At 61.4% G+C, this 164502-nt stretch carries 118 protein-coding genes and 1 pseudogene (2 of these 119 cut by a window edge); 32 read left to right on the forward strand and 87 right to left on the reverse strand.

Annotated elements, in window-relative coordinates:
* Both ACE3OO_RS05210 and ACE3OO_RS05215 read right to left on the reverse strand, forming a co-directional pair.
* On the reverse strand, positions 1-444 hold the 5' end (the start) of the coding sequence (locus ACE3OO_RS05210; RefSeq protein ID WP_374300449.1) for an inverse autotransporter beta domain-containing protein. It extends 1179 nt beyond the left edge of the window; the window shows 444 of its 1623 coding nt (coding positions 1-444); the start codon lies at positions 442-444; its stop codon lies beyond the left edge, outside the window.
* A gap of 254 nt (positions 445-698) precedes the next feature.
* A complete protein-coding gene (locus tag ACE3OO_RS05215; RefSeq protein ID WP_374300451.1) occupies positions 699-1544 on the reverse strand; it encodes a hypothetical protein in 846 nt (281 codons plus the stop codon).
* A 201-nt stretch (positions 1545-1745) separates the two neighbouring features.
* On the opposite strand from ACE3OO_RS05215, the gene ACE3OO_RS05220 reads away from it, so the two are divergent.
* Positions 1746-2735, forward strand: coding sequence for a helix-turn-helix transcriptional regulator (locus ACE3OO_RS05220; RefSeq protein ID WP_374300453.1), 990 nt, complete (start codon positions 1746-1748; stop codon positions 2733-2735).
* Here ACE3OO_RS05220 and ACE3OO_RS05225 read toward each other — a convergent pair.
* From ACE3OO_RS05225 to ACE3OO_RS05265, 9 genes are all read right to left on the reverse strand, one after another.
* Complete coding sequence (locus ACE3OO_RS05225) at positions 2710-3483, reverse strand: LamB/YcsF family protein (protein WP_374300455.1); 774 nt, start codon at positions 3481-3483, stop codon at positions 2710-2712. The two genes, ACE3OO_RS05220 and ACE3OO_RS05225, sit on opposite strands and share 26 nt — an antisense overlap.
* Positions 3484-3499: 16 nt before the next feature.
* Positions 3500-4555 (reverse strand): biotin-dependent carboxyltransferase family protein, encoded by a 1056-nt coding sequence (locus ACE3OO_RS05230; protein WP_374300457.1) that lies wholly within the window; start codon positions 4553-4555, stop codon positions 3500-3502.
* The gene (pxpB, locus tag ACE3OO_RS05235; protein ID WP_374300459.1) at positions 4552-5280 is read right to left on the reverse strand and encodes a 5-oxoprolinase subunit PxpB; all 729 of its coding nucleotides are present in this window, start codon (positions 5278-5280) and stop codon (positions 4552-4554) included. Before pxpB ends, ACE3OO_RS05230 begins: the two co-directional genes overlap by 4 nt.
* Before the next feature lie 24 nt (positions 5281-5304).
* Complete coding sequence (locus ACE3OO_RS05240; protein ID WP_374300462.1) at positions 5305-5985, reverse strand: DUF2848 domain-containing protein; 681 nt, start codon at positions 5983-5985, stop codon at positions 5305-5307.
* 17 nt (positions 5986-6002) lie between these two features.
* Positions 6003-7286, reverse strand: coding sequence for a TRAP transporter large permease (locus tag ACE3OO_RS05245; protein WP_374300464.1), 1284 nt, complete (start codon positions 7284-7286; stop codon positions 6003-6005).
* A gap of 4 nt (positions 7287-7290) precedes the next feature.
* Positions 7291-7902, reverse strand: coding sequence for a TRAP transporter small permease subunit (locus ACE3OO_RS05250; RefSeq protein ID WP_374300466.1), 612 nt, complete (start codon positions 7900-7902; stop codon positions 7291-7293).
* Positions 7903-7967: 65 nt separating this feature from the next.
* Positions 7968-9026 carry a TRAP transporter substrate-binding protein gene (locus tag ACE3OO_RS05255; protein ID WP_374300468.1) on the reverse strand — a complete coding sequence of 353 codons (1059 nt, stop codon included), beginning with the start codon at positions 9024-9026 and terminating at the stop codon, positions 7968-7970.
* A 26-nt stretch (positions 9027-9052) separates the two neighbouring features.
* Complete coding sequence (locus ACE3OO_RS05260) at positions 9053-9853, reverse strand: putative hydro-lyase (RefSeq protein ID WP_374300470.1); 801 nt, start codon at positions 9851-9853, stop codon at positions 9053-9055.
* A gap of 113 nt (positions 9854-9966) precedes the next feature.
* Complete coding sequence (locus ACE3OO_RS05265; protein WP_374300473.1) at positions 9967-10881, reverse strand: LysR family transcriptional regulator; 915 nt, start codon at positions 10879-10881, stop codon at positions 9967-9969.
* 141 nt (positions 10882-11022) lie between these two features.
* Between ACE3OO_RS05265 and ACE3OO_RS05270 the strand changes: the two genes are divergently transcribed.
* From ACE3OO_RS05270 to ACE3OO_RS05280, 3 genes are read left to right on the forward strand one after another with little or no spacing between them, the layout of a single operon-like run.
* Positions 11023-11946 (forward strand): MurR/RpiR family transcriptional regulator, encoded by a 924-nt coding sequence (locus ACE3OO_RS05270; protein ID WP_374300475.1) that lies wholly within the window; start codon positions 11023-11025, stop codon positions 11944-11946.
* Positions 11943-13277: an aspartate aminotransferase family protein gene (locus ACE3OO_RS05275; protein ID WP_374300477.1), complete on the forward strand. Its 1335-nt coding sequence runs from the start codon at positions 11943-11945 to the stop codon at positions 13275-13277. The genes ACE3OO_RS05270 and ACE3OO_RS05275 overlap by 4 nt, the downstream gene beginning before the upstream one ends.
* The gene (locus ACE3OO_RS05280; protein WP_374300480.1) at positions 13277-14131 is read left to right on the forward strand and encodes a 3-keto-5-aminohexanoate cleavage protein; all 855 of its coding nucleotides are present in this window, start codon (positions 13277-13279) and stop codon (positions 14129-14131) included. Before ACE3OO_RS05275 ends, ACE3OO_RS05280 begins: the two co-directional genes overlap by 1 nt.
* A gap of 3 nt (positions 14132-14134) precedes the next feature.
* Here ACE3OO_RS05280 and ACE3OO_RS05285 read toward each other — a convergent pair whose 3' ends face one another.
* Positions 14135-15391, reverse strand: coding sequence for a D-amino acid dehydrogenase (locus ACE3OO_RS05285; RefSeq protein WP_374300482.1), 1257 nt, complete (start codon positions 15389-15391; stop codon positions 14135-14137).
* Positions 15392-15560: 169 nt separating this feature from the next.
* Between ACE3OO_RS05285 and ACE3OO_RS05290 the strand changes: the two genes are divergently transcribed.
* The 4 genes from ACE3OO_RS05290 to queC all read left to right on the forward strand — a co-directional run bounded on the left by ACE3OO_RS05290 (position 15561) and on the right by queC (position 21080).
* Positions 15561-16484, forward strand: coding sequence for a LysR family transcriptional regulator (locus tag ACE3OO_RS05290; protein WP_374300484.1), 924 nt, complete (start codon positions 15561-15563; stop codon positions 16482-16484).
* Between the two features lie 234 nt (positions 16485-16718).
* On the forward strand, positions 16719-17696 hold the full coding sequence (locus tag ACE3OO_RS05295; RefSeq protein ID WP_374300488.1) for a TAXI family TRAP transporter solute-binding subunit: 978 nt from the start codon (positions 16719-16721) through the stop codon (positions 17694-17696).
* An 88-nt stretch (positions 17697-17784) separates the two neighbouring features.
* Positions 17785-20364: a TRAP transporter permease gene (locus ACE3OO_RS05300; RefSeq protein WP_374300491.1), complete on the forward strand. Its 2580-nt coding sequence runs from the start codon at positions 17785-17787 to the stop codon at positions 20362-20364.
* Positions 20361-21080 carry a 7-cyano-7-deazaguanine synthase QueC gene (gene queC, locus ACE3OO_RS05305; protein WP_374300493.1) on the forward strand — a complete coding sequence of 240 codons (720 nt, stop codon included), beginning with the start codon at positions 20361-20363 and terminating at the stop codon, positions 21078-21080. The genes ACE3OO_RS05300 and queC overlap by 4 nt, the downstream gene beginning before the upstream one ends.
* 19 nt (positions 21081-21099) lie before the next feature.
* Here queC and ACE3OO_RS05310 read toward each other — a convergent pair whose 3' ends face one another.
* The 3 genes from ACE3OO_RS05310 to ACE3OO_RS05320 all read right to left on the reverse strand — a co-directional run bounded on the left by ACE3OO_RS05310 (position 21100) and on the right by ACE3OO_RS05320 (position 24803).
* Positions 21100-21660, reverse strand: a complete 561-nt coding sequence (locus tag ACE3OO_RS05310) for a VUT family protein (RefSeq protein ID WP_374300496.1) — start codon at positions 21658-21660, stop codon at positions 21100-21102.
* Between the two features lie 98 nt (positions 21661-21758).
* Entirely contained in the window at positions 21759-23312 is a 1554-nt protein-coding gene (locus ACE3OO_RS05315; protein WP_374300498.1) for a gamma-glutamyltransferase family protein, read from the reverse strand.
* 24 nt (positions 23313-23336) lie between these two features.
* Positions 23337-24803: a M81 family metallopeptidase gene (locus ACE3OO_RS05320; RefSeq protein WP_374300500.1), complete on the reverse strand. Its 1467-nt coding sequence runs from the start codon at positions 24801-24803 to the stop codon at positions 23337-23339.
* A 233-nt stretch (positions 24804-25036) separates the two neighbouring features.
* On the opposite strand from ACE3OO_RS05320, the gene ACE3OO_RS05325 reads away from it, so the two are divergent.
* The 6 genes from ACE3OO_RS05325 to ACE3OO_RS05350 are packed head-to-tail and all read left to right on the forward strand — an operon-like array spanning position 25037 to position 32850.
* Entirely contained in the window at positions 25037-26638 is a 1602-nt protein-coding gene (locus ACE3OO_RS05325) for an ABC transporter substrate-binding protein (RefSeq protein ID WP_374300502.1), read from the forward strand.
* Between the two features lie 31 nt (positions 26639-26669).
* A complete protein-coding gene (locus ACE3OO_RS05330) occupies positions 26670-27611 on the forward strand; it encodes an ABC transporter permease (RefSeq protein WP_374300504.1) in 942 nt (313 codons plus the stop codon).
* Positions 27611-28453, forward strand: a complete 843-nt coding sequence (locus tag ACE3OO_RS05335; protein ID WP_374300506.1) for an ABC transporter permease — start codon at positions 27611-27613, stop codon at positions 28451-28453. Before ACE3OO_RS05330 ends, ACE3OO_RS05335 begins: the two co-directional genes overlap by 1 nt.
* A 3-nt stretch (positions 28454-28456) precedes the next feature.
* Positions 28457-30091, forward strand: a complete 1635-nt coding sequence (locus ACE3OO_RS05340) for an ABC transporter ATP-binding protein (RefSeq protein ID WP_374300508.1) — start codon at positions 28457-28459, stop codon at positions 30089-30091.
* A gap of 53 nt (positions 30092-30144) precedes the next feature.
* Positions 30145-31443 carry an ArgE/DapE family deacylase gene (locus tag ACE3OO_RS05345; protein ID WP_374300510.1) on the forward strand — a complete coding sequence of 433 codons (1299 nt, stop codon included), beginning with the start codon at positions 30145-30147 and terminating at the stop codon, positions 31441-31443.
* Between the two features lie 18 nt (positions 31444-31461).
* Positions 31462-32850 (forward strand): amidase, encoded by a 1389-nt coding sequence (locus ACE3OO_RS05350; protein WP_374300512.1) that lies wholly within the window; start codon positions 31462-31464, stop codon positions 32848-32850.
* 12 nt (positions 32851-32862) lie between these two features.
* Here ACE3OO_RS05350 and ACE3OO_RS05355 read toward each other — a convergent pair whose 3' ends face one another.
* From ACE3OO_RS05355 to ACE3OO_RS05365, 3 genes are read right to left on the reverse strand one after another with little or no spacing between them, the layout of a single operon-like run.
* Positions 32863-33585 (reverse strand): methyltransferase domain-containing protein, encoded by a 723-nt coding sequence (locus tag ACE3OO_RS05355; protein ID WP_374300513.1) that lies wholly within the window; start codon positions 33583-33585, stop codon positions 32863-32865.
* Positions 33586-33628: 43 nt separating this feature from the next.
* A complete protein-coding gene (asnB, locus tag ACE3OO_RS05360) occupies positions 33629-35533 on the reverse strand; it encodes an asparagine synthase (glutamine-hydrolyzing) (RefSeq protein ID WP_374300515.1) in 1905 nt (634 codons plus the stop codon).
* A gap of 6 nt (positions 35534-35539) precedes the next feature.
* Positions 35540-36454 carry a glycosyltransferase family 2 protein gene (locus ACE3OO_RS05365; protein WP_374300517.1) on the reverse strand — a complete coding sequence of 305 codons (915 nt, stop codon included), beginning with the start codon at positions 36452-36454 and terminating at the stop codon, positions 35540-35542.
* Positions 36455-36599: 145 nt separating this feature from the next.
* On the opposite strand from ACE3OO_RS05365, the gene hutC reads away from it, so the two are divergent.
* The 3 genes from hutC (at position 36600) to ACE3OO_RS05380 (ending at position 39513) form a co-directional block, all read left to right on the forward strand.
* On the forward strand, positions 36600-37358 hold the full coding sequence (gene hutC / locus ACE3OO_RS05370) for a histidine utilization repressor (protein WP_374300519.1): 759 nt from the start codon (positions 36600-36602) through the stop codon (positions 37356-37358).
* 13 nt (positions 37359-37371) lie between these two features.
* Complete coding sequence (hutU, locus tag ACE3OO_RS05375) at positions 37372-39048, forward strand: urocanate hydratase (RefSeq protein WP_374300521.1); 1677 nt, start codon at positions 37372-37374, stop codon at positions 39046-39048.
* A 78-nt stretch (positions 39049-39126) separates the two neighbouring features.
* Positions 39127-39513 (forward strand): hypothetical protein, encoded by a 387-nt coding sequence (locus ACE3OO_RS05380; RefSeq protein WP_374300522.1) that lies wholly within the window; start codon positions 39127-39129, stop codon positions 39511-39513.
* A gap of 6 nt (positions 39514-39519) precedes the next feature.
* Here ACE3OO_RS05380 and ACE3OO_RS05385 read toward each other — a convergent pair whose 3' ends face one another.
* Together ACE3OO_RS05385 and ACE3OO_RS05390 are read right to left on the reverse strand one after the other, a co-directional pair.
* Positions 39520-39951, reverse strand: a complete 432-nt coding sequence (locus tag ACE3OO_RS05385) for a hypothetical protein (RefSeq protein WP_374300524.1) — start codon at positions 39949-39951, stop codon at positions 39520-39522.
* A gap of 1 nt (position 39952) precedes the next feature.
* Positions 39953-41707, reverse strand: coding sequence for a glucan ABC transporter ATP-binding protein/ permease (locus ACE3OO_RS05390; RefSeq protein ID WP_374300526.1), 1755 nt, complete (start codon positions 41705-41707; stop codon positions 39953-39955).
* Positions 41708-41810: 103 nt separating this feature from the next.
* On the opposite strand from ACE3OO_RS05390, the gene ACE3OO_RS05395 reads away from it, so the two are divergent.
* The 4 genes from ACE3OO_RS05395 to rimO all read left to right on the forward strand — a co-directional run bounded on the left by ACE3OO_RS05395 (position 41811) and on the right by rimO (position 45754).
* Complete coding sequence (locus ACE3OO_RS05395) at positions 41811-43130, forward strand: amidase (protein ID WP_374300529.1); 1320 nt, start codon at positions 41811-41813, stop codon at positions 43128-43130.
* A gap of 71 nt (positions 43131-43201) precedes the next feature.
* Complete coding sequence (locus ACE3OO_RS05400) at positions 43202-43867, forward strand: winged helix-turn-helix transcriptional regulator (protein ID WP_374300531.1); 666 nt, start codon at positions 43202-43204, stop codon at positions 43865-43867.
* Entirely contained in the window at positions 43864-44361 is a 498-nt protein-coding gene (locus ACE3OO_RS05405; protein WP_374300533.1) for a transcription termination/antitermination protein NusG, read from the forward strand. Before ACE3OO_RS05400 ends, ACE3OO_RS05405 begins: the two co-directional genes overlap by 4 nt.
* A gap of 46 nt (positions 44362-44407) precedes the next feature.
* Entirely contained in the window at positions 44408-45754 is a 1347-nt protein-coding gene (gene rimO, locus ACE3OO_RS05410; protein ID WP_374300535.1) for a 30S ribosomal protein S12 methylthiotransferase RimO, read from the forward strand.
* Here rimO and ACE3OO_RS05415 read toward each other — a convergent pair.
* From ACE3OO_RS05415 to ACE3OO_RS05455, 9 genes are all read right to left on the reverse strand, one after another.
* A complete protein-coding gene (locus ACE3OO_RS05415) occupies positions 45746-46990 on the reverse strand; it encodes a glycosyltransferase (protein ID WP_374300537.1) in 1245 nt (414 codons plus the stop codon). The genes rimO and ACE3OO_RS05415 overlap by 9 nt on opposite strands.
* Positions 46990-48030 (reverse strand): non-hydrolyzing UDP-N-acetylglucosamine 2-epimerase, encoded by a 1041-nt coding sequence (gene wecB, locus ACE3OO_RS05420; protein ID WP_374300540.1) that lies wholly within the window; start codon positions 48028-48030, stop codon positions 46990-46992. The genes ACE3OO_RS05415 and wecB overlap by 1 nt, the downstream gene beginning before the upstream one ends.
* A 7-nt stretch (positions 48031-48037) precedes the next feature.
* The gene (locus ACE3OO_RS05425; protein WP_374300542.1) at positions 48038-49090 is read right to left on the reverse strand and encodes an NAD-dependent epimerase/dehydratase family protein; all 1053 of its coding nucleotides are present in this window, start codon (positions 49088-49090) and stop codon (positions 48038-48040) included.
* Between the two features lie 212 nt (positions 49091-49302).
* Entirely contained in the window at positions 49303-50235 is a 933-nt protein-coding gene (locus tag ACE3OO_RS05430; RefSeq protein WP_374300544.1) for an NAD-dependent epimerase/dehydratase family protein, read from the reverse strand.
* Positions 50236-50250: 15 nt separating this feature from the next.
* Positions 50251-51189, reverse strand: coding sequence for an NAD-dependent epimerase/dehydratase family protein (locus ACE3OO_RS05435; protein WP_374300547.1), 939 nt, complete (start codon positions 51187-51189; stop codon positions 50251-50253).
* Positions 51186-53132: an asparagine synthase (glutamine-hydrolyzing) gene (gene asnB, locus ACE3OO_RS05440; protein ID WP_374300548.1), complete on the reverse strand. Its 1947-nt coding sequence runs from the start codon at positions 53130-53132 to the stop codon at positions 51186-51188. Before asnB (ACE3OO_RS05440) ends, ACE3OO_RS05435 begins: the two co-directional genes overlap by 4 nt.
* Before the next feature lie 18 nt (positions 53133-53150).
* A complete protein-coding gene (locus ACE3OO_RS05445) occupies positions 53151-54386 on the reverse strand; it encodes a glycosyltransferase (RefSeq protein WP_374300551.1) in 1236 nt (411 codons plus the stop codon).
* Positions 54370-56241, reverse strand: coding sequence for an asparagine synthase (glutamine-hydrolyzing) (gene asnB, locus ACE3OO_RS05450; RefSeq protein ID WP_374300553.1), 1872 nt, complete (start codon positions 56239-56241; stop codon positions 54370-54372). Before asnB (ACE3OO_RS05450) ends, ACE3OO_RS05445 begins: the two co-directional genes overlap by 17 nt.
* A gap of 4 nt (positions 56242-56245) precedes the next feature.
* Positions 56246-57418: a glycosyltransferase family 4 protein gene (locus ACE3OO_RS05455; protein ID WP_374300555.1), complete on the reverse strand. Its 1173-nt coding sequence runs from the start codon at positions 57416-57418 to the stop codon at positions 56246-56248.
* Positions 57419-57592: 174 nt separating this feature from the next.
* Here ACE3OO_RS05455 and ACE3OO_RS05460 point away from each other — a divergent pair, with 174 nt between their 5' ends.
* Positions 57593-58750 (forward strand): hypothetical protein, encoded by a 1158-nt coding sequence (locus ACE3OO_RS05460; RefSeq protein WP_374300557.1) that lies wholly within the window; start codon positions 57593-57595, stop codon positions 58748-58750.
* Here the strand turns inward: ACE3OO_RS05460 and ACE3OO_RS05465 are convergent.
* The 25 genes and pseudogenes from ACE3OO_RS05465 to ACE3OO_RS05585 form a co-directional block, all read right to left on the reverse strand.
* Positions 58729-59610 (reverse strand): NAD-dependent epimerase/dehydratase family protein, encoded by an 882-nt coding sequence (locus ACE3OO_RS05465; RefSeq protein ID WP_374300559.1) that lies wholly within the window; start codon positions 59608-59610, stop codon positions 58729-58731. The genes ACE3OO_RS05460 and ACE3OO_RS05465 overlap by 22 nt on opposite strands.
* Entirely contained in the window at positions 59595-60737 is a 1143-nt protein-coding gene (locus ACE3OO_RS05470) for a class I SAM-dependent methyltransferase (RefSeq protein WP_374300561.1), read from the reverse strand. Before ACE3OO_RS05470 ends, ACE3OO_RS05465 begins: the two co-directional genes overlap by 16 nt.
* A gap of 22 nt (positions 60738-60759) precedes the next feature.
* Positions 60760-62088, reverse strand: a complete 1329-nt coding sequence (locus tag ACE3OO_RS05475) for a hypothetical protein (protein ID WP_374300562.1) — start codon at positions 62086-62088, stop codon at positions 60760-60762.
* Complete coding sequence (locus tag ACE3OO_RS05480; RefSeq protein ID WP_374300564.1) at positions 62075-63877, reverse strand: glycosyltransferase; 1803 nt, start codon at positions 63875-63877, stop codon at positions 62075-62077. Before ACE3OO_RS05480 ends, ACE3OO_RS05475 begins: the two co-directional genes overlap by 14 nt.
* Position 63878: 1 nt before the next feature.
* A complete protein-coding gene (locus ACE3OO_RS05485; RefSeq protein WP_374300566.1) occupies positions 63879-65081 on the reverse strand; it encodes a DegT/DnrJ/EryC1/StrS family aminotransferase in 1203 nt (400 codons plus the stop codon).
* Positions 65078-67147: a class I SAM-dependent methyltransferase gene (locus tag ACE3OO_RS05490; RefSeq protein WP_374300568.1), complete on the reverse strand. Its 2070-nt coding sequence runs from the start codon at positions 67145-67147 to the stop codon at positions 65078-65080. The genes ACE3OO_RS05485 and ACE3OO_RS05490 overlap by 4 nt, the downstream gene beginning before the upstream one ends.
* A 42-nt stretch (positions 67148-67189) precedes the next feature.
* Complete coding sequence (locus ACE3OO_RS05495; protein ID WP_374300570.1) at positions 67190-68170, reverse strand: class I SAM-dependent methyltransferase; 981 nt, start codon at positions 68168-68170, stop codon at positions 67190-67192.
* On the reverse strand, positions 68163-69356 hold the full coding sequence (locus tag ACE3OO_RS05500) for a hypothetical protein (RefSeq protein WP_374300572.1): 1194 nt from the start codon (positions 69354-69356) through the stop codon (positions 68163-68165). The genes ACE3OO_RS05495 and ACE3OO_RS05500 overlap by 8 nt, the downstream gene beginning before the upstream one ends.
* 13 nt (positions 69357-69369) lie before the next feature.
* Positions 69370-70686, reverse strand: a complete 1317-nt coding sequence (locus ACE3OO_RS05505; protein WP_374300574.1) for an ABC transporter ATP-binding protein — start codon at positions 70684-70686, stop codon at positions 69370-69372.
* A gap of 8 nt (positions 70687-70694) precedes the next feature.
* The gene (locus ACE3OO_RS05510) at positions 70695-71501 is read right to left on the reverse strand and encodes an ABC transporter permease (protein ID WP_374300576.1); all 807 of its coding nucleotides are present in this window, start codon (positions 71499-71501) and stop codon (positions 70695-70697) included.
* Between the two features lie 2 nt (positions 71502-71503).
* Positions 71504-73195: a radical SAM/SPASM domain-containing protein gene (locus ACE3OO_RS05515; protein ID WP_374300578.1), complete on the reverse strand. Its 1692-nt coding sequence runs from the start codon at positions 73193-73195 to the stop codon at positions 71504-71506.
* A 47-nt stretch (positions 73196-73242) separates the two neighbouring features.
* On the reverse strand, positions 73243-74505 hold the full coding sequence (locus ACE3OO_RS05520; protein ID WP_374300581.1) for a glycosyltransferase: 1263 nt from the start codon (positions 74503-74505) through the stop codon (positions 73243-73245).
* A gap of 15 nt (positions 74506-74520) precedes the next feature.
* Positions 74521-75342 (reverse strand): phytanoyl-CoA dioxygenase family protein, encoded by an 822-nt coding sequence (locus ACE3OO_RS05525; protein ID WP_374300583.1) that lies wholly within the window; start codon positions 75340-75342, stop codon positions 74521-74523.
* Positions 75343-75347: 5 nt separating this feature from the next.
* Entirely contained in the window at positions 75348-76115 is a 768-nt protein-coding gene (locus tag ACE3OO_RS05530) for an FkbM family methyltransferase (protein WP_374300585.1), read from the reverse strand.
* 4 nt (positions 76116-76119) lie between these two features.
* Positions 76120-77046: a hypothetical protein gene (locus ACE3OO_RS05535; RefSeq protein ID WP_374300587.1), complete on the reverse strand. Its 927-nt coding sequence runs from the start codon at positions 77044-77046 to the stop codon at positions 76120-76122.
* Complete coding sequence (locus ACE3OO_RS05540; RefSeq protein WP_374300590.1) at positions 77022-77648, reverse strand: trans-aconitate 2-methyltransferase; 627 nt, start codon at positions 77646-77648, stop codon at positions 77022-77024. The genes ACE3OO_RS05535 and ACE3OO_RS05540 overlap by 25 nt, the downstream gene beginning before the upstream one ends.
* Entirely contained in the window at positions 77645-78319 is a 675-nt protein-coding gene (locus tag ACE3OO_RS05545) for an acetyltransferase (protein ID WP_374300592.1), read from the reverse strand. Before ACE3OO_RS05545 ends, ACE3OO_RS05540 begins: the two co-directional genes overlap by 4 nt.
* Entirely contained in the window at positions 78316-79341 is a 1026-nt protein-coding gene (locus ACE3OO_RS05550) for a GNAT family N-acetyltransferase (RefSeq protein ID WP_374300594.1), read from the reverse strand. Before ACE3OO_RS05550 ends, ACE3OO_RS05545 begins: the two co-directional genes overlap by 4 nt.
* Positions 79342-79370: 29 nt before the next feature.
* Positions 79371-81323, reverse strand: a complete 1953-nt coding sequence (gene asnB, locus ACE3OO_RS05555; RefSeq protein ID WP_374300596.1) for an asparagine synthase (glutamine-hydrolyzing) — start codon at positions 81321-81323, stop codon at positions 79371-79373.
* Positions 81274-82269 carry an NAD-dependent epimerase/dehydratase family protein gene (locus ACE3OO_RS05560; protein ID WP_374300598.1) on the reverse strand — a complete coding sequence of 332 codons (996 nt, stop codon included), beginning with the start codon at positions 82267-82269 and terminating at the stop codon, positions 81274-81276. Before ACE3OO_RS05560 ends, asnB (ACE3OO_RS05555) begins: the two co-directional genes overlap by 50 nt.
* 60 nt (positions 82270-82329) lie before the next feature.
* On the reverse strand, positions 82330-83445 hold the full coding sequence (locus tag ACE3OO_RS05565; protein ID WP_374300600.1) for a DegT/DnrJ/EryC1/StrS family aminotransferase: 1116 nt from the start codon (positions 83443-83445) through the stop codon (positions 82330-82332).
* An 11-nt stretch (positions 83446-83456) separates the two neighbouring features.
* The gene (locus tag ACE3OO_RS05570; RefSeq protein WP_374300603.1) at positions 83457-84035 is read right to left on the reverse strand and encodes an acyltransferase; all 579 of its coding nucleotides are present in this window, start codon (positions 84033-84035) and stop codon (positions 83457-83459) included.
* Between the two features lie 4 nt (positions 84036-84039).
* A complete protein-coding gene (locus ACE3OO_RS05575; protein WP_374304663.1) occupies positions 84040-84600 on the reverse strand; it encodes a Gfo/Idh/MocA family oxidoreductase in 561 nt (186 codons plus the stop codon).
* Between the two features lie 81 nt (positions 84601-84681).
* Positions 84682-85023, reverse strand: a pseudogene (locus tag ACE3OO_RS05580) (Gfo/Idh/MocA family oxidoreductase); the annotation flags it as partial.
* A 241-nt stretch (positions 85024-85264) separates the two neighbouring features.
* Complete coding sequence (locus tag ACE3OO_RS05585; protein ID WP_374300606.1) at positions 85265-86554, reverse strand: nucleotide sugar dehydrogenase; 1290 nt, start codon at positions 86552-86554, stop codon at positions 85265-85267.
* Positions 86555-87076: 522 nt separating this feature from the next.
* On the opposite strand from ACE3OO_RS05585, the gene ACE3OO_RS05590 reads away from it, so the two are divergent.
* Both ACE3OO_RS05590 and ACE3OO_RS05595 read left to right on the forward strand, forming a co-directional pair.
* The gene (locus tag ACE3OO_RS05590; protein WP_374300609.1) at positions 87077-87379 is read left to right on the forward strand and encodes a DegT/DnrJ/EryC1/StrS family aminotransferase; all 303 of its coding nucleotides are present in this window, start codon (positions 87077-87079) and stop codon (positions 87377-87379) included.
* A 520-nt stretch (positions 87380-87899) separates the two neighbouring features.
* On the forward strand, positions 87900-89594 hold the full coding sequence (locus tag ACE3OO_RS05595; protein WP_374300612.1) for a hypothetical protein: 1695 nt from the start codon (positions 87900-87902) through the stop codon (positions 89592-89594).
* A gap of 72 nt (positions 89595-89666) precedes the next feature.
* On the opposite strand, the gene ACE3OO_RS05600 is transcribed toward ACE3OO_RS05595, so the two are convergent.
* From ACE3OO_RS05600 to ACE3OO_RS05645, 10 genes are all read right to left on the reverse strand, one after another.
* Entirely contained in the window at positions 89667-101705 is a 12039-nt protein-coding gene (locus ACE3OO_RS05600) for a tectonin domain-containing protein (RefSeq protein ID WP_374300615.1), read from the reverse strand.
* Positions 101706-101956: 251 nt separating this feature from the next.
* Positions 101957-103420, reverse strand: a complete 1464-nt coding sequence (gene cysG / locus ACE3OO_RS05605) for a siroheme synthase CysG (RefSeq protein ID WP_374300617.1) — start codon at positions 103418-103420, stop codon at positions 101957-101959.
* A complete protein-coding gene (locus ACE3OO_RS05610; RefSeq protein WP_374300620.1) occupies positions 103392-106070 on the reverse strand; it encodes a molybdopterin-dependent oxidoreductase in 2679 nt (892 codons plus the stop codon). The genes cysG and ACE3OO_RS05610 overlap by 29 nt, the downstream gene beginning before the upstream one ends.
* A 5-nt stretch (positions 106071-106075) precedes the next feature.
* Complete coding sequence (gene nirD / locus ACE3OO_RS05615; RefSeq protein WP_374304664.1) at positions 106076-106405, reverse strand: nitrite reductase small subunit NirD; 330 nt, start codon at positions 106403-106405, stop codon at positions 106076-106078.
* Positions 106406-106421: 16 nt separating this feature from the next.
* A complete protein-coding gene (nirB, locus tag ACE3OO_RS05620) occupies positions 106422-108869 on the reverse strand; it encodes a nitrite reductase large subunit NirB (RefSeq protein ID WP_374300623.1) in 2448 nt (815 codons plus the stop codon).
* 30 nt (positions 108870-108899) lie between these two features.
* On the reverse strand, positions 108900-109700 hold the full coding sequence (locus ACE3OO_RS05625; protein ID WP_374300626.1) for an ABC transporter ATP-binding protein: 801 nt from the start codon (positions 109698-109700) through the stop codon (positions 108900-108902).
* A gap of 13 nt (positions 109701-109713) precedes the next feature.
* Positions 109714-111030, reverse strand: coding sequence for a CmpA/NrtA family ABC transporter substrate-binding protein (locus ACE3OO_RS05630; protein ID WP_374300629.1), 1317 nt, complete (start codon positions 111028-111030; stop codon positions 109714-109716).
* Positions 111031-111039: 9 nt separating this feature from the next.
* Positions 111040-111903: a nitrate ABC transporter permease gene (gene ntrB, locus ACE3OO_RS05635; protein WP_374300630.1), complete on the reverse strand. Its 864-nt coding sequence runs from the start codon at positions 111901-111903 to the stop codon at positions 111040-111042.
* 32 nt (positions 111904-111935) lie between these two features.
* Complete coding sequence (locus ACE3OO_RS05640) at positions 111936-113231, reverse strand: CmpA/NrtA family ABC transporter substrate-binding protein (RefSeq protein WP_374300633.1); 1296 nt, start codon at positions 113229-113231, stop codon at positions 111936-111938.
* A 309-nt stretch (positions 113232-113540) separates the two neighbouring features.
* Entirely contained in the window at positions 113541-114128 is a 588-nt protein-coding gene (locus tag ACE3OO_RS05645) for an ANTAR domain-containing response regulator (RefSeq protein ID WP_374300635.1), read from the reverse strand.
* 321 nt (positions 114129-114449) lie between these two features.
* Here ACE3OO_RS05645 and ACE3OO_RS05650 point away from each other — a divergent pair, with 321 nt between their 5' ends.
* Both ACE3OO_RS05650 and ACE3OO_RS05655 read left to right on the forward strand, forming a co-directional pair.
* Positions 114450-114878, forward strand: a complete 429-nt coding sequence (locus tag ACE3OO_RS05650) for an FdtA/QdtA family cupin domain-containing protein (protein ID WP_374300637.1) — start codon at positions 114450-114452, stop codon at positions 114876-114878.
* Between the two features lie 44 nt (positions 114879-114922).
* Positions 114923-116032: a DegT/DnrJ/EryC1/StrS family aminotransferase gene (locus ACE3OO_RS05655; RefSeq protein ID WP_374300640.1), complete on the forward strand. Its 1110-nt coding sequence runs from the start codon at positions 114923-114925 to the stop codon at positions 116030-116032.
* A 10-nt stretch (positions 116033-116042) separates the two neighbouring features.
* Here ACE3OO_RS05655 and hpxZ read toward each other — a convergent pair whose 3' ends face one another.
* The 4 genes from hpxZ to ACE3OO_RS05675 form a co-directional block, all read right to left on the reverse strand.
* Entirely contained in the window at positions 116043-116414 is a 372-nt protein-coding gene (gene hpxZ, locus ACE3OO_RS05660; RefSeq protein ID WP_374300643.1) for an oxalurate catabolism protein HpxZ, read from the reverse strand.
* Positions 116415-116421: 7 nt separating this feature from the next.
* A complete protein-coding gene (locus tag ACE3OO_RS05665) occupies positions 116422-117810 on the reverse strand; it encodes an AtzE family amidohydrolase (RefSeq protein WP_374300647.1) in 1389 nt (462 codons plus the stop codon).
* 12 nt (positions 117811-117822) lie between these two features.
* Positions 117823-118011: a DUF4089 domain-containing protein gene (locus tag ACE3OO_RS05670; RefSeq protein WP_374300650.1), complete on the reverse strand. Its 189-nt coding sequence runs from the start codon at positions 118009-118011 to the stop codon at positions 117823-117825.
* A 264-nt stretch (positions 118012-118275) separates the two neighbouring features.
* Complete coding sequence (locus ACE3OO_RS05675; RefSeq protein ID WP_374300652.1) at positions 118276-119472, reverse strand: hypothetical protein; 1197 nt, start codon at positions 119470-119472, stop codon at positions 118276-118278.
* 198 nt (positions 119473-119670) lie between these two features.
* Here ACE3OO_RS05675 and ACE3OO_RS05680 point away from each other — a divergent pair, with 198 nt between their 5' ends.
* From ACE3OO_RS05680 to ACE3OO_RS05690, 3 genes are all read left to right on the forward strand, one after another.
* A complete protein-coding gene (locus ACE3OO_RS05680) occupies positions 119671-120849 on the forward strand; it encodes a glycosyltransferase family 4 protein (protein WP_374300654.1) in 1179 nt (392 codons plus the stop codon).
* Between the two features lie 72 nt (positions 120850-120921).
* On the forward strand, positions 120922-121995 hold the full coding sequence (gene gmd, locus ACE3OO_RS05685; protein WP_374300656.1) for a GDP-mannose 4,6-dehydratase: 1074 nt from the start codon (positions 120922-120924) through the stop codon (positions 121993-121995).
* Positions 121988-122980: a GDP-L-fucose synthase family protein gene (locus ACE3OO_RS05690; RefSeq protein ID WP_374300658.1), complete on the forward strand. Its 993-nt coding sequence runs from the start codon at positions 121988-121990 to the stop codon at positions 122978-122980. The genes gmd and ACE3OO_RS05690 overlap by 8 nt, the downstream gene beginning before the upstream one ends.
* A gap of 20 nt (positions 122981-123000) precedes the next feature.
* Here the strand turns inward: ACE3OO_RS05690 and ACE3OO_RS05695 are convergent, their stop codons facing one another.
* The 13 genes from ACE3OO_RS05695 to ACE3OO_RS05755 form a co-directional block, all read right to left on the reverse strand.
* Positions 123001-124242: a glycosyl hydrolase family 28-related protein gene (locus tag ACE3OO_RS05695; RefSeq protein ID WP_374300661.1), complete on the reverse strand. Its 1242-nt coding sequence runs from the start codon at positions 124240-124242 to the stop codon at positions 123001-123003.
* Positions 124229-125563, reverse strand: coding sequence for a hypothetical protein (locus ACE3OO_RS05700; RefSeq protein WP_374300664.1), 1335 nt, complete (start codon positions 125561-125563; stop codon positions 124229-124231). The genes ACE3OO_RS05695 and ACE3OO_RS05700 overlap by 14 nt, the downstream gene beginning before the upstream one ends.
* Entirely contained in the window at positions 125560-126732 is a 1173-nt protein-coding gene (locus tag ACE3OO_RS05705) for a glycosyltransferase (protein WP_374300666.1), read from the reverse strand. Before ACE3OO_RS05705 ends, ACE3OO_RS05700 begins: the two co-directional genes overlap by 4 nt.
* Positions 126733-126774: 42 nt before the next feature.
* Positions 126775-128358: an undecaprenyl-phosphate glucose phosphotransferase gene (locus tag ACE3OO_RS05710; protein WP_374300668.1), complete on the reverse strand. Its 1584-nt coding sequence runs from the start codon at positions 128356-128358 to the stop codon at positions 126775-126777.
* 93 nt (positions 128359-128451) lie between these two features.
* Entirely contained in the window at positions 128452-130881 is a 2430-nt protein-coding gene (locus ACE3OO_RS05715) for a glycosyltransferase (protein WP_374300670.1), read from the reverse strand.
* Positions 130882-130883: 2 nt separating this feature from the next.
* Positions 130884-133169: a GumC family protein gene (locus tag ACE3OO_RS05720; RefSeq protein WP_374300672.1), complete on the reverse strand. Its 2286-nt coding sequence runs from the start codon at positions 133167-133169 to the stop codon at positions 130884-130886.
* Positions 133169-133783 carry a polysaccharide biosynthesis/export family protein gene (locus ACE3OO_RS05725; RefSeq protein WP_374300675.1) on the reverse strand — a complete coding sequence of 205 codons (615 nt, stop codon included), beginning with the start codon at positions 133781-133783 and terminating at the stop codon, positions 133169-133171. Before ACE3OO_RS05725 ends, ACE3OO_RS05720 begins: the two co-directional genes overlap by 1 nt.
* A 119-nt stretch (positions 133784-133902) precedes the next feature.
* Positions 133903-135051: an outer membrane beta-barrel protein gene (locus ACE3OO_RS05730; RefSeq protein WP_374300678.1), complete on the reverse strand. Its 1149-nt coding sequence runs from the start codon at positions 135049-135051 to the stop codon at positions 133903-133905.
* 210 nt (positions 135052-135261) lie between these two features.
* Positions 135262-136260 (reverse strand): UDP-glucose 4-epimerase GalE, encoded by a 999-nt coding sequence (gene galE / locus ACE3OO_RS05735; RefSeq protein ID WP_374300681.1) that lies wholly within the window; start codon positions 136258-136260, stop codon positions 135262-135264.
* Position 136261: 1 nt separating this feature from the next.
* Positions 136262-137725 carry a mannose-1-phosphate guanylyltransferase/mannose-6-phosphate isomerase gene (locus tag ACE3OO_RS05740; RefSeq protein WP_374300684.1) on the reverse strand — a complete coding sequence of 488 codons (1464 nt, stop codon included), beginning with the start codon at positions 137723-137725 and terminating at the stop codon, positions 136262-136264.
* A gap of 114 nt (positions 137726-137839) precedes the next feature.
* Positions 137840-139438 carry a sensor histidine kinase gene (locus ACE3OO_RS05745; protein WP_374304665.1) on the reverse strand — a complete coding sequence of 533 codons (1599 nt, stop codon included), beginning with the start codon at positions 139436-139438 and terminating at the stop codon, positions 137840-137842.
* On the reverse strand, positions 139362-140192 hold the full coding sequence (locus ACE3OO_RS05750) for a response regulator transcription factor (protein WP_374300687.1): 831 nt from the start codon (positions 140190-140192) through the stop codon (positions 139362-139364). Before ACE3OO_RS05750 ends, ACE3OO_RS05745 begins: the two co-directional genes overlap by 77 nt.
* Positions 140125-140421, reverse strand: coding sequence for a hypothetical protein (locus ACE3OO_RS05755; protein WP_374300689.1), 297 nt, complete (start codon positions 140419-140421; stop codon positions 140125-140127). Before ACE3OO_RS05755 ends, ACE3OO_RS05750 begins: the two co-directional genes overlap by 68 nt.
* A gap of 651 nt (positions 140422-141072) precedes the next feature.
* Here ACE3OO_RS05755 and pgmG point away from each other — a divergent pair.
* Both pgmG and ACE3OO_RS05765 read left to right on the forward strand, forming a co-directional pair.
* Positions 141073-142524: a phosphoglucomutase/phosphomannomutase PgmG gene (pgmG, locus tag ACE3OO_RS05760; RefSeq protein ID WP_374300691.1), complete on the forward strand. Its 1452-nt coding sequence runs from the start codon at positions 141073-141075 to the stop codon at positions 142522-142524.
* A gap of 9 nt (positions 142525-142533) precedes the next feature.
* On the forward strand, positions 142534-144057 hold the full coding sequence (locus ACE3OO_RS05765; protein WP_374300694.1) for a lipopolysaccharide biosynthesis protein: 1524 nt from the start codon (positions 142534-142536) through the stop codon (positions 144055-144057).
* 41 nt (positions 144058-144098) lie between these two features.
* On the opposite strand, the gene ACE3OO_RS05770 is transcribed toward ACE3OO_RS05765, so the two are convergent.
* Entirely contained in the window at positions 144099-145382 is a 1284-nt protein-coding gene (locus tag ACE3OO_RS05770) for a glycosyltransferase family 4 protein (protein WP_374300696.1), read from the reverse strand.
* Between the two features lie 242 nt (positions 145383-145624).
* On the opposite strand from ACE3OO_RS05770, the gene ACE3OO_RS05775 reads away from it, so the two are divergent.
* Positions 145625-146509 carry an FkbM family methyltransferase gene (locus ACE3OO_RS05775; protein WP_374300698.1) on the forward strand — a complete coding sequence of 295 codons (885 nt, stop codon included), beginning with the start codon at positions 145625-145627 and terminating at the stop codon, positions 146507-146509.
* Positions 146510-147323: 814 nt separating this feature from the next.
* Here the strand turns inward: ACE3OO_RS05775 and ACE3OO_RS05780 are convergent.
* The 5 genes from ACE3OO_RS05780 to ACE3OO_RS05800 all read right to left on the reverse strand — a co-directional run.
* Positions 147324-159488 carry a calcium-binding protein gene (locus ACE3OO_RS05780; protein ID WP_374300700.1) on the reverse strand — a complete coding sequence of 4055 codons (12165 nt, stop codon included), beginning with the start codon at positions 159486-159488 and terminating at the stop codon, positions 147324-147326.
* A 36-nt stretch (positions 159489-159524) separates the two neighbouring features.
* The gene (locus tag ACE3OO_RS05785) at positions 159525-160457 is read right to left on the reverse strand and encodes a hypothetical protein (RefSeq protein WP_374300702.1); all 933 of its coding nucleotides are present in this window, start codon (positions 160455-160457) and stop codon (positions 159525-159527) included.
* A 262-nt stretch (positions 160458-160719) separates the two neighbouring features.
* Positions 160720-161253 (reverse strand): toxin-activating lysine-acyltransferase, encoded by a 534-nt coding sequence (locus ACE3OO_RS05790; RefSeq protein ID WP_374300704.1) that lies wholly within the window; start codon positions 161251-161253, stop codon positions 160720-160722.
* 91 nt (positions 161254-161344) lie between these two features.
* Positions 161345-162721: an HlyD family type I secretion periplasmic adaptor subunit gene (locus ACE3OO_RS05795; RefSeq protein ID WP_374300706.1), complete on the reverse strand. Its 1377-nt coding sequence runs from the start codon at positions 162719-162721 to the stop codon at positions 161345-161347.
* Between the two features lie 13 nt (positions 162722-162734).
* Positions 162735-164502: the 3' portion of a type I secretion system permease/ATPase gene (locus ACE3OO_RS05800; protein ID WP_374300708.1), read on the reverse strand. Its footprint extends 413 nt past the window's final position; the window shows 1768 of its 2181 coding nt (coding positions 414-2181); its start codon lies beyond the right edge, outside the window — the gene reads right to left on this strand; its stop codon occupies positions 162735-162737.

Raw genomic sequence — 164502 nt, forward strand, 5'->3', positions numbered from 1 at the left:
ATGGCTGCGCCTGCCCTGCGGCAGATAGGCGTTGGCGCGCAGGTCCCAGTCCAGCGACAGGGCCTCAAGGCCCAGCGTCACCTGGCTGAAGTAATTCTCCAGCTCGCTCTTGCGGCGGTCGAAATAGGCATAGGTGCCGAGGTTCCAGCCGCTGTCCAGCATGTGACGCAGGCCGAGGCCGAAATTGCCTTCCAGGCCGTCGCCGTCGTCCATGCGGGTGCGCAGGCTGGAAAACAGCAGGGTGGTGCCGTCCTGCGCCAGCGGGACGAACAGGTCCGCCTCGCCCAGATTGCGCTTCGTTCCCGCCTTGCCTTCAACATCGATATGCGGAGCCCATTTGGGCGCACGCTCGGCCGTCTGACCCGTTGCTGCCGCAGGCAACAGCATGATCGCCATCGCAGCGATCACCAGGCTCCCGACCCATTGCATACGATGATGAGCCACTCCGCCGGCCCTCCCCAAGCCGCCGGATTCCTTCATTTTCGGCGATCCGGCCCGACCTTCATCGCCTTGCCGTCAGGCAAGGTCAAGTGATTTCGGCCAGCGGGAAACCATGCGAAGCCGCCTGCAGTTATGCGGCGGCCCCGCCACGCATGTTCTGCATGAATAGAAATGATAAAATAATTCACCCAGCAATTGCAGCCCGCATCCGCCACGACGCGACGGATGCGGGGCCGTGCGGGTCAGTCACCCGTCAGTCAGGGCACATGCGGCATGATCACGGAAATCGGCGTATAGAAACATGTGCCGGCGACGACAAGGTCGCCCACCAGGATGCCGGCCAGACGATTGTCGATGAAAACGGGGCCGCCGCTGTCGCCGGGATGGACCGGCGCATGGCCGCTGGTGATCTTTACCGGCACTGCGTCGATATTGCCGCCCTGCTGCAGATTGATCCGCATCATCGAAGTATTGTTGAGCACGGTAACCACGTTGTTGCCCTGCGCGAGCTGCCCCCTTTCGGCCTGGGTGAGCTGCTTGACCGAATGATGGCCCGACCAGCATCCGGCCATTTCCATCACGCTGCCATCCGCGCCGTCGCCCCAGGCATTCAGGCTTCGCGAGGCGGGCATGAAGCTGCGCCATTGCACCGCGCTCAACTGCCCTTCGATCGGCGCGACATTCCCGTTCAGGAGCACGATGGCCGCGTCGAATCTCGGATTTTGCTCGCCGGGCGGCTCCAGGTTCGCTACCACGTTACCGATCAGGATGCGGTTCTGCTGCAGGGTAAAGTCCACGCCCTCCTGCGGCGGTGCATAGACCGGCCGACCCGGAGCGCCCACCACATGGCCCGCCGTAATGAGATATGCATGATGCTGTTTCCGCACGATGGCGCCGGCCGTTCCCAGCTCGAACGCATTTCCATCCTGCGGCTGCCCGATGATCGTCGATCCGCCAAAAAGCTGCATCTCTGTTCTCCCTTGCGGGGCAGCCGGAAATTCCGGCACCGCCCGGTTGGTTACACCTGCGGCGCGGATCTTCATCCACGCCGCGCCATGCGCATAAAGATGCATGCCCCATCCGGTCGCGGTCGCAGCCGCCATGCATGTCGTGTCCATGCCTCGGCAGTGGGTACGACAGGCCAGTAATTCCGCGGCTGGGCCGTGTGCGTCAACGAAGGCGGTATATGCCGCGCCGCCGCGTTATGCCGGAGGGGCAAACCTTTAGGCTTAACCGCGGCAGCCCCTTAAAGCGGGCCCGCTCGTTTCCTATCTGGAGACGATGGGCAGAGGAGGACCGCCGCGATGGAAGACATCGAATGGCTGCTGCACGAACCGGGCGGCGACCGCAGCCTGAAAGTGAATGAGCGCGCGCGCATCAGCGATGCGCAATGGGACGCCACCATCGAACGCATCGACGCCGCGCCCGGCCTGCGCGTTCTCCTCACCCATGCGGCGATCCATGGCGACATCGCCGTCCAGCCGCGCGACAGCGAAACCGCGCCCGAAAGCACAGCCTGGGCCAGCGGCACCATCGCCGTATCGGGGCATGTCGAGGTCGAGATGCCCGATGGCCTGCGGATAACGGCGGGGCCGGACCAGGCGGTGTTGTTCCGTCCCGCCGCCGGCGGTGCGCGTTATCGCATGACGGCGCCGCAGCGCCTGCGCCTGGCCGGTTATGCCCTGCGTCGCGACCGGCTGGAGCGGATATTCGACGGCGCCATTCCGGCCGCGCTCGTCCCGCTGCTGGAGCCCGATATAGAGGCCAGCCGCGTCATCTGCATGCAGGCGACACGCCGCCTGCGCCACCATGCCGAAAGCCTGTTCGCACCCGGCCTGAACGGACCGCTGCGGATGCTGTTCATCGAGGGTGTGGTGCTGCAATTGCTGGCGAGCCAGATGGCGAGCCAGATCCGGCCGGCCCACATCCTGACAAAGCGGGAACGCGATGCCATCGCGACCGCGCGCCGGCTGCTGCTGCTCGACATGCGCCAGCCGCCCGGGCTGGGCGACCTGGCCGACGCGGTGGGCCTGAGCGAAAAGCGCCTGAATGCCTGTTTCCGCAGCGAATTCGGCGGCACGGTGTTTGAGGTGCTGCGCAACCATCGGCTGGAACATGCCCGCATCGCGCTGGAAGCCGGCGCGGCACCGCTGAAGCAGATCGCCTGGCGTGTCGGCTATAACCACGTCAGCAATTTCATCAACGCCTATACCGCGCGCTATGGCGCGCCGCCCAGGCGTCATGCCCTGAAAAACCAGGTCGCGGCGGCTAGGCCAGCATCGCGGGCAGGGTGACGATCTTCACGCCGGCTTTTTCCAGCCCGGCACGGATATGACGCGCCATCGACACCGCCCCGGCGCTGTCGCCATGCACGCAGATCGAATCGACGTTGCAGGGGATGCGCTTGCCTGACAGTGAGACGATCGCCTTTTCCTGCACCATGCGCAGCACATTGACCAGCGCCTCGTCGTTGTCATGCACCATGGCCTTCGGCTGGCCGCGCGGCACCAGATTGCCGTCATCGTCGTAATTGCGGTCGGCGAAAACCTCCTGCGCCACCGGCAGGTTCATCCTGCGGGCCGCCTCCACCATGGCCGAACCGGCCGGGGCCAGAAAGATCAGGTCTTTTGAGACGCCGGCGATACCGCGCGCCAGCGCCATGGCGAGATCCATATCGGTGGCGGCCTTGTTGTTGATGGCGCCATGGGGCTTCACATGGGTGACCTTGCCGCCCTTGGTGGCGGCCACGCCCATCAGCGCGCCGACCTGGTAGGCGATCAGGGCTTCGACCTCTTTGTTGTTCATGGTCATCGGCCGGCGGCCGAAACCCTGCAGATCGGGATAGGAGGGATGCGCGCCGATGGAAACGCCGTTCTTCACGGCCTCGGCCACGGTGTCCTGCATCACGCTCCAGTCGCCGGCATGGAAGCCGCAGGCGACATTGGCCGAGCTGACGACGGAGAGCATCGCCGCGTCGTCGCCCATGCTCCAGGCGCCGAAGCTTTCGCCCAGATCGCTGTTCAGGTTCACTTTCAGGGTCATGGTCCGTCTCCGCGATTCAGCGCCAGTGTCCGCTGGGCGCATCCACCGCGCCGCTGATCAGGTTCACAGTATATAGGGCATTGTGATCGAGCCAGACATCCGGCAGCGCCGTGCGGATACCCTCGATCAGGCGGCGGATGCCCTGTTCCTGCGCGCGGCGGATCGCCTCGGCCTCGGCCACGCTGATCGCCTGGAAGGTCAGGGCATCGCCCGGCTTCATGCGGCCGACGCGCGGCAGATCGGCCGAGATCACCGTGGCGATCTTGGTATAGCCGCCGGTGGTCTGGCGGTCGGCCATCAGGATGATCGGCTTGCCGTTGCCGGGAATCTGGATCGAGCCGGTGACCAGACCCTCGGAGGCGATATCGGCGCCGCGGGTATGCTCGACGGTTTCGCCATCCAGGCGCAGGCCCATGCGGTCGGCTTCCTTGGTCACGGTATAGGCGGCCGAGAGGAAGGTCTCGATCCCTTTTGCCGTGAAGCGGTCTTCCTGCGGGCCGAGCACCACGCGGATGGGGCCGCTGCCGTAGTCGATACTGTCGGCCAGTTCCCGCTCTTCGCCTTCGGGCGCGGCGCCAAGCGCCAGCGGCAGGCGGTCACCCGCCTTCAGGGCGCGGCCCTCGAAGCCGCCGAGGCCGGAGCGCATGTAGGTGGAATAACTGCCCATGAACGGCGGAAGGGCGAAACCGCCCTGCACCGCCAGATAGGCCACGCTGGCATCCTCGATGGCGCCGATGGTCAAACGGTCGCCGCGTTTCAGCACAACCGAGCGCCAGGGCTTCAGCGCGCGGGCATCCGACCCGTCGGCCGGCTGCAGCATGAGTTTCGCCGCCCCGCCGAAGGCGACGCGCACATTATCGGCTGCCACGGTGAAACCCGGACCGAGATAACCGATCTCCAGCGCCGCCGTGTTTTCCGGATTGCCGACCACCAGATTGACCAGCCGTAGCGCAATCGGATCGGTAGCGCCGGCCACCGGCATGCCCAGCGCCTGCGCGCCGAAGCGGCCAAGGTCCTGCACGCTGGTCATCAGGCCGGGCGTGGCGATATCGAGAAAGCCGGCGGCAGTCACGGTTTCACCTGCAGGGCTGCGTAATCAAATGTGCCCTGCTCCACCCGATCGAGCATCGCGGCATACTCATCGGCCGAGATCGCCACATAGGTGACCTCGTCGCCGGCGGCGAGCAGGATCGGCTCGGGCCGGACGGCATCAAAGAGTTTCAGCGGCGTGCGGCCGATCAGGTGCCAGCCGCCCGGGCTTTCCCAGGGATAAATCGTGGTCATCGATTCCGCGATGGCGACCGAGCCCTGCGGCACCTTCAGCCGCGGCTCCTTGCGGCGCGGCAGATGCAGCGACGCGTCCAGGCCGCCCATATAGGCGAGCCCCGGCATGAAACCGAGCATGTAGACGAAATAGCGGCCGGCAGTATGCGTGGCGATCACGGCATCGGGCGTGGTCTTGCAGCGTTCGGCCACGTCGAGCAGATCGGGCGCGAGACCGGGCGCATAGCAGACCGGCAGACGCCAGAGCCGGCCGGTGCGCTGTTCGGCCTTCAGGCCGGCCAGCATGGCCCGCACCTGCGCTTCCAGCTCGGCCCGCGATGCGCTGAGCGGATCGTATTGCACCAGCAGGGCACGGAAGGACGGGATGGTCTCGACCACGCCGGGCAGTTTCGCCTCGCCGAGAGCCGCATGCAGGGCCATCACCTGCGCATTCACCGCACGGTCGATACCCTCGCCGAATTCGACGCTGAAGCCGGTATCGCCAAAGGAGCGGATCTGCGGATAATTGCTCATGCCGCTGTCATACGACCTTGGCGGTCAGGCGACAACCGGAAGCGCCTCGATATCATAGGCATGACCGATTTTGCGCTTGAGTATCGGGTCTTCCAGTTCCATCTCGAAGCGCGTCGCCGGCCGGATACCGCCGATGGCGCCCAGCGTGCCGCCGAACATCAGCGAACCGGGCGGCAGGCTGGCGCTGTTGCTGTAGCGCTGCATCAGGTCGGCCGGGCTGCGCAGGCCGGAGAGCGGGCCTTCCTGGTACAGCACGCGCTGGCCGTCGATGGTGGCCCAGGCGCGCAGGATCAGGTCGTCCCAGTGCTTCTCGACCTCGTCATAGCGCCACAATGCCTTCGCCACCACTTTGGAACAGAGCTGCTTGGAGAGCGCCACACCGGCGGCTTCGGCCTTGCGGTCGGTATGGTCGGAGCCGACCGTGACCCAGAGGCCATCGGCCAGCGCAACCACCACCGGCTCGACCTCGCCCGAGGTATCGGGACCGAGCACCTGCAGATGCGTCGTCTGGCTGAGCTGGCCGGTGCCGATGCGGTAAAACAGCGGCACGCTGCTCGGCCGCGGCACGCCGATGGCGGCCAGTTCCTCGATGTGATGCTCGATGGCATGCATGTCGCGGCCGGCCCAGCCGGCCACGATCAGGGTGTCGATCTGCACAGCGACGTGGTCGCGGCGATCCTGCCAGAGACGGTCGAATGTCAACATTTGCGGAATTCCTGCACTTAACCGAAGGCGTTGGGCAGCCACAGCGCGATACCGGGAAACACCGCCAGCAACGCGATCAGGGCGATCATCATCAACACGAAGGGCAACGACCCCTTGATCACGTCGTTCAGCGTGCCGCTGGTGCGCAGCGACTGCACCACAAAGAGGTTGAGGCCGACCGGCGGCGTGATCAGTGCCATCTCGATCAGGATGATGATGACGATGCCGAACCAGATCGGATCGAAGCCCAGGCCGAACATCACCGGCGCCACGATGGGGATGGTGGTGATCATCATGGACAGCGTTTCCATGAAGCAGCCCAGGATCAGGTAGAACACCACGATGGCGATCAGCATCTCGAATTTCGACAGGCCCAGGCCGGCGATGTAATCGGTCAGCATGGTGGTGAGGCCGATGGCCGAAATGACGAAATTGAGGAAGTAGGCAGCAATGATGATCAGCATCACCATGGCGGTGGTGCGCATGGTGTTTTCCAGCACTTCTTTCATCATGGCGAGCGACAGCCGCCTGTAGGCCGCCGCCAGGCCAAGCGCGGCCACCACGCCAAGCGAAGCGGCTTCGGTGGGCGTGGCCAGGCCGGCATAGATCGAGCCGACCACGACAAGGAAAATCCCGAGCGGCGGCGCCAGGTCGACCAGGCTGCGGATACGCTCGCCCCAGGTGGCCGACAACGCCCGGCCGCCCCATTCCGGTTTGATCACGCAGAACACCGCCACCATGACCATGAACATCAAGGCCAGCCCCAGGCCGGGAATGATGCCGGCGAGATAGAGCTTGGGGATCGAGGTGTCGGTCAGCACCGCGTAGATGATCATGTTGATCGACGGCGGGATCAGGATGCCGAGCGTACCGCCCGCCGCCAGCGTGCCGAGGAAGAGCGGCTCGTTGTAGCCATGCTTCTTCACCAGCGGCAGGGCCACGGTGCCCACCGTGGCGGCGGTTGCCACCGAGGACCCGGAGGTGGCGGCAAAGATGGCGCAGGCGCCGATATTGGAATGCATCAGGCCGCCGGGCACCCAGGACAGCCACTTCACCATGGCCCCATACATGCGTTCGGCCACGCCGGCCCGCAGCAGGATCTCGCCCAGCAGGATGAACATCGGGATCGAGACCAGCAGGAAGTCTTTTGACGACGACCACGAGATTTCGCCCAGCGCCAGGCTGAGCGGCATCTTGGAATAAATCTTGTCGAGCAGCAGGCCGAGCGTGCCGAGTGCGCCGGCGACCGGAATGGCGGCCGCCAGCAGGACGATCAACAGGACGAGCGAAGTGGCAAGCATGGGATCAGTCCTTGAGCAGGTCGGCGGCCGGCTTCAGCTCGGCGGTATGGGCGGCCTCGTCGGCGGCATCTTCTTCGATGGTGCGGGCGCCGGCGAGGCTGCGCACCTTGGCGAGATCACCGCCCAGCAGCGCGAACAGGCTGCGCAGCAGCAGCGGAGCCCAGGTGAACAGGAAAAAGACCAGACCGATCAGCCACAGCGATTGCGGCATCCAGAGCGGCGTGGCCAGCGGCGTGGTGGCGCGGGCATCGAAGGACAGCGAGGTACCCAGCACATCCCATGCCTGCCAGGTCAGCAGCGCAAGAAAACCACCCAGCGCGACCAGCGCCACGATGTCGAGCAAGGCGCAGACCACCTGCGGCAGATGGATGTAGAGCGCGTCGACACGTACATTGGCCCGGCGCAGCAAAGTGAAAGCAAGCGCCCAGGTGGTGCCGATGGCAAAGGCATAACCCGACAATTCGTCAGCGCCGCCCAGCGACACCAGCAACAGCTTGCGCAGCAGCACATCGACGGAAACCAGCACGGCCGACGCCAGAACAAGCGCGCCACCGAACCAGATGGCATAACGGGAAAGACGGTCGGCGAAGCCGAGCCAGCGGTCGAGCAGGGTCATGGGCAACACTCTGACATGAAAAGCCGGAGCCCGGAGGAAATTCCGGGCTCCGGCGGGGAGGCAGCTTACTTGGCGGTGGCGGTCAGGCCGACCACCTTGCCAATGCTGTCGTTGAAGGTGGCGACGCAGTCGCCCTGGCAGCGCGCGGCCCATTTCGGCAGCACGGTGTCGGACAGCGCCTTCTTCAGCAGGGCCTTGTCGGCATCCGAGACCGGCACAATGGTCATCTTGGCCTTGGCGCCCATGGTGCAATTGTCCTTGCCGGCGTTGCAGTCATAGCCCTGCTGGGTTTCCTCGGCGGCCGCCTTCCAGATGCGGTCTTCCAGGCCGGCGATCTCCTTCTGCAGGAAGGCGCGCACCTGCGGGTTCAGCTTTTCCCAGGTCTTCACGTTCACGCCGTGCATGACGTGGCTCCAGCCCAGCGGCAGGGCATAGATATGGGTCGCCACCTCGTACCACTTGGCGGAGTTGCCCGACAGCGTGCCAGTGATGGCGCAGTCCACCACCTTGTTCTGCAGGGCAGGCACCACTTCGTTGAAAGCCAGCGTCACGCCGGTGCCGCCGAAGGCTTCGACGAATTCGGCCAGCGTGCGGTTGCCGGTGCGGACCTTCTTGCCCTTCAGGTCGGCCAGGCCCTTGATGTCGCCGTTGCAGAACAGCACCTGGGCCGAATACGGCCAGATGCCGAGCACCTGCACGCCAAACCGCTCGCGGTAGAACTTGTCGTAGACCGGCTTGTAGGCATCCGAGACCTTGCGCGCGGTGGCGACATCCGGCGACAGGCCGGCGAGATCCACAGCCTCGTTGCGGGCGTCGTCGGCGGCGACATAACCAAGCACGGTGGAACCGAAATCGATCACGCCCAGGCGCATCAGGCGGAAGATTTCCGCGCCCTTGAGGCCCATTTCATTGAACGGGGTGATCTCGGCGGTGATGGCGCCGTTCGATTTCTCGGTGACTTCCTTGGTCCAGAAGGGCTGCTCGAAATTCTTGTACTGCGTCAGGTTGCCCCAGGCGCCGACCACCTTCAGCGGCGTCTTCGGCATGTCCTGGGCCATCGAGTGGCCGGCCAGGCCAGCCAGCAATGCGCCGGCAACGGCCAGCGTCTTGATCATGCTTTTCATTCTATTCCCCTCCAGGTTGGTGAAACTTACAGGACGGCCAGACGGCTGTTCTTCAAATCGGTGACCAGCATGTAGCCCGGCGCATGGGTGATGCAGAAATCCGGCTTCACGGTCGCGATCACCGACTGGGGCGTGACGCCGCAAGCCCAGAAGACCGGCAGTTCGTCATCCTTCACTTCGACCGGATCGCCGTAATCGGGCTGCATGATGTCCCTGATGCCGATCATTTCGGGTTTGCCGATATGGACCGGGGCGCCATGCACGGCCGGAAAACGCGAGGTGATCTGCACGGCGCGGATCGCATCGGCGGGCTTCAGCGGCCGCATCGAGACCACCAGCGGGCCACGGAACGGGCCGGCCGGCTGCGTCTGGATGCTGGTGCGATACATCGGCACATTGGAATTGCAGGCGATGTGACGCAGAGGGATGCCGTCCTCGATCAATGCTTCCTCAAAAGAGAAAGAGCAGCCGATCAGGAAGGCGACCAGATCGTCGCGCCACAGGGCTTTCAGATCGGAGACGGCCTCGACCATCTTGCCGTCGCGCCAGACATGATAGAGCGGAATATCGGTGCGGATATCGACATCCTCGCCCAGCGTGGGCAGACGCGGATCGCCGGGCTCGGAGGCCGCCAGCAACGGACAGGGCTTGGGGTTGAACTGGCAGAAGCGGAAGAAATCGTCGGCCAGCGCCTTGGGCAGGATCGCGAGGTTGCCCTGCACATAGCCCGGCGCGATGCCAGCCGTCGGGCCGCGATGCTCGCCGCGCCGCACGGCCTGCCGCGCGGCATGGCCGCTGCCGTATACCTTGGCCGTCATCGCATTCATGCCTTCCCCCATGACCGTACCGTTACAATCCGGTCATGCCATCACGGGCGGGGCCATCCTGTCCAATCGCGGTTTCGGATTGAGTGCGATAAGAAAATCTTATAGATTAAAAATCAGGCGCGCCGCTGCTTATTCCGGCGCTTGGCTTCCGCCTGCGCGAGTTCGCGTGCGATGTCCACCACCGCCTCGGCCATGTAACTGTCGGGTTTGAGCGGATAGCTGGCGGAAAAGTTCAGATCCGGCAGGCTTTGCTCGGCGCGGACCAGCCGCAGGCGCTTCTCGGCCAGTTCGCGGCGGATCACCACCGGCGGAATCGCGCTGATGCCAATGCGATCCAGCGTCATGCGCACGATGGTGCTGAGCGAGGCATTGCCATACATGCGCAGGTTGGGCAGGTCGGACCGCGTCATCATCTCGCGAATGGTGATGAAGGGCCGGGTGTTGCGCGGATAGGTGATGATCGGCCAGCGACCGAGCCGGCTCAGCGGCACCGGTTCGGGCCCGAGATCGAGATCGGGACTGGCGACCCAGGCCAGGGGATAGCTGGACAGGGCCACATTCTTGATGCGCGGCTCGCTGACCGGGCCCAGCAGGAAGGCGATGTCGAGCTGATGCGCCACCAGACGTTCGCGCAGGATCGGCGAGGTATCGACCTCGATTTCCAGTGTCAAAGCCGGATAGACCGCATGCATGCGTTCGATCAGCTTGGACAGCCAGGTATGCACGATGGTTTCGGCCACGCCCAGGCGCACCACGCCCCGCATGGCCCGCTTTTCGCGCGCCGCCTGCAGCAGGTCGGCGCGCAGTTGCAGCATGCGCTCGGCATAGGGCAGCAGCTCGTTGCCCTTGGGCGTCAGCGCCACGCCGCGCGGCTCGCGGTCGAACAGCTTCACTCCCAACTCGGTTTCCAGCAGCGCGATGCGCTGCGACACCGCCGGCTGGGTGGTATTGAGTTTTTCGGCCGCCGCGCGAAAGCCGCCCAGATGGGCGACCCAGACGAAGGTCTCGAGGTTGCGCAGATCGGCCATAGTCATTCCTGTCGCAAAGACCGGTTCAGCATAAGCAAAACTTATAAGCCGCGCAGCCCCCGGATATGAAACAAACGTTTCATTAATTTTGTGTATGAATCATTTGTTGCTTATACGCCGGAAATCGGCTTGAATTGGGCCATGCCCAGCCCGCGCCATACCGCGCCCGACTCGCTGCCGGCCCGCATCGCGGCCGCCTTCGAGATGCTGCCGCCGCAGCTGAAGGCCGCGGCGCGGTTTGTGCTGGACCATCCCGACGATGTCGCCCTGCTCTCCATGCGCGAACAGGCCCGCCGCGCCGGCGTGCCCCCGGTGACCATGACGCGGCTGGCGCGCCAGTTGGGCTTTGCCGACTTTGCCGCATTCCGCGACGTGCAGGCCAGCCTGCTGCGCCGCAGCCCGGGCAAGGCGTTCAGCGCCGAATTCAGCAACCGCGCCGACCGGCTGCAGCAGCGTCAGCAGCAGAGCGGCGATGCCGCCCTGGCCGGCCAGATCGGCTGGGCGATGGCCGAACATATCGCCAGCAGCCATGACGAAGCCGGCATTGCTGCCCTGGTGGCGGCTGCCAAAGCGCTGGAAGGCGCGAAGCGGCTGCATTTTCTGGGCCTGCGTTCCTGCCACGCCGTGGCCTTTCATGCCCATTACATCCATGGCCTGTTCCGCGCCAATGGCGTGCTGCTGGATGGCGCCGGCGATACCGGAATCGACGCCCTGCGCCATGCCGGCCGCGGCGACGCCATGCTGGCCATCAGCGTGGCGCCCTATGCCAGCGCCACGGTGGAACGCGTGGCCTATGCACGCCAGCGCGGCCTGACCATCGTCGGGATCACCGACAGCCGCGTCTCGCCGGTGGCCGGCCTGGCCCAGCACAGCCTGCTGGTGCCGACCGATACGCCTTCGTTCTTCCATGCCGTCACGCCGGCCTTTGCCATGGCCGAGACGCTGGTGGCGCTGATCGCCGCCCGCGCCGGCGAGGAGGCACTGGCCGCCATCCGCAATGCCGAGGTGCAACTCGGCGCCTTTTCCACCTACTGGTCTCCCAAGCGCAAGAAAGCCAACCCATGACGAGCCGCATCCTGCACCGCATGATCAACCACGCCTATCCCGTCGCCGTCGGCGGCGAAGGCATCGAGATCATCGATTCCACCGGCAAACGCTACATCGATGCTTCCGGCGGTGCGGCGGTGAGCTGCCTGGGCCACGGCCATCCCGACGTCACCCGGGCGATCCACGAACAGGCCGACAAGCTGGCCTTCGCCCATACCAGCTTCTTCACCACCGAACCGGCCGAGAAGCTGGCCGACAAGCTGGTGGGCGGTGCGCCGAAGGGCATCAGCCATGTCTATTACGTCTCCGGCGGTTCGGAGGCGATCGAAGCCGCGCTGAAAATGGCGCGGCAGTATCACGTGGAGCGCGGCGAGCCGCAGCGTCGGCATTTCATCGCCCGACGCCAGAGCTATCACGGCAACACCGTCGGCGCGCTGAGCGTGGGCGGCAATGCCTGGCGGCGCCAGCAATTCGCGCCGATGCTGATCGAGGCGCATCACATCGCGCCCTGTTTCGAATACCGCGACCGCCGGCCGGACGAGACGCCGGAAGCCTACGGAAAACGCGCCGCCGACGAGCTGGAAGCCAAGATCCTGGAGCTGGGCACGGACAGCGTGATCGCCTTCGTGGCCGAGCCGGTGGTGGGCGCCACGCTGGGCGCCGTCACGGCGGCGCCGGGATACTTCAAGCGCATCCGCGAAATCTGCGACAAATACGGCGTGCTGCTGATCCTGGACGAGGTGATGTGCGGCATGGGGCGCACCGGCACGCTGCATGCCTGCGAGCAGGAGGGCATCTCGCCCGACATCATGACCATCGCCAAGGGCCTGGGCGGCGGCTACCAGCCGATCGGCGCCGTGCTGCTGGGCCAGCATATCTTCGATACCTTCACCAACGGCTCGGGCTTTTTCCAGCACGGCCACACCTATCTGGGCCATCCGATGGCCTGCGCGGCCGCCCTGGCGGTGCAGGAGGTGATCGAGCGCGACCACCTGCTGGATAATGTGAAGGCGATGGGCGCGCACCTGATGGATCGCCTGCAGGACCGCTTCGGCAACCACCGCCATGTGGGCGACATCCGCGGCCGCGGCCTGTTCCAGGCCATCGAACTGGTGCAGGATCGCGCCAGCAAGGCCACCTTCGATCCGGCGCTGAAACTGAACGCGCGGATCAAGAAGGAGGCCATGAATATCGGCCTGATGTGCTATCCCATGGGCGGCACCATCGACGGCAAACATGGCGACCATGTGCTGCTGGCGCCGCCCTTCATCTGCAAGCCGGGTGACATCGACACCATCGTCGAGCGATTGGGCGACGCGGTGGATACCGCATTGAAGGCCATCGCCTGATGAGCGCCGCGCCGATCATCCCGGCCGTTCTGGCGCCCGCCCTGATCGCCGTGGCACCGAACGGGGCCCGCAAACTGAAGAGCGACCATCCTGCCGTGCCGCTCAGCGCCGACGAGCTGGGCGCCTGCGCCGCGTCATGCCTGGATGCCGGCGCGGCGATGATCCACCTGCATGTGCGCGAACCCGGCAGCGGGCGGCATTCGCTGGATGTCGATCTCTACCGCGCCGCCACCATCGCCGTGCGGCGCGAAGCCGGCGATGACATCATCATCCAGGCCACCTCGGAGGCGGCCGGCATATACAGCCGCCACGAACAGATGGCGGCGATGCGCGCCCTGATGCCGGAAGCCTGCAGCCTGGCGATCCGCGAGATCGTGCCGGACGATGCAGCCGAACCCGAAGCCGCCGCCTTCCTGGCCGAATTGCACAAGGCCGGCGTGATGATGCAATACATCCTGTATTCCGATGCCGACCTGCATCGCTTTCACGATCTGAAGGCCCGCGGCGTCGTGCCGGGCGAAAAGCATTTCGTGCTGTTCGTGCTGGGCCGCTATAGCGCCGGCCAGCGTTCGGAACCGACCGACCTGCTGCCATTCCTGCATGACTGGAGCAATGCCGATGGCGCCTTCGCCGTCTGCGCCTTCGGCCCGAAGGAGTCGGCCTGCGCGCTGGCGGCGCTGGGCCTGAACGGCCATGCCCGCATCGGCTTCGAGAACAACACCCTGCTCAGCGATGGCAGCGTGGCGGCCGACAACGCGGCACTGGTGCGCCAGACCGTGCAGCATGCCGGGCTGATGGGACGCGCCATCGCCGATGCGCGAACCGCGCGCGCCATGCTGGCAGAGCTGCGCTGACCCTCAGGCCGCAGCCAGGCTGAAATCCTGCTCAGGCACCGGCACGGGGCGACCGGCGAGTTTCGCCGCGATGGTTTCGGCCGAACCGAAGGCAAGCGTGAAGCCCAGCGCGCCGTGACCGACATTGAGCAGAAGGTTATCGATGCCGCTATTGCCCAGAATCGGCAGACCTTTCGGCGTGGCCGGCCGCAGGCCCGTCCAGGGTTCGATCTGCTGCCAGGTGGCGGCCCGCGGGAAGGCCTCTTGCGCCTGGGACACAAGCTGCCCCAGCCGCGCCGGATCGATTTCATCATTCGCGCCGACGATATCGGCCATGCCGGCCACCCGCAGGCGCGTGCCGAGACGGGCATAGACCGTCTTGCAGGCGGTGTCGGTGATCGAGACCTGCGGCGCCGCCGCATCATCGGCGATGGGCAGCGACAGGCTGTAGCCCTTGATCGGATAGATCGGCAGGTCGAGCCCGGCGCTCAGGCCCAGCCGCCGGCTGGCCACGCCGGCGGCCAGCACATAGGCATCGGCTTCGACCACGCCGGCATCGGTCTGCACACCCAGCAGACGATTGCCGGCGCGCAGCAATCCGCGCACCTTTGAGCCATAGACAAAGTGCACGCCGGAATTGGCACCCGAGAGCAGGCTCTGGATGCCCAGGCAGAGCCGGTATGGATCGGCCGCCTCGTCGCCCGGCGTGAACACGCCGCCATGGATGCGATGCGCGATGGCTTGCAACGCCGGCTCGACGGCCAGGCAGCCGTCGCGGTCCAGCACCTGCTGTTCGCTGCCCAGGCGGCTCTGGTATTCCGCCTGCATCCGCGCACCGGCCAGACCGGCAGCATCGCCCTGCAGCACCAGCTTGCCGGTGCGGCTCCACAGGAAATCGATGGCGCGGATATCGGTTGCGGCATGCAGCACATCGCGGCTGAGATAGGCCAGGCGCAGCAGCTTTTCGGTGGTGGCGAGCGATTCCGCCCGCGTGCAGGCGGCAAGGAATTTCAGCAGCCAGCGATACTGGAACGGATCGAAGCCGGGCCGGAACCGCACCGGCGACCGGCGACCGAACAGGTATTTCGGCAGGTCGAACCACACGCCGGGCGAGGCCAGCGGCGCGACATAGGAATAACTGAGCTGGGCGCCATTGGCATGGCTGGCCCCCTGGGCGGTGGCCCCGGCGCGGTCGACCACGGTGACGCGATGGCCGTCGCGCGCCAGCCGCCAGGCCGTCGTCATGCCCACCACCCCTGATCCGATCACCACGATATCCATGCCATACTCCATGGCGCTGCCGCGATGCAGCCACCCATCCTAAAGCTAGGGAGCCCCGGCGACGGCCACCACTGCCGATGCAGCCGGCAGCCATAACATCCGGTTATGCCGGCCCTTGGGGGAAAGCCGCGGCACCGCTACAGTGCAGACGCCAGAATCGGAACCGACCATGCAGTTGCGCCATCTCGAAGTCTTCCACGCCATCATGCTGACCGGCACGATCACCGCTGCCGCCAAGCTGCTCAATATCTCGCAGCCGGCCGCCACCCGCCTGTTGCTGCGCGCCGAAGACCAGCTTGGCTACAAGCTGTTCGACCGCGTCAAAGGCCGACTGCTGCCGACCCGCGAGGGGCAGGTGCTGCATGCCGAAAGCGAGCGGATCATCAGCGGCCTGGAGAACCTGCGCAAACTTTCGCGCAACCTTGGCGCCGCCACCAGCGGCCATCTGCGCATCGCGGCGGCACCGGCCCTGTGCCTCGATCTGGTTCCTCTGGCGATCAGCCGGTTTCGCCAGAAACATCCCGATGTCAGCTTCGAGGTCGAGACCCGGCAATATGCCGACCTGGTGCGCGTGGTGCTGAACCACGAGGTGGACCTGGGCATCGGCTTCGATATCCAGGCGCATCCCGGCCTCGACATCCAGTTGCTGGCCGAAGCGCAATTCTACGGCATTTTTCCGAAGGGCATGGAGAACCAGGTTCCCGCGACTGTGAAACTCGACTGGTTCCGCAAGCACCCCTTCATCGGCCTGCGCAGCGACGACCCGCTGGGTGCCGCTTTCGGCGCCGCCGTCAAGCTGTCGGGCGTGGACCTGCAACCCATCGTCGAGGTCAAGACCAACCAGATCGCGCTGTCGCTGGTGGCGCGTGGCGCCGGTGTCGCCATTGTCGACCAGTACACCGCCGCGGCCCATGATCCGCGCCAGGTCATCGCCCGCCCGCTGCTGCCCCGTATCGATTTTGCAGTGCACATGATGCGGGCCAAACATCAGCCGGCATCCGTGCTGGCACGCAAATTCGGCGCCGTGCTGACCCAGGTGGAAAAATCAATTTCTGGCGCACTTGTGACCGCAAACAAGCCGCAACGGACTTGACGAAACCGGCCGGACCGGTGTCCATACCATCGGGTTATGGACAGGGTACCGATACGCATGGCGGGAGGCAGGGTCTTTCCGCTATCACAGGGGCGTATGGGCCGGTATGCCGCAACGGGGTGCGGCCTGCCATCCCGCAGTTCCCGGCCTGTGCCGACGCCGCCAACGCGGCCGGCAACCATCAGTCAATCCGGCTGCGTCCCTAAGGCCGCAGTCCAACGGAGGAGAAGTAACATGCAGTTTGCAACCAAGCACCTGCTGGGCGGCATGCTCGGCGCGGCCCTGCTGGCCGCCCTGCCCGGCACCGGCATTGCGCAACAGAAATTCGTCACCATCGGCACCGGCGGCGTGACCGGCGTGTATTACGCGGCCGGCGGCGCGATCTGCCGCCTGCTGAACAAGGACCGCAAGACGCACGGCATCCGCTGCTCGGTGGAATCGACCGGCGGCTCGGCCTACAACGTCAACACCATCCGCGGCGGCGAACTCGATTTCGGCACCACCCAGTCCGACGTGCATTACAACGCCTACAAGGGCGTCGGCGCGTTCAAGGATGCAGGCGCCTATACCGACCTGCGCTCGGTCTTCTCGATCCATCCCGAGCCGTTCACCGTGCTGGCCCGCAAGGAAACCAACGCGACCAAGTTCGAGGATATGAAGGGCAAGCGCTTCAACGTCGGCAATCCCGGCTCGGGCACCCGCGCCTCGCTGGAAGAACTGCTCGGCGCGCTGGGCTGGAAGCTGTCCGACTTCTCGCTGGCGTCCGAGCTGAAGGCCGACGAGCATGGCCCGGCGCTGTGCGACAACAAGATCGACGGCTTCTTCTACGGCGTCGGCCATCCCTCGGCCAACATCCAGGATCCGACCACCACCTGCGGCGCCAAGCTGGTCTCCATCACCGGTCCGGCTGTCGACAAGCTGGTGGCGGCGAATTCCTTCTACGCCAAGGCGACCATCCCGGGCGGCCTGTACAGCAACAACCCGCAGCCGACCCAGACCTACGGCGTGCTGGCCACGCTGGTCTCGTCGGCCAAGGTCGACAACGAAACCGTCTATCAGCTCGTGAAGGCCACCTTCGAGAATTTCGACGAATTCAAGAAGCTGCATCCGGCTTTCGCCAGCCTCGATCCGAAGAACATGATCAAGGACGGCCTGTCGGCCCCGCTGCATGACGGCGCCCTGAAGTACTACAAGGAAAAGGGCTGGATGTAATCCGGCACCACACCGTTCAGCCGGCCCGCGTCACAACGGGCCGGCTTTTTTTTAAGCAGACCAAACGACCGATTCTCGAGGACCAACCATGAGCAACGCCGCAACACCCCGCCCCGTCACCGAGCAGGATTTGCAGCAACTCGTCGCCGATGCGGATCTTGGCGGCCGCGATCCGAAAGGCGCGGTTGGCAAGCTGATCCTCGCCGTCGCCGTTGCCTGGTCGGCCTTTCAGGTCTGGTATGCCTCGCCACTGCCTTTCATCTTCGGCGTCTTCATCCTGAACGACACCGAGGCGCGCGCCATCCATCTCGGTTTCTCGGTTTTCCTCGCCTTCACCTGCTACCCGGCGTTCAAACGCTCGCCGCGCGCCTATATCCCGATGCTGGACTGGGTCTTTGCCGTCGCCGGCGCCATCGCGGCCTCCTATCTCTTCCTGTTCTATGCCGCACTGGCCACCCGTCCCGGCCAGCCAACCTGGTACGACCTCGCCGTCGCCGGGGTCGGCCTGCTGCTGCTGCTGGAAACCACCCGCCGCTCGCTCGGCCCGCCGATGGTCATCGTGGCCGCCGTGTTCATCGCCTTCACCTTCGCCGGCCCCTGGATGCCCGAAGTGATCCAGCACAAAGGCGCCTCGCTGACCAAGTTCCTGCAGCACCAGTGGCTCACCACCGAAGGCGTCTTCGGCGTGGCGCTGGGCGTCTCGTCGGGCTTCGTTTTCCTGTTCGTGCTGTTCGGCTCGCTGCTTGAGAAGGCCGGCGGCGGCAACTGGATGATGCAGATCTCGGTGGCCCTGCTCGGCCACCTGCGCGGCGGCCCGGCCAAGGTGGCCGTGGTGTCGTCGGCCCTCAACGGCGTGGTGTCGGGCTCATCGGTTTCCAATGTGGTCTCGGGCGGCATCTTCACCATTCCGATGATGAAGCGCACCGGCCTGACCGGCGTGAAGGCCGGCGCCATCGAAACCGCCTCGTCGGTGAACGGCCAGATCATGCCGCCGGTGATGGGCGCGGCCGCCTTTCTGATGACCGAATATGTGGGCCTGCCTTATGCCGACATCGTCAAGCATGCTTTCCTGCCGGCGGTGATTTCCTACATCGCGCTGTTCTATATCGTCGACCTGGAAGCACAGATGATCAACGCCAAGCCGCTGGAGCGCGCCGTGCAGCGCGGCCGACGCGAATACTGGCTGCGCCAGGGACTGGGCTGGAGCGGCAGCATCGCGGTGATCTGCGCATTGTATTACGGCATCCTGGGCATCCAGGCGGTGGCCGGCGCGGCAGCACCCTGGCTGCTCGGCATCGGCGGCATCGGGCTGTATCTGCTGTCGCTGTGGTACGCGGCGAAGTTTCCCGATCTTGAGCTGGACGATGCCAGCAACCCCGATATCAAGATCCCGGAAGCCTGGAGCGTGGCCCGCACCGGCCTGCATTTCCTGCTGCCGATCGTCGTGCTGCTGTGGTGCCTGATGGTGGAGGAGCTTTCACCGGGCCTGTCCGCCTTCTGGGCCACGGCCACCGTGATGGCCATCGTGGTGACGCAGCGGCCGATCATCGGCATTTTCCGCGGCGCGCAGAATCTGGGCGATGCCACCAGGCAGGGCATTGCCGATCTGGTCGAAGGCTTCAACCTCGGCGCCCGCAACATGATCGGCATCGGCATTGCCACCGCCACGGCCGGCATCATCGTCGGCACCGTGACCCTGACCGGCATGGGCCTGATGATGACCGATTTCGTCGAGTTCATCTCGGGCGGCAACGTGATCGCCATGCTGCTGCTCACCGCCTTCATCTGCCTGATCCTCGGCATGGGCATCCCGACCACGGCCAACTACATCCTGGTCGCAACCCTGATGGCGCCGGTCATCGTGGAGCTGGGCGCCCAGGCCGGCCTGGCCATTCCGCTGATCGCCGTGCACCTGTTCGTGTTCTATTTCGGCATCATGGCCGACGTGACGCCGCCGGTGGGCCTGGCCTCGTTCGCCGCCGCCGCGATCTCGGGCGAGGATCCGATCAAGACCGGCCTGCAGGGCACGGTGTATTCGATGCGCACCGCCGTTCTGCCGTTCGTGTTCATTTTCAACCCGCAGATCCTGATGATCGACATCGGCCATACGGCCGAGGCGATCCTGGTGATCGCCATCGCCACGATCGCCATTCTGGTCTTCGCCGCCGGCACGATGGGCTGGTTCCTGACCAAGAGCAGATTGTGGGAATCGGCGGTGCTGCTGCTGGTCTGCTTCGCCATGTTCCGCCCCGGCTTCTTCTGGGACAAATTGTATGATCCCTATGTCGAAGCGCCGGCCAAGCAGGTGTTCGACATCGCCGGCAAATTGCCGGAAGACGGCCGCCTGCTGATGGTCGTTTCGGGCATGACGCTGGAAGGCGACGACGTGACCAAGACGATCAGCCTGCCTTTGACAGCGGCTGGCGAGGGCCGCAAGCGCCTGGCCGATGCCGGCTTGACGCTGACGGCACTGGGGGACCGCGTGCAGGTCGGCGCCATCAAGTTCGGTTCGGCCGCCAAGCGCGTCGGGCTGGAAAGCGGCTTCACCATCGAGCATGTCTTGCTGCCCGCCGACCGGCCCAGCAAACACTGGGTCTATGTGCCGGCCCTGATCCTGCTGGGCCTGGTGGCGCTGGTGCAGCGGCGACGCAAGCAGGCGGCGGCATGAAAGCCGTTGTCCTTTGCTCGGGCGGCATCGACTCCGTCACGCTGGCCTACCGGATCGCGGCAGAAAACGGGTTGGAGCGCCTGATCTCCTTCGATTACGGCCAGCGTCATCGCCGCGAAATCGAACATGCCGCCGGCATTGCCGCTGCCCTGAACGCGCGCCATGACGTGGTCGATATCGCCAGCCTCGGCCGCTTCCTGACCTCATCCTCGCTGATCAGCGGCGGTGATGCGGTGCCCGACGGGCATTATGCCGAAAACAACATGAAATCGACCGTGGTGCCGAACCGCAACGCCATCATGCTGAGCATCGCCTTCGGCATCGCCGCCGGGGCGAAGGCCGATGCGGTGGGCATCGCCGTGCATAGCGGCGACCACTTCATCTACCCCGATTGCCGCCCCGCTTTCGTCGATGCGTTCCGCGCCATGCAGGCCTGCGCTCTGGAAGGCATGTGGGATGTGCAGCTTCATGCGCCCTTCGTCGGCTTCACCAAGTCTGACATCGTGCGCGAAGGCGCGCGGCTGGGCGTGCCATATGAAAAGACCTGGAGCTGTTACAAGGGCGGCGAGAAACATTGCGGCCGCTGCGGGACCTGCGTGGAGCGGCGCGAGGCCTTCCATCTGGCCGGCATACCCGACCCGACCGCATATGAAGACCCCGATTACTGGATCGGCGCGATCGCCAAGATGAAAGCGGAAAACAAAAAAGGCGGCTGAACAGCCGCCTTTTTTTCTGTCAGGCCGCAGCCGTTATGCCGAGCCGCGCATCGCGATCGCGCAACAGGCGGATCACCGGAATGCTGAGCAGCACCATCCAGGCCTTGCCGATGATCTGGCCGGCCAGATAGTCGAGGCTGCCAAACGCGAGATAGAGGAATACCACGGAATCGACGCACAGGCCCGCCAGGCTGGACAGCAGCACGGCGCGGATCAGGCCGCGCTTTTGCAGCGGGGTATAGACGGCGAAGTCGGCCAGTTCGGACAGCAGGAAAGCCACGGCCGATGCCATAACCAGCGCCGGGGGCGCGATCAGGCCAGACAACGCCGCGCCAACCGCGATGGCACCCAGCGTCCAGCGCTTGCCCAGACGGCGCTGCACCAGATCGCGCAGCACGAGGGCCAGACCGATCATCAAGACGCCGCTGGGCGCGGTGATTCCAAAGGGTGCGACCGGGATCAGGCAGGGGCCCTGCGGCACGCACACGGTGCCCAGATTGCCGATCAGCCAGTTGGCTGCCGGCACGCAGGCGATGAACGCCGCCAGAAATGCATAACCCTCAAGACGCACGCGATCCATGACCGGACCCCTTTCCTTGCGGCGCGGATATACGGCGCAGGCGGGGCCGGTGCAAGCCCGGCGGGATTAGATACTGATTCAAAAGGATAAAATCACATTCAGGCGCCGGCCATGCCGGCCCAGGGCTGGGCCACTTCGGTCATGCCGATGCGGTTGCCGTCGGGCTCGATCATCACGGCCGAAGGACAGGCATAAGCCAGCGGGAAGGGATCGCGCCGCTTTTCGCCCGCCTTGGGGAAACGCGCCTTCACGGCGGCGCGCGTCGCATCATCCAGCAGCGGATCGCAGAAGGGCTGACCCGGGATGCTGGCATCGATGCGCGGCTGATGGAAAGCGGCATCCAGCGGCATGCGATAATCGATCAGGAAGGACAACAGCTGCATCACCGCCGGCATGATGCGGCGCCCACCCGACGCGCCGATCGAAAGCCAGGGCCGGTCGCCATCCAGCACCAGGCTGGGCAGCATGTTGGACAGCGGGCGCTTGGCGGCGCCCAGCGAGTTCGGCTTGCCCGGGCGCGGATCGAACCACATGATGCCGTTATTCATCAGCACGCCGCTTTCGGGCAGCATGACGCGGCTGCCGAACAGCGACAGCAGCGTCTGGGTCAACGCCACCATGTTGCCCTCGCCGTCGATCACGCAGAAATGCGTGGTGCAGCTCTTGCCGTTGTCATCGCCCATGCCGGCGAGGCGCTTCTCATAGGAAGCGGTCAGGCCCTCTGCATAAGCCACGAAACTCTGCGGCGACAGGCCGCCGCGATCCAGCTTCGGCCCGGCGACGTCCAGTGCGTCGCACAGGCTGGGGCCGGCGGTGAGACCGGGCGGCAGCAGCAGGGTCTTGTCGCCATAGGCATACCGCAGCGGCTCGAGCAGACGGGCATGATAGCCGGCGAGATCCCGGGCTGCGATCTTCGAGCCGCCGGCCTGCAGATCGCGCACCAGCCTCGCCGCCAGCTCGCCTTCATAATAGTCGCGGGCACCGGCACTGCTCAGGCGCTGCAGGCTGGCCAGCAGGGCCTCGTTCTTCAGCCGCGGCGCGACCCCGGCCCAGTCAGCCGAAGGCGGCAGACCGCCGGGCAGGAACAACGCCCGCGAGGCCGGGAAACGGGCAAGGTCTTTGGCCGCCGAGGTGACGACCATGGACAGGAACCAGTCCACCTCGATGCCCTCGCGGGCCAGTTCGATGGCCGGGCCCAGGCTCTGCTGCCAACTGCGCGTGCCGAAGGTTTCCAGCGCCAGCCGCATACCCTCGGGCTGCCCGGGCACGGCAATGGAGGGATAGCCGAGGATATTGCGGTCCTCGACCACCAACGGCCAGCCGAACAGGTCGCCGCCGGTGCCCTCGGCCAGCGGATAATCGGCCGGATCGAGCGCGGCGGCGCTGATCATGCCGAAATCGACGACATGCGCCTGCTTCTTCTTGGCATCCCAGACCAGCATGAATCCGCCGCCGCCGATGCCGCTCATCCAGGGTTCGAGCACGGCGAGCGAAAAGGCGGTGGCGACCGCCGCGTCGATGGCGTTGCCACCGCTGCGCAACACCTCGGCGCCGATATCGGCCGCCTTCTGGTTCTGCGCGGCGACAACGCCACCTTTGCTGCGGACCGGTTCCTTGCTGTAGCGCAGGGAGCGACTCATATTCTGCGACATGGGCGGAAGGCTCTCTTTTTTAAGTTACGTGGCAGCGAAAGGATCGGCGACGCGAGGCCAATACGGCCCGCGCACCTTCTGGAACGGAATATCGGCGAAGTCCGAACGCATCGCGCCCGGCGCCTCGACATAGAGGATTTCGCCCGCGATGGGAGCGAATCCGGCGTGGAAATGCTGGGTCGATTTCACCACCACCATGGCCTTGTCGGCAAGCCGGATGCCGAATTGTTCGAAGGCACCGGGATGGAAGGTCTGGGTGCGCAATGAATTCAGCACCAGATCGCGGCCGCCATCGGCCTGGACCCAGACCGATGGCCCCATCGACAGGCTTCCGGTCAGCGCCGGTTGCGCCGCATCGGGCAGGATGCGTTTCACCGTGACGCGCAGGTCAAGCGGATCGCCCGAAGTAACGCCGCATTTGCCGCCCACCCGCAGGTCGAAGCTGGCGCCTTCGCCGGCATCGCAACAGAACCGCACTGCCATCGGGTCCCAATAGACCCCGCTGGCGACATTCTCGATGCCGCGTTCGATAATCCGCCGCAAAATGAACGTGGCATCGCCGGCCGCACCGCCGCCCGGATTATCGGTGATATCGGCCAGCACCACCGGCCGTTTGCCGCTGTGGCCGAGCGCGCGGTCCAGGGCCGCATCGATGCCCAGGTTCCTGGGCGCCGTCTGCTCGCGGAGCGACCAGATTTTGCGACCGAGTTTTTCTGCCAGCGCCTGCGCCTTGGCTTTGTCGCCATCGGCAATCACGATCATCTTCGCCGTGGCATCCGGCACGTCCTGCATCGGGAAACCGTGGGCGAAGGATACCGAGAGGATGCCGTCGCGGCCTTCGCAGGCCTGCATTTCGCGCACGAATGAGGCCATCGGCTCGACCGGCGTGCGCCACAGATTGATCATCCGGGTATCGAACACCGCCATCACCGGCTTCACGCTGCCCTGCTGCCTCGCCAGCAGGATGTTGTAGAGCTCCTGCGCCCGCGCGTTGCTGTCGACATGCGGGTATTCCTTGAAGGTGACCAGCGCATCGGCATTGGCCAGCATCTTCTCGGTGATCGAGCAATGCAGGTCGAGCTCGGCACCGACAGCCGTCATTGGTCCGACAATGGTTCGGATTTTCTCCAGCAGATCGCCTTCGCAATCGTCATAACCGTCGGCCACCATGGCGCCGTGCAGGCTGAGCAGCACCATGTCGACCGGCATGGCGGCCTTCAGATCGGCGAGGATTTCGTCGCGGAAACCCTCATAAACCTTGCGGACCGTGACGCCGGCGGGCTGCGCGAATGCCGAAAGGCTCTCCACCACTTCTGCCTGTTGCGCTTCCGCCGCGCGGCGCCAGACATGCAACGGCCCGGAGAACAGGTTCTCAGGACGCCGGGTTGCATCGCCGTGAAACAGCATCCATTCCGCGAATCCCTGCTCGCCCGTCGGCAGCGGCGAGAAGGTATTGGTTTCAGTGCCCAGGCAGGCGATGAAGACTTTCATCGGCCACAACGGCCCAGCGCCGTCCCTCTGACGTGATGTTCACGGCATTCGACAAACTTCGTCATGGACCAATGTCTCCTGGTTATATGAGGAACGCCACGCCAACGGGCATGCTGCACAGCGAAACGGCATCAACCCGATAGCCCGTGAATTCGGCAAAGAGCCGCTTGACCTCCGTATGCATACCATGATCAGCTTTCGTTAGAGGTCGAACAAAAACAAGGGGGAGTACCATGCGTTCGCGTCGATTCCGTCAACTCGCATCTGTGATCGGTCTGGGCATCGGGCTTGGGCTGCTGGCCGGGGCCGCCACCGAGGCTGTCGCCCAGGACAAGAAAACCCTGCGCTTCGTGCCCCATTCGGGCCTGCGCATTACCGATCCGACCATCACCACCGCGTTCATCTCGCGCAACCACGGCTACATGATCTACGACACGTTGTTCGCCGTGAACGACAAGATGGAAGTGAAGCCACAGATGGTGGAGAAGTATGAGCTGAGCGCCGACAAGCTCACCTATACCTTCACCCTGCGCGATGGCCTGAAGTTCCACAATGGCGCGCCGGTCACCACCGCCGACGTCATTGCCTCGCTGCAGCGCTGGGGCAAGGCCGACGGCATGGGCCAGAAGCTGCTGTCCTACACCAAGGAAATGGTCGCCGTTAACGACAAGACCTTCCAACTGGTGCTGAAGGAACCCTACGGCCTGGTGCTCGATTCGCTGGGCAAGCCCAGCTCGAACGTGCCCTTCATCATGACGAAGGAAATGGCCGCCACCCCGCACACCCAGAACGTGCCGGACGAAATCGGCTCGGGTCCGTTCCGCATGATCAAGTCGGAATTCCAGCCCGGCGTGAAGGTAGTTTACGAGAAGAACCCCGACTACAAGCCGCGCAGCGAGGCCCCCAGCTTCATGAGCGGCGGCAAGCTCGCCAAGGTCGACCGCGTCGAGTGGATCACGATGAGCGACGCCCAGACCGCGATGAACGCCATCGTGAAGGGTGAAATCGACATCTGGGAACAGGCTTCCTACGATCTGCTGCCCGAGCTGAAGAAATCCAAGGACGTGGTGGTCAAGGATTTCGGCCCGCTGGGCATGAACTACATGATGCGCATGAACTGGCTGCAGCCGCCGCTGGATAACGTGAAGGTGCGCCAGGCCATCCTGCATGCCATCTACCAGGAAGATTACCTGGCGGCCCAGGTCGGCGATCCGGAGTATTACAAGGTCTGCGGCGCGATGTTTGGCTGCAACACCCCGCTGAAGAGCGAGGAAGGCGCGGTCGGCACCAAGAAACCTGACCTGGCCAAGGCCAAGAAACTGCTGGCGGAAAGCGGCTACAAGGGCGAGAAAATCGTCATCATGGCGCCGACCGACCTGAACAGCATCTCGCAGCTGCCGCTGGTCACCGCGCCGGTCCTGCGCTCCATCGGCATGAATATCGACCTGCAGTCGATGGACTGGCAGACGCTGGTGGGCCGCCGCGCCAAGATGGACCCTGTCGACCAGGGCGGCTGGCACATCTTCCACACCGCCTGGGGCACCGCCGACATGATGAACCCCATCGCCAATGCCGGTGTCCGCGGCCTGGGCAAGCAGGGCGGCTTCTTCGGCTGGACCGAAGATGCCGAAATCGAGAAGCTGCGCGATGCCTATGCCCGCGAGACCGATCCGGCCAAGCAGAAAGAGCTGGCTGTCGCGGTGCAGAAGCGCGCCTACGAGCTGGTCATGTACATCCCGCTCGGCGAATACTTCCAGCCGTCGGCGATCCGCAAGAATATCGAAGGCCTGCTGCCCAGCCCGGCCTTCCTGCTGTGGAATGTCGAGAAGAAGTGAGCCTGGCATAGTTGTTGCGTAACGTTTTTCTATGCTTCGTCTGATTCTTTCACGTCTGATGGCTGCCATCCCCGTCATGGGGGTGGTAGCCATTTTCGTTTTCCTGATGCTGCGTCTCAGCCCGGGCGATCCGGCGGCAATCCTCGCCGGTGATGCCGCCACGCCGGAAACCATCGCCGCCATCCGCGCCGATCTGGGCCTCGACCGGCCGATCTGGGAGCAGTTCGTGACCTGGGCCGGCCAGCTGGCGCAGGGCGATCTGGGACGATCCGTGCTGTCCAAGCAGCCGGTCGCCATGATGATCGGCCAGCGCATCGAACCCACCATCTCGCTGGCCCTCACCACCCTGATCTTCGCCGTGCTGGTGGCCGTGCCGATCGGCATCATCGCCGCCTGGAAGCAGGGCGGCTGGCTCGACCGCGGCATCATGGCCCTGTCGGTGGTCGGCTTTTCGATCCCGGTCTTCGTGCTGGGCTATATCCTGATCTACGTTTTTTCGATGAAGCTCGATCTCTTTCCGGTGCAGGGCTTCACCTCGCTGGGCGATGGCCTGCTGCCGTTTGCGCAGCGCATCGCCCTGCCGACCCTGACGCTCAGCTTCATCTATATCGCCCTGTTTGCCCGCATCACCCGCGCCGCCATGCTGGAGGTTCTGGGCGAGGATTATATCCGCACCGCCCACGCCAAGGGTTTGAGCGAAAGCGCCGTGCTGGTCAGGCACGCCCTGCGCAATGCCGCCGTGCCGATCGTGTCGGTGATCGGCATCGGCTTCGCCCTGCTGATCGGCGGCGTTGTGATCACGGAAACCGTCTTCAATATCCCCGGCATCGGCCGCCTGGTCGTCGAAGCGGTGCTGGCGCGCGACTATCCGATCATCCAGGGCGTGATCCTGCTGTTCTCGGGCATCTACGTGCTCATCAACCTGGCGATCGACATCGCCTATGTGCTTCTCGATCCGCGGATCCGTTACTGATGCGCACCCTGTTCCGCCACCCTGCCTTCAGCAATCCGTCGGTGTTGATTGGCGGCGGCATCCTGCTGCTGCTGCTGGCCATCACGTTGCTGGCGCCGATGCTGACCGATGTCGACCCCACCGCCATCGCCCCGCGCTATCGCCTCAAGCCGCCATCCGACCAGTTCCTGCTCGGCACCGACAGCCTGGGTCGCGACATCTGGACCCGCGTGGTGTATGGCGGCCGCGTCTCGCTGCTGGTCAGCGCCTGCGTTTCAGTCATAGCCATCTCGATTGGCCTGCTGATCGGCCTGGTGGCCGGTTACATCCGCTGGCTCGACGGGCCGGTGATGCGCGCCATGGACGGCCTGATGGCCATCCCCGGCATCCTGCTGGCCATCGCGCTGGTCTCGCTGTCGGGAGCCAACCTGGTCACGGTGATCGTCGCGATTGTGGTGCCGGAAATCCCGCGCGTGGCACGGCTGGTGCGCGGCGTGGTGCTGTCGATCCGCGAGGAGCCCTATGTCGAGGCCGCGATTGGGCTTGGCACGCCGACGCCCAAGATCCTGATCCAGCATATTCTACCCAACACCATTGCGCCGCTGATCGTGCAGGGCACTTACATCTGCGCCTCCGCCATCCTGGTGGAAGCGATCCTGAGCTTCCTCGGCGCCGGCCTGCCCAGCGAAATCCCCACCTGGGGCAACATCATAGCCGAGGGTCGCGCCGTGTTTCAGCGCGCGCCCTGGATCATCCTGTTCCCCGGCGGCTTCCTGGCCTGCACCATCCTGGCGGTCAACATCCTGGGCGACGGCCTGCGCGACACGCTCGATCCGCGCATGAAGAAACGGCTGGGGGCCTGAGCCATGTCCGATACCAAGGCCGCACCTGTCCTGAGCGTCAAGAACCTGTCCGTCGCCCTGCCCAAGGGCGGCGACCGCAAGCTCGCCGTGCAGAATGTCAGCTTCGACGTGATGCCGGGCGAGATCGTCTGTCTGGTCGGCGAGTCCGGATCGGGCAAATCGGTGACAGCCAGCACCGTGATGGGGCTGGGCAGCCTGCCGATCGCCAATGGCGAAATCCGCCTGGAGGGCGAGGACCTGCGCCAGGCCAGCAAGGCACGCCTGCGCGCCCTGCGCGGCAGCCGCATGTCGATGATCTTCCAGGAGCCGATGACCGCACTGAACCCGGTGCACCGGGTGGGCGAGCAGGTGGCCGAACTGATGCGCGCCCATGGCTGGGACTCGCGCGCTCAGGGCCGGGGGCTGAGTGTGGAAGAGCGCGTCGAGCAATTGTTCGGTGACGTGCATCTGCCCGACCCCAAGCGCCTGATGCAGGCCTATCCGCACCAGCTCTCCGGCGGGCAACGCCAGCGCGTGATGATCGCCATGGCGCTGGCGCTGGAACCGGCCCTGCTGATCGCCGATGAACCGACCACGGCGCTGGATGTCACCACCCAGGCGCAGATCCTGGTCCTGTTGCGCGAATTGCAGCAGAACCACGGCACCGGCGTTTTGTTCATCACCCACGATTTCGGCGTGGTGGCCGATATCGCCGACCGCGTGGTGGTGATGCGCTATGGCGAAGTGGTGGAAAGCGGCAAAGCGAAGGATGTGCTGTACAATCCGCAGCACGAATATACCAAGATGCTGATCAAGGCCGTGCCGCGCCTGACGCCGCGCCAGGCCACGCCGATCACCGATACCCCGCTGCTGCATGCGGAGAACCTGACCAAGACCTACACCACCACAAGCATGTTCAAGGGTACCCGCGTGGTGCATGCCGTGGATGGCGTGACGCTGGATCTGCACAAGGGCCAGACGCTGGGCATCGTCGGCGAATCCGGCTCGGGCAAATCGACGGCGGCGCGCTGCATCGCCCGCCTGATCGAGCCGAGCGGCGGCAACATCATGCTCGACGGCCAGGATATCGCCGGCCTGAAAGAGCGCGGCCTGCACCCGTTCCGTCGTCGCATCCAGGTGGTGTTCCAGGACCCGTACCGATCTCTGAACCCGCGCCGCACGGTGGGCCAGTCGATCATCGAGGGGCCGCTGAATTACGGCATCCCGCACAAGGAGGCGCTGGAGCGCGCCCGCGGCCTGATGGAGACCGTCGGCCTCGATGGAGTCGCACTCGATCGCTACCCGCACCAGTTCTCCGGCGGCCAGCGCCAGCGCATCGCCATTGCCCGCGCCCTGGCGATGGAGCCGGAAATCCTGGTCGCCGACGAGGCGGTTTCGGCACTGGACGTCTCGGTGCAGGCCCAGGTACTCGATCTACTGGAAAACATCCGCGACCGGTTCGGCATCGCCATCCTGTTCATCACCCACGACCTGCGCGTCGCCGCACGACTGTGCGACCGCATCGCGGTGATGCAGCGCGGCAAGGTGGTGGAATTCGCCGAGACCGCGCGGCTGTTCAGCAGCCCGCAGCATGAATACACGCAGCAGCTTTTCGCCGCCCTGCCGGGGCGGCACTGGCTGGAGGCGGCCGCCCCTTAACCTGCCGGCACAGGCAGGTCGGAAAGACAGGCGGGGCGGAAAGGAGGAACGCGATGTCGGATACCCTGGACGCGACCGTCGACCAAGGGCAGGTCGAAACGGCCGTTGCCGGCCTGCGCGGCGAGGCCGTCGACCTGCTGCTCGACCTCGTGCATCACCCTTCCCTGCTGGGGCAGGAGCGCAGCGCGCAGGACCGCATGCGCGAGGTTTTCACAGAACTGGGCCTGCAGGTGGATGAATTCGCCATTGACGAGGCGAAGATCCGGCACCACCCAGGTTATTCACCATCAATCGTTTCCTACGACGGCCGCCACAACATCGTCGGCATCCATGAACCGCGGCGCGGCACGCATGGCCGTTCGCTGATCTTCAACGGCCATATCGATGTGGTGCCTGTGGGCGCCGAAAGCCTGTGGACAAAACCGCCATTCGAGCCCTGGATCAAGGACGACCGTCTTTACGGCCGTGGCGCCGGCGACATGAAGGCCGGCATCGTCGCCTACACCATGGCGCTCAAGGCCCTGCAGAGGCTTGGCCTCGAACCGGCCGCGAAAGTGATCCTGCAGTCGGTGGTGGAAGAGGAATGTACCGGCAACGGGGCTCTGGCCTGCCTGGTAGAGGGCTACACCGCCGATGCCGCCATCATCCCCGAACCCACGCCGGGCATTCTGCAGGCGCAGATGGGCGTGATGTGGCTGGCGCTGGAAGTCTCGGGCAAACCGGTACATGCCTCGGTGGCCCATACCGGCGTCGGCGCCATTGATTTCGCCACCTACATGTTCGGCGAACTCAAGAAACTGGAACAGCGCTGGAATGCAGCCGAGCATCGCCATGCCTGTTATCACAGGCACGAGCACCCGGTGAATTTCAACCTCGGAAAAATCCAGGGCGGCGAATGGGCCTCGTCGGTGCCGACTTCGGCGCGCGCCGATATCCGGCTCGGCTTCTATCCCGGCAAGAGTCCCGCCGAGGTGCGGAGCGAGGTGGAGGCCCTGCTGGCCGATGCCTATCGCCGGCACCCGATGAGCAACAGCCTGACCTACCGCGTGATCTACGAAGGCTTCCAGGCCGAGGGTTTTGAACTCGACATGAACCAGCCGGTGATCACGACCTTGAGCGACTGCGTGCGCGACGTGACCGGGAAGACAGCGGATTACACCGCCTTCACCGGCACCACCGATGCCCGCTTCTTCAATCTCTATGGCAATACGCCGGCCACCTGCTATGGCCCCCATGCCGAGAACATCCACGGCATCGACGAATGGGTATCCATCGACAGCATGATGGATGTCGCCAAGGTGCTGGCCCTGTTCATGACGCGCTGGTGCGGCGTGAACCGTCTCGATTCCTGATCCGATCCGGAGGGCGACATGACCGCGCTGCACGACTTGACCGCCCATGACCTGTGGATGGGCTATCGCACCGGCCGCATTTCGCCGGTGGAGGCGACCCGGGCCGCGCTGGCGCGCATCAAGGCCTGGGAACCGAAACTGAACGCCATGTATCTGGTCGACGAGGCCAGCGCCCTGGCCCAGGCCAAGGCCGCGGAACAACGCTGGCGCAAGGGCGATGCACTGAGCCCGCTGGACGGCGTGCCGATCACGCTGAAGGAAAACATCGCCAGCAAGGGCGTGCCCACCCCCATCGGGACAGCAGCGGCCGAGATGACCCCCAGCGCAATCGACGCCCCGCCGGCGGCGCGGGTGAAGGAAGCCGGCTGCGTCATCCTGGGCAAGACCACGATGCCGGATTTCGGCATGCTCGCCTCGGGCGTTTCCAGCCTGCATGGCACCACGCGCAATCCCTGGGACATCCGGCGCAACACGGCCGGATCGTCATCGGGTGCCGGCGCCGCCGTGGCGGCCGGCTATGGCCCATTGGCGCTGGGCACCGATATCGGCGGCAGCGTACGCCTGCCGGCTGCCTATAACGGCATCTTCGCGCTGAAGCCCAGCCTGGGCCGCGTCCCGATCAACCCACCCTGGCTCGGCCGCGTCACCGGGCCGATGACGCGCACGGTGATGGATTCCGCCCTGCTGATGAACCACCTGACCCGGCCGGATGCGCGCGACTACATGGCCCTGCCCTATCAGGAAACCGATTATCCCAAGCTGCTGGACGGGGAAGCGAAAGGCAAACGCATTGGCCTGCTGCTGGATATCGGCCATGGCACCAAGCCTCAGCCCGCGGTGCGCGAGGCCATCGAGCGGGCGGCGAAGCTCTTCGCTGCAGCCGGCGCCCACGTCGAGCCCGTGAAGCCTTTCGTTACGGCGACGATGATGAACGGGCTGGACACCATGTTCCGCTCGCGCGCCTGGGCCGATTTCGAACTGATGCCACCGGCGCGGCAGGCCAAGGTACTGCCCTTCATCGCCGACTGGTGCCGCGGCGCTGCGACCTTCACCGCCGCCCAGGCCATGCGTGCGCTGGCCCAGGTCTTTGCCCTGCGCGAGGCCGCCGTGACTGCGACCGAACCTTACGATTTCCTGCTGACGCCCACCTCGCCGATCACGGCCTATGCGGCGGAGGAAGCCTGCCCGGGCAACGATACCGAGCGGCCCTTCGACCATATCTGCTTCACTGCCCCCTTCAACATGTCGGAACAGCCGGCCGCATCGATCTGCGCCGGCTATGATGAGGATGGCCTGCCGATCGGCCTGCAGATCGTCGGCCACCGTTTCGACGATGTCGGCGTGCTGCGGATGGCGCATATCTTCGAGCAGATGCGGCCAGCCCTGCGCCCCTGGCCAGAGCCATGAGCAGCAAACCGGCTACAGGCTGCGCCGGATAACGGCAGGCAGCATCCGCAACCAGCGGCCGATGCGGGGTTGCGAAAGACGCAGCGTACGCTGCCATGGTTCAGGGTGAATCAGCGGCAGGATCTCGTCCGGTGCGATCACCAGCGTCTGAAGCGCCGGATGCGCCGCCAGATGGGCGCGCTCGACATACAGCAAGATATTCTGCTTGTACCACCACGCCACGCGAGGATCGTTCCATACAGAAAACCGGAACAGGTCGATCGCCGCATAATCATGCCGCTCGAACAGGTTGGCCCAATAAGCGGGCCATTGCTCGTTGAAATGATTGAGGCCGCCCTGCCCCGGTATTGCTGCAGAAAAAAGCACTGCAGGGGCCAGCGCCGTCAGTTCCGCCACGAACCCCGCCGCGCGTTCCTCGTGCAGGTGCTCTGCAACTTCCAAGCTTATCGCCAGATCGAATTTTCGGCCAAGTTGGAGCGGCTTATCCAGAGGGGTACGCTGAAACCGGTCGAGCGGGATTTTGAGCGACTTGCCGCTATGCCAGGGGCCGTCCACACCGTAGATGTCGGCAACGCCAGACTGTTGCAGCGTGGCCAACCAGCCTCCATCGCCGCAGCCGATATCAACAGCCGAGGCTACAGCCAGATGCCGCAATAACATGGGCAGGATGACGCGCGACGACGGCTCGGCGGTTTCGCCAAGGGCTTGGTAGAAGTCTTCCCGGTAAGTCTCCATGAGGCCTGCATACCGCAAGATGACAAAAACGACAATTCGCCGCTTATGGCGTGACGCAGGTTTTCCCGTACCAGGATCGCAACATCAGGATCACCCATAGCGGAAATGCCCAGTTGCGGCGGCCGGAACGATGTTCGACCCATCGGTTGCGTACAGGACGTGGATCGAACAGTCCGCCGCAGGACAGATCATCCGAAGCGATCAGATCATCGGCCCAGTCACGCAAGGGGCCACGCAACCAGTCGCGCAGCGGCGGATCGAACCCCTGTTTCGGCCTGTCGATCAGAGCCTGTGGCACGTGGCGGTACAGCACCTGCCGCAGCAGATGCTTGCCCCGACCGGCCTGGTATTTCATTGCCATCGGCAGCGACCAGGCGAATTCCGCCAGTGTCGGTTGCAGCAACGGAGCGCGTACCTCCAGCGACACCGCCATGCTGGCGCGGTCGATCTTGGTTTCAAGGTCGTCGGGCAGATACAGGGCAGCGTCCATCGCCATGAAGCGCTGCGCCAGCGACGGCAGACCGGCCAGGGGCCGCGCCGCGGCCTGCCAGGGCTCCGCGGCTGATGCGTTGTCCGGAAGCAGGCCATCACCGGCAGTCCACCAGGAAAGGGCATCGCGATACAGTAGCTCCGGTGCGCCGGCTGCATAGGGTTCCAGCTTGCGCCGGATACGGCGCAGCGGCGGCCAATCCTGCCCTGTCATGCCGTCTGCAACAAACGCAGCTATGCCGCGCACCCATGCAGGCTTACGGGCTACGCGGTGCCAGGCCCGCTCGGCACCGTAATAACGAGGATAGCCGCCAAACAATTCATCGCCGCCATCGCCAGAGAGCGCCACCGTGACATGCGGCCTGGTTGCCCGACAGAGCAAGGCCGTGGGAATCTGCGAGGCATCGGCAAAGGGTTCGTCGTACATCGTGGCCAGACCCGGCACCAGGTCGAGGCAATCCCGTTCGGTCATCGGGATTGCGCTGTGTTCGGCACCGAGATGCCGGGCCACTTCAGCGGCATACGGCGCCTCGTCATTGGCCCAGTCGGGGAAACTGATGGTGAAGGTGCGCACCGACCTGCCACTGGCACACATCAGGGCGGCAACAATGCTGCTGTCGGTGCCCCCGGACAGGAACGCTCCCAGCGGCACGTCCGATATCATGCGGCGATCGACCGAAAGCCGCAGCAGGCGTTCCAGTTCCGTAGCGGCGTCGTCTTCATTGCCGGAAAACCGTCCCGCAACCGCTGCGGCCCGTTCCGGCGCCGACCAGTAGGTGGTTATTCGCGGCTGCCGACGGCCCGCCTCAATGATGGCGAACTGACCGGGTCCCAAGCGTGAAATCCCGGCAAAAATACTCTGCTGGCCGGGCAACCAGCCATGCCGCAAATAGGCCGCGCAGGCACCCGGATCCAGGCGCGGCGGCCATTGCGGCAGGGCCGCAAAGGATTTGAGTTCGGAAGCAAAGGCGAAAACGCCTGCATGCCAGCCATAATACAGGGGTTTCTCGCCGAAGCGGTCGCGCGCCAGCGTCAGGCGTTGTTCCGCGCAATCCCACAGCGCAAAGGCGAACATGCCATCCACCAGCGCAAGGGCGCGTTCCACGCCATCGCGTTCGATCAGCGCCAGCAGGACTTCAGTATCGGAATGACCGCGCCAGTTGCCGTTCCCACCATCAGCCAGCATGCGCCGCAGTTCGGTGAAATTGTATATCTCGCCATTGAAGGCGATGACATAGCGGCCTGAGGCCGAGGCCATCGGCTGATGGCCGGCGGGGCTGAGGTCGATGATCGCAAGTCGGCGGAAACCCAGCGCCACGCCGGCGGCGGCATCGTGCCAGACACCGGCGTCATCGGGCCCCCGATGCACCAGCTGCTCGGCCATGGCACGTGTCAGGCCTTCCAGTCGCGCAGCGACCTGACTGTGGGCGGGATCGAATATGCCGGCCAGACCGCACATCGGATTTTAGTCAAAAGCCGCAGCGCAGCCTTCAACGAAGGCGGCGTGGTCGCGGGGCAGCGGCAGGTAGCTGAGCAGGTTGCGCCAGGGCCAGACGCTGTTGAACCATCCCGCCCCCTTGTTGCGGCGCGCGTATTTCCAGGCCCGCCCGGCGGCGCGGCGTACGGCAAAATCTCTGAGGCCGACATCCAGATCGGGAAAATCGCGGAGGAAATAGGCACAGGCCATGGTGACCCGCCTGAGCTGGCGCCCCTGATGGGTGCCCAGGCTGCCAGGAACGACAGCCGGCCGATAAGCCACTGGCGCATCGATCCGGATGAAGCTGCCCAGCCGTGCCAGACGCAGGGTCAGGCTGTATTCCTGCGAATGCACCACGCGTTCGTCGCAGCCGCCGGAGCGGCGCAACGCATCGGTGCGCACAAGGAATTGTGTGGGATTGAACAGCGAATTCCGCAAGGCGGCACGGACCGGCGAGGGCATGACAAGACGCTCGCCGGCATCGACAGGGGCCGCAAGGTCAGGCAGTGGGCCTTCGGGGGGATAGTACACGGTGCCGCCATAGGCCAGTACGGCGCCTGGTTCTGCGATCAACGTTTCCAGCAGCAATCGGGTGGCCGGCCGGCCGATCAGGTCGTCAGCATCGACGAACTTCACGAATGGCATGCTGGCCCGCTCGATGCCGCGATTGGTGGCATGGGCGGAACCCTGATTGTCCTGTCGATGGATGATCGTGTTCGGCCAGTCCGCCGTCAGCGCGCGCAGCAGATCGGCGGATCCATCGCTCGAGCCATCGTCGACGAAAATATACTCCCGGTCGAAATCGCCGTCCTGATCCTGGATAGCTGCCAGCACATCCTTCAGATAAGGCGCCTTGTTATAGACGGGGATGACAAAGGAAACCCCCGGGCGGACGGCCGCCATGCTCGCTCCTCAGTGGAAATTGGGTCCTGCCGGCCAGGCATCATTAAGGTTTCCAGCCCGTGGCCGCAAGCGGCCATTCCCCGGCTGGACTTGTATATACAATTGAACCTATACTTCCCGCACCAAACAGGGGCAGGAAGACGTCATGACCGGGCCAGGCGCCTCCAGCGGGCCAACCCCGCGCTATCGGCGGGTCAAGGAATACATCGTCAAGCATATCGAGGCCGGCGACTGGCGCGCCGGCGACCAGGTGCCGTCGGAAAGCACCCTGGTGCGGCTGCTCAAGGTCAGCCGCATGACCGTCAACCGCGCGCTGCGGGAACTGACCCACGAGGGTCTGCTGGTGCGCGTGCAGGGCACCGGGACCTTCGTGGCCGAGAAGCGCCCGATCTTCAACCTGGTCGAGCTGCGCAACATCGCCGAGGAAATCCGCGAGCGCGGCCAGCGGCATTCCGCCCGGGTCGAACTGCTGAAAAGCGAGAAAGCCACCCCTGAGGTCGCCCGCGAGCTGGGTCTTTCCACCGGCACCAGTGTCTACCATTCCCTCCTGGTGCACATGGCCGATGGCATCCCGCTGCAGGTGGAGGACCGTTTCGTCAATCCGCAGACCGCACCGGGCTATCTGGAAACCGATTTCGAAACCGTGACGCCGAACGAATTCCTCATGCGGGCCGCGCCGGCCTCGGAGGTCGAGCATATCGTCGAGGCGGCCATGCCCGATGCCCGCATCCGCAAGCTGCTCAAGATGGCAGCCAGCGAACCCTGCCTGCGCCTGCGGCGCCGCACCTGGTCGGGTAGCCAGATCGTGTCAGCCGCGACGCTGTGGTACCCGGGCCATGCTCACCGTTTCGCCACCCGCTTTTCCTATCGCGCCGATGGCACGTCGAAGCGCACCTACCTGTGAGTCAGAGGCTACCATGTCCGTATCATCCCGCCGCGACAATTCCCGCGTCATCCGCAGCCCGCATGGCAGCGACCTGCATACCAGCAACTGGCAGATCGAGGCCGCCTACCGGATGATGCGCAACAACCTCGACCCCGATGTGGCCGAGAAGCCGGAAGAACTGGTGGTCTATGGCGGCATCGGCCGCGCGGCCCGCAACTGGCAGAGTTTCGACCAGATCCAGAAGGCCCTCACCGCACTGAAACCCGACGAAACCCTGCTGGTGCAGTCGGGCAAGCCGGTCGGCGTGTTCCGCACCCACGAGGATGCGCCACGCGTGCTGATCGCCAATTCCAATCTGGTGCCGGCCTGGGCCAACTGGGAGCATTTCAACGAACTGGATCGCCAGGGCCTGATGATGTACGGCCAGATGACCGCCGGCTCGTGGATCTATATCGGCAGCCAAGGCATCGTACAGGGTACCTACGAAACCTTTGTGGAAATGGGCCGCCAGCATTACGGCGGCAGCCTGAAGGGTCGCTGGATCCTCACGGCCGGCCTCGGCGGCATGGGTGGGGCCCAGGCTCTGGCCGCCACCATGGCCGGCGCCTCGATGATCGCCATCGAATGCCAGCCCTCGCGCATCGAGATGCGTCTGCGCACCGGCTATCTCGACATGCAGGCCGGCAGCCTGGATGAGGCGCTGGCCATGCTGGAGGCGGCGAAAAAGGCCGGCCGCGCCGTTTCCATCGGCCTGCTGGGCAATGCCGCCGAAATCCTGCCCGAGATGGTAAAGCGTGGCATCCGCCCCGACGCTGTAACGGACCAGACCAGCGCCCACGATCCGCTGAACGGCTATCTGCCGGCCGGCTGGAGCCTGGATCGCTGGGAGAAGACCAAGGAACACGATCCGCAGGCCGTGGTGATCGCAGCGAAGGCCTCGATGGCCGAGCATGTGCGCGCCATGCTGGCCTTCCAGAAGATGGGCATCCCCACCTTCGATTACGGCAACAACATCCGCCAGATGGCCAAGGAAGTGGGCGTGGCGGAAGCCTTCGACTTCCCCGGCTTCGTGCCTGCCTATATCCGGCCATTGTTCTGCAAAGGCATCGGCCCGTTCCGCTGGGTTGCTCTGTCAGGCGACCCGGAGGACATTTACAAGACCGATGCCAAGGTGAAGGAGCTGATCCCCGACGATCCGCACCTGCATACCTGGCTCGACATGGCCGCCAAGCGGATCAAGTTCCAGGGCCTGCCTGCGCGCATCTGCTGGGTCGGCCTCGGCCAGCGCCATCGCCTCGGCCTCGCCTTCAACGAGATGGTGGCGAATGGCGAACTGAAAGGCCCCATTGTGATCGGTCGCGATCACCTCGATTCCGGTTCGGTCGCCAGCCCGAACCGCGAGACCGAGGCCATGAAGGATGGTTCGGATGCCGTATCCGACTGGCCTCTGCTGAATGCCCTGCTCAATACCGCCTCGGGCGCCACCTGGGTCTCGCTGCATCATGGCGGCGGCGTCGGCATGGGCTTTTCGCAGCATGCCGGCGTGGTGATCGTGGCCGACGGCACGCCGGCGGCGGCACGACGACTGGAGCGCGTGCTGTGGAACGATCCTGCCACCGGTGTGATGCGTCATGCCGATGCCGGCTATGACATCGCGGTGCAATGCGCGCAGGAGCAGGGCCTGAACCTGCCATTCCTGGCAAAATAAGGCTGCCTATCAGAATCGGCCTGCCTCGGGGAGGGGATTCCGGTTTATGCTGCCTGCCGACGCGGAGCCCGGATCGCCTTGCCCCAGTTATCCTTCCAGAACCTGAACCCACGCCGCCTCATCACGGGCGGCGCCGTCCTGGCCATTATTCTCGCGCTGGCCGGCGTGGGCTGGATGCTGCGCCCTGGCAGCCGTGGCGATGACCGCTATTACGTTCCGGGAGTAACGCAGACCAGGGAAGACTGCGTGATGGCGAAGATGAAGACCTACGCCCGGATCGACCGCCAGGTCATGATGAGTATCGCCAACGAATGCGAGCTCACAGTGCAGAGCATCGAGGGGCATGAAAAGCTGCGCAAGGCCTGGGAGGAACGGCAGGCCATACGCGAAGCGACACCGAAACCGGTGGCGCCAGCTGCGGAACCGGCACCGGAAGGCGATCGGCTACGCCGGGTCTGGCGTTAGCCGAAATTAGGACAGCGCGTCGCCCGTACAACCGGGCCAATCAGATCCTGCCGGCAGCCGTCGCGCTGCGAACGGCGTTCCGGTCTGCACATGACGGTAGTGCAGCACCTCGTCTTCCAGTTTCTCAATGATATAGCGATGGCGGATATCGGTGCGCGCACCGTCAATCATATAGACCTGCGTAGCCAGGATATTTCCACCCGATGTCCAGCGGCCAATCTGCCGTTCAACGCGTTCGGATTTGCAGCCCTTGTAGTAACGGAACTCGATGTCGAAAAAACCATCCGGACGACGATTGGACAGCCATTGCACGAACATCCCGCCGCCAAGCTTCCGTTCGCCATACCATAAACCCGTGAGGTCCATGGCAAAGGCAGGCAGAGACAATGCCGACAGCAGGAAACCGATCAGGCCGATTCGGCAAACCATGCTCGCCACCTCAATGCGCCCCCTGGAACTGGGTGCGCACCAGATCGGCGAAAAGCCCGCCCTGCCGCACCAGTTCGTCGAAGCTGCCGCGCTCGATGATGCGCCCCTGCTGCAGCACGAGTATCAGGTCGGCCTGCCGAACGGTGGCAAGCCGGTGCGCGATGATGAAGGTGGTGCGGTTGCGCATCAGGGCATCGAGCGCCTTCTGGATGCGGGCCTCGGTGGCCGCGTCCAAGGCGGACGTCGCCTCGTCCAGGATCAGGACCGGTGGGTTCTTCAGCAATGCGCGGGCGATGGCCAGGCGCTGGCGCTCGCCGCCGCTTAAATTCACCCCCCGCTCGCCGACCAGCGTGGCATATCCCTTGGGCTGACGCATAATGAAGTCATGCGCTTCGGCCAGCCTTGCCGCCTGCTCCACCTCGGCATCGTTCGCCTCCGGCCGGCCGATGCGGATATTGTCGGCGATGGAACGATGAAACACGGCGCTGTCCTGGAACACCACACCGATATTGCGGCGCAGGCTTTCCAGCGTGTAATCGCGGATATCGGTGCCGTCGATCAGGATGCGGCCCGATTGCGGATCCCATAGCCGGCTGAGCAAGGCCATCGACGAGGTCTTGCCGGACCCTGTCGGCCCCACCAGCGCCACCGTCCTGCCGGCCGGCACTTCGAAGCTGAGGTCGGTGACCGCCAGCCGGGCCGTGTCGTAGGACAGCGTAACGTTCTCGAACACCACGTCGCCCTTCAGGGTACCGGCATCGCGGGCACCGGGCCTGTCGCGCACGGCAGCCTCGGTATCCAGCACCTGGAAGAATTCTCCCAGACTGTGCATCTGGAAGAACATGCGGCTGACGAAGCCCATGGCGGCTTCCAGCCGGCCGATCAGCATGGTGGCGAAACCCATGAAGCTGACAATCTCGCCAACCGTGGTTTCACCGTGCAGATGCAGCCAGCTGCCCAGCACGAAGATGGCGATAATGGTGATGGTGGAGGCCATGCGGCTGAGCACGGTCATGAGCGCCCAGAGGTTGAGCACCGGGAACTGCGCCTTCAGCAGGCGCTCCATCACTGTGGCAAGGTCACGCGCCTCCAATGCCAAGCGCACGAAGCTCTGCACCAGAACCACGTTGCCCAGCGCGTCGCCGGCGCGCGCGGCCAGTTCCGAATGATAGGCCTCCACGCGGCCCTGAGCCTTTTCGGTTTTCGCGACCACAATGGCGCTGACCAGGGCAAAGACAACGATCAGGGCGATCAGCAGCAGGCCCAGCCGCCAGTTCAGGTACAGTGACAAGGGAAGCAGCGCGAGCACGGCCACGAAGGTGGAAAGATGCTCGCGGAAGAAGGCAAGCCAGAGGCCGAACAGATTGTCGGCGCCGTTCAGCATGATCTTGAGCAGCGTGCCCGAGTGGGTGCCACTGTGAAATGCGGCCGGCAGACTGAGCACGTGTTCAAAATACAGCGCCATGGCGGCCAGGCGGCGGCGATGGGCCAGGCGGTCGGCGTGCAGGGCAACCAGGATGCCGGCCAGGATGCCGCCGATGCCGGCCACACACCAGATCAGCAGCAGCTGGATGGTTGCCGCCCAGCTTTCATCCGGCGACAAACCGGCGGAATTGGACAGCACGTCAATGATGCGGCCGAACAGGATAGGCTCGATGAAGCCCACGCCGGCCAGACCGATATTGGCCAGCGCCAGCAGGATGGCCAGCGGCCGCTCGGGCTTCAGCAGGCCCAGCACCCGGGCATAGATTCGAACGAAATCCATGGGCCAAGTATGAAGCGCGGCCAACCGGGCCGCTAGGCCTTGCCGCACAGGCAGGATTGGCGATAGTGCGACCTATTCCCATTCCATACAGCCGGAGAGTTCCATGACTGTTTCGCCCAAGCCCGCCTCTGCCCGGGAGCGACTTGAAGCCTGCCTGGCGAAGGCCGCCGATCCGGCCGGCGAAGGCAGTCGCGCTTTTACCCGGCTTTATGCCGAGCGCGCGCGGGCCGAAGCCGAGGCCGCCGACACCCGGGCGCGGCAGGGCCTGCCGCTCGGCCCGCTGGATGGCCGGATCGTGTCGGTCAAGGACCTGTTCGACATGCCCGGCGAGCCGACCACGGCGGGTTCAAAACTGCTGCGGGACGCACCGCCTGCCACGGCCATGGCGCCGGCGATCGCCCGGCTGCGCCAGGCCGGCGCCGTGATCATCGGCAAGACCAACATGACCGAATTCGCCTTCTCCGGCGTGGGCATCAACCCCCATTACGGCACCCCGGGCAATCCGGCGGACCGCAGCCGGATTCCAGGCGGCTCCAGCTCCGGCGGTGCGGTCTCGATTGCCGACGGCATGGCCGAGATCACCATCGGCTCGGATACCGGCGGCTCGACCCGCATCCCGGCCGCGATGTGCGGCATCGTCGGCCTCAAACCGAGCCAGTACCGGGTGCCGACCGCAGGCGCCTTCCCACTCTCCTTCGCGCTCGACAGCATCGGCCCGATGGCGGGCAGCGTCGCCGACTGCGCCCTGGCCGATGCGGTCATGGCGGGCGACACGCCGCAGCCGCTCAGCCCCGCCCCGCTCGCAGGGCTGCGGCTCGGCATTCCGCGCGGCCCGCTGCTGGACGGGATGGAGCCGGAAGTGGCCCAGGCCTTCGAAGCCGCACTGGGCCGGCTGGGCAAGGCCGGAACGATCCTTGGCGATCATCCGCTGCCGTTGCTGGCCGAGATGCTGACGGTGAATGCAAAAGGCGGTTTTGCCCCGAGCGAGGCATTTTTCGTGCATCAGGCCGCCCTGGACTGCCGGCCAGAAGATTTCGATCCGCTGGTGCGCGGCCGGATCGAACGTGGACGGGCGATATCAGCAGCCGATTACATTTTTATGCAACGCCGCCGGCCGGAACTGATCCGGGCCATGGATGCCGATCTGGCCGACCTGGATGCCCTGATCCTGCCGACCACCCCGATCCGGGCCCCAAAAATCGCCGATCTGGCCGCCAGTGAAGCGGCCTTCACGGCCGCCAACATGCTGCTGCTGCGCAATACCTCGGTAGGGAATTTCTTCGATCTCTGCGCCATTTCCCTGCCCCTGCCGGCCGGCCTGCGCCCCGGGGGGCTCCCCGTCGGCCTGATGCTGGTGGCCCGGAACGGCCAGGACCGGCGCCTGCTGCGGATGGCGGCGGCGGTGGAACGGCTGCTGGCATAATGAAAACAGCCTTCTGAATCAAAAGGCTATTCTATTTGACCGGGACACCGCCAAGCCTTATCGTTCATGTCATGAACGATAAAACGGGCAAATCAGGCGAAACCGGCTCCGACGCCGCCACGATGGTGGCCCTGCTGTCAGCCGTGGATGGCGCCGAGCAGCACACCCAACGCAGCCTGGCCAGCCAGCTGGGCATGGCGCTTGGCCTCGCCAATGCACTGCTGCGCCGCTGCGTGTCAAAGGGCCTGATCAAGATCCAGACCGCGCCAGCGCGCCGGTATGCCTATTACCTCACGCCGAAAGGCTTTGCTGAAAAGAGCCGGCTGGTGGCGGAATACCTTGCCACGTCCCTGAATTTTTTCCGCCATGCCCGCAGCCAGTATGAGGATTCCTTCCAGGTCCTGCTGGCTCGCGGTATGACCAGGGTCGCGATCGCCGGCAATGGCGAACTGGCGGAGATTGCCCTTCTGTCGGCGTCCTCCGTCGGGGTTACCGTCGCCGCCGTGATCGCTCCCGGCCGCAATATCGAACATTTCCACGGCCATCCGGTGGTTGGAGACCTGGATGCCGCCATTGCGGCAGGCGCAGAGGCGGTGGTTATCGCAGACAGCACCGCGCCGCAGCAGATCTACGATCAGTTGATCGGCTTGCTGGGCCAGGAACGCCTGATTGCGCCACGGCTGCTGCACATCACCCATCAAAACACGCCTTCGCAAAAGCGGGAGCGGGCGGCATGACGAAGTGGTATGCGGTTTACACCCAGCCCGGCAAGGAAGCGATGGCCGCACGCGAGCTGGGAAACCAGAATTTCGGGGTCTATCTGCCGCTCTATCAGAAGCTGCGCCGGCATGCCGGACGCACCGGCATCGTGGATGCCCCGCTGTTTCCGCGGTATTTGTTCGTCGGCATCGATACGGAAAACCAGCGCTGGCGTTCGGTGAATGGTACACGCGGCGTCATCGGCCTGGTAATGAGCGGCGACAGACCGATTCCGGTGCCCGATCCCGTCATCGAGGAAATCCGGTCCCGCGAAGATGAAAAGGGCTATATCCGTCTGAACCCGCCCGGCTTCCGGCGGGGCCAGACTTTGCGGATCGTCGAGGGTCCGATGGCCGATACCGAGGCCCTCTTCGAGGAAGCCGTGGACGGCAACCGCGCCATACTGCTGATCTCCCTGCTGGGCCGGCTGGTCCGGACCCAGATGCCGCTTCGACAGGTCGCGGCGGCCTGAACGGGCCCTAGCCAGCCCAGTATTTGAGGCGTATAAGCCCGCCGCCATGAGCAAATCCGCCACCGCAAAAGCCGCCCCGGCCGCCGAACCAGCCAAGATCGGCATCGTCAGCCTCGGCTGCCCGAAGGCACTGGTCGATTCCGAGCGCATCATCACCAAGCTGCGCGCCGAAGGCTATGCCATCTCCGGTTCCTATGATGCCGCCGATGTGGTGCTGGTGAATACCTGCGGATTCCTCGACAGCGCCAAGCAGGAATCATTGGAGGCGATCGGGGAAGCCATGCGCGAGAACGGCCGGGTTATCGTCACCGGCTGCATGGGTGTGGAAGCGGAAAAGATCCGCGGCCTGTTCCCCGATGTGCTGGCGGTGACCGGACCACAGCAATACGAAGCGGTGGTCGAGGCCGTGCATGATGCCGCCCCGCCGGCACATGACCCCTTCGTCGACCTGGTGCCGCCGCAGGGTATCAAGCTGACGCCCCGCCATTACGCGTATCTGAAAATTTCAGAGGGCTGCAATCACAGCTGCAGCTTCTGCATCATACCGTCCATGCGCGGCAAACTGAAAAGCCGGCAGGCCAACGATGTGCTGTATGAGGCGGAGCGTCTGGTGAAGGCCGGCGTGAAGGAACTGCTGGTGATCTCGCAGGATACTTCGGCCTATGGCGTCGACCTCAAACATGCCGAAAGCCAGTGGCGTGAGCGCAAAGTGAAGGCGCGCCTGACCGAACTGGCTGATGCCATGGGCAGCCTCGGCGCCTGGGTGCGGCTGCATTATGTCTATCCCTATCCGCATGTGGACGAGGTTATCCCGCTGATGGCGGACGGCAAAATCCTGCCCTATCTCGACATCCCGTTCCAGCATGCCGAGCCACGCGTATTGAAGAGCATGCGCCGGCCCGGCAACCAGGAAAAGGTTCTGCAGCGCATCAAGGCCTGGCGCGGGATCTGCCCCGACCTCGCCATCCGCTCCACGTTCATCGTCGGTTTCCCCGGCGAGACCGAGGCCGATTTCCAGTTCCTGTTGAACTGGCTGGAAGAAGCCGAACTCGACCGCGTCGGTTGTTTCAAATATGAGAATGTCGAGGGGGCGGGTGCCAATGACCTGCCTGGTCACGTTGCCGGCGAGGTGAAGCAGGAACGCTGGGAACGCTTCATGGCAACGCAGCAAAAAATCAGCGCGCGCCGTCTGAAACGGTTTGTGGGCCGCACGCTCGATGTGCTGGTCGACGAAACCAAGCGCACCACCGCCACCGGCCGCAGCTTTGCCGACGCGCCGGAGATCGACGGTATCGTGAAAATAAAAAATGCCGCCGATGTGAAGGTCGGCGACATGGTCAAGGTCAAGATCGAGAAGGCCGGGCCTTACGATCTGCAGGGCAGCCTAGTGTGAGCTGTTCACGGCTTGCCGCATCGCCGGCGATGCCTCGGAAACAATCCGGAAAATCTCATCCATGCGGTGCACGTAAGTATGGTGCGCCAAGGCATGCTCCCGCGCGGCGGAGATGATCTTTCTGCGCTCTGCCTCGTCGCCGAAGCGCCGCATCACCTCGCCAATATTGGCATAGTCTTTCTGCAGAGAAATGTAGTGCACGTCTGCCTGCAGGAGGTCGTTGTAACGGCCCTCCAAAAGGATCTGGCAAGTCCCGGCGCCAATGGCATCAAAATGCCGGGACGAAATGCATTTGCCGTGCACTGCCGGAATCGGACGACCAGCGAAGAAGGCCTGATAGATTTCGTCGAAATCCAGCTCTTCGTTAATCGTTGATTCGTGACGGATATAGCCCCGGCTCATCACCCGTCGCGCCAACGCCCGGACACGCCATGGCAGTTTGTGCCCGATCCGCCGCAACACGGAATCATTGGCAATCACCAGGCGCCCACCGGCGCGCTGCATTACCCAGCGACGGATAGCTTCGATCGTCGCATCGTCACGCTCGATGAACCAGGTCCCAGCTTCACTCGAGACCGTGCCTTTACAGCAATTCAGGAAATTGGCCCAACCGTCGCGGTCGAACCGGTCGGAACTGATGTCCACCCGGATATCAGGGGCGAAATCGTGATGCTGAAAGAGGTCGTGCAACCGGTTACGATCATCGTCGCCCAGATAAGGCAGGTATCGCACCGCGCGCACGCCGATATCAATCGGCCGATCCGCCGTGTCGTTCCGGATCGTGAAGGCAGCAGGATTCAGGGCGTGCGGCAAAGCGACAACGCGGTTGCGTACCAGATCGCCCCACAGGAACTCGCCAGCCTCGAGCAGAAGCTGCGTACCAATGAAGTCCGGCATGATCCTGGCCAGCACATCACGCTTGGCGGCAATCGGCGAACCCGGCAGGTTGACCTCATTGCCGATGAAAGCCAGGAGCTTGCCGCGGCGTTCAGCCAGAATGGCCGAGAACGGCTCCAGATAGATCGTCGTGTCGCCATTCGTCGAGTGGAGAAGGATGATTAGATCTGCGTCGCGTGCCGCTTTGCGAACAGCCTCTTCGGCGCCCTTGCCGCAGATGTTGATAGGCGTGACATCGTAATGCGACGATTGCTGGAAGGCGTCCAGCCAATCGTCATAGTAACTCAGCCGGGTCGTATAATCGGCATAGAGAACAGCGGTGCGGATCGCGTCAGCCATCATGCCGCCTGAATCAAAGTCGCGATGCGGGCCGCACTGCGGCCATCACCATAATCGCTGATATCCTTGCGGGCCATATAGGTAGCCGTGGTCCACAGCCGATTCCAGCCATGCGAAATGGTTTCCACCCACTCGGTCTCGTCGCGTAGCGTGATGCAGGGCTTGCGATGGAAATAGGCCTCTTTCTGCACGCCTCCTGAATCAGTCAGCACCTCAGCGCAGGCGGAAAGCAGGCGAGCCATATCGAGATATCCGACCGGATCGCAGACCGTGATCCCGGCAGTGGACAGGCCGAACTCTGCGATCTTCTGTCGCGTGCGCGGATGCATGGGCAGCAGCACAGAAAGTCCGGAGGTCGTGCGCTGCCGTAGAAAATCGAGCATCGCTTCCAGACGTTCGCGCCGGTCGGTATTTTCCGCACGATGCAGGGTGGCCAGTGCATACCGCCCTTCCTGGACACCGAAGCCGGCCAGAATATCCGGCTTTGCCCTGGAGAATTCGCGGCTCTCGAGCACGGCGTCGTACATCACGTCGCCGACATGATGCACGCCCTGGGTAATGCCCTCTTTCCGCAGATTGTCGATCGCTATCTGCGTCGGGCAGAGCAGCAGGGCACTGACATGATCGGTCAGGATGCGATTGACTTCCTCTGGCATGCGCTTGTTGAAGGAGCGCAGGCCGGCCTCGACATGCACCACCGGCACATGCAGCTTGGCGGCGACCAGCGCACCGGCCAGGGTAGAATTCGTATCGCCGTAAACCAGCGCCCAGTCCGGCTTTTCCTGCAGGAAAACCGGCTCCAGCCCCTGCATCATGCGGCCGGTCATATCGCCATGACCGCCACCCGATACACTCAGATGATGCGCCGGCTTGGGAATGCGCAATTCATCGAAGAAGATATCCGACATGTCGGCATCGAAATGCTGCCCGGTATGAATGATACGCTCATCCAATCCCGCCGCCTTCAGGGCACGGCTGACCGGCGCAGCCTTTATGAACTGCGGGCGCGCGCCGATGACAGTGAGAATCTTCTTCGACATGACCCGATCAGAGATGCGCCATGAAATAGTCGTGCTGCGCCATGCAGCGAGCGATATTGGCTTTGTTCGCCAGGGTCCAGGCCACGGTCTTTTCGATACCCTCGCGGATAGAGACGCCGGCCTCGAAACCGATCTCGCGTCGGGATTTCTCGGTCGAGCCGAAACGCTTGCCGGATCGGTCCCAGTCGCGCGCCGGGCGCAGATCGACCGGCGTCGGATTGCCTGTGACTTCGTTGATGATGCGCGCCAGTTCCAGGATGGTGGTTTCAACGCCCGACGCCAGATTGTAGATATCGCCGGCCTTGCCGCGCGCCGCGCAGGCCATCAGGCCGCGCGCCATATCTTCGACGAAGATGAAATCGCGGCTGGCGTTGCCGCCATTGTCGAGCGGCAGTGCTTCCTTGTTGAGCGCCTTCCAGATGAAAGTCGGAGTCACATTGCGCCAGACTGTGTGCACGGTGCCACGCCAGCGGCCCGCCCCCAGCATCTCACGCGGACCATAGACATTCTGGAAACGGGCCTTGACGATCGGCAACTGGTGCCGGGTCCAGAAGTAATTGCCGTAGAGCTCGCCGATCAGCTTGCTGATCGAATAAGGACTGTCGTGATACAGCGAGACAGGAGCATCCTCCTGCGTGGCCTTTGCCTCGTCGAAAGTCTTCTCCGCCACCGCGCAACCCGCCGCGGCATAGACCACCTTTTTCAGGCCAGACATATCCTTCAGGCGATTGAAGAGCTTGAGGCTGGTCAGCGTGTTGTTCTCATGATCCGCCAGAGGATCGTGAATGGAGCTCTGGTTGCCGTGATAGCAGGCCAGATGCCAAGCATAATCGAGATCGTCGGGAAGCTCGCGCAAAATCCGGTCATCCGTGATCGGTCCGTAGACAAACCGGATGCGGGGATCGGCCGGGATATTGGCAATATCGGAAGACAGCAAATTGTCGACGATGATGATCTCGCGCGGATTCTGCTCCAGGAGCTTCAGCACCAGATTGCTGCCGACAAATCCGGCGCCACCGACCACGAGCAGCCGCGCGCCCGCAAATGTCGTTTCGCCCATTTCGTTCCCCACCTGCACGCAACTCGATCAGCCGGGAGAATCTACAACCGGCACGTCAGAAAATGGCACACTTCTCGCGTTTTCGCAAAGGTCGTCACGCAGGAAAGAAAGCCCAGAAAGCGGCCCTTCAGGGCTGACGCGGGGCAAGAAAAACCGGCGGTTTGAAGAACCGCCGGTTTGCGCAAGAACGGCAGACCGCCGATGCCGTCCGGTCAGGATTTCGGCGCGGCAAGATGGCTGTAGATATCCGTCACGCCGTAGCGGTCATACCAGCGCAGCAGACGCTCGATCGTCTCGGTAAAGCCGATTCGGGCCGTCCAGCCAAAAGCCCGTTCGGTTTCCGATGGGTCAAGCACCACGGCCGGCACGTCGTCGGCACCCGGCGGCACAACGGGAACCGGCTCGGATAACGAGATGCCGAGATAGGTCACTACGGCGTCAAACACATCCTTGATGCTTCGCCCCTCGCCGGTCGAGACATTGAACAGACCGGTCGGCCCACCATCCGCCATAACCAAATCCATCAATGCAAAGAAATCCTCCATGTCGAGGAAGTCGCGCACGGTGTCGGAACAGAAACATTTCTGCCCTGCCTTCAGGCGTTTGTAGAAAGTGGGGATCGGACCAATCGCCAGGCGTGGCCCGGTCACATTGGCCAGGCGCAACGACACCACCGGCAGGCCAGACATCAGCAGATACTGTTCACCCGCAGCTTTGGAGATGCCATAGCTGGTGAAGGGCCGGGCGGGATGCGTCACCGGGATCGGCACGCTGTCGGGTCGCCCATAGGCCAGCGCCGTCTGGAAATTAACCAGGCGCTTCACCCCATGCCGGCGCGCAGCTTCGGCCACGTTGATCGTGCCCGTCACATTGGTCGCCGTGTCTTCCCGCCAGTCCGCCGGGTCCTTGTAGGCCGCCGCACTGTGTATGACATGCGTCGGACGAAAATCGTCGAAACAGCGATCCATCAGACCGCGATCGACGATACTGCCTTCGACGACAGTGAGGCCGGCGACCGGCGGCAGAACCTCGCGCTTGCCGGTAGCGAAGTTGTCGATCGCAAGAACCTGGTATCCGGCTGGAATAAAGCGCTCGATCAGATTGCTGCCAAGGCACCCCGCTCCGCCGGTGATCAGTATCCGCACGGTCAGTTCACTCCGTCAGGACTTTGCATCGACCTTGAGATGCGTGTATTCGCCATGCACGCCATGCTCGCGGTAATACGGGATCGCCGCCTTGACGATATCCTTCAGGCCGGTGAATTCGACGGCGCCGAAATCGGCAAAGGTCCGCGAGGGGTCGAGCAGAATCGACGGCGCATCATCAGGACCAAGCGGACGGATCTCCGGCTCCGGATAGGCATTCAGCCCCATCCCCTCGACGACGGCGTCATACAATTCCTTGATGGCGATGTCGCTGCCGGATGAAAAGTGATAGGCGCCATGCCCCTTGCCGTCGACCGCCTTGAGCGCGGTGCGCGCCAGATCCTTGACGAAGACGAAGTCGCGGCGCGCCAAGGTGACGAAGCAGCGTTTGCCGTCGCGCAGGCGCTGGAAGAAAATCGGCAACGGTCCGCTGACATTACGGGGACCGATCACGTTGGCCAGACGGAAAGTGACGAAATCCAATCCCGAGATTTCAAGATAATCTTCCGCCGCGGTCTTGGAGATCGCATAGCTGCTGTTGGCGGGCAGCTTCGGATGGTTCAGCTGGATCGGCTGCTGCAGCGGCTTCACGCCATAGCAAAGCGCGGTCTGGAAATAGATGAAACGGCCAACCTTGTTGTCCAGGGAGGCGCGCACCAAGTTGGCTCCGCCAACCACATTCGTGCGGGCATCGGTATACCAGTCGTTCGGATCCTTGTACGACGCCGCTGTATGCACGACGACGTCAGGCTTGAAGTCGCCGAACAGGCGCTCGACCAGCGGCTTGTCCGCAATATCCCCGTCGACCAGGGTGAGGTTGTTCTGGGACGGCAGGTGTTCCGGGCGGCCGGTGGCGAAATTGTCGATTGCCAGAACCTGATCGCCGCGCGCCAGCAACATCTCTGCGATATGGGAACCCACCTGGCCGCAGCCACCGGTAATAAGCGCCTTCATGCCTGTACGACCTCACCTTCAGAAACATACTCTTTGAGCATGGCGCGATAGGCGCCCGCCCGGTCATGGAAAGCCTGATGCCACAGTTCCAGGCTGAGAAGCCCCCAGGTCTTGCGCGAGAATTGCCGGGCCTGGCCGAAATTCCTCAGAACGGCATCGGCATTAATATGAGGCCGATGCTTCTGTCCGATCGTCTTGAAGATGTCGAAGCTGAAATCGCGCAGCGGGCCGTCGAACCATTCCTTCAACGGGACCGGGAAGCCCATCTTGTCGCGACGCTGGACGATTTCCCGGGGCAGGACATCGGAGAAAGCCAATTTCAGGAGATGCTTCATATGACCGCCGGCGAATTTAACGTCGGCCGGAACAGTAGCGGCGAACTCAACCAGCGCATGATCGAGGAATGGCACCCGGCTTTCCAGCCCATGCGCCATGCTCATCCGATCTTCGACCTGCAGAAGGGCCGGCAGCAGGCATTTGAAATCGAAATGCGTCATGCTGTCGAAATAGGCTTCCTTCTGGACATTCGCGGTGTTGTTGAAGATCGCCTTGAAGGCACTCACAACATGCTGCCGGTCCAGTCCGGACCAGTCAATTTCGTCCTGCATGTCGGTCGAGCGGTCGATCAGGCGCATGTACCGCTCGTCCAGCGCACCGAATATACCCTCGCGCCAGAAATCGCTGATGGCGGGCTTGTATTCGCGCAGCAGTCCCAGATTGGGTATGATGGATTCGATCGTGACAACGAAGTTGCCATCCCGGTATGTACCGTCGATCGCCGCCTTGATGCACTGCTCGAAATACGCAATCAGATAGCGGGCATACCCACCGAAGATTTCGTCGCCGCCCTGGCCGCCGAGAACGACCTTGACCTTCGAGGCCGCCATTTCCGAGACCATGAACTGCGGGAAAGAACCCGGACCAGCCACGGGGAAATCGAGATGGTATATGACCTTCTCGATGTTCTTTTCGAAATCCTGCGCAGCGATGTCCACGATATGCAGCTTGCCCGACGCCTTTTCGGCTGCCTTGGCCGCATAGCCGCTTTCGTCATAACCGGGATAGTCGGTGAAGCGGCCATGGAACATGTCGCGGTTGGCGGTATCGGCGCGCAACGCCATAATCGCCATCAGGCTTGAATCGACGCCACCCGACAGATAGGCCCCGACAGGCACGTCGCTGCGCAGATGCATGCGCATCGAGTCATGCAGCAATTCGGAAAGGCGATTGGAGAACCAGCGCTCGTTGCGGCTCCAGTCGATCGCGTAATTGACATCCCAATAGCGGGACACCCGGATACGGCCGTTCTCGCAAACCAGTGCATGTCCCGGCAGCAGCTGGCGAATGCCTTTGAAAAGCGTGTTCTCGCCCAGCGTATACTGGAAGGTCAGATATTCGGCGAGCGCGGCCGGATCGGTCTCGATATCCGGCAGGAAAGGCAGCAGGGCCTTTGCCTCGGATGCGAAATAGAGAATGTCATCGACGACGGTGTAATAGAACGGCTTGATGCCAAAACGGTCGCGCGCGCAGAACAGCCGCTGCCGTTTGGCATCCCATAAAGCGAAGGCAAACATGCCGCGCAGATGTGTCAGGCAGTCGTCGCCGTATCGCTCGTAAGCCGCCAGGATCGTTTCCGTGTCCGATGCGGTGCGGAAGGCCCAGTGATCCTTCAGGCCAGCGGCCAATTCAACGTAGTTATAAATCTCGCCATTGAAGGCGATCGTCGTGCCGTTCGGCCCCTGCATGGGCTGGGCGGCGGAGTTCGACAGATCAATGATCGACAGGCGGCGATGCGCCAGGCCCGCGACGCCACGCTCGTCCACCCAGATGCCGTCGCCATCCGGGCCGCGATGTGCGATCAGACGGCTCATCACGCCAAGGCGGCGTGCCGGATCGGGCAGCTCCTCGCCCCGGAGCGATATCATTCCTGCTATGCCGCACATGGGGGGTTCGTAACCGTTTCACCCGGCATTCGCAAGAACGCGCAGGATTGCGTTCTTTAGATGTTCTTCTTCCGAAATCCAGCTCAGCCGGGTCCCAGCCTGCCGGCTGCGCTCGCGCTCCGCCTGGCGAAGGCCGGTATCGCCCGCGAAGCGGTCGAGCGACGCGACAATGGCCGGGATCGAGGCCCAGTCGACGCAGATCCCGAAGTTTTCCCGCTCGGCGAGATTACGGATTTCCGGTAGGTCCGGATAGAAAATCGGCAAAGCCGCCCCAAGGCTCTGAAACAGGCCATTCGGCAGGGCGCCGGCATAATTGGCCGAACGGGCATAATAGATCACGGCGGCGGCATCCGCGGTCCTGGCCCAGGGGACAATATCCCCCGGCGCGGCTGCCCCCGGGATATGGGCCCGCCCCTCCAGCCCCAGACGGGCGATCTGCGGCTGCAGGCTCTCATAGCCCCGGCCGATAAAGGCGACATGCACATGGGCCGGCAGCTGCTGCAGCGCCGCCAGGAAAGTCTCTGTGGCCTGGCCGGGCTTGTGGTTGCCAATCGTCACGATCAGCACGTGGCTGTCATCCAGCCCCAGCCGCTCCTTCAACCCGCCCGCATCGACATTGTCCAGACTGGGATCGTGAGCATTGCGCAACACCGTCGCTTCTGCGCCATAGGCGTCGCGCAGCAGCGTCACCAGACTGTCGCTGACAGTCAGAACAGCATCGCTCGCCCGGATGCAGGCTGCCTCAAGGCGGCGGAAAAACGGGAATAGCCAGTTGCGATCGAAGCCGCTCTGCATCTCTGCCGATTCGATACCCGTATAGAAATCATGCGCATCGTAGATCAGCGCGCCACCGGTCAGGCGCCGCCGCAACCAGATCGCCGGATACTGGCTGAATTCATGCAGTACATAGAGATCGGCCGCCGGCAGGCGCCGCCACAGGCGCAGGTTCCGCCGGCCGGGCGTAGCAGCAAGCCAGGCCAGGAAAAGCATTGCCTGCCCCAGCCATGGCAACCCGGCCTTCGCACGCAGGGATTGCCAGCCACGCCGGGCAGCGCCAGCCGCAGCAGCCGTCTGCCGCGTCGCCGGCAGGCGGAAGTCCGGCGTCACATCGTGACGAACGCCATCGGCGATAACGGTCGAACGATATCCAAGCCGGGCAAAGGACAGCGCCTGCTTGAGGGTGCGGCTATCGGTATGCAGCGGCACCGGCGTCACCGAAACGATATGCGTCATCCGTTCAGTCGAAGCGGACATTGAAGCATTCCGCCCAGCGGATCACATTAAGCCAGCGCCACATCTGGAAATCGAAAGGACGGCTGCTGGCCTTCAAGCCATCCCAGACAGTCTGGATGGCCGGCAGGTTGAGCAGCGGCACGCCGGCCGCTGCCGGGCTTGCCAAGGTGGCGTCGACCCAGGGCGACAGGTCGCGCAGCCAGCTTTTCTCAGGCGTCGCAAATCCGATCTTGTCCCGACGATCCAGGATCACATCCGGCACGATGCCGCGCATGGCTTCACGGAAGACATGCTTGCTGCTGCCTTGGCTGCTGACCAGATAGTCCGCCGGCAAGGCATAGGCCGCATCAACCAGCGAGGTGGTAAGGAACGGCACGCGGGATTCAATCGACCAGGCCATCGAATTCCGGTCCTCGTAGCGCAGCAGCGCAGGCAGGATGGTTTCACTCAGGCTCTCGGCCAGCCGGTCGTGCAGCGCGTGGCGGCCATAACTGGCGCTGGGTTCTTGCAGGCCGACACCCTGTCGCTCCAGCCAACCTGCATTCAGCCATGCCGGGGCCAGCGGCGCGCCGACCACCTTGCGCCCCAGAGGGCGCAGCCATTCCGGCGCCAACAGGCCAAGCGCATGGATCGCGAGGTCGCGGACCGTTACATCCGGATAGCTTGACGCCGCACGCAAGAACTGCAGCGCCTTGTCCAGCCGTCCACCCGCCAACAATCCCGCCAGCTTGGCGGCGAAGAACGGCCGGTAACCGGCGAAAATCTCGTCCGCACCCTGTCCGTCGAGCATGACCTTGACGCCATTGCGCGCCGCCAGACGAAAAACACGATACTGGGCATAAATACTGGTGCTGCCGAACGGCTCGCCCTGGACCCTGATGAGGTCGTCCAGGTCGTCGACTAGGTCCTGGCTGGTGGCCTGCACCGTATGTGACTGCGCGCCCGCTGCCTGTGCTGCGATGTCAATCCAGCGGCTTTCATCGATGTCGGCACCCGGCGCAATGAAGCTGAAACTGCGGATGTCGACGCTGCTGCCGCCGATTACACGAATGGCACCAACCACTGATGAGGAATCGACACCGCCCGACAAGGCTGCACCGACAGGAACATCTGAACGCAGATGCAGTCGGATATTTTCGAGAAAGATGTCGCGGATATTCTGCCGCGCCGTCTCGAAATCGATCTGCTGCGGACGCGCCTTCGCGGCCCAGTAGCGCACCGGCTGCACGGCAGCTGCATCCCGATCCAGGCGGATGCGGGCATAATGCGCCGCCGGGAACGAATGCACATCCCGGAACATGGTCTCGGCCTGGCCATCCGTGCTGCCCAGTCGGACATACTTATACAGCTGCGCCGCATTCGCCCGCCGGCTGATGCCCGGCAGTTCAAGCAGCGGCGGAATCTCGGAACTGAAAGCCAGGCCACGCGCCGTCTGCACCCAGAATAACGGCTTGATCCCGAACGGATCGCGGGCAACGAACAGTTCGTTATTGGTCCGGTCGAGAATGACAAACGCAAACATGCCGACAAGACGCGGCAGGGCGGCCTCACCCCAGCGGCGCACTGCCGCAAGCAGCACTTCCGTATCCGACCGGGTGACGAATGCCTCCCCCGCTGCCTCAAGTTCGGCGCGCAGCTCGAGGTAGTTGTAGATTTCGCCGTTATAGACAATCCAATAGCGCCCGTCCGGATCCTCCATCGGCTGATCGGCCCGATGATCCAGATCAATGATGGCCAGACGCCGATGGCCGAGCTCGACCGTCCGGCCAGCCAGCTCGAAGCTCCGCAGGGCATCTCTGTCGGGGCCCCGATGCGCCAAAAGACGCAAAGCCGCCGCGCCACCGCCCAGATCAACCGATGCCCAGATTCCGCACATGACTTCAATCCCCGCCCGTATAGGCAGCTATCATCACGTCAGCTTCCGCTTCCCAACAGAGCGTCTTCGCTGCCAGAAGTGCATTCCGCTTGCATTGCTCAATCGCCTCAACCGTCATGGCATTGACCATTGCCGCAATCGCCTCCGCCCCATCCTCCTGCAGCACCCAGCCGACCTGGTGCTGCTGCAACAATCCTCGCATCTCCGGAACATCAGAAATGCATAGGGCAAGACCCGCCATGATGTATTCAAAAAACTTGTTCGGCAGCGCCAACCGATTCTCATCAGAATGAGCCGGCAGGACATGGATCCCGACATCCGCCTCATTGGCCATGCGAACAAGATCCTGTACCGCGACCGGCGGCGCAAACTCGATACGCTGCGCTGCATCACCGGCAATCTGCTTAAGATGTGCGATATAGTCTGCATTCGCCGGGCCACGAATAGTCAGCTGAATTCCTGGTCGCCACTGCTTCACGCTGGCCACCAGCGCCTCCAGTCCACGCCCCGGAATTACAACGCCGTGATAAAGAATCCGGATATTCTGCCCCACAGGTCTGCAGGGCATCTCCTGATAGACAGGAACATTGCGGATCACCACTGGGCTTTGCGCGAGGCGGTAGTTGCGCTCCAGCAGTTCGGCAATACCCTGCGATACAGTAGAGAGAACAGCAATGCGTTGTAGAAATGTCTTCTCAATTGCTGCAATATATTGCGGATAGAATAAGCGCCAGCGCCAATTCTCGCTGCGTTCGCCAGTGGCATATTCATGGGAATCGTAGACGAGCCGAGCCCCGCAACGGTCTGCAAGTTCAGCTGCGATCGGCAGGGAGTTCCAGTCATTAGCGATGACCAGTGTTGCGCTTTCAATGCTTTCAGCCAGTTCCCTCACCGCCCGGTGACGCAACTGCATCCGGTAAACAGGCTGCCACAGCGAAGAATGGACCTTGCAACCCAGCAGCAGAAGAATGCGGATGGCGCGGCGAAACAGAGAGGCATCACCAGCTGGTTCTGGTGTTACAGCTATGCTCCATGGTGTATCCGCGGTCGCCCCGGTCTCTCCAAATCCAACCGCTAGGACATCCCAGCCCGCAGCGCGAAAAGCCTGGCACTGCCGGCGCACGCGAGGATCCGAAGCGACATTGGATAATGCGATGCTAATAACGCGCGAAGGCATGCGTATTTCTCACAAAAACATCATAGCGGCTGTCGCAGGATACGATCACGAAAACGGAGGGGCGGGCTCCGCCCAGTTCAGCACTCTTTACAGGTTGGTTTGGCATGGGGAATGTGTATGATTTGATCCAACAGATTATTTTGAATATTAGGCCATCAGGAATTTGCCGTAGCGATGTTGCGCATCCTCCACTGCCCCACAAATATTGGCGGTAACGCCGCAGGACTTGCACGTGCAGAAAGGGCGATTGGACTGAATAGCCGATCAGTCTCTCTTTTCGCCTCGCCCTTTGGCTTCACGGCCGATGAAGAACTGACACATCCCGGCTTCATACGGCAGGAGATCACGCGCTGGCGTCTGCTCTTCAGAAGTCTTCTTTCTTATGACGTCATCCACTTCAACTTTGGCCAGAGCATTCTCATGCCGCTGGCATACCCGGAACCATCCGCTGCATTCAAGCATTCGGTCCGGCGTGGCCTGCTCCACAGCTATGCCAAACTGATCTTTATGAAAGATCTTCCCTTGTTGAAAAGTATGGGGAAGACGATCGTGGTGACATTCCAGGGTGATGATGTCAGGCAGGGTGATCTTGCAAAACGGTGGCCGGTGCATTTCGTCCATGACGTCGAGGAGGGGTATTACACTACCCAAACCGATGTGATGAAGCGGCAACGTGTTGCCGCATTCGCCCGCTGGGCAGACCGCCTGTTTTGCCTCAATCCCGATCTTCTGCATCTTCTGCCAGAAACAGCGCAGTTCCTCCCCTATGCCAGCGTCGACCCGGATCAGCTCCACCCGAGCCGTCCGCCGAACGATGGGCCGCTGGTAGTGATGCATGCTCCATCACATCGCGCCGTTAAGGGTACCGAGTACATTCTGCAGGCCGTTTCACAACTTCGCGCAGACGGCATTCCCATCGAACTCCGACTGATCGAGAATCTTCCCAATAGTGAAGCACGACGTCAGCTCGCTACGGCCGATCTAGTGATCGACCAATTGCTGGCTGGTTGGTATGGCAGCCTCGCCGTTGAATGCATGGCGATGGCCAAGCCGATCATATGCTACTTGCGCCCCGAAGATATGGCCCACATACCGCCGGCCATGCGGAGCGAGATACCCATCATCAGCGCGACCCCAGGCGACCTGACGATGATATTGCGCCAACTGGCCACAGTAGGCCGCAGCCGGCTGGCAGAGATTGGCGAGCAGAGCCGGTCATTCTGCCTAAACTGGCACGCGCCGCGAATGGTAGCGCGCTACCTTGATGGGGAGTATCGGGCGGCACGCAACGGCATTGCCGCCGCACCGTTTCATATTTCAGCAGGCGCCTGAAGCGGCTTGTGCAGCATGGCGGCAATGCCGGATTCGATCCCGGTCATGCCGCTCAGATCCATGTAGCTTTGCAAGCGCGTCAAATCCGGCACGATAAAGAGCGGTTCAGCAGCGGTTACATCAACCTTGAGGGAAGTGCCGATCTGTTCCGCGATCAGCTGTCCGACCGTACGAATGGTGACAACCCGGGGGTTGGCCACATTCATCGTTCCAGTCCAGCTCTGCTCGACTGCAGTCGAGATCACGTCGACAACGTCATCCAGCCAGATCGGTGTAAATCTCAGACCCTCGCCATCCTTGGAAACCTGTATCGGCTGCCCCGAAGCGATTCTTCCAACCAGATTCGGCAGCAGGCGGTCGACCTGACCAACGCCATAAGGGAAGAACAGTCGCAGAATGCACAGCTTGAACAGATGGGAATAGGGCTGAGCGATTACTTCTGCTGCCAGCTTGGTCGCGCCCAACATGCTGCTTGGCGACAGCGCCATATCCTCCCGCAGCGTTTTCGCCGTGAAGGGTTCATAAACCGTGCCCGTCGAAACGAGGCAGAACTGGCTCACGCCAGCCTTTGCCGCGAAATCGAGGAGATTCTGCCCCCCGGCTACATTCACAGCGAACATCTTGGGCGCGCTGGCCGGAAAATCCCTGTGATCGCCAGATTGCGCCAGATGTACAATCGCGTCGATTTTCTCCTTTTCCAGCTGCGGGGGGGCCGGCTGCGACAGATCCCATTCGATCAGGTCTACACCAAACCGAGCCGATGACTGGCGGCCGGTCAGCAAGACCTCATGCCGTCCAGCCAGTTTGGGCGCCAAGGACCGCCCGATAAAACCGGAACCGCCTGTCAGGAGAATGCGCATAAGGCTTCCGGTTTGGTCAGAAGAACCGATATTCCGTTGGGATTGGAATTATTGAAGACGTAATCCCGCACCCCCAGATCGCGCAACCATCCGGCTACCTCTTCCTCGCTATGCTGCCAGGCATTGTGCGGATGATACCAGTCGAAATTGACCATATTGTTGGTCTCGTAATCAAAGGCATCATTCCAGAAGCATTTGAGGAAATTGTAGTAGATCAATCGCTGTACATCATGGGTTCCAGCCGGAATGCCCAATACCGGGATCGGCTTCTCCAGCGTGATCTTCGCATTCAACTTGGACAGCTCACGCCCAAGTTCTGTTATGCTCTCACAGGCGACATAGCAGTCCTCTGCAGGCAGCGACTTGAACGCATCCCGGATATGCTGGTCACAAAAATACCGGGCCGCTCCCATCTTCCTGTACACATAGAAGAAGAACTTGCCGCCCGGCCGAACTTTGGAGTAGAGCGCATTAACGGCCGCTCGGGTATCCGGCGTGTGATGGAGCACGCCGTCGGCAATCACAAAGTCGAAGACACCATCGTCGAATGGCGCATCCATGAGGTCGGCCTGTACCACCGTGCAGTTCGGAAGATGCTTCGTGTTCGAGAAGGTCGTGAAGGCAGCATCGGAGATGTCGAGCGCAAAGACACGTCTTCCCTGCTCGGCAATGAACCGGCTATTGAAGCCGGACCCCGGGCCGACTTCAAGCACGGTGTTAAACTGGCGGTAGAAGCCGGGCAGTTCGCTCTGGTCCTTCAGACCGAACTTCTTGCTGTACCAATCAAACAGGAATTCCCCATGCTGCGGTTCCAGGCCGTAATTCTTGAAGCGACGCCACTTGTCCGAAAAGGTTTCGTTGGTCTTGGCCTGGTCCCGCGCTTCCGGACGTGCCGCGTCTTCAACTGGCAGCTTCAGGCCGTTACGAGCGGCAAAAGCCTCGAGGTCGGGTCGCAGAACTCCACGAAGAAAACACGGCACTCCATCAAGAATCGGGTACCAGTAGTCACTGCACGGCACCCGCAACACGCCCTCAACGACATGCCCCTGCTCTTCCATGAAGACTGTCAATTCAAGAGGCTTGCCAGCAAAAGTCCCGACACCCCTCAGCATTTCCAACTGTTCCACCCGCAACTTCCACCTCATTCCATTATATGACGTGCTCGACCGGCGCTTTCGTCATCCAGTTCAGCGTAATCTCGGACTCTATCCGACTTTTCAGCTCTTCGCCGAGGGTTGTGACACGGCTCTCTATGACTTGTTTCCAGGCGGGGCTGGGAGACGCCGTTGTCAGATACATTTGCCCAAGCTTGATGGCAACAGCTTCCCGACTATAGTGCCTGATGACGTAGAGCCGCCCCTGCCGGCCCATTTCCTCAAGATCATAATGCCCCAGCAGGCATTTCTTCAATTCTTCGTAAAGGTCGTCCGGCCCCGCATTAATGAAGGGGCAGGTGTCTGGATCGGCCAAGACATCGCGGTTGCGGATGTAACAGATGACCGGCTTGCCGATACTCCAGGCTTCGACCGCCGTATAACCATGCGCCCCGCCGATGAATTGCTCGGCGACGACATCCGCCTGCCGCATCGCCTGGATCACCTCGGCGTTCGTTTTCCCCTGCACCACCATAAGCTCGATCGCATATCCCTCGGTCTGTAGCCTGTTGATTGCCTTCTGCAGATACGCCGAACCTTTGAAATGCGTATGATTGGGGGCGTGAAACACGCGCAACGCACCCTCGGGGCGCGCCGGCGGGAATGACGGCGCTTCACTCATGTCAATCGGCCAGTAGTGAAAGACCCGTGCATGCGGCACATACCGCACCATATCCGCCATCGCAACCGCGCCGTTAACGTATCGGCCAATCATCTCCATATTGGCCGCGCCGGCAGCGTCGTCGCAGATGCAATATCGGCCGACCTCGACACAGTCCATGCAGAAGTTGAGTGGCCCTAGAGACTGCGTAGCGTTGCGGGTCCGAACATCGGCACCATAGGCATAGGTGTAAATGCGCTTACCGGCCCTGCGCAGCAACTGCAACTCGAATTCACTCAGACCGATCCCCCCACCCGGGCGGACAAGAAACCCGCGATCATTGAAGAAGTGAAAGACATCGTATCGCAGCAAGGCATAAAGGAAGACAAGCCAGGTCAACCACTGATAGGCAAGGAAACGGCGCAACGCCAACCTCGATATCCGGTTGAGATTGACATCGAACGCGGACGAGATGTGATAGGTGAGATAGACAAGAGATTGCGAGGCAAGGCCCAAGCTTCGGTCGCAGCGAGCCAATAGCGGCAGGGTGAGAATGGGAGTAGTGCCCCACACCGTTGACGGCCGGCCACGCCACACTCGCCATGCGGTTAGCTGCCGCGCCACAAAGACGATCGCATGAAGGACGGGGAGCGACAGGGGGCGGACGACAACAGCCAGCCCACCCAAGATCACCCGCGATCCGGAAACTTTACTCTGCGGCATCCCGGACAGCACCTTCGGACGACAGCATTCTGGAATATGCGCCGACCTGCAATGACAGAATGCGCTCTGAAGAATGGTAATCCCGAATCCACTTCAGCGCTGCTGCACCAAGCCCTGCGCGGTCTTCCAGATCATCCGCAACCTGCTGCATGCGCGCAATGATCTGCTCTACCGTTTCCGCAGCCATGAGCGGTGGTGCCTTGCCAAAGAATTTCTCCAGACAGTCGGCATCGATATACGTGATCAGCCGGCGCCCCACGCCCATTGCCTCGAAGGCAACACCTCCCAAAGCGGGGATAACAAATTGATCGATCACCGCATGCGCCCGCAGATACGACTGGAGTAGCTCGCGTTTGCGCATGGGATCAACCCAGGTGATGATATCCGCGCATCCCAGTTCGTCGATCAATTGCCGTGAAAGATCCAGCTCGGCGCCCCAGGCGACCATGGTCAGCTGTATGGGGACGCCACGCGCCGCCAGAATGGCCGCGGCGCGAATGTAGCGGTCATTACCCTTGCACCAGGCGGCGCCGCCCACCTTCCAGTGCTGTCGCGCCGGACAGAAGAAATGCACACGTCCATCTTTCGGCGGCTGCAGATCGCCGTGGTTCGCGGCGAAAGTCGCAATCTTGCGATCGTCGAAGGCATGCGGGAGGTAAACTCGCTGGTCAGGCCTGATACCCAGAGCATCCGCCATCGGCAAGACGTCACTATTGGTTATAAAGACGACATCGGCCTTTCGATACGTCAGATTGCAGACACGCCCTTGGATGCTGTCCTCAAAGGGAATTTCGCGCAGCGTGCCATGCTCATAGGCGCAATACTGCCGCCCCCAGCGCATCGGAATTAGGCCATCCGTCGAGTAGCCCTGAATGACGTCGTAATGCTTGAGTAATTGAAGCCAAGGCAAGCTAAGATCGCATAGATATTCCAGATCTGCAGCACGAGATTGAGAAAGAGCGTTAGGATGGTATGAATCGTAAAGCTCGGCCATCTGCTTCGCAGTCCTGATGGCATCTCCGACGCCAACCCCCTTCATACGGATCGCCTGCCCAAGCAGTGCTTTGCCGGCGCGTGACAGCGTCTTTACCAGATAGGGCAAGAAGTGCAGGCGGGACCGCCAGAACTTTAAGCGCCAGGATATTTTCGCACGCCAGTCGAGGTTTGAGCGGCGCAAGCGCTGTTCAGATTCCGCAACAGCCTTGGACCGATAGCCTACATACCAGTCTCGCCGCAGCACAATTCGATATGCCGCGAGCTTCAAAGCATTCGGCACCCACATGCCGGACAGGCAAAAAGCAATCCACAGCAGTACCGCTACATAATACCGGCCAGGCATGGACACGTTGGCTGACCTGCGCTTTCTCTCGGATTTGGCACGCTGATCCAGCAGGCGCCAGTAAGAGAGCTCAAGGCTCTGCCGCCAATACCAGCTTCGGAAACGCCCGTTCCCCCGCAGGGCGTTGAGATAGGCGATGCATTTCAGCAAAGGTCCCTGAGCGAACCAGAAGGGCCGTCGCGGTCCCTTCAGGTCGGTTGCCCACCAGTCGGGATAAAATGCATCGATCGCGCCAGAGAATTCATGATCTTCCCATTCCGGGCAGCCCATGATGTGGTAGTAATCATAACAGATTACATCAGCCTCAATGCCGGCCTTCCGCTGGATTTTAGCGTTGTTGTATGCGTTGTTGGCAATATTGCCGATATGCAGCACACGCAGGTTACGCCCGTTCCTCTCCCGGAAATCAGAGAGCCACTTGGCATAGTTGCTGTGCTGGTCGCACGACATCTCAGTTGATCGACCGCAATGCTGCCTTTACGGCATCGACGATGAGATCCTGCTGCTCGTCGGTCATGCCGGGAAAGATCGGCAGTGTAATGGACGTGTCCTCGCACAGAGCCGCATTTGGATACGCCTCCGGCTTCAACCCATACTTTTTGGCATAATAGCCAAGGCGATGGACGGCGTGAGTGCCCGGGCGGGTGCTGATATCCTTGGCAGCCAGATGCCGCATGACTTCGTTGCGAGCGCCGCGATCTGCACCATCGATACGAATCACATACGACTGGTAAGTGTGATCGTTTGCGCCGATGCCGGCGGTCGGCAGCACAATCCGGTCGATACCAGCCAGCTTGCGGCTATACACGCCGGCCCGGCTGCGGCGCTCTTCCAGCAGGCGGCTGAGCTTTGAGAACTGCGCCACCCCCACTGCCGACTGGATGTCGGAAAGTCGCAAGTTGTAGCCAACCTCATCGAAGAGGGCCATGGTCCACGGCATTTCCGCCTTCGGGTCATCCGGCGGGAGACCGGTAGCGCCATGATTGCGCAGATAAGCGACGCGACGCGCGTATTCCGGATCATTGGTGGTCACAGCGCCACCCTCTCCGGTCGTGATCACTTTGCGCGGATGGAACGAGAAGCAGCCGATATCGCCCAGGCCACCGACCGGTACGCCCTTGTACAGGCTGCCAATGGCGCAAGCCGCATCCTCAATAATGCGGATGTTATGCTGGCTCGAGAAAGCCTTGATCTCATCCATAGCAGCCGCCAGACCGAACAGATGCACGGCGATGATGGCCTTAGTACGCGGGGTTCGCGCTGCTTCCAGACGCTCCGGATCAATATTGAAGGTTTGCGGATCGACATCCACGAAGACCGGCTTCGCGCCGACATACTCAACCGAATGCGCTGATGTCACCCAGGTAAAAGCAGGCACCAACACTTCGTCCCCCGGCTTAAGCCCTAGCGCCATGGTCGCCAAGTGCAATGCGGCCGTGCAGGACGTCGTTGCCAGCGCGTGCTGCACTTGATGCCTCTGCGCAATGAGATGCTCAAAATTCTTGGTCGCAGGGCCCTGGGTCACCCAGCCTGAATTCAGGCAGGCGCGCAACGCAAGGATTTCATCCTCGTCGAATTCAGGCTTGGCCAAAGGTATCCGCATGTTTGTAGCCTTCTGGTACGTCTGTGTAAGAACTTCCGAGAACTCGTTCACTCAACTCGCATTTCATGCCCGGGCCAAACATAAGCCTGCCGCGCCCGCACGCCGTCATCCGTCGCATACAGATTGAGATACAGTGGTGCCTGCTGGGTTTTGGAAAGCGGCAGGACAATATCATTCCGCAGGTCACTCGCCGCGAATTCGAAACTGCCGAGGTCAGGATCGGCTGTGCGCAGATAGTTTTCCCCTGGGAGATCACTATAGCTCCAACCGCGCGATTTCGAACTAACCCGTATTGCGACCGTGCCCGTCGTATCTGGCGAGGCATTGAAACGCAAGGTGAGGTCTCTGCCGTTTAGCGCTGCGGCAACCGGCTGCGGCGGACGCGGCGGTTTTTCCGCCTTACCGCCGTAATAGAGGTAGGACAGGTAATAACGGTCCCAGGCAAGGCCCGTATCGACATAACCGGTTATGCTGTCACCGTTCCGCGTCTTGGCCCAAGGGCCAGACGGATCAAGCTGCAAGCCAATGGCTGGCACCATGTCCAAGCGTGCAGGATCGTTGCGAAGACCATCGACAGAAGCCCAGACATTCCCGGCCATTAAAGGCCAGACGCCACCCTTGAAGGCATCGCAGTCCACAATCCGCCAGTCATTGCCAACTCGCACCTCGCAAGTGAGGTGCTTGTGCAATTGCCGGATTCGCGCCGCGAAGCCAAGGATTTCGTACATATCCTTCGCCACATGTGCGACATGGCCGCAACGGGCAATTCCAGCCAACAGAATCGCCCGCGAATCCGTAAGGATTGTCGTTGGCGTTTCGAGCAATTGCACTGTTGGGTGGTGGAAAAGCGCATCCTGCAGAAAACGGTACAGGCGTCGGAAGGCGTCTTCATCCTCAGATGCATCCGCGACGACGGCGGCAGACAGATCATGCAGGAAATTAGCGCCTACCTTGTCAGCAACCTTCTGTACCTGCCTGGCGATCCCAAGGTCAGGCGCATCCGGCAATGCGATATTCACGATGCGAGGAGATACCAGAAGATGAGAATAGGCAGAGACGGCACGACCGGCCACCTTCAGGAAAAAGGCCGGCTCGGCTGCCACCGGCTCGGCCGGCAGATCTGCCTGGCCATGCAGGCCAGCCACCTTGGCAACTCGACCTGCACCCGACTTCATATACAGTTCTTCTACAATACCATGACCGTAGGCGCGAGGCGCACGAACTGCAATCGCATCGCGCGTCGCAATCAGAGAGCCCTCAGGTCCAGTGCCAACGAGGTCGAGCCCGGCCTTTCGAGCAGCCGTTTCGATGGCATGTGGCGGCTCCTCGGCCGCTACTCGCCGGCCAGGCTGCGCGTGGCAGGCCGCAGCCGGTCTGCCACGCAGCAGGCCTCGCAGCGGAAAGGGTTGCTTCGCCCGATTCAAGGTGTAAAGCAGGCTGGGCCAATTGAAATCGGGATCTTCCGGAAGCAGGCGCAACCGGCTTCCAATCCGTCGCAGGATAGCGGTGACAAAACCAATTGCCACATCTGGTGCGCGCTGCTCAATCTGCCGGGACAGCGCCGCTGCTGTCACTATCAAATTCAATAGCGCACGCGAACCCGCGGCAAAAGGCGAGGCGTTGATGATAGCCGTCTGTTCAGACAGAAGCCTTTCAAAACAAACCCGATAGGCCGCCTCACTATCTTCATCGGGTAACGCCCCATTCAGGACGGCCAGATACCAGTCGATACTTTTGTAACTCAGGTAAGCCGCGCCTTGAGGCTTCAGCACCCGTCCGATCTCGCCAAGCCATGGAGCCGGGCCCACGCCAAGGACGTCATCGAATGCGAAGACCGCATCCAGCGTATCGTCCGGCAGGGGAAGCCTATCTCCGGAAATTTCCACAACTTCCACAGAAGCGTGTTCGGCAAACTCCCTACGCCAGATTTCTGCGACGGCCTCATCAGGAGCCGCCAGAAACACGCGGGAAAAACTCTGCAGCAGACCCTGCACCCAGAAAGTGGCGGTGCGGCAGCAGCACAACACATCGCGGCCTTGCAGACCAAGACGCCGGATGTAATCCGCAGCATAAGCAGCATCAAGATCGCTCGCCCAGTCAGAGCTATCAAGTTGCATATGATCGCCCGCCCACCCTACATGCCGTGTCTGGCGACATACCTAAATACGTCGCGCCAGCGTCTCGCAAACGCCCTGAGCTGCAGTATAAATGGGCTCTGGGTCCTGCGATCCGCGACCAAGGGTGCCTTCTAGATCCGTCCGGATATCGGAAAACCCCGCCTGCTCCATAAGCATTTGCATGTCGGATGGATCAATCAGGCGCGCACGGCCTGATGGCCGCTGCAATGCCTTGCCATCCCGGAAATCGCGCAGGACGACTGCCAGTTCCTGCTTCTGCTTGACATTCCCTGCCGCCAGTACCACGTCAACACTGCGGATCAGTTCCTTGCCCAGCGCCGTGTCATCCCGCAGCCAGAGGCGCGCCTGATCAAGATCAACAGGCCGGGAAGCAAAAAGCCCTTCGAGCATTGCCCGCCAGGATTTTTTTCTGTTTGGCGCAGCCAGTATGGCATCGCGGTCAGCGCTCTGAAGCAAACGGTATGCCCGGTCAATGAAGGCATCGCCTCCAAAAGTGACGCAATTTGGCTCGGCCTTCCCGCGCACTTCCATCAAGTAACGCCACCATCCAGCGGCATTGTAAGTCACATACAGCTTTCCGTTCGGCTTTAGAACACGGCGGAATTCAGCCAAGGCCTGCTCGACGTTGACCAGGAAAATGACGCCAATACAAAAGACCGCATCGAAATGACCATCGGGAAAATCGAGCTTCTCCACATTGCCGACCACCGGTTTTATGTTGGGGACAATCTGCTTGCTGATCTCGCTCACGATCGAGAGCCGCGTCTCGCTCAACTCCAGCGCATGGACCTCGTCGAAGAACTGGGACAGCGCCAGACTCCAGTTTCCAACGCCACAGCCCGCATCAAGGGCGCGCGCCCCCGAAACTCCAAGCATTTCAATGCGCCGGTGATGATAGGCGGCGCCACGAGAGAATTCGGTCCGGGCATAACCGTCTTCATAACCAGAGAGACTGAGTGCGTCCAAGAGCTTAAGAATCTTACTGTCAACTGCGTCAACCAAGGCTCATAGCCTCCTCAACCTCACGTCCCATGTCGATACGTGTCCAGGGAATGCCCGCGTAAAGCTTGCCGTTTGATGTGAACGGCACGACTTTCCGAGTCTTGTTGCCGAGCCGGAGACTGACATCCACAGGCTGCTTCAGGTGGAGCGTCCAACCAGCCAGCCAGTCCCAGTCTAACGGCAACCGCACAGGGCCCAACGCGATCTCGGTTTCAAATTCGACGACAACAGACTCTTCCATCCGGACGATGCGCCACGGGCGAGCCGCCATCATCGCAGCGTGGCGCAGCAATTTCGCTGTCGTGGTCACGATATACAGGCCATCACGCTGCTGCTGCGCCATCCTATCCAGAGCGGCCACACCTTCTGCATCGAGCCAAGGTTTCTGCGCCATTACCGGCTTGCCATCCGGCTGCCGATGACATCCGAGATGCTGATAGATCACCAGATGCCCTTCCGGCGGAGTATCCAGCACCGGAGCCACCTGCTCGGCCAGGTTTGTCGCCGTAGGCGCATAGGATAAAGGACCGCGATAACGCTTGAAGCGCAGGATGTGCGATCCATCCCGACATTGTTGCGGCGTAAACAAGGCACCAGCACCGGCTATATCCGGCCGGAACGCCCGGATGTCATTGTGATAATCGATATCGGTCCAGAAAAACTGGAAGCCATAATCGTGGGCGATATCCAGATGGTACAAGGCCGCACCCGGGATATCGCCCTCCTGGTAGGTTGCCCAGTCTCCACCGATATTCTGCTTGTCTTGCTCGCCGCCGTGATTGGTATAGACCGGCGCCTTCGCGCCTTCGCTCGCAAGGATACGCAGCGCTTCGGCTATCCGCTTACGATCGATACGAGCCCCGCCTGCATGATGGGCATCCCCGTAGCTATGCACCGTATCCAGCAAACCCTGCCGGATCAAATGCAAAGCAGTCGGCGCGCAAGATGCAAAACGGCCGTCTTCCTCGAAAAGCCGCCATGCCAATGCCGGTGAACTAAACAACCAGAAGCTGAAGGCTGTCTCGAGATCACGCTGGGCCAGCAATTCGAACCAAGCCAGCTGCCCCTCCCAGCTGGTGCATTCCACATCGCTGTTAATCGCCACCATGCCACGATACGGCGGCGGGAAAGGGCAAACATTGTCCTTTGCGTCAGCTGGCAAAAACCAGCGTTTGAGGAAACTCATTGACACTCAGGGGTCAGCCTGAAGCAGAGGCAAGCTTGGCCGGTTGCGCGTCTACAGCAAGGACCGGAAGTGGATCGCCGCCGTGCTGCCAGTCCGCAGCAAGCTCGCACGCGACAAACTGGTTTTCGCCATAACTGACCACAGAAAGCGATGAGATGTCCTTGATATAGACAAGCCGCTCGGCACCCCATGTCGACCGGTTCAGCCGAGAGGCCCCAACGGAGATCGTATAGGTGCCCATACCAAGATTGAATGACGGGATATCGATGGAGAATTCATTGCGACCCTTGCGCAGGCGGATAGGCCGATTCTGTTGCTCGAAGTCCCTGCCAAAGGATTTGCTATTGCTGATCGACGCGACATAGATGCTATCGACACTACGCATGAACTGTATGCCGACCGTGATATCGTCCATCTCCTGCGAGCTAACGATCTCGAAGGAGATGCGCAACGGCTTTCCGACGATCACGACCCTTGAATCCGGCATGTCGGGCGATTCAAACCGAACATTCTCAAAATTGAGCTCAACCTTCTCCTGGTCATCAGCCTCACTCCGCCCCAGCTTCTTGGCCGCATCTTCAGCGGCGCGCTTGGCATTACGCGCCAGCATGCGCTCGTCATACATGCGGCAGACATCAGTAGCCAAGCCCTCCGCAAGGATGCGCCCATCCTCCAGATAATAGGCGCGATCGCAGAGCCTGGAGACATAGGCCGTCGAATGCGTGACGATTAGCACGGTGGCGCCACTTTCGCAGATGTCGCGCATTCTCTCGGAGCATTTCGCAGAGAAGGCCTCGTCACCGACCGCCAGCACCTCATCGATCATCAGAATTTGCGGATCAATGCTGATAGCCGTGCTGAATGCGAGCCTGGCCTTCATGCCATTGGAATAGGTTTTGACCGGCTGATCGATGAAGGCCTGTAGCTCGGAAAATTCTACGATGTCGTCGAACTTGCGGTTCAGCTCTTTCATGGAAAGCCCCCGATACAGGCCCACCTGGAAGATATTGTCACGGCCGGTCAGCTCCGGATTGAAGCCCGTTCCCAGCTCGAATAGCGCCGTCACCGCACCGTTGACCTTTATATCACCACTACTGCAATCCAGCTTGTCAGCCATGATACGTAGCAATGTGCTTTTCCCAGAACCATTCGGCCCCAGGAAGCCCACAACCTCGCCCTTCCGGATATTCAGCGAGACATCCTTAAGCGCCCAGAACTCTCGATGCCATCGCCGCCCCGTCAGCACCTCGAGCAGCATGTGCACCGGGCGGGAGTATATCTTGTAAGCCTTCGATAAATTGCTTACCGAAATCGCAATATCAGTGCCCATTGTGGCCTCTACAGAACATTACCGAACATCGGCTTCAGCCTTTGGAACAAGCTGCTGCCAATGATGAAGCTCAGCAACGCAACAACGGTAAATACCGGCCAAGCGAAGAGATGCCGTAGTTCTCCATAGAACAGGGCATCCTGAAAGCACCAGACCATATAGCTGATGGGATTGGCGTAGAGTACCGGACGCACAAGCTCTGGCACCCAGTCGGAAACATAAACAATGGGCGCAGCATAGACCAGGAGCATGGCGCTGAGGTTCACAAGACGCGCCCAATCCCGGAAGAAGGCCGTGATCGCCGAAAACATCAGGGCTACGCCAACCAGGAATATGATCTGCAAAGCCAGGATGACCGGCAGCAAGGCGTGAGTCCAGAGCAAGCTATGCTGTGTGGCCAGGATGTAGACGAAGAACACAACATAGAAGACCGCGTAATTCGCAAGCACGGAAAACACCGTGCGCACCGGCAGAATCTCGATCGGAAAGACCACTTCTTTCACTACGCCGGAATTCCCGGTGATGGCCATGCAGCTCCTGTTCATGACTTCCATCGTCATCAACCATGGAATCAGGCCGGACAGTATGTAGACCGTATAGTCGTAGGGTAGATTAAGCGTATCCCCAAGCTTCACCTTGAATACAAAGGCAAAGATGAAGATGTAGATCCCGATGGTCATCAGCGGAGACACATAGAGCCACAACCGGCCCAGTGCGTTTCCAGCAACGCTTTCCCGCAGGTCTCGCAGCACCAGATGCGACAGTAGCTGCCAGTGCCGCGCCGTCGAATGAATAATCCACGCCGCACCACGCATGCTTACTTCGCCTCCAGGAACGAATAGGTTTCCATCGTTTCATTATACACTCGCTCATATGTCGGGGTCCGCTCGATGGCCGAGCTACTCGCCGACCAGATTGCACAGCCTTCGCAAATCTTGAACTTGTCGAAGCTGTTGCGCAGCAGCTCACCACGTACCTCACGGTACCGCTCGCCGGCCCAGATGTCTTCGTAGCTCTGCTCTTTGAGCGAACCGACCGAAACAATACCCTCCCAGCCGACCAGGCCCATAGTGCGGCAGCAGAGCGACACTTCGCCGTCGGGGAAAACAACCGACTGCACCCAGGGCGACGCGCAGGGATAACGCGGCGCATCCCGCTCATACATCATCTTGTGATCGACCAGCTCACCAGTCTCCTTGTCGTGCGTGGAAAGCACGTAGAAGGTAACGTTGTCCACACCCAGAGAGCGCCACTTCTCCAGGAACACTTGACGCTCCTCCATCGCCTGCGGCTGCAGGATGAAGGAAACCCACGTCTTCACGCCGCGGGCGCGGGCGCGTGGAAGGAAATAGCGAAGATTGTTCTCGACAACCTCGAGATCGCTGCCACGGATTTTCTTGTAGGTCTCCGGATCAGCAGCATCGATACTGACCATCAAAGAGGTCAAACCGCCTTCGAGCAGCAGGTCGGATTTTTCCGGTGTGAGCAGCGTACCGTTGGTGGTGAGATGGATATTGGGAACACCCTTCTCCTTTGCACGTCGCACAAAGTCCGGCAGCTTCTTGTTCATCAACGGCTCTTCGACCTGGCCGAACTGCAGGGCGATCTTATGCCGGCCGGCATACTCGGCCACCTTCTCGAAGGTCTCCATTTCCAGCTGCGTATAGCGATCGAAGAAATCGCTCTTGTGGCCGGATTTGTAAGCCGGGGAATGGAATGGGCACATGCCGCAGGCGAGATTGCACTTGTTCAGGACAATGACATGGATGCCCGAGGGGTGTGAGAAGAAGACTTCGCCGCGCTGGGTCAGGTCGCGGTAAATCGTCGCTTCTGGTGCCTGCCAAGACGTCCACGCGGTATTCCACGGCGCCAGACTGCCGGGCAGCATAATCTCCGGCTGGACAGATTTGACATTGCTCAACACACTGGGATCGGCCACCAGCGGGGCATCAGTATCCTGGCCCGGCGTGACCTCCCCTTCGGTCAGCACCGTCGTCGCCGGCGACAGCGCCGCTGCAGCGTTCGAATCCAATTCGTTGACGGTATTGATGTTGCGGGGCCAGCGCGCGGACAACTGACGCCAGCCTTTGCGCGCCAGCTTGGATACCGGCGCGGGCAGCGCATTCAGGATTTTCACCGCCATCCGGCGAAGCGGGTGAACCGTCGCCGCGCTGTTCGCCACCGCCGCCTGGATGGCGAACATCCGCAGCGGATTGACGCCGATCAATACGGGCTTGGCCACCCACACAAAATCGTTGGGCCTGGGAGCATAGTACCAATTCCCCTCATTCGCCTGCACATGGCTCACAAAGGTGCCCAGGGTTTCGAAGTCGATATCGGAAGTGATCGGATAATCCACCACCACGGCCATGGCCGCGCCGCTGCTGGCCACAGGCACAAGATGCTCAGGGGCAGCACTCTGGATGCTGGTGACGGCATAGTCGTTCTCCGCGGCCCAGGCGCGAAGACCTTCGCTGTTCTGAACCTCAGGGGTGAAGAGGATATGCATTGTAACGCCTCTCAGGCTGGAAATTCTTGAATGGGCAAGATGGTGCTCTACTGCACCTGGGCAAGCAGCGATTGCACGGTACTGGCAACTTTCGGCGTGCCGTGCAGGGCCATGATCCATTTGTGACCAGCGGCACCGATCTTCTCCAGATCGATCGCGTTGGCGGCAATACGATTGAAAGCATCGGCAATTTCCTCGGCCGAGCTCGCATTGATGGCTGGAGGCGGCATCCAGCCGTTCCGTTCATACTCGTCAAAATCACAGTTCAGCATCACCGGCGCGCCACACGCCATGGCTTCCTGAGTGGCGGTACCGTAATGCCCTAGGACGAACTGATCGATCACTAGATCTGCCGCCTGGTAGAACTCGGACAAAGCCGGCTTGCTGAGTGCAAAGGGCAGGAAAGTGGCGCTGTCTGCTGGCACCCGCTGCCGCAGATCGTCGAAGTCGCGCCCCCATCCGGTAAAGATCAAATGCAACCGCCGCGTCGCCGCCGCGTCAGTCAGCGCTGGCAGCAGCCGGTCCTGGCCTTTCCAGTAATAGTCCACCCGCGACGGCACGAAAGCCACGACATCCGCCTCCGGAACAGGCAGGTTCAGCCGCCCCATCAGGTCAGCCAAACCCCGCCGGCGCATCACACGATCCCGACGTGGATGCGAGAAGGCAGGCAAGGCCAGACGCTCGAAACGCGTGAGCGGCATACGCAGCTTGAAAGTAAAGCCCATCCGGCCGAGCGGGCCGCTGAGTCGCAACGGCCCATGCGTACAGACTGCAACAGCCCGACGATAAGCCGCGCGTAGCAGTCGCTCCTCGCGCGTACCTGTGATAGCGTTCCAGGGCCGGATGCCGGAGCCGAAACGCGCCAGACGAGCAGCGATCCGGATATCTCCGCCATGAGGAATGATCACAAATGGCTTGCCGGAGAGAGCCGCTAAGCTGGCGCCCTCGACCCCGCAAACAACCAATGCATCGCATTCCGACATGGCCGCGAGGATCGCCGCCCATTTCGGGTTCGGATGCCGCCCGCCAGCCATACTGGCGTAATCCGCAGCCTCCACCAACCAATCCGGACGCTGCCAACCTGCCGCAGCCTCCCATTCATTCCAGTGATCCGCGGTCCAGCTTGCCGTTTTCAGTACTGTTTCGTAATCCATGACAGCCCAACAATCTTCCCAACTGGGCTGACTGAAGGCGAAATTGTCCGTACGATCGCGGATGAAGCGTACCGGCATGCCCTCCGCGCCAAGCCCCTTGGCCAACACATACATGTTATTGGCCATACCACCATAAAGACCGATCAGAGAAGCCATCGGAATATGAAAGCTTTATGCGCACCCGCCAAACAGTCGGGACACTGCATTCGGAGCAGGAAAATCCGGTGTGATGAGGTCCTGACTCGGCTGCTCGCTACGATATGTCGTCGGAAATCCGCGATCGATGAACTCGCACTCTGCTGCATCATTAAAGCGAAACTGCAAGGCATAACGGTGTGCATCAACTTTATTGTCGCCGCTGCGATGCACCAGGAAAGTCGAGAAGACTAAGGCGTCGCCTGCATCAGTGTTCACCGGGACAAAGTTACTGTCCAACACTAGATCGGTATCAAGACGACGATACCATTCATCCGGCACAGTAGGCAGCAATCCTAGCTTGTGCGATCCGGGCGCGACCTCAAGTCGGCCCAGTTCCTCTGAAACATCCCTCAGCGCAATCCAAACGACGACCGAATTCAGACTCCCCTGCATGCTGCGCCAGTCCTGATGCGGTCGCGTCTTCCAATGGCCATGATGTCGTGCTGTTCTGGCACTCGAAAGCGTAATAATTGGTCTTGCGCAGAAAACAGGAAAATTAACGCCCGCCGCTTGCACTGCAGCAATCATTGTTTCACGCGACCCAATCTCGAAGATAAGAGGTAGGTTGTTTGCCGTTCTCAAACACTCCACATAAGCGCCGTGGTGCTGGTCAAAGAACGAGAAAAGGCACTCATCGCGGACGCGACCATCCAACTCCCTCTCCACTGGCAAGCCAAGCCGATTCATGCGCAGCTCGAATATATCGTGAATCTGCCGCACCAGCATGCTCGCATCGTCTCGTGTGAGCAGGCCAGGAATCTTCACGAAGCCATTCTCTCTGTAGTCGTCGCGCATGGTCATTACCGCCTTTCGAAAACGCAGTTGACCAAATCGTCATAGAAACCGCCGCGAGCATGCCTGACTTGATGACGTTGCGTTGCGGTGAACCCCGCCGCAGTCAGAAGAGTTTCTACAGGCTCGTTCTGGCGCCCCTTCAGTGACAGTTCAATCATGATGGAATGCAGATCAGGATGCTTCAGGGTGACAGCCGCTCCTGACACAACTTCAAATTCAGCACCATCCACATCGATCTTCAGGTGATTAGGAGGACGCCGCAAATACTCCGCAACAAAATTGTCCAGCGAAATCCTCAGCACCGCCTGGGTATACTCCGGCGTGAAATAGCTCTCCTCATTCACCCGCTGCGGCTTATCGAGTATCTTCATGTGGAAGCCGGCACCGAACTTAGCGCAGAATATCTGGCCGATTCCCGAACTTGCCCCGATAGCGATGTTGAAACCACTAGGAACGATCTTGAACAGCTTGGAATTTAAATAGTTATTTACCTGAAATAGATTGAAGTTCTGCGATTCCGGCTCGAAGCTAAATACCTGTGCGCGTCTAGCAGCGGCCGCGTAGTGGCTGTAAATGCCGCTTGAAGCACCGATGTCGATTAAGGTTGCCCCGTATGGTATCGCATCTAACCAATCCAGTGTCTCGGGCTCCAGATATTCCGCTTGTTCCGCTAGGATTCGCGCAATTCCCGTCGGCGCATATTGCCGAAGCGCCACGCCGCGGACCGGCCGCGTGACGATCTGCGACGAAGGAATGATATCTGCATCAACCATCGGACTATCCTTCTATCCACTCGGCCAGACCAATACCGGCACGTCCGAATTCATTGCCGCTATAGACCATCAGGGTGCGATTTTCGTGGCGAAATACATGGGGATAGGCGACGCCCTGCCCATCCCAACCCGCACCCGATGGCAGCAATCCCTTGACATCATCCTGCCGGGTCCAGCTCAAGCCATCAGCCGAGCGCGCATAGCCGATGCGATAACCACCATTGATAAATGTACAATACCACATCTGCCATCCATCATCGCCACGCAGTACTGCCGGGCTGGCGATGTTGCTCTCACCGGGCAGGAAGTCGATGGCGATACGGCCATTGCGCCGCCAGCTTCGGCCATCGTCTGACTCAGCATATTTAATGTGATAGTAAGATTTCCCGCTCGCCATATCCCAGCGCAGACCGGAAAGATACCACATCATCCAACGGTCACCTGACCGTAGCACGCAGGGCGTGGAAACCATCCATGGATCGTATTCGCTCCGATCGACGATCGGCGCCGGACTGAGCCGGCTGAAGCTGCGGCCACCATCTCGGCTCTCCGCCAATCCGATTGCCATGCCATAACGCGGCGCCTCGCCGTTGCTACGCCCCATGTAATACAGCAGGAGACGATCACTCTCGGTCACCAGCCAGCTTGGGTAAACGCCGTTGTCGTCGAAATAACCCGGCTCGCCTGGCGCCAGCGCTGGCGTCTCCGCCATGGCGAGAACAGCCTCCGGATTCCGGAGATCGATTTCAATCCAGCCGATATAGGGATGATTCCCGCCATCGCGGCTACCGAAATAAATCCGGTACCGCGACGCTTCGATTTGCAGCGGTACCGGACAGGCTGTATGTGACGCCATCCAGCTCCGCTGTCCTTCAGCAGAAACAATGCGCCCCAGGCGATGCCATGTCATTTGCGTACCGTGATCGTCCATTCATAGAGCGGATAGTCGTGATGCAACGTGACGAATCGGGAACAGTTGCGCTTGCAGAAGTCGAAGAAATAACCGGGGTCGCCGTAGAAAAGCTTGTCAGCGCGAAAATCCACATAGGTGGACAGAAGGTTGAAGGCGAAGCCGCGCCGCGATGAGGCGTTGAGGTTCAGAATCACCTTCTCGATATAGGCGATCCACTCTTTCTCATCGACACCAATACGGACATTGAAAATGCCCGATGTAAAAGCGTAATCGGCCTCGCGCTGGAGCGAGCTGTCGCCATGAAGATGGCACCAGTCCTTGCCCGCGAGATACTGGCGCGCTGCCGTGAGCATTTCCAGGCTGATGTCGTAGCCGTCAAAGCTGGATACCGGAATGCCTCGATCAATCAGATGGGTGACCAGCGCGCCATAACCGCATCCCAGTTCGCAGACCGAGATCGGCTTGCGACCCGCTTCAAGCTCGATGACGCTGATCAACTTGTCAAATCGCAGTGCCTGAGATTCCTCATCTCGCCAGCCCACCCCCTTCGGGGTAAAGCCATGCTCGCGCAGGCTGTTCGTATAAAGCTCGGCAACGGGCGTGAGATCCAAGTCGCTCATCGGAAGAACCTCGAACTGTCTTTCGGGAATTTTTTGGTCCTCTCGGCGATATATACATCGCCCTCCAGAGTGGTCTTCTGGATCAAGGTATTCGGACCGATGAGGTTGCGCGCACCGATCTCCACATCTTCCGACACTGTGGAATTTACCCCCATGAACGTGTGTGACCCAACCTTGCAGTAACCGGAGATCACGACATGACTGGTGATGAAGCAGTAGGGACCGATCGTCGAATGATGGCCGATATGGTTGCCGCTCCACAGGACCGTACCTTCGCCAATCGAGACGAAAGGCTGGATAACGTTGTTCTCGAAGATGAAGACATTGTCCCCCAGCTTCGTATCGCCCCAGGAGGTGGCCTTTGAGCAGACGTAGGTGAGCAAGTGATAGCCCTTGGCGCGCGCCTCATGCATCAGCCGCTCGCGCACCTCGTTCATCGCCTTGCTGCCGACGGCAACAAAGAAATCGTGGTTCTGCGGCGGGTAATGCTGCTCGATATCCTCGAAGGCACGCAGCGGTAAACCGTCGAACTCATCGCCCGATAACTTGTCGCGGTTGATGCAGAAGGCGACCACCTCGTAAGGGCTGTCGATCGTCAAATAGAATTTGGCGACCTGGGCAAAATTGGTCGCGCCGAAGAGCACCGCCTTGCGGGTCTTTACCGGTGTCATCGTCCTGCCTCCAGACTTGAGAAGGGAACCACGAAAAAGCCCGGATACTCGCTCAACAGTTGCTGCGGCGTGCTGGCCAGAATCTCAGAGCGGCGCAGCAGCGTGTAGTAGCTGTATCGTCCGGCTACCGCGCCCCACTTTTCCTTGAAGCGGCGTACGCCATCTTGCGTCAACCAGGTACCACCCCAGTTCCAACGGCTGTACCCGCGCTGCGCTGCGTCCAGCATGGACTCGTAGAGTATCGCGGCCATCGGCTGAGTCTCGCGCGCATCCCGATGCGTAACCGGTGTAAAGTATTCAACCGTTTTATTAAAGTAAAACAGCAGTAGGGCCGAAACCGGCGCCCCGTCGATGCTGGCGACATAAATCCGATAATCACTGTCGGCACGGAAATGACGCGCGATCTTGGCGAAGAAGCCCGGCGTTTTGGCATTACCGCCGATTTCTTGCATATTCTCGACGTGGGTCTTTTCAAGAAAGCCGAAAGCCCCGTTATCCACAGCAACCGTCACGCCGCTCTTCGCCGCCTTCTTTATGTTCCGTCGCGCCGCGCTGTCAAAGCGGCCAAGCAAAAGCGCCTCGATATCTCCTTCTATAGGCAGTGGAGTGGCGTGGCTGATTCGTTCATCCAGGATGGTGTGCGGCGGCACTTCGCCCAGCATGGCCTGGAACGGATTTTCGACGATCGTGCCGCAGGCGATATCTGCATCATCCAGGAAGGCGGCATAATGCTTCACCAAGGCATCATGCGCCTCGGGTACAAGGCAAAGCGGAGCACCATTGCTGCCATAATAGGGCAGTGAGTTCATGACGCGCCCGAACGAACCGCTCGTCTCCATGGTCGGCAGAACACCGAGGATTTCTCCACCCCGTTCCGCCAGCCAATAGTCGGAACCACATCCCAGCAGATCGGCGATAAAGTTACGATACGCCGCCCCGTAGTAGAGCAGACTGCCGTCGAAGCGCTTGAGGAAATCCTCATAGGCCGGGATGTCCTGCGCCGTCAGAGTCTTAATACGCATATCATTCCGCCGTCGTCAGACGCATGCGACTACAGATAGCTCTCGCACCACTGCTCAAGATTCAGTAGCGACCATATAAGCAGGCGACGGTTTTCGCGGCCCTCAAGATGATCATCAACCAACGAACGCACCGTCTTGCGGTCGACAAAGTCGTAGATCCGGGCGCGATCGTTATAGAGTTTCCGCCGTACGAAATCGATCGATTCACCCTTAAACCAGCTTGCGTCGGGGGCGGAGAAGCCCTGCTTCTCACGATCTGCAACAACAGGCGGGATATGCCGCGCCATCATCCGGCGCAGGATGAGTTTCCCATCGCGCGTACGGTTGAAGTAGCGCTCGCGCTTGCCGCCCGGCTCGTTTTCATTGAGCTGCACCACTTCCGTGAGGTTACCGAGCTTCAGATGCGCCGGCAACTTCATGGCAAAATCGACAAGATCATTGTCAAGGAAAGGCACCCGGGATTCCAGGCCATGCGCCATTGCCAGCTTGTCTTCCACCACGAGCAGCCCGTTCAGGAAGGTTTTTGCCTCGAAGTAGAGGGAATGATTCACATAATCTTCCGGCCGGGTCAGACGGCTGGCATGTTCGCTAAAAACACCACGGAAGATATCGCGGGGCGCGACATGCTTGGCCTTTGCCCAAACCGGCGCGAGAACCGCCGGCAGGCGCTCTTCCGGGATCAGCCTCTGCCAGAAGCCGTAATACTGCTCAACGTAATGGTCGAACGAGTCGTTTACGACAGCCCGGTAGTACCGCCACGGATAACCGGCAAATAATTCATCGCCGCCGGCCCCCGACATCACCACTTTGACAAACTTGGACGCCAGCCCCGCGGCATAGAAATTTGGATAGCACTGCCCGACACGCGGTTCTTCGAGATGATAGGTCAGCTTCGGCAACACGCGCTCCATGTCGCCTGCCTTCAGCACCATTTCGTAATGCTCGGTCTTGAACAGGTAGGACATATGCTCGGCGGCACTGCGCTCGTCATAGCCGAGTTCGACGCCCGAGGCGGAGTTGAGGTCGAAGCCGACCGTGAAAGTCCGAACATGAGGCAGCTGGCGAGCCGCCAGAGCGGTGATCGACCCGGAATCCATACCGCCGGAGAGATATGAACCGACATCGACATCGGCGATAAGTTGCCGCTGGACCGCCTGCTGGAAGAGATGGTCCAGCTCATCCAGATAGTCGGCTTCTTTCCGCGTCTCGTTCGGTTCTTCGAAATGGAAATCCCAGTACTGGACGGGACGCAGTTCCTGGCGGTCCACTCGAACCTGCATCATGTGCCCCTGCGGCAGGAGCCGCACCGATTTGAACAGGGTCCGGTCAGTGAAGAAATTCTGGAAGGTGAGGTATTCCGACAACCCCTCCTCGTCCAGAACGGTCCGGAACTCGGGATGAGCTGTGAAGGCTTTGATTTCAGAGGCGAACAGGAACGTTTGCCCGCACTGCACATAGTATAGCGGCTTCACGCCGTAACGGTCACGGGCGAGCGTTAGGACGCGCTCCTCCCGATCCCAGATGCCGAAGGCGAACATGCCGTTCAACCGACGGATAACATCGATACCCCAGGTAGCAAAACCCTGCAGCAGCACTTCACTATCGGACCTCGAGTTGAATTGGCAACCCATGGCTGCCAGTTCCGCCCGGATTTCCTGGAAGTTGTATATCTCGCCATTATAGGTCATCACATAACGGCCGTCCCGCGTGACCATCGGCTGCTGCCCCGCCGGCGACAGATCGATGATGGCCAACCGCCGGTGCCCAAGCGCCAGCGGACCGTGCACAACATGACCTTCACCATCGGGACCACGATGTGCGATCTTGTCCGTCATCGCCTTTATGATGACGGGTGACGCGGGTGCCCCATCACGGTGCAAAATGCCCGCTATTCCACACATACAGACCTCAGACCCTTCAGGAGTTGCAGTCTTAGGTGCGCGACTTGTTGCGACGCGCCTCGACTTCCGACTTATGCGCATTGCGCCAGTCGATCAGGCGCTTCAGACCGTCACGGAGATCGATCCTGGCCTCGAATCCGATTTCTTCCCTGGCGCGCTTCGGGCTGCCAATGCGGTTGCGGACCAGAGTTGCCTGGCTGCGCGGCGCGTATTTGATTTCCTGATTGCAGCCGGTGAGCTGCAGCAGCATCTCGGCCAGTTCCTTAAGCGAGGTGCGGGTACCCGTGCCGACATTGTAGAAGCTGTCGACCGCATCCGCCTGCATTGCACAAAGATTGGCGCGCGCGCAGTCTTCAACCGCGACGAAGTCGAAGGCCTCGCTGCCATCGCCCAGAATGGTCGGGCCTTCGCCACGGTCGATGGCATCCAGCATCTTCATGATAACGGCAATATAGGCACCGTTATAATCTTGTCGGGGACCATACACATTCATGTAACGGAGACCCAGGACGTTCAGGCCGTAGCGGTGATGGAATGCCCGCGCCATGGCTTCGCCGGCAATCTTGGTCGCGCCGTAGAAGTTCTTGTTGTTGAAGGGGTGATCTTCCGTCATCGGCTCCTGGACAGCGTCGCCGTACACCGAGGCCGATGACGAGTAGACAAGTCGCTTCACCTTTTCGGCCACGCAAGCCTCGAGCACGTTGAACGTACCACGCACATTCACGTCGAAGGCCGAACGCGGATATTCATGGCATTGCAGCAGCCACAGGGCGGCGAAATGGAACACGCCGTCAGCGCCGCGCAGAGCCGCCTGCAGAATATCTGTCTGGCAGATATCACCGCCCGCCTCGAATATTTTCACACGCGGGTCCTTGAAGGCACCACTCAGATTCTCCTGACGGCCACGCACGAAGTTGTCGTAGATGACGACTTCGGCCACATCTTCGGCCAGGAGCTGATCAACGGTATGCGAACCGATCAGGCCCGCACCGCCAATGACAACGAGTTTCTTCCCGCGGATATCCATGTTTTCCTCTAATTACGGTGATTTGCTTTGAGTGATGACTTTTGGTGATTTTCAGCAGCGTCAGGCAGAGATTGCCCGACGCACTGTCTCGATGACGCGATCCTGCGCATCCCGTTCCAGGAACGGGTGCATCGGCAAGCTGAGAACCTGCTGTGCCAGACGCTCGGAAACCGGCACGCCCGCTGCCACCGACGGATACATCTTGTAGCCGGTCTGCTGATTCAACGGGATCGGATAGTAGACCGCGGTCGGCACGCCCGCTGCCTTGCAGGCCGCGACCACCTGATCGCGGTTCGGCATCAGAATCGTATATTGCGCCCAGACCGAGGTAGCGCCCGAGGCAAGCCGAGGAATGACGGCTACATCGCCCAACCCTTCATTATAACGGCGCGCCACCTGGTTACGGGCTTCCACCTCGTCGGGGAAAACCGCAAGCTTCTCCAACAGCACCGCTGCCTGCAGGGTATCCAGCCGGCTGTTCAGACCCAACCGGACATTGTCGTATTTGTCACTGCCTTTGCCGTGGAAACGCAGCGAACGCAGCAGATCCACCTTGTCGTCATCATCCGTGAAGATGGCGCCACCGTCGCCGTAGCAGCCAAGAGGCTTGGCCGGGAAGAAGCTGGTCGTCGTGAAGTCACCCAGGGTGCCAACCCTGCGGTTATTCAGACTAGCGCCGAAGCTTTGCGCAGCATCCGCGATCAGCAGGAGATCGTGCTGGAGGCAGATTTCCCGGATGGCAGTATAATCTGCCGGCTGGCCGAACAAATCGACCGGAATGACGGCGCGTGGCCGCAACCCCATCTTCTTGGCTTCGGCGATGCCAGCCTTGAGGCTTTCCGGATTCATGTTGAAAGTCTCGGGCGACACGTCCACGAAGAATGGGGTCGCCCCGATCGGCGGCACCACTTCCGCCGTCGCTACGAAGGTAAAGGCCGGCATAAAGACTGCATCGCCGGCCGTAACACCGGCAGCCAGCAGGACGAGCGTCAGCGCGTCGGTGCCATTTGCGCAGGTGACCGCATGGCGGGTCCCACAATAGGCCGCCAGCTGACGTTCCAGCTCCGCAACTTCGGGACCGAGAATGTACTGTCCATGATCCAGAACGGCATGAATACGCGCGTCGATCCTCGGCTTCAGTCGCTGGTACTGCGTCTTCAGGTCAATGAATTCCATGTTTTCTACCGTCACTTTTCCGGGCTGCAGCTGGTGGCGTCGATCCGATATCGGCTGCCACAGGAGGTGCAGGTTACACTGCCCTCGCCCTGCAGCTTGACGCCACAACGACACATCCAGCCGCGGCGGCGCGCCGGATTACCGACCATCAGGGCATGCGGCGGCACGTCTTTCGTCACCACGGCGCCCGCACCGATGAAGGCGTATTCGCCGACTTCGTTGCCGCAGACAATCGTCGCATTAGCGCCAATGCTCGCGCCGCGACGCACCGCCGTGTCCTTATATTCATCCCTACGCGACACATGGCTGCGCGGATTGATCACGTTGGTGAACACCATGCTCGGCCCGCAGAAAACGTCATCCTCGATCACGACATTGTCGTAGATCGATACGTTGTTCTGCACCTTGACGTTATTACCGATGCGCACCCGGTTTCCGATATAGGTGTTCTGCCCGAACGAGCAGTCGGCCCCGATCTCGGCTGCGGCACTGATATGGGAGAAGTGCCAGATCCGCGTGCCGTCCCCGATCTTCGCACCCTCGTCTACAACGGCAGTGGGATGCGCCTGCCAGCCGGCGGTCTTGGTCATGGCGTCAATCTTTCGCCACGACCGATGCACAGAGCGGGTGATACTCGCCCTTTAGCCCCATGGGCGCACCGCTGCGAATTTCGAATACAGTCTCGATGGCCGCACGGGCATCATCCAGACCAAAGCCGCCGCCACGCAGTATATCGGCGTAGCTTTCGGTATGCAGATCGGTGAAGCCTTCGCTGAACTCCAGCTCCTCGCCCCCCACCAGGATCGAGCGATAGGTCCGCTTGCCGGCACTCACGGCCGCTTCCGGCAGATAGTCAGCATTGATCGAAAGAAACCAGCGGACACGGGCGTGCTCGTATTCGAGATATCCGGCAGCCACATCCGGCTTGTGCAGATGGACGATCGAGCCGGTGCGGTTGCCGAAAATCCAACCAAGCATATCGAAGAAATGCACCCCAATATTCGTCGCAATGCCACCTGATTTGTGCTCATCGCCCTTCCAACTGGTGTGATACCAGTTGCCGCGCGAGGTGAGATAGGTGAGATCGACGTCGATCGTCTCGTTCCTGGACAGCTTGGCGACCTTGTCACGAAGCGCCTTGATCGCTGGATGCAAACGGAGCTGCAAAATATTGTAAATACGCTTGCCGCTCTCGCGCTCGATTTCGGCCAGTCCGTCGACATTCCACGGATTGAGCACAAGCGGCTTCTCGCAGATCGCATGGGCCCCGCTGCGCAGGGCAAAGCGGGTATGCGCATCATGCAGGTAGTTGGGTGAACAGATGCCCATATAGTCGACCTGCTGGCCGCGACGACGCAGCTTGTCGATATGGCGGTCGAAACGTTCAAATTCCACAAAGAAGCTGGCATCCGGAAAGTAGCTGTCCAGAATGCCGACGCTGTCGTTAGGATCAAAAGCCGCCACCAGGCTGTTACCGGTATCCTTGATCGCCCGCATATGTCGTGGTGCGATGTAGCCTGCGGCACCAATCAATGCAAAACGATGCCCGCCAAGGGGTGTGACCTCCGCATTAGCCATGGTTTCCCTATTTTCTATTGTAGAATTGAGGCGACTATTGGCTGTTTTTAGACACTTTTAGCCAACGTTACCACACTCCGGGTGCTTTCGGGCCGGAGTGCAGGATTAAGCCGGGGCAAATGAGGCATGCCCGCTTGCGGGAGAGTTTATAGAGGGATTCGCCTCTAAAAGACAACTAATGTTCATGACGTAAACGCCATCCTCCGCACAACTACGCCCTCTTAAATTGCATCTATAATAATCAAAGTATCCAGTAGTTGACGTTTTTGGGGAGTGTGCGTCCGCGCCAGATGCCCTTCAGGTCGGCAACCAGGCCGCCGGGCACGACTAGGCGGGCGAGGGTTGCATCGTCGATGGCACGATAGGGGTCATGCGGCACGGCCGCCAGTACGGCATCGAAGCCGGCCAGCTGGTCCAGCCGCGGGCTGAGCATCAGGCCATATTCATGCTCAGCTTCCTGCGCATCGGCCAGCGGATCATGGATGGCGACGCTGTGGCCCAGTTTGGTCAGGGCGTTCACCAGATCGGCGACTTTCGAGTTGCGCAGGTCGGGCACGTCTTCCTTGAAGGTCAGGCCGAGCACCAGGATCTTGGCGCCGGGCTTCACCCGCGCGGAAACGGTTTCCGCCACATACTGGCTCATGCCGTCGTTGATGGCGCGGCCGGACAGGATGATGCGAGCGTGATGGCCGAGTTCCTCGGCGCGATGCGCGAGATAATAGGGATCGACGCCGATGCAGTGGCCGCCGACCAGGCCGGGCTGGAATTTGAGGAAATTCCATTTGGTGCCGGCGGCCTCCAGCACGTCATGGGTCGAGATGCCCAGCTTGCCGAAAATCATGGCGATCTCGTTGATGAAGGCGATGTTGATGTCGCGCTGGGCGTTCTCGATCACCTTGGCGGCTTCCGCCGTCTTGATGTTCGGCGCCAAGTGAATGCCGCCCGAGGTGATGCGGCCATACATGTCAGCGAGTTTGGCGGCGACCTCGGGCGTCTGGCCGGCCACCACCTTGGTGATCTTGTCGACCGTATGCACCTTGTCGCCCGGATTGATGCGCTCGGGCGAATAGCCGAGGAAGAAATCCCTGCCGCATTTCAGGCCGGACAGTTCTTCCAGGATCGGGCCGCAGATGTCTTCGGTCACACCCGGATAGACGGTGCTTTCATAGACAACGATGGCGCCCGGCGCGGCCTTGGTCTTCAGCGCCTGGCCAACGGTACGCGAAGCGGATCGCACCGGCTTGAGGTCGGGCACATTCTGCTCGTCCACCGGGGTCGGCACCGTGACGATATAGATGGCCTGGCCCGGGAGGTCGGCCGGATCGCTGCTCAGCCGCAGGCTGGAGGCCTTCAGCCGCTCGGCCTCGATCTCGCGGGTGCGGTCATCACCCTGCTGCAATTCCTCCACCCGGCCGCGGTCGATGTCGAACCCGACCACCGGGAAATGCTTCGCCAGGACCACGGCCAACGGCAGGCCGACATAACCGAGGCCGACGACAGCAATGGCAGGGGAAGTCGGAGAGCTGGACACGCCGGAATGCCTTTCTCTGGCAAGGGGGATGGCAGGGGGTAGCCCGCCGGCTGCCCCCTGTCAACAAACCCACCGCAGAGGCGACGGCTGCATGTCTAGACAACAAAAAAGCCCGCAGGCTTTCACTTGCGGGCTTTTTGATTTGGTCGCGGGAGTAGGATTTGAACCTACGACCTTCAGGTTATGAGCCCTAATCCAGGGCTTTTCCTGAACCGATCTGGAGACCTGTCTCCAAAATTCTCAAGCACTTAGCCTCAACCCCTTGCACCGGCGCCGACCGCTTTGCATTCGGCAGTGGAGCAAATTTGGAGCGTTAGAAGTGTAGCAAAAGGCCAGCTTGCCGCCAACCAAAGCCATGACAACCCAGAGCCTAGAGAGACCGCCCAAGGCCGCACCTGGCCGCCCGGCCTTTAGGCTAATAGACTCGATCTGGCGAGCTCGGCAGCATGGCCTCATGACCAACGCCCATCGCCAAGACTGCTAGGAAGCAAATCCCCTGCTGACCCAGAAGGATTTTGCCGCATGATGGCATTGCTCATTCTCCTATATGCAGAAGCGCGACCGGGCCGACCTGCTGCCCCACTGCACCGTGCTCCGGCGACCACGACCAGCTTCTTCCCCTCCAAGCCGCTGGGATGCTACGGCGATGGCGGTGCTAGCTTCATCGAGGATGACGGCGTCGAGGATGTACTACGGTCCATCCGCGTCCACGGCAAAGGTGACGACAAATACGACATTGTCCGCGTCGGCGCGAACAGCCGGCTAGACGCCATCCAAGCCACCGTGCTACTCGCCGAGATCCCAAGCTTCCTCGATGAGTTGTAAGCGCGGCAGGGGCAGGACAACTGCCTTTGCACCCGAGATGGAGCCATTCCTGCGTCTGCTTGAATGTGAATCCATCAGTACTGATGCGTGCTTATAGGGCGAATTGAGTGAGACTGGGCACCGCCCCGCCAGCAACAGCCCCCGGAATCCTATAAATTATTGATAATATTTTGATTTTCGAATCCCCTCGCCCCACCGGGCCCGTCGGGCAAATGGTGCAGGAATTGAGGTCATTAAAAAAACTTTAAGAAATAAAGATATTAACCCCAAGTAATAATAATTATATTTCATGCGTTTATAGGATTTTATTTTGGCTCGGACTTATCCGACCGAAGCTTGGCTACATAAAACAAAAATGTCGGGGAATACAATGCATCAACGCTGCAACAAGCCTCTGGCTGCCGCTATGGCGCTGGCCTTAGCCAGCTGCGCCTCAACTGAAACTGCCGGTCCGGCACCAATCCCGCTCCCGGAACCGACCGCATATCTGGCTGAGGTGCGCGGTAAGCGGGACCACACCTTGAATGCCGCGGATATCGAAAGTGGCATCAAGTCGCTGGAAGCACGCAAACTGCCCGAGGCTTCTCGCGCCTTCAACCGTGCCCTGAAATACGACCCGACCAATGCGGGTCTGCATTTCCTCAATGCGCTCACCTATCACCTGATGGCAGCCGACGGCGACAGCAGCCGCCTGGAGTTCGCCAAGATCGGCTATGAACAGTCGCTGAAATTCGACCCTGCAAATGCCTGGGCGGCCTATCAGAAGGGTCTGGTGGAATATCGCCTGCAGGCTTTCGGCGATGCGCAAGATTCCTTTGCCTATGCTGCCTCTTTTCTGCCCGACAACCGCGAAATCCTGACTGCGCTGACGGCGGCGTCGTATCAGTTGCAGGACCTGCGCACCGCCACCACCGCGATGAAGCGCCTGGTTGATGACGAACAGCCAGACAGCACCGCTTTGCGCAATGCCGTGGTTGTGTTCGGTGCAGCGGGGGAATTCCGCGAGGCCGAAACGTCCCTCACCCGACTCGCAAGCCTGGACGATGGCAGTGCCTATCGCCGCCAGCGTCTGCAGCAGCGCCTGAGCGAATGGCGACGCCTGCATGAGCGCTTGCCGCAGTTGGCCCAGGCCAACATCCTGGGAGACGACAATGCCACCGAAGGTGTGACGCCATCGGCGAGCAGTTCGGACAATTCCTCTTCCGGCTCCTCGGGCTCATCCGCACCGGCAACTGCTACCCCCGGCAAGACGCCGCGCATGGTGCTGGCTGACGTGGTGATCATTCATACCCAGGAACTGGCCACCAGCCGACGGGGCTTCAATCTGCTCGACGGCCTGCAGCTGCAATACCAGGGCAATATCGTCACCTACAGCTTCAATAACTCGACAGCCGGCAAGGACAGGAACTGGACGCGGTCCCATGCCCTCACCGTTCCGGCCGTGACCTACAACCTCAACATCTTCAACGATACCGGCAATGTCAGCGAGGTGCTGGCACGGCCGACTCTGGTCGCCACCGAAGGCAAGAAGTCGGAATTCTTCCACGGCGCGGTCTGGCATGTGGAACTGTCCTCCAGCGCTGCCGCTGGTGTGAGCGGCGACGTTACCGATGTGCCGATCGGCATCCGGCTGGAAATGACCCCGACCTTCATCGGCCCAGACAAGCTTCAGCTGGATGTCACCGCTGCACGCGCCTCGATCGAAAGCCGCGCATCGGAAGCCGCCTTCAACAATTTCGCCCAGACCACCAAGACCACGGTCAGCGCCAATGTGGTGATGGATTTCGAACAGACCCTGGTTCTGTCAGGCCTGAGCGAAAAGGAATCCGAGGTCTCGCGGTCCGGCGTGCCGATCCTGCAGGATCTGCCGATTATCCAGTATGCTTTCTCCAACAAGACCACGACCGATATCAATAATTCGGTCCTGATCCTGATTACGCCACGCAATCCACGTTTCACCGAGGCCGACGGTTCGCCGAAACTGGGCGAAGCCCCGGCCAAGCCGGCCACCCCTGGCCCCAACCTCGCCCGTCTGAACAGCCGGAGCGACTGGGCCTTCAAGCCGGCCCCCAACCTGGATGCCGTGATGAACCACCTGAAGGATCGTCGCTTCTTCCGCGAGTTCCGGGCCGGCGACGTCGCACTGGAACAATGGGACAGCCCCGACAGCCTGAAATACAAGATTCTCCAGGCCATCGACATGATCTACTTCTAGACCACGCTTCCGTCACGACAAAAAAGGCGGCCCGGGAACCTGGGCCGCCTTTTTCTTGGCCGACGCCTGGCGTCACTCGCTCAGCAGATACTCGAACCCGCTGGCGGTCGCCACCGTTTCACCATCTGCAAAGCGGCAGATGCCATCAACTGCCGAACCGAGCCTGACCTGATTCTGATAGATCGTGCGGCAGGCATAGCGCAGGTCCAGCCCCTTGCGCGCGGCATGTACGGCATCGAAAGGTGCGACCGGGCCACCAAAACTGGCCCATTTCGGCTTGGCGACGGATTTCAGCACTTCGAATGTCTTCGCACGCTGTACCCGGCCATCATCACCGGGAATGGCGCAGTCGCCCAGACGATCGACCTGCCCGATCCAGGATTCCGCCTTCAGACCCGCATCCGCCGCCGGACCGCTGGCGGGCGCCGATACGCGACAGAGGAACGCGGTCTCGGGCTGCCTGGTCTGCGGATCGACGACCCCCTGGCTGGCATCGAAGGCTGCCAGCGGGCTGGGTGGCCGCACGCCGGTGTCTTCAAAGATATGGTTGTTGGTCGCCACCATCCACGGATTGTCAGACGGCCCACCGCTGATGCGCAGGGCACTGCCGCCGGGCTCCACCACCCATGCCTGGCCGGACCAGCGATTGACCTCGTGTTTGTCGTCAATCATCCAGGCCGTGCCATCGGCGCCGAAACTGACATCGATGGCGGCACCAGGCAGTGCACGCCACTGCTTGCCGTTGCCGGCGTATACCCGCTTCTCGGTGGAGACGAACAGGACCTCACCACCCGGCCCAACATCGACCAGCATGGCATCGGCCGGGGCTGCCACCACCCCCCAGGCTGAGCCGTTCCAGCGATACAGTTTCTTGTCGCGACCGGTCATCCAGACTTCGCCATTGGCGCCGATACCGATATCGATGGCCTTGCCGGGGCGTTTGACCCAGCTGCGCCCATTGCCGGAAATGATGTCTTCGTCTGCGGAAACGAACCATATCTCACCGTTCGGTCCGACATCGAGGGCTGCCGCATTCTTCACAGCCGCACCCGATGGCGTCCAGCGATCATTCTGCCACTGGTACAGATTGCGGTCGGTTCCCACCATCCACACAGCACCATTGGCGCCGACGCCGATATCGATGGCACGACCGACCACGCCGGTCCACGCCACTTTCTTGGGTGGCAAAGCTGCGTGGCTGGCATCTGTGGCCATCCACGCGGCCGGCGAAGGCGGAATGGCGAAGTCGACAACCTGATTGCTGGTGCCGCCGCACATGGTCTGCGCCGCCATCCATTGGGTCCGGTTGCCGGGATTGGGCACGATATCGAAACAGAGTTTGCTGCTCAGATTCCTCAATTGCATGCCACCTGGCGTCGGCAGCTTCTGCCAGAACATGTCGTTGGAGTGATCGCAGGGCCGGCTGACCAGCGGGCTGCCCGCCCGCCCATCCAGCGGGAAGATGCAGTTGCCGATGTAGTCCGTGATTTTGACGTAGTCCCCGTCTTCCAGTCTGGTCTCCACGTAGTTGAGCGCCATGCCGGCGGCCCAGGGTGCTTTTTCGCTATCGGCCAGCACATCGCAGGCGATGGCGAAAACCGGCCTGAACTTGATGTTCAGGCTCAGGAACGGATGCGGCTGACGGCCGAAATCATACGATCCCACGCACAGGCCGGAACGCTGTGACGCCAGCGGCAGCTTGGCGTGATAGACCGGCTTGGCCTGCTTCAGCGGCTGGAAGGCCTGTGCATCCGAACCGTCGCAGGGTGCCCACTGGCTCGGCGCCTTGCCCGGCGTCGCACTGGGATCCGGAAAATGTACGCATTTCTGGGTCTTGCGATTGGCAAGGTTGTAGAATTGCGGATCGTGGCTGACCACGCGCCAGTGCATGTTCTGATCGCCCCTCTGGCACGCATTGATGATCAGCGGCACGTTCAGGTTTCCGAGGGCGCCGGACGGGATGAGGCAGAGCGGGCCGGATTTTATGAACACATACCCCGCGTCAAGCAGCTCAGTCTCCCAGCGCTGCGCCGGATCGCCCTCGTTGCAGGGCTGCTGCAGCACGGCATTGCCGGCCGCCGTCAGGCACAGCCCGCTATGGCCAACCTCCAGCAGCGTGCCTTCCAGGCGGAAGCTGGGCGGCGCAACGTCGAGACTGGACTTGATGCTGGTCTGCAGCGTCTTGGTCACTTCCTCATCGCGCGCCTCCATGGCCTTTTGCAGATCGGCCTGGCGTTGCGTTACCGCAGCGAATTCCTTCTGGTGCTTCGCCATTTCAGCCTGGTTCGAGGTATCCAGGTCGTTCATCAGTGTCGCCACCGATTCGCGGAACTTGTCGGCGATCGGGCCGGGAATATCCTTCAAGCCCTTTTCGACCACGAAGTTCAGGATCTGCAGGCCGACATAACCAAGCTCCTTGGCGTCGTATGCGGGATCCTTCAGCTTGAACACGAAACTGCCTTTGATCGGCTGGTTGAAGATGGCGTAATCCATGTTCAGCAGCCACGGCTCGTCATTCTTGATCGAGCCGCTCAGGCTGCCGGAGAAAGCCACATCGTTGATCACGATGGGCTTGGCACCCTGAAGGCCATTGATGGCGGAATCAACGATCCGCTGGGCGAAATCATCCAGCTTCTCGACACCCTCGATGGCAAGCTGCGCGGCCTTGAGCGCGGCCAGAGCGACATCCTCGGCCGCCAGTGGGCCGGCAACACGCGGATCGAGGTCGACCGGGATGGTATCGACGGCTTTGCGCGCAGCATCCAGCACGCCATCGGCAACCGTTTTCGCCGCCTCGTAGGCGAGATACTCCGCCTCATATTTCGCCTTGCAGGCCAGCTGATACCAGTGGCAGTGATTGCGGTGACTGCGGGCATCATCCGCATCGCCCTGCAACTCGTTGACCCGCGCCTCCGCCGCATTGATGGCGCTCTCGGCGCGATTGCGTTCGGCACGCACGATCGCGCGTTCCTTCTGCACGGTTGCATCGAGGCCGTCGACCTTGGCCTGCGCATCCTTGACAGCCTGTTCGGCAACCTGGAATGCGGCCTTCACGTCGGCCAGCACGGCATCGACCTGGCCTTTCACCGTCTTTTCCAGCCAGCCGGCAAAATCCGAATGCTGGATTTCGCCGTTGATCAGGAAATCGGGGTTGGTGGCCTTGCCGGTTCGCACGTCGTAGCCGACGCCTTCCACCAGCAGCTTGCCCTTGCCCAGCAGGCCGAAATCACTGTCCATCTCGAACATCACCTTGGCGGGGATGACGAACTGGACGGCAACGCTTTCCTTCAGACCCAGGAAATCGACATTGCCATTGACCTTGAAATACGGATCCGACGTGGGCCCGATGGCGACATCGATATTGTTGTTCTGCAGCTTGAGCGGCCCCAGATCCATGTCGGCGATGGCGCCTTTCATGGCAAGGCCGGCCGTCTCGGAAATGCTGAGCAGCGCGTTGCCCAGATTGTGATCCATGAAGGACAGGCTGCCCTGGGCGGCGAAGCCGGCATTGATGATGCCCAGATCCGGGTCCTCGGCGCCTGGGGTGGCGAAAGCCAGCTTCACGTTGTGTAACTCGAAACCGGGGATGTTGTCGGCCTTGAACTTGTCGTTCTTGCCGGCGATCGCCTCGATCAGTTCGGCGATCTCCACCACGCCCAGCGAGGTGATCGCACCGGCGAAGGCGATCGATTTCGGCACGCCCAGCAACTCCGGATCGGGCTCGATATCAGCGGCCATCTGGATGGTCTCGGGCCCGATCGTCGTGGTGCCCTTGAAGCCGAGCTTGACCGAGCCGTCCGGCGACACACCGGCCTTGAGCGCCACATTGGCAAGAGTCAGCGCCTTGATGCTGAACGGCTTCTCCCACTTGCCGTCCATCTCGCCTTCGATGTCGAAGGTCACATCGGCCTCGTTGACCTCCATCTCCACCTTGGTGGCGAAGATGAGCTGGTCATCGCCGGCTTTCACCTGCATGTCGACCTCGATGCCGACCTCGACCGCCTCTTCCGTCAAAGTGACGAAGAAGGCCGGCTGCACGCTTTCCGGCCAGTGCATGAATTTCGGCAAGCCGCCGGGCTTGCCGAATTTGGGCAGGAAGGCCTCGATCTTGACCAGCGGCGTGCCGCCGAAGATACCGCCCAGCTCGCCCATGATGAAGGTGGCACTGCCCAGGCCCAGCTTGCCGAAGGCCTTCTTGGCATCGTCGCTGGCGCTGGGATCGAACACGGCTGCCAGGGTGAGGCCGTCGGTCACGGTCGTCGCGCCGGGATGGATATCCAGGATCGGTTTCAGCAGCGGGCGGGCAAAATCCGGCAGGCCTGCCGGATTGAGCTGCAGACCGCTCTCGCTGAGCATGAACAGCGAATGGGTCAGCGGCATCTTCTTGAGAATGCCGGTCTTGTCGAACGGGATCAGGTCGCCCAGCGTCTTGCCATCGCGCTCCAGGATCATTGTCCAGCCGCTGGTGCCGTTCGGGCCCGGCGCATTGATCAGCGCGGTGTTGAACACCTTGCCGTCCAGGATCGCGCCGGCGCCGATGCCGGCCGTCGAGATCACCAGATCCTTCAGGCCGAACTTGCTGGCATAGGGGATGCCCTTCAGCACGGGGATATCCGACAGGTCGATCTGGCTGGCGATGCGGACCTCGCCGCTGGACAGCTTGCCGCCATCGATGGTGAAGGCGACATCGGCCGGCAGGGCGGTCTTCTTGCCCAAGCCGACATTGCCCGAGAGGCTGAGCGCCAGTTCGCGCGAACCGCCGGTCGGCGATTTCAGGTCGAAATCGACGGTCAGTCCGGTCAGGCTCAGCCAGGGGATATCCAGCGGGGCATGCCAGTCGCCGCCCGAGCCCTTGAAGGATATCTCGCTGCCCGTCGTATGCTTGGTGAAATCGAACTCACCCGGCAGCGACAGATTGGCGCTGCCGACCTTGAATCCGAAGGTGGTCGGGATCGAGATGGTCGGCTGGTTGTTCTTGCTGCTGATATTCAGCTTCGGTGTGTGGAAGCCGATGCCATCGGGGATGCCCGGAATGGTGATGTTCGGCAGGCTGCCGGTGAGGTTCAGGCTGGACAGCCAGCTGCTCGCACCGGAACCGCCGCCCGAGCCGCCGCCAGAGCCGCTGGCCGACAGGAAACGCGGATCGACGGCGCCGGTGATCGGGATGCTCTTGCTGATACCCAGCGAGCCCATGACATCGCCAAGGCTCGACCCGCTCTTGGCTTCGAACATGCTGAATATATTAGCGCCATTCGTGAGCGTGACGGTTTCGCCTGCCACCGCCTTCACCTTGTCGGCCACGATGGCCGGCAGCGCGGTCGACTTGACCGCGCCAACCACACCGTCCTTGGGCACAACGACCAGCGCCATGTCGGCGAAGGAGATATCGGTGAGCGGCGTGCCGGACGCACCCGGGATACTGTCGCCAAGATTGAAATTCGACAGGGCCAGGGCGATATGCGCCTTCTTCTGCGGATCGGGGTGGTAGACGAGGATATCCACCTCCTCGGTCTTGTATTTCATCTTCGCGCCGACCTGCAGGCGGGTCAGCTTGACCTCGGTGATGGAGAAATCGTCCAGGCCGGGGATCGAATTTCCTGCACCCAGCAGCTGCGAGATGGTCAGGGCGTCGGTTATGGTGACCGTGTAGTCCGGCGTGCCGTCGCCCGCGTTCTTCACCAGCTCGGCGGTCACGCTGACCGGCTTGTTTTGCAGCGTGGCATTGGCCTTGGCATCGAAAGACCAGTCGGCCGCCGTCTTGGCCGCCGTGAAGCTGCCGCCATTCAGGGTGAAGCCGGGGAAGTCGACCATCTTAGCCGACTTGAACGCCGCCGTGATGGTGGGCTCCCAGTTGCCGCCCTGGTTCTTGGCCGCCAGCTTGAAGCCGTCCATCTCGAAGCCGCTGGCCCGCGGCAGCGCCTTCAGCGCCGGCAGGTCGGCCATCGTCAGGGCGCCGGTGAAATCCAGGCTGGCGTTGCTGAGCTGGCGATTCTGGACCTCGAGTGCGGCGGCAACCTGCAGCGGCGCCTTGCCCAGGCCGGTCGCCGCGCCGGCGAAGCTGAGCTTTATGTCGCGTGTCGTGCCCGTACCGGTCAGTGACGCGTTCAGGGCCAGGTTGTTCAGATGCAGCCAGGTCAGGCCGAAGGGACCGTCCCAGCCGCCCTGCACCTTGCCGGCAAAAGCCACGTCGGTATTGCCGCCCGAACGCGTGAAACTGAAGCTGCCCGGTGCCTGAAGGCTGTTCTTGCCCTCGGCAAAGACCATGGTCGTATCGATCGACAGGCTGAAGCCGCCCTGGCCGCTGATCTTGACCTTGGGCGACTGGAAGCCCGATTTATCCGGCAGGCCCGGAATCGTGATGCTGGGCAGCGTACCGCTCAGATTCAGGGACGAAGCCCAGCTGGCCGCCGCGCCGCCGGCCGAGCTGGAACCGGTGCGGCCCGAGGCCAGCACGCGCGGATCGACGCTGCCGACAATCGGAACTTCCTTGGAAATGCCCAGCGCGCCAAGCGCCTGCCCCAGGCTGGAACTTGCCTTGATATCCATCTGGGCGAAGATATTGGCGCCAGTGCCGAGCGTGACGGCATCGCCGGCCACAGCCTTGGCCTTCGCCGATACGATGGCCGGCAGATTGGCAGTCTGCATCGCACCTGTTACGCCGCCCTGCGGCACGATCACCAGCGCCATGTCGCTGAAGCCCACATCGCTCAGCAGCGTGCTGGAAGCGCCCGGAATGCTGTCGCCCAGGTTGAAGTCCGACAGCGCCAGAGCCACGTGCACCTTGCTCTGCGGTCCGGGGCGGTAGAACAGGATATCCACCTCCTCGGTCTTGTAGGTCATCACCGCGCCGACCTGCGACCGCGTCAGCTTGACCTGCTTGATGGCAAAATCGTCCAGGCCGGGGATCGAGTTGCCACTGCCGATCAGCCCGGCCACGGTGAGGTCGTCGGCGATCGTGACCGTATAATCCGGCGCGCCGTTGCCGGCATCCTTCACCAGTTCGGCGGTCACGTTCACCGCCTTGCCCTGCAGGGTCGCCTTGGCATTGGCATCCAGCGACCAGCCTTCGGCATTCTTTTTGGCAGTGAAATCGCCGCCATTCAGCGCGAAGCCGGGGAAATCCACCATGCCGCCCGAGGTGAAGGCGGCGGTGATGGTCTCATCCCAGGCCGTGCCCTGACGCGCCATCGCCAGCTTGAAGCCGTTGAGCTGGAAGCCATCCGCCCGCGGCAGCGCCGACAGCGGCGGAAGATCCGACATCTTCAAACCGCCGGTGAAATCCAGGTTCGCCGCGCTGACCTGTGCATTGGCTATCTGCAGGTCGATGGCCAGCTTCAGCGGCGCACTCTTGCCAAGGCTGGCCTGACCGGCGAAATCGAGTTTCAGCGCGCGGTTCGTGCCGCTGCCGGTCATGTTGCCGTTGAGGCTCAGATTGGTGATATGCAGCCAGGACTGGCCGAACGGGGCCGACCAGCCATCGGGCACCGTCGCCGCAAACGCCACCGCCGTGTTGCCGCCGCTGCGCGTGAAGCTGAAATTGCCCGGCGCGCGCAGGGTGCTGGATTCCTCCGCGAAGACAAAGGTGGTGCCGATCGACACGGCCAGGCCGCCCTTGCCGCTGATATTGATCTTCGACTGCTGGAAACCCGAGCCTGCCGTCAAGCCTGGCACTTTCAGATCGGGCAATGCACCGCCGAGGTTGAGCGAGGAAATCCAGCTCGACGCCGCATTGCCGGCACCGGCCGGCGCCGCGCCCTGGCTACGCCCCGAAGCCAGCATGCGCGGATCGACGCTGCCGACAATCGGGATGCCTTTCGATATACCCAGCGTGCCGAAGACATCGGCCAGGCCGGAACCGCCCTTCACGTCAAGTTCCGCGAAGATGTTGGCGCCGGTGCCGAGCGTGACGGTAGAACCGGCCAGCGCGGCCGCCTTGGCCGACAGGATGGCGGGCAGGCTGCTGGTCGGCATCGAGCCGGTGGTGCCGCCCTGCGGCACGATTACCAGGGCCAGGTTGCTGAAGCTGATATCGTCCAGCGGCGTGCTGGAAGCACCGGGAATATTGTCGCCGAGATTGAAGTTGGACAGCGCCAGCGCGACATGCACCTTCTTCTGAGGGTCGGGGCGGTAGAACAGGACATCCACCTCCTCGGTCTTGTAAGTCATGCGCGCCGCCACCTGGGCGCGCGACAGCTTCACCTGCTTGATGGCGAATTCGTTCAGGCCCGGAATCGCATTCGCGGTGCCGAGCAGGTTGGCCACCGTCAGGTCGTCGGTGACGGTGACTGTGTAATCTGGCGCGGCGCCGCCGGCATCCTTCGTCAGTTCCGCCGTCACGTTCACCGCCTTGCCGTTCAGCGTGGCCGTGGCGGTCGCATCCAGCGACCAGCCGTCGGGCGCCTTCTTGGCGGTGAAATTGCCGCTGTTCAGCGCGAAGCCCGGAAAATCCACCATGCCACCGGCTTTGAAAGCTGCCGTGATGGTCTCGTCCCAGGCCGTGCCCTGGCGGGCGGCGGTCAGCTTGAATCCGTCGAGCTGGAATCCGTCAGCGCGCGGCAGCGAAGCCAGCGCCGGCAGGTCCGACATCTTCAGGCCGCCGGTGAAAGTGAGGTCGCCGCTGTTGAGCTGGCCGTTGGCGGCATCCACCGCGATGGCCAGCTTCAGATTCGTCGCCTTGCCCAGATCGGCCGTGCCGTTGAAATCGAGCTTGGCGCCGCGGCTGCCGCCCGTGGAGGAGATCCCCGCCGTCAGGGTCAGGTCGTCGACATGCAGCCAGCTCAGGCCGAATGGCGACTGCCAGCCGCCGGCCACCGCGCCGGCGAAATTGATCGCCATGTTTCCGCCGCTGCCCGAGAAGCTGATGCTGCCCGGCGCCGTAAGGGCCGGCTTGCCGCCGCCTTCGGAGAAGGACAGCGTGCCGGCGAAGCTGGCGAACAGCCCCGTGGCGCTGGTGCCTGGGGCAGGATTCGGATTCTGGCCCGAAATGCGGAACACCATGTCGGAGAAACCCGAGCCGGCCGGCAAACCGGGCAGGCTGATCGCACCCACGGGTGCCTGCAGATCCAGGTTGGCCAGCGCCGCACGCGCCGCCGCCGCACCCTGGCCTGCGGCCTGACCGGCATTCTGCCCCGCACGACCGGCCGACTGATAGGCCGCAGCGATCATGCTGGGATCGACCGTGCCCTTGATGGGGATCACGTTCGGCACCGACAGCGTGTCGAATACCTGCTTGGCCGGACCGGCACCCGAGACATCGAGCTGCGCCAGGATCGTCACGCCGTCCTTGATGTCGAGCGAACCACCGGCCACATCGGTCACGGCCTTCGCCAGAGCGGTGGGCAAAGCCGAAGCCGGCACGCCCGACTGCGCCGCACCCTTTTTGGCCACCAGCACCGACACATCCTTCAGCACCGCGCCCTGGAAGGCAGCGCCGATGCCGGGAATCGTCTTGGCCAGGTCGAGCGTGCCGGCGGTGACCGACAGGTAGCGATGACCGGCTGCGCCGGTCTTGAACAGGGCGATGTCGAGCGGCTCCTGCCCAAGCGACAGCTTGGCATCCAGCTTGTCCCCCGTGATGGCGATCTGCTGAACCGCCAGCGTGTCCAGCGCGGTCGCATAGGAACCGGCCAGGTCGGAAAGTCGGATATTGCCGGTCAGCGTGGCTGCGTATTCCTTGGCGGCTGCCGCGCTGTCAAACCGCGCGTCGATCTGCACCGGCTTCGCATTCAGGCTGCCCGAACCGGTCAGTGCGATAGCCCAGTCGCTGCCCTTTTCGGTGGCGGTGAAACTGCCGGTCGAGAATTTCAGGCCCTCGAAAGAAAAGATATCGGCGGTATCGACGGCACCGCTCAGGCTGAGATTGCGGTCATTGCCCAGGCCGGCAATCTTGATGTCGAGATTTTTCAGCGCGACCTTGGACACCACCGGCAGGGCCGAAATCGGCGGTAGGTCCTTCAGGGCCAGGCGGTTGGCCAGCTTGAATTCGGCGCCCCCGATCCGGCCATTGGCAACGGCCAGGTTGATCGCCAGCGGGATATTCTTGCTGCTGCCCAGATCGGTCACGCCATTCATGGCAAAGCTGAATGCCTGCCCACCCTGCGCTGTGGCCGCGAGTGCGATATTGGCCTGCAGACTGCGGATCTGCAGCCAGTTCAGCCCGAAAGCCGCAGGCCAGCCGGTGGTGTTGGCACCGGCGAATTGCAGGTCGGGGACGCGGCTGCCCTGCCGCTGGGCGAAGGTCAGCTCTCCGGGAAAGCTCACCCGGCTGCCGGCGATGCTGAGATCGAATTCGCTGGCGATCGCCACCTTGATGCCGCTGCTGGCGGGCGCAGCAGCTGTACCGGCCGGCGCTGCACCGGCCGGGGCAGGCGTGGCAGTGGCTGCAGTAGCGGTGGCAGTGGCAGCCGGCTGGCCGCGCGTGATACGCAGGGTGGGCAGCTTGAACAGGCCTTCCTGCGGCATGCCGGGCAGATTCAGCGCCGGCAACGGCACGCTCAGGTCGATTTTGGCCAGGTCGCTTCCGCCACTGACCCGTGCCTGGCTGCCGCGCGCATGCGACAGCAGATCGGCCAGGATACGCGGATCGATGGCGCCTTTCAGCGGCAGCGGCTTGTCGAGACCGATCTGCGCCAGCGTGCCGGCGGCGGCCGACTTGGTCGGATCCAGCGTGGCGAACACGTTCAGGCCCGGCTGCAGGCGCATGCTGTTGCGGATGCCCACCTGTTCCAGGGCACGCACCAGTTCGGCTGGCAGGCCAGCCAGCGAAAATTCGCGCGCCTCGCGACCCGGTTCGACCAGCAGGATCGGATTGACGATATCGAGGTTGTTCAGGAACGACGTCGCCGCACCGGGAATCGCCTCGGCCAGGTTCAGTTCGTCGGCCTTGATAACGGCAACCATCGCGCCGCTGCTGTCGGGATGCAGGGCAAGGTCATAGGTGTGCGTCTTGCTGGCCAGGCTGGCCGAAACCTGCCTGCCGCCGAATGCGACATTCTGCAGCGTCAGCGTGGACAGGCCGGGCACCTTGTCCAGCGCGGGCACCAGATCGGCCAATGTCAGACCTGTCGTGACGCGGGCCTGGAATTCGCCGCTGCCGCCGTTCTGGGACGCGGCATAGGCAAGGGTCGCCGCCAGCGTCTTGCCGTTCAGGCTGGCATTGCCGCCGAAGCTCAGCGCCCAGCCGCTGCCGGTATTGTCGGCCGCCACGGTGAGGCCCGACACACTGAGGCCAGCGAAGCTGACCGTGGCATTGCCCTGGACCTGGCCGTCGATGCGGCCCACCACCGTCTTGTTGCGCACGCGACCCTGCATGGCCAATGCGACCGGAAGAGTCTGCCCCGCCATCATGACCTGCACATTGGCAGCGGCTTTCAGTGCCAGCCCGTTGCTGTCGCTGGCCAGCTGCAGGATCGTCTGCCCCGGCATGCTCATTACGTCGGACGAAACACCGTTCAGCGCCAGCTGGCCGATGGTGGCCGTGAGGTTGAAGCCGGCCGGCGCATTTGCCGCCTGCCCTGCCGTGGCCGTGCGGCCAAGCTGTCCGCTGAAGACGGATTCCGGCACCGTGCCGGTGAAGGCGACAACACCGGTGTTGAGGCCAAGCTGCTGCTGCAGGAAGCTGCCGGCGGCGGAGGCCGAGAAGTCCGCTTCCAGGAAGGCACTCACACCCTTGGCGATGGTCAGGCTGTCGGGCAGGCCGCCGGGCGATGCCTGGCGCAGGGCATTGCGCACCGGCGAGGGCAGGTCGGCGATACGCAGGGCCGCCGGGGCATCGGCGTAGATGAATGTGGCCTGGGGCAGCTTCACGCCTTGCAGCAGGGCGGCGCCGGGCAGCGCGAAGCTGCCGCCGCTGATCGACAGGGCATAGGCGTAACCGCTTTTGGACGCGGCATTGGGGAAGGCCGTCACGCTGGGTGCATTGCCATCCAGCGTGAGGATGATGGCGCCATCGGATTGCTGGGCAGCAACCACCTTGCGGCCGGCAAAGACCGGGAGAGTCGACAACTGACTCGAGAATTGCCGCACGAGGTCGGCGCCGAATTGCGCTCTGGTTTCCAGTGTGAAAACTGCGGCCAGCGCGAATGAGACAATCGCGGCTGCGAATTTTTTCATGGTCTTCCCCCTGCCCCCAAGCGCCCGCCATTTGCGGCAGGTCACTGATCGTCCGTGTAGGTGGCATTCATCGCTACGGCACGCGCAATACTCTTCTGATTTCTGATAACCGCCCACCGAAAAGCGCGGGCCTTCGCAACGATGCCGCGCCTAGAAAAGCAGATTGTTATTAAAAATCAAATGATTAAATTAATTTAATCCGGCCGGCGCCTGCAGTGAGGCCGGCCTTGTGCCATGACTTGGCTGGGGGATCAGGCGAGTCTGCCGTAGCGCGGCGTTTCAACCGGCTGTATTTCCTGCGGCGTTCCGGCTGCCGCACCGAGTCCGTCGAAGACCCGGCCGATACCCACCAGAACCGGCTGCTCGTTGCCGAGTGAATCTAGACCTTCTGCCAGGTTGTCCAGCCGGCCCACCCAGCGCGCCTCTTCCGGACGGGATACGGCCGCCAGGGCCACGACCGGCGTGGCGGGGGAAAGGCCCTCAGCAATCAGCCGCGCGGCAAACGCGCCGCCGGTGCGGCCACCCATATAGACCATCAGCGAGGTTTCCGGATCGGCAAGGCCACGCCAGTCCAGATCCTGCGGCAGGCCGCCCTGGCGCGAATGCCCGGTGACGAAACGCACCGAATGCGCCGCCTCGCGATGGGTGAGCGATACACCGAGCCGGCTGGCCGCCGCCACCGCCGCCGTGATGCCCGGCACCACATCCACCGGAATGCCCTGCGCCTGCAATGCGGCAATTTCCTCGCCGGCACGGCCGAACACCATCGGATCGCCGGATTTCAGCCGCACCACGCGTTTGCCCTGGCGCGCCAGCTTGATCATCAGCGCATTGATGTCGTCCTGCCGGCAACTCGCGCGGCCGCCACGTTTGCCCACCATCATGCGCCTGGCTTCGCGGCGCGCCAGTTCCAGCACGCCGTCCGACACCAGATCATCGAACAGGATCGCGTCTGCCGCCTGCAGCGCCCGCATGCCCTTCAGGGTCAGCAGCTCGGCATCGCCCGGCCCCGCGCCCACCAGCGTGACATGGCCGGTAGCGGCCTGCGGCGGCATGCGCAGCAGATCGGCATCGGATGGCACCATCGGTTCAAGGAAAGCGCGTTCGGCAAACCGCTGCCAGAAGGCGCGGCGCTGCGTGGACGTCGGCAGGCGCGCGGCGAGCGACGCGCGGATGCGCTTGGCGGCAGCGGCCCAGGCGCCCAGCGTGGCGGGCAGCAGGGTTTCGATGCGCCGCCGCACCGCCTGGGCCAGCACCGGCGCCGCTCCATCGGTGGAGATGCCGATCACCAGCGGCGAGCGATTGACGATGGAGCCGAACTGCACATCGCCATGACCCGGCCTGTCGATGGCGCTGCAGATCGCGCCGACGCTGCGTGCGGCGGCATGGAACGCGGCCGCCTCCTGCTCGTCGGCCGCATCGATCACCGCCATGACCGCGCCCGCAAGATCACCGGGCTGCCAGGCCCGCATATGCATGGCGATGTTGTCCTGCAGGGCCAGCAGTTCGGCACCGGGCTGCGGGGCAAAAACCTCCACCCGCGCGCCGGCCGCCGCCAGCAATTCGGCCTTCCAGGCCGCAGGCGCGTCGTTGCCCGCCACCACGGCGCGCTTGCCATGCAGATCTATGAACAGCGGCAGCACGGCCAGCGGCGCGATGCGCCGCCCTGCCTGAGGTATCGTGACGTCAGCCGGCTTTCTGGATGCTGAGCCCATCGATGATCCTCCGGATTTCGCTGCGGCAGGAGCCGCAATTGCCGCCAGCCTGGGTCGCGGCCGTCACCGCCTCCACCGTGGCGCAGCCGCCCGCCACGGCTGCAGCGATCTGGCGACTGCCGATATCGAAACAGGCGCAGACGATGGCGCCGCGATCCGGCTGGTCCGTACCGGTACGGCCGGCCAGCAGGCGCAGCCGCGCCGTGGCGGTGGCGAACGGGACAGAAAGCTGGTCGGCGGCCCAGGCGCGCGACACCGCCACCGGCTGCGGCGCGACGAACAGCGCCCCGATCAGGCGCTCACCATTAAAAGCGGCGAACCGATGCTGACCGGCAGCGGCATCGTGATAGGCCAGCAGGTCGACGCCTTCATCCTCACCAATGCCAAAGAGGCCACGGGCCAAGGCGGTCCAGTCCTGCGGCAGGGTCTGATCGGCCAGTTCCAGCCGCCAGCCGGCGCGCGCCGGTGCCAGTGTCCAGTAGCCGACCGGCGGTGTTGCTGGCCTTTCGGCCAGCACGGCGAAGCCATACCAGCCTGCCGCATAGGACTGCACGGTTACGGGCGTGAATTTCAGTTCCGGCTGGCCCGAGACCGGATCGGTGGCCGGGTTGACCAGCACATCCACGCGCGCCTGCGCGCTCAGCTGATCCGTCCAGTGCAGCGGTGCGAAGACCGTGCCGCGCTGCTGCTCTTCGCTGACCAGCGCCCGCAGGATCGCATGGCCGCGTGGATTGCGCAGCATCACCAGGCTGGCCGGAGCGATGCCATGATCCGCGGCATCGGCCGGGTGGATTTCCACAAAAGGCTCGGCGATATGGCCCATCAGGCGCGGCGAGCGGCCGGTGCGTGTCATGGTATGCCACTGGTCGCGGATGCGACCAGTGTTGAGAATCAGCGGATATTCATCGCCGGGCTGCTCTGCTGCCGCACCCCAGGGCGTGGCGATGAACCGCGCCTTGCGATCCGGCGTGTAGAATTGTCCATCGGCAAAAAAGCGTCGTGCGTCATTACGTGGCTGTCCTGCCGGCCAGGGCCACTGGAATGGCGTGAGCGCGTCATAGTCCTCTGCGGTGATGCCGCCCAGAGCGGAAATATCGAAATCGCGCCGACCGTGATTCTCCGCACCGCTGAGCCGGGCATATTCGGCAAGGATTTCAGCCGGGGTCTCATAGGTGAAGGCATCGGCCCAGCCCATGCGGCGGCCGACCTGGGCAAATATCCACCAGTCAGGCTTTGCTTCACCGGGCAAAGGCAGGAAGCCGCGCTGGCGTGAAATACGGCGTTCCGAATTGGTGACCGTGCCATTCTTCTCGCCCCAGGCCGCCGCAGGCAGCAGCACATGGGCATGACGTGCCGTGTCAGTCACCTGCAATACATCCGACACCACCACGAAGGGGCAGGCCCGCAATGCCGCCTGCACATCGTCGGCATCGGGCAGGCTGTCGACCGGATTGGTGCCGGCGATCCAGATCGCCTTCACAGAGCCGGCTTTCACGGCGCGGAACAGATCCACTGCTTTCAGGCCCGGCTTGTCGGCGATGCGCGGCGCGGCCCAGAAATCCTGCACGACGCGACGGTGATCCGGGTTGTCCAACTCCATGTGACAGGCCAACTGGTTGGCCAGGCCCCCCACTTCGCGACCGCCCATAGCATTGGGCTGGCCGGTGATGGAAAACGGCCCCATGCCGGGCCGGCCGATGCGGCCGGCAAGAAGATGGCAGTTGATGATGGCATTGACCTTGTCTGTGCCACAACTGGACTGGTTCACGCCCTGGGAATAAGCCGTCACCACGCGCTCATGTCTGGCGAAGAGATCGTAGAAGCGTTTCAGATCGGCCTGGTTCAGGCCGGTGATTTCGGCGATCTCGGGCAACGACAGGTCTCGCGCCACAGCCAGGGCCGCATCCAGGCCACTGGTATGGTCGGCCACAAAGGCACCATCCATCCGGCCCTGTTCATGCAGATATGCCAGCAGGCCGTTGAACAGGGCTACATCCGAACCGGGCCTCAGCGCCAGATGCAGATCGGCATTCCGCGCCGTCATGGTGCGGCGCGGATCGACCACCACGATGGTCAGCTCGGGCCGCTCGGTTTTGGCGGCCATCAGGCGCTGGAACAGCACCGGATGGCACCAGGCCAGGTTTGATCCGACCAGCACCACCAGATCGGCCAGGTCCAGATCGGCATAGACGCCCGGCACCGTGTCGCTGCCGAAGGCGCGTTTGTGCCCCGCCACGGCCGAAGCCATGCAGAGTCGCGAATTGGTGTCGATATTGCCCGAGCCGATGAAGCCCTTCATCAGCTTGTTGGCGACATAATAATCCTCGGTCAGCAGCTGGCCCGAAACATAGAAGGCCACTGAATCCGGACCATGTCGCGCGATGGTATCGGAGAAAACCTGCGCCACGCGATCCAGCGCCGCATCCCACTCCACCCGCCTGCCATCCATCACGGGATACAGCAGCCGCCCTTCCAGACCCAGCGTCTCGGCCAGCGCCGACCCCTTCGAACAGGTGCGGCCGGCATTGGCCGGGTGGTCGACATCGCCCTGGACGGCGACGCCGCCATCGGCTTCACGCCGGAGCCGCAGGCCGCAACCCACCCCGCAATAGGGGCAGGTGCTGCGGATCTCGGGCACGGCGGCAGTCATGCTGCTCAGGCCGCCTGCATGGCCTTGGCCGGCCAGGACAACAGCACGCGGTCCTGCTCCAGTCGCACGGCGATGGTGCGGGTGCAGCCATGATCGGCGCCCTGGGCCTCGCCGGTGGCCAGACTGATCACCCAGTTATGCATCGGACAAGTGACACTCTCGCCCTGGACAATGCCCTGCGACAGCGGCCCGCCCTTGTGCGGACATTTGTCGTCCAGTGCAAAGAGTTTGTCGTCCATGGTGCGGAACACGGCGATGTCGCCACGCGCCGTCTTCACCACGCGGGCACCACGGCGGGGAATGTCCTCCAGGGTGCCAATGTCGATCCAGTCCATGGACATGCGGACCTCCCTATTCGGCGGCATGGGCCAGCCGCAGATCGGCCAGCGGCTTGAATTCATGGGCGAAGGCGCCGTTGACGCGCTCGGCCCAGGGATCGACCTGCGCTACTTTCTGCGCCAACACGAAACGCGCGAACAGCGCGCGACGGCGCTCGTGATCCTCGACGATCTGCTGCTTCACGGTATCGAGGCCGACGCGATGCAGCCATTTATGGATGCGATCCAGGTAATGCGCCTGCTCGCGATAGAGCTGCATCAGCGCGCCGGTATATTCCAGCACCTCTTCCTCGGTCTCCAGCTTGCACAGCAGGATGCTCTGCTTCACTTCCAGGCCCGCCGCGCCGGCGATATGGAACTCGTAACCAGAATCAACGCAGATGATGCCGATATCCTTCACCGTGGCTTCGGCGCAGTTGCGCGGACAACCCGAGACGCCCAGCTTCACCTTGTGCGGCGTCCAGCTGCCCCAGGTGAATTTCTCCAGCTTGATGCCCAGGCCCGTCGAATCCTGGGTGCCGAAGCGGCACCATTCGCTGCCGACGCAGGTTTTCACCGTGCGCAGGCCCTTGGCATAGGCATGACCGGAAACCATGCCTGCGGCATTCAGATCGGCCCAGACACCGGGCAGATCCTCCTTCTTCACGCCCAGCAGATCGATGCGCTGGCCGCCGGTCACCTTCACGGTGGGGATCTTGTATTTGTCGGCCACGTCGGCGATGGCGCGCAGTTCCTTGGCGCTGGTGACGCCGCCCCACATGCGCGGCACCACCGAATAGGTGCCATCCTTCTGGATATTGGCATGCACGCGTTCGTTGATATAGCGCGACTGGTTGTCGTCCACATACTCACCGGGCCAGGTGGCGAGCAGGTAATAGTTCAGCGCCGGGCGGCATTTGCTGCAGCCACAGGAGGTTTTCCATTCCAGCTCCTGCATCACCGCCGGAATCGACTTCAGCTCCTTGGCCACGATCAGGCGGCGGATGTCGTCGTGGCCAAGATCGGTGCAGCCGCAGGCAGCCTTCGATGCTTTCGGTGCGTAGGAATCGCCTAGCGTCAGGCCGATCAGTTTCTCCACCAGTCCGGTGCAGGAGCCGCAGGAAGCCGAGGCTTTGGTGACGGCACGCACTTCCTCCAGTGTGGTCAGGCCATTGGCCGTGATGGCGCCGGTGATCTTGCCCTTGCATACGCCGTTGCAGCCGCAGATCTCTGCCTCATCCGGCAAGGCTGCAACGGCCGCCATAGGGTCCAGCGGGCTACCTCCCGCATAGCCCTGGCCGAAAATCAGCGTTTCGCGCATCTCCGCGATATCCGTGCCGTCGCGCAGCAACTGGAAAAACCACGCGCCATCTTCCACATCGCCATACAACACTGTGCCAATGATGCGATTGTCTTTCAGCACCAGCCGCTTGTAGACCCCGCGCGCGGCGTCACGGAGCACGATTTCCTCACGATCCTTGGCTTCGGCGAAGTCGCCGGCCGAGAAAAGGTTGATGCCGGTCACTTTCAGCTTGGTTGCCGTCACCGAGCCGTTATAGGCGGCCGGTTCGTCCACTAGCGTCCTAGCCAACACGCCGGCCATTTCGTAAAGCGGCGCGACCAGACCATAGGTGGCACCGCGATGCTCGACGCATTCGCCCAGCGCGAAGATATCCGGATCGGAACTGCGCATCTGGTCATCCACCACGATGCCGCGGTTGACGGTCAGCCCGGCATCCTTGCCAAGCTGCGCATTCGGCCGGATGCCCACGGCCATCACCACCAGATCGGCGGTGATGCGCGTGCCGTCTTCCAGTTCCACCGCCTCCACCCTGCCATTGCCAGTGATGGCCTTGGTATTGGAGCCGGTCAGCACGCGGATGCCGCGTTCCTCGATGGCCTTTTTCAGCAGATACCCGGCGGCCGGATCGAGCTGGCGCTCCATCAGAGTGGGCATCAGGTGCACCACGGTCACCTGCATGCCCTGTTCGGCCAGGCCGGCCGCGGCCTCCAGCCCCAGCAGGCCACCCCCGATCACCACCGCATTGCCGCGCGACCGGGCAGCCAGGATCATGGCGTCGACATCGTCGAGATCGCGATAGCTCAGCACGCCGGGCAGATTGTGGCCCGGCACCGGAATGATGAACGGCACCGATCCGGTGGCGATCACCAGCTTGTCATAGGCTTCGGTCAGGCCGTTATCGGTGGTGATGGTCTTCGCCGCGCGATCAATGGCGGTGACGCGCGTGCCCTTATGCAGCGTGATGCCGTGATTGATGTACCAGCCATCGCCATGGATCACGATCTGCTCGTAGGTTTTTTCACCTGACAGCACGGGCGAGAGCATGATGCGGTCGTAATTCACGCGCGGTTCGGCATTAAAGATCGTGACGGCATATCGACCGGGCGCGGCTTCAAACAGCTTCTCCAGCATGCGCCCGGGCGCCATGCCATTACCGATGATGACGAGACGTTCTTTCATGGCCTTGGACTCCGTTACGCGAAAGACCTCTTACGCCGCCTGTACGCCGGGGGCGCGGTGACGGGCATAGAGGAATTCCAGGATCTGCTGGCGGCAGCGCGTGTATTCCGGATCGCTGGCCAGCGCCAGACGGTTGCGCGAGCGCGCCAGATTCACATCCAGAATTTCGCCGATGGTGGCCGCCGGACCATTGGTCATCATCACCACCCGGTCAGACAGCAGCACGGCCTCGTCCACGTCATGGGTGATCATGATCACCGTGTTCTTCAGCTTGGCATGCAGATCCATGACCGTGTCCTGCAGCGTCGCTCGCGTCAGTGCGTCCAGCGCGCCGAAGGGCTCATCCAGCAGCAGCACCTTCGGTTCCATCGCCAATGCCCGCGCGATACCGACGCGCTGTTTCATGCCGCCTGAAATTTCCTGCGGCCGCTTGTCGAGCGCATGCTCCATACCCACCAGCGCCAGGTTATGCCGGGTCCACTCGTCGCGTTCCGCGCTCGATTTCACCTTGCCATGCACCTTGTCGACGGCCAGGCGCACGTTGTCGTACACCGTCAGCCAGGGCAGCAGGGAATGATTCTGAAACACCACGGCGCGGTCCGGACCGGGATCGTTGACCTCCTTGCCCTGCAGCAGCACGCCGCCATGGGTGGCGCGCAGCAGGCCGGCCACGATGTTGAGCAGGGTGGACTTGCCGCAGCCGGAATGGCCGATCAGGGCAACGAATTCGCCGCTGTCGATCTGCAGGTGGATGTCCCTCAGGGCGATGAAAGGGCCATTGGCACCTTTGAAGGTCATGCCGACATCTTCGAAGCTGAGATAGGCGCTCATGGGGACTCCTTGGTTACCGGTTGGCGCTGGGGCGGCGTGTGGCGAGGTTGCCGCCCTGCATCTCGCGCGGCAGGGCCGGCGCGGCGGGACGGGCGGACGAGACATACGAACCATCGAAGAACAGGTCCGCGCCCATTTCGATCGGCGCACTGGCCTGCGCCAATTGCCATGGCCCGGCATGCAACCCTTCGGGTTTGCGGTCGATCAGCGGGAAGGGTTTGTCCAGCGCGGCGGCGGCCTCGCGATAGAGATCGGTGCGGTAGACCGCATCGGCCACGGCCGAAATATCGGTGGCCGGATCGATCAGTTTCCAGCGCCGCATCTCGGTGAGGTACCAGTCCGCCTGGCTGCGCCAGGGAAAATTCGCGCTGTAGCGGCTGAACACGAAGAAGTCGGGCATATGCTCGGGGCTGACATCCAGGCCGTAGCGCACCACGCCCAGCATGCCGAGGCGGATCGCCTCGGCCGCTTCCGGGCCGATATAGTCTGGCCGCGCCAGGATCTCGACGCCCTCCAGCCGGTTCTCCGGCCGGTCGAGCCATTCCGCCGCCTCGATCAGGGCCATCAGCATCTGTTTATGGGTCAGTGGATTGCGCTCAACCCAGTCGCGGTTGACCCCGATCACCTTTTCCATGCGGTTGTTCCAGATCTCGTAGCCCGAAATCAGGATGCGGCCCACGCCGCGCAGCACCGCCAAGGTGTTCCAGGGATCGCCGACGCAAAAGCCGCCAATCTCGCCAGCCGCCAGCCGGTCGGTCATCTGTGGCGGCGGTACCACCACCAGGTTCACGTCACGGTCAGGATCGATGCCGGCTGAGGCCAGCCAGTAGCGCAACTGGATCTGGTGCGAGGAATAGTTGAACACGGTGGCAAAGGTCAGCTTGTCGCGGCCGGCCTTGCGGTCGGCGGCGATCAGGCGACGCAGCACATTGCCGGCTTCCATGCGGTCCTGCGCCACCGCCGGCTCGGCATCAACCAGACGGTTCCACAGCCCGGTAGAAATGGTGACGGCATTACCGTTCAGATTGAGCACAAAGCTGGTGATCTGCGGCTTCTTCCAGCCGCCGGCCCCCAGAGTGGCCGCCAGCGGCATCGGGGCCAGCATATGGGCGGCGTCGAGCGCGCCCAGCGCCACCTTGTCGCGCATGTTGGCCCAGGAGGGTTCGCGCACCAGGGTGACGTCCAGCCCCTGGCGCGCGAAAAAGCCCTTTTCCTTCGCAGCGATCAGCACCGCGCTGTCGGTCAGCGCGATGAAGCCGATCCGCATCGGTGTGAGGGCCGCCGGCGCGGCGGTCCGCACAACCTTCGTCTTGGCGGGACGTCGCGCCATCACTGCCTCCTACTGCTGGCTGTAGCCGCCGATGCGGCTGCCAACGAAGGTGATGATGCGGTCGAGCATGAAGCCGACCAGGCCGACATAGACCAACGCAAGGATGATCTCGCTGATCAGCGAGCTGTTCCAGGCATCCCAGATGAAGAAGCCGATGCCCACGCCGCCGATCAGCATCTCGGCCGCTACGATGGCAAGCCAGGACAGACCGATGCCGATCTTCAGGCCGGTGAACATGAACGGCACCGTGGCCGGCAGCATCACCTTGAAGAAATATTCAAAGCCGTTGAGCTGCAGCACGCGGGCGACGTTGCGGTAATCCTGCGGGATGTTGCGGATGCCCACGGCCGTATTGAGGATGATCGGCCAGACCGCCGTGATGGCGATAACGAAGATCGCCGAGGGGTCGGCATGGCGGAAGGCGGCCAGCGACAGCGGCAGCCAGGCCAGCGGCGGTACGGTGCGCAGCACCTGGAAGATCGGATCCAGACCACGGAAAGCCAGCGTCGACTGGCCGATCAACACACCCAGCGCGATGCCGACGCCGGCGGCGATGGCAAAGCCGATTGCCACACGCTGCAGACTGGACGCCAGATGCCAGAACAGCCCCTTGTCGAGATTGCCCTTGTCGTAGAAGGGATCGACGATCAGTTCCCAGGTATCGGCCAGCACGGTGGACGGCGGCGGCAGGGTTGCATCGGGGCTTGAGCAGGCGATCTCCCAGATCGCCAGCAGCAGGCCCATAAACAGGATCGGCGGCAGTACGCGACTGGCGAACATGCGCAGACCGCTCGCGGCGCGCGGCACCAGCGTGGCGAGGATACCCTCGCCACCCAGGTCCGCCTTGGTCAGAACATCGGTTTTCACAGCCATGGACAGCTCCTTGTCGTGGGCGGACATCGGGGTCACACGCGGGTGATGGCCTGGCTTTTCAGGTAAGCCATCGGGTTTTCCGGATCGAAGACCTTGCCGTCGAAGAAGGTTTCCTTGCCACGCGAGGTCGACTTCGGAATCTCGGCATCGCTGGTGCCGAGCGACTTGGCCGCGTCGCGCCACAGGTCTTCGCGGTTGACCTTCTTGATCTGGCCCTTGGCGTCGAAATCGGTTGGCAGATAGCCCCAGCGCATGTCCTCGGTGAGAAACCACAGGTCATGACTCTGATACGGATAAGAGGCATTGCCGCGCCAGAATTTCATCATCAGAGGATTATTCACATCAGCGGTCACCTTGCGGCCGCCGTCGCCGTAATCGATGATTCCCTTGGCACGGTCGAGGATGTCGTTTACCGGCACCTTGAACCAGTCGCGGCCACCGACGATCTTGCACATCTCCTCCTTGTTCTCCATCTTGTCGCACCATTGCTGTGCTTCCATGGTCGCCATCAGGATCGCCTTGGCCGCCTTCGGATTCTTGTCGACCCAGTCGGACCGCAGGCCGAGCGACTTCTCCGGATGATCGTTCCACAGCTCGCCGGTCATCAGCGCAGTGAAACCGATCTTCTGGTGGATGAGCTGCAGGTTCCACGGCTCGCAGACGCAGAAGGCCTCCATCGCATTGACCTTCATGTTCGCCACCATCTGCGGCGGCGGCACCACGATGGTGGAGATATCCTTGTCGGGATCGATTCCCGCGGCGGCCATCCAATAGCGGATCCACAGGTCATGGGTGCCGCCAGGGAAGGTCATGGCGGCTTTGATTTCCTTGCCGCCGGCCTTAGCCTTCTTCAAGGCTTCGCCGAAGGTCTTGGCATCCTTCGTCACATTCATGCCGGCATAGGCACTCGACACCGAGATGCCCTGGCCGTTCAGGTTCAGGCGGGCGAGGATATACATCGGCACTGGCACGTTGCCTTTGGTGACCTTGCCTGATGAAATCAGATACGGCATCGGCGTCAGGATATGCGCGCCCGTTATGCCGCCGCCGGCCTCGCCCAGCTCGATATTGTCGCGGGTGGCACCCCACGAGGCCTGCTTTTCAATGCTCATGTCGGGCAGGCCGTATTTGGCGAACATGCCCTTTTCCTTGGCGATGATCAGCGGCGAGGCATCGGTGAGCGCGATATAGCCCAGCTTGGTGCCCTTTACCTCGGGCCCCGCGGCCTGCGCGAAGGCGCCGGCGGGAAACTGCAGCCGGGCCGCGGCCATCACCGCAGCGGCGCCGGTGGCGGATTTCAGCAACTGACGACGATTGAACACAGCCATGTCGATCCCCTCTTTGTCCCTGCTGCCGGGTCGTTGCCCGGCGTTGCGGCCATAAAAAAAGCGCCCAGCAACCGGGGCCTCGGAACCGAGACCGGATTGCGGGACGCCATTGTCCATTCAACGATCGACGCTGCTGCTTGCCTGGGGAGGCGGGCGGAAGGCCGATCAATCCACTGCGCCGTTGCAGTGGGCTTCGATGATTACAAAGCAGGATGCGTGCCAGAGCTGGATATCGCGCTTTTTCAAGCTCCTAGACGAGCGGCCTCCGTTACGTCGCCATGTTGCGCTGCACAAAAACGAGGCACCTGCCTATTTCTTTTTGAGCAGGTCGGCAAAGGCCAGCAGGTTTTCCGCCACGTCAACAAGGCGCTGCTGGCGATCCATCGCCAGTTTGCGCAGCGCGGCATAGGCCTCGTCCTCGGCCAGGCCGCGCTCACGCATCAGCAGGCCTTTGGCCCGGTCGATCAGCTTGCGCTCGTTCAGCGTGGCCCTGGTTTTCTGTAGTTCCTCGCGCAAGGCCTGGAATTCGCGGAAGCGTGCAATTGCCACGTCGACAATCGGTTTCACCCGGTTCACGTTCAGCCCGTCGATGACATAGGCCGAGACGCCGGCCTGCATGGCCTGCTCGATCATCGACTCGTCCGACTGGTCGACGAACATCACCACCGGTCGCGGCTGTTCGGCGTTGATCTGTCGCATGCTGTCGATGGTGTCGCGCGAGGGCGATTCCATATCCACGATGATGACGTCGGGCGCGATGTCCTGCACCTGGCGCGCACTCAGATCCCGCGGCGCGAGCTGAGCGACAAGGTCATAGCCCTGCTCGCGCAAAGCCGCGGCCAGCACGCCGGCGCGCTCGGGATTCTCGTCGATCAACAGAATACGTACGCCTGCCACAACCGGACACCCTGCACTGTCAGCCCTGTTTTCAAGCAAGATGCATACCGGAGCAGCAGGACCAAGCACTTCATAACCGGCCGCACGGCATCGAAAGCCTGACCGGCAGCCCTATCGGCCAATATCGACGGCTCCGGACGTAGGCGATTATTTTCAGTGTAGCCCTATCGTTCTCATATCGGACAGGATTAGAATATTTACCTATGCCTGCCCATGCATCGGACCGCCATTTGTCGGCCATCGCAAAGCTGAAGGCTGGGCGGGCAATCCTGTAGCATAGCCATGCCGGGACGAGCGCGGCATGAATGAGGCATTCGTAAAATGGCCAACACCACTTCCCTGGCAAAGATCGGCGATATTCAGGTATTCAAACTCCCTCTCATCGAAGACCCGCGCGGCCGCCTGCTCGCCATCCAGCCGGGGCCGCAATTGCCCTTCAATATCGGCCGCGTTTTCGTGGTGCAGGCCAATGCCGGCATTATCCGCGGCAATCACGCCCACAAGAGATGCAATCAGTATTTGGTATGCATGACCGGCGCTGTTGAGGTGGTTTGCGACGATGGCGACGAGAAGACATCGTTCCTGCTGGACGGACCGAGCCAGGCCCTCTGGATACCGCCAGGCATCTGGGCCACGCAAACCTATCGCCACGACGATTCAGAATTGATCGTTCTCTGCGATCTGCCGTTTGATGAAGGGGATTACCTCCGCGACTATACTTCATTCAAAGCCTATCGCCGCGCGGCCTGAAGCCATGCGCCAGAACCAATCATAAGAAGAATGGAACGTCCGTCATGATCCCTGTTGCCTCGCCGCTTGCCCAATTCTCGCATTATCAAAGCGAGATCACGGATGCCATCCTGACCACCCTGAAAGAGGGCAACTATATTCTTGGCCACCGCACCGCCAGTTTCGAGCAGGCCTTCGCAGGCTACTGCCAGGCCAAACATTGCGTTGGCCTCAACAGCGGCACCGACGCCCTGATCCTGGCGATCCGCGCCCTCGGCATCGGCCAGGGCGACGAAGTCATCACGGTCTCGCATACGGCGGTAGCCACTGTGGCTGCCATTATTGCCGCCGGCGCCACGCCGTGCCTCGTGGATATCGATGCGGATTACTACACGCTGGACCCCGATAAACTGGCAGCGGCCATCACACCCCGCACCAAGGCGATTATCGCCGTGCATTTGTATGGCCAGGCCGCCGATCTGGATTCGATCATGGCAATTGCCGGTCGCCACGGCATTCCCGTCATCGAAGATTGCGCGCAGGCAACGGGCGGCTTTTACAAGGGTCGCCGGGTGGGTTCCACCGGCGCCATCGGCTGCTTCAGCTTTTATCCGACCAAGAATCTGGGGGCTATCGGTGATGGCGGCGCGGTGGTCACAAGCGACCCGCAGCTTTTCCAGAAAATGCGCGAACTGCGCCAATATGGATGGAACGACCAACGCAAAACGGCCGCACCGGGCATCAATTCGCGGCTTGATGAAATACAGGCCGCCATTCTCTCGGTGAAGCTGCCGCATCTCGACGCCGACAATCGCCGCCGCATTGCCATCGTCGACCGCTACAACAAAGCCTTTTCAGAACTTCCGGTCGCGCGGCCGAAGGTACGTGGCGAAACAACGCATGTCTATCATCTGTATGTCATCCAGCATGACGACCGCGACAGCCTGAGGAACCACCTGGCGGCTGCCGGCATTGCCACCGGCATCCATTATGTCGATCCCGCCCATCGCCATGGCGGATACGACAAGATCGTCCGTTTGCCCGGCGAGGGCCTGCCTGTTACCGATGCGGTGGTGGGGCGGATACTGACCCTGCCGCTATATCCGGAATTAAGCGACGATGAGGTGAACCAGGTCATTGCCGCCATGCAGACGTATAACTGGCGGCAACGCTAAGTGCCGGCGTTTACAGCAGGCTGACATGGGCAGAGATGACCCGCCAGCCCGCAGGTGTGCGTAACCAGGTTTGGCTCTGACGGCCGGTCTTGGTGCTGCTGGCGCGGCGGAACTCCGTGTTGGCCACGGCGAAATCGCGGCCATAGGTAGTGATCACGGTGTTGAATATCTCGCGCTCCAGACCGGCCGGTGAACGGCCGGCCCGGAAAGCCTTGATCTGGTCGTACCCGTAGAGATTCTCTGCCACGCCGTAGCGGATGGTATGCGGGCTGTTGCAGAAAAGCTCGTCCAGCACGGCCACATCATTGCCCGTGAGCGCCTTCTCATAGCGCATGAAAGCCGCCGTCACCTCGGCCAGCACCTCGGGAATATTCACGTCCATAATGTCCTCACACAGCTTTTGATGTGGCAACGCCGCTGGCTTCCAGTTGCCGGGCCACCCGCAGCGCCAGGTCTTCCCGCCAGGGAGCGGTGATGATCTGCACGCCAATCGGCAGCTTGCCCTGGCGTTCGGCCCAGGGTGCGGCGACCACCGGCAACCCGATGGCCGAAATCGGCTGCGTAAACAGGCCGAGATTCGCCCGCACCGGCATCTCAATGCCATCCAGCGTCATCATGGCCTGCCCCAGTTTTGGTGCCGTGCAGGGCGTGGCCGGCGCCAGGATCACATCGACATCGCGGAACACATCCATGACCCGTGCATGATACCAGCGGCGGAAACGATGGGCTTGCACCAGCCAGTCGGACGGCATCATCAGGCCAGCGAAGAAACGGTCGCGCGTGGCCGGATCGAAATCCTTCGCCCGCGTCTTCAGCCGTTCGCGATGCAAATTGGCGCCCTCGGCCGCCGTGATGATATAGGCCGCCGCCCGTCCGCGGGCGGCTTCCGGCAGAGTGACGCGGCGCGTGCAACCCAATGCCTTGGCAAAGGCCGCAACGGCCTCATGGGCCTCCGCTTCGCCGGTATGGACGAAATAATCGTCGGCAACGGCGATGCGCAGTCCTTCGATGCCGGCATCCAGGTGCGGAAGCACCGGTTCGGCCGGCTTCTGCGCGCAAGCCGGATCGGCGGGGTCGGGCCCCTGCATGGCATCATAGGCCAGCGCCAGATCGGTGACCGAACGCGCCATCGGGCCCAGGTGATCGATATCGGCTACGAACAGGAAGCTGCCATGACGGCTGAGCCGGCCGAAGGTGGGCTTCAGGCCGAACAGGCCGCAAAGCGATGACGGCACGCGGATCGAGCCGTTGGTGTCGGAGCCCAGGCTGAGCGGCACCATGCCGCTGGCCACCGCCGTAGCCGATCCTCCGGACGAACCACCCGACATACGGGTCGGATCATGCGGATTGCGCGATGGGCCGTAATGCACGTTCTCGCCAGTGAAATCATAGGCGTATTCGCCCATGTTCAGTGCGCCAACCAGGATGGCGCCCGCTGCCTCCAGGCGCTGCACCAGTGTCGCATCAGCCTGGGCCGGGGGAAGATCGCGATTGATCTTCGAGCCGGCCAAGGTCGGCAGGCCCGCCACATCGAACAGATTCTTCACCGCAAACGGCACGCCGGCCAGCGGGCCGGAAGACCGCCCAGCCCTGAGATCGGCATCGATCCGCGCTGCCCTCGCATGCGCACGCTCAAGAGTGACAGCCGTGAAGGCGTTGAGGGCCGGATTGGTTGCCTGGATCCGGTTGATCGCAATCTGAACGGCCTCTGCAGCCGTAACATCACGCGCCTGGATCGCGGCCGCGATCTCGTGCCCCTTGCTTTGCCAATCGATCATTCCGCTCACCGGTCAGGGCACGAAACTCGAGGCGGGCTCGGTATCGTCGGGCAGCGGGAAGGCGAGGAAGGCCTGGGCAATCTGGTGCGACCGCTTCAGATTATCGACAACCCCCGGCTTCCACGCCTCTTCCAAAGACAAACCGAGTGCTGTGGCAGCCGCCTCCATATAGGAATCGGCATCGAATAACGACTGACTCACGTGACCTCCTCGACCGGCTTCGCAGCATGGGCGAACGATGAACCATTGTATGCTCGACGCCGACATTTTGCAGCATCTGCACGCCATCGAAGTGACGGCCATAAAAGCGGCAAGTCGTGACGAAGAAACGACCAGACTGCACAGCGCGGCGGCAATGCGCAAAAGCGATCCCCTTGCGCCGCAGATTCCTTCGATGCCGAATATGGTGTTGTCGATCAGCCGGAAGCTGGATCGCCGATCACGGCATCCGGTGCCGGTCGCGCCTCATCGGGAATCGGCAGGGCCAGTTGCACGGTTAAGCGGCCGATCCAGCATTCTGCATAACCGCAACCCGTCATCGCTGGCGACAAAGCTGCTTTCCGGCATCGCCATCAGGCGTTCCCGATGCTGGGCGTAAACTGCGGGTTCAAGATTGCGGAAGAAAGCAACCAGGGCATCTTCATAGGGCGGCTCAAAACTCCATCCAGTCCGATGCCGTTCGACCAGCCTGGCGACCTCGAAATCACGCGCCGTCAGACAGGGCACGCCGAAAAAACCGGCCTCGTAGTACCGGCAGGGCAGCAGCCAGCGCGAGTTATGTTCGGCATTCTCCAGATCGATGGCCCATGCGAAATCGAGATCACCATAGACCTCCGGCAGGTTCCGGGGGCTCACATAAGGCCCTTCGTAGATCATATTGTCGTTTTGTGCGATCGCCCGGCTGAAACCCTCACGGTCGACCGTGGTGACCAGACCGTGGAACTTGAACAGCACGATCCCCCTGAGACGCTGGGCCAGCCGCACGATCAGGTTGAAGGTTTCCTGGCCGCGGATCAGGCCGCAATAGCCAACCGTCCAGCGGTAGCCGCCGGATGACGAACCGGCGGGCGACTGGGCCGACCGGCGCGGCCGGGCCCCGAACTGGGGCGGAAGCTTGTTTTCAAGCAGGAACCACGGTTGTCGGCACCCTTGCAGGGCGGAAAAATAATTATTCCAGAATCCCGGCGACGACAGCACCAGCAGATCGATACGGCGCAACCCGAAGCGTTCCACGCCACGCAGAATCCGCGACAACCAGCGCCGCCCCACCAGAATGGGCTGGATATCCAGAACCTCGTAAACAATCCGGACCTTCCGTCCTGCCAGCCATCGCGCCGCCAGCGCCAGCAGGAGCTGGTCGACGTTGCGGGCATAAAACAATTCCGCCTGCTGCAACAGCCGGCGATATCTGGCAATGCGAGGCAGCGCTTTCAGCAAAGCCAGCAATCGTTGGCCGTAACGCCCGTCCTCTGTCTGGCCCAACATGACGCACGGCCAGTCCGGCTGGTAGCCGCGGTTGTAGCGCTGGCGTCGGAAACTGAACATCGTCAGCCGATAGCCATAATCGAGGAAGGTTCGCGCCCTTTTGATGGTGCTGACATCTGTGACGTCTGGCGAAAAGAATACGATTGCCGTTGACGGGGATGCAGAAACTGGCGGCATTGACGCACTCCACAGGCCTGATGGACACCAGGACAACGGAAAGTTGCCCGGCAATCCAAGCCTAGGGCAGTCTGTCCTGCATAGGTGTGATCAAAGTGTGCCGGTGCCCCTGGAACATCTGTCACAGGTTGATCACTGGCTATTGGCCCGGCGCTCCTGTTCGATGCTTTCCACCACGCAGCGATCAAGAGGCCATACGTGTCTGCTTTTCCACTCCGCTTCGAATTGCCGGACTCGCAGGCATGCGCATATGCGGGGGCTGGCCATCGGCGCTTCGAGCGGCTGGCCGTCAGCAGCGTATTCGGCGACCCTCTCGACCGCGGAACCTGGTCCGGCGCGCCGTATAACGTGATACGCAGCCTGCAGAAGCTGGGTATCGCGGCCGAAGGAATCCATTCCGGTTTCAGCCGCGGGGAACGGGCCCTGCTGGGTGTGCATTACCTGATGCAGGGTTATGGCCGGCCGCCTTCCGGCGAGGCCCTGCTGCGTATCCGCGTGGCACGGCAGCGGGCGGCCGAACAGCTGGCCTCCATTGCCCGACGGCGGCATATCCGCCACATCCTGCATACCGGCACTCTGGATCTGCCAATGCAGCCTTGTCGCGAGCTGGTGCATTACCTGTACTGCGATCATACCTGGGCGTTGTCGTTACCCTATCGGCCAGCACGCGAAGCCTATAGCACCAGTGCCGTCGAGGAATTCGATCAACTGGAACGCGAGGCACTGCGAAACGTCGAGCATGTATTCACCTTTGGGGCTTATGTGCGCGAACACATGATCAGCCATTACGGCCTGGCGCCAGATCGGGTAACCGCAGTTGGATCGGGCATGGGGCAGATCGAGCCGTATGCGGGCGCCAAGGATTATACCCGCCCGGACCTGCTGTTCATCGCCAAGCATCTGTTCATGGCCAAAGGCGGCGGCATGGTGATCGAAGCCTTTCGGCTGGCCAGACAGCAGCGCCCGGATCTGACGCTGACCATTGTTGGCGACAAACGCAGCCGCGCATATATTCCGGCATTGCCCGGCATCAGGGTGTTCGATCACCTACCCTGGCGCGAATTGCAGCGCCTGTTGCGGATGTCGACCATGCTGGTGCAGCCGATGCTGAACGACCCCTGGGGGCAGGTCTATCTTGAGGCGCTGTTGTCGCGTACGCCGGTGATCGGCCTGCATCGCAATGGCCTGCCTGAAATCCTGGAAGATGGTCGTCATGGTTTCCTGGTCACCGAGGAAAAGCCCGCGGCGGTGGCCGAAGCCATCCTGGATGCACTGGCCGATCCGCTGCGTCTTTCTGCCATGGGCCTGAGCGGCCAGCGCCATGTGCTGCAGACCTATTCCTGGGATCGTGTTGCACAGGCAATGGCGAGCCTGTGATGCGGCAATCCATGTCCACTTGCCGGCGATGCGCCGGATGTTTTCTGATCCACAACGGAAAAGGATAGAGCAATGGCCGAAAAGGCAGCCTTGATTACCGGCGCGACCGGGCAGGACGGCGCCTATCTGGCGGAATTCCTGCTCAGTCAGGGATACACCGTGCACGGCATCAAACGGCGATCATCGTCGATCAACACAGGCCGCGTAGACCATCTCTACCGTGATCGGCACGAAACAAACCTGCGTTATTTCCTGCATTACGGCGATATGACCGATGCCACTTCGTTGATCCGCCTGATCGACGAGGTGCAGCCGGTAGAAATCTACAACCTTGCCGCACAAAGCCATGTCCAGGTGAGCTTCGAAACACCGGAATACACGGCGAATACGGACGCGCTCGGCACCCTGCGCCTGCTGGAAGCCATCCGCATTCTGCGCATGGAAGAACGCGTCCGTTTCTATCAGGCATCCACATCGGAATTGTTCGGCAAGGTGATGGAGACGCCGCAGCGCGAAACCACGCCATTCTATCCACGCAGCCCCTATGCGGCTGCAAAGCTCTATGCCTACTGGATCACCGTCAACTATCGCGAGGCATATGGCATGCATGCCTCGAACGGGATTCTGTTCAACCATGAAAGCCCGATCCGTGGCGAAACCTTTGTGACGCGCAAGATCAGCCGCGCCGTCGCCGCCATCGAGCAGGGCCTGCAGAAATGCCTTTACCTTGGCAACATCGATGCGAAGCGCGACTGGGGCCATGCCCGCGATTATGTCGAAGGCATGTGGCGCATCCTGCAACACGGCACGCCCGACGATTATGTCCTGGCCACTGGCGAGGTTCACTCCGTGCGCGAGTTCGTCGAGTTGGCATTCCGCAACATCGACCGGAAAATCGTCTGGGACGGCAAGGGCATCAAGGAGAAAGGTTATTGCGACCGCTCCGGCGAGATTCTTGTGGCCGTCGACCCTGCCTATTATCGGCCCACCGAGGTCGATTTCCTGCTCGGCGACCCGACCAAGGCCCAGCGGGAACTCGGCTGGCGGCATCAGACGAGTTTCGAACAGCTTGTTACCGAAATGGTGGAGGCCGACCGCGTCATGCTCAATCAGGAACAGTTCCGCAATGCATACAGCCATGCCTGAGACCACACTCTATCCCCTGTCCGGCCGCCGCGTTTGGGTGGCCGGACATCGCGGACTGGTCGGCTCGGCATTGGTCCGCCGCCTGGCGCGGGAGGATTGCGAAATACTCACCGCCGGACGCGACAGCCTTGACCTGCGCTCACCCGACCAGGTCGATCTGTGGATGAAGAATGTCCGCCCGGAGGCGGTGTTTGTTGCCGCGGCCAAGGTTGGCGGGATCCATGCCAATGACACGCAGCCCGCCACATTCCTGTACGACAACCTGATGATAGAAGCGAATGTGATCGAGGCGGCCCGTCGCTATGGTGTGGAAAAGCTGGTGTTTCTCGGCTCGTCCTGCATCTATCCACGCCTGGCGCCGCAACCGATCCCGGCCTCTGCCCTACTGACCGGTGCCCTTGAGCCGACCAATGAATGGTATGCCATCGCCAAGATTGCCGGGCTTAAACTCTGCCAGGCGTATCGGCGGCAACATGGCTGCGACTTCATCTCCCTGATGCCGACCAACCTGTATGGTCCCGGCGACAATTTCGATCTGCAGCAGAGCCACGTGGTTCCGGCATTGATCGCCAAGGCGCATCAGGCCCGCGCCACCGGAGCGGCAAGCCTGTCGGTCTGGGGTTCCGGCACGCCGCTACGCGAATTCCTGCATGTCGATGACGCTGCCGACGGCATCGTATTCGCCATGCAGCATTATTCGGGAGAAGCCATATTGAATCTTGGATCCGGCGAGGAAGTATCGATCGGCGATCTCGCCCGCATGATCTGCACCATCACGGGTTATTCCGGACAGCTCGCCTTCGACGTCACCAAGCCCGATGGCACGCCGCGCAAAGTGGTCGACAGCAGTGAACTCAGGGCCATGGGTTGGCAGCCAGCCATTGGCCTGGAGGCGGGCCTGCGACAGACCTATCGCTGGTATCTCGACCATATCGGCCTGACCAAAGGAGCCGATGCGATCCGGCGGCAGCGGGCATACGGTTAAGACGCGCCCGGAGGCGGCCATCAACTGCCAACCGGCGTGCCATCTTCTTCGTTATCGGGCTTGCCTTTCTTGATCCGGAGCCGCCCCCTGCTGTCCACCCAAAGGGAATAATCGCCCAGCTTCGGGAGATGGCGGCTGTTCCAGTCGGAACCAAAGCGCACGCTTTCACCCGGCCCACCGATCACCAGAGCCTCGAAACCCGGATCGGTCTGCACGGCCCCACGGCAGCCAATCAGCGTCGCCATGGCACTGCCCGCCCCATTCAAACGTGCCAGGCCGGCCATGGCGGCGTCGCCACCGCCACTGCCAGTGCAGCCGATCATGGTGAGCTGGCCCGTAATATAGCCACGCAGCAGGCGGTTCTGGTGCCGGATCGAATAGGCGGTGCACGCGATCAGGGTCGCGAACCCCTGCAGCCAGATGCCGGCATCGCCGGCAGTAAACGCACTGGCCTTATCGTGATTATTCTCGAAACCGCAATGCGACAGCAGCGTACAGCCATTGCGCGCCAGCAGTCCGAAATTCCGGTTCAGCAGGAAATAACAGCCGTGGAAACCGACATCGTAGCAGCCGCGCAGCAATGCCACGCCGTGGTCGCCGTTCTGGCCGAAAACGCACCCCATCACATGGATGGCGGAGAGGATTCCGCCCGGATCGCCATGGGCGAAGCTGGCACCATTCCCGCGATTGTTGCGGAAATAGCAATTGACGATCTGGCCCTCAAAGACATTGCCCGTCAGCACGCAGCCGTCACCTCCACAATTCTGCACCACCAGGTCGCGCAGGCAGAAATTGTAGATGTAACGACCAAAGCTTTCACAACTCAGCCTGAGGCCCGCCCCTTCGCCACCCGTTCCCTCAATCCCGAGACCATCGATCAAAAGATAACGCACCGTGCTTTCGCTCAAGACCTCCACGACAGGTGAGCCATCCGTAATGGCTGAGACCAGTCGCGCGCCGGGCGCCAGGATGCCACCCTGGCGGGTCAGGGGCTTGGTAAGGTGAACCCGCAGGGTACGGGTTACCCGGTAGGTGCCGGGCGGAATCTGCAGCAGCGTGCCGTCGTTGGAAAATGTCGCATCGAAAGCGGACTGCAAAGCGGCCGTATCGTCGGTTCGGCCATCACCGCTGGCGCCAAAATCCACCGCTGATAATACACGTTGCGGCCCCGCAGCCGGAACGGCTGCCTGAAGGGCGTTTGGTCCCAGCAACCCGACACCAGCCAGCACGCCCCCGGAAGTGAGAAAATTACGGCGCTGCATGGGCTGCCCCTTTATCGCGTGAAGGGAAGGCACCAGGCGACCATTGCGGTGCCGCGACGTGGGGCGCGATGCTTGCCGCACGGCGCACGAGAACCGACAGGCCCGCCGCCAGCAGGAACACCGTCCAGGTCTTGGGGCCGACATAGGCCCCGGAAGCCTGACCGAGCACAGCCCAGACGGCCCAGCAGAACACAAGGCTTGGCACGCCAAGCAGGCGCAACCAGCCCGACAGGCCCGCCATGGCGATGCCGCCCCAGATCGCACCGAGATAAATCCAGTGCAGCCAGAAATAATTGGTCAGCGCCGAGGATATCCTGTCGATCCGCCAGGCCGCCGAATACTGCGAAGATTGCACGAAGACATTCATCACGAGGCCGGCAATAAATTCCTCGCCCGTCAGACCTGCCCCGGCCCAGGGATAGATTTGCATCACCTTCAGGCCGACCAGGGCCGGGCCGATCACGCGATAAAAGAAACTCGGATCCTCACCAGCGAGGATATCGCTCAGACGTTCGGCATAGACCGTCATGCCGAGGATTGCCGCGACTATCATGAGCAGCACGGCAAGCAGCAGGATACCGGCACGATTGCGCGCATTCGGATCAACAAACAGATAGCACGGCACCACCAGCGGCAGGGCTAGCAGCAAGGTCGGCCCCGGCATCGCCGCCAGACCGGCCGCCAGCAGCAGCAGAAAGACAAACAGCTTGCCGCGCCGCTGCGATATCACGAACCAGGCGAAACTGAAGAACGTATACCCGAAGGTGACCGCCGAAGGCTCGCTGGTGAACAGCTTGGGCCTGATACGGCCATAGAGCAGTTGATCGCGCAGGTCGGATTCGTAGATGCCATAATCGTAAAGAAAGCTGCGGGCGGCATCGCTGATCGGGCGAAAGCCTGCATATGTCTCAAGCAGGCAGCCGATCAGGATAACAATGCAAAAGCCGAAAAACAGACCGGCCAATTGCCGTCGGCCAGCCTCGACCACGGTGAGAAACAGGGCGTAACCGATCAGCAGGGAATAGATCAGCTGCACAAGGCCGGTGAAGCGCTTTCCCAGAAACCCCATATCGCTGGCCGAAAGCGTGGCCGCCAGATAAATCACGATCACACCCGACAGGCCAGCCAGATGCAGCGGCTGGATCGCGTTGCGCCGGCGCCACAAAAGGATCAGGCCGGCAATACCGGCCGGCGCGGCAGGCAGCGGGATCGTTGGCGTGATACGGATCTCGACCCCGAGGTAGATCCCGATCATGAAAATCGCCAGCAAGGCCATGTCGGCTGCCGGCAAGCGCTGGCTCGCTGCGGAATAGGGCATCATGGCCCGGCGATCGCCGCCAGCAACTGGCGCCCCCGGCTGGCCCAGTCGAACCGATCGCGGCAGATCGCATAGGCGCGCTCCTGCAGATGGTTCAGACGGTCGTAATCATCGATCACCTGCAACACGCCGGCCGCCAGAGCACGGTAATCGCGATAGAGCAGGATGCTGTCTTCATGCTGCAACGGCATGCCGGCAACCGATCCCTCCAAGGCCAGGATCGGCAGCCGGTTGAAGATGTAATCCAGAACTTTCAGCTTGAAGCCGCCGCCATGCCGTTCCGGCACCAGGGCGATGCGCGCCTCTTGCATCAATGCCGACAGGCCGGAGACCGGTCCGGTGAACTGCGTGGCGGAGAAGCGCCGCCGGACCTGCTTGAGAAAGGCTTCGCGCGCCGTGCCGATGACCTGCAACTCGGCATTGTGACTGGCAAATAGCGGGTCGGCTGCCGCCAGGAACTGCTCCAGATTCAGTCGCTTGGCGATCCAGTCAAAGCTGCCGACGATCACGGCGCGCCGGGGCTGGCGCGCGCTGATGCGGCGCTGGTCGACATAGGCGCCGCCATATCCCGGAGTGATCACCGCGATATCCCGGCCAGGATGATCGGCCAGGAATCGGTCACGGTCTTCCGGGGTGATCGCGGTGACCGCATCCGCCGCCAGAACCATCGCCTGCTCCAGGCGCGCCACTTTTGCCGCATCGCGCAGAAGGATGCGCCGGCGCAGCGGATCTGGATGCTCGCGGGCCACTTGCTGCCGCAGACTCTCCTCATGGTTATGCGCGATATACACCAGGCGCGGCCGCCGGCCGCGCTGCGGATATCGTTTCAGCACCGAGGCCAACGCCCAGCCTGCCGACAGACTGTCGAAAACGATGACATCCCAGCCATTTTCATCCAGTCGCCCCTCGAGCAGGCGCTGCAGTTCCGGCGTCCAATTGCGGTCAGCAACGTTGGGCAGGGGCGACAGCAGCGTGTGCCATAACGGGCGCGGCTTCTGCTCGGCCAGAAACCAGCGCAGCCCCGCCTGCCGGTCGAACGGCCGATGCGGCGCACCTGGGCGCATGGCGCCGACAATATCCACCCTTGCCCCGCTTTCGCCGATCGCATCGATCAGCCCGCCGGAATAGATAAGCTGGCCGTTATGCCTGGGCTCGGGGTCGGTCTGGGTCAACCAAAGACACCTCATCACCGCGCCCCATACCACCGGTGGCTTTCAAAAAGCCTGGCGCCCGGTAAATCCGCCCATGATGGTGCGCAAAATAATCTGCGCATCCAGAAATATGGACCAGTTCTCGATATAACGGATGTCATGCTCGACCCGTTTGCGGATCTGATCGAGGGTCTCGGTTTCGCCACGCCAGCCACTGACCTGGGCCAACCCTGTGATCCCGGGCTTCATACGGTGCCGGCAATCGTAATTGGGCACCGCATCCTGATAGAGCAGACCTGCCGCCTTGGCGGCCGTGGCATGCGGACGCGGCCCCACCACCGACATATCGCCAAGCAGAACGTTGATGAATTGCGGCAATTCGTCGAGGCTGGTGCGCCGCAGGAAATGGCCAATCCGCGTTACCCGGGGATCGTTGCGCCGGGTTAGCTGACTGGCGGTCTGGTCGCACATGTCGTGTCGCATGGTGCGGAATTTCAGCACCTCGATCAGCCGGTTGTTCAGGCCATAGCGTTTCTGGCGGAACAGCACCGGACCAGGGCTGTCGAGCTTGATCAGGATGGCGATCAACCCCAGGAGCGGCGCTATCAGCAGAAGCGCAAAAGCAGAAAAGACGCGATCTTCGACCGCCTTGGCGATACCACGCCAGCCACAGAGCGGCCGCTGCTCGATCAGCAGAAGGGGGATTCCGCCGATTTTTTCGAAGCCAGATTGTCCGCCCGCCACTTCCGGAATATCCAGATGCAGGTAGATATCGGCCGCGGCCTGGCGCAGCCGGTCGACAATAACACCGGGACTTCCCTCGCCCGGCGACGGCGCCACGATCACCGCATCGACATGCTCGCGCCGGATTTCGCCGAGCAGATCCTGCAGGTCGCCGCACAATGCATGGACCAGGCGTTCCGGCGCGGCCCGTTTTTGCATGATATCCGACTGCCCGGAACGGACCAGCGCCATATCGCCATACACGCCAACCACAATATGATCCATGGCAAACGGCCGGCCGGCCATCAGTCGCTGCAGCAGAGCCTGCGCTGCACTGCCACTGCCGAACACGGCAACACGCCGGCATAGCCGGCCTGTCTGCCGCCACTGGTCGACGCGAACGGCCAGAAGCGCCCGCGCGGCCAGCAGAATGCAGCCACAGGCAACAAGCCACAGCAGCAGCCAGTTCTGGCTGCTCGCCAAGCCGACACCACCGGCAGCAGCCACAGCAGTAACGATCGCGGCGGCGGCGCTCCACGCCATTATCACGCGGCCGAATGGCAAGCCGCCTCGCTGCAGCAAAGCAGGCCGGTAAAGACCCGCAATCGACAAGGCATTCATCATGACAATCGTGCCCAGCAGGGCGGTGGCGGTGTAGTAGGCCGGCGCCAGCGGCAGGTCGGGCATCGTTACGACCAGGGATGCCAGGGCCGCGGCAAGGCAGACTACGCCATCGAGCAACCGGAATATTCCGCCGACGATATCCAGAGACACCGGCGCGCGGTGATGCAGCGGCGCCGATATCCTCAATGTGGATGTTCGGTTCGAAGGCTGCCGTTCGGCGGCCCGTTGCGCTGGCATGTCGGCCAGGCGCATTGCGGCATTCGTCAGGTCGTTCAGATCGGATCTGGCTTCGAGAGGCATGCGGTGGCTCCGGAGCTGTTTCTGCCCCGGATGTGCCATAACACTGCTGCAACCGCCCGTGACCAAACAGGGGCGTTCTCACAAACCCGACCATCATGCCGCCCCTGCTGTCGCCAGAATCGTCGCGGCAAACGAGACTGGGTTGCGCGCAGCCGCGAAAGCTTCGGCGGCAGCAGGGTCGAAACTGCCCCCCGGCCCCTCCGTGACCATATGCGTGATTGCATTGGCCAGAACCCGCGGATCGGTCACATCGGCAGTCACCCCCAGCCGGTGTTCCTGCACCAGGCGCGCGATCAATCCATAATCCTGGGTCAGCACCGGCACCCCGGCCCGCGCCGCCCAGAGCAGCACACCGCTGGAGCCGACAAACCGCTGATAAGGAGCAAGCACCACAGCGCTGGCCCGCACCAGGCCCGCAATCTCGTCATCCTTCAGCCAGCGGTCCTCGAGATGCAGCCAGAGCTGAGGCTGGCGTTTTCGCAGGCGGGCCAGCGCGCGCCGCACCACCGGCCGTATTTCCGGAGCCACCTTGCCGGCAACCACCACAGCGATGCCCGCAGCCGTCGCGACCGGCACGTGGCACAGCGCCTCCAGCAGGCACAGGATTCCCTTGCGCTCGCTGAGCGCACCGAACAGCAGCAGCAATTTCCGGTGCGGCGGCGGCCGTATTCCACGCAGACCGGCATCGGTTGCAATCGGCGGCGCGAAGGCCGGATCGGGCAAGGCCAGAACCTTATGCCCTCCGCGATAGGATTCCGCTGCATAATCGGGAAAGAACGGATCCAGCGTCAACACCACGGCCAGAGCCCTGTTCAGCAGCATCAGTCGATAAAGCAGCGATTTGCGCACATCGCGCACGAATTCGCTCCAACTGCGACTGCGGAAGCCCAGGCTGGGATAATGCACCGATGGCCGAAACAGGATGCCGCCGACCGGACGGCCAACCGCACCGAGTCCCAGGGCAAAAGGCAGCGAAAGATGATCGAGGGCCAAGAAGTGCCCTGCCGTCGCCCCGGTGGATGTGAGATACCGCCGCATCACCCACCAGCGGGCAAAGCCACTGATTATCAAATGGCGGCTCAGGCAGGCCCGCTCCTCCGCCGCTGACAGGGGCACCAGCCTGATCCGGCCGCGATCTTGCGGTGCGATCCTGTCACGCAGGGCATCGCAGAGATTCCGGGCCAGAACCAGCCACAGAACTTCTAGATCGGTTTGTCCCACCGCACGGTCGACGATATGGCCCAACCATTCGCGGGTATGGCCATTGCTGTCGGGTTCGAGAACCAGAAGCCGCGCCCGCGGCGACATGATTTCACCATCGCGAGACAGCATCGTCAGCAGCTCATCCAGCCGGCCCAGCAGCCGGTTCCGATCATGATGCCGCTCGATGTGACGCCGGCCATTCGCTTCCATGGTCGCCCGCATGCCGGGATTATCGGCCAGTTGCAGGATGGCGGCTTCGAAAGCTGGGGCGTCATCCGGCGGAACGCACATAAAAGCCCCGGATTCGGCGGCAAGACGCCACACCGCACTGCCTTCCGGGGCCGTCGTTACGAAGCTGCGGCCGGCTGCCATGATATTGTAAACCTTCGAGGGTACGGCAAAGTCGGCACCCTTCGGATTCTGTGGCACCAGATGGATGTCGCCTTCCGCCAGACCGTCGGCCAGGCATTCGCGCGGCACCAAATCTTCCAGTCGCACGTTCATCACATGGCGCGCAACCAAAGCCGCTTCCAGCGCGTCATGTTCACCGCCAGCGCCACGGATGACGATACCGATCTGCGGCCGCGAAAGCGCCAGCCGTTCGGCCAGACTCACCATCTGATCCAGCCCCTGCTTGCGGCCGAGATTGCCGCTATAAAGCAGCAGCGGTGCCGTCCGGTCACGATGTGGCTGCGGCTGGATCTGTGCCGGATCGACCCAGATGGGCAGTATCTCGATACTGGTTTGCACGCCCATATGCCGCAACCTGGTCCGCATGTCCTCTGACAGGACGAGCAATCCATCGGCTCGGTTAAGCGCAATGCGCTCGACAATCCGCATCATGCGCAGCAGCAGGCTGAAGCGTACCATCCCGAGCCCACCCGCCAGGCCGGACTGGATGTCATGCATGATGACAAGGTGACGACCGTCTTTCGCTGTCGCCAGTTGCCCAAGGACAACAGAAAATATCGAGGGACACAGCGACAGGACCAGCTCATGGCGCCGCACGCGACCAGCCAGAAGCGCCCATATCCCGACCAAGAGAAACAGAACCTCGCTGGCGATCCGCCCTGCCACCGAGCGCTGGCGCGGCAGCCAGTGCCGCAGCCGCTTGATGACCGGCCCCTTCCGGCCAGACTGGTTATCACCGGGTCGGAAACCCGCGAAGCGCGCCGCATCCGGGTAATGCGGCCAGCCGGTCAGAACGGTGACATCGCGGCCCTGGGCGTGCAGATATTCTGCAACATCGGTGCAATAGGGCGCGGAGCCGATGGTTTCCGGCGCATAATGCTGGGTAACGAACAGGACCGGCTCGGGCAAGATCAGCTCCAGTTGCCCGAGCGGGCCAGCACCGGTCGTTCGTATTCGTAGTTCAGGTGCCCGTAAGCGTATTTGCGATAACCCTTTGGATCCACCCGGGTCAGTACCGCACCGGCAAAATCGGCCTGCACATCGATCAGGCTTTTCAGGGCCTCTCCAACGGCTTCCCGGCGGGTATGCCCCCAACGCACGGAGAGTGCCACCTTATCGACCATGCGGGCCAGGGTCAGCACCTCGGCCCCCACAAGCACCGGCGCCGCATCCAGGAGGATCATGTCGTAACGCCCGGAGAGGCTGTGCAGCAGCCGCTGCATCCTGTCACCGCCCAGATTGCGCATCGACTGTGCCGTGAACTGGCCGGCCGGGATCAGGTCCAGGCCCGACAGCGCATCGGTGACAATGGCCTGCCCGGCGGCATGCCCCAGGGTCTGCTCGTCGTCCTCAGAAATCAGATCCGCAAGACCGTAGCGATTGCCGCACTGAAGCAGGCGATGCAGCCGCGGGCTGCGCCAGTCGCAGTCAATCAGCAGGATCCGGTGTCCCTGGCTGGCCAACAGCCGGCCGAAGGAAGCGACCAATACCGACTTTCCTTCTCCTGGCACTGCCGAAGCAAACAATATCGTCTTCGGCGACGCTTTCGCCTGCGACAGCTCCAGCCCGATATACAGCTTCCGCAAGGCTTCGCTATACGGCGAGAATGGCTGCCGCAAGACATGTGCCAGAGCGGTCATGCGCCCCTTCAGGGCCGGGATGAGAGCCAGAACAGGCAGACCCGTATAGGCTTCGATCTGATCGCCGCGGCGAAAACTGCGATCAGCGTTATCCCGCAGCAACGCGATCATGACACCGATCAGGATGCCGCCGGCCGCACCGAGGAATACGATCAATATGCGTGGCGGAAAGCCCGGAGCGATGGGCGGCGGCGCCGTGGATATGAGCTGGCCATTCGGGCGCTGCAGTCGATCCTGGCCGAAGGTTTCCTTGGCACGGCCCATCACCTGGTCAAGCAGGTTATGGTTGACGGCGGCCTCACGTTCCAGCGATTCCAGCTTGATCGACTTTTCATTCACCCCGGCCTGCCGGGATTGCAGGCGATCGAAATTCTGCCGCAGGGCCTGATAGCGGGCATCTGCCGTCCTGGCCTCATGGCGCAGGCCGTCGATGATGTGATCCATCTCCTGCCGCAACCTGCCGCGAATTCCGGCAATCTCGGCTCGCGCGCTCAGAATGCGCGGATGCTGCGGACCGAAATTGCTCGACAGGTCGGCCAGGCGCCGCTCGGCCTCGACCTGCTGCTGCTTGAACGACTGGATGACCGGGGAATTGAGGACTTCGGGAACGCTCTCTCCGGCGATGCCGGTCTTTTTCAGGCTCTGCGCCTCGCTGAGTCGCGCTTCCGTTTCGGCCTTGGCAGTTTGCGCCACGATCAACTGCGTGTTGAGTTCCGTCAGTTGCTGGGTGGTGACGCCAACACTTGCACCCTTGTAAAGGCCATTCTGCCGGCGGTAATCCTCCACCGCCTGATCCGCCTTTTCCACTTGCTGGCGCAGCGTCGCGATCCGGTCGGTCAGGAATTGCTCGGCCTCGTCATTGGCCTTCACCTTCTCCAACCGCTGCCGGGCCAGATATGCATCGGCGAAGGCATTGGCGATGGATGCGGCGCGCGACGGGTCCTGCGCCTTCGCCTGGATCGACAGCACATGCGAGCGGCCCAGAGTCGATACATCCAGACGCGACAGCAGGGTATCGATCACGGTATCCGTTTCGAACCGCGCCTGCGCCGCCGGATCCGCAGGCTTGTCGGCAGAGTCCGACAACCATGCATCCGGCAGATAGCGCGATAGATCGAGCAGGCGCCGCCAGAGCGGCTTGGCTTGCAGCAGCGGATTGAATTCCGGATCCTCATCCAGGCCGAGCTGGCCAACCACCTGTTCGGCCAGGGCGCGCGACTGGACGATATAGCCTTCATTCTGGATTCGCTCGGCATCGGGATTGATATCGGCCATCACGGCTTCGATATTCATGACCCGCAACAGGGGCACGCCCACCAGCACCCTTGCTTCGGCGATGTAATAAACCGGCATCGCGCGCGCGACCAGCACGGCAATTGCGGCGCAGAACAGGCCGATCGACAGGATCAATACCTTTTGCCGCCACAACTGCAACAGCAAGTCAAGGATTCCGGTTTGCGTCGGCGGCGCGGCCGAATACAGCGGCGGCATCAACTGCGGCGCCAGTAGCGTCGGCTGCTGCGGCGATCGGGCAATCAGGCGATCCGGCAGATGCATCAGAAATACCGCTCCCGCACGGTGATCACGTCACCCGGCAGAACCGGCGTATCCGGCATGGCCTGCAGCCGGCCCTTTCCACCTTCCGCCATCTGACGCATGACATAGAAATCGCCTTCACGGGCGCGGTAGGTGAAGCCGCCCGCCAGAGCCACGGCATTCAGCACGGTCATCCCGGAGACATAGGGATAACTGCCCGGGGTGCGCACTTCGCCAACGATATAGAATGGGCGATAGGTCAGTATCTCGACGCTGACGCTCGGGTTCTTCAGGTAATTTGGCTGCAACCGGTCAACCAGCGCTTTTTCAAGCCCACTTGCGCTCTGCCCGCCTGCCTGGATCTGGCCAATCAACGGAAAAGAGAGTGCGCCGCTGCCGTCGATGGCGTATTCGCCGGTCAGCTCAGGCTGGCCGTAGACTGTGATCCGCACACGATCGCCGGAGCCGAGGCGATAGCCGGCACTGGCCGACAATGCCTCTGCTGTCATGGCATCGACATGGCCGGTCTGCTGCGCTGTCACCGGACCGCAGGCCACGATGGGCAAAGCGGCGAGGAACAGACTGCACCGGAGGAGATACCGGAGAAGACGATGATGTGCGAAGACGCTTGGCATGGCCGGCCGCCCCGTTGATCGCAGAAACTCCGGATGCCCGCATGGCATCCGGAAAACCATCTGCTTCTACCAACAAAGCGCCCGAACCGGCTGTGATCAAAGAGGGGCAACCACCCCGATCAGAGATACGTACTCAGCCGCAGAAAAACCACATTTTCTGAAAAATCGCTGTTCGTGGCGGAGGAATCGCGCTCACGGTAACCATAACCGCCTGACAGCGCGAAATTGCGGCTGATCAGGTATTTGGCGCCGAGACCGGCACTGATGTAGTCGTCTTCGCGGCCAATGCCTTCGAAGTCATCCTGTTCGTATCCCACCCTGGCATTCAGCAACAGGTTGCGCAGCAATTCATGATCGATGCGCAGCTCGGTCCGTGTGGCAAAATAACCGGAAGCACCGGCCAGGGTCGTTTCCTCGATGTCGCGGGTCAGGCCAGCCGTCACGGTGGTCAGTCGCGTCACGTTCCAGGTGAACGTGGCGCCAGCCGTCCATCCCGTCATGCTCTTCAGCCGGGCGTCATCGTAATCCTGCTGGCGGTAGCCGGCGAAGATGTCGAGCGATGTAATACCGGTCAGATCGTATTCGGCGCCGACCACGAATGCGTAGCCATCCGAACTTCTGGCATAGCCGTTGGCATCGCGGCTGTTGTCATACTCGCGGGTATTGACCGAACCCTGCAGGTAAACCACGCGCAGCGGCGCCAGTTCATAGCCCGTGCGCAGCGACAGCTCCCCCTGGTTGCGGTCTCGGCCGCCCTGGCCGATCGTGCCGCCGCTGGAATTCTGCACGTCACTGAAGGCATAGCGTTCGCCCTTGCCGTCTAGGCGGACAGACATGCGGTTGAATACCTTCTCAATGGCGGCATTTGCAGAATAGACCGTATATTCCGTCGGCTCGGTGCCGCCCTGGTTATCCGGCGATGAGCGCGCTTCATGCCGACGCGCCACTCCGGCTCCGCCGAATAACCGCAGATCCCGCAACACATCGACGCGGCCATCCGTCAGCAGCGTGTAGTCCGTGTAATTTTCCGATTGGTGATCGGCATACCGCGCCAGGGCGGTGTCGGCATGCAGGCGCAGGGCATGATTGTTCCAGTTCGAGCGCAGATCCAGGCTGGGGCTGATCGTCGTGATGAAATCGTCCTGCCGGTTGTTCTGCGTGGCATAGATGTTGGAGTTGTAGCTCTCCTGCACAGCTAGCCCCGGATACAGCAGGAAGCCGCCCAGACGGATGCCGGCAGCATCGTAATCGGGCCGCGACCGATCCACGACCGTGGCGCCACGCGGAACCTCATCAGGTAACGGAGCCTTGGATTCTGTGGCCTGGGAGGCCGCCTGGGGTGTTGCCTGGGCGAGGCCATCTCCGGATAGCATTAGGCCTGAAGCCGCAAAGCCGAGTACCATCGCATGCAAAAGGCGATTGGCTGAAAGGAAACCGCAAGGCCGCATGAAGCTCCACCTTGGAAAATGGTCGCTTTTTTATAGCATGGCTTTGCGACGGTGCAGCATTTTCTGATGCCACAGCCAGGCGGTGGAGATCATCGTGTCGAGATCGGACAGCCGGGGCTGCCAGCCGAGCAGTTGATGGGCACGACCGGGATCGGCCAGCAAGGCCGCAGGATCACCGGGTCGGCGGGCCGCAATATTAAGTGGAATCTTTCTCCCGACTATACCCTCGGCAGTTCGAATAACTTCGCGCACCGTGGCGCCGCTGCCGCTGCCCAGATTGAAGGCGTGGGCCCCCACGGCACGCCCCAGATAACGCAGCGCAAGAACATGTGCCTCCGCCAGATCGGAGACGTGAATATAATCGCGGATGCAGGTGCCATCCCGCGTCGGATAGTCAGTGCCATAGATGGCAATTGCCGGCCGCAAGCCTGCTGCGGCATCGAGTACCAGCGGGATCAGGTGGCTTTCGATTGGATGCGCCTCGCCGATCTCGCCGGCGGGATCCGCGCCCGCGGCATTGAAATAGCGCAGCGATACCGAATGCAGGCCATAAGCCCGGGCATAATCCTGCAACGCCGTTTCGATCACCAGCTTGCTCGTGCCATAAGGATTGAGCGGCCGCCGTGGATGCTGCTCAGGAATCGGCGTCACATCAGGTTCGCCATATACAGCGGCACTGGAAGAAAACACCATCCGTTCGATGCCATTCCGTCGCATCGCCTCCAGCAGCGTCAGGCTGCCCGCCACATTGCTGGCGTAATACGGCTCCGGATCGCGCACCGATTCGCTGGATACAATCAGCCCCGCCAGATGGATGACCGCGACGGGACGGTATTTGCGCATCACCTCGTCCAGCCGCCCTGCATCGATCAGATCGCCACCCTCCAATGGGCCCCATTGCACGGCCCAGCCATGGCCCGATGACATGTTGTCGTAGACAACGGGCTGCAGCCCGGCGGTCGAGACTGCCTGGCATACATGACTGCCGATATAGCCGGCGCCGCCGGTCACCAGAATGCTTTCCGGCATCTCAGCACCGGCCGTAATTGTCGGCCAGCCGGACGATATCATCCTCACCCAGATAGGCACCTGACTGCACCTCGATCAGGTGTAGCGGCAGCTTGCCCGGATTCTCCAGCCGATGAGCGGCGCCAATGGGAATGTAGATCGATTCATTTTCACGCAACAATGTGCTCTCGCCATCGCGCTCAACCAGGGCCGTTCCGCGCACCACCACCCAGTGCTCGGCGCGATGGAAGTGCTTTTGCAGGCTTAATCGGGCGCCCGGTTTCACTGTGATGCGCTTGACCTGAAAACGGTCACCCGCATCAATCGAGGCATAGGATCCCCAGGGCCGATAGCAGGTGCGGTGCGATAGCGGTTCTGGCCTGTTGCGCAACCGCAGTTGTTCAACCACCTGAGACACCTCGTCGACCCGGTCTGCGCGCGCCACCAAGACGGCATCATCGGTCGACACAACCACCACATCCTCAAGCCCGATTACCGCCAGGAGCTTGTCCTCGCTGCGCAGGTAGCAGTTTTTGACATCACGCGCGATCACGTCGCCATTGACGATATTGCCGGCGCCGTCATCGGGCAGCACACCGCGCAGGGCCTGCCAGGAGCCAAGATCGCTCCACGCCATGCTGACCGGCACCACGGCCGCGCGATCGGTATGCTCCATGACGGCGTGATCGATCGACAGCGAAGGCGCCGCCCTGAAGGCTTCGGCATCCAGCCGGTAGAACCCCAGATCGGATTGACCGCCCGACACGGCCTGTTCACAGGCTTCCAGCATGGCAGGATGCAGGCGTCGCAATTCCTCGAGATACCGGCTGGCCCGCATCAGGAAGATCCCGCTGTTCCAGAAATAGGCCCCGCTATCGACATATGATTTAGCCGCGTTGCGATCGGGTTTCTCGATGAAGCGGTCGACGCTCCGCACGTGATCAGAGCCCTCCAGCAGCGGGCCGCCCTTGATATATCCATAACCCGGCTCCGGCCTGTCCGGCGCGATGCCGAAGGTAACCAGACAGCCTGCTTCGGCCGCCGGCAATCCGGCACGAACAGCCGTCTGCAGGCTGGCCAGATCGCCGATTGCGTGATCGGCTGGCTGCACCAGCATCAGGGCATCCGTGTCGCGATCGTTCAGAAGAAGCGCCGCTACGGCCAGGGCCGGAGCCGTGTTGCGCCCGACAGGCTCCAGAATGATCTGTTGCGGTTCCACGCCGATTGCAGTCATTTGATCATCGATCAGGAAACGATGCTCGTCGCCGCAGACCAGGATCGGCGGAGCAAAACCCAGCGCAGCCTGGTTCCGCTCCACCGTCTGCTGCAGCAAGCTGCGCTCCGATACCAGCGGCAGCAATTGCTTCGGATAAGCCGTGCGGGACAGCGGCCATAGTCGGGTGCCGGATCCGCCGGCCAGAATGACGGGATGGATCTGGAATGCGCGCTGCTCGAGAACACTGCTGCTTTCGACCACTGCATTCATTGCTGGCTCCATTCCGGCTGTCGTGAATTTCATTGAGCGACTATGCGCAGGCCGGCTGATCCGGGCCAGTGATCAAGCTGTGGCTGTGGAGATAACCGAATGGCGGCAATCGGTTCAGGCCGCCGCCGGAAGTTCGATGCGGATGCTCAATCCGCCACTGAGGCGATTGTGGGCGGAGACCGTGCCGCCCAGGGCCTCGACATTCCGATGAACGATCCACAGGCCAAGGCCGGCGTGGCTGCCAGGGCTTCCGCCCGGCGTGCTGCGCCGTCCGGTCTGGTTGGGTGAACCCGCGCGCGAAGAGAAATAGCGATCGAAAACCATATCGATCTGCTCGTGGCTTATGCCCGGCCCTTCATCATCGACATGCAGCATGACACTGCCATTCTGGCGGAAGACATACACCGACACAGTCGACCGTTCCGGCGCGAAACCAATGGCATTGTCGAGGATGTTTTCGAAGATGGTGTCGATCACGCCCCGACCGGCCAGAACACAGGCTCCTTCCTCCAGAACCCTGACAAGGCGGACATTGTGTTCGGCCAGGACCTCGCGGTAACGCAAAACGGTATCGGCGACAATTTCCGACAAGTTGACGCGAATCCGCGGTGCATCGATCAGATTTGCCGTGTTGTAATCGATGCGCTGGGTCGCATTGACCAGGGAATGCAGCCGTCGCAGCGAGGATTCGACCAGGCTGATAGCTCGGGTGGCGCGACTGTTGTCCGCGGGCACCACGCGCTTGATGGGTTCAAGCGAGGACTGGATGGTGCAGATTGGCCCCTTCAGGGAATGTGCGTTGTCTTCCGAGGCCTGTCGCATGTCATGCGCGATTCTCCGCAGGTCCCGAACAAAATGATCGAAATCGGCCGCGACACTGGTCAACTCCGGCACGACGTTGCGGGCCACGAATGTGCGCTCCGAGCCGCGCCCTTCTCTCATCTCGCGGGCGACATGCCGGAAATGATGCAGACTCCGCCACACGCTTACCGTCACCAGGATCGCCAGCAACGCGAATACGAAATAGATGGCGGCCGCCACCTGGATTTCCCTGGTCTGCCAGTAGGAGCGGCCAATCGATATGTTGAGGAATTCGGACGTCGGATGCGCCGACAGCAGGACCCAACAGCCCCAACGCGACTGGATCGGCACGACTGATGTCATGATTTCCTCGTGGCCATTCGGCTGCCGGTAACGGATATCGATCGGCGCATCCCAGGCGCAACTTTCGGAAAGCTGCTGCAGAACACCGTGTTCCGCCAGGCTGGACAGTTCGGCCCCCACCAGCTCGGGCTTCGATTCTGGCGCCGAGGCGATGTAATAGAAGCTGCCGCCAGCCGGCATCCCCACCGGCCGGAACATCAACTTCAACAGCGTCCGGTTATCCTTGAACCGCTGCAGTTCCTGATTGAGGGACTTGTGCGGAGGGCCGGATGGCTGGTCGAGGATCGGCGTCAGGGCCTGGGCAATCAGCCAGCTGCGCTGCTGGATGCCCCGCACCACGAGGTCGCGACGCTGGTTGTCGGCGCTCTCGAACTGCCCATACAAAACGACCGGCAAGGCGACAAACACCACGACCAGGCCAATCATCTTCAGGGTGAGCGATGCCGCAATGCGCCGCAGCGCATGCAAAACGTCAGCTCTGCCCGTCGACAAGCGCGCGCCAGCGATATCCGAAGGCAAGGAAATTCTCGATCTGGCTGAATTCTGCATCGATCGCCCGGAATTTGTTGCGAATGCGCTTGATCGACGACCGGACATTGGTCCGATAGCCGTCCTCGCCCGTTCCGGCTATGAAGCCTGCGTGATGCACGCAGTCATATATTGCGCGATAGGTAACGTATTCATTCAGGTGCCGCACCAGAAGGTGCACGATATTGAATTCGACGACCGTGAGATTGGCATCGACTTCTCGCCATAGCGCCCGGCTGATCTGGGGCCTCAGCATAAGATCGCCGCACACGATTACCTCTTCACGGCGATGTTCCGGCAACTTCTTGCCCGCAGCGACGATCAGGCCGATCCGCTTGGCAAGAACCGCCGCGCCGCGCGACTTATTCACAAAGTCGACCGCCCCGTTATCCAGCGCGGCGTTCTCATAGGTCGTCGACAGCATGCCGGTCAGCACGATCATAGGCACGTGAATGCCGCGCCGGCGCGATTGCCCCAGCAAATCGAGACCGGAGGTTCCGGGCAGCCGCCAGTCCAGCACCACCACATCGGCGCCGCCGCCATCTGCGAAATACCCGAACATCGCATCGCCATCGGCAAGGTCAACAACCTCGAAACCATGATCGGCCAGCTCGCCGCTCATGGCTTCGCGGTAGTCGTCGTCATCATCGACAAACACGACCCTGATGGGACGGGTACCGGCACTGACTGCATGGCTTCCACGCAGCTCATTTCCGGTTGGCCCATGACTGTAGTTCTGCCGCGCATCGGCGCTTTCCGTTGTCAGAACCGTCATCTCCAATCACCTCATAGTTCAGGCTGCGAAAAGTCTGGGTTTGCACATCGGGGTAAAGCCGCACATCCAGGATGCAGGTACCGGCATACCGAAACCGCCACAGCTTGCCCGGCCCATGCTCCCATTCCTCGCTGGGCCGTCCCAGGCGGCTGCTCAACTGTTCGCCATCGAGACCGATCAGATGCACGGGCATGTCCTGGCTGTTCACTGTTTCGCGCGGCTGCGGCATGGAAACTGCGGCAACCACACCTGTATTGCTGCGCCGTGGCTGCTTTTTCGGAGATTCAACGGATGACGGAGCGCTGGAGTTTCCGGGCCCGGGCTGCAGAGTCGCAATACCGCTGCACGCGGTAAGCGCAGCGAGGCCGACACCACACGGAAACCATATCAGGACCCTGTTCATCACTCCGCCTTTCCGCCTGGTGCCCAAACCATCGCCACACCATCGCGAAACATCGATAGGTCCACACTCGGTTTCCTGCGCCCGCGCACGGGCACAGCGTTGCCAGTCTTCTCCGGTTTCCCCCGTTGTGACGCACTGTTCGGGCGGGCGTTCAAATATGAAATTATCCGCTGAACGTTCATGAACGCGCCTGCATGGAACAAGTTCCAGCCAGGCTGTGTGCGCTTGCCTGCCAAAAGGCATGCGCTCGATTGCGGCAAATGGATATTAAAAGCGGGCAACCGGGTCCTTCAAGGGTACCGGGGCCCGATTGTGACCAGGCCACAAATTGGTCACAGCGGCCCATCCCAGCCGTTACAGAAGCAAATCCCCCAGAAGCAATCCACTGAATGGCCACGGCATAACCACACTGCATCAACGCGCCAGCCGTTATGACATTGCCACTATCCCAGCTGTTACCGGATCAGGAGATCGTCGATGCCGGACCGTCACCTCGACAAAAGCATTCTGCGTGAATACGACATCCGCGGAGTTGTTGGACAAAGCCTGCATGCCGCAGACGCCGCTGCGCTCGGCCGCGCCTTCGGCAGCATGATCCGGCGTGCCGGTGGGCGCAGTTGCGCGCTTGGCCGCGATGGCCGGCTCAGTTCGCCCCTATTGGCTAGGGCTTTTGGACGAGGCCTGAAAGCGGCCGGCATCGATGTCTATCGCATCGGCATTGGCCCCACCCCGATGCTGTATTTCGCCGAACACCATCTTTCCGCCGATGCCGCCGCCATGATAACCGGCTCGCATAATCCGGCCGACTATAATGGATTCAAACTGGTTCTGCAGGGCCGCACCATACATGGCGCCGATATTCTCGAGCTTGGCCGCATCGTTCAAGACGGCGCCTATTTCTCAGGAGCCGGCCGCACGTTGCGCCGCTCGGTTCTGGGAGCCTACACCATGCGCCTGCTCCGCGACGCAGAGCTGGCGCGGCCATTGTCGGTGGCATGGGATCCCGGCAACGGGGCTGCCTGTCCCGCAATCGAACGCATCGTGCGCGGCCTGCCTGGCCGTCACATCGTTCTCAATGGTGAAGTTGACGGAACCTTCCCCGCGCATCATCCCGATCCGACGCTGCCGGAGACCCTCGATCATCTGCGACACACTGTTCTGACCAGGGATTGTGATCTCGGTATCGCCTTTGACGGCGACGGCGATCGCCTGGGCGTGATCGACAATCGCGGCAACGTCCTGTGGGGCGACCAGTTGATGATGCTGTGGTCAGAGGACATCCTGCGTCGGCAGCCTGGCGCGACCATCATTGCAGATGTTAAGACCAGCCAATCCCTGTTCGATACCGTCGAACGGCTGGGCGGCAAGCCGGTGATGTGGCGGACAGGCCATTCGCTGATCAAGGCAAAGATGCGCGAAACTGGCGCGGCCCTGGCCGGCGAGATGAGCGGCCACATCTTCTTTGCCGATCGCTATTTCGGCTTCGACGACGCCTTATACGCCGCCATCCGGCTGCTCAACCTCGTCGCCCGCGGCAATCGTAGCCTGGCGTATCTGCATGACCGGCTGCCAAAAACCCTCGCCACGCCCGAGCTGCGCATCGACTGCGACGACACCCGAAAATTCTCCATCGTCGACGAGGTACGCCGGCGCCTGCGCATGGCCGGCGCCGACATGAATGACATCGACGGCGTCCGCGTGCGCACCGGCGATGGCTGGTGGCTGCTGCGGGCTTCGAATACACAGAATGTCCTGGTGGGACGCTGCGAAGCCTCTGACGCAGCCGGACTCGAACGCTTGAAGGCATCGCTGGCTAAACAGTTATTGGCCAGCGGACTGCCCGAACGGCAGATCCGCACTATTCTGGGCGATGGCGACGGGTCTGTCGGGCGCATGACCGCATCCTCCCGTGTCAGTGCCGTGGCGTGATCACCCCGCATGCGGAATCCGGACCCGGAATCACATTTCCGCACCGACCACCTTGCCAGCGACCTGACCGGCCGGTCGGTGCGCGGCGGGGTGGTGACCATGCTTGCGCAGATGGCAAAAATGGTCGTGCAGTTTGCCACCACGATCATTCTGGCCCGCCTGCTGCTGCCCGAGGCCTTCGGCCTCGTCGCCATGGTGGCCGTATTGCTGACCTTCCTTGAAATGTTCAAGGATCTCGGGCTGTCGGCCGCGACCGTGCAACGCCAGTCGATCAGCCATGCCGAAGTCAGCGCGCTGTTCTGGATCAATGTGGCACTGGGTACCGTGGCGGCCTTGCTTATGGTGCCGTTGGCGCCGACCCTGGCCTGGTTCTATGGCGAACCGGCCCTGCTGAAGATCACGCTCGCCTTTGGCATCGGGTTTCTGGTCAGCGGATTTTCTACACAGCATCTGGCCCTGCTGCGGCGCCAGATGCGGTTTTCCCTGCTGGCCGGCATCCAGATGGGCGCAGAGATTCTGGCCATGGCCGCCGCCGTGATTTCCGCCGTGGCGGGCGCGGGCTACTGGGCCCTGGTAATCCAGCGTCTGGTCTGGGCGATCTGCCTGTCGGCCGGCGGCTGGCTGTTCTGCGGCTGGCGACCCGGCCGCCCGGCGCCGCTGCGGCAGGTGCGCGACCTGCTCGGGTTCGGCGGCAACGTGACGGGATCCAATCTCGCCAATCTGCTGGTCCGCAATCTCGACCAGATCCTGATCGGCTGGTATTGGGGGGCCACGCAGCTTGGTTATTACGACCGCGCCTACAAGATCCTTCTGGTGCCGGTCGCCAGCCTGAATCTTCCGCTTTTCTCGGTAGCCATGCCGACCCTGAGCCGCCTGGCCGACCAGCCGGCGCGCTATCGCCGCGCCTATCTCCGTGTGGTCGAGAAACTGAATATGGCGACCATGCCGGCTGCGGCTATTCTCATCGCAGCGCCGGATCTGGTGGTACATCTGCTGTTCGGACCGCAATGGGCGGCGGCGGCGCCGATCATGGCATGGCTTGGCCTTGCCACCCTTTACCAGCCGATCCTGCAAACCTTTGGCTGGCTGCTGATGACGCAGAACCGCACGGCGGAGATGCTGCGCTGGGGCACGATCTGCTCAGCGATCACCGCCGCCGGCGTGACTGCCGGCCTGCCTTTCGGTGCAGCCGGGGTTGCCGCGGGCTTCGCCTTGAGCGGGCTGTTCATCCGCCTGCCCTGCCAGTTCTGGGTGATCGGACGGCGCGGCCCGGTCGTCGCACGCGATCTCTATGCCAGCATGCTGCCTTCGCTGCTCGCGGCATTCGCGGTGGCGGCCACAATCTGGGGGCTGCGCCACAGCAGTTTCTGGTCGCCACTGGACGGACGCCCGCTTGTCGCCCTCGCTGTGCTGACGCTGGCGGCAGCCGGCGTTAGCCTAGCCTGCTTTCTCCTGTTGCCGCAGAGCCGGCATGCGATCCGCGACATGCAGTCGCTGGCTGGTCTGGCATTCCGGCGGCGAGCTCCGGTTTGATGTATTTCGTCTGATGTATTTGGCGCGACCCCGGGGCCGTCCTACTGCGCCGCCGCAAGGCTGTCGGCATCGGATGGCCGTTGCCGCAGGATCCTCTGATACAGGGCATGATAGCGGGCGGCGACCACGTCGATATCGAAGGCAGCCTCCACTTTCGCCCTGGCCAGACGGCCAAGATCGGCACCGGCCGCCACGGCTGCCAGGCCCCAGGCGATGCCGGCCGCCAGATCGGCCGGATCGCCGGGCTGCGCCAGATACCCGTCGATGCGGTGGTCGATAATATCGTCGGGTCCGCCGCCGCCAAAGGCCACCACCGGCGTACCGCAGGCCATCGCCTCGATCAGGGTCTTGCCGAAGGCTTCCTGCAGTGATGGCATCACTGCCACATCGGCCGCGGCATAGAGCTGCGACAACCGGATATTGTCGCGGATATAGCCGACATAACGGATCTCGATTCCACAATCGGGGATGTCTCCCGGCTGCAGATCGCCGAAGACCACCAGCATCGGACGCTGGACTGTGGTATCGCGTCCAAGGATTTCCAGCGCCGCCCGCAATTCGGCAAATCCCTTGCGGATATCCGTCGTGGCATTCACCGCACCATAAACCATGATCGGGCGGCCGGCCGGCAATTGCCATGCGGCGCGGCCGGCCGCCTTGCCGACCGGCGTGAACAGGCCGGTATCAAGGCCATTCGGAATCACCTCCAGTGGATATTTCCGCATCAGCGGACTCGCCCGCACGCAATCGCCCAGCCAGCGGCTGATCGGCACCAGGTGAAGATCGAGATTGCGCCAGTGCCGCTGCTTGCTGCGCCAGATCGCGCGGCTAAGATCGTTGTCGTCGACAGATCGCAATTGCGGGCAGGCGCCGCAGGCGTCGTGGTACTTCTCGCAGCCTGCGGTGTAATGGCAGCCGCCGGTCATCGGCCACATGTCGCGCAGGGTCCAGACCACCGGAAAAGCAAACTGGGCCAGGGCCTGCACCGGCAGGAAGCCGGCCCCCACCCAATGCAGATGCACGATATCGGGGGCAAAATCGGCGGTCATCTGCGCCAGGCGGCTGGGCAGCCAGCCGATGGTCCAGAACGACTCGTCGGTCTTGCGGTAGCGCCGCAGCGGCAGATCGTCAAACCGCATGCGCAACCTGGCCGCAAGCTGCGCGACCATGCCCGGCAGGGGCCGCACCGCGTTATCGGTGCGTTTCTTCCGGCCCGCCAGCATGATGGAATCGACCCCGCGCCGCCGTAGCGCATGATGCAGCCACAGCGAGCCGCGCGCCGCGCCCGTATCCGCATCAAACGTACTGAGATGGAGAATGCGCATGCCAAACCTGTAAAAAGCACCGCCCATGGCGGCGGGAAACCGCATTACAGCAGATCACGAGCCGGCAGAGCCAGTGACCAACCGGTGACTCCGCTCCAGCAGCAGTCTTGAATATTCCCGGCTGCACGGCGCCCCAGCTTGATCACAGGCAACCAGCCGCCACCGGGTTGAAATCTGCCGCTGCCGCAGGAAGCTATGGCGGAACGTCTTCGCTAAGCAGCCAGGACAGGAGACATGCGAGCATGCGCTGGAATCCCCGCCCCTTTGTCGATCGCCTGCTGTGGATCCGCAGTTATCCGATCTATCACGAAGCGCCGCTGCGGTTTGCCACCCGGGCCATGGCCTTTACCTGGCGCGAGCAGGTCAAGGCTGCGGGCGATGTAGAATTCACCGCCTGCCGCGGCCGGCACTTCTCGTCGCCGCCCAACAATATCTCATCCTTCATTGCCGCCACCTTCGACGAGCGGGATCTCAACATCACGCGTTTCTGGAACCACGCCTTGCCCCCGGAACCGATCATCTTCGATATCGGCGCCAATATCGGTCTTTATACCGTATCGGCAGGCCGCTTTGCCGGACAGGGCGGCCTTGTCGTCGGATTCGAAGCGCATCCGGCAACCTTCCGCTATCTGGAGCGCAATGCGGCACGCCAGCCCGGAGCCCGCATCGTCGTCGAGAATCTGGCGGTTGGCGCACAATCCGGCCAGGCCAGGATCGCATTCAATGCGAGCAATCCGGGCGAGACGCATATGTCGTCAGGGGAAGAGCATGGCGACCCGGTCTTCATGGTGGCACTGGATGAATACTGCCTGCAGCATGCCATTCCACGTATCGACTATATGAAGATCGATGTCGAAGGATATGAAGCCAATGTCCTGCGCGGCGCAGAGGCGATCATTGCCGCAAGCCCCGACATCCTGATCCAGACCGAATACGAGCCACGGCACCTGGCGCGCTACGGCGACCCGGGAACGGTGGAGCGCCTGCTTCGGGGCTGGAATTTCCAGCCGCATGAAATTGCCTGGCGGAGCGGCCGCCCCAGGCCACTGAACAGCCTTGACGGCTATCGCGGAGAGATCGTCTGGTCTCGCCGCCCGCCGAGCCAGCCGGCTCCAGATCACGCATGACGGCAACAAAAAACCCGCCAAGCTTGCGCCGGCGGGTTTTGGATGTTGGTTGCGGGGAGAGGATTTGAACCTCTGACCTTCAGGTTATGAGCCGGAACCCAGCCCATATCTTACGCCAACCCGGAGACCTGTCTCCAAAAAACCCAATCACTTAGCTGCAATCCCTTGCACCGACGCCGACCGCTTTGCATTCGGCAGTGGAGCGAAATTGGAGCGTTTGCAGTATAGCAAACGGCTGTCCGGCCGCCAACCAGAGCCACGACCACCCGGAACTCAAGGATTCTATGCCATGGCGGCCCTTGGCCGGCCGGCCTTTAGGCCGATAGATTCGATCCGGCGAGCCCGGCAACATGGCCCCATGAGCACGGCCAACTTGCATCGCCAGGACAGCCTGGAAGCAGATTCCCTGCTGACCCAGAAGGACCTTGCCGCGCGATGGCGCTGCTCGCTCTCCTATATACAGAAGTGCGACCTAGCCTACTTGCCGCCCCGCTGTACTGTGCTCCCCGGCCAGATCCGGTACCGGCTCTCGGATGTCCTTTTATTCGAGGCATCTAGGGTCGATCGAACCCATCCGCTTTTCGCCCTAGCCAATGTCTCTAGGGAAGCTTCTCCGCAGCCTCGTGCCGGCCGACCGGCAAGACCGCCGGCGTCCCATCCTGGATTTCCGATTCGCCTGCCCGAGATGGCCAATCCGCGCCCCCGGCGGGGCGGGCGCAAACCGCGGCCTGCCATCATCGAGGGGGAATCGGCGTAGAAACTTACACTTGGGCTACAAATGCTATTCAGGCTCTTTCCCGGGGCGCATTGTCTACTAGTGCCAATTCGCCGCGATCACCGGCAACAGATCGCCTTGGTATGCGGCAGGCAATGTAGTCTGCCCCGGTGCAGGAGCTGAAAAGGTCGCCATAGCGTTTACCAAATTGTCAACGTTGTCGTTCGACAGAACCTTGCCATCATTCGTGCGGAATTGCTCGATCTGATGAGTAGCACCCACATACCAGTCATCTATTGTTACCACATCAGTGGTGCCAATGATGGCCACCTGTAAATCATCGCCCGAACGAGAAAACCATAGCTGATCAGTGGAAATGGAGGACTGAAACTGAACTATGTCATTATTCCCGACAGTGACATCACTATCCTGCACAGTATCACTGCCCCCCCCCCGACCAAAAATATACGTGTCATTACCAAGACCGCCTAGCAGAGAATCGTTCCCACTAGCACCATCCAGAGTGTTACCCCCGGCATTCCCAATCAAAGTGTTTCCGAGACCGTTTCCAGTGGCATTGATATTACCGCTCCCAATCAGAGTAATATTTTCAACGTTCGCCGATATAGTATAGCTGACAGATGATTGGGCAGTATCATTGCCTTCTCCGGCATTTTCGGTGATCACGTCGCTGGCACTGTCGATGATATAGACATCGTCACCGGCACCACCGATCAGCGTATCGTTGCCGGCACCACCATCCAGGATATTTGCCTGGGTTGTACCAGTCATCGTGTTATTCAGCGCATTACCGATGCCATTGATAGCACCACTGATGAGCGTCAGATTTTCGATATCGGATCCGAGAGCATAAGAAATCCAAGAACGCACTGTATCCGTGCCACCGGTATCAACGACGGTATCACCGAAGTCATTGACTTCATATGTATCATTTCCTGCACCGCCATACATGGCGTCATCTCCGGCGCCGCCGATGATGGTGTCATTGCGGTTGCCGCCGTAGATCGTATCGTTGCCGGCTCCGGCATCGATCGTGTTGCCGGTATAGGTTGTCGCCAGAACGGTGATTATATTGTCGAGTTCATTACCAGTTAGTGTGAAATTGTACCAATCGCTAATATAGAATTCGAGGTTCTCGATGTTCGCTGCAATTGTGTAGCTGGTCAGATGCGTCGATATGTGAATGGTATCAATTCCCTCTCCTTCATACTCGATGAATGCCCCACCATACGTTCCGCCATAATAATGATCATCGCCAGCCCCCCCATAAAAAGTAACCGACGCGGTCGCCGTTTGGTTCTGCAAGATATCATTGCCGCTGCCGCCATATATTGTGGAGTTCGCGCCCCACACTTGCAGCGTATCATTGCCAGCCCCGCCAATGAGCGTATTGGAAGCATTATTGGCGATAATAAAATTATCCAGCTCATTTCCCTCAAGCGTTATTCCGGTACTTTTACCGGTAATTGTCTCGATTGACGATCCCGCCATAAGCGTGAATGAGCTTGTAGCTTCTATTGAGTCATTGCCTTCCCCGGCATGCTCAACGACCACATCGTTGATGTTATCGACGTAGTAGTAGTCATTGCCCAGACCGCCGATCATCGTATCGGCGCCGCCGCCACCACTGATCTCGTCCTTACCCGAGCTGCCATATATCGTATTATTCTGACTGTTTGCCTCAAGCTTACCGGAACTCAGCATGTGAATTTCTTCTACATAAGACCCGACTTGCGTCCAGTATGTAAAAGATGAATCAGCGTTGACATAAGCGATATCGTAGCCTTCGCCTGCATTCTCAGTAATAACGTCATATGTGCTGATATAATAAACATCATCGCCAGCACCGCCGATCAGCGTATCGTTGTTGCTGCCGCCATCGAGGATATTGTTGCCACTATTGCCGGTCAGGATATTGGCGAAAGCATTGCCGTAAGCATTCAGATCGGCCGTTCCGGTGAGGGTGATGTTGTCGATCGAGCCGCCAGACCCAAGTGCATAGCTAAACCCGACCATGATCGTGTCATTGCCGGAAATATCCGTGATGGTATCGTTGACATCATCGACATAGTAAGTGTCGTTACCAGCGCCGCCATTCATCACGTCCGCGCCGGCACCACCGTCGATGATATTATTCCCGCTGTTGCCGGTGATGATATCGGCGCCATCGTCACCGGCGGCATTGATATGCGCCGTGCCTGTCAGCGTGATCTCCTCGATGTTACCCGTCGAGACAAAACTGACCGCACTCTGCACCCGATCGTAACCCTCGCCTGCGGCCTCCGTCACCGTGTCGCCGGCATTGTCGAGGACATAAAGATCGTCTCCGGTACCACCGATCAGGCTGTCTGCCCCCGCACCGCCATCCAGCGTGTCGTTGCCCGCACCGCCAGACAGAACATTCACTCCAGCATTACCGGTGATCACGTTGTTGCCATCGTCGCCAGTGCCGTTGGTGTTTGAAGCACCGGTCAGTGTCAGGTTCTCGATGTTGCCGCCTAGCGCATAGCTCACTGCCGTCAGGACCGTATCGGTGCCCTCTCCGGCCTGCTCCAGCACGACATCGGCACTGCTGTCCACATAGTACGTGTCATTGCCCAACCCGCCGATCAGCGTGTCGGCGCCAGCGCCACCGTCCAGCGTGTCGTCCCCGCCCCCACCAGACAGGGTGTTATCGGCAATGTTACCGGTAATGATATTGCCAAGATCATTGCCTGTACCAACCGCCGCGCTACCGGTCAGAACAAGGTTCTCGACGTTCGCGGTCAGAGCATAGTCGACGGCGGATTGCACCGTGTCAGTTCCCTGGCCAGCAACCTCTATAACAAGGTCACCTATATTATCTACATAATAGATGTCATTGCCGGCGCCACCGGACATGGTATCGGCACCCTCTTTGCCGTCTAGGGTGTTTGATTGACCTGAGCCGATTATAACGTTGTCGGCGGCGTTGCCGGTTGCTGTGGTATTGTTGGCGCTGCCGGTGAGAGTCAAATTCTCAAAATTCCCAGCAAGAACAAAAGAAATGCCAGAAACCACCGTATCTATGCCGTCATCAGCAAGTTCGGTCAGCGTGTCGCCAGCGTCGTAATAGTAAGTATCATCCCCCGCACCTCCGGCCATGACGTCGGCGCCTGAGCCACCGTCAAGCGCGTCATTCCCCACATCTCCGAGCAACGTGTCATTGCCTTGATTACCATAGAGCGTATCATTGCCGCCGCCGCCGATAATTGTATTCACACCGCTATTGCCTGTGATGACATTATCAGCGGCATTTCCTGTACCATTAATTGCAGCCGAACCTTGAAGGGTTAGATCCTCGACGTTACCCCCCATCGCATGACTGGCGGCTGCATAGACAAGGTCATAGCCCTCACCAGCATTCTCGACGATGCTGTCACCGGCATTGTCCACATAATATGTGTCGTTGCCGGAGCCGCCAATCATTGTGTCAGCGCCAGCGGCACCATTAATGCTGTTGTTTGCCGAATTTCCTTGAAGAATATTATCGACGGAGTTTCCCGTCAGACTTGTCGCCGTTCCAACAAGCGTGGCGTTTTCTAGGTTAGCCGCCAATGTATAGCTGAAATCAGCTATAATTGTATCAATACCTTCCCCGGCATTCTCAATAACTGTGTCACCGCCGTTGATTACATATACATCGTTACCGGCGCCGCCAGACATCGTGTCATTTCCCGAAATACCATCGAGAATGTTATTTGCTGAATTACCATAAAGAACGTTATTACCAGAATTTCCAGTTGCGTTAATATTTCCAGCGCCCAGAAGCGTTAGATTCTCCAGGTTAGCCGCCAATGTATAGCTGATATACGACTGCACCGTATCGGTGCCGCTGCTGTCGATGATTTGATCGCCCGTATCATCAATGACGTAAACGTCGTTGCCTGCACCGCCATTGAGAATATCGGCCCCGCCGCCGCCGTCCAAAATATTGGCGCCGCCAGTGCCGGTTATAGTGTTTATTTGGCTATTCCCAGTTCCACTGGCTGCTACACCGGTGAGAATGAGATTCTCAACCCAATTCTGAAGAACAAAGTTAACGGAGGCGTAGACTGTGTCAGCCCCCTCGCCTTCGTTCTCCGAAACTATATCTGCGACATTATCAACGTAGAATGTGTCATTGCCGCTTCCGCCAACCATTGTATCGGCGCCCGCGCCGCCATTAATGATATCGTCACCTGCGCCGCCAAGCAGGACGTTGGCACCTGAATTTCCGACGATGTTATTACTTTGACTATCCCCAGTTATGCTGATGTTTTCTGCTCCAGTCAGGGTTATGTTTTCGATTCCACCGTAATCGAAGATCGAAAGATCAATCGAGACACTGGCGTAAACCGAGTCAAACCCCTCGTTTGCATATTCAATTATGATATCGCTATAACCATCAACATAATAAATATCGTCACCCAGACCGCCGATGAGCGTATCGACGCTTGCGCCACCGTCGAGAGTGTCATTTCCAGCGCCGCCGATGAGGGTATTTACCCCAGCATTGCCAGTAAGGACATTATCTTGGCCATTGCCCGTTCCATCAGTATCCGCACTGCCGGTCAGAGTGAGATTATCGACATTCTCGCTGATTGAATAACTGGTCGAGGCCATGACAATATCAGTGCCGCCGCCGGGCAGCTCAATCACCTGATCACCGAAGTTATCGACCACATAAGTGTCGTTACCGGTTCCACCAATCAGAATATCTGCACCAGAGCCGCCAACCAGAGTGTCATCGCCTGCGCCCGCATTGAGCGTATCGTCGCCCGCTCCACCGTCCAGTATATTATTCCCAGAGTTTCCGGTTAGCGCATTCGCTTCCGCATTACCTGTGACATTGATATTGGCGGTTCCACCAAGAACAACGTTTTCAACATTGGCCACAACACTAAGATCATAAGAAAAATTGACCTGAACAGCGTCAACCCCGCCACCTATAGCCTCGACAATAGTATCGGCAACGCCGTCAATGACATAGGTATCGTTACCAGCTCCCCCAATCAGGGTATCCGCGCCGGCGCCGCCATCCAGGATATTGTTGCCGGCATTTCCAATAATGACATTATTCTGGGCGCTACCGATGCCATTCAGGTCTGCCGTGCCAAGAAGCTCTAAGTTTTCGATATTGCCACTGATCGTATAGCTGTAACTCGCTTTGACCGTGTCGTTTCCCTCGCCGGCATTTTCGGTGATTACATCGCTGGCACTGTCGACGATATAGACATCGTCACCGGCACCACCGATCAGCGTATCGTTGCCGGCACCACCATCCAGGATATTGTTGCCGGCATTTCCTGTAATGGTGTTGTTTACTGCATTGCCAGTTCCATTAAGGGCACCAGCCAGTAGCACAAGATTTTCAATTCCCTCGCTGAGGACATAGCTTGCCCCCGTATGAATAGTGTCCACGCCTCCAGTGTCGACAACTATGTCGCCTTCTGAATCAACAAAGTAAGCATCATTTCCTGCACCGCCATACATGGCGTCATCTCCGGCGCCGCCGATGATGGTGTCATTGCGGTTGCCGCCGTAGATCGTATCGTTGCCGGCTCCGGCATCGATCGTGTTGCCGGTATAGGTTGTCGCCAGAACGGTGATTATATTGTCGAGTTCATTACCAGTTAGTGTGAAATTGTACCAATCGCTAATATAGAATTCGAGGTTCTCGATGTTCGCTGCAATTGTGTAGCTGGTCAGATGCGTCGATATGTGAATGGTATCAATTCCCTCTCCTTCATACTCGATGAATGCCCCACCATACGTTCCGCCATAATAATGATCATCGCCAGCCCCCCCATAAAAAGTAACCGACGCGGTCGCCGTTTGGTTCTGCAAGATATCATTGCCGCTGCCGCCATATATTGTGGAGTTCGCGCCCCACACTTGCAGCGTATCATTGCCAGCCCCGCCAATGAGCGTATTGGAAGCATTATTGGCGATAATAAAATTATCCAGCTCATTTCCCTCAAGCGTTATTCCGGTACTTTTACCGGTAATTGTCTCGATTGACGATCCCGCCATAAGCGTGAATGAGCTTGTAGCTTCTATTGAGTCATTGCCTTCCCCGGCATGCTCAACGACCACATCGTTGATGTTATCGACGTAGTAGTAGTCATTGCCCAGACCGCCGATCATCGTATCGGCGCCGCCGCCACCACTGATCTCGTCCTTACCCGAGCTGCCATATATCGTATTATTCTGACTGTTTGCCTCAAGCTTACCGGAACTCAGCATGTGAATTTCTTCTACATAAGACCCGACTTGCGTCCAGTATGTAAAAGATGAATCAGCGTTGACATAAGCGATATCGTAGCCTTCGCCTGCATTCTCAGTAATAACGTCATATGTGCTGATATAATAAACATCATCGCCAGCACCGCCGATCAGCGTATCGTTGTTGCTGCCGCCATCGAGGATATTGTTGCCACTATTGCCGGTCAGGATATTGGCGAAAGCATTGCCGTAAGCATTCAGATCGGCCGTTCCGGTGAGGGTGATGTTGTCGATCGAGCCGCCAGACCCAAGTGCATAGCTAAACCCGACCATGATCGTGTCATTGCCGGAAATATCCGTGATGGTATCGTTGACATCATCGACATAGTAAGTGTCGTTACCAGCGCCGCCATTCATCACGTCCGCGCCGGCACCACCGTCGATGATATTATTCCCGCTGTTGCCGGTGATGATATCGGCGCCATCGTCACCGGCGGCATTGATATGCGCCGTGCCTGTCAGCGTGATCTCCTCGATGTTACCCGTCGAGACAAAACTGACCGCACTCTGCACCCGATCGTAACCCTCGCCTGCGGCCTCCGTCACCGTGTCGCCGGCATTGTCGAGGACATAGAGATCGTCGCCGGCACCACCGATCAGGGTGTCCGCTCCCGCACCGCCATCCAGCGTGTCGTTGCCAGCACCGCCAGACAGAACATTCACTCCAGCATTGCCGGTGATCACGTTGTTGCCATCGTCGCCGGTGCCGTTGGTATTGGAAGCGCCGGTCAGCATCAGGTTCTCGATGTTGCCGCCTAGCGCATAGCTCACTGCCGCCAGGACCGTATCGGTGCCCTCTCCGGCCTGCTCCACCACGACATCGGCGCTACTGTCCACATAGTACGTGTCATTGCCCAACCCGCCGATCAGCGTGTCGGCGCCCGCGCCACCATCCAGCGTGTCGTCCCCGCCCCCACCAGACAGGGTGTCGCTGCCATCAAGGCCAAGCAGGCTATCGGCACCGGCAGTCCCGGCAATGGCGTTGTCCAACGCGTTGCCGGTTCCTGAGAGACCGATGGTTCCAGTTAAAGTAAGATTCTCGACATTGTTGCCAAGCGTATAGGACGCAGCAATGACGACCCCATCGATGCCTTCGTCCGTATTCTCGATCACCTGGTCGGCGGAGCTGTCCAGCAAATAGGCGTCACCGCCAAGGCCGCCGCTCAGGACATCCGCGCCCGTACCACCATCCAGCGTATCGTCGCCCGCGCCTCCAGATATGACGTCGGCACCGGCACCGCCTGACAAGCTGTTATTGCCTGCATTGCCGACGATCACGTTATTCATACTATTGCCAGCGCCATCGATATTGGCAGCGCCCGTCAGCGTCAAATCTTCGACAGTAGCGCCCAATGTGTAGCTGACATCAGCCTCGACTCGGTCGTGGCCTTCACCGGCCAGCTCGATGACGGCATCTTCGGCATTGTCGACGACATAGACGTCATCGCCCGCGCCACCCTCCATATTGTCGGCGCCAGCGCCGCCGGACAGAAGGTCATCGCCACTGCCGCCCTGGAGAACGTCAGCCCCGGCGCCGCCGGACAATGTGTCATTCCCCGCACCACCTCTGAGCGTATCGACCGCGTCGCCACCGGATAACAAATCGGCGCCATCGCCGCCATCGAAGTCGACTCCGGCAACACCGCTGTTTGTCAGTGTGTCGTTGCCAGCTGCGCCATACACGATTTCGGCATGTATCTGGCCGGCATCGAGAGAGACACCGGCCTCTCCTTGCACGATGACCATGTCAAGACCATCACCGGCATCAAGATTCTGCACCAGATCTTCGGCATCGATCATCAATACATCGTTACCCGCGCCACCGGTCAGGGTATCGCTGCCGGCACCCCCGATCAGCGTATCGTTACCAGCCCCGCCATTGATATGGTCATTGCCGGCACCGCCATCCAGGCGGTCGGCTCCACCGCCCCCCGAGATGGCGTCGTTGCCGCCGGCTCCATCGATAGCCACATCTGCATTGCCAGAGTTGCTGACGACATCGTCACCATCATCCAGAATGGCCACTTCGGCGTTCACTGCAGCCAGATCGAGACTGAGTCCAGCCGCTCCCTCGTAGACGATCTTGTCGATTCCGGCGCCGCCGTCGATATTCTGCAGCAGGTCTTCGGCATCGATGAAGATCGTATCGTTGCCAGCGCCGCCGTGAATGATGTCGCTGCCGGCGCCGCCAACCAGCCAGTCGTTGCCGTTGGCGCCCGCCAGAATATCCGCGCCTCCATTGCCGTCGACCATCACATCGCCGGCGCCGGTCGCGGTGAATATGTCATTATCCAGCCCACCTGCGAGGTGGGTGGCCAAGGTACTGTCGAAAGTAAGATCGATCGCGCCCACATTGGTCCGGAAAGCGATGGACGGACGATCCTCAAAGATCATGCGGGCCCACCCCTCGCCCAGCGCGGTAAAATTCTCAAATGTCACGCCAAGCCCGCCGTGAGCGAACCATACGTCATAGGCGGAACCCATGGTCTGGCCAAGCTGGCCAAAATTGGTCTGCGCCACCATCACATTGCCGCCAACGGTGGTGCCCAGCAGCGACGTGTTGAGAGAAATCGCGTAGATGCCAAGCCGATCCAGGCTTTTCAGCTCCCCCAGATCCGTCTTGCCGTTCTGATTGACATCCTGCCAGACTCGAACTTCACCATAGGCAGCATCCTCATCTGAAAAGACGCCGTCTGCGTTGGTGTCGAGCGTTGCCAGGGCCGCGAAGCCGCTGGCCGCATTGGCCGGATCGTAATATTCGGAGAACATCTCCGAGATATTGTCGATATAGCCGTTATGATTGCGGTCATGGACTAGGAATCCGTCGCTGCCATCGATCCAGCCCGTATTCTCAAGGAAGCCGTCCATGTCCATCTCGAACAGCACGCTGGACTGCTCCATGGAAATCATCTGCACGCCATCGCGCCCCAGATCGATCACGATGGGATCCGACCCAGTGCCTTGGGGCGCCGTTACGCTGCTGGCCTGCGTGCCACCGCCTCCGGTGCTGAACACATCATCCGGCAACGGTGGCTCATAACCATACTGGTCAGCGGTCGACGGGGTATCGAGCTGCAGGGATGCGGCCCGCTGCTGCACCTGCGCCCAGAAGTCGAGCACATCCTGAGGCGCACCGGTCAACGCAAATTCAAACAGCTCCGGATTATCCTGGTAGATGCCCCATTGCCGGCCAATATCGACATCGAGAATCAGTTGTTCCAAGCTGGTAGCGTCGGAATTCAGCAGAGCGCGCTTCATATAGACATCGCCACCGGAAATCACGGTTCCTCGCAACGATTCAAGGGTGCCGTATTTCACCGCCTGCTGGATATCAGGGAAAGAATTTCCCCCCGCATAGAAGACCGGCCCATTGGCGAAATAGGCATACCCGACTGTGCCACCCGGTTGGACTGCCGTACCGCCAATGGTCTCGACCATTCCGTTCAGCATGTCTATTGCGCCGGTGGCCATACCGATGGGAATCTGCACATCGCCGCCATTGTCAGAGCCCGTGCTCCCCAGCACCCACTGCCCATCGACGAAGTTTACATTGGCGTTCGCATTGGGGCCGACTGAGGATCCGGGGCCGAACAAACCACCGATGGCATTGCCAATGAATGACCCCAGGGTTGAACCAAGAAACGTCCCAAGTCCGGGAATGACGCTACCGGCGTAAGCGCCGATCGCCGAGCCAATTTGCCCACCTATTGAAGCGCCCAAGCCATTGCCGTGGAACAATTGCGTCGCCAGTTGGTTAGCGAAGTAACTGCCGACAGCGGATGGAACAGCCGTACCGATCGTTCCACCCAGCGTAATGGGCTCGTTTGTAATTGGGTTTCTGTAAGGCCAGCCCTTCGCTTCATGCAGTACCTGCCCGGCATAGTAACTACCTGTAGCCGTTCCGCCCGATCCCCCTACAAGCTCTCCATATTTTTCATCGACGCCAAGGACACCGGCCAGCTTTTTTCCGAAATAGGAACCAGCGAAGCCGCCGATGGCACCTTGAAAGGAACCGGACAAGTCATCCTTGAAGTCAGCAAGATTTATATCGTCTGCGTGGCCACTGGCGATATTTGACAGCAGATAGCTGCCGATTGTACTTGAAAAGGTCGACGTAAAAAGGGCGAAGGCAACATTGTTGGTTTCAAAGAGACTCGCCAGCTGTGAGCCGATAATCGAGCCAATTGTCCCCGCCACCTGGACGGCCAAGACCTCCGGATCGAACTGCGGCTGCTTTCGCGCATTGCGCATTTCACTGAGGGAAACATCTTCACCGAAGACCGCCTCTTGGAAACTGTAGGTATTTGGCTCACCCAGGATTTCGCCAGATACCGGGTCGAGGGTATATTCGATCAGAACATTGCCACCTACCACTTCATAGCGTCGGCTTACCCATTGCCCAAGACCTGGATCATACTCCAGAGACACTGCGTCTGCGCCACCGGAATCCGATCCCATGTCGAACCAGTATTCCTCGCCGTCGCCCTCCACATCAGCGATGCCAGACAGGTCAGTTTGAATGCCCGATGTTTGCAACGCATCGAGGAAACTTGGGTCGATCGCTACACCATTGATCCCTTCAAGCTCGCGGCCGACATAGTTTCCAAACTCATCAAAATTGGCACCGAAGGACGCGTAGTTTGCATTCGCACCAGAGCCATAGTCTTCGTGCTGCGTTATTTTCGGATTGGTTGGCGGAATCTCCCCCTGATTGAATACATATTCTTCGCTGTAGCCTGCATCCAAATATCGCGTGGCGCGGATAGTTGTGACACTTCCATTATCCCACCCCTCAACCTGTATGAGATTTCCCCCGCTACCCCTGAACACCTCTTTTCGAACCTGATAGACGCCGCCATCATCGTCGGCGACTTCATACTCCTCTACCGAAATGGGATCGACTTCGGTTGAAGGAACACCGCCAACGCTTCCAAGCTGGGTGGGGAGATTAGCAGCGATAGAGCCATATTGCGTGGCCTGCCCCTGCAGGATCGGCGGCAAGTCACCGGACTTCGTCAACCGCCGAAGATATTCCTTGTAACCATCTTCGTATTTACCCGCCATTGTCTTCTGAATATCATTCAGGCGGTTTGTGGCATCTGGATCATCAATCCCCGCCCTCAAGGGGTTCAGGACCTTTTGCTCTATATCGGCGGCGGTGTACCCAACCTGACCGAGCTTTTTCGCGAGGGCTGCAGATTCTTCTGCAATCCTACTGAGAGCCGCGTCGAGCGCGGCGCCCGTCAGCGGGTTGCCATTATCATCTTTGAGGGGGTTGAATGCTTCAGCAGCCACACCTCTACGGTTTTGGAATCCCCGCAGCACATCAACATTTTGCGTAAGAGAGTTAGAATTTTTGAGAAGCTCAAGCCAAACACCGACGCGATCGTTTGAAGCGAGAGCTGATGCCAAGCCGGAACCGATAAGATTCGGAGAATGATAGGCGGTATCGATCACACTGCGCAAACGATCCGACCCCTGGATTCCAGCTAAATCTTTTGGGCTACTCGGATTACCCCCAAGTGATTGGAAAACGGCATTTGCGCCATCTGTGCCGAGCGAATTCTTAAGCCTACTATAAAGCTTTTCGCTAGCATCGCTTAGCGCATAGTCGATTCCATTGTTTATCTGAGCATCATTCAAGGTTAACTTGAAAATTCCGCCGTCAGCTGGTGCAATTTTTAATTCATCAACCTTTGCTCTCGCAGCTGAAACGTTCCCGTTGTTAAGAAAGCGCGCTATTGTATCAAGGTTGTTTTTATCTGCCTGAGAAAGGTCGATTCCGAAAGCATTTTTAAAATCAGCCCTTGTCACAAACTTGTTTGTATTATCTTTGACGAGAAGCGAATACCCCGCTCCAATTGTCGGGACACCGACAGGGTCAGGTTTTATTTGATACTCAATGCCTTCGCGATTTTTGATGTAGGCTCTAAATCGATCAAGAAATGTATCCGCCATGTCGCCATTTCCCATTCATTAAAAATGATTAGAAAATCATTTTACGCTTTCGAAGCTGCAATGCGGAGCTAGTCTCGGCAAAGGCGAAACTTCAGGCCCCACTTCGCTGGAATCCTGAAAAGCCTTTATCGTAGAACCACTCGGCACTTTGGATATGTATAGGCTTTGAAGCAGCCCTCGTTCTTCGATGATGTCTTCTGGAGGCCTATTGATCGATACAACGAAGTAATCCGAATCGATTTCAGCGACGATCGTCTCATGCGACATTCTTTTTATTTGGGCGCCATTCTTGTTGCGCTCCGGGTCCTCATAGAACCATGCAAAGGCCCCCGGAAATCCCGCTTCTATTCTTGGCTGCGCCGAGCATGTCTTGCGATCAAGCCACAAATAGTATCCAGGGTAGCCACTCTTCAGCTTCAGCTCGTTCTCGTGAGCTGCGAAATACTGCCAGGCTTTTTCATCCCTTGGTCTGAGACCTTCGGCATATAGCAACGTGGCCTCTGCGCCAGAGGCCAGAGGAATCTCATAAAGCTTGAAGTGGTAGCCGAAGTAGAGCAGGCCGACCTGCTCGAACTCCATTTCATGTAGCTTTGAACCGGGGCACTGCCTGTGCAGTTCATCGAATTGCGGATCGTCAAATGCGATGGCGCGGATTTTTGGCTCGACGATCCGGATGTCGCGCCATTCCAGCAGGGCATCGAGCACCGCATTGCAGTAGAATGGCGTTGAGGGATTCCTGTAGAGAGTCCAGCGGCCGGCCCTGAGCCAGCGGCGGATAATGCCTTCCTTCCGCGCATCCGGCACATAGACGAACTGCAACGGCGGCAAATGCCTGAGGGCGCTGTCCGGAAGCTTTGCATACTCTTCCGTCTTCCGGTCGGCGGCGGCCTTGGCGACCCGACCTTCCTCGGAGAGTTCAAAGGCGCGGCTGTTCGATGAAGGCCCAAGGAGAAGCGGCAAAAACAGCAAACATTTCAGCCAGGATCGGTGGCGGTGCCGCCTGCGACCCCAAGGCTGTCGGCCCCTGGGCTCCGGCTCCGCCTGTTCGCCTTTCGGGGAAAAATGAGGCAGGGATGCAGAAAAGCGGGCAGCTCTTGCCGCCTGGATGCCCCCGCCTGCTCCAATTTTTTGCCCCATCGCCTCTACTTTTAGAAGAGATTCGATGGAAAAATTATTTCAGAAGGAATGACAATCTGCAAACTTGTATATCTTTGATTGTAATTCTACCTGATCATAGGTCTGGTTTCCTGACCTGAAACAAATTCAATACCTTGTCCTTGAACACGACTGATCGGGTCTCTTCCAGCATTTCCTTCGCGCCGCCCATGGGCGCGATCAGATCGATCAGCCAGGCATGCTCGCCGGACTTCCAGTCCGACGGCGCCAGCCGGCGTACACCCTGCTGGAAGCGGGCGTGGATGTCATCATTGACGAAAGCCCAGGAGGCGTAGCCAACCGGAATGCCGTCTTTGCGCCAGAGGCGGAACTGCCGCATCGCCACCGGCGGCACCACCAGCCATTCAAGGTCAGCCAGAAAGAGATGCTTGTGGCTCGGCGCCATCATCATCAGCCAGGCCACCTCGCCGAGGAACCCGATCCCCTCGCGGTTGGGACGCGACCCGGTCGCAGGGCTGCCTCCGGCAGGCGATGCGTCGCCATCCTTCATTCGGGCAGCGGATGTCGCAAGACTCTGCCGTATCTGCTCAGCGGCAGCGCCCTTCCCGTTGCTTTCCGCTTTGTCCGTACCAACTGTCTTGCGCGCCATCCCCGTATTACCTCCTGCTGTGTGCGATTCCATGTTCGGGCATTATATCGCCACCCGAGCGACTGCCTGAGGCCATGTTGAGAGATACACCCTAACGTTCACGCAAACTATCGTGACGATAGCGCGTGATGGGCGAGAGCAGATAATCAATCATGCGCCGGCGTTCAGTCTTGATCTCGGCCGTTACGGCCATGCCGGCCCCCAGCTCCATCTGGCGTCCCTCGACATTGATCCAGGCGCGATCCAGCGCGATGCGGGCGGGATAGATCAAACCACGCTTTTCATCCATGACAGCGTCCCGCGAAACCGAAGTCACACGGCCCGGAATGGTGCCGTATTTGGTGAACAAGAATGTCTCAAGTTTGATTTCGACCTCCTGCCCGGTCTGGATGAAGCCAATATCGCGGTTCTGGACCATCGCCTCAACCTCGAGACCCGTGCCGTCAGGCACGATCGCCATCAATGCCTGGGCAGGCGTCACGACGCCACCGATCGTATGGACTGCCAGTTGCTGCACCACACCATCGAGCGGCGCCATCAAGGTCTGCAGGCCATGGCGCTGCTGCGCTTTAAGAACTTCTTCCTCAAGGCTGGCAACCTTACGCTCAGCCTCATTCCGCTGCGCCAGTATGTCACGCATATACTCGGACCGCGTCTGTTGGCGCTGCTTTTGCAATGCCAGCAAAGCGGCAAGCGATTCCTCACGACGATGACGCAGTGATTTTAGTTCATGCTCCATCTCGATCAATTGCTGCTGCAGTTCAAGCGCCGTCAGACGCGAGCCAAAGCCTTTATCCGCCAATTCGCTCCGTGCGTTACTGCGCTGCCGCAACAGCGGAATGGCCTCTTCCATCTTCCTGACCGCCGCTTCAACCGATCTTCGCTCGGCTTCGCGGCGCTCCATTTCGGCGTCCATGCTGGACAAACGAGCGAGATGCTCTTCGGTTTGACTGACCAGCAGCCCCCGTTGCAGTTCCGCCATGGCGCGGGGCACGCCCGCTGGCAGCTTAAAGTGCTTCAATGGATCGGTCGGAAATGCGGCCGCACTCAGACGTGCCGAGTCGGCCTGGGCGGTAACCAGATCAGAGATCAGCCGCCGCATATCAGCGCCAGATGCGGTCGGATCTAACTCAACAAGAATGTCTCCCGCACGCACGAACTGCCCATCCTGGACATGTATCGCACGGATCACGCCGGTTTCCAGGGGCTGAATGGTCTTGGTCTTGCCAGCCGGTATAAGCTTGCCCTCGGCAACCGCCACAACATCGAGCTGCCCGATAAAAGACCAGATCAGGCCGATCGCCAACAGGGCCGAAAGCGACCAGAAGGTGATGCGCGCGGTCGGCGATGCCGGCGTCTCTAGCACTTCGATTGCAGCCGGCAGAAACTCTATTTCGTCACGCTCACGACGCGGTACAGGACCCCGCTCGCGCTCAGCGGCCAGAGCCGCACGCCCGATTGTCACCATGCGGGCAATTCCCTCAAACAACGTGCAAGCCTCCGACCTGCTGCCGCATCATGGCGGCAAAACGGCCGCCCTGCCGCATCAACTGCTCTGGGGTGCCATCCTCGACAATCTGCCCCTGCTCAACGGTGATTATGCGATTGGCATTGCGCACGGCTGACAGGCGGTGGGCGATGATCAATACCGTACGCCCCTGGCAGATGCGATCCATGTTTGCCTGAATGGCGGCTTCGGACTCCACATCCAGAGCGCTGGTGGCCTCATCAAAAACCAAGACGCGGGGGTTGCCGATGAGGGCGCGGGCAATGGCAATGCGCTGCCGCTGCCCACCCGATAATGTCGCTCCGCGCTCACCAACAATCGTGTCATAGCCCTGCTGCATATCCATGATAAATTCATGGGCGCCGGCCAATTCTGCGGCCGCAATCACGCGTTCGAGCGGTGAACCAGGATCGGTAAGAGCAATATTCTCTCGGATGGTGCCAGAGAACAGAGTGTTCTCCTGCAGCACGACACCAATCATCCGACGCAGCGATGTTGGGTCGACCATGGAAAGATCGAGACCATCGACGGCGACCTTGCCGGCTTCCGGGACATAGAGGCGTTGCACCAGCTTGGTCAGCGTACTCTTGCCAGATCCAGAGGGGCCAACGATGCCGATAACCTGCCCTGGCGGTATATCGAGCGAGAGGTTGCGCAGGACTTCCGGGCCATCCGGCCGATAGCGGAATGTCACGCGGTCAAAAGTGATCTGGCCCTTGAGTGGCGGTAATGACTGACGGCCAGCACTCACACCGCTTTCAGTTCGCGTATTCAGAATATCGCCCAGACGCTCAATCGATAATCTTGCCTGTTGGAAATCCTGCCAGAGCTGGGCGATACGCAATATCGGCCCACTGACGCGCCCGGACAGCATATTGAATGCGACCAACTCGCCTACCGTAAGATCACCACCGATCACAAGCTTTGCGCCAAACCAGAGCGTCGCCGCCATCAGAATTTTATTGATTGTTTGCGCGAGCTGGCCAGCGATATTGGCCAAGTTGCCAACCCGGAAAGACGCCTTCACATAGGCCGCCAGCAGCTCTTCCCAACGGCGCTGCATCTGTGGCTCGACAGCCATGGCCTTGACCGTTTCGATGCCCGATATGCGCTCGACTAGAAAAGATTGATTCTCGGAGCCGCGGGCAAACTTCTCATCCAACCTGGCTTTCAGCACGGGCGTCACGGCGACCGACAGTCCGACATAAAACGGTACAGCGGCCAATGTGATCCACGTTAAAAATGGGCTGTAGAGAAACATCACGAAGATAAAGACAAACGTGAAGGCCAGATCGACGACAACTGTCACCGTCGACCCGGTGAGGAAATTCCTGATATTTTCAAGTTCGCGGACGCGCGCCACGCTATCGCCCACGCGACGCGCGCCGAAATATGCCAATGGCAGGCCCATGATATGGGAGAACAGTCGGGCGCCGAGCTCAAGATCGATTCGGTTTGTCGTGTGCGAGAAGAGATAGGTGCGAAGGCCACCAAAGATCGCCTCAAAGACAGCAATCACGATAAGCGCGAAGACCAAAACATCTAGTGTCGATAATGAGCGATGCACCATCACTTTGTCGATGACGACCTGGAACATCAGCGGCGATACGAGTGCCATGACCTGGATGATGAAAGAAGCGAGCAACACTTCGCCAAACATACGGCGATATTTTATGATGGCGGGGACAAACCAGCTGACATCGAAGCGCCGCAGCGGACCAGCCAAGTCGGCTCTGGTCGCG

The organism is Ferrovibrio sp., assembly GCF_041906005.1.
GTDB lineage: Bacteria > Pseudomonadota > Alphaproteobacteria > Ferrovibrionales > Ferrovibrionaceae > Ferrovibrio.

What these genes read in the sequence shown, in the direction of transcription:
- ACE3OO_RS05215 (WP_374300451.1), bottom strand. Translation starts at nt 1,544, where the DNA reads ATGGCGGCTGCGACCGCGACCGGATGGGGCATGCATCTTTATGCGCAT.
- ACE3OO_RS05220 (WP_374300453.1), top strand. Translation starts at nt 1,746, where the DNA reads ATGGAAGACATCGAATGGCTGCTGCACGAACCGGGCGGCGACCGCAGC.
- ACE3OO_RS05225 (WP_374300455.1), bottom strand. Translation starts at nt 3,483, where the DNA reads ATGACCCTGAAAGTGAACCTGAACAGCGATCTGGGCGAAAGCTTCGGC.
- pxpB (WP_374300459.1), bottom strand. Translation starts at nt 5,280, where the DNA reads ATGAGCAATTATCCGCAGATCCGCTCCTTTGGCGATACCGGCTTCAGC.
- ACE3OO_RS05240 (WP_374300462.1), bottom strand. Translation starts at nt 5,985, where the DNA reads ATGTTGACATTCGACCGTCTCTGGCAGGATCGCCGCGACCACGTCGCT.
- ACE3OO_RS05245 (WP_374300464.1), bottom strand. Translation starts at nt 7,286, where the DNA reads ATGCTTGCCACTTCGCTCGTCCTGTTGATCGTCCTGCTGGCGGCCGCC.
- ACE3OO_RS05250 (WP_374300466.1), bottom strand. Translation starts at nt 7,902, where the DNA reads ATGACCCTGCTCGACCGCTGGCTCGGCTTCGCCGACCGTCTTTCCCGT.
- ACE3OO_RS05255 (WP_374300468.1), bottom strand. Translation starts at nt 9,026, where the DNA reads ATGAAAAGCATGATCAAGACGCTGGCCGTTGCCGGCGCATTGCTGGCT.
- ACE3OO_RS05260 (WP_374300470.1), bottom strand. Translation starts at nt 9,853, where the DNA reads ATGAATGCGATGACGGCCAAGGTATACGGCAGCGGCCATGCCGCGCGG.
- ACE3OO_RS05265 (WP_374300473.1), bottom strand. Translation starts at nt 10,881, where the DNA reads ATGGCCGATCTGCGCAACCTCGAGACCTTCGTCTGGGTCGCCCATCTG.
- ACE3OO_RS05270 (WP_374300475.1), top strand. Translation starts at nt 11,023, where the DNA reads ATGCCCAGCCCGCGCCATACCGCGCCCGACTCGCTGCCGGCCCGCATC.
- ACE3OO_RS05275 (WP_374300477.1), top strand. Translation starts at nt 11,943, where the DNA reads ATGACGAGCCGCATCCTGCACCGCATGATCAACCACGCCTATCCCGTC.
- ACE3OO_RS05280 (WP_374300480.1), top strand. Translation starts at nt 13,277, where the DNA reads ATGAGCGCCGCGCCGATCATCCCGGCCGTTCTGGCGCCCGCCCTGATC.
- ACE3OO_RS05285 (WP_374300482.1), bottom strand. Translation starts at nt 15,391, where the DNA reads ATGGATATCGTGGTGATCGGATCAGGGGTGGTGGGCATGACGACGGCC.
- ACE3OO_RS05290 (WP_374300484.1), top strand. Translation starts at nt 15,561, where the DNA reads ATGCAGTTGCGCCATCTCGAAGTCTTCCACGCCATCATGCTGACCGGC.
- ACE3OO_RS05295 (WP_374300488.1), top strand. Translation starts at nt 16,719, where the DNA reads ATGCAGTTTGCAACCAAGCACCTGCTGGGCGGCATGCTCGGCGCGGCC.
- ACE3OO_RS05300 (WP_374300491.1), top strand. Translation starts at nt 17,785, where the DNA reads ATGAGCAACGCCGCAACACCCCGCCCCGTCACCGAGCAGGATTTGCAG.
- queC (WP_374300493.1), top strand. Translation starts at nt 20,361, where the DNA reads ATGAAAGCCGTTGTCCTTTGCTCGGGCGGCATCGACTCCGTCACGCTG.
- ACE3OO_RS05310 (WP_374300496.1), bottom strand. Translation starts at nt 21,660, where the DNA reads ATGGATCGCGTGCGTCTTGAGGGTTATGCATTTCTGGCGGCGTTCATC.
- ACE3OO_RS05315 (WP_374300498.1), bottom strand. Translation starts at nt 23,312, where the DNA reads ATGTCGCAGAATATGAGTCGCTCCCTGCGCTACAGCAAGGAACCGGTC.
- ACE3OO_RS05320 (WP_374300500.1), bottom strand. Translation starts at nt 24,803, where the DNA reads ATGAAAGTCTTCATCGCCTGCCTGGGCACTGAAACCAATACCTTCTCG.
- ACE3OO_RS05325 (WP_374300502.1), top strand. Translation starts at nt 25,037, where the DNA reads ATGCGTTCGCGTCGATTCCGTCAACTCGCATCTGTGATCGGTCTGGGC.
- ACE3OO_RS05330 (WP_374300504.1), top strand. Translation starts at nt 26,670, where the DNA reads ATGCTTCGTCTGATTCTTTCACGTCTGATGGCTGCCATCCCCGTCATG.
- ACE3OO_RS05335 (WP_374300506.1), top strand. Translation starts at nt 27,611, where the DNA reads ATGCGCACCCTGTTCCGCCACCCTGCCTTCAGCAATCCGTCGGTGTTG.
- ACE3OO_RS05340 (WP_374300508.1), top strand. Translation starts at nt 28,457, where the DNA reads ATGTCCGATACCAAGGCCGCACCTGTCCTGAGCGTCAAGAACCTGTCC.
- ACE3OO_RS05345 (WP_374300510.1), top strand. Translation starts at nt 30,145, where the DNA reads ATGTCGGATACCCTGGACGCGACCGTCGACCAAGGGCAGGTCGAAACG.
- ACE3OO_RS05350 (WP_374300512.1), top strand. Translation starts at nt 31,462, where the DNA reads ATGACCGCGCTGCACGACTTGACCGCCCATGACCTGTGGATGGGCTAT.
- ACE3OO_RS05355 (WP_374300513.1), bottom strand. Translation starts at nt 33,585, where the DNA reads ATGGAGACTTACCGGGAAGACTTCTACCAAGCCCTTGGCGAAACCGCC.
- asnB (WP_374300515.1), bottom strand. Translation starts at nt 35,533, where the DNA reads ATGTGCGGTCTGGCCGGCATATTCGATCCCGCCCACAGTCAGGTCGCT.
- ACE3OO_RS05365 (WP_374300517.1), bottom strand. Translation starts at nt 36,454, where the DNA reads ATGGCGGCCGTCCGCCCGGGGGTTTCCTTTGTCATCCCCGTCTATAAC.
- hutC (WP_374300519.1), top strand. Translation starts at nt 36,600, where the DNA reads ATGACCGGGCCAGGCGCCTCCAGCGGGCCAACCCCGCGCTATCGGCGG.
- hutU (WP_374300521.1), top strand. Translation starts at nt 37,372, where the DNA reads ATGTCCGTATCATCCCGCCGCGACAATTCCCGCGTCATCCGCAGCCCG.
- ACE3OO_RS05390 (WP_374300526.1), bottom strand. Translation starts at nt 41,707, where the DNA reads ATGGATTTCGTTCGAATCTATGCCCGGGTGCTGGGCCTGCTGAAGCCC.
- ACE3OO_RS05395 (WP_374300529.1), top strand. Translation starts at nt 41,811, where the DNA reads ATGACTGTTTCGCCCAAGCCCGCCTCTGCCCGGGAGCGACTTGAAGCC.
- ACE3OO_RS05400 (WP_374300531.1), top strand. Translation starts at nt 43,202, where the DNA reads ATGAACGATAAAACGGGCAAATCAGGCGAAACCGGCTCCGACGCCGCC.
- ACE3OO_RS05405 (WP_374300533.1), top strand. Translation starts at nt 43,864, where the DNA reads ATGACGAAGTGGTATGCGGTTTACACCCAGCCCGGCAAGGAAGCGATG.
- rimO (WP_374300535.1), top strand. Translation starts at nt 44,408, where the DNA reads ATGAGCAAATCCGCCACCGCAAAAGCCGCCCCGGCCGCCGAACCAGCC.
- ACE3OO_RS05415 (WP_374300537.1), bottom strand. Translation starts at nt 46,990, where the DNA reads ATGGCTGACGCGATCCGCACCGCTGTTCTCTATGCCGATTATACGACC.
- wecB (WP_374300540.1), bottom strand. Translation starts at nt 48,030, where the DNA reads ATGTCGAAGAAGATTCTCACTGTCATCGGCGCGCGCCCGCAGTTCATA.
- ACE3OO_RS05425 (WP_374300542.1), bottom strand. Translation starts at nt 49,090, where the DNA reads ATGGGCGAAACGACATTTGCGGGCGCGCGGCTGCTCGTGGTCGGTGGC.
- ACE3OO_RS05435 (WP_374300547.1), bottom strand. Translation starts at nt 51,189, where the DNA reads ATGAAGGCGCTTATTACCGGTGGCTGCGGCCAGGTGGGTTCCCATATC.
- asnB (WP_374300548.1), bottom strand. Translation starts at nt 53,132, where the DNA reads ATGTGCGGCATAGCAGGAATGATATCGCTCCGGGGCGAGGAGCTGCCC.
- ACE3OO_RS05445 (WP_374300551.1), bottom strand. Translation starts at nt 54,386, where the DNA reads ATGTCCGCTTCGACTGAACGGATGACGCATATCGTTTCGGTGACGCCG.
- asnB (WP_374300553.1), bottom strand. Translation starts at nt 56,241, where the DNA reads ATGTGCGGAATCTGGGCATCGGTTGATCTGGGCGGTGGCGCGGCGGCT.
- ACE3OO_RS05455 (WP_374300555.1), bottom strand. Translation starts at nt 57,418, where the DNA reads ATGCCTTCGCGCGTTATTAGCATCGCATTATCCAATGTCGCTTCGGAT.
- ACE3OO_RS05460 (WP_374300557.1), top strand. Translation starts at nt 57,593, where the DNA reads ATGTTGCGCATCCTCCACTGCCCCACAAATATTGGCGGTAACGCCGCA.
- ACE3OO_RS05465 (WP_374300559.1), bottom strand. Translation starts at nt 59,610, where the DNA reads ATGCGCATTCTCCTGACAGGCGGTTCCGGTTTTATCGGGCGGTCCTTG.
- ACE3OO_RS05475 (WP_374300562.1), bottom strand. Translation starts at nt 62,088, where the DNA reads ATGCCGCAGAGTAAAGTTTCCGGATCGCGGGTGATCTTGGGTGGGCTG.
- ACE3OO_RS05480 (WP_374300564.1), bottom strand. Translation starts at nt 63,877, where the DNA reads ATGTCGTGCGACCAGCACAGCAACTATGCCAAGTGGCTCTCTGATTTC.
- ACE3OO_RS05490 (WP_374300568.1), bottom strand. Translation starts at nt 67,147, where the DNA reads ATGCAACTTGATAGCTCTGACTGGGCGAGCGATCTTGATGCTGCTTAT.
- ACE3OO_RS05500 (WP_374300572.1), bottom strand. Translation starts at nt 69,356, where the DNA reads ATGAGTTTCCTCAAACGCTGGTTTTTGCCAGCTGACGCAAAGGACAAT.
- ACE3OO_RS05505 (WP_374300574.1), bottom strand. Translation starts at nt 70,686, where the DNA reads ATGGGCACTGATATTGCGATTTCGGTAAGCAATTTATCGAAGGCTTAC.
- ACE3OO_RS05510 (WP_374300576.1), bottom strand. Translation starts at nt 71,501, where the DNA reads ATGCGTGGTGCGGCGTGGATTATTCATTCGACGGCGCGGCACTGGCAG.
- ACE3OO_RS05515 (WP_374300578.1), bottom strand. Translation starts at nt 73,195, where the DNA reads ATGCATATCCTCTTCACCCCTGAGGTTCAGAACAGCGAAGGTCTTCGC.
- ACE3OO_RS05520 (WP_374300581.1), bottom strand. Translation starts at nt 74,505, where the DNA reads ATGGCTTCTCTGATCGGTCTTTATGGTGGTATGGCCAATAACATGTAT.
- ACE3OO_RS05525 (WP_374300583.1), bottom strand. Translation starts at nt 75,342, where the DNA reads ATGCGCGACGACTACAGAGAGAATGGCTTCGTGAAGATTCCTGGCCTG.
- ACE3OO_RS05530 (WP_374300585.1), bottom strand. Translation starts at nt 76,115, where the DNA reads ATGGTTGATGCAGATATCATTCCTTCGTCGCAGATCGTCACGCGGCCG.
- ACE3OO_RS05535 (WP_374300587.1), bottom strand. Translation starts at nt 77,046, where the DNA reads ATGGACGATCACGGTACGCAAATGACATGGCATCGCCTGGGGCGCATT.
- ACE3OO_RS05540 (WP_374300590.1), bottom strand. Translation starts at nt 77,648, where the DNA reads ATGAGCGACTTGGATCTCACGCCCGTTGCCGAGCTTTATACGAACAGC.
- ACE3OO_RS05545 (WP_374300592.1), bottom strand. Translation starts at nt 78,319, where the DNA reads ATGACACCGGTAAAGACCCGCAAGGCGGTGCTCTTCGGCGCGACCAAT.
- ACE3OO_RS05550 (WP_374300594.1), bottom strand. Translation starts at nt 79,341, where the DNA reads ATGCGTATTAAGACTCTGACGGCGCAGGACATCCCGGCCTATGAGGAT.
- asnB (WP_374300596.1), bottom strand. Translation starts at nt 81,323, where the DNA reads ATGCGCATAAGTCGGAAGTCGAGGCGCGTCGCAACAAGTCGCGCACCT.
- ACE3OO_RS05560 (WP_374300598.1), bottom strand. Translation starts at nt 82,269, where the DNA reads ATGGATATCCGCGGGAAGAAACTCGTTGTCATTGGCGGTGCGGGCCTG.
- ACE3OO_RS05565 (WP_374300600.1), bottom strand. Translation starts at nt 83,445, where the DNA reads ATGGAATTCATTGACCTGAAGACGCAGTACCAGCGACTGAAGCCGAGG.
- ACE3OO_RS05570 (WP_374300603.1), bottom strand. Translation starts at nt 84,035, where the DNA reads ATGACCAAGACCGCCGGCTGGCAGGCGCATCCCACTGCCGTTGTAGAC.
- ACE3OO_RS05590 (WP_374300609.1), top strand. Translation starts at nt 87,077, where the DNA reads ATGATGGCATTGCTCATTCTCCTATATGCAGAAGCGCGACCGGGCCGA.
- ACE3OO_RS05600 (WP_374300615.1), bottom strand. Translation starts at nt 101,705, where the DNA reads ATGAAAAAATTCGCAGCCGCGATTGTCTCATTCGCGCTGGCCGCAGTT.
- cysG (WP_374300617.1), bottom strand. Translation starts at nt 103,420, where the DNA reads ATGGGCTCAGCATCCAGAAAGCCGGCTGACGTCACGATACCTCAGGCA.
- ACE3OO_RS05610 (WP_374300620.1), bottom strand. Translation starts at nt 106,070, where the DNA reads ATGACTGCCGCCGTGCCCGAGATCCGCAGCACCTGCCCCTATTGCGGG.
- nirD (WP_374304664.1), bottom strand. Translation starts at nt 106,405, where the DNA reads ATGGACTGGATCGACATTGGCACCCTGGAGGACATTCCCCGCCGTGGT.
- nirB (WP_374300623.1), bottom strand. Translation starts at nt 108,869, where the DNA reads ATGAAAGAACGTCTCGTCATCATCGGTAATGGCATGGCGCCCGGGCGC.
- ACE3OO_RS05625 (WP_374300626.1), bottom strand. Translation starts at nt 109,700, where the DNA reads ATGAGCGCCTATCTCAGCTTCGAAGATGTCGGCATGACCTTCAAAGGT.
- ACE3OO_RS05630 (WP_374300629.1), bottom strand. Translation starts at nt 111,030, where the DNA reads ATGGCGCGACGTCCCGCCAAGACGAAGGTTGTGCGGACCGCCGCGCCG.
- ntrB (WP_374300630.1), bottom strand. Translation starts at nt 111,903, where the DNA reads ATGGCTGTGAAAACCGATGTTCTGACCAAGGCGGACCTGGGTGGCGAG.
- ACE3OO_RS05640 (WP_374300633.1), bottom strand. Translation starts at nt 113,231, where the DNA reads ATGGCTGTGTTCAATCGTCGTCAGTTGCTGAAATCCGCCACCGGCGCC.
- ACE3OO_RS05650 (WP_374300637.1), top strand. Translation starts at nt 114,450, where the DNA reads ATGGCCAACACCACTTCCCTGGCAAAGATCGGCGATATTCAGGTATTC.
- ACE3OO_RS05655 (WP_374300640.1), top strand. Translation starts at nt 114,923, where the DNA reads ATGATCCCTGTTGCCTCGCCGCTTGCCCAATTCTCGCATTATCAAAGC.
- hpxZ (WP_374300643.1), bottom strand. Translation starts at nt 116,414, where the DNA reads ATGGACGTGAATATTCCCGAGGTGCTGGCCGAGGTGACGGCGGCTTTC.
- ACE3OO_RS05665 (WP_374300647.1), bottom strand. Translation starts at nt 117,810, where the DNA reads ATGATCGATTGGCAAAGCAAGGGGCACGAGATCGCGGCCGCGATCCAG.
- ACE3OO_RS05675 (WP_374300652.1), bottom strand. Translation starts at nt 119,472, where the DNA reads ATGCCGCCAGTTTCTGCATCCCCGTCAACGGCAATCGTATTCTTTTCG.
- gmd (WP_374300656.1), top strand. Translation starts at nt 120,922, where the DNA reads ATGGCCGAAAAGGCAGCCTTGATTACCGGCGCGACCGGGCAGGACGGC.
- ACE3OO_RS05690 (WP_374300658.1), top strand. Translation starts at nt 121,988, where the DNA reads ATGCCTGAGACCACACTCTATCCCCTGTCCGGCCGCCGCGTTTGGGTG.
- ACE3OO_RS05695 (WP_374300661.1), bottom strand. Translation starts at nt 124,242, where the DNA reads ATGCAGCGCCGTAATTTTCTCACTTCCGGGGGCGTGCTGGCTGGTGTC.
- ACE3OO_RS05700 (WP_374300664.1), bottom strand. Translation starts at nt 125,563, where the DNA reads ATGATGCCCTATTCCGCAGCGAGCCAGCGCTTGCCGGCAGCCGACATG.
- ACE3OO_RS05710 (WP_374300668.1), bottom strand. Translation starts at nt 128,358, where the DNA reads ATGCCTCTCGAAGCCAGATCCGATCTGAACGACCTGACGAATGCCGCA.
- ACE3OO_RS05720 (WP_374300672.1), bottom strand. Translation starts at nt 133,169, where the DNA reads ATGCATCTGCCGGATCGCCTGATTGCCCGATCGCCGCAGCAGCCGACG.
- ACE3OO_RS05725 (WP_374300675.1), bottom strand. Translation starts at nt 133,783, where the DNA reads ATGCCAAGCGTCTTCGCACATCATCGTCTTCTCCGGTATCTCCTCCGG.
- galE (WP_374300681.1), bottom strand. Translation starts at nt 136,260, where the DNA reads ATGCCGGAAAGCATTCTGGTGACCGGCGGCGCCGGCTATATCGGCAGT.
- ACE3OO_RS05740 (WP_374300684.1), bottom strand. Translation starts at nt 137,725, where the DNA reads ATGAATGCAGTGGTCGAAAGCAGCAGTGTTCTCGAGCAGCGCGCATTC.
- ACE3OO_RS05745 (WP_374304665.1), bottom strand. Translation starts at nt 139,438, where the DNA reads ATGCAGAATTCAGCCAGATCGAGAATTTCCTTGCCTTCGGATATCGCT.
- ACE3OO_RS05750 (WP_374300687.1), bottom strand. Translation starts at nt 140,192, where the DNA reads ATGACGGTTCTGACAACGGAAAGCGCCGATGCGCGGCAGAACTACAGT.
- ACE3OO_RS05755 (WP_374300689.1), bottom strand. Translation starts at nt 140,421, where the DNA reads ATGCCGCAGCCGCGCGAAACAGTGAACAGCCAGGACATGCCCGTGCAT.
- pgmG (WP_374300691.1), top strand. Translation starts at nt 141,073, where the DNA reads ATGCCGGACCGTCACCTCGACAAAAGCATTCTGCGTGAATACGACATC.
- ACE3OO_RS05765 (WP_374300694.1), top strand. Translation starts at nt 142,534, where the DNA reads ATGCGGAATCCGGACCCGGAATCACATTTCCGCACCGACCACCTTGCC.
- ACE3OO_RS05770 (WP_374300696.1), bottom strand. Translation starts at nt 145,382, where the DNA reads ATGCGCATTCTCCATCTCAGTACGTTTGATGCGGATACGGGCGCGGCG.
- ACE3OO_RS05775 (WP_374300698.1), top strand. Translation starts at nt 145,625, where the DNA reads ATGCGCTGGAATCCCCGCCCCTTTGTCGATCGCCTGCTGTGGATCCGC.
- ACE3OO_RS05780 (WP_374300700.1), bottom strand. Translation starts at nt 159,488, where the DNA reads ATGGCGGATACATTTCTTGATCGATTTAGAGCCTACATCAAAAATCGC.
- ACE3OO_RS05790 (WP_374300704.1), bottom strand. Translation starts at nt 161,253, where the DNA reads ATGGCGCGCAAGACAGTTGGTACGGACAAAGCGGAAAGCAACGGGAAG.
- ACE3OO_RS05795 (WP_374300706.1), bottom strand. Translation starts at nt 162,721, where the DNA reads ATGGTGACAATCGGGCGTGCGGCTCTGGCCGCTGAGCGCGAGCGGGGT.